Source organism: Pseudomonadaceae bacterium SI-3 (genome assembly GCA_004010935.1).
Taxonomy (GTDB): domain Bacteria; phylum Pseudomonadota; class Gammaproteobacteria; order Pseudomonadales; family Pseudomonadaceae; genus Stutzerimonas.
Genome location: CP026511.1, coordinates 1895276 through 2125961, shown reverse-complemented (window position 1 = coordinate 2125961; position 230686 = coordinate 1895276). Strand labels below are relative to the sequence as shown.

At 59.6% G+C, this 230686-nt stretch carries 203 protein-coding genes, 2 tRNA genes, 3 rRNA genes and 3 pseudogenes (2 of these 211 cut by a window edge); 81 read left to right on the top strand and 130 right to left on the bottom strand.

Translation table 11 applies throughout. The annotated features are described in order from the left end of the window. Window positions 1-518, bottom strand: the 5' end (the start) of a protein-coding gene (locus tag C1896_10155; GenBank protein ID AZZ45233.1) for an acyl-CoA dehydrogenase. Its footprint begins 709 nt before the window's first position; only the first 518 of its 1227 coding nucleotides appear in the window; its start codon is at window positions 516-518; its stop codon lies off the left edge, out of view. A 146-nt stretch (window positions 519-664) separates the two neighbouring features. Here C1896_10155 and C1896_10150 point away from each other — a divergent pair, with 146 nt between their 5' ends. Beyond that, on the top strand, window positions 665-1579 hold the full coding sequence (locus C1896_10150; protein AZZ45232.1) for a LysR family transcriptional regulator: 915 nt from the start codon (window positions 665-667) through the stop codon (window positions 1577-1579). A gap of 54 nt (window positions 1580-1633) precedes the next feature. On the opposite strand, the gene C1896_10145 is transcribed toward C1896_10150, so the two are convergent. The 4 genes from C1896_10145 to C1896_10130 all read right to left on the bottom strand — a co-directional run bounded on the left by C1896_10145 (window position 1634) and on the right by C1896_10130 (window position 6313). Further along, on the bottom strand, window positions 1634-2653 hold the full coding sequence (locus C1896_10145; GenBank protein ID AZZ45231.1) for a LacI family transcriptional regulator: 1020 nt from the start codon (window positions 2651-2653) through the stop codon (window positions 1634-1636). A 114-nt stretch (window positions 2654-2767) separates the two neighbouring features. Beyond that, the gene (locus C1896_10140) at window positions 2768-3784 is read right to left on the bottom strand and encodes a TRAP transporter substrate-binding protein (GenBank protein ID AZZ45230.1); all 1017 of its coding nucleotides are present in this window, start codon (window positions 3782-3784) and stop codon (window positions 2768-2770) included. A gap of 56 nt (window positions 3785-3840) precedes the next feature. Next, window positions 3841-5118 carry an L-dehydroascorbate transporter large permease subunit gene (locus tag C1896_10135; GenBank protein AZZ45229.1) on the bottom strand — a complete coding sequence of 426 codons (1278 nt, stop codon included), beginning with the start codon at window positions 5116-5118 and terminating at the stop codon, window positions 3841-3843. 43 nt (window positions 5119-5161) lie between these two features. Continuing rightward, window positions 5162-6313 carry a gluconokinase gene (locus C1896_10130; GenBank protein ID AZZ47612.1) on the bottom strand — a complete coding sequence of 384 codons (1152 nt, stop codon included), beginning with the start codon at window positions 6311-6313 and terminating at the stop codon, window positions 5162-5164. A gap of 241 nt (window positions 6314-6554) precedes the next feature. On the opposite strand from C1896_10130, the gene C1896_10125 reads away from it, so the two are divergent. Next, the gene (locus C1896_10125) at window positions 6555-6833 is read left to right on the top strand and encodes a peptidylprolyl isomerase (GenBank protein AZZ45228.1); all 279 of its coding nucleotides are present in this window, start codon (window positions 6555-6557) and stop codon (window positions 6831-6833) included. Window positions 6834-6836: 3 nt separating this feature from the next. Here the strand turns inward: C1896_10125 and C1896_10120 are convergent, their stop codons facing one another. Then, complete coding sequence (locus C1896_10120) at window positions 6837-7964, bottom strand: cell division protein ZapE (protein ID AZZ45227.1); 1128 nt, start codon at window positions 7962-7964, stop codon at window positions 6837-6839. 145 nt (window positions 7965-8109) lie between these two features. Here C1896_10120 and C1896_10115 point away from each other — a divergent pair, with 145 nt between their 5' ends. After that, the gene (locus tag C1896_10115; protein AZZ45226.1) at window positions 8110-10098 is read left to right on the top strand and encodes a Tat pathway signal protein; all 1989 of its coding nucleotides are present in this window, start codon (window positions 8110-8112) and stop codon (window positions 10096-10098) included. 32 nt (window positions 10099-10130) lie between these two features. On the opposite strand, the gene C1896_10110 is transcribed toward C1896_10115, so the two are convergent. After that, window positions 10131-11189, bottom strand: coding sequence for an AI-2E family transporter (locus C1896_10110; GenBank protein ID AZZ45225.1), 1059 nt, complete (start codon window positions 11187-11189; stop codon window positions 10131-10133). 116 nt (window positions 11190-11305) lie between these two features. Next, entirely contained in the window at window positions 11306-12622 is a 1317-nt protein-coding gene (locus tag C1896_10105; protein AZZ45224.1) for a sodium:proton antiporter, read from the bottom strand. Between the two features lie 181 nt (window positions 12623-12803). On the opposite strand from C1896_10105, the gene queD reads away from it, so the two are divergent. After that, entirely contained in the window at window positions 12804-13160 is a 357-nt protein-coding gene (gene queD / locus C1896_10100; GenBank protein ID AZZ45223.1) for a 6-carboxytetrahydropterin synthase QueD, read from the top strand. A 154-nt stretch (window positions 13161-13314) separates the two neighbouring features. On the opposite strand, the gene C1896_10095 is transcribed toward queD, so the two are convergent. The 5 genes from C1896_10095 to moaA all read right to left on the bottom strand — a co-directional run bounded on the left by C1896_10095 (window position 13315) and on the right by moaA (window position 23105). Further along, window positions 13315-15681 carry a DNA ligase (NAD(+)) LigA gene (locus tag C1896_10095; protein AZZ47611.1) on the bottom strand — a complete coding sequence of 789 codons (2367 nt, stop codon included), beginning with the start codon at window positions 15679-15681 and terminating at the stop codon, window positions 13315-13317. 248 nt (window positions 15682-15929) lie between these two features. Further along, window positions 15930-16748, bottom strand: a complete 819-nt coding sequence (locus C1896_10090) for a cell division protein ZipA (protein AZZ45222.1) — start codon at window positions 16746-16748, stop codon at window positions 15930-15932. Between the two features lie 182 nt (window positions 16749-16930). Further along, window positions 16931-20419 (bottom strand): chromosome segregation protein SMC, encoded by a 3489-nt coding sequence (gene smc / locus C1896_10085; protein AZZ45221.1) that lies wholly within the window; start codon window positions 20417-20419, stop codon window positions 16931-16933. 185 nt (window positions 20420-20604) lie between these two features. Next, a complete protein-coding gene (locus tag C1896_10080) occupies window positions 20605-21576 on the bottom strand; it encodes an IS110 family transposase (GenBank protein AZZ45220.1) in 972 nt (323 codons plus the stop codon). A 533-nt stretch (window positions 21577-22109) separates the two neighbouring features. Beyond that, window positions 22110-23105, bottom strand: a complete 996-nt coding sequence (moaA, locus tag C1896_10075) for a GTP 3',8-cyclase MoaA (protein ID AZZ45219.1) — start codon at window positions 23103-23105, stop codon at window positions 22110-22112. A 254-nt stretch (window positions 23106-23359) separates the two neighbouring features. On the opposite strand from moaA, the gene C1896_10070 reads away from it, so the two are divergent. Both C1896_10070 and C1896_10065 read left to right on the top strand, forming a co-directional pair. After that, window positions 23360-24241, top strand: a complete 882-nt coding sequence (locus C1896_10070; GenBank protein ID AZZ45218.1) for an ion transporter — start codon at window positions 23360-23362, stop codon at window positions 24239-24241. A gap of 111 nt (window positions 24242-24352) precedes the next feature. Then, a complete protein-coding gene (locus C1896_10065; protein ID AZZ45217.1) occupies window positions 24353-24766 on the top strand; it encodes a hypothetical protein in 414 nt (137 codons plus the stop codon). A gap of 74 nt (window positions 24767-24840) precedes the next feature. Here the strand turns inward: C1896_10065 and C1896_10060 are convergent, their stop codons facing one another. Then, window positions 24841-25305, bottom strand: coding sequence for a hypothetical protein (locus C1896_10060; GenBank protein ID AZZ45216.1), 465 nt, complete (start codon window positions 25303-25305; stop codon window positions 24841-24843). A 144-nt stretch (window positions 25306-25449) separates the two neighbouring features. On the opposite strand from C1896_10060, the gene coxB (C1896_10055) reads away from it, so the two are divergent. From coxB (C1896_10055) to C1896_10045, 3 genes are read left to right on the top strand one after another with little or no spacing between them, the layout of a single operon-like run. Then, a complete protein-coding gene (coxB, locus tag C1896_10055; GenBank protein AZZ47610.1) occupies window positions 25450-26343 on the top strand; it encodes a cytochrome c oxidase subunit II in 894 nt (297 codons plus the stop codon). Continuing rightward, window positions 26340-28871 carry a cytochrome c oxidase subunit I gene (gene ctaD, locus C1896_10050; GenBank protein AZZ45215.1) on the top strand — a complete coding sequence of 844 codons (2532 nt, stop codon included), beginning with the start codon at window positions 26340-26342 and terminating at the stop codon, window positions 28869-28871. Before coxB (C1896_10055) ends, ctaD begins: the two co-directional genes overlap by 4 nt. Continuing rightward, entirely contained in the window at window positions 28871-29230 is a 360-nt protein-coding gene (locus C1896_10045; GenBank protein ID AZZ45214.1) for a hypothetical protein, read from the top strand. The genes ctaD and C1896_10045 overlap by 1 nt, the downstream gene beginning before the upstream one ends. Before the next feature lie 27 nt (window positions 29231-29257). Here the strand turns inward: C1896_10045 and C1896_10040 are convergent, their stop codons facing one another. After that, on the bottom strand, window positions 29258-29509 hold the full coding sequence (locus tag C1896_10040; GenBank protein ID AZZ45213.1) for a sulfurtransferase TusA: 252 nt from the start codon (window positions 29507-29509) through the stop codon (window positions 29258-29260). A gap of 50 nt (window positions 29510-29559) precedes the next feature. Beyond that, window positions 29560-30609 carry a 23S rRNA (cytidine(2498)-2'-O)-methyltransferase RlmM gene (locus tag C1896_10035; GenBank protein AZZ45212.1) on the bottom strand — a complete coding sequence of 350 codons (1050 nt, stop codon included), beginning with the start codon at window positions 30607-30609 and terminating at the stop codon, window positions 29560-29562. Between the two features lie 309 nt (window positions 30610-30918). Here C1896_10035 and acnA point away from each other — a divergent pair, with 309 nt between their 5' ends. Both acnA and C1896_10025 read left to right on the top strand, forming a co-directional pair. Further along, window positions 30919-33594, top strand: a complete 2676-nt coding sequence (gene acnA / locus C1896_10030; protein AZZ45211.1) for an aconitate hydratase AcnA — start codon at window positions 30919-30921, stop codon at window positions 33592-33594. 235 nt (window positions 33595-33829) lie between these two features. Then, complete coding sequence (locus tag C1896_10025) at window positions 33830-35398, top strand: chemotaxis protein (GenBank protein AZZ45210.1); 1569 nt, start codon at window positions 33830-33832, stop codon at window positions 35396-35398. 66 nt (window positions 35399-35464) lie between these two features. Here C1896_10025 and C1896_10020 read toward each other — a convergent pair whose 3' ends face one another. After that, entirely contained in the window at window positions 35465-36154 is a 690-nt protein-coding gene (locus tag C1896_10020; GenBank protein ID AZZ45209.1) for an alpha/beta hydrolase, read from the bottom strand. An 82-nt stretch (window positions 36155-36236) separates the two neighbouring features. On the opposite strand from C1896_10020, the gene ccoN (C1896_10015) reads away from it, so the two are divergent. The 12 genes from ccoN (C1896_10015) to C1896_09960 all read left to right on the top strand — a co-directional run bounded on the left by ccoN (C1896_10015) (window position 36237) and on the right by C1896_09960 (window position 48328). Beyond that, window positions 36237-37661: a cytochrome-c oxidase, cbb3-type subunit I gene (gene ccoN / locus C1896_10015; protein ID AZZ45208.1), complete on the top strand. Its 1425-nt coding sequence runs from the start codon at window positions 36237-36239 to the stop codon at window positions 37659-37661. A gap of 11 nt (window positions 37662-37672) precedes the next feature. Beyond that, the gene (gene ccoO, locus C1896_10010; GenBank protein AZZ45207.1) at window positions 37673-38284 is read left to right on the top strand and encodes a cytochrome-c oxidase, cbb3-type subunit II; all 612 of its coding nucleotides are present in this window, start codon (window positions 37673-37675) and stop codon (window positions 38282-38284) included. Between the two features lie 99 nt (window positions 38285-38383). Beyond that, window positions 38384-39319 (top strand): cytochrome-c oxidase, cbb3-type subunit III, encoded by a 936-nt coding sequence (ccoP, locus tag C1896_10005; GenBank protein ID AZZ45206.1) that lies wholly within the window; start codon window positions 38384-38386, stop codon window positions 39317-39319. Between the two features lie 345 nt (window positions 39320-39664). Continuing rightward, window positions 39665-41092 carry a cytochrome-c oxidase, cbb3-type subunit I gene (gene ccoN, locus C1896_10000; GenBank protein ID AZZ45205.1) on the top strand — a complete coding sequence of 476 codons (1428 nt, stop codon included), beginning with the start codon at window positions 39665-39667 and terminating at the stop codon, window positions 41090-41092. 12 nt (window positions 41093-41104) lie between these two features. Beyond that, window positions 41105-41716: a cytochrome-c oxidase, cbb3-type subunit II gene (gene ccoO, locus C1896_09995; protein AZZ45204.1), complete on the top strand. Its 612-nt coding sequence runs from the start codon at window positions 41105-41107 to the stop codon at window positions 41714-41716. Between the two features lie 6 nt (window positions 41717-41722). Continuing rightward, window positions 41723-41905, top strand: a complete 183-nt coding sequence (locus C1896_09990) for a CcoQ/FixQ family Cbb3-type cytochrome c oxidase assembly chaperone (GenBank protein ID AZZ45203.1) — start codon at window positions 41723-41725, stop codon at window positions 41903-41905. Further along, window positions 41906-42823, top strand: coding sequence for a cytochrome-c oxidase, cbb3-type subunit III (gene ccoP, locus C1896_09985; GenBank protein ID AZZ45202.1), 918 nt, complete (start codon window positions 41906-41908; stop codon window positions 42821-42823). A 139-nt stretch (window positions 42824-42962) separates the two neighbouring features. Beyond that, window positions 42963-44375, top strand: coding sequence for a cytochrome c oxidase accessory protein CcoG (ccoG, locus tag C1896_09980; protein AZZ45201.1), 1413 nt, complete (start codon window positions 42963-42965; stop codon window positions 44373-44375). Between the two features lie 11 nt (window positions 44376-44386). Next, complete coding sequence (locus C1896_09975) at window positions 44387-44890, top strand: hypothetical protein (GenBank protein AZZ45200.1); 504 nt, start codon at window positions 44387-44389, stop codon at window positions 44888-44890. 7 nt (window positions 44891-44897) lie between these two features. After that, the gene (locus C1896_09970) at window positions 44898-47327 is read left to right on the top strand and encodes a cbb3-type cytochrome oxidase assembly protein CcoS (protein AZZ45199.1); all 2430 of its coding nucleotides are present in this window, start codon (window positions 44898-44900) and stop codon (window positions 47325-47327) included. Window positions 47328-47391: 64 nt separating this feature from the next. Further along, complete coding sequence (gene ccoS, locus C1896_09965; GenBank protein AZZ45198.1) at window positions 47392-47601, top strand: cbb3-type cytochrome oxidase assembly protein CcoS; 210 nt, start codon at window positions 47392-47394, stop codon at window positions 47599-47601. Beyond that, entirely contained in the window at window positions 47594-48328 is a 735-nt protein-coding gene (locus C1896_09960; protein AZZ45197.1) for a cytochrome biogenesis protein, read from the top strand. The genes ccoS and C1896_09960 overlap by 8 nt, the downstream gene beginning before the upstream one ends. A 61-nt stretch (window positions 48329-48389) precedes the next feature. Here C1896_09960 and nadE read toward each other — a convergent pair whose 3' ends face one another. Continuing rightward, entirely contained in the window at window positions 48390-49214 is an 825-nt protein-coding gene (nadE, locus tag C1896_09955) for an NAD(+) synthase (protein ID AZZ45196.1), read from the bottom strand. 195 nt (window positions 49215-49409) lie between these two features. On the opposite strand from nadE, the gene hemN reads away from it, so the two are divergent. The 4 genes from hemN to C1896_09935 all read left to right on the top strand — a co-directional run bounded on the left by hemN (window position 49410) and on the right by C1896_09935 (window position 52810). Beyond that, on the top strand, window positions 49410-50792 hold the full coding sequence (gene hemN, locus C1896_09950) for an oxygen-independent coproporphyrinogen III oxidase (GenBank protein AZZ47609.1): 1383 nt from the start codon (window positions 49410-49412) through the stop codon (window positions 50790-50792). 104 nt (window positions 50793-50896) lie between these two features. Next, window positions 50897-51631 carry a fumarate/nitrate reduction transcriptional regulator Fnr gene (locus C1896_09945; GenBank protein AZZ45195.1) on the top strand — a complete coding sequence of 245 codons (735 nt, stop codon included), beginning with the start codon at window positions 50897-50899 and terminating at the stop codon, window positions 51629-51631. A gap of 10 nt (window positions 51632-51641) precedes the next feature. Then, a complete protein-coding gene (locus tag C1896_09940; GenBank protein AZZ45194.1) occupies window positions 51642-52190 on the top strand; it encodes an adenine phosphoribosyltransferase in 549 nt (182 codons plus the stop codon). A 41-nt stretch (window positions 52191-52231) separates the two neighbouring features. Further along, window positions 52232-52810, top strand: a complete 579-nt coding sequence (locus C1896_09935) for a cytochrome c oxidase assembly protein (protein ID AZZ45193.1) — start codon at window positions 52232-52234, stop codon at window positions 52808-52810. A 19-nt stretch (window positions 52811-52829) separates the two neighbouring features. Here the strand turns inward: C1896_09935 and C1896_09930 are convergent, their stop codons facing one another. The 8 genes from C1896_09930 to C1896_09895 all read right to left on the bottom strand — a co-directional run bounded on the left by C1896_09930 (window position 52830) and on the right by C1896_09895 (window position 60766). After that, on the bottom strand, window positions 52830-53513 hold the full coding sequence (locus C1896_09930; protein ID AZZ45192.1) for an amino acid ABC transporter substrate-binding protein: 684 nt from the start codon (window positions 53511-53513) through the stop codon (window positions 52830-52832). 33 nt (window positions 53514-53546) lie between these two features. Beyond that, window positions 53547-54320, bottom strand: a complete 774-nt coding sequence (locus C1896_09925) for an ABC transporter permease (protein AZZ45191.1) — start codon at window positions 54318-54320, stop codon at window positions 53547-53549. Then, entirely contained in the window at window positions 54320-55063 is a 744-nt protein-coding gene (locus C1896_09920; GenBank protein ID AZZ45190.1) for an ABC transporter ATP-binding protein, read from the bottom strand. Before C1896_09920 ends, C1896_09925 begins: the two co-directional genes overlap by 1 nt. Before the next feature lie 93 nt (window positions 55064-55156). After that, a complete protein-coding gene (locus C1896_09915; GenBank protein AZZ45189.1) occupies window positions 55157-56146 on the bottom strand; it encodes an ABC transporter substrate-binding protein in 990 nt (329 codons plus the stop codon). 204 nt (window positions 56147-56350) lie between these two features. Further along, entirely contained in the window at window positions 56351-56950 is a 600-nt protein-coding gene (locus C1896_09910; protein ID AZZ45188.1) for a recombination protein RecR, read from the bottom strand. A gap of 134 nt (window positions 56951-57084) precedes the next feature. Then, a complete protein-coding gene (locus C1896_09905; protein AZZ45187.1) occupies window positions 57085-57411 on the bottom strand; it encodes a nucleoid-associated protein, YbaB/EbfC family in 327 nt (108 codons plus the stop codon). Between the two features lie 15 nt (window positions 57412-57426). Then, window positions 57427-59508 carry a DNA polymerase III subunit gamma/tau gene (locus tag C1896_09900; GenBank protein AZZ45186.1) on the bottom strand — a complete coding sequence of 694 codons (2082 nt, stop codon included), beginning with the start codon at window positions 59506-59508 and terminating at the stop codon, window positions 57427-57429. 112 nt (window positions 59509-59620) lie between these two features. Further along, on the bottom strand, window positions 59621-60766 hold the full coding sequence (locus tag C1896_09895; protein AZZ45185.1) for a 4-phosphoerythronate dehydrogenase PdxB: 1146 nt from the start codon (window positions 60764-60766) through the stop codon (window positions 59621-59623). 120 nt (window positions 60767-60886) lie between these two features. On the opposite strand from C1896_09895, the gene C1896_09890 reads away from it, so the two are divergent. Then, complete coding sequence (locus C1896_09890; protein ID AZZ45184.1) at window positions 60887-62272, top strand: MATE family efflux transporter; 1386 nt, start codon at window positions 60887-60889, stop codon at window positions 62270-62272. A 21-nt stretch (window positions 62273-62293) separates the two neighbouring features. On the opposite strand, the gene C1896_09885 is transcribed toward C1896_09890, so the two are convergent. Continuing rightward, window positions 62294-63049, bottom strand: a complete 756-nt coding sequence (locus tag C1896_09885; GenBank protein AZZ45183.1) for a hypothetical protein — start codon at window positions 63047-63049, stop codon at window positions 62294-62296. A gap of 101 nt (window positions 63050-63150) precedes the next feature. Between C1896_09885 and C1896_09880 the strand changes: the two genes are divergently transcribed. Beyond that, a complete protein-coding gene (locus C1896_09880) occupies window positions 63151-64107 on the top strand; it encodes a LysR family transcriptional regulator (protein ID AZZ45182.1) in 957 nt (318 codons plus the stop codon). Window positions 64108-64119: 12 nt separating this feature from the next. On the opposite strand, the gene C1896_09875 is transcribed toward C1896_09880, so the two are convergent. Both C1896_09875 and C1896_09870 read right to left on the bottom strand, forming a co-directional pair. Then, on the bottom strand, window positions 64120-64461 hold the full coding sequence (locus tag C1896_09875; GenBank protein ID AZZ45181.1) for a ribonuclease E inhibitor RraB: 342 nt from the start codon (window positions 64459-64461) through the stop codon (window positions 64120-64122). Window positions 64462-64832: 371 nt separating this feature from the next. Beyond that, window positions 64833-65693, bottom strand: coding sequence for a polyamine aminopropyltransferase (locus C1896_09870; protein ID AZZ45180.1), 861 nt, complete (start codon window positions 65691-65693; stop codon window positions 64833-64835). A 156-nt stretch (window positions 65694-65849) separates the two neighbouring features. On the opposite strand from C1896_09870, the gene C1896_09865 reads away from it, so the two are divergent. After that, on the top strand, window positions 65850-66782 hold the full coding sequence (locus C1896_09865; protein AZZ47608.1) for a 3-methyladenine DNA glycosylase 2: 933 nt from the start codon (window positions 65850-65852) through the stop codon (window positions 66780-66782). On the opposite strand, the gene C1896_09860 is transcribed toward C1896_09865, so the two are convergent. From C1896_09860 to C1896_09825, 8 genes are all read right to left on the bottom strand, one after another. Then, window positions 66739-67293, bottom strand: a complete 555-nt coding sequence (locus C1896_09860) for a histidine phosphatase family protein (protein ID AZZ45179.1) — start codon at window positions 67291-67293, stop codon at window positions 66739-66741. The two genes, C1896_09865 and C1896_09860, sit on opposite strands and share 44 nt — an antisense overlap. 1 nt (window position 67294) lies before the next feature. Further along, on the bottom strand, window positions 67295-67486 hold the full coding sequence (locus C1896_09855) for a hypothetical protein (protein AZZ45178.1): 192 nt from the start codon (window positions 67484-67486) through the stop codon (window positions 67295-67297). A gap of 3 nt (window positions 67487-67489) precedes the next feature. Continuing rightward, window positions 67490-67699, bottom strand: coding sequence for a hypothetical protein (locus tag C1896_09850; protein AZZ45177.1), 210 nt, complete (start codon window positions 67697-67699; stop codon window positions 67490-67492). A gap of 73 nt (window positions 67700-67772) precedes the next feature. Next, window positions 67773-68456: an acireductone synthase gene (gene mtnC, locus C1896_09845; protein ID AZZ45176.1), complete on the bottom strand. Its 684-nt coding sequence runs from the start codon at window positions 68454-68456 to the stop codon at window positions 67773-67775. Next, window positions 68456-69004, bottom strand: coding sequence for an acireductone dioxygenase (locus tag C1896_09840; protein AZZ45175.1), 549 nt, complete (start codon window positions 69002-69004; stop codon window positions 68456-68458). Before C1896_09840 ends, mtnC begins: the two co-directional genes overlap by 1 nt. 78 nt (window positions 69005-69082) lie before the next feature. Next, window positions 69083-69703, bottom strand: a complete 621-nt coding sequence (locus tag C1896_09835) for a methylthioribulose-1-phosphate dehydratase (protein AZZ45174.1) — start codon at window positions 69701-69703, stop codon at window positions 69083-69085. Continuing rightward, on the bottom strand, window positions 69700-70848 hold the full coding sequence (locus tag C1896_09830; GenBank protein ID AZZ45173.1) for an MFS transporter: 1149 nt from the start codon (window positions 70846-70848) through the stop codon (window positions 69700-69702). The genes C1896_09835 and C1896_09830 overlap by 4 nt, the downstream gene beginning before the upstream one ends. A 91-nt stretch (window positions 70849-70939) precedes the next feature. Further along, the gene (locus C1896_09825) at window positions 70940-72031 is read right to left on the bottom strand and encodes a chorismate synthase (protein AZZ45172.1); all 1092 of its coding nucleotides are present in this window, start codon (window positions 72029-72031) and stop codon (window positions 70940-70942) included. Window positions 72032-72185: 154 nt separating this feature from the next. On the opposite strand from C1896_09825, the gene C1896_09820 reads away from it, so the two are divergent. Together C1896_09820 and C1896_09815 are read left to right on the top strand one after the other, a co-directional pair. Next, window positions 72186-73151 (top strand): alpha/beta hydrolase, encoded by a 966-nt coding sequence (locus tag C1896_09820; GenBank protein ID AZZ47607.1) that lies wholly within the window; start codon window positions 72186-72188, stop codon window positions 73149-73151. A 64-nt stretch (window positions 73152-73215) separates the two neighbouring features. Continuing rightward, entirely contained in the window at window positions 73216-74004 is a 789-nt protein-coding gene (locus C1896_09815) for a hypothetical protein (GenBank protein ID AZZ47606.1), read from the top strand. A 24-nt stretch (window positions 74005-74028) separates the two neighbouring features. Here C1896_09815 and C1896_09810 read toward each other — a convergent pair whose 3' ends face one another. Further along, on the bottom strand, window positions 74029-74949 hold the full coding sequence (locus tag C1896_09810; protein AZZ45171.1) for a 50S ribosomal protein L3 N(5)-glutamine methyltransferase: 921 nt from the start codon (window positions 74947-74949) through the stop codon (window positions 74029-74031). Between the two features lie 188 nt (window positions 74950-75137). Between C1896_09810 and C1896_09805 the strand changes: the two genes are divergently transcribed. From C1896_09805 to folE, 4 genes are all read left to right on the top strand, one after another. Continuing rightward, window positions 75138-75731 carry a cysteine hydrolase gene (locus C1896_09805; protein ID AZZ45170.1) on the top strand — a complete coding sequence of 198 codons (594 nt, stop codon included), beginning with the start codon at window positions 75138-75140 and terminating at the stop codon, window positions 75729-75731. Between the two features lie 84 nt (window positions 75732-75815). Further along, entirely contained in the window at window positions 75816-76133 is a 318-nt protein-coding gene (locus C1896_09800) for a hypothetical protein (GenBank protein ID AZZ45169.1), read from the top strand. Window positions 76134-76225: 92 nt separating this feature from the next. Next, window positions 76226-76783, top strand: coding sequence for a DNA mismatch repair protein MutS (locus C1896_09795; GenBank protein ID AZZ45168.1), 558 nt, complete (start codon window positions 76226-76228; stop codon window positions 76781-76783). A 107-nt stretch (window positions 76784-76890) separates the two neighbouring features. After that, window positions 76891-77436 (top strand): GTP cyclohydrolase I FolE, encoded by a 546-nt coding sequence (gene folE / locus C1896_09790; GenBank protein ID AZZ45167.1) that lies wholly within the window; start codon window positions 76891-76893, stop codon window positions 77434-77436. 88 nt (window positions 77437-77524) lie between these two features. Here folE and C1896_09785 read toward each other — a convergent pair whose 3' ends face one another. Both C1896_09785 and C1896_09780 read right to left on the bottom strand, forming a co-directional pair. Further along, the gene (locus tag C1896_09785) at window positions 77525-78130 is read right to left on the bottom strand and encodes a glutathione S-transferase (protein ID AZZ45166.1); all 606 of its coding nucleotides are present in this window, start codon (window positions 78128-78130) and stop codon (window positions 77525-77527) included. 34 nt (window positions 78131-78164) lie between these two features. Continuing rightward, a pseudogene (locus C1896_09780) lies at window positions 78165-79330 on the bottom strand (GntR family transcriptional regulator). A 79-nt stretch (window positions 79331-79409) separates the two neighbouring features. On the opposite strand from C1896_09780, the gene C1896_09775 reads away from it, so the two are divergent. Beyond that, on the top strand, window positions 79410-79853 hold the full coding sequence (locus C1896_09775) for a MarR family transcriptional regulator (GenBank protein AZZ45165.1): 444 nt from the start codon (window positions 79410-79412) through the stop codon (window positions 79851-79853). A 184-nt stretch (window positions 79854-80037) separates the two neighbouring features. On the opposite strand, the gene C1896_09770 is transcribed toward C1896_09775, so the two are convergent. The 8 genes from C1896_09770 to mtnA all read right to left on the bottom strand — a co-directional run bounded on the left by C1896_09770 (window position 80038) and on the right by mtnA (window position 92344). Beyond that, entirely contained in the window at window positions 80038-81723 is a 1686-nt protein-coding gene (locus C1896_09770) for a 30S ribosomal protein S1 (protein ID AZZ45164.1), read from the bottom strand. 173 nt (window positions 81724-81896) lie between these two features. After that, on the bottom strand, window positions 81897-82583 hold the full coding sequence (locus C1896_09765) for a (d)CMP kinase (protein AZZ45163.1): 687 nt from the start codon (window positions 82581-82583) through the stop codon (window positions 81897-81899). Next, window positions 82580-84808 carry a bifunctional prephenate dehydrogenase/3-phosphoshikimate 1-carboxyvinyltransferase gene (locus C1896_09760; protein AZZ47605.1) on the bottom strand — a complete coding sequence of 743 codons (2229 nt, stop codon included), beginning with the start codon at window positions 84806-84808 and terminating at the stop codon, window positions 82580-82582. Before C1896_09760 ends, C1896_09765 begins: the two co-directional genes overlap by 4 nt. Window positions 84809-84822: 14 nt before the next feature. Then, the gene (locus C1896_09755; GenBank protein AZZ45162.1) at window positions 84823-85932 is read right to left on the bottom strand and encodes a histidinol-phosphate transaminase; all 1110 of its coding nucleotides are present in this window, start codon (window positions 85930-85932) and stop codon (window positions 84823-84825) included. A gap of 81 nt (window positions 85933-86013) precedes the next feature. Continuing rightward, a complete protein-coding gene (locus C1896_09750; GenBank protein AZZ45161.1) occupies window positions 86014-87111 on the bottom strand; it encodes a prephenate dehydratase in 1098 nt (365 codons plus the stop codon). Further along, a complete protein-coding gene (locus C1896_09745; protein ID AZZ45160.1) occupies window positions 87111-88196 on the bottom strand; it encodes a 3-phosphoserine/phosphohydroxythreonine transaminase in 1086 nt (361 codons plus the stop codon). Before C1896_09745 ends, C1896_09750 begins: the two co-directional genes overlap by 1 nt. 139 nt (window positions 88197-88335) lie before the next feature. Beyond that, on the bottom strand, window positions 88336-91143 hold the full coding sequence (locus C1896_09740) for a DNA gyrase subunit A (protein AZZ45159.1): 2808 nt from the start codon (window positions 91141-91143) through the stop codon (window positions 88336-88338). 124 nt (window positions 91144-91267) lie between these two features. Continuing rightward, window positions 91268-92344 carry an S-methyl-5-thioribose-1-phosphate isomerase gene (gene mtnA, locus C1896_09735; protein AZZ45158.1) on the bottom strand — a complete coding sequence of 359 codons (1077 nt, stop codon included), beginning with the start codon at window positions 92342-92344 and terminating at the stop codon, window positions 91268-91270. Between the two features lie 327 nt (window positions 92345-92671). Between mtnA and C1896_09730 the strand changes: the two genes are divergently transcribed. From C1896_09730 to dnaE2, 6 genes are all read left to right on the top strand, one after another. Beyond that, the gene (locus tag C1896_09730; protein ID AZZ47604.1) at window positions 92672-92965 is read left to right on the top strand and encodes a DUF3649 domain-containing protein; all 294 of its coding nucleotides are present in this window, start codon (window positions 92672-92674) and stop codon (window positions 92963-92965) included. Between the two features lie 14 nt (window positions 92966-92979). Beyond that, on the top strand, window positions 92980-94476 hold the full coding sequence (locus C1896_09725; GenBank protein AZZ45157.1) for a hypothetical protein: 1497 nt from the start codon (window positions 92980-92982) through the stop codon (window positions 94474-94476). After that, window positions 94473-94796 (top strand): DUF3325 domain-containing protein, encoded by a 324-nt coding sequence (locus C1896_09720; GenBank protein AZZ45156.1) that lies wholly within the window; start codon window positions 94473-94475, stop codon window positions 94794-94796. Before C1896_09725 ends, C1896_09720 begins: the two co-directional genes overlap by 4 nt. A 111-nt stretch (window positions 94797-94907) precedes the next feature. After that, window positions 94908-95525: a DNA lesion error-prone repair protein ImuA gene (locus tag C1896_09715; GenBank protein ID AZZ47603.1), complete on the top strand. Its 618-nt coding sequence runs from the start codon at window positions 94908-94910 to the stop codon at window positions 95523-95525. Between the two features lie 2 nt (window positions 95526-95527). Continuing rightward, the gene (locus C1896_09710; GenBank protein AZZ45155.1) at window positions 95528-96940 is read left to right on the top strand and encodes a DNA repair nucleotidyltransferase; all 1413 of its coding nucleotides are present in this window, start codon (window positions 95528-95530) and stop codon (window positions 96938-96940) included. After that, on the top strand, window positions 96937-100014 hold the full coding sequence (dnaE2, locus tag C1896_09705; protein ID AZZ45154.1) for an error-prone DNA polymerase: 3078 nt from the start codon (window positions 96937-96939) through the stop codon (window positions 100012-100014). Before C1896_09710 ends, dnaE2 begins: the two co-directional genes overlap by 4 nt. Before the next feature lie 27 nt (window positions 100015-100041). Here dnaE2 and C1896_09700 read toward each other — a convergent pair whose 3' ends face one another. The 12 genes from C1896_09700 to C1896_09645 are packed head-to-tail and all read right to left on the bottom strand — an operon-like array spanning window position 100042 to window position 111863. After that, a complete protein-coding gene (locus tag C1896_09700) occupies window positions 100042-100302 on the bottom strand; it encodes an oxidase (GenBank protein ID AZZ45153.1) in 261 nt (86 codons plus the stop codon). Further along, window positions 100299-100946: a cytochrome c oxidase polypeptide III gene (locus C1896_09695; GenBank protein AZZ45152.1), complete on the bottom strand. Its 648-nt coding sequence runs from the start codon at window positions 100944-100946 to the stop codon at window positions 100299-100301. Before C1896_09695 ends, C1896_09700 begins: the two co-directional genes overlap by 4 nt. After that, a complete protein-coding gene (locus tag C1896_09690) occupies window positions 100933-102558 on the bottom strand; it encodes a cytochrome c oxidase subunit I (protein ID AZZ45151.1) in 1626 nt (541 codons plus the stop codon). Before C1896_09690 ends, C1896_09695 begins: the two co-directional genes overlap by 14 nt. Beyond that, window positions 102555-103580, bottom strand: a complete 1026-nt coding sequence (coxB, locus tag C1896_09685) for a cytochrome c oxidase subunit II (protein ID AZZ45150.1) — start codon at window positions 103578-103580, stop codon at window positions 102555-102557. Before coxB (C1896_09685) ends, C1896_09690 begins: the two co-directional genes overlap by 4 nt. Further along, on the bottom strand, window positions 103570-104382 hold the full coding sequence (locus C1896_09680; protein AZZ45149.1) for an SCO family protein: 813 nt from the start codon (window positions 104380-104382) through the stop codon (window positions 103570-103572). Before C1896_09680 ends, coxB (C1896_09685) begins: the two co-directional genes overlap by 11 nt. Further along, complete coding sequence (locus C1896_09675) at window positions 104379-104813, bottom strand: hypothetical protein (GenBank protein AZZ45148.1); 435 nt, start codon at window positions 104811-104813, stop codon at window positions 104379-104381. Before C1896_09675 ends, C1896_09680 begins: the two co-directional genes overlap by 4 nt. Beyond that, window positions 104810-105820: a hypothetical protein gene (locus C1896_09670; GenBank protein AZZ45147.1), complete on the bottom strand. Its 1011-nt coding sequence runs from the start codon at window positions 105818-105820 to the stop codon at window positions 104810-104812. The genes C1896_09675 and C1896_09670 overlap by 4 nt, the downstream gene beginning before the upstream one ends. Next, on the bottom strand, window positions 105817-106338 hold the full coding sequence (locus tag C1896_09665; protein AZZ47602.1) for a cytochrome C: 522 nt from the start codon (window positions 106336-106338) through the stop codon (window positions 105817-105819). The genes C1896_09670 and C1896_09665 overlap by 4 nt, the downstream gene beginning before the upstream one ends. Continuing rightward, a complete protein-coding gene (locus C1896_09660; GenBank protein ID AZZ45146.1) occupies window positions 106338-106865 on the bottom strand; it encodes a DUF3341 domain-containing protein in 528 nt (175 codons plus the stop codon). The genes C1896_09665 and C1896_09660 overlap by 1 nt, the downstream gene beginning before the upstream one ends. Then, complete coding sequence (locus tag C1896_09655; protein ID AZZ45145.1) at window positions 106858-108246, bottom strand: hydrogenase; 1389 nt, start codon at window positions 108244-108246, stop codon at window positions 106858-106860. The genes C1896_09660 and C1896_09655 overlap by 8 nt, the downstream gene beginning before the upstream one ends. Beyond that, a complete protein-coding gene (locus tag C1896_09650; protein AZZ45144.1) occupies window positions 108243-111203 on the bottom strand; it encodes a molybdopterin oxidoreductase in 2961 nt (986 codons plus the stop codon). The genes C1896_09655 and C1896_09650 overlap by 4 nt, the downstream gene beginning before the upstream one ends. 3 nt (window positions 111204-111206) lie before the next feature. Continuing rightward, complete coding sequence (locus tag C1896_09645; GenBank protein ID AZZ45143.1) at window positions 111207-111863, bottom strand: cytochrome C; 657 nt, start codon at window positions 111861-111863, stop codon at window positions 111207-111209. A 285-nt stretch (window positions 111864-112148) separates the two neighbouring features. On the opposite strand from C1896_09645, the gene C1896_09640 reads away from it, so the two are divergent. Together C1896_09640 and C1896_09635 are read left to right on the top strand one after the other, a co-directional pair. Beyond that, window positions 112149-115112 carry a formate dehydrogenase subunit alpha gene (locus C1896_09640; protein AZZ45142.1) on the top strand — a complete coding sequence of 988 codons (2964 nt, stop codon included), beginning with the start codon at window positions 112149-112151 and terminating at the stop codon, window positions 115110-115112. Further along, on the top strand, window positions 115112-115594 hold the full coding sequence (locus C1896_09635; protein ID AZZ45141.1) for a hypothetical protein: 483 nt from the start codon (window positions 115112-115114) through the stop codon (window positions 115592-115594). Before C1896_09640 ends, C1896_09635 begins: the two co-directional genes overlap by 1 nt. A 19-nt stretch (window positions 115595-115613) precedes the next feature. Here the strand turns inward: C1896_09635 and C1896_09630 are convergent, their stop codons facing one another. The 7 genes from C1896_09630 to C1896_09600 form a co-directional block, all read right to left on the bottom strand. Beyond that, the gene (locus C1896_09630; protein ID AZZ45140.1) at window positions 115614-116288 is read right to left on the bottom strand and encodes a haloacid dehalogenase type II; all 675 of its coding nucleotides are present in this window, start codon (window positions 116286-116288) and stop codon (window positions 115614-115616) included. Between the two features lie 84 nt (window positions 116289-116372). Continuing rightward, a complete protein-coding gene (locus C1896_09625; protein ID AZZ45139.1) occupies window positions 116373-116918 on the bottom strand; it encodes a hypothetical protein in 546 nt (181 codons plus the stop codon). Next, window positions 116918-117373, bottom strand: coding sequence for a DUF305 domain-containing protein (locus C1896_09620; protein AZZ45138.1), 456 nt, complete (start codon window positions 117371-117373; stop codon window positions 116918-116920). The genes C1896_09625 and C1896_09620 overlap by 1 nt, the downstream gene beginning before the upstream one ends. Window positions 117374-117386: 13 nt before the next feature. After that, complete coding sequence (locus C1896_09615; GenBank protein ID AZZ45137.1) at window positions 117387-117932, bottom strand: class I triheme cytochrome c; 546 nt, start codon at window positions 117930-117932, stop codon at window positions 117387-117389. A 349-nt stretch (window positions 117933-118281) separates the two neighbouring features. Then, entirely contained in the window at window positions 118282-119850 is a 1569-nt protein-coding gene (locus tag C1896_09610; GenBank protein AZZ45136.1) for a phospholipase, read from the bottom strand. Between the two features lie 24 nt (window positions 119851-119874). After that, the gene (locus C1896_09605) at window positions 119875-120996 is read right to left on the bottom strand and encodes an L-fucose dehydrogenase (GenBank protein AZZ45135.1); all 1122 of its coding nucleotides are present in this window, start codon (window positions 120994-120996) and stop codon (window positions 119875-119877) included. Window positions 120997-121285: 289 nt separating this feature from the next. Further along, a complete protein-coding gene (locus C1896_09600; protein AZZ47601.1) occupies window positions 121286-122365 on the bottom strand; it encodes an endonuclease in 1080 nt (359 codons plus the stop codon). Between the two features lie 450 nt (window positions 122366-122815). On the opposite strand from C1896_09600, the gene C1896_09595 reads away from it, so the two are divergent. From C1896_09595 to C1896_09570, 6 genes and pseudogenes are all read left to right on the top strand, one after another. Continuing rightward, a complete protein-coding gene (locus C1896_09595) occupies window positions 122816-124291 on the top strand; it encodes an FAD-dependent oxidoreductase (GenBank protein ID AZZ45134.1) in 1476 nt (491 codons plus the stop codon). 380 nt (window positions 124292-124671) lie between these two features. Further along, on the top strand, window positions 124672-125649 hold the full coding sequence (locus C1896_09590; protein ID AZZ45133.1) for a radical SAM protein: 978 nt from the start codon (window positions 124672-124674) through the stop codon (window positions 125647-125649). 10 nt (window positions 125650-125659) lie between these two features. Further along, a complete protein-coding gene (locus C1896_09585) occupies window positions 125660-127039 on the top strand; it encodes a sodium:solute symporter (GenBank protein AZZ45132.1) in 1380 nt (459 codons plus the stop codon). A gap of 120 nt (window positions 127040-127159) precedes the next feature. Next, window positions 127160-129319 carry a pyridine nucleotide-disulfide oxidoreductase gene (locus C1896_09580; GenBank protein AZZ45131.1) on the top strand — a complete coding sequence of 720 codons (2160 nt, stop codon included), beginning with the start codon at window positions 127160-127162 and terminating at the stop codon, window positions 129317-129319. 246 nt (window positions 129320-129565) lie between these two features. Then, the gene (locus C1896_09575) at window positions 129566-130252 is read left to right on the top strand and encodes a DUF2064 domain-containing protein (GenBank protein ID AZZ45130.1); all 687 of its coding nucleotides are present in this window, start codon (window positions 129566-129568) and stop codon (window positions 130250-130252) included. 11 nt (window positions 130253-130263) lie between these two features. Beyond that, a pseudogene (locus C1896_09570) lies at window positions 130264-130923 on the top strand (glycosyl transferase family 2). 383 nt (window positions 130924-131306) lie between these two features. Here the strand turns inward: C1896_09570 and C1896_09565 are convergent. Beyond that, the gene (locus C1896_09565; GenBank protein ID AZZ45129.1) at window positions 131307-131558 is read right to left on the bottom strand and encodes a hypothetical protein; all 252 of its coding nucleotides are present in this window, start codon (window positions 131556-131558) and stop codon (window positions 131307-131309) included. Between the two features lie 142 nt (window positions 131559-131700). Here C1896_09565 and C1896_09560 point away from each other — a divergent pair, with 142 nt between their 5' ends. Both C1896_09560 and C1896_09555 read left to right on the top strand, forming a co-directional pair. Then, the gene (locus tag C1896_09560; GenBank protein ID AZZ45128.1) at window positions 131701-132042 is read left to right on the top strand and encodes a hypothetical protein; all 342 of its coding nucleotides are present in this window, start codon (window positions 131701-131703) and stop codon (window positions 132040-132042) included. Between the two features lie 117 nt (window positions 132043-132159). Next, window positions 132160-132441 carry a DUF1255 domain-containing protein gene (locus tag C1896_09555; GenBank protein AZZ45127.1) on the top strand — a complete coding sequence of 94 codons (282 nt, stop codon included), beginning with the start codon at window positions 132160-132162 and terminating at the stop codon, window positions 132439-132441. 131 nt (window positions 132442-132572) lie between these two features. On the opposite strand, the gene C1896_09550 is transcribed toward C1896_09555, so the two are convergent. The 25 genes from C1896_09550 to C1896_09430 all read right to left on the bottom strand — a co-directional run bounded on the left by C1896_09550 (window position 132573) and on the right by C1896_09430 (window position 164125). Then, a complete protein-coding gene (locus C1896_09550) occupies window positions 132573-132866 on the bottom strand; it encodes a flagellar protein FliT (GenBank protein AZZ47600.1) in 294 nt (97 codons plus the stop codon). Between the two features lie 70 nt (window positions 132867-132936). Next, window positions 132937-133323, bottom strand: coding sequence for a flagellar protein FliS (locus C1896_09545; GenBank protein AZZ45126.1), 387 nt, complete (start codon window positions 133321-133323; stop codon window positions 132937-132939). Between the two features lie 297 nt (window positions 133324-133620). Beyond that, window positions 133621-135042, bottom strand: a complete 1422-nt coding sequence (locus C1896_09540) for a branched-chain alpha-keto acid dehydrogenase subunit E2 (GenBank protein AZZ45125.1) — start codon at window positions 135040-135042, stop codon at window positions 133621-133623. A 56-nt stretch (window positions 135043-135098) separates the two neighbouring features. After that, window positions 135099-135392, bottom strand: a complete 294-nt coding sequence (locus C1896_09535; protein ID AZZ47599.1) for a flagellin — start codon at window positions 135390-135392, stop codon at window positions 135099-135101. Window positions 135393-135524: 132 nt separating this feature from the next. Continuing rightward, complete coding sequence (locus C1896_09530; GenBank protein AZZ45124.1) at window positions 135525-136688, bottom strand: flagellin; 1164 nt, start codon at window positions 136686-136688, stop codon at window positions 135525-135527. Window positions 136689-136948: 260 nt separating this feature from the next. Continuing rightward, the gene (locus tag C1896_09525; protein AZZ47598.1) at window positions 136949-141361 is read right to left on the bottom strand and encodes a hypothetical protein; all 4413 of its coding nucleotides are present in this window, start codon (window positions 141359-141361) and stop codon (window positions 136949-136951) included. A 797-nt stretch (window positions 141362-142158) separates the two neighbouring features. Beyond that, entirely contained in the window at window positions 142159-143220 is a 1062-nt protein-coding gene (locus C1896_09520) for an NAD-dependent dehydratase (GenBank protein AZZ45123.1), read from the bottom strand. A 53-nt stretch (window positions 143221-143273) separates the two neighbouring features. Next, window positions 143274-144596, bottom strand: coding sequence for a hypothetical protein (locus C1896_09515; GenBank protein ID AZZ45122.1), 1323 nt, complete (start codon window positions 144594-144596; stop codon window positions 143274-143276). Window positions 144597-144688: 92 nt separating this feature from the next. After that, window positions 144689-145603 carry a hypothetical protein gene (locus C1896_09510; GenBank protein ID AZZ45121.1) on the bottom strand — a complete coding sequence of 305 codons (915 nt, stop codon included), beginning with the start codon at window positions 145601-145603 and terminating at the stop codon, window positions 144689-144691. Continuing rightward, window positions 145603-146883, bottom strand: coding sequence for a hypothetical protein (locus C1896_09505; GenBank protein AZZ45120.1), 1281 nt, complete (start codon window positions 146881-146883; stop codon window positions 145603-145605). The genes C1896_09510 and C1896_09505 overlap by 1 nt, the downstream gene beginning before the upstream one ends. After that, window positions 146880-147704, bottom strand: coding sequence for a hypothetical protein (locus C1896_09500; GenBank protein AZZ47597.1), 825 nt, complete (start codon window positions 147702-147704; stop codon window positions 146880-146882). The genes C1896_09505 and C1896_09500 overlap by 4 nt, the downstream gene beginning before the upstream one ends. A gap of 217 nt (window positions 147705-147921) precedes the next feature. Next, the gene (locus C1896_09495) at window positions 147922-148980 is read right to left on the bottom strand and encodes an FkbM family methyltransferase (GenBank protein AZZ45119.1); all 1059 of its coding nucleotides are present in this window, start codon (window positions 148978-148980) and stop codon (window positions 147922-147924) included. Next, the gene (locus C1896_09490) at window positions 148970-149728 is read right to left on the bottom strand and encodes a hypothetical protein (GenBank protein AZZ45118.1); all 759 of its coding nucleotides are present in this window, start codon (window positions 149726-149728) and stop codon (window positions 148970-148972) included. Before C1896_09490 ends, C1896_09495 begins: the two co-directional genes overlap by 11 nt. After that, a complete protein-coding gene (locus tag C1896_09485; protein AZZ45117.1) occupies window positions 149725-151497 on the bottom strand; it encodes a thiamine pyrophosphate-binding protein in 1773 nt (590 codons plus the stop codon). Before C1896_09485 ends, C1896_09490 begins: the two co-directional genes overlap by 4 nt. A gap of 58 nt (window positions 151498-151555) precedes the next feature. Next, window positions 151556-153454, bottom strand: a complete 1899-nt coding sequence (locus C1896_09480; GenBank protein AZZ45116.1) for an acetylneuraminic acid synthetase — start codon at window positions 153452-153454, stop codon at window positions 151556-151558. Next, on the bottom strand, window positions 153451-154815 hold the full coding sequence (locus C1896_09475) for a sugar kinase (GenBank protein AZZ45115.1): 1365 nt from the start codon (window positions 154813-154815) through the stop codon (window positions 153451-153453). The genes C1896_09480 and C1896_09475 overlap by 4 nt, the downstream gene beginning before the upstream one ends. After that, window positions 154812-155528 (bottom strand): HAD family hydrolase, encoded by a 717-nt coding sequence (locus tag C1896_09470; GenBank protein AZZ45114.1) that lies wholly within the window; start codon window positions 155526-155528, stop codon window positions 154812-154814. The genes C1896_09475 and C1896_09470 overlap by 4 nt, the downstream gene beginning before the upstream one ends. Continuing rightward, a complete protein-coding gene (locus C1896_09465) occupies window positions 155528-156850 on the bottom strand; it encodes a lipopolysaccharide biosynthesis protein RfbH (protein AZZ45113.1) in 1323 nt (440 codons plus the stop codon). The genes C1896_09470 and C1896_09465 overlap by 1 nt, the downstream gene beginning before the upstream one ends. Continuing rightward, window positions 156843-157910 (bottom strand): CDP-glucose 4,6-dehydratase, encoded by a 1068-nt coding sequence (rfbG, locus tag C1896_09460; protein AZZ45112.1) that lies wholly within the window; start codon window positions 157908-157910, stop codon window positions 156843-156845. Before rfbG ends, C1896_09465 begins: the two co-directional genes overlap by 8 nt. Then, window positions 157901-158671, bottom strand: a complete 771-nt coding sequence (gene rfbF / locus C1896_09455) for a glucose-1-phosphate cytidylyltransferase (protein ID AZZ45111.1) — start codon at window positions 158669-158671, stop codon at window positions 157901-157903. Before rfbF ends, rfbG begins: the two co-directional genes overlap by 10 nt. A 240-nt stretch (window positions 158672-158911) precedes the next feature. Next, window positions 158912-159027, bottom strand: a 5S ribosomal RNA gene (rrf, locus tag C1896_09450). 137 nt (window positions 159028-159164) lie between these two features. After that, window positions 159165-162079, bottom strand: a 23S ribosomal RNA gene (locus C1896_09445). A gap of 235 nt (window positions 162080-162314) precedes the next feature. Further along, window positions 162315-162390 (bottom strand) — tRNA-Ala (locus C1896_09440). Window positions 162391-162420: 30 nt separating this feature from the next. Continuing rightward, a tRNA-Ile gene (locus C1896_09435) sits at window positions 162421-162497 on the bottom strand. Window positions 162498-162587: 90 nt separating this feature from the next. Continuing rightward, window positions 162588-164125 (bottom strand): 16S ribosomal RNA (locus C1896_09430). The 16S, 23S and 5S rRNA genes sit together here with 2 tRNA genes alongside, the layout of an rRNA operon. A 109-nt stretch (window positions 164126-164234) precedes the next feature. On the opposite strand from C1896_09430, the pseudogene C1896_09425 reads away from it, so the two are divergent. From C1896_09425 to C1896_09400, 6 genes and pseudogenes are all read left to right on the top strand, one after another. Further along, window positions 164235-164636: pseudogene (locus C1896_09425) on the top strand (hypothetical protein). Window positions 164637-164845: 209 nt separating this feature from the next. Beyond that, window positions 164846-166177, top strand: coding sequence for an N-ethylammeline chlorohydrolase (locus tag C1896_09420; protein ID AZZ47596.1), 1332 nt, complete (start codon window positions 164846-164848; stop codon window positions 166175-166177). Window positions 166178-166320: 143 nt separating this feature from the next. Continuing rightward, window positions 166321-167019, top strand: a complete 699-nt coding sequence (locus tag C1896_09415) for a bifunctional 2-polyprenyl-6-hydroxyphenol methylase/3-demethylubiquinol 3-O-methyltransferase UbiG (protein ID AZZ45110.1) — start codon at window positions 166321-166323, stop codon at window positions 167017-167019. Next, on the top strand, window positions 167019-167687 hold the full coding sequence (locus tag C1896_09410; protein AZZ45109.1) for an N-acetylmuramic acid 6-phosphate phosphatase MupP: 669 nt from the start codon (window positions 167019-167021) through the stop codon (window positions 167685-167687). The genes C1896_09415 and C1896_09410 overlap by 1 nt, the downstream gene beginning before the upstream one ends. Before the next feature lie 72 nt (window positions 167688-167759). Beyond that, window positions 167760-168500 (top strand): YciK family oxidoreductase, encoded by a 741-nt coding sequence (locus C1896_09405; protein AZZ45108.1) that lies wholly within the window; start codon window positions 167760-167762, stop codon window positions 168498-168500. Between the two features lie 207 nt (window positions 168501-168707). Continuing rightward, on the top strand, window positions 168708-169640 hold the full coding sequence (locus C1896_09400) for a hypothetical protein (protein AZZ45107.1): 933 nt from the start codon (window positions 168708-168710) through the stop codon (window positions 169638-169640). A gap of 81 nt (window positions 169641-169721) precedes the next feature. On the opposite strand, the gene C1896_09395 is transcribed toward C1896_09400, so the two are convergent. The 4 genes from C1896_09395 to zwf all read right to left on the bottom strand — a co-directional run bounded on the left by C1896_09395 (window position 169722) and on the right by zwf (window position 173814). Beyond that, the gene (locus C1896_09395) at window positions 169722-170852 is read right to left on the bottom strand and encodes a 23S rRNA pseudouridylate synthase B (GenBank protein AZZ45106.1); all 1131 of its coding nucleotides are present in this window, start codon (window positions 170850-170852) and stop codon (window positions 169722-169724) included. Between the two features lie 124 nt (window positions 170853-170976). Continuing rightward, the gene (locus tag C1896_09390; protein ID AZZ45105.1) at window positions 170977-171627 is read right to left on the bottom strand and encodes a keto-deoxy-phosphogluconate aldolase; all 651 of its coding nucleotides are present in this window, start codon (window positions 171625-171627) and stop codon (window positions 170977-170979) included. 17 nt (window positions 171628-171644) lie between these two features. Then, window positions 171645-172358 (bottom strand): 6-phosphogluconolactonase, encoded by a 714-nt coding sequence (pgl, locus tag C1896_09385; GenBank protein ID AZZ45104.1) that lies wholly within the window; start codon window positions 172356-172358, stop codon window positions 171645-171647. After that, a complete protein-coding gene (gene zwf, locus C1896_09380; GenBank protein AZZ47595.1) occupies window positions 172345-173814 on the bottom strand; it encodes a glucose-6-phosphate dehydrogenase in 1470 nt (489 codons plus the stop codon). Before zwf ends, pgl begins: the two co-directional genes overlap by 14 nt. Before the next feature lie 153 nt (window positions 173815-173967). Here zwf and C1896_09375 point away from each other — a divergent pair, with 153 nt between their 5' ends. Then, complete coding sequence (locus tag C1896_09375; GenBank protein AZZ45103.1) at window positions 173968-174831, top strand: transcriptional regulator HexR; 864 nt, start codon at window positions 173968-173970, stop codon at window positions 174829-174831. On the opposite strand, the gene C1896_09370 is transcribed toward C1896_09375, so the two are convergent. The 10 genes from C1896_09370 to C1896_09325 form a co-directional block, all read right to left on the bottom strand. Continuing rightward, window positions 174832-175023 (bottom strand): DUF1289 domain-containing protein, encoded by a 192-nt coding sequence (locus C1896_09370; GenBank protein AZZ45102.1) that lies wholly within the window; start codon window positions 175021-175023, stop codon window positions 174832-174834. It lies immediately after the preceding gene. A gap of 88 nt (window positions 175024-175111) precedes the next feature. Further along, window positions 175112-176335, bottom strand: a complete 1224-nt coding sequence (locus tag C1896_09365; GenBank protein AZZ45101.1) for a maltoporin — start codon at window positions 176333-176335, stop codon at window positions 175112-175114. Window positions 176336-176570: 235 nt separating this feature from the next. Next, entirely contained in the window at window positions 176571-177728 is a 1158-nt protein-coding gene (locus C1896_09360; GenBank protein ID AZZ45100.1) for a sugar ABC transporter ATP-binding protein, read from the bottom strand. Between the two features lie 10 nt (window positions 177729-177738). Beyond that, a complete protein-coding gene (locus C1896_09355) occupies window positions 177739-178584 on the bottom strand; it encodes a sugar ABC transporter permease (protein ID AZZ45099.1) in 846 nt (281 codons plus the stop codon). Next, a complete protein-coding gene (locus C1896_09350) occupies window positions 178577-179485 on the bottom strand; it encodes a sugar ABC transporter permease (GenBank protein ID AZZ45098.1) in 909 nt (302 codons plus the stop codon). Before C1896_09350 ends, C1896_09355 begins: the two co-directional genes overlap by 8 nt. A 195-nt stretch (window positions 179486-179680) precedes the next feature. After that, window positions 179681-180931 carry a carbohydrate ABC transporter substrate-binding protein gene (locus tag C1896_09345; GenBank protein ID AZZ45097.1) on the bottom strand — a complete coding sequence of 417 codons (1251 nt, stop codon included), beginning with the start codon at window positions 180929-180931 and terminating at the stop codon, window positions 179681-179683. A 167-nt stretch (window positions 180932-181098) separates the two neighbouring features. Beyond that, window positions 181099-182559 carry a two-component sensor histidine kinase gene (locus tag C1896_09340; GenBank protein AZZ45096.1) on the bottom strand — a complete coding sequence of 487 codons (1461 nt, stop codon included), beginning with the start codon at window positions 182557-182559 and terminating at the stop codon, window positions 181099-181101. After that, complete coding sequence (locus C1896_09335) at window positions 182543-183277, bottom strand: DNA-binding response regulator (protein AZZ47594.1); 735 nt, start codon at window positions 183275-183277, stop codon at window positions 182543-182545. Before C1896_09335 ends, C1896_09340 begins: the two co-directional genes overlap by 17 nt. Window positions 183278-183317: 40 nt before the next feature. Beyond that, window positions 183318-184289: a glucokinase gene (locus tag C1896_09330; protein AZZ45095.1), complete on the bottom strand. Its 972-nt coding sequence runs from the start codon at window positions 184287-184289 to the stop codon at window positions 183318-183320. Then, window positions 184286-186115 carry a phosphogluconate dehydratase gene (locus C1896_09325; GenBank protein AZZ45094.1) on the bottom strand — a complete coding sequence of 610 codons (1830 nt, stop codon included), beginning with the start codon at window positions 186113-186115 and terminating at the stop codon, window positions 184286-184288. The genes C1896_09330 and C1896_09325 overlap by 4 nt, the downstream gene beginning before the upstream one ends. A gap of 122 nt (window positions 186116-186237) precedes the next feature. Between C1896_09325 and gap the strand changes: the two genes are divergently transcribed. Together gap and C1896_09315 are read left to right on the top strand one after the other, a co-directional pair. Then, on the top strand, window positions 186238-187239 hold the full coding sequence (gene gap, locus C1896_09320) for a type I glyceraldehyde-3-phosphate dehydrogenase (protein AZZ45093.1): 1002 nt from the start codon (window positions 186238-186240) through the stop codon (window positions 187237-187239). 34 nt (window positions 187240-187273) lie between these two features. Then, window positions 187274-187750, top strand: coding sequence for a methylglyoxal synthase (locus C1896_09315; GenBank protein AZZ45092.1), 477 nt, complete (start codon window positions 187274-187276; stop codon window positions 187748-187750). Here C1896_09315 and scpB read toward each other — a convergent pair. The 5 genes from scpB to C1896_09290 all read right to left on the bottom strand — a co-directional run bounded on the left by scpB (window position 187744) and on the right by C1896_09290 (window position 192195). Continuing rightward, window positions 187744-188514 (bottom strand): SMC-Scp complex subunit ScpB, encoded by a 771-nt coding sequence (gene scpB, locus C1896_09310; GenBank protein AZZ45091.1) that lies wholly within the window; start codon window positions 188512-188514, stop codon window positions 187744-187746. The genes C1896_09315 and scpB overlap by 7 nt on opposite strands. Beyond that, window positions 188511-189371, bottom strand: coding sequence for a segregation/condensation protein A (locus C1896_09305; protein AZZ45090.1), 861 nt, complete (start codon window positions 189369-189371; stop codon window positions 188511-188513). The genes scpB and C1896_09305 overlap by 4 nt, the downstream gene beginning before the upstream one ends. Before the next feature lie 69 nt (window positions 189372-189440). Continuing rightward, complete coding sequence (locus C1896_09300; GenBank protein AZZ45089.1) at window positions 189441-190646, bottom strand: tryptophan--tRNA ligase; 1206 nt, start codon at window positions 190644-190646, stop codon at window positions 189441-189443. A gap of 45 nt (window positions 190647-190691) precedes the next feature. Beyond that, window positions 190692-191315: a threonylcarbamoyl-AMP synthase gene (locus C1896_09295; protein AZZ45088.1), complete on the bottom strand. Its 624-nt coding sequence runs from the start codon at window positions 191313-191315 to the stop codon at window positions 190692-190694. A 13-nt stretch (window positions 191316-191328) separates the two neighbouring features. Then, window positions 191329-192195, bottom strand: coding sequence for a PHP domain-containing protein (locus C1896_09290; protein AZZ45087.1), 867 nt, complete (start codon window positions 192193-192195; stop codon window positions 191329-191331). A 180-nt stretch (window positions 192196-192375) separates the two neighbouring features. Here C1896_09290 and ispZ point away from each other — a divergent pair, with 180 nt between their 5' ends. From ispZ to C1896_09260, 6 genes are all read left to right on the top strand, one after another. Beyond that, on the top strand, window positions 192376-192957 hold the full coding sequence (ispZ, locus tag C1896_09285) for a septation protein IspZ (protein AZZ47593.1): 582 nt from the start codon (window positions 192376-192378) through the stop codon (window positions 192955-192957). Between the two features lie 9 nt (window positions 192958-192966). After that, on the top strand, window positions 192967-193266 hold the full coding sequence (locus C1896_09280; GenBank protein ID AZZ45086.1) for a hypothetical protein: 300 nt from the start codon (window positions 192967-192969) through the stop codon (window positions 193264-193266). A 76-nt stretch (window positions 193267-193342) separates the two neighbouring features. Further along, complete coding sequence (locus tag C1896_09275; protein ID AZZ45085.1) at window positions 193343-193732, top strand: hypothetical protein; 390 nt, start codon at window positions 193343-193345, stop codon at window positions 193730-193732. A 17-nt stretch (window positions 193733-193749) separates the two neighbouring features. Continuing rightward, the gene (locus C1896_09270; GenBank protein ID AZZ45084.1) at window positions 193750-194427 is read left to right on the top strand and encodes a DNA-binding response regulator; all 678 of its coding nucleotides are present in this window, start codon (window positions 193750-193752) and stop codon (window positions 194425-194427) included. Window positions 194428-194570: 143 nt separating this feature from the next. Next, the gene (locus tag C1896_09265) at window positions 194571-194975 is read left to right on the top strand and encodes an LTXXQ domain protein (protein ID AZZ47592.1); all 405 of its coding nucleotides are present in this window, start codon (window positions 194571-194573) and stop codon (window positions 194973-194975) included. Between the two features lie 78 nt (window positions 194976-195053). Beyond that, complete coding sequence (locus tag C1896_09260; protein AZZ45083.1) at window positions 195054-196403, top strand: sensor histidine kinase; 1350 nt, start codon at window positions 195054-195056, stop codon at window positions 196401-196403. Window position 196404: 1 nt separating this feature from the next. On the opposite strand, the gene C1896_09255 is transcribed toward C1896_09260, so the two are convergent. After that, window positions 196405-196971, bottom strand: a complete 567-nt coding sequence (locus tag C1896_09255) for a nitroreductase (GenBank protein ID AZZ45082.1) — start codon at window positions 196969-196971, stop codon at window positions 196405-196407. A 93-nt stretch (window positions 196972-197064) separates the two neighbouring features. Next, complete coding sequence (locus tag C1896_09250; GenBank protein ID AZZ45081.1) at window positions 197065-197436, bottom strand: YkgJ family cysteine cluster protein; 372 nt, start codon at window positions 197434-197436, stop codon at window positions 197065-197067. A 189-nt stretch (window positions 197437-197625) separates the two neighbouring features. Here C1896_09250 and C1896_09245 point away from each other — a divergent pair, with 189 nt between their 5' ends. Continuing rightward, the gene (locus C1896_09245; protein ID AZZ45080.1) at window positions 197626-199077 is read left to right on the top strand and encodes a potassium transporter TrkH; all 1452 of its coding nucleotides are present in this window, start codon (window positions 197626-197628) and stop codon (window positions 199075-199077) included. 5 nt (window positions 199078-199082) lie between these two features. Here C1896_09245 and C1896_09240 read toward each other — a convergent pair whose 3' ends face one another. The 3 genes from C1896_09240 to C1896_09230 form a co-directional block, all read right to left on the bottom strand. Beyond that, window positions 199083-199523 (bottom strand): tRNA-specific adenosine deaminase, encoded by a 441-nt coding sequence (locus C1896_09240; protein ID AZZ45079.1) that lies wholly within the window; start codon window positions 199521-199523, stop codon window positions 199083-199085. 41 nt (window positions 199524-199564) lie between these two features. Further along, window positions 199565-200494 carry a DUF808 domain-containing protein gene (locus C1896_09235; GenBank protein AZZ45078.1) on the bottom strand — a complete coding sequence of 310 codons (930 nt, stop codon included), beginning with the start codon at window positions 200492-200494 and terminating at the stop codon, window positions 199565-199567. 108 nt (window positions 200495-200602) lie between these two features. After that, entirely contained in the window at window positions 200603-201604 is a 1002-nt protein-coding gene (locus C1896_09230) for an AraC family transcriptional regulator (GenBank protein AZZ45077.1), read from the bottom strand. Between the two features lie 172 nt (window positions 201605-201776). Here C1896_09230 and C1896_09225 point away from each other — a divergent pair, with 172 nt between their 5' ends. From C1896_09225 to C1896_09210, 4 genes are all read left to right on the top strand, one after another. Further along, the gene (locus tag C1896_09225; protein ID AZZ45076.1) at window positions 201777-202094 is read left to right on the top strand and encodes a DUF962 domain-containing protein; all 318 of its coding nucleotides are present in this window, start codon (window positions 201777-201779) and stop codon (window positions 202092-202094) included. Window positions 202095-202267: 173 nt separating this feature from the next. Continuing rightward, on the top strand, window positions 202268-203656 hold the full coding sequence (locus tag C1896_09220; protein AZZ45075.1) for an adenylate cyclase: 1389 nt from the start codon (window positions 202268-202270) through the stop codon (window positions 203654-203656). A gap of 79 nt (window positions 203657-203735) precedes the next feature. Next, window positions 203736-204503, top strand: coding sequence for an AraC family transcriptional regulator (locus tag C1896_09215; GenBank protein AZZ45074.1), 768 nt, complete (start codon window positions 203736-203738; stop codon window positions 204501-204503). Between the two features lie 144 nt (window positions 204504-204647). Continuing rightward, window positions 204648-205538 carry an EamA family transporter gene (locus C1896_09210; GenBank protein ID AZZ45073.1) on the top strand — a complete coding sequence of 297 codons (891 nt, stop codon included), beginning with the start codon at window positions 204648-204650 and terminating at the stop codon, window positions 205536-205538. A 40-nt stretch (window positions 205539-205578) separates the two neighbouring features. Here C1896_09210 and C1896_09205 read toward each other — a convergent pair whose 3' ends face one another. From C1896_09205 to C1896_09190, 4 genes are all read right to left on the bottom strand, one after another. Then, window positions 205579-207315, bottom strand: a complete 1737-nt coding sequence (locus C1896_09205) for a dihydroxy-acid dehydratase (GenBank protein ID AZZ45072.1) — start codon at window positions 207313-207315, stop codon at window positions 205579-205581. A gap of 65 nt (window positions 207316-207380) precedes the next feature. Beyond that, on the bottom strand, window positions 207381-208682 hold the full coding sequence (locus tag C1896_09200) for a C4-dicarboxylate ABC transporter permease (protein AZZ45071.1): 1302 nt from the start codon (window positions 208680-208682) through the stop codon (window positions 207381-207383). Further along, on the bottom strand, window positions 208679-209185 hold the full coding sequence (locus tag C1896_09195) for a C4-dicarboxylate ABC transporter permease (GenBank protein AZZ47591.1): 507 nt from the start codon (window positions 209183-209185) through the stop codon (window positions 208679-208681). Before C1896_09195 ends, C1896_09200 begins: the two co-directional genes overlap by 4 nt. 145 nt (window positions 209186-209330) lie before the next feature. Beyond that, a complete protein-coding gene (locus tag C1896_09190; protein AZZ45070.1) occupies window positions 209331-210350 on the bottom strand; it encodes a C4-dicarboxylate ABC transporter substrate-binding protein in 1020 nt (339 codons plus the stop codon). A gap of 223 nt (window positions 210351-210573) precedes the next feature. Between C1896_09190 and C1896_09185 the strand changes: the two genes are divergently transcribed. Continuing rightward, window positions 210574-211485, top strand: coding sequence for a LysR family transcriptional regulator (locus C1896_09185; protein ID AZZ47590.1), 912 nt, complete (start codon window positions 210574-210576; stop codon window positions 211483-211485). A 21-nt stretch (window positions 211486-211506) separates the two neighbouring features. Here the strand turns inward: C1896_09185 and C1896_09180 are convergent, their stop codons facing one another. Beyond that, window positions 211507-213087, bottom strand: coding sequence for an aldehyde dehydrogenase (NADP(+)) (locus C1896_09180; GenBank protein ID AZZ45069.1), 1581 nt, complete (start codon window positions 213085-213087; stop codon window positions 211507-211509). A gap of 129 nt (window positions 213088-213216) precedes the next feature. Next, window positions 213217-214212, bottom strand: coding sequence for an FAH family protein (locus tag C1896_09175; protein AZZ45068.1), 996 nt, complete (start codon window positions 214210-214212; stop codon window positions 213217-213219). A gap of 124 nt (window positions 214213-214336) precedes the next feature. Between C1896_09175 and C1896_09170 the strand changes: the two genes are divergently transcribed. Beyond that, on the top strand, window positions 214337-215266 hold the full coding sequence (locus C1896_09170; protein AZZ45067.1) for a LysR family transcriptional regulator: 930 nt from the start codon (window positions 214337-214339) through the stop codon (window positions 215264-215266). 22 nt (window positions 215267-215288) lie between these two features. Here the strand turns inward: C1896_09170 and C1896_09165 are convergent, their stop codons facing one another. Next, complete coding sequence (locus C1896_09165) at window positions 215289-215573, bottom strand: selenoprotein (GenBank protein ID AZZ45066.1); 285 nt, start codon at window positions 215571-215573, stop codon at window positions 215289-215291. Between the two features lie 73 nt (window positions 215574-215646). Here C1896_09165 and C1896_09160 point away from each other — a divergent pair, with 73 nt between their 5' ends. Next, a complete protein-coding gene (locus C1896_09160; GenBank protein ID AZZ45065.1) occupies window positions 215647-217827 on the top strand; it encodes a hypothetical protein in 2181 nt (726 codons plus the stop codon). A gap of 28 nt (window positions 217828-217855) precedes the next feature. Here C1896_09160 and C1896_09155 read toward each other — a convergent pair whose 3' ends face one another. From C1896_09155 to recQ, 3 genes are all read right to left on the bottom strand, one after another. Beyond that, the gene (locus C1896_09155; GenBank protein ID AZZ45064.1) at window positions 217856-219829 is read right to left on the bottom strand and encodes a peptidoglycan-binding protein LysM; all 1974 of its coding nucleotides are present in this window, start codon (window positions 219827-219829) and stop codon (window positions 217856-217858) included. A gap of 310 nt (window positions 219830-220139) precedes the next feature. Next, window positions 220140-220577, bottom strand: coding sequence for a MarR family transcriptional regulator (locus tag C1896_09150; protein AZZ45063.1), 438 nt, complete (start codon window positions 220575-220577; stop codon window positions 220140-220142). Window positions 220578-220742: 165 nt separating this feature from the next. Beyond that, a complete protein-coding gene (gene recQ, locus C1896_09145) occupies window positions 220743-222866 on the bottom strand; it encodes a DNA helicase RecQ (GenBank protein AZZ45062.1) in 2124 nt (707 codons plus the stop codon). A gap of 243 nt (window positions 222867-223109) precedes the next feature. Between recQ and C1896_09140 the strand changes: the two genes are divergently transcribed. Continuing rightward, on the top strand, window positions 223110-223697 hold the full coding sequence (locus C1896_09140; GenBank protein ID AZZ45061.1) for a YecA family protein: 588 nt from the start codon (window positions 223110-223112) through the stop codon (window positions 223695-223697). 14 nt (window positions 223698-223711) lie between these two features. Next, complete coding sequence (locus tag C1896_09135) at window positions 223712-224113, top strand: DUF454 domain-containing protein (GenBank protein ID AZZ45060.1); 402 nt, start codon at window positions 223712-223714, stop codon at window positions 224111-224113. Window positions 224114-224119: 6 nt separating this feature from the next. Here the strand turns inward: C1896_09135 and C1896_09130 are convergent, their stop codons facing one another. Beyond that, window positions 224120-224704 (bottom strand): DTW domain-containing protein, encoded by a 585-nt coding sequence (locus C1896_09130; protein AZZ45059.1) that lies wholly within the window; start codon window positions 224702-224704, stop codon window positions 224120-224122. A 91-nt stretch (window positions 224705-224795) separates the two neighbouring features. Between C1896_09130 and C1896_09125 the strand changes: the two genes are divergently transcribed. Continuing rightward, window positions 224796-225467, top strand: coding sequence for a glutathione S-transferase (locus tag C1896_09125; protein AZZ45058.1), 672 nt, complete (start codon window positions 224796-224798; stop codon window positions 225465-225467). A 329-nt stretch (window positions 225468-225796) separates the two neighbouring features. On the opposite strand, the gene C1896_09120 is transcribed toward C1896_09125, so the two are convergent. Continuing rightward, window positions 225797-227518, bottom strand: a complete 1722-nt coding sequence (locus tag C1896_09120) for a bifunctional isocitrate dehydrogenase kinase/phosphatase (protein ID AZZ45057.1) — start codon at window positions 227516-227518, stop codon at window positions 225797-225799. A gap of 153 nt (window positions 227519-227671) precedes the next feature. On the opposite strand from C1896_09120, the gene C1896_09115 reads away from it, so the two are divergent. Further along, complete coding sequence (locus C1896_09115) at window positions 227672-228589, top strand: EamA family transporter (GenBank protein ID AZZ45056.1); 918 nt, start codon at window positions 227672-227674, stop codon at window positions 228587-228589. Window positions 228590-228663: 74 nt separating this feature from the next. Here the strand turns inward: C1896_09115 and cysK are convergent, their stop codons facing one another. Then, window positions 228664-229638, bottom strand: a complete 975-nt coding sequence (gene cysK / locus C1896_09110; GenBank protein AZZ45055.1) for a cysteine synthase A — start codon at window positions 229636-229638, stop codon at window positions 228664-228666. Between the two features lie 139 nt (window positions 229639-229777). Here cysK and C1896_09105 point away from each other — a divergent pair, with 139 nt between their 5' ends. Further along, window positions 229778-230686, top strand: the 5' portion of a protein-coding gene (locus tag C1896_09105) for a hypothetical protein (GenBank protein AZZ45054.1). The gene runs 168 nt beyond the window's last position; 909 of the gene's 1077 nt are visible here — the first part of the coding sequence; it begins with the start codon at window positions 229778-229780; the stop codon falls past the right edge of the window.

Sequence of the window (230686 nt, the reverse complement as noted above, 5' to 3'; positions counted from 1 at the left end):
TCGCAGGCACCGGAGGTCCACCACTTGCGGCCGTTGATGACCCATTCGTCACCCTCGCGAACAGCGCGGGCTTCCATGTTCGTGGCGTCGGACGAAGCTACGCCTGGCTCGGTCATGCCGAAGGCGGAACGGATCTCGCCGCGCAGCAACGGCTCCAGCCACTGCTTCTTATGCGCTTCGCTGCCGTAGCGAACCAGCACCTCCATGTTGCCGGTGTCCGGCGCCGAGCAGTTGAACGCCTCCGGGCCAAGGCCCGAGCTGCCCATGATTTCTGCCAGCGGCGCATATTCGGTGTTGGTCAGGCCGGCGCCCAGCTCGGAATCTGGCAGAAACAGGTTCCATAGGCCCTCGGCTTTAGCCTTGGCCTTAAGCTCCTCGACGATAGCGGTCGGCTGCCAGCGGTCACCCTCTGCAACCTGCTGATAGAAGACCTTTTCGGCGGGATAGACGTGAGCATCCATGAACGCTTGCACGCGCTCTCTCAGCTCTTGAACCTTCGGGGAGTAGGCGAAATCCATGGGCGACAACCTTCTGGCAGGTAATGTTTTGTAGTTTTGAATGCTAGAGGAGGCCTGGTGATTTATCTAAGCTATTTTCCTCGTGTATAAACATTCATCACCGATATATGATCGGCGAATTCCGATACACGCCGGAGAGCACAACAATGAACCTGAACAAGGTCGATCTGAATCTTTTCATCGTCTTCGATGCCATTTACACCGAAGCGAACCTGACCCGCGCCGGGCAGATCGTCGGCATCACCCAGCCAGCCGTTTCGAACGCCCTGGCCCGCCTGCGGGAAACCTTCAACGACCCGCTATTTGTGCGCACCGCGCAAGGCATGGTGCCGACGCCGATGGCGCAGAACATCATCGGCCCTGTGCGCAACGCGCTGCAGTTGCTGCGCGTCTCGGTGCAGGAAAGCCGCACCTTCAACCCGCTGCAGGCAAACAAGACCTTTCGAATCAGCATGACCGACCTAACCGAGGCCGTGGTGCTGCCGCCGCTGTTCCAGCGCCTGCGTCGACTGGCGCCAAACGTGAAAATCGAAAGCATGCTCGCCAAGCGCCGCGAAACCACGAAGGAATTGGCGGCCGGACGCCTGGATTTCGCCATGGACGCGCCGTTGAATACCGATCCGCAGGTGCGCCACGTCAAGCTGCTGGAGGACCGCTACGTCTGTGCCATGCGCCGCGGACATCCACTGGCTAAGGACAAGCTCAGCGTCGAGGAATACCTGTCGTTGTCGCACATCCATATTTCCAGCCGTCGCAGCGGGCTCGGCATGGTTGACCTGGCACTCGGCAAGATGGGCCAACAGCGCAAAATCGCCTTGCGCTCGCAGCACTACATGATGGCCACCCAGGTGATTCAACAGACCGATATGGCGGTGACCGTTCCCGAGCGTTTCGCCCGGCGTCATGACCTGTATCAGGTGCCACTGCCGGTGGATATCCCACCGTTGGAAACACACATCTACTGGCACGAGAGCACCGATCAGGACCCGGCCAACCGCTGGATGCGCGAACAAATGATTGAGATCGCTCAGCAGGTTACGGCGGCGCAGCAGGCCGACTGATTTGCCCGCTTAAATGCCAGATCGGACGGCACGTGCAATGCGTGCCGGTTTGACTCATGCGCTTTCGCGCATCACCACTTCAAAACCTACATCGATACGCCGCTGCGGTGGCGACTCGCCGCGCATCAGGCTCAACAGCATTTGCCCAGCCAGCTTGCCAATCTCGCCGCGGATGGTGCGGACCGTGGTCAGCGCCGGGTGCATCCAGGCCGCGGCCGGCAAGTCGTTGAACCCGGCAACCGCCAGCCGCTCCGGCACGGCCAAGTTCAGCTGGCGAGCACGAAACAGTGCGCCCAACGCCAAGTCATCGTTGTTGAAGAAAATCGCATCGATTTCTGGATGCTGCGCCAGTAACCGATCGAGCAACTCGGCGCCCAGCCCGATGGATGAAACCTGCGGTGTGAGCACCTCAAGTGCGGCATCGTAACGCGAGGCCGCGCGCATGACCTGCCGATAACCTTCGGCACGTTGCAAGGTTCGGGGGTCAAGTTGCGCGGCCGCAAACGCGATGTTGCGATAGCCGCGTTCGAGCAGCTTGCGGGTCATGGCCGCACCGGCTTCCAACTGCGAAAAACCGACGCAGTACTCTTCCTCGCCATCGCTCAGCTCCATCAAGGTCACGATCGGGCTGGTGTAGCTGCCAAGCACTTCGCGCGCGGCATCGCTGCGCTCGAAGCCGGTGACCAGCAGCCCCGCCGGTTGATGCGCGAGGTAGGCACGCAACAGGCGTTCGTCTTCTTCGGGATGGTAATGGCTGACGCCGATCATCAGCTCGTAGCCCGCCGGCATTAGCACACGCTGAATGGCTTCAACGGTGTCGACAAATACTGCGTTCGACAATGAAGGAATGATCACCGCGACAAGATTCGAACGTGCGCTCGCCAGGTTTCGCGCAGCCGTGTGCGGGACGTAACCCAAGGTTTTGACCGCTGCCATCACCCGCTCGCGCAAGGCGTCCGACACCCGTTCGGGTTGCGACAGCGCACGCGAGGCGGACATCAGCGAACAACCGGCAGTGCGAGCCACATCGGATAATGTGGCCCGCTCCAGCGAACGGCGACGGCGAGAGCTCATAGCGGGATCCAGCAGCGAGGGGGCGGAGATTCTATACGGGAAGGCGCCCCGAAGCAGGCCATGCGAACGCTATTGCTCGCTGGGTTTTACATGGCCTGCATGGGGCGCGTCCGATTACTTCGGGGCTTTCTCGACCGCTGCCTGTACTTCGTTGAACAACGGCTCGCCAACCGTATCGATGACGGTCTGGATGGCCGGTTTAGCCTGTTCCCGCATGCGCTGGATCTCTTCCGGGCTGACCTTGTTCACCTCCATACCCTGCTCCTTGATCTTGGCCAGGGCCTCGCGGGCTTCGGCGCGAGTGTCCTCACGTTCGAAATCACGAGCCGTCTGCGCCGCCTTCATGATGATGTCCTGCTCAGTTTTCGACAGGCCATCCCACCAGCGCTTGGATGCCGTGACGATCCATGGGCTGTACACGTGATTGGTCACGCTCAGGTACTTCTGTACCTCGTAGAACTTGGACGAGAGGATGGTGTTATAGGGATTTTCCTGACCGTCGACTGCCTTGGTTTCCAGTGCCGTGAACAGCTCGGAGAACGGCAGCGGGACAGCGTTGGCGCCCATCAGCTTGAAGGTATCGATGAACACGGGGTTTGGCATCACGCGCAGCTTGATGCCGTCGAAGTCTTCCAGCTTCTCGACAGGACGCACGTTGTTGGTCAGGTTACGGAAGCCGTTTTCCCAATACGCCAAGCCAACGAGGCCCTTTTCTTCCAGCGCATCCATGACCTTCTGACCGACCGGGCCATCCAGCACGTGGTCGGCCTGCTTCTCGCTCTCGAACAGGAACGGCGTGTCCCAGACCGCCATTTCTTCGGCAACACCGACCAGGGTGGCCGTCGAGCCGACCATCATTTCCTGCGCGCCGCCCATCAGCGCGTTCTGCATCTGATCATCGGACCCCAGGCTGGCAGAACCGAAAGTGCGAACCTTGAGCTTGCCATCAGATGCCTTGGCGATCTCCTCGGCCAGCAGCTTCGCGGCGCGCCCCTGATTGCTGTCTTCGTTGAGCCCGTAGCCGAAGCGAATCATCCGTGGCCGGATATCGTCGGCGGCCTGAGCGGTCACTGCGGTGATAGCGCTGCTAAGCGTAGTGGCGGCCAGGGCCGCGATGAGAAATCGTTTCATGTTCACTTACCTTTTGTTGTTGTGGATGAAGGGTTGAAGCTCGAGCCTCGTGTCCGTCACCGCAGCCATTCCAACGGCACGGTGATGATCGACGGCACTGCTATCAGCAGAACAACGATGGCCAGATAGATGAGGAAGAACGGGATGACACCGCGCACCAGCGTTTCCATGCGCAGCCGCCCTATTCCGCCGACAACGTTGAGTACCGTGCCAACGGGCGGCGTGATCAGCCCGATCGAGCCGATCAGCACGAACATCACGCCGAAGTACACCGGGTTGATCCCGGCCTTCACTGCAATCGGCGCCAACACCGGCCCGAGAATCAGGATGGTCGGGGTCAGGTCGAGCACCATGCCGATCGCGATCATCAACACCATGATGGCGACCATCAGCAGCTTGGGATCTTCGGCCAATGGGCCGAGCATCGAAGCGATCTCGTCCGGCAACTGGGCCAGCGTAATCATGTAGGCGGAGACGATTGCCGCTGCGCAAAGGAACATGACCGACGCCGTGGTGCGGCTGGCGCGGGTCAACACCTCAATCACACCGTTCCAGCTCAGTTCGCGGTACAGCAGCGTCGACACCAGCAATGCATAGACAGCAGCCACCACAGCCGCCTCGGTCGGCGTGAACAGACCGAAACGCAAGCCGCCCACGATGATCACCGGCAGCATCAGCGCAGCCGCGCCATCGACCAGTGCCTTACGGCGTTCAGCTCCGCTGGCTTTTTCCTGTGGGGGTTCATCGATCCGGCGGGCGATCATCGTCCAGGCCACCACCAGTCCTACTCCCATGATCAGGCCCGGCACCATACCGGCAAGGAACAGCTGGCTGATGGAGGTATTGGTGACAACGCCGTAGATCACGAACGGCATCGACGGCGGGATGATCGGCGCGATGATGCCGCCGGCGGCCACCAAGCCCGAAGACGAGCTCAGCGGGTAACCGCGCTCACGCATCATTGGGAGCAACAGTGTTGCCAGCGCGGCGGTATCCGCCAGGGCCGAGCCGGACATGCTTGCCAGCAGGACCGACGCCGCAATGGCCACGTAGCCAAGGCCACCGCGCTTATGGCCGAAGTAGGCCTGCGCCATGTTGATGATCCGGCGCGAGATGCCGCCCGCATTCATCAGTTCGCCAGCCAGGATGAAGAATGGCACTGCCAATAGCGGGAAGCTGTCGGCACCAGCCTGAAGGTTCTGCGCCAGCAGCTGCACATCCCAGAAATCCAGGTACCACATCAGCACCGCGCCGGTAAGAATCAGCGCGAAGGCAATCGGCATACCGAAGGCCATGAAGCCAAACAATGACGATAAGAAGACGACGACAGTCATGTACGGACCTCGGGTGGGCGCATGCCCTTGTTGTTATCGGGGATCAATCGGCCGTTACGTTGGCTTCGGCGATGGGTAACGGCGGCTGTCGGCGCCAGACATTCACCAGCTGGATCAGCGCAAGGACGGCGAGAGCGACCATGCTGGCCGCAACCGGAACCATGGCCACGGCCAGCGGATACCCCACCACCGGGCTGTTGATGGTCCAGCCGAACTGCATCTGATTCCATCCGCCCATTGCGGCCAACGCACTGGCCACTGCGACCATGATCCAGCTGACCGAGTCCACCAAGCGGCGGAGCAGATGGGGAAACCGGTCACGAATCATGCTGAACGCCATCAGCTCGCCTCGGCGCATGCTCGAAGCCACACCGACGAACACCAGCCAGACGAAGGCCAGCCTCGAGAGCTCTTCTGCGCCCGTCCAACCAGTACCGAAGGCATAGCGCAAGACCACACTGCTGAACACCACGATGACCATGAAGGCCAGCAGCGCTGCCATCAGCCAGTCAGTGATCCGGTCGAAACCTTGAGCGAACTTGCCGCCGTAGATCGGCTGAGTAGTCAGCTCGGCGCCCTTGGGCTCGACGTCCTGACTATCCACCATCTTGGCAGGCTCGCTACTGCGCTGACTGCCGTGCGCGCCGCCGCGCTTGTTAGCGCTATCAAGCGGAGCCGCGGAAAGGTCTTCCTTGGCATTAATAGCCAAGCCGCTGTCCTGATTCATCCAGCGGGTGATCTCGTTCAGAACCTGCTCTCGCGGCTGGCTGGCATCGACCACAAGCACGTGGGGCTCGCCTGCCGGCGACTCGAGCGTCGCGAACTGGCTGTCCACCAGCGAAATCGGCATGAAATGACCGGCCCGCCCACCAACGCGCTGGATAGCCGTGTCGTAATCGATGGAAAGATGCGCAAAGCACAGGCCAGGCACGGCGTCGCGCAACAGGTCGCGGTAACGGCGCTTCAGGGCAGAACAGGCGAGAACGAAGCCAACGTCGTCGTCGATGGCACGCTGCATTTCGATGACGAGCCTTTGCAGCCACTCGACCCGGTCGGCATCCGACAAAGGCGTGCCGGCACGCATGCGCGCAACGTTTTCTTCGGGATGGAAATGATCGGCTTCGATGTGTCGAAAGCCCAGTGCATCAGCCACGGCATGGCTGGTTTCGGTCTTGCCCGAACCACTGACGCCCATGACCACCAATGCGCGGCGATTTGCGGGAAATTCGCTGTGGGAGTGGTAATCCACTGTCGGTCTCCGGCGGCATCGTTGTGCCACATTATGTTTGTGGACCGGATGGTAGCGCTAACATATAGCAACCATAAACACCGTTCGTCGGGTTTGTTTGCAGACCAAAGGTCGATCCCATTCGATTCCCGCTTCGGTTTCCCGGGCTGGATGACTACAATCGCCGCCGCATCCGAGGAGATTCACAATGCCCAAAGCCATGGCCCGCCACATCCTGGTCAAGACCGAAGCTGAAGCCGCGCAGCTGAAAAAGCGCATCGCCAACGGCGAAGCCTTCGATGTGCTAGCAAGGAAGTTTTCGACCTGCCCGTCGGGCAAGAAAGGCGGTGATCTAGGCGAAGTTCGACCGGGGCAAATGGTGCGCAGCATCGATCAGGTGATTTTCAAAAAGCCGCTGCGTGAAGTGCATGGTCCAATCAAAAGCCAGTTCGGTTATCACCTCGTGCAGGTGTTCTACCGCGACTGAGGCTCAATCGGCCCTACCGAAACGCTGCAACTGCATCTCGCGCAATCGGCTCAGCGTGCGGCGAAAGGCAAACGACAGATAGCCCTCGGTGTAAAGCTCGTCCATGGCAACCCGGGCTTCGAGATACAGCGGCACCCCCCGGTCATAGCATTCATCCACCAGAGCGATGAATCGCCGGACACTATCATCGTGAGCAGCCAACTTAGGTAGCTCACGATCCCCCGCTGCCACCCGCGCCGCACCATCCTCGGTTCCACGAGCGATGCGTCCTTCACGCTGTTCACTGCCCAAACGCGGCACGTCGCCAATCAGGATCGACTGGTAGCGATCGCATAGCTCGATGAAATCCAACGCCGAGAATGGCTGTGCGCACAGGTCTGCAAAGCGACACCAGAGTACGGAGTCGCTGCTGCACACAACTTGAAGCGGCCGGCGTCCGATGAGGACCGGCTCGGTCGTAGTGGTCGCCCCGCCGTTCAACCTGTCGAAGACCGAACGTAGCACCCCGTCTTCGTGGGGATCACGCACCCAGTAACGCTGCTCGCCCACACCTGGACGCAAGCGATGATCAGCACCACCGTCCACGTTTACTACATGCATGTGGCGCTCGATTGCATCGATGGCAGGCAGGAAGCGCTCGCGGTTGAAACCGTCAGCATAAAGCTGATGAGGTGGCTGGTTGGACGTCGCAACGATGACCACGCCCTGTTCGAACATCACCTGAAACAGGCGGCCCAGGATAATCGCATCGCCGATATCCGCCACGAACAGCTCGTCGAAACACAGCACCCGCACGTCTTCGCTCAGCTCCGTCGCTAACGCCTGTAGCGGATCTGACGTGCCGTTGAGCTGAAACAGACGAATGTGTACCCAGCGCATGAAGTGGTGAAAATGCTGACGCCTCGCCGGCACTTTGAGGCTGCGATGGAACATGTCCATCAGCCAGGTCTTGCCGCGCCCGACCGGTCCCCACAGATAGACACCGCAGCGCAATTCACGGGCCACGTTGCCATGCAGCGTCTCGTAGCAGTGCTGCAGCCGTTCCACCGTGCGCAGCTGAGCTGCATCACTGACGTAGCCCTCACGGGCGATGGCTTGCCGATACATGGCAAGCGGAGCGCTGGTGTTCATTTAAGCGGCCGTTCCGAAACAGGGCTGTGATGGTACCGCAGAGATAAAACACGTACCGCTCGTCGACCGCGAAAACCTGTGTCATAAAGCTGTCGCACGCCGCACATAACGTCACAGTCCCGTCGATTACCTATGGAGCTGCACCGTGACTGACGATAGTCAAAACATACTGTTCGGCAACGGCGATGAACTGCCAAGTAACCATTCCGCCAACCCTCACATCCAGGATGTCATCAACCAAGGCCGTCGCAAGGTCGTGGCGAGCGGAGCAGCGTTCGGTGCGCTTGCCTTTCTGGGCGGCCTGCCTTCGATAGCAGGAGCAGCCGAGCCGGCCAAGATCGGCAGTGGTCAGCCCTTCCAGCTGCGTAATCGCCTCCCCTTTGGTGCAGTGCCGGTAACCCGCGCCGACACCATCACCGTGCCCGCCGGTTTTTCCGCCAAGACGTTCATTCCGTGGGGCACGCCAATCTGCGGTAGCTACCCCGCTTTTCTGGAAGACGCCAGCAACAGTGCAGAAGACCAGGCTCAGCAGACCGGCATGCATCACGACGGCATGCATTTCTTCCCGATGGACGCGCGCTTCAAGGGCCGTAAAAGTGATCACGGTCTGCTCGTACTGAATCATGAGTACATTGATGCCCCGCTGCTGCATCCCAACGGCCCAACGGTGGTCAATGGCAAACGCGTGGATGCCGATGAAGTGCGCAAGGAGATCAACGCGCACGGTGTTTCGGTCGTCGAGGTACGCCGTGGCCCTCAGGGAGAATGGTCGGTACTGCCATCCGCACGCAACCGCCGCATAACCGGCGCGACGCCGATGCATATCGAAGGTCCGGCTCGTGGCCATGAGCTGATGCAAACCCGCTACAGCCCAAGCGGTACGTCGACCCGCGGTACGCTGAACAACTGCTCGAATGGCTACACGCCATGGGGCACCTACCTAACGTGCGAAGAAAACTGGGCGGGCTATTTCGCAGTGCGCGACGCTGAATTGCCTCGCCACCTGGAGCGCTACGGCCTTCGTTCGAGCGGGCGTTACGGCTGGGAGACGGTTCGCGGCGACGAATTCGAGCGTTTCGATGCGACCGCGACAGCCGCAGACGCGCGAGCCGACTATCGTAACGAACCGAATACGTTTGGCTGGATTGTCGAAATCGATCCCTTCGACCCGGATTCCACTCCGGTCAAGCACACTGCCCTGGGCCGCTTTGGTCACGAAGGCTTGGTGTTTGCACCTACCAAACCGGGCTGGCCGCTCGTCTGCTACTCCGGCGACGATTCGCAGAACGAATACATCTACAAGTACATCAGTCGCGACAAGTACCGCCCGCAGCGCAGCGACGGCCGGCTACTCGACGATGGCACGCTGTACGTCGCGCGCTTCAACCCGGACGGCAGCGGCGACTGGCTGGCGTTGGATATCGAAGACGCGGCCTTCCAGCAGGCTTGCGCTGCAGCAAACGTCAGCTTTGCTGATCAGGGCGAGGTACTGATCAATACTCGTCTGGCAGCGGACGTCGTTGGCGCGACCAAAATGGACCGCCCTGAGTGGGGCGCCGTTCATCCCGACACCGGTGAGGTGTATTTCACGCTCACCAACAACAGCTCGCGGGAGGAAGCCGACGCAGCCAACCCTCGCGCGCCGAACCCCACCGGACACATCATTCGTTGGCGTGAGCTTGGCAAGAATCAGATTGGCACGCAGTTCCAGTGGGATCTGTATTTGCTCGCTGGGCCACAGAGTGACAGCCGAGATCCGCGCGGTCGGCCACTGACTGACGAAAACATCATGGCGAGCCCGGACGGGCTTTGGTTCGACGAGGAAGGACGACTCTGGATCCAGACCGACATGAGCGGAAGTCAGCTCAGAAGCGGCCCCTTCGGCAACAACCAGATGCTGATATCGGACCCGAAGAGCGGCGAGACCAAGCGCTTCCTGGTCGGACCCCTGGGAGCCGAAGTGACCGGTATCACCGCGACTCCGGACTTCCGCACGCTGTTTGTGAACATCCAGCACCCAGGGGAAGGATCAACGCCAACGGAATACACCAGCACCTGGCCCGACGGCCCTGGCCGCAGACCGCGTTCGGCGACGGTGATCATCACGCGTGACTATGGCGGGCGTATTCTCTAGCCCAAGAGCGGCGTCCGGCTCCGCCCGGACGCCTACTCGGGTGTAGGTTTAGCGTCAGGGGTGATGAACAAGGCCCACGACGACATGAACAAGGCAGCAATCAGCGGCCCGATGACGAAGCCATTCAGGCCAAACAGGGCGAGACCGCCCAACGTCGAGATTAGCACCAGATAGTCAGGCATCTTGGTGTCCTTACCCACCAGGACCGGCCTGAGGAAATTGTCTACCAGTCCAATCACCAGAATCCCGTAGAGCGTCAGGATCACGCTCTGGATGACCATGCCCTGTACCAGAAAGTAGATCGCAACCGGCGTCCAGATCAGGCCGGCACCGATAGCTGGCAGCAAGGATAGAAACGCCATCAGCACGCCCCAGAGCAACGATGCCGGTATCCCAAGAATCGCAAAGATCACCCCGCCGAGAAATCCCTGAGTAGCTGCCACCACGATGTTGCCTTTGACAGTGGCGCGAACCACTCGGGTGAACTTGCTGAACAGCCTGCGTTTCTGGTTATCGCTTAGCGGCAGCGCGCGGCGGATTTTCAGAACCAGCTCGCGCCCGTCCCGGATGAAGAAGAACAGCAAATACAGCATCACAAAAAAGCTGACGAGGAACTGGAAGGTGCCCTGTCCGAAACTGAACGCCTTGGTCGCGAGGTACTGGCTGCCCTGCAACGCGCCACTGGCAAGGCGTTCACGCATCTGATCCAGATTGCCAAAACCGAAGCGTTGCAGCTGCTGCTGCAGCGAGTCCGGCAGCAGGTCCTTCATCCCACCCACGAACTGGCCGACGTCAAGCTCACCACTTTCCATCTGTTGGTAGAGTGACGAACCTTCCTGGACCAGAAGACCGGTAATTAGAATCACCGGCAGCACTGCAACGATCAGGCAAACCAATAAGGTAATGATCGCTGTCAGGTTTCGCCGGTACCCCATATGGCGTTGCAAGCGGCGTTGCAGCGGCGAAAAGATGATTGCCAGAATGACGGCCCAAAATACCGCCCCGTAGAACGGATAAAGTATCCAGCCAAAGGCAATGCTCACGACGAGCAACAGAGCAAGAAAGACTTTCTGCTCAAGGGTTGATTTCACGGATGCATCCTATCGCTGCGGTTGTATCCGTTAGTCAGCGATTGTTGTCAGGAGTGCTAACAGAGATGGAGTGAACGCGCCGTTGCAACAACGACGCGTACGGCACCTGGGAAGCGTTAGAGCGTCATTGCGGCAATCCAGCCGAATGCGAGTAGCGGCAGGTTGTAGTGCAGGAAGGTCGGCACCACGGTGTCCCAGATATGGTTGTGCTGGCCATCAGCATTCAACCCGGCGGTTGGGCCAAGGGTCGAGTCCGATGCTGGCGAACCGGCGTCTCCGAGCGCACCAGCCGTACCCACCAGGCTGACGATTGCCAGCGGACTGAAGCCGAGTTCCAACCCGAGCGGAACGAAGATCGCTGCGATGATTGGCACAGTCGAGAAAGAGGAACCGATGCCGATGGTGACCAGCAACCCCACCAGTAGCATCAGCAGCGCGCCGACGGCTTTGCTGTTGCCAATCCAGGCTGCAGACGCATCGACAAGGGTTTTTACCTCGCCGGTCTCGCGCATCACTTCAGCAAATCCCGCTGCAGCAATCATGATGAAGCCAATCATGGCCATCATCTTCATGCCCTCGGTAAACAGGTCATCGGCCTCCTTCCAGCGCACCACGCCGGATACGGAAAACGTCACGAAACCGACCAGCGCACCGATGATCATCGAGTCCAACCACAGCTGAACAACAAAAGCGGCTGCGACCGCTAGCCCTGCAACCAACAAGGTCAGCGGGCTGTAGCTGACACTGATTGCCTTTGACTGGTCGACTTTGGTCAGGTCGTACGTTCGCGACTTGCGATAGCTGAACATGGCGATCAGCAGTCCGGTCAGCATGCCGATAGCTGGAATCAACATGGCCTGGCTTACGTTGATCCCGGCGATGTCAGCACCGCTCTTGGCTACGTTCGCCAGCAGAATCTCGTGCAGAAAGATGCTGCCGAAGCCCACCGGCAGGAACATGTAGGGTGTGACCAGACCGAACGCCAGCACGCAAGCAATCAGACGTCTGTCGATCTGCAGTTTGCTCAGCACGTAAAGCAACGGCGGCACCAGCAGCGGGATGAAGGCGATATGGATCGGCAGGATATTCTGCGACGATACAGCGACCGCCAGCAGCAGCCCGATCATCAACCACTTCACGGCTCCAGCCGACTCCGATTCGCGTTTGCCTACCATGGCCAGTGCCCGATCAGCCAGCGCGTGGGCCAACCCGCTCTTGCCGATCGCAACAGCGAACGCACCCAGCAAAGCGTAAGAAAGCGCTACCGTCGCGCCGCCACCCAGCCCCTTGTTGAACGCGGCGAGGGTCCCTTCCAGCCCCAACCCACCCAAAACGCCGCCAGCTAGAGCGCCCGCAATCAGCGCCACCACCACATGGACCCTGCACAGGCTAAGAATCAGCATGATGCCGACTGCCGCTACCACTGCATTCATTTCAACTCCCCGAAAGCGGCGAACGCCGATAAAAAGCCGGGCACTTTGCCCCAAGCTTGAGGGAGTGTCAAAAGCACCGCGCAAGCAGTGGTGAAGTTGCACCTTGCAGGCTGCTGTCCAGCAACGACAGCTGAGTACAAACCAGTAGAATGCCGCCTTTCGCCCTTATCCGGATGCACCAGTGGAAATATTCAAAGAGTTCACCTTCGAGTCCGCCCACCGCTTGCCCCACGTACCCGAGGGGCACAAGTGTGGCCGTTTGCACGGGCACTCGTTCCGAGTCGCGATTTATCTCGAGGGCGAGGTGAACGCCCAGACAGGCTGGATCCGCGATTTCAGCGAGATCAAGCAGATTTTCAACCCCATCTACGAACGGCTCGACCATCACTATCTGAACGATCTGCCGGGCCTCGACAACCCGACCAGCGAAAATCTCGCGATATGGATCTGGAACGAGCTGAAGCCGTTATTACCGGAGCTCTCACGGATACGCATCCATGAAACCTGCACCAGTGGCTGCGAATACCGCGGCCAGTGATAGCGAAAGGCTAGGTCAGCGCTGTTTTGCCCGCTTCACCGGGCGCGTAAAGCAGTGAACAAATGGCGCCCCGTTAGCAACCTGAGCGACCTTCGCTTCCATGGCCACGTAGCGGGACCTGCCATGCAGGTCCCAGCCGCGCACCGATTGACGGCTAGCTTTCGAGGCTGGCAAGGCGCTTTAGAAAGGACGCTTCGTCGTCCACTTCCAGCCCCAGTTCGTTGGCTTTAGCTAACTTGGACCCGGCACCCGGCCCAGCCACCACGACACTTGTCTTCGCCGAAACAGAGCCAGAAACTTTTGCGCCCAAGGCTTCCAGCCTTGCCTTAGCGTCGTCCCGGCTCATGCTTTCCAGCGTGCCCGTCAGCACCCAAGTCTGGCCGGCCAGCGGCAAGCCTTCCGCGGCCTTTCTTTCGCTCTCCCAATGCATGCCGAATTCCTTCAGCTGGGCTTCGATGGCACGAGCGCGCGCAGCATTTGCCGGGTCGTCGAAATAGTCGCGCAGGGCGCGGGCCGCTTTTTCGTTGAGCCGTTCAACCTGACGCAGATCCAGCCAGTCGGCTTCGATAATATTCTGCAGACTGCCGAAACGATCAGCGAGACGTTGGGCGCCGGTGGCGGCAATAAAGGGGATATTCAGCTTGTCGAGCAATCCGGCGAGCGTCGCACAAGCTGCGAACTCAGGATGCACGTCACCCTCCTCCTGCAGCTGCACACCGCGCGTGCGTAACTGCGCGATGACGGATTGGTTATGGTCATCGTCGAAGAAGCTGTGAATTTCGTGTGCGACCTCCAGGCCGATATCCGGCAGATAAACCAGCACATCGGGCAATGCTCGACTGATGCGATCCAGCGACCCCAAGGCACGCGCCAACAATTTCGCAGTGCCTTCGCCAACATCAGGGATACCCAGGGCAAAGACGAAGCGCGCCAGGGACGGCGTGCGGCTGGCGTCGATCGACTTGAGCAGATTGCGGCTCGAAACCTCGGCGAAGCCCTCCAATGCCAGAACTTGCTCGAAGCTCAGGCAATAGAGATCTGCCGGCGAACTGACCAGCCCTGCATCGACCAGCTGCTCGACAATCTTGTCACCCAGGCCATCAATGTCCATGGCCCGGCGGGAGACGAAATGGATGATTGCCTGCTTGAGCTGAGCCTGACACGCCAGGCGGCCAACGCAACGATAGATCGAACCTTCACTTACCGATTCCCGCCCCTTGCTACGCTTGATCAGCTGGGTGCGTTCGACGGCTGAGCCGCAAACAGGACAGTGCTCCGGCACATGCACGGCACGCGCACTGTCGGGCCGGCGCTCCGGAATGACCCCGAGGATCTGCGGAATGACATCACCGGCGCGACGCACGATCACCGTATCGCCGATCATGACACCCAGCCGGGCGACCTCGTCCATGTTGTGCAATGTGGCATTGGATACCGTCACGCCGGCGACCTGTATCGGCTGCAGCCGCGCAACCGGCGTGATGGCGCCCGTGCGGCCGACCTGAAACTCCACATCGAGCAGTTCGGTCACTTCTTCTCGTGCCGGGAATTTGTGCGCGATCGCCCAACGTGGCTCGCGAGCACGAAAGCCCAGCTCGCGTTGCTGAGCCGTCGAGTTGACCTTGAACACCACGCCGTCGATTTCATAAGGCAGCGCGTCGCGCTTCGCCCCAATAGCCTGGTAGTAGTCACGGCATTGCTGCACGCCTTTGGCCATTTTGAGCTCTCGGCTGATCGGCAAGCCCCAGCCCTTGAGCGCCTCGAGGATGCCGATATGGGTATCAGGCAAATCCCCGTCGCTGCGGCCGATGCCATAGGCACAGAGCTCCAGAGGGCGGTTGGCAGTAATCTTTGAATCAAGCTGGCGCAGGCTGCCCGCGGCGGCGTTTCGCGGGTTGGCAAACGGCTTGTTACCCGCCTCCAGCTGACGTGCATTCAACGCCTCGAAGCCTGCCTTGGGCATGTAGATCTCGCCACGCACTTCCAATACCGCAGGCCAGCCGTCGCCGTGGAGCTTCAGCGGAATATTGCGCACTGTGCGTACGTTCGCGCTGATGTCCTCTCCGGTACTGCCGTCACCGCGAGTCGCACCTCGCACCAGCTTGCCGTTTTCGTAGAGCAGGCTTACGGCCAGACCGTCGAGCTTGGGCTCACAGCTGTACTCCAGCTCGACGCCATCGCCGAACAGGTCGCCTGAAGGTAGGTCCAGGCCTTCGCGGGCGCGACGATCGAAGTCGATCAGGTCCTGTTCTTCGAATGCATTGCCCAGGCTGAGCATTGGCATCTCATGGCGAACCTGGCCGAAGGCCGCCAACGCCGCGCCGCCGACGCGCTGGGTAGGCGAGTCCGGGCTGACCAGCTCAGGATGCTCGGCTTCGAGTGCTTTGAGTTCATTGAACAGGCGGTCATATTCAGCGTCGGGGACGCTGGGCTCGTCGAGCACGTAATACCGGTAGTTGTGGGCGTCGATTTCGCTGCGCAGTTCGGCAATGCGTTCTGCGGCGGTCTGGGCGGACGTCATGGTATTGGGGCCATAGCTGCAGGCCGGACCGAGCACAGAAGCAGCGCGCCGGTCGACCTTAAGTGGATGTTCTACGCAGGATTTTAGCCTGTTTGCGTGATGGCATGGAGCGTCGGGCGGGAGGGGGTCGGCCACCAGCAGAGCTAAGCGAAAAGGCTTCGGTGGGCTGAAGCCCACCCTACGAGGCTCGATGAGGCCAGACGGATCAATACCCTAAAAAAAACCGCTCCTGGGAGCGGTTTTCTGGATCAACGCTTGGTCGTCATTTGCCTGCGTTCATAATCGACGATGCGCTGGCGATAATGCTCGATGGTCTGAGCTGTCAGCACGCTGCGCTGATCATCCTTGAGTTCGCCGTTCAGCTCCTGCGACAACTTCCGAGCGGCGGCGACCATGACATCGAAAGCCTGTTTCGGATGACGCGGACCGGGCAGACCTAGGAAGAAGCTCACGGCTGGCGTAGTGAAATGGTCAATGTCGTCCAGATCGAAGGTTCCAGGCTTGACCGCATTGGCCATGGAGAAGAGCACTTCACCGTTACCCGCCATGCTCTCGTGGCGATGGAAGATGTCCATCTCGCCAAAGCGCAAACCGCTTTCAAGAATATTCTGCAGCAGAGCGGGACCACGGAAGCCATGCGAATCGCGGGAGATCACATTGATAACCAGCACTTCCTCTACCGGAGGCAGGTCCTCATTGGGCTCGCTGAGTTTGTTTTCATCATCCGCTACCGGGTCAAGCAGCGTAGGGACTGGGGCATCATCGCTGGAAAAATGCAGGTCGCCTTGGCGTGGTTCTGCAGTGCGACGCTTACCGGTCTCACGTGCGCTCATCGAGGGAAGATCGGTTTCGTCCAGTGAGGGCTCGTTGTTGCGACTCACGACACGCGGCGGGCCCAACAGCTCGTTCGGCTCGTCTTCATCAGGAAGATTGCTCGCGATATTGCTGTCCAGCTTGAATTTCAACTTGCCCTTGCTACCACGCATCCGCCGCCAGCCGTCAAAAAGAATGCCGGCGATGACAATGATGCCGATGACGATCAGCCACTCGCGCAGACCGATATCCATTAATGCTTGAACCCCTGAAATCGATGATAAAGACGCAGATTCACAGCCGCTGAACAGGCTCATCTGCGCATCGTAAAAATTGCGCTCTAAACTATCACGACGAACGGTAGATTTGCACCGCCCGGCGCGGCTCTTTTATTGGTCAATGAACACCTTCTACTGCGCTTTAAACTGCGCTCCCCTCAAGCCTCCACGAGCGCCACCGCCTGCTCCACATCAACCGCGACCAGCCGTGAACAACCCGGCTCGTGCATGGTGACTCCCATCAGCTGGTCGGCCATTTCCATCGCGATCTTGTTGTGCGTGATGTAAATGAACTGCACCTTTTCCGACATCTCCTTGACCAGACGCGCATAGCGCCCGACGTTAGCGTCGTCCAAAGGCGCGTCCACTTCGTCCAGCATGCAAAACGGTGCCGGGTTGAGCTGAAAGATCGCAAACACCAATGCCAGCGCGGTCAGTGCCTTCTCACCGCCAGACAGGAGGTGGATGGTGCTGTTCTTCTTCCCGGGTGGTCGCGCCATGATCGCCACCCCGGTATCGAGTAAATCTTCCCCGGTAAGTTCCAGATAAGCGTTGCCGCCGCCGAAAACCTTTGGGAAAAGCGCCTGCAGACCACTGTTGATCTGATCAAACGTCTCCTTGAAGCGATTTCGCGTTTCCTTGTCGATCTTGCGAATAACGTTTTCCAGCGTATCGAGCGCTTCGGCAAGGTCGTCGTTCTGTGCATCGAGGTAGCGTTTACGTTCCGATTGCTGCTGATATTCATCGATCGCCGCGAGGTTGATCGGCCCGAGGCGCTGGATGCGGGCACCCAGACGCTCGAGCTCGACTTCCCACTCGGCCTCGCCGGCCTCGGCGGGCAGCGTCGCCAGTACGCCATGCAGATCGAAGCCCTCCTCATGCAACTGGTCCTGTACCGTCTTACGCCGAACGCTAAGGGCCTGCCAGTCCATCCGCTGCTGCTCAAGCTGGCCACGCAGCAACTGCGCCTGCTGCTCGGCCTGGGTTCGGCGCTTCTCGGCATCTCGCAATTCGCGATCAGCATCTTCGAGGGCCAAGCGTGCCAGCTTGAGCTCGTCTTCAACGCCCATGCGCCGCTCCAGCAGCTCCTCGAGCTTGATGCGCAGCTCTTCGAGTGGCGCCTCGCCCTCTTCCAGATTCAAGCTCAGTTGTTCGCGGCGTTCGACCGCACGCTCGAATTGCTGCTCAAGACGCTCAAGCGCTTGGCGGATCGAATCATGCTGGGCTCTTAGCGAACCGATTCGGACGGCCAGTTGATGCGCGTGATCCTTGTGCTGTCGCGCTTCCTGGCGAACCCGGTCCAACTGCTCGCGAATGCCGTCACGGCTTGCCAACAGCGACTCGCGCTGCTCGGTATCGGCGGCCATCGCGTCGAGCGCATCTTGCAGATGCAGGCGCGACTCGCCCAGTTGCTCGGTTTCCAACGCGCGCTGCGCGGAAAGCTCGACGAGCTCTTCGTCCAGCCGGCGGCAGCGCAAGCTCAACTGTTCCAGCCTGGCCTGGCTAGCCGACAGGCGAGCGTTCAATTCGCCTTGCTGACGAGACAGATCCTGATGCTGACGGCGCTGCTGTTCCCGGCATTCCTCTTGTTCGCGTTGTGCCTCGCGCAGCTGGCCGAGTTGCTCCGTCAGCTGCTCAAGACTCGCCTCGCACTCATCACGTTCGGCTTGCAACCGCGCCAGTTCCTGGCCGCGCGCCAGCACTCCGGACTCGGCCTCTCCAGCCCGTCTGATTCTTAGAAAATGTCGACCAACCCAGTAGCCATCACGACTGATCAGACTGTCGCCATCACCAAGCGAGCCTCGCGCAGCCAACGCCTGATCGAGGTCGTCCACAGTGCGCACCCGGCCGAGCCAAGGCGAGAGATCCGTGGCGGACTCGACCTTATCCAACAGGCTTCCGCTGATCACGCCGGCACGCTGCGTGGCGCTGACCAGACGCAGATCGCCCTGCTCGAAGCCGTTCAGGTCCAATTCGTCGAAGCTGTCCAGCAGCACGGCTTGCAGATCTGCGCCCAGCACGGTCTCGACCGCAAGCTCCCATCCCGGCTCTACGCGAAGCCCTTCGGCCAGACGCGGTCGCTGGTCGAGCCCTCGCACATGCAGCCAATCGGAAACGCCTTTGCCCGGGTCCATGGCAGCCTGCTGCAAGGCCTCAAGCGAAGCGATGCGGCCACCCATACGCTGCAACTGGCCTAGCGCTTCCTGCTCGGTGCGACTCGCCTGCTGCAGTTGCTCGCGGAGCAGCTCAAGCTGTTGCTCGGTTTGTTCTTGCGCCGCGGATAGCTCTTCCACATTCAGCTCGCCAATGGCCAGCTGCTCACTTATCTCGGCCACCGCGGCGTCCTCTGGATCGCCGGCGAGCGAGGCGCGCTCGTCCTCAAGGCGCCGCTGACGTTCTGCCAAGCGCTCTAGGCTTTGTTCCAGTTGCTGGATGCGCGACTGCTGGACTTCCGCCGCCCGGCGCGGCTCGGCGCTCTGCTGATTAAACCGCTCCCACTGTTCCTGCCAGAGCTGCATTGCCGCCTCGGCTTCTTCGAGCTGGGCGGCAGATTCTTCGGCCGTCGCGCCTGCGATTTCCTGCTCCGGCTCGAGCATGGCCAGCTCTTCGCCAAGCGTGGCGAGCACGTTGCGGTCATGCCCCAGGTGGGATTCAGTTTCCAGCCGGGCTCGCTCGGCTTCGCGCAGATCATCTTGCAGCTGGCGCAAGCGCTGTTGACCATGCTGAATGCTCTGCTCGACCCGGGCGATATCGCCGCCGACGGAATAGAAGCGGCCCTGGACCAGGTTGAAGCGCTCCGACAGGTCATGGTGGCCGTCGCGCAAGCGCTCGATGCTGGCGTCGGCGTTGCGCTGTTCGGCTATTAACGCCTCGAAACTGACCTCCTGATCGCCGATCACTTGCTCGCGTTGGCCGACCTGTTCGTTCAAAGCCTGCCAGCGCAACGCCGACAGCTGGGCCTTCAGCTGGCGCTCCTCGGCTTTGTACTCCTGATATTTCTCCGCCGACTGCGCCTGACGATGCAAGCGCTCCAGCTGGCGTTCCAGCTCTTCCCGCAGATCGGTCAGGCGAGCCAGGTTTTCATGAGTACGGCGGATACGGGTTTCGGTTTCGCGGCGGCGCTCCTTGTATTTGGAGATGCCGGCCGCCTCTTCGATGAAGTTACGCAGGTCTTCCGGCTTGGCCTCGATCAGCTTGGAGATCATGCCTTGCTCGATGATCGAATAGCTGCGTGGCCCCAGACCAGTACCCAGGAAGATGTCGGTGATGTCGCGCCGACGACATTTCACACCGTTGAGAAAATAAGTGTTCTGAGCGTCACGCGTGACCCGCCGGCGGATAGAGATTTCTGTGAACGCCGCGTATTCGCCCAGCAACGTACCGTCCGAGTTATCGAAGATCAGTTCGATGCTGGCCTGGGTCACTGGCTTGCGGGTGTTCGAGCCGTTGAAGATGACATCGGTCATCGACTCGCCGCGCAGGTTCTTCGCCGAGCTTTCGCCCATCACCCAGCGCACGGCATCGATGATGTTGGACTTTCCGCAACCATTGGGGCCGACCACTGCCGCCATGTTGCTGGGAAAGCTGACCGTGGTGGGATCGACGAAGGATTTGAAGCCGGCAAGCTTGATGCTTTTCAGACGCATTGAGGCCTATCCGTGGCAGTCAGCGTAGGGATGAACAAGCAGAGTCGCCGTGAACATCGGAAGTCCTGGAGTCGGGTGGGTGCTGGCATAAAGCCGCGGAGTCTATCACGCCGCTTTTACCGCATCCTGCGTAGCAGTGCAGCAATCTCGACCTTGCAGGCTGGACGTAGATACCGTCTTCCCCATTACCGAGCAAGGGCCAGTTGAGGGTCGAAACGCTGGCCCGATTTAAGTACCCCATAGGCGATGTGCAGCAGCTTGCGCATCGCTGCACAGACGATTTGTTTTCCGGATTTTCCTTTTGCACTCAGACGCTCGCGTAGAGCACTAATGGCCGGGTTGTGTGTGAGCGAGCAGACCGCCGGCATGTAGAGCCCAGCCCTCAAGCGAGACGATCCTGTGCGGGATATGCGCGTCTGGCCTTTGTAGGAGCCAGACTCCTGAAGGCGGGGGTTCAGCCCGGCATAAGCGGTGATCGCGCGTGAGCTGGCGAAGCGTAACGGATCGCCCAGCTCAGCCAGCAACAGGGCTGCGGAACGATCGCCGATGCCATCAATGCTGGTCAGCAGGTCGCGTTTGTTGCGCAGGTCCGGGTCATCATCGATGTGGTCTCGGATCGCACGGAGCGTCTCTCCGATCTGCCGCTCGACATGGTGCAGCACTGAGTAGATTGAAGCCTGCACACTAGCGTCGGCCAGATCCAAGCGGTTGCGTTCCATTTGTTGGATCTCCTGCAGATCCTCCAAGCGCCGCACTAATGCTTTCAAGCGCCGGACGGCGGGAGGCTCAGGCTGCCAGGCCCGCAGATCGCTCTGGTGCCGCTCGCCATACTCAGCGATGAGTTTGGCGTCGACTTTGTCGGTCTTTACGCGCTGGAGCTGGCTTCGAGCGTAATAGGCGACCTGTGCAGGATTGAGCACGCAGACCTGATAGCCTTTATCGTGAAGCCAGGTCGCGAGCGCTTCATGGTAAGCGCCGGTCGCTTCCATCACGATCCAGGCTTGGGCATTGGCGTGCTTGAGCAGCCACTGCTGGAGCGCTTCGAAACCGGCCACCTCGTTAGGCAATTTGGCCTTGGTGCGGTACTTGCCATTGGGCTGCTGGGTGGCGATGTCGAACGTGCGTTTGGCGATATCGATGCCGATGACGCTGGGCATAAGAACTCCTCCTGCTGGTTCAGAAAGATCAATACTTCACTCAGCTCTACCTTGCTGATGCGAGCTCTCGCCGGAGGCGGGCTCTGGATACCGTTCGAGCTGTAAGAGTGAGTATGGAAGGCCGCAGCGCTATCTACGTCGCAGGCTCAAAGCCTAAGGGTGGATACGGCTTTCTGACCTTCCCCCGATGATCAGTCGGGAACTATCACCCCAACATAGCGTGGTAGTCGAGATACAAGGGTGGGCTTCAGCCCACCAGTGATCACATATCAGGCGGCCTGAAGCGGAGCGTTGCTCCACCCGCCTTACAGCCAATTCAATGCGGGTCGGCAGGAATGAGTGATGAGCCACGGTGGATGAAAAAAGCGTCATCCACCCTACGAGCAGTCCGGGCATCAAGCGCGACGTGGGGTGGGCTTCAGCCCACCGATAACGATGTATCACGTGGGCTGAAGCAGAAGCCGTCGGGCCCATGCTAGCCCTATCAGGTGGGCTGAAGCCCACCCTACTGTCGGTCTGCGATGCCGGCTGCCTCAACCGCCCGTCATGCTCATGAAGCGCACCACCTGGACCTGCTCGTCCGTGCGGAATTCATGTTTCTCAGGCTTGAGCTGCAGCGCATCGACCAACGCCTGGCGCAGCCGCTCACTGTCGCCGGGGTAGCGACGCATCAAGGTCTTGAGATCCAGCGCGCCTTCGTGACCGAGGCAGAGCACCAGCTTGCCTTCGGCGGTGACGCGTACCCGGTTGCAACTGCCACAGAAGTTATTGCTATGAGGCGAAATGAAGCCCACCTGGGTATCGCTTCCGGCGACTTGCCAATAGCGTGACGGGCCTCCGGTGGTGTGGCTGCTTCGTACCAGCTGGTGGCCGGCTTCGATACGCTCGCGCACTTCCTCGCTGGAGCAGAAAGTAATCTCGCGCTCATGGCTGGATACGTTGCCCAGCGGCATTTCCTCGATAAAGCTGATATCCAGCCCGCGCTCGATGGCGAAATTCACCAGATCCAGGACTTCGTCGTCGTTACGGCCTTTCTGGATCACGCTGTTGAGCTTGATTCGGTCGAATCCGGCACTGCGAGCAGCATCGATGCCAGCGATCACCTGCGCAAGCATGTCGCGGCGCGTGAGTTCAGCGAAACGTTCACGCTTGAGCGAATCCAGACTGATATTCAGACGCTTGACGCCAGCATCACGAAGCACGAGCGCGAGGGTCGACAGTTGCGAGCCGTTAGTCGTGATCGACAGATCTTCCAGCTCTTCACGGGCACCCAGACGACTCAGCAGGCTCGGCAATCCCTTGCGCACCAGCGGCTCGCCACCGGTCACACGGATACGCTTGACGCCCAGACTGATAAACGCATCAGCCACCGCATAGAGCTCTTCTAGCGTGAGGATCTGAGCGCGCGGTGCGAAGACCATGTCCTCGCTCATGCAATAGGTGCAACGAAAATCGCACCGGTCGGTCACCGACAATCTCAGGTAGGTGATGCGTCGGCCGAACGGATCGACCAACTTCGAATCTGGCATTTCGCACTCCAGCGGATTGATGCGCTTGGCGCAAGACTATGCCTGAAAGTGATCCGAGGCAAAGCCAGCTGACCAGACGGTGGGCTTTGGCCAGTGCAAAGCAGAGCCGATCATCACTGAGGAAGCGTACTCTGCAATAGCGCCTGCAAACCGTTTCGATGGCGCCCCTGGCGATACGTTCGCAACGATGCTTTGAATGCGCGAGTCTTAGTCGACAATAATCCAAGTCTTTGCCGAACCGGGAGCCTGAGCAGATGGATAACGAAGCCCTCCGATCGATGGGCTGGCGCGAGCGCCTCTACGTCATCATTTTTTTTACCAACACGTCGGCCGGCAAGCGATTCGACACCTGGCTGCTGATATTCATCATGGCCAGCCTTCTGGTTGTAATGTTCGACAGCATTGCGGCCTACCGAGAAGCGCACGGGACGCTGCTGGCGGGTCTCGAGTGGTTCTTCACGGCCGTATTCGCCATCGAATATCTGCTGCGCATCTATACCCACCCAGAGCCACGCAAGTACATCTTCAGTTTCTACGGTGCGATCGACCTGCTCTCCGTACTGCCAGCATTCATCGCTTTGCTGCTTCCTGATGCCCAATACCTGCTTGTGATTCGCGCGATCCGGATGCTTCGGGTGTTCCGCGTGCTCAAGCTGACGCAATACCTGAGCCAAGCCAATTTCCTGCTGGTAGCGCTTAGGGGCAGCAAGCAGAAAATTATCGTGTTCCTGCTTAGCGTCACCACCATGGTGTTGATCTACGGCACGCTGATGTACGTGATAGAAGGGCCTGCCAACGGCTTTACCAGCATCCCGATGAGTATCTACTGGGCGGTAGTGACCCTCACGACCGTCGGCTTCGGCGACATCGTGCCCCTCACCCCTCTGGGAAAGGCGCTGGCTACATTGGTGATGATCACCGGTTACTCGATCATCGCCGTCCCAACGGGCATTTTCACTGCGGAACTGGCGACCGCTATGCGTGAGGACAGTCTTCACTATCGCTGCCCGAGCTGCGAAAAGCTTAGCCATGAACCCAACGCGTCGTTCTGTAGCCGCTGCGGTACACAACTATTCAGTCGTAAGTCACTGCAGGACGAGAACGTCCAGACCGCGCATGACCCCGAAGCCGACTGAAGCGGGTAGTTCCGACTAAACCTCAAACCAGACGCTACGCATTGGCCCCGAACCGCTCCGGCACGAGGTTGTCACAACCTCTGACTTGCCGCGGGCTGGACGGAGACATGCATGCCCTTGCTCAAACTGGTGCACTTCGCGGGCTTGCTCTGCTGGTGCGGCACCCTGCTCTACCTGCCGGCGCTAATTGCCGCGGGCACTCGACGCAGCGACCCACTCTTCTACCGTGACCATGCCCACCTGACGCGCATGGTGTTCAACCTGATCGGAACGCCGGCCGCCCTGGTCGCCATCGGCTCGGGTACGGCGCTGTTTCTGAGCCAGGGCCTGGTCGCCGGCTGGCTGATCGTCAAGCTCAGCACCGTGGCTGGAATGGTGCTCTGCCACGCCCTGTGCGGCGTTTTGGTGCTGCATGTTGAGCGGGCGCCTGAGCAGAGCGTCAGCATTCGTTGTCGTTTTCTCGGTGTAGTCGCCGCAACGTTTGTCACCGCGACGCTTTGGCTAGTGCTGGCGAAGCCTTTTTAGCCCATGCCCCGAACCGCTCGATCAACTCGAAGATGCCCATGACCGAACGATCCCAAGCCCCGTCTTATTCTGGATCAGACCTTATCCAGATCGACCCCGACAGCATGCTCGTAGACCAGCCGGCCGCCGAGATACGCCGCGAGGGAAATCAGTACGGCAGTGATCGCCGACAGGTACAGCGCCCAGAGCTGCATGCTTTGGGCATCGTTCTGGTAGCGCAGCAGCCAGTTCAGCGAAGCCAGCGACAACATCATCACGGCGAGGATCGCATGACACCACGCCGTGATCTTCTGACGGATCTCACGCACGGTCACCAGATCGATCAAACCGAAAATGCTGGCGACCCAGCCACCCAGTGCACCCACACCGGACAGCCACAAGCCGGCACGCCACCAGAAATCGTCAAGGGTCCAGAGGTGAGCGAGATCGACCGGCAGCAAGCCGGTCAGAGCGGCAACTGGAAAGTGGATCAGCATCGGGTGCAGCGGGTGGCCGGCTATCGCAGCGCGGCTGTGGATGGAGTCTCTGTATCGGGCCATTCGACGCTCCGGCAGCATTTTTCGGGAGTAGGCAGCCGAGCCAGACGAGCCGGCAACCTCTTGAAATGGACCACGCTGGCGCTATCAGTTCCTTTTTTGACCGCCTGCGGCGGTCCGCTGTCATCGCTCAACCCAGCCAGTCATATGGCACGCCAGATCGCTCATGTCTGGTGGGGCATGTTTGCCTTCGCCACGCTGGTATTGGTAGCAGTCAGCGCCATCTGGATCTATGCACTGGCACGCAAGCCGCGGGAGACCAGCAAAGAACAGGCAGTGAGAATCAACCGACGCTGGGTCATTGGTGGTGGCATCGTGCTGCCCAGCCTGAGCATCGTCGTCCTGCTGGTTTTCGGCATCCCCACCGGGCGCAGCATGATGCCATTGCCGGTCGAGGGTCAGCAGCCGTTGAAGGTTGAGGTCACCGGGCACCAGTGGTGGTGGGAAGTGCACTACCCGGACAGCGGCGTCACGACCGCGAACCAGCTGATCATCCCGGCTGGACGGCTGATAGACGTAAACGTCACCAGCGCCGACGTCATCCATTCGTTCTGGATTCCGCGACTCGGCGGCAAAATGGACATGATCCCAGGACGCACCAACGTCATTCGCCTGCAGGCGGGCCATACCGGCGTCTTCCACGGTCAGTGTTCGGAATTCTGCGGTTTACAACACGCGCACATGAAGCTTCATGTCGAAGCGCTGGACGATGCCGGTTTCGACAACTGGATCGCAGCGCGGGAGAACCTCAGTTTCACCCAGCGCGCACCGGGCGAAGCCGGCAAGGTATTCGATGAGCGCTGCGGTCAATGCCATCGTGTCGCGGGGATCACCAACGGCAGTCGCGCACCGGACCTCTCGGACCTTGCCACACGACCGAGCCTCGGCGCTGGCGTGATCGACAACGACCATGACGGATTGCGTCAGTGGCTCCGTGAACACAAGACGCTCAAATTCGGCAACGGTATGCCCGCGCATGACGACGTTCCGCCGCAAACCCTCGATCAGATTGCCGACTGGCTGGAGACGCTCGCTCCATGACTCAACTCGACCAAAGCAGCAAACCCAGCACGGATCCGGATCAACTGCACGACCAGTTCAACGAAGTCTGGGGCAATCCGCGCGGCTGGCGCGCGCTGACCATTGTCAACCACACCACGATTGGCCTGCGTTTTCTGGTCACCGGCGCCGTGTTCTTTTTGATTGGCGGGCTGATGGCCATGCTCATCCGCACACAACTGGCCCTGCCCGGGTATGTGCTGATGGAGCCGGAGGTTTACAACCAGGTCTTCACCATGCACGGCTCGGTGATGATGTTCCTCTTCGCCGTGCCAATGATGGAAGGCCTGGCGGTCTACCTGATTCCGAAGATGATCGGCGCACGGGACTTGATCTTCCCGCGTCTTTCGTCACTCGGCTACTTCTGCTACCTGTTCGGCGGCATCATCCTGTTGTCCAGCGTGTTTCTCGGCGTCGCGCCAAAAGCGGGCTGGTTCATGTATACGCCGCTGTCGAGCTCGGCACACATGCCGGGCGTCAACTCGGACTTCTGGCTCCTCGGCATCACCTTCGTGGAGATCTCTGCGGTCAGTGCCGGCGTCGAGCTGGTGGTCTCGATCCTGCGCACGCGCACCAACGGCATGGCGCTGCACAAGATGCCGCTGTACGCCTGGTACATCCTGGTCATGGCATTGATGATCGTGTTCGGTTTCCCGCCACTGATCCTGGGCAGCATTCTGCTGGAGCTGGAGCGCGCTGCCGGAATGCCGTTTTTCGATCCAGCCAAGGGCGGCGATCCGGTGCTTTGGCAGCACCTGTTCTGGCTGTTCGGCCACCCAGAGGTGTACATCATCTTCCTGCCCGGGGCCGGCATCGTCTCGACCTTGCTACCCGTGTTCTGTCAGCGACCACTGGTGGGGTATCGCTGGGTGGTGCTTGGCGTGCTGACCACCGGGTTCCTGAGTTTTGGGTTGTGGGTGCATCACATGTTCACCGTCGGCATTCCGGCATTGGCGCTGGGGTTCTTCTCCGCGGCGAGCATGCTCGTGGCAATACCCACTGGCGTGCAGATCTTTGCCTGGATCGCGACGTTATGGCTGGGTAAACCGGTCTATCACGTACCGATGCTCTGGCTGGTCGGATTCCTGATCGTATTCGTCTGTGGCGGCCTCACCGGGGTGATGGTGGCGCTAGTGCCCTTCGACTGGCAGGTGCATGACACCCACTTCATCGTCGCGCACATGCATTACGTGCTGGTGGGCGGGATGTTCTTTCCGTTGATGGCCGGGCTCTACTATTGGCTGCCGCACTTCTCTGGCCGTATGCCGTCTGTGCGTCTGGGCCGTTGGGGCTTCTGGCTGGTGTTCATCGGCTTCAACACCACGTTCCTGATCATGCACTGGACTGGCCTGCTCGGCATGCCGCGACGGGTCTACACCTACGACACCGGTCTGGGCTGGGACCTGCCCAACCTGGTTTCCTCGATCGGCAGCTTCATCATGGCCATCGGCATCGGCACAATTTTGCTGGATATCGTGCTGCACTTCCGCTTCGGTCAACCGGCAAAAACCAACCCCTGGAATGCCGACACCCTGGAGTGGGCCACGTGCCTGCCGCCGAGCCCGTACAACTTCGTCAGCTTGCCAGACATCACCGACCGTCATCCGCTATGGAAAGACCCCGACCTGCCCCACAGCATCGCCCGCGGCGAGCATTCCTTGAAGGCTATCGACCATGGCCGTCGTGAAACCTGGGGCTCGGACCCGCTGAGCGGCAAAGTCCGCGAAATCATTCATTTGCCCGGCAACAGTTGGTGGCCATTCGTGGCTTCGGTGTTCCTGGCGGTGCTCTGTCTGAGCCTGCTGAACAAGTTCTATTGGGTCGCGTTGATCGCTACGGTCGCCACGTTGATCGTGCTGTTCCGCTGGTCCTGGGAGAACGGTGCCCACCCCGCCGCCGCGCCCGATGCGCAAACACAACCTGGCGAGCCACCGCTGCACTCGCGGACCTTTGACGGACCCGGCCTCTGGGGAATGGGCGTCACCCTACTGGCCAATGGCACCCTTTACTTGTCGTTGCTGTTCGGCTGGTTCTACCTATGGACAGTCTCACCCGAATGGATGGTGCCGGAGCATTCCGACCTGAACGGCTGGCTGATGCTTGCAAGTGCCGTGCTGCTGACGATTGGGACAATGTGGATGCGACTCGTGCCCGGCCGGTTGCGTCGGGGAAGCGGCGGACAGTTGATGCTCAACCTTGGCGCCATCACGGCGATAGGCGCCGTGCAGTGGGCCATGTTGCTGTGGCTGCTGCTGACGGCGAACCTGAAGGTGACTGAGACGGCGCACGACGCGGTGGTCTTCGTGATTCTGGCGTACGGCCTGATTCATTGCGGGCTGGCGACGATTCTCACGCTGCTGCAGACCCTGCGGGTGATGTACGGCTACGTTGGCGACAAAGCGCCCTATGAAGTGGTGGTCGTCGAGCAGCTCTGGTACTACAACCTCGGCGTGATATGGAGCGCGTACGCCGCGATTGTCCTGTTCCCGAATGCGTGGGGAGGTGCCTGATGAAGTACAACCGCACGTCCGTCTTTCATCCCATTCAGATTCCGTTTGGGCTAACCATCTGGAGCCTCTGGTTCGCCGCCATGTACGGATCGCACGCGGTGGTCTGCGGCATCGCGCCACCGGACCCCAGCCAGGGAGTATTCAACTGGCTGAACGCAAGCTTCGGCCTGTTCACAGTGCTGGTGATTGTGCTGCTGCTGTGGCTAGGGCGCCGGACCTGGAAGCTGGCACACGAACCCAACGATCTAAATGATCGGCAGGTTTTCGTGCTCAAGGTGTCGTCCGGGATTCACGTCATCGCGGCGTTGGCGACGGTCTTCGTCGGCATGCAGCTGGTGTTTCTGCCTCCCTGCGTCTGAACGAGGCGCCCGTATGTTGCGAGGCGTTCAGTCGAGCTTCTTGCGGATCCAGTACAGATAAGTGCCGTCGTCAGCGTGCTGGTCGACCAGCTCATGGCCAAGAAACACGCAAAACTTGGGAATATCGCGCTGGGTCGATGGATCGGTCGCAATGACTTTCAAGACGTCGCCCGCAGGCAGATCGCGCACCTTGTTGTGCAGCATCATGACCGGCTCAGGGCAGTTGAGGCCGCTGGCATCGAGCAGCGCATCAGCGGACAGTTCGGTAGTTCGAGACATCAGGGGCTCCAGAAAACAGGACGGTATTGTCGCGCAGCAGGCGGCAGTGGTTACAACCGACGCAGATGGCAAGTCACTTCCTCGCGGTCATGGTATAGCTGTTTGCAGCCGATGCTCGCCTTCACTCCTCGTTCGGCAAGCCCGTCGGCGATGCGTTCCAAGAGCCGCTTCACCTCGGCGTAGCGCTGCTTCATTGGAAGCTTCAGGTTGACCACAGCCTCACGGCACAAACCCTCGCCGATCCAGGTTTCAAGCAAAGCGGCATTCTTTGCGGGCTTCTCGACGATGTCGCAAACCATCCAATTCACAGGGCGCTTGGGGCGAAAGGCAAAGCCATCCGCACGGTAATGGCCGACCAGACCGGACTCGAGCAGCTCTTCGTTCATTGGCCCGTTGTCCACCGCCATTACCTCGATTTCCCGGTTGACCAGCTGCCACGTCCAGCCGCCCGGGGAGGCGCCGAGGTCAACGGCTGTCATGCCTGGGGCCAAGCGCTCATCCCACTGCTCGCGAGGAATAAAATGGTGCCACGCCTCCTCGAGTTTCAAAGTCGAACGACTCGGCGCCTGGCGGGGGAATTTCAGCCGAGGGATACCCATCGGCCACATAGCGCTGTTGTCCGCCTCGGCCAGGCCAACAAAGACCTCACGACCACTCTTGAACGTAAGCAACAGGCGCGGCCCCTGACCGCCCTCCTTCAATCTGCCAACCTTTTCCAGCGCCTTGCGCAACGGACCCTCGAATTTTCGGCAGAAGTTGGAAAGCTCCTTGCCATCGTTGGTGTCCACCACTTCCAGCCACAGGCTGCTGCACACCGGCATTGATTTGAGGCGTTCGAGCAACACACCGATCCGGTCGGTTTCCGGCAGCGCCAGCCATTCGCCGCGCGCCCACTGCCGGGGAAATATCAGCCGAGCGAACCGCGCACCACGCATCATGCGCTCTGGTCCTGCTGCGTCGTTGCAGATGAACTCGGCACAGGCACTGTCGGCTTTGGCCTTGGCGTAGCCGGCCACATCGAGGCGAGCGGCCTGGTCGCTGATTTCGGCGCACACCTCGTTCTCGAAACCGGGGCGGCAATGCAGCAGCAATGTATTCATGATACGAACCCTATAAGCGGCGCAAAGCGCATCGGCGCCAGCACCCCCTACGACAAAAGGCGCACATGATAGCCGAGTGGGGAACCACGGGCTTACTGGTTCGGTCCAGTGAACAGTTGCAGGAGTCGTTTGCACCCCGGCAAGCAGCGCCTTTAGGCGGCTGCAAACACGCTGTCGCGGCCCGACTCCCGCACTCTTCGCCATTTCGATTGGCGGCCAGTTTCGTGGCGAACCCTTTCGCCAGGCGCTAGGTTCTAAAGAACGCTCCCGACTCAATCAGCCCGGCCGTGCGGGCACAAGGAGAGACCAATGCCATCCCTGGACAGCCTGAATTGCCGTCGCAGCCTCGACGTTAACGGCAAAACCTACCACTACTACAGCCTCCCCGAAGCGGCGAAGCAGCTCGGCGACATCAGCCGTTTGCCGACCTCGCTCAAGGTGCTGCTGGAAAACCTGCTGCGCTGGGAAGATGACGTGACGGTTCGCGCCGATGACTTCAACTCGCTGGCGGTGTGGCTTCAGACGCATACCTCCGAACGAGAGATCCAGTACCGCCCGGCACGTGTATTGATGCAGGACTTTACCGGCGTGCCCGCCGTGGTCGATCTGACTGCCATGCGAGATGCGGTTTCCCGTGCCGGTGCCGACCCACAGCGGATCAACCCGTTGTCGCCGGTGGATCTGGTAATCGACCACTCGGTGATGGTCGACCGCTTCGGTACCGACAAGGCGTTCGAGCAGAATGTCGATATCGAGATGCAGCGCAACGGTGAACGTTACGAGTTCCTACGCTGGGGCCAGCAGGCCTTCGACAATTTTCGCGTGGTACCGCCGGGCACCGGCATCTGCCACCAGGTGAATTTGGAATATCTAGGCCAGGTCGTCTGGACCAAGGAAGAGAACGGCGAAACCATTGCCTACCCTGACACGCTGGTCGGCACTGACTCACACACCACCATGATTAACGGCCTTGGCGTCCTCGGCTGGGGCGTGGGCGGCATCGAGGCGGAAGCGGCGATGCTCGGCCAGCCGGTCTCGATGCTGATCCCGGAAGTGATCGGCATGCGCCTGACCGGCAAGCTCAACGAAGGCGTGACGGCCACCGATCTGGTGCTGACCGTGACGCAGATCCTGCGCAAGCACGGTGTCGTGGGCAAATTCGTCGAGTTCTTTGGTCCAGGCCTGGACCACCTCCCCCTCGCCGATCGCGCCACCATCGGCAACATGGCACCCGAATATGGCGCGACCTGCGGCTTCTTCCCCGTTGACCAGATCACCATCGATTACCTGCGCCTGACCGGTCGTGACGAAGACCGTATCGCCCTGGTCGAGGCTTATAGCAAGGCTCAGGGCATGTGGCGCGACACCAACTCGCCGGATCCGGTGTTTACCGCCACGCTGGAACTGGATCTGGCCGAAGTCAAACCATCACTGGCCGGTCCGAAGCGTCCGCAGGACAGGGTAACGCTAGGCGACATCGGCGCGAATTTCGATCTGCTCCTGGAAACCAGCGGCAAGACGCAGCAGATCGACGCATCGTTCCCGGTTACCGGCGAAGAGTACGGCCTCAAGCATGGCGCTGTGGTTATTGCAGCCATCACCTCTTGCACCAACACCTCCAACCCGAACGTACTGATGGCTGCAGGCCTAGTGGCCAAGAAAGCACTGGAGCGTGGCTTGCAGCGAGCGCCATGGGTGAAGTCCTCGCTGGCCCCCGGCTCCAAGGTGGTCACCGATTACCTTGAACGCGCTGAGTTGACCACCTACCTCGATCAGCTGGGCTTCAATCTGGTCGGCTACGGGTGCACCACCTGCATCGGCAACTCCGGCCCCCTACCTGACGCCATTGGCCAGGCCATCACCGACAACGATCTGGTGGTGTCTTCGGTGCTGTCCGGCAACCGTAACTTTGAAGGCCGCGTGCATCCGCTGGTCAAAGCCAATTGGCTGGCTTCGCCGCCACTGGTAGTGGCTTTCGCCCTGGCCGGCACCACGCGGATCAACATGGACAAGGATCCGATCGGCTACGACAAACAGAACCAGCCGGTCTATCTCAAGGACATCTGGCCGACCAGCGCGGAGGTGGACGAAGCGGTCAGCAAGATCGACGGACAGATGTTCCGCACGCGCTACGCCGATGTATTCAGTGGCGACGAGCACTGGCAGTCCATCGAGTTCACCGAAGGCGACACCTACACATGGAACAACAACTCCAGCTATGTGCAGAACCCGCCGTTCTTTGAAGACATCGGGCAACGCCTGACGCCGCCCGCGGACGTCGAGAATGCGCGGATCCTGGCCCTGTTCGGCGATTCCATCACCACTGACCACATTTCCCCTGCAGGCAATATCAAGGCCAGCTCTCCGGCCGGTGTTTATCTTCAGGAGCTGGGCGTTCAACCGGAGGACTTCAACTCCTATGGCTCACGCCGCGGTAACCATGAAGTGATGATGCGTGGCACCTTCGCAAACATCCGCATCAAGAACGAGATGCTCGGCGGTGAGGAAGGCGGAAACACGCTGTACCAGCCAAACGGGGATCGCATGTCGATCTATGACGCCGCCATGCGCTACCAGGCTGAAGGCGTGCCGCTGGTGGTCATTGCGGGCAAGGAGTACGGCACCGGCTCCAGCCGCGACTGGGCCGCCAAAGGCACCAACCTGCTAGGCGTGAAAGCCGTTATTGCTGAAAGCTTCGAGCGTATCCATCGGTCGAACCTGATCGGCATGGGTGTATTGGCGTTGCAATTCGTAGGTGACCAGACTCGGCAAACACTGGGTCTGACCGGTAATGAAAAACTATCGATCCGCGGTCTGAGCGCGGACATCAAGCCCCGCGAACTGCTGACCGTCGACATCGAGCGCGCCGACGGTGCACGCGACAGCTTCCAGGTCCTGTGCCGTATCGACACGCTCAACGAAGTGGAGTACTTCAAGGCCGGCGGCATTCTGCACTTTGTGCTTCGTCAATTGATCGAAGGTTGATCGGCGAGCCGCTACTGCGCCACACAAAACCCGCTGCAGAGCCTGCAGCGGGTTTTTTATTTCCGCCGATTGTCGGGTTGACGCTTAAGTCCTTGGTAAATCAGCCGTTACGTTGCTCAGCACACTGGTCACAGATTTGACGTCAATTTGACATCACTCTGAAGACGCCGATCAAACGGCCGGACCAGGACGATACATGTGGCTACGGCCACCTCGACTGCCAGGCGTACCCCTCATGCGAAACAACCAGCCCGTCACCCAGCGCGAGTATGCATTTCCCGATCAGCAACGGCTGATCTCAACCACCGATCTCACCGGGACCATCACCTACTGCAACGATATCTTTGCGGAAGTCAGCGGTTTTGAACGTGGCGATCTGATCGGCGCGCCGCACAACCTGATTCGCCATCCTGACGTCCCTTCGGCCGTATTCGCGCACATGTGGGCCACGCTCAAGGATGGCAAGCCGTGGATGGGGATCGTCAAGAATCGACGCAATAACGGTGACCACTACTGGGTCAACGCTTATGTCACGCCGGTACTGGATGTTCAGCGCAAGGTCATAGGGTATGAGTCGGTCCGCACCAAGCCAACCCGTGAGCAAGTCGGGCGCGCCGAAGCGCTCTATGCACGACTCAACGCAGGGAAGAGTGGCGTTCCGCAGCGCGACAGGTGGCTGCCCATCGTAGTTAATTGGCTGCCTTTTATCGTCATTAGCCAGATCAGTTTTATGATCGGCGCCTGGCACGATCATGGCTGGGGTTTCGCGCTTGCTGCTTTGCTATCGATTCCACTCGGTCTCGCCGGCCGTCATTGGCAGATGCGCGGAATAAGGCGGCTGTTGCGTCTGGCCGAACAGTCGAACAGCGATCCGCTGATTGCGCAGATGTACACCGACAGCCAGGGTGACGAAGCACGGCTGGAGATGGCTCTGCTCAGCGAGCATGCACGCCTGAAGACCTGCCTGACCCGCCTGCAAGACAGCGCCGTACAACTGCAACAGCAGGCCAAGCGCGCAGAACAACTTGCCCACAGTTGCTCCGAAGGGCTGTCGCGCCAGCATCACGAGACCGAACAGGTCGCTGCGGCGATTACCCAGATGGCGGCTACCACACAAGAAGTCGCCAGCAATGTGGCACTGGCCGCAGAGGCAACCGAGCAAGCCAACCAGCTCACCGCGCATGGCCAGAAAATTGGCTCGGATACGCGCAAGGCCATCGAGCTGTTGGCCGCGGCCGTCACCGAAACCGGTGATGCCGTTTCCGCACTGGCACAGAACAGCAACGAGATCGGCACCGTGGTCGACGTGATCAAGAGCATCGCCGACCAGACCAACCTGCTTGCACTGAACGCAGCCATCGAAGCGGCACGGGCCGGTGAAAGCGGCCGTGGCTTTGCGGTGGTGGCGGATGAAGTACGTCAACTGGCCCAACGTACCGCAGCGGCCACCGGGCAGATCCATCAGTTGATCGAAAAACTGCAACAGCAGGCACGCCAGGCGGTTGAGACGACAGAGCAAGGGCGCAGCCAGGCAAACCAAGGGGTCAAGCGGGTAGTCGACGCCGACAAAGCGCTGGTCGGCATCAGCGAGGCGGTGGGTCGCATCATCGACATGACCTCACAGATCGCCTCCGCTACCGAACAGCAAAGCGCAGTGGCCGACGAGATCAGCCAGAACGTCGGCAACATCGCCCGGCTCGCCGATCAGACCTCAGGCGACGCCCAGAGCTCGGCGCTGCTGTCAGAAGACCTCGCGGCCACTGCGCAGTCACAATACAGCCTGGTGGAACGCTTCAACCGGTAACTGAAGCGAGCGCCGGTGCGCCATCATCAGCGCCCGCTACAGCATCGCTGTAGCGGGCATTTGGTGTTACCGGGAAGGACAACCAAGGAATGCCGCAACGGCATCGGCGGCACTGTCCAGGTGTTGTCCGTGCGTGATTCCGGACCGCTTAAGCGGCTTGAGATCGTGGTCCGCCTCAGCCAGCCAATCAAGACGAATCGCCGGCGATAGGGCGTAGCCGGCCACGGTACTGCGGCAGCCCAAGGCGTCGCGTTCACCCTGAATGATCAGTGTGGGCGTTTGCAGCTCCGCCAGGTGTGCCACGCGTGGCTTTTCCGGCTTGCCTACGGCATAGAACGGATAGCCCAGGCATACCAGCGCATCAGCCGCGAGCTCATCGGCCAGCAAGCTCGCCATCCGACCACCCATCGACTTGCCGCCAACGGCCAATCGCCCTGCGGCCTGCTGTCGCACCGTTCGATAAACCGCACGCCATTTCTGCAGCAGCTGCGCCTGAGGATTGGGCGGCCGCTTGCGCCCGCTCTGACGTCGCTCAGCCATATAAGCGAACTCGAAGCGATAGACCGCGACGCCCCGCGCGACCAGCCGTTCAGTCATCTGCTCCATGAAAGGACTGTCCATCGGAGCGCCCGCTCCATGCGCCAGAATCAAGCTGGCACAAACCTCCGCTTCCGGTTGATCACGCCGGACGAATGGAATTTCGTCGCTCTGTGAGTATTGACCGGCGTCAATACCGGCCATTTGCCCAGTGCCCATCCTTGCCCCCGCTTTCTATTGAAAGAAATCTCTGCTCAGCGCAACAAAAAACATGCTCATTACCGTGGATGGAAGCCCATACATGAACACAGCAACCAGTACCGCCTATGACTACAAGGTGGTCCGCCAATTCGCCATCATGACGGTGGTGTGGGGAATCGTCGGGATGGGGCTCGGCGTTTTCATCGCAGCACAATTGGCCTGGCCGTTTCTCAACTTCGACCTCCCATGGACCAGTTTCGGTCGTCTACGCCCATTGCACACCAACGCGGTGATCTTCGCCTTCGGCGGCTGTGCATTGTTCGCGACCTCCTACTACTCGGTCCAGCGCACCTGTCAGACCACACTGTTCGCGCCGAAACTGGCCGCGTTCACGTTCTGGGGTTGGCAGCTGGTCATCCTGCTCGCCGCGATCTCCCTGCCGCTGGGTTTCACCAGCTCCAAGGAATACGCGGAGCTGGAGTGGCCGATCGACATTCTGATCACCATCGTCTGGGTGTCCTACGCGGTCGTGTTCTTCGGCACGCTGGCCACGCGTAAGGTCAAGCACATCTACGTCGGCAACTGGTTCTTCGGCGCATTCATCCTGACTGTGGCGATTCTGCATCTCGTCAACAACCTGGAAATCCCGGTCACGGCGATGAAGTCCTACTCGGTGTATGCCGGTGCGACCGATGCGATGGTGCAGTGGTGGTACGGCCATAACGCCGTTGGCTTCTTCCTCACCGCTGGCTTCCTCGGAATCATGTATTACTTCGTGCCGAAGCAGGCCGAACGTCCGGTGTATTCCTATCGCCTGTCGATCGTCCACTTCTGGGCGCTGATCACCGTCTACATCTGGGCCGGCCCACACCACCTGCACTACACCGCGCTGCCTGATTGGGCGCAGTCGCTGGGCATGGTGATGTCGCTGATCCTCTTGGCACCGAGCTGGGGCGGCATGATCAACGGCATGATGACCCTGTCCGGCGCCTGGCATAAGCTGCGCAGCGACCCGATCCTGCGGTTCCTGGTGGTGTCGCTGGCGTTCTACGGCATGTCGACCTTCGAAGGCCCGATGATGGCAATCAAGACCGTCAACGCTCTGTCCCACTACACCGACTGGACCATCGGCCACGTTCATGCCGGTGCGCTCGGCTGGGTTGCCATGGTGTCCATCGGTGCGCTCTATCACCTGATCCCGAAAGTGTTCGGCCGCACCCAGATGCACAGCATTGGCCTGATCAACGCGCACTTCTGGCTCGCCACCATCGGCACCGTGCTCTACATCGCCTCGATGTGGGTGAACGGTATCGCTCAGGGTCTGATGTGGCGTGCAATCAACGAAGACGGCACGCTCACCTACTCCTTCGTCGAAGCGCTTGAAGCCAGCCATCCGGGCTTTGTGGTGCGCATGATCGGTGGTGCGATCTTCTTCACCGGCATGTTGCTGATGGCCTACAACACCTGGCGCACCGTGCAGGCCTCCAAGCCGGCCGAATACGAAGCCGCCGCGCAGATCGCCTGAGGAGCTGACTGATGAAGAAGCACGAAATACTCGAAAAGAACGTCGGCCTGCTGACTCTGTTCATGATTCTGGCAGTGAGCATCGGCGGTCTGACGCAGATCGTTCCGCTGTTCTTTCAGGACGTGGTCAACGAGCCGGTAGAAGGCATGAAGCCCTACACCGCGCTGCAGCTGGAAGGCCGTGACATTTACATTCGCGAAGGCTGCGTCGGCTGTCACTCGCAGATGATCCGTCCGTTCCGCGCCGAAACCGAGCGCTACGGTCATTATTCGGTCGCCGGTGAAAGCGTTTACGACCACCCTTTCCTGTGGGGCTCCAAGCGTACCGGTCCGGACCTGGCCCGCGTCGGCGGCCGCTACTCCGATGACTGGCACCGTGCGCACCTCTACAACCCGCGCAACGTCGTGCCTGAGTCGAAGATGCCGTCCTATCCGTGGCTGGTAGAGGACACCCTTAGCGGACAGGACACCGCGGCGAAGATGAAAGCGCTGCGCACCGTTGGCGTGCCTTATAGCGAAGAAGACATCGCCGCTGCGGGAGACGCCGTCAAGGGCAAGACTGAGATGGACGCTCTGGTGGCCTACCTGCAGGTGCTCGGTACCGCGCTGCAGAACAAGCGCTGATATCGACTGCCAGCTTTCGAGAACGACGCGCTGCAGGGCAGCCGTCAGGGAACCAACATCGCGGGCAGTTCGAGCGTTCGGGCTGCCCAGGAGTAACAGATGAACGCATTCTGGAGTGGATACATCGCCCTGCTGACGCTGGGCACTATTGTCGCTCTGTTCTGGCTGATCTTCGCCACCCGTAAGGGCGAGTCCGAAGGCACGACCGACAAGACCATGGGACATTCCTTCGACGGTATCGAGGAATATGACAACCCGCTACCCCGGTGGTGGTTCATGCTGTTCATCGGCACTTTGGTGTTCGGCATTTTCTATCTGGTGCTCTACCCGGGCCTGGGTAACTGGAAAGGGGTCATGCCGGGCTATGAAGACGGCTGGACGCAGGACAAGCAGTGGCAGCGTGAAGTTGATCAGGCTGACGCGAAATTCGGTCCGATCTTTGCCAAATATTCCGCCATGTCTGTGGCGCAGGTCGCTCAGGACGAGCGGGCGCTGAAGATCGGTGGCCGGCTCTTCGCCAACTATTGCTCGGTTTGCCACGGATCGGACGCCAAAGGCGCGGTCGGCTTCCCGAACCTGGCGGATAGCGACTGGCGCTGGGGCGGCGATGCCGAGACCATCAAGACGACTATCCTCCACGGTCGGGTTGCAGCGATGCCGGCCTGGGGCCAGGTCATCGGTGAAGAAGGCGTGAAGAACGTCGCAGCCTATGTACGCACTGGTCTGGCCGGTCTTCCCCTGCCAGAAGGCAGCGACGCAGACGCCGTAGCGGGTGGTCAGGTCTATGCTCAGACCTGCTCGGTCTGCCACGGTGCAAATGGGGAAGGCATGGCCGCCCTGGGCGCACCGAAACTGACCAACCCTGCCGGCTGGATCTACGGTTCCAGTCTGCCGCAGCTGCAGCAGACCATTCGTCACGGCCGCAACGGACAGATGCCTGCGCAGGAACAATACCTGGGCAACGACAAAGTGCACCTCCTGGCCGCCTACGTTTACAGCCTTTCGCAAAAGCCGGAACGCGTAGCCAAGCAGTAACGCTTTACAGGGCGATACCCGGTATCGCCCTGTTCCCGATCAACTTTCTGGTATATGCGACGCTCTGTCGCAGACCGTCCACTCCCTCCTCCGTTTGCCCTTCCCTCCCGCTGCTCTAATATCCTTTCCTACTCGCCGAAGTTGCGCAGAACTATAAGGCGAAGCCCTCGATTCAACACATCGGCATGATGTGCTAAACGACCCTGCAAAAAGCATGGAAACCGCTTGAAGCCAGGGTCCGAACGGCATGAGACGGCCTGGGCCTTGATTGCATTGCCCCCCTCCTTTCTCCATACTTGCCGCCGTTTTTGCCCCCTTGAAATGCCATTAGCGTGGAAGCCTTGCATGAGCACAGCAATAAGTGAGACTGCATATAACTATAAGGTGGTTCGCCAATTCGCCATCATGACGGTGGTGTGGGGAATTATCGGAATGGGCCTGGGTGTGTTTATCGCCGCACAGCTGGTATGGCCTCAACTCAACTTCGACCTGCCTTGGACCAGTTTTGGTCGTTTGCGCCCTCTTCACACCAACGCGGTGATTTTCGCCTTCGGTGGTTGTGCCCTGATGGCCACGTCCTTTTACGTGGTACAGCGCACCTCTCAGGCCCGCCTGTTCTCGGATGGCCTCGCGTCATTCGTCTTCTGGGGCTGGCAGGCGGTGATCGTTCTCGCTGTCATCACGTTGCCGCAAGGCTTCACCAGCTCGAAGGAATATGCCGAGCTTGAGTGGCCAATCGACATCCTGATCACCCTCGTATGGGTCAGCTATGCCGTGGTGTTCTTCGGCACGATCATGAAGCGCAAGGCTGCTCATATCTATGTAGGTAACTGGTTCTACGGTGCCTTCATCCTGGTCACGGCGATGTTGCATATCGTCAACAACCTGGAAGTACCGGTGAGCTGGTTCAAGTCGTACTCGATCTATTCGGGTGCAACCGATGCGATGGTTCAGTGGTGGTATGGCCACAATGCCGTAGGCTTCTTCCTGACCACCGGCTTCCTGGGGATGATGTATTACTTCGTACCCAAGCAGGCTGGCCGTCCGGTTTATTCCTACCGCCTCTCAATCGTGCATTTCTGGGCATTGATCACCCTCTACATCTGGGCGGGTCCGCACCACTTGCACTACACCGCTTTGCCGGAATGGGCACAGAGCCTGGGCATGGTGATGTCGATCATCCTGCTGGCACCGAGCTGGGGCGGCATGATCAACGGCATGATGACCCTGTCCGGCGCCTGGCATAAGCTGCGCACCGATCCGATCTTGCGCTTCCTGGTGGTTTCCCTGGCGTTTTACGGCATGTCGACCTTTGAAGGTCCGATGATGGCCATCAAGACCGTCAATGCGCTGTCTCACTACACCGACTGGACCATCGGCCACGTTCACGCTGGTGCACTTGGCTGGGTCGCGATGATCTCCATCGGCTCCCTGTACCACCTGATTCCGAAGGTCTTCGCTCGCGAACAGATGTACAGCATCGGCCTGATCAACGCTCACTTCTGGCTGGCCACTATCGGCACCGTTCTCTACATCGCTTCGATGTGGGTCAACGGCATCACTCAGGGCCTGATGTGGCGCGCAATCAACGAAGACGGCACGCTGACCTATTCCTTCGTCGAGGCACTGGAAGCCAGTCATCCGGGATTCATCGTGCGAGCATTGGGCGGCGCTTTCTTCCTCGCCGGCATGCTGCTGATGGCTTACAACACCTGGCGCACTGTGCGTGCCGCCAAGTCGGCTGAAATCGAAGCCGCTGCGCAGATCGCCTGAGGGAACCGATAAATGAAGAATCACGAAGTACTCGAAAAGAACATCGGTCTGCTGACCCTATTCATGGTCCTGGCAGTAAGCATCGGTGGTCTGACCCAGATCGTTCCGCTGTTCTTTCAGGACGTGGTCAACGAGCCCGTGGAAGGAATGAAACCCTACACAGCGTTGCAGCTCGAGGGTCGCGACATCTATATCCGCGAAGGCTGCGTTGGCTGTCATTCGCAGATGGTTCGTCCGTTCCGCGCTGAAACCGAGCGCTACGGTCATTACTCGGTAGCCGGTGAAAGTGTCTACGACCACCCGTTCTTGTGGGGCTCCAAGCGCACCGGTCCGGATCTGGCGCGTGTCGGCGGTCGCTACTCCGATGACTGGCATCGTGCGCACCTCTACAACCCACGCAACGTAGTGCCGGAATCGAAGATGCCTTCGTACCCCTGGCTGGTCGAGCACGCCCTCGACGGCAAATACACCGCCGACAAGATGGTTGCACTGCGCAGCGTTGGCGTGCCTTACACCGAAGAAGACATCGCCGGCGCTAAAGAAGCGGTCAAAGGCAAATCCGAAATGGATGCCCTCGTCGCCTATCTGCAAGTGCTCGGCACTGCACTCACCAACAAACGGTAACGCACCATGGATATCGGGACTCTTCGCGGCCTGGGCACAATTCTCGTTTTCGTCGCAATGATAGCCATCATCCTTTGGGCTTATAGCAGCAAGCGCAAGAAAAGCTTCGACGAAGCGGCCAACCTGCCCTTCGCGGACGAGCCCGACGCCAACAAGCGTGATGAAGAAGCTTCCAGGAGTAAGAAATAAATGACCTCGTTTTGGAGTTGGTACATCACCCTGCTGAGCTTGGGGACCATTGCCGCACTGGTCTGGCTGCTGCTCGCGACTCGCAAGGGACAACGCCACGACAGCACCGAAGAAACCGTCGGCCATTCCTACGATGGAATCGAGGAATACGACAACCCGCTCCCGCGCTGGTGGTTCCTGCTGTTCGTTGCCACGGTGATCTTCGCTCTGGGTTACTTGGCACTGTATCCGGGGCTGGGCAACTGGAAGGGCGTGCTGCCCGGCTACGAGGGCGGCTGGACCCAAGTGAAGGAATGGCAGCGCGAAATGGACAAGGCGGACGAGCAGTACGGTCCGCTTTATGCGAAGTTCGCGGCGATGCCCGTAGAGCAAGTCGCTCAGGATCCGCAAGCCCTGAAAATGGGTGGCCGCCTGTTCGCTTCCAACTGCTCCGTCTGCCATGGTTCGGATGCCAAGGGTGCCTACGGCTTCCCCAACCTGACCGACGGCGACTGGCTGTGGGGCGGCGCGCCTGAAACCATCAAGACCACCATCATGGGCGGACGGCAGGCAGCCATGCCTGCATGGCGTGACGTGATCGGCGAAGATGGCATCCGCAATGTAACCGGTTACGTTCGCAGCCTGTCCGGTCGCGATACCCCCGAGGGTATCAACGTCGACATTGAGCAGGGTCAAAAAATCTTCGCAGCCAATTGTGTAGCTTGTCATGGTCCTGCAGGCAAAGGCACCCAGGCCATGGGCGCGCCTAATCTGACCGACAACGTCTGGCTTTACGGCTCGAGCTTCGGACAGATTCAGCAGACCCTACGCTACGGTCGGAATGGCCGGATGCCAGCCCAGGAACACATTCTTGGAAACGACAAGGTGCACCTGCTGGCAGCTTATGTGTATAGCCTCTCGCAAGAGTCGGAGGACTGATCCAATCGGTCCAGGCGCGACCCAAGGTCGCACCTTGCTTCGACTGACGAGGCGTACCATTCGCAGCAGCAGGTAAGCAAAAGATCCCGGTCGGCATGTATCGACCGGGACACTCACCCTCCGCCGTGGTACGCACTAGATGACTGAGCAGATCCCCGTTCGCAACGTAACACCTCCCTCCAAGTCCGAAGCATCGGGCGACCTCTACGCAGCGCGCGAAAAGATCTACACCCGAGCCTTCAGCGGCCTGTTTCGCAACTTGCGACTCGTCGGTGGGGCACTGCTGTTCGTACTCTACTTTGGCACCGTGTGGCTGACCTGGAACGGTCGGCAAGCGGTTTGGTGGGACTTGCCAGAGCGCAAGTTCTACATCTTCGGCGCGACCTTCTGGCCGCAGGACTTCATCCTGCTATCGGCACTGCTGATCATTTGCGCATTCGGCCTGTTCTTCATCACTGTATTCGCCGGGCGCGTCTGGTGTGGCTATACCTGCCCCCAAAGCGTTTTCACCTGGGTCTTCATGTGGGCGGAGAAGGTTACCGAGGGCGACCGGAACCAGCGCATGAAGCTCGACAAAGCTCCCATGAGCGCCGACAAATTTTTGCGTAAAGCGGCCAAGCATTCGATCTGGTTGGCGGTTTCCCTGGCGATCGGCATTACCTTTGTCGGCTATTTCACCCCGATCAGGGATTTGGTGCCTGATCTTGTGACGCTACAGGTGGGCGGCTGGGCGTTGTTCTGGGTGGGCTTCTTCACCCTCGCCACCTACGGTAATGCCGGCTATCTGCGCGAGCAGGTCTGTATCTATATGTGCCCGTACGCTCGTTTCCAGAGTGTGATGTTCGACAAGGACACCCTAATCGTCTCTTACGACCCACGTCGCGGCGAGCGTCGTGGCCCGCGGAAAAAGGACGCCGACTACAAAGCGATGGGCCTCGGAGATTGCATCGATTGCACCATGTGTGTGCAGGTCTGCCCTACCGGCATCGACATCCGCGACGGCCTGCAGATTGAATGCATTGGGTGCGCCGCGTGTATCGATGCTTGCGACACCATCATGGACAAGATGAATTACCCGCGTGGCCTGATCAGCTATACCACCGAGCACAATCTGTCCGGACAGAAGACCCATCTGGTGCGGCCGCGGCTGATCGGTTATGCCGTGGCGCTGACAGCAATGATGGGCGTGTTCGCCTATGCGGTCTCGGATCGCGCACTGGTCAAGCTCGACGTCCTAAAGGATCGCGTGCTCTATCGAGAGAATGAGCAAGGACGGATCGAGAACGTTTATACGCTCAAGGTAATGAACAAGGCTCAAACCGAGCAGACCTTCATCATTGAAGCCGTTGGCCTGGAAGGCTTGAAATACGAGGGGCGCAACGAGATTCGTGCTGAGGCAGGCGAGCTGGTTACCGTTCCAGTGGAGCTGTCAATGGCACCGGAGCAGCTACCATCGAGCACTAACGAAGTCGTCTTCCACATCAGGTCGGTGGATGATTCCTCTATTGAAGATGAAGCGGAAAGCCGCTTCATTGGCCCAAGCATCCGCTAAACAGGTAGTTCATGAGCAATTCCGAGCACGAAAGCACACGTTGGTATAAGCAGTTCTGGGCCTGGTTCGTGATCGGCATTCTGTTGATGTCGGTCATCCTCGGCACCTCAATGCTGACCATTGCGATCCGCAATGCCGATACGTTGGTCTCCGACAACTATTACGATGCTGGCAAGGGTATAAACCAGTCACTGGAACGCGAGAAGCTCGCTGAGCGCCTGCAAATGCAGGCGCAACTCAACCTCAACGACGAACGTGGACTCGCCGAGCTCCAACTGAGCGGTGCGAGCCGCCCGCAACAGGTAATACTCAACCTGCTCTCCCCTACGCAGCCAGAACGCGACCGTCGTATCGTTCTCCAGCCTCAGGGCGATGGCTTCTATCAGGGACAGATGCAGGAGCCAGTCACCGGCAGGCGTTTCGTTGAGCTGCTCGGCCGAGAGGGCGACCAGGATTGGCGACTATTCGAGGAAGAGGAAATCGCGAGCGGTCAGACGATTGATCTGAGCTACTGACCGAACGATGGCAAGCCCCATTCCCTGCTACCACTGCGGGCTGCCAGTACCTGCTGGTAGTGCATATCACGCCCGCGTGCTGAACGAGCAGCGGGCGCTATGCTGTCCTGGCTGCCAGGCGGTCGCAGAGGCGATCGTCAAGGGCGGTCTGGAAAGCTACTACTCGCATCGCAGCGATGCATCTATCAATCCAGATACCCTGCCGCAAGCGCTTAGCGAAGAGCTGGAGCTGTACGATCGCAAGGACGTGCAAGCGCCATTCGTCCGCCATGAAGGTGAGCTGGCCGATGCTTCACTGATGATCGAAGGCATCAGCTGTGCCGCTTGCGGTTGGTTGATCGAAAAACACCTACGCCGGCTCGACGGGATTTCAGAAGCTAGCCTGAACCTCTCCAACCATCGCCTGCGTGTGCGCTGGGATGACGCTGCCTTGCCGCTCAGCGAATTGCTCGCCGAGCTTCGCCGTATCGGGTACGCCGCTCATCCCTATCAAGCTGACCAGGCGGCGGAGCGGCTTGCGCAGGACAACCGTCGCAGCATGCGCCAACTGGGCGTAGCCGGGTTGCTCTGGATGCAGGTGATGATGGCGACCATGGCGACTTGGCCCGAATTCAACATCGACCTCTCGCCAGGCATGGACAGCATTCTTCGCTGGACCGCTCTGCTGCTGACCACGCCGATCGTCTTCTATTGCTGCACCGATTTCTTTAAAGGTGCACTGCGTGATCTACGCACCCGCCATCTGACCATGGACGTTTCTGTTTCGCTGGCGATTGGTGGCGCCTATGTCGCCGGTATCTGGTCGACGGTCACCGGTCAGGGCGAGCTGTATTTCGATGCGGTGGGCATGTTCGCCCTGTTTCTTCTGGCCGGACGCTTTCTCGAGCGCCGCGCGCGGGAACGCACCGCCGCGGCGACCGCACAGCTGGTAAATCTGCTGCCGGCTTCTTGCCTGAAATTGGCCGCCAATGGCCAGACTGCACGGATTCTGCTTCGAGAGTTGCAACTCGGCGATCGAGTGCTGGTTCAACCCGGCGCGCTAATCCCGGCCGATGGTCGTATCCTCAGCGGACAATCGAGCGTCGATGAATCGGTGCTCACTGGCGAATACCTGCCGCAGGCTCGAATGGTTGGCGATGCCGTCACTGCGGGAACCCTCAACGTCGAAGGCGCCCTGACCGTCGAGGTGCAGGCGCTCGGCGACAATACTCGGCTTTCCGCGATTGTCGGCCTACTGGAACGCGCCCAGTCGGACAAACCGCGCCTGGCCGAGCTGGCCGACCGGGTTTCGCAGTGGTTCCTGGTGATCGTACTGCTGACCGCCGCTGTGGTTGGTATCGTATGGTGGCAGATCGACCCGCAACGCGCGTTCTGGATCGTTCTTGCCTTGCTGGTAGCCACCTGCCCCTGTGCCTTGTCGCTGGCTACACCGACCGCTTTGACCACCGCCACTGGCACGCTGCACAAGCTTGGCTTGTTGCTCACCCGGGGGCATGTGCTGGAAGGCCTCACTCACATCGACACGGTGATTTTCGACAAGACCGGAACCTTGACCGAAGGTCGCCTGACCCTGAGTGAGGTGCGACCACTGGCTGAGCTGGATGCCAACGCCTGTCTGGAGCTGGCTGCTGCCCTGGAAAACCGCTCCGAGCACCCAATTGCCCGGGCGTTCGGCCGAGCGCCCCAGGCAGCCGAAGCCGTAAACAGCGTTCCCGGCCTGGGTCTACAAGGTTCGGTCGGGGAACGTACGCTACGTATCGGTCAGCCCGATTTCGTAGCGGCTGGCTATGCCGGCGCAGCGCCCGAGATTCCCAGCAAAGAGGGCCAATGGTTGCTGTTGGGCGACACTCTGGGGCCTCTGGCGTGGCTGGTGCTCAACGACCGCTTGCGTGATGACGCCCCGGCTCTGCTGCAAGCGTGCAAGTCCCGTGGCTGGAAAACGGTTCTGTTGTCCGGCGACAGTTCGCCGATGGTAGGCGAAATCGCTCAGCGGCTCGGCATCGAAGATGCACACGGCGGAATGACGCCAACCGACAAGCTAACTCACCTGCAGCGACTGCAAGCCAAAGGTCATCGCGTGCTGATGCTCGGCGATGGCGTTAATGATGCACCGGTCCTCGCGGCAGCCGACATCAGCGTGGCCATGGGTTCAGCGACCGATCTTGCCAAGACAAGCGCTGACGCTGTCCTGCTAAGCAACCGTCTCGACAGCCTCGTGCAAGCATTCAGCGTGGCGCGCCGCAGCCGCCACATCATCATCGAAAATCTGACCTGGGCGAGCCTGTACAACGGTTTGATCTTGCCATTCGCGGCTATCGGCTGGGTGACACCGCTGTGGGCGGCACTGGGCATGTCTGCCAGTTCGCTGCTGGTGGTGCTGAACGCGTTGCGGCTGAGCCGACTGCCGAGTCAGCGGCGCCCCGACAGTCTGCCCTGACTGGCGTACGATAGGTAACGCGCCTACTCGGGCTTGCCTTGACCCACCGTTACTGGAGGCATTTTTGGCCGCACTTTACATTTTGATTCCCGTCGCCGTGGTACTGGTCGCATTGGCTATTTGGGTCTTTTTCTGGGCCGTCGACAGCGGCCAGTACGATGACCTGGACGGCCCGGCCCATAGCATCCTTTTCGACGAGGAGGACCCCAAGCACCGGGCAGGCATTGAGCAGGCAGACAAGGGTCGCGATGAAGGGAATCCTGATCATGAATGACTTGTTGCCACTGCTGATATCGGCTCTGGTACTCGGCCTGCTCGGTGGAGGCCACTGTTTAGGTATGTGTGGTGGTTTGATGGGTGCTCTGACCATGGCTATCCCTGCTGAGCAGCGCGGCAAACGACTGCGCCTGCTCGTGGCTTATAACCTGGGGAGAGTACTGAGCTACGCTTTTGCCGGTCTGCTGATCGGACTGGCTGGTTGGGCCGTTGCCAAAAGCCCTGCTGCGATGGCATTGCGGATTCTAGCTGCACTACTGCTGATCAGTATGGGCTTGTATCTAGCCGGCTGGTGGGCGGGCCTGACCCGTGTCGAAGCGATTGGACGAGGCCTTTGGCGCCATATCCAACCATTTGCCAGTCGGCTGATGCCGGTTAAGAGTGTTCCACGAGCGTTGCTGCTCGGCGCTCTATGGGGTTGGCTGCCGTGCGGACTTGTCTACAGCACCTTGCTATGGGCGGCGAGCCAGGGCGATGCGCTCGACAGCGCCCTATTGATGCTGGCATTCGGCATCGGTACCTGGCCAGTGCTTCTGGCAACCGGCCTGGCTGCCGAGCGACTTACCGCAGTGCTTCGTAAACGCGGCGTGCGAATGCTCGGCGGTGTCACCGTGATTCTTTTTGGCCTTTGGACGCTTCCAGGCCCTCATCAGCAATGGCTGATGGGCCATGGCCATGTTGGTGATGCGTCCCTGCAGCAAGCGCCCTCGCACGTTCATCAATGAACCGCCACTGACCCGAGAGAGCCCACCGAAACGCCGGCTTCCGTTCACGCCTGCATTTCGCTCAGGGCTCTTTCGGTAGCTGGCGCTTGTGCGCCGACTTATCGTAGGTATCGATGATGATGCGAGCCGCCTCGTCAGGTACCGCTCGGCCTTGCAGAAAGGCATCGATATTTTGATAGCTCACCCCATGAGCATCTTCGTCCGGCTTACCGGGTGAAAGCTCTTCGAGATCGGCAGTAGGGACTTTTTTTACCAGCTGTTCAGGTGCACCCAATGCAGCCGCCAGCTCACGGACCTGATGCTTGACCAAACCGGCCAGCGGCGTCAGGTCGCAAGCCCCATCGCCAAACTTGGTGAAGAATCCCATCACTGCTTCTGCCGCATGATCGGTCCCGATAACCAGTCCTTGTCGCGCGTTGGCAATGGTGTACTGAGCCACCATGCGCATCCGCGCCTTGGTATTGCCAATCACGAAGTCGCGCTTTTCCGGAGTCAAGTCATCAAGCGCCTCGGTAGCTCGCGTCAAGCCTTGCACGGCGGCTCCGATGTTGACCGTATGGCACTCATCCGGCTTGATCGAATCGACAGCAAGCTGCGCTTCGTCTTCGTCATGCTGAACTTGATAAGGCAGCCGGACAGCAATGAATCGGTAGTCACCCTCGCCCGCTTCACGCATTCCTTCGACTGCACGCTGCGCGAGCAACCCGGCGGTGGTCGAGTCGACACCCCCACTGATTCCCAGCACCAAGGTTTTGAGACCGGACTCGCGCAGACATTGCTGGATGAAGGCAACTCGCCGATCAATCTCGGCCTGTATTGCTGCTGCCCCATCGAAAGGGGCGCAAACGTTAAGCGCAGCAGCGATTTCTTGCTGACGACGATGCATGGGTTTCTCCTTGCAGTTGGATAAGGCTGGGAACGACCGTAGCTAATCCGACCATAATTCAGCGAATAAATCTCCTTCTGCGTACCGTCGGTCTCGGGCGCCGCAGCAGGGTCTGGACTCGCTTGATACAGGTCAAGTCTAAGCAGCGACACCCGCCCTAGAATCCGGCCACCGCAGTCAACCCGAGACCGTATGATGCTCGACGCCATTCGCTGGGATGCCGACCTGATTCATCGTTACGATCAGGACGGGCCGCGCTATACCGCTTATCCGACACCCCTTCAGTTCAACTGCAAACTGGGCTCATTCGACCTATTGCATGCACTGCGCAGCAGCCGCCAGGCGGCCAGGCCGCTGTCACTGTACGTCCACCTGCCATTCTGTGCGGACATCTGCTATCACTGCCAGCGCAACAAGGTCATCGCCAAAGATCGTGGGCGGGCATTGCCGTACCTTACGCGGCTGGAAAAAGAAATCGAGCTGATCGGTTGCCACCTCAGCCCGGAACAGGTTGTGGAGCAACTGCATTTCGGCGGTGGCACGCCGACCTTTCTCGGCCATGCCGAGCTGCGCAGATTGATGAGTCATTTGCGTAAGCACTTCAATCTGCAAAACGACGATCATGGCGATTTCAGCATCGATATCGATCCACGCGCAGCGGACTGGCCAACGATGGGGCTATTGCGGGAGCTTGGATTCAATCGCATCAATATCGGCCTGCAGGATCTTGACCCTGATGTGCAACGAGCCATCAACCGCATGCAGACGTTGAAACAGACACAGACGGTTATCGAGGCTGCCCGAACCCTGCAGTTCCGTTCAATACAGATCGATTTAATCTACGGTTTACCACTGCAAACGCCCGAGCGGTTTGCTCACACGATGGCCGCCGTGATTGCCCTGCAGCCGGAGCGTGTGTCAGTTGCCAGCTATGTGCATCTACCCGAACGGTACATGGCGCAGAGAAAGATCAACCCCGCAGAGCTACCAACCCAGCCGAACAAGCTGACGATGCTGCAACACAGCGTGGAGCAGCTGACTCGCGCCGGCTATCGCTATATCGGTATGGATCTTTTCGCCCTGCCTGACGATGAGCTGGCAATGGCCCAGGAGGATGGGGCACTTCAACGCAGCTTCCATGGCTATACAACTCATGGGCATTGCGATCTGGTTGGCCTGGGCGTTTCAGCGATCAGCCAGGTCGGCGATTTGTACTGCCAGAACAACAGCGACATTACTCTCTACCAGCAGTCGCTGGGACAAGGTCAGCTCGCCACTACCCGTGGCCTGCGATGCAATGAGGACGATCAGATCCGGCGCTACACGATCCAGGCGTTATTCTGTGATTTCGAGCTGCGTTTCGACGAGATTGAAAGCATCTTCGGCGTCAGCTTCAAGAGCTATTTCGCGCAAACCTGGCCAGCCTTGGAGCAGATGGCTGCCGACGGGCTGATCCAACTGAATGCGGAGGCGATGACCATTCTGCCGGCCGGACGGCTGCTTGCGCATGCAGTGTGCATGCAGTTCGACCACTGCTTGCCGCCCCGCCCTGCCTCGCGGTTTTCCCACGCTATGTGAGTAACGACCCGAGCCGCCGACCGCACTGCGACCCTTGTACCGATTGGCCTAAGGTGCCTGCGTGAGTTAGTCTTGCGCACCGTAAGGTTTATCAGGATCCCGCAATGTCCGAGCCCATCAAGGTCCGCAAGCAGCCGCAGGCTAATTGCAAGGATTGCAGCCTCTCTGGCCTCTGCCTGCCGCTTTCGTTGAATATGCAGGACATGGAATCGCTGGACGAAATCGTCAAGCGCGGACGTCCCCTGAAGAAAGGCGAAACACTGTTTCGTCAGGGTGACGCGTTCAGTTCCGTGTTCGCCATCCGCGCCGGTGCCCTACGCACCTTCAGTGTCACGGATGCCGGCGAGGAGCAGATCACCGGTTTCCACCTGCCGAGCGAGCTGGTTGGTCTGTCCGGCATGGACACCGAAACTTACCCGGTATCCGCACAAGCCCTTGAAACCACTTCGGTGTGCGAAATCCCCTTCGAACGCCTCGATGAGCTTAGCGTGCTGTTACCGCAGCTGCGCCGCCAGCTAATGCGCATCATGAGCCGCGAGATTCGCGATGATCAGCAGATGATGATGCTGCTGTCGAAGAAGACAGCTGACGAACGCATCGCGACCTTTCTGATCAATCTGTCGGCCCGGTTCAGCGCGCGCGGATTTTCCGCCAATCAGTTCCGCCTGCCCATGTCACGCAACGAAATAGGCAACTACCTCGGTCTCGCGGTAGAGACGGTTTCGCGCGTATTTACCCGCTGCCAGGCGAGTGGCCTGTTGGAAGCGGAAGGCAAGGAAGTCCGAATTCTTGATTCGATCCGGTTGTGCGCCCTGGCGGGCGGAAACATGGACGCCTAACGGAGCTCGTATGATCTTTGATGAATTCGCCATCAAAACCCTGATTAGACCGGTCCCGGACTTCCCCAAGCCTGGCGTAGTGTTCCGTGACATCACGCCGCTGTTGCAGTCGCCGAAAGCGCTACGCATGGTGGCGGACAGCCTGATCCAGCGCTACGTCGAAAGTGATTTTAGCCATGTCGGTGCGCTGGATGCCCGCGGCTTTATCATCGGCTCGATCATTGCCTACGAGCTGAACCGGCCATTAATTCTGTTCCGCAAAAAGGGCAAGCTCCCTGCCGACGTACTGGCGGCGTCCTATCGCACCGAGTATGGCGACGCCTACCTTGAAGTGCACGCCGACAGCCTCTGCGAAGGGGATTCGGTTTTGCTGTTGGATGACCTGATCGCCACGGGCGGCACACTGGTCGCCGCTGCTCAGCTGGTCCGCCGCATGGGCGCTCAGATCCACGAAGCCGCAGCGATCATCGACCTGCCGGAGCTCGGGGGTTCTCGCAAGTTGCAGGACATGGGCATTCCCACGTTCACCCTGACTGCATTCGAGCTGAACGAGCGCTAGTCTTGACCCGCAGAAGGACCTCGGCGATACGCTGCGCAGCAATGCTCGGCCTGCTGGCGTTCTGCTCATCTTCGCTTGCGGTCGACCGCGAAGCCATGCTGGAAGAGGCTAACCTGCTGATCCTTCCGCGCGAGCGGCAATTGCCTGATGTCGAACTCATAGACGAGCAGGGACAGACTGTTACAACCGAAGGGCTAAGCGACCACTGGTATCTGTTGTTTTTCGGTTTCACGGCCTGCCCAGACGTCTGCCCTACAACCTTGAGCGACATGCGCCGCCTACTCGGCCAGCTACCGCCTGACGTACGTGAACAGGTGCAGGTGATCCTTATCAGCGCCGATCCTGCGCGCGATACGCCCGAAGCACTGCGTACCTACCTTGGTTACTACCGGGCGAATTTCAAAGGACTGACAGGCGAAATCCCAGAGCTGCAGAAAATGTCTAAAGCACTAGGGCTTCCTTTCGTTGCAGCAACGAGCATGGAAGGCGACTACAACGTGAGCCATAGTAGCAACCTGGCCATTGTCGGCCCGAATGGGACCCTGAGGGGGCATATCCGAGCGCCTTTGAAACTGGACGGGCTGCTTCAGTTCTTGCCACAGCTAATCGAGGCCAAGTGACTCCTACCTGATGCAGGCCTCAGTGGCAATCAAGCGTGTCGGCTAGCACGTAGGCTTGAAAGGCAATCTCGTCGATCCAGTGTTGCGTAACCTCGGCTAACGCCCCCTCCCCTTGCTTGCTGGCGGTGAACTGTTCGATTCGCTGCTGCAGCGCTGTATCGGCTGCCTCGATTCGCAATGTCAGAGGTTTGTTCTCTAGCTTTGGCAGCAATCGATCAAAGCGACGCCATTCGGGTAGTTCCGCAATCTGCTGGAGCAACACCCTGTCTCCCACTACCGCCTGACATTCTCCGAGTTTCAGTCCGATTAGCGCTTGGGCCGCGCTGGGGTAGGTTCGTGCGACACCGCCAAAGCGGGACACCACCAGGTCTGTGTGGGGGCTTTCTTCTGTCACGCAAAAAGGCTCGCCGGCAAGATCAGGCCAATCGGTAGGCCCTGCTTCGTTTGCCGCCAGCGCCGTGACTTCACTGGAATAGTAAGCCGCACCAGAATCCAGCTTACCGAAGCGAAGGTAGCCTTTTGCGGAGGCATCGATCAGGGCAACCTCGCGGCCCAAGGCTTCGCCCAAACGCGCAAGCCAAGCGGCCTCGAACCCTTCCCTGACCGACTCGGCCTCCGCCGCCTTGAGCGGGCGGTAAGCATCAACCGGGGCAGCTTCGATGACTCCAGCCTGGGTGCCAACCGGCACCACCAGCATGAGCATGAGCCGTAACAGGCGTATCTTCACGGTGCCCTCTCAGACGTACTGGTAGCGCAGCATCCGTTGCTTGAATTTCTCCAGGACAACCTGATCGATCAAGGTCGCGAGAATAGCGATGACCAGAATATTCATCATCACCCCGGCCATGTCGGCAATTTCCCCGGAGTACGCAAGCGAGCGTCCCAGCCCCTGGCCGAAGCCGATCAGCATTTCCGCCGAGATCAGTGCCCGCCAGGCATTGCCGAAAGCCAGCTGCGCGCCGGTGATCAGCTCGGGCATCACGGCCGGTAGATAAACACGTCGCACCAGTTGCCAACGCGATGCGCCCATTACCCGAGCCGCGGCAACCTGGACCGGCTGCACGCTTTCGGTGGCATTCATGACGGACAACGCCATCGGGAAGAACGCCGCAAGTGCGACCACGACGATGATCGGCAGGTTGCCGAAGCCCATCACGATCAAGAACAGCGGTACCCAGGCGATCGATGGTATTGACTGCAATATGACGATGGCCGAACGCAGGATCTCGCGAAAGAAGAACAGTACGCCCCCCAGCAACCCAAAGCCGATACCAAACAGCATTGCGAAGCTATAACCACTCCCCAACCGACTCATGCTGCCGTAAAGCCCTTCGCGAAAATCTGGCTCGTAAACCGTGGTCAGCAGCCTTTCGAACACAACGGGAATGCCGGGCATCAAGAACGCAGGAAGGCTCCATGCAGCGATTTGCCAGATCAGCAGAATGAACAGAATCGCCAACACCACGGCGAGGTACTTCTTCGGACCGGTCAGACGACGTCCCTGACTCATCAGTGTCCTACCTCCGTCTTAATGCCTAACAACCGAAGGATCTCGCGCCGCTCAGCGGCGAACTCGGAAAGATCGTGGCTCTTCTCGCAATGGATGAAGTTGAATGTTTTCAGCACTTTGGCTGGGCGGGCGCTGAACACCAGCACGTGATCCGCCAGATACAACGCTTCATCAACGTCATGGGTGACCAGCAATACAGTAGGCTGATGCTCGTCGATCAGCTCTCGCAGAACGTCCTGCAAAGCCATGCGTGTAAGCGCATCAAGCGCACCGAAAGGCTCATCGAGTAGCAACACTTCCGGCTTGGCAATAAACGCGCGAGCCAGTGCCGTGCGCTGACGCATGCCGCCGGACACCTGATGCGGGTAGTAATGTTCGAAGCCATCTAGGCTGACCCGAGCGAGCCAGACCTTTGCTTGATCGAATGCATCAGCCTTGGCGACTCCTTGAAGCTCAAGCGCCATGGCCACATTGGCCTGTAACGAAAGCCAGGGATACAGCGCATGCTCTTGGAAAACCAGCGTACGCCGAGGGCTTGGGCCAGGAATCTTCTCGTCATCGGCGAGCACGCGCCCTGCGGTTGGTTTTTCAAGTCCGGCAACCAGGTGCAGTAAGGTTGATTTCCCACAACCAGAAGGCCCAACGAGGGCGACCAGCTCACCCTGGGCGAACTCGCCGCTGAAGCCCTTGATGACTTCTAGCTGGCCAAAACGCTTATCTACTTCTTCAAACCTGAGTTGCATATCGCTTTGAAGACCTCAAGAACTGCCCGATCAGCGGGCGGAATGACACTGCCCGGCACGGTGGCCGGGCAGTGTGGAACAATCTGCAGCGGTTTACAGCTCGCGTGCTTCTTGCCAGGACAAGTCGAGAATGGCGCTGGTATCGAATGGCTTGCCATCGCGAGTCTTGAGCGAGCCGAGCTCCTGAAGAATATCGGCCAGTTCCTGAATACGCGCCAAATCATCAGTGCCAAGCTTGGCGCCGAAGGTCTGGGTTGCGATGGCCTCTTCGATCACGACCTCACGGGGCAGCTCACCGCGATTGAGCGTCTTCAACGTCGGCTCGGCGATAAAATAATCAGCAATCAATTTGGCCGCTTCTGCCGGCTGATTCTCTAACAATTCAATCGCGTCACGCTGGGCGTCCAACGACTGCCAGACCGCCTCCTTGCGCTTTTCCAGGGTTTCCCCAGCGGTAATCACCACCATGCAGGGAAATGGCCAAACCTCGCCGATCTCGTAGATCTGTTTGACGGGTGCCACTAGCTGGGCGATCCGATCATAGGGCTCGAAGAGAAATGCCGCATCGGTACGACCTGAGACGAGGGACTGGACCGCAACGGCCGGGCTGGTACCCATAATGTTCACATCGCTGGGTGCCAACCCCGCCGCCTTCAAGGTGACGCCGCGCAATACCGCATCGGCAGTACTGCCTTCTTTCTGCGACGCCAGAATCTTCCCTTTTAGGTCAGCGATCGTCTCGATGCCAGTTCCTTCGCGGGCCACAATAGAGTGATAGCCCTGCTGGGCGCCGCCGACCACCTTCAGATCTGCGCCCTTCGACGCCCACGCCACCGCGTTGGTGAACCCAAGAACACCGGTGTCCAACTGCCCGCCGATGATCGCCTTAATCAGATCGGTACCGGAACTGAACTCAACCAGCTCGACATCCAGGCCGTGCTTTTTGTAGAAGCCGCCCTCATAGGCAACCATCGCCTGGGCATCATCCATCACCCGGATATATCCGACTTTGAATTTTTCCTGGGCCTGCGCAAAAGCGCTCAGCAACAGCAGTGCGGGAACCAACCAGTGTTTTGCCTTCATTATCGACCTCAAGTAGATAGGCAGCGCCATGCATATAACCAAGCGAGCAAATCTATATTCATTTGGTTATTAGCGGATTGTGGCTTAGAACTTTACATGAAGTCCGGCTTGCTAGGCACTACCTAGGGGCGATAACCGGTAAACCAGAAGTTATAAAGCAGAAGGTTGCCGCCAGCATGGCTTTCGGCCCGGATTGCCAACAAGTCAGAGGGTGATCGTCTTCCGGCCGGCCAGCGCATGTGCAAGCGTGCCCCCATCGACGAGATCAAGCTCACCGCCAAGCGGCACACCGTGCGCGATGCGGCTGAGGGTCAAGCCTTTTGGTATCAAAAGCTGAGCAATGTAATGCGCAGTAGCCTCGCCTTCAACGGTGGGGTTGGTGGCTAATATCGCCTCGCTGAAATTGCCCTCAGCCACTCGTCCGAGCAGATCGGGGATGCCTATTGCCTCTGGGCCTAGACCATCGAGCGGGGAAAGATGCCCCTTAAGTACGAAGTAGCGGCCACGAAAGCCGGTCTGCTCCACTGCGAACACATCGACAGGACTTTGCACGATGCACAGCAAGGCATCGTCCCGTCGCGGATCAGCGCACTGCGGGCAGAGCTCTTCCTCACTCAATGTGCGGCACTGGCGGCAGTAGCCCACCTCCTCCATCGCACGTGCAAGCGCCTGAGCCAACCTCAGCCCGCCGCTGCGGTCGCGCTCAAGCATCTGCAATGCCATGCGCTGAGCCGTTTTTTGCCCTACGCCAGGGAGAATGCGCAATGCGTCAATGAGTTGGCGAATAAGCGGGCTGAAAGACATGGGTCACCAGGCTGGGGAGCAGTGGGCTGTAAATTGAATCGGTACTAAAGACCGTGCTGTGAATGACGCGATAGGTCATTCACGGCGCCGATCGGCCGCGCTGGCTGAGTGCCTGGAACGGCACTCGGAAGCCATCAGAAGGGCATCTTGAAGCCGGGCGGCAACTGCATACCGTCGGTCATGCCGGACATCTTTTCTTTGCTGTTCTGCTCGATCTTGCGCACGGCATCGTTCACTGCCGCGGCGATCAGGTCTTCTAGAATTTCCTTGTCCTCCTGCATGAGGCTGTCGTCCAGGCTGACGCGTTTGACGTCGTGTCGACCGTTCATCACAACGCTCACCAGGCCGGCGCCGGACTGGCCGGTCACCTCGGCGTTGGCCAACTCTTCCTGCATTTTCTGCATCTTTTCTTGCATCTGCTGCGCCTGCTTCATCAGGCCGGCCATGCCACCTTTCATCATGGGGTCTACCTCGGATCAGGGTTCGGAATGTTCTACGGGTTCGATGGTACCGTCGCGAATGACGGCGGCGAACTGTTGCATCAGCTGTTGCACCAAGGGATCGGTTTGAATCGACTGCTCAGCGGCCCGTTGACGCTCGCCCCGTCTGCGGGCCGCGGCCTGGGCCGGAGTTTCCTGCTGCGGGGTCTGCAAATCGATGTCCAGCTGCAAGGTGCGCCCATGGTACTGATTCAGAGCATCGTTCAGACGTCGATGTTGAGTCGTATTGAACAGTGCACTCTGCGCCGGGTCCAGGTGCATCAACCAGCGATCACCTTCAACGGAAATCAAAGTGCAATTGGCCGCGATACTGCCGGTCAGTCCTGCCAACCCGAGTTTCAGATAAATATCCTGCCACTCGGCGGCCAGTCCAGTCGCCGGTTCGACCGCAGGAGCCGGTTCTACAGACTGCTGCTCCGACGCTGGATCATCCAGCCCGTCCAGGTAGGCTTCAGCCTGTGTTTCGACCTCGAAGTAATCCTCGTCAGTCAACGGGGGTTCTTCATCGTCAGGCTCGCTCACCTCGACGACCGCAGCGAAATGTTCAGCGGTTTCAATCGAAGCGGTCCGTTGCTCTACCGCCTCACTTTCCACCGCAACCGGTGACGATGCCGGCGGCTCATTCCACGGCACGTCGACCACCGAAGGTACCGGCTCCGACGCCACAGGTTGAGGCGTCGGAGCCGGCGTGACCTCCACAGCAGCGGCCGGCGGCTCGGGAACTTGGACATGAGCCGGGGCTGTTAGCGAGGGTGCGGGTGCGGGTGCGGGTGCGGGTGCAGGTAACGGGTCCGGCTGCGGCGGCACCGGAGAGCTGACCGCAGCGACCGGCGCTGGCACTACGGGCTTTGCAGCCAGATCATGAACCGGTGCAGCCGATGCCGCAGTACCGGCCACCTCGGTTGATCTGGAATCAGTCGTGGCCGGACTGACTCCCAATGTCTTTAACGGTGTTCGTGGTGCGTTATCGCTGTCAGCAGGTCGGAACGCGAGCATGCGCAGCATGACCATTTCGAATCCGCTTCGCGGATCGGGTGCCAACGGCAGATCGCGCCGGCCAATCAGACCCATCTGGTAATAGAACTGTACGTCCTCGGCCGGCAATGCCTGCGCCAGTGCAAGCACTCGGTCTCGGTCGCCCTGACCATTATCTACCGCGTCCGGCAACGCCTGGGCGACAGCCACACGGTGCAAGACGTTGAGCATTTCCGCGAGTACGCCGGCCCAATCAGGGCCTTGCTCGGCAAGGTGACGAACCGCTTCCAGCAGCGCCCTGGCATCGCCTTCAAGCAGCGCCTGCAGCACGCCATAGACCTGCCCGTGATCAAGGGTGCCCAGCATGCTGCGGACGTCGGCCGCGAGTACCTTGCCCTCTCCAAACGCGATCGCCTGGTCGGTCAGGCTCATCGCATCGCGCATCGATCCATCCGCGGCACGGCCGAGCAACCAGAGCGCATCTTCCTCGAACGGGACCTGCTCGACACCAAGCACGTGGGTCAGATGCTCCACTACGCGTTCGGGCGGCATGTTTTTCAGAGAGAACTGCAGGCAGCGCGACAGGATAGTCACCGGTAGCTTTTGCGGGTCCGTCGTGGCTAGCAGGAACTTGACGTGGGGCGGTGGCTCTTCAAGCGTTTTAAGCAATGCGTTGAACGAGTGCGACGAGAGCATGTGCACCTCGTCGATTAGATAAACCTTGTAGCGCCCACGACTAGGCGCGTACTGCACGTTATCCAGCAACTCTCGAGTGTCTTCAACCTTGGTGCGGCTCGCGGCGTCTACCTCAATCAGGTCGACGAAACGTCCTTCGTCGATTTCGCGGCAGACCGAGCACTCCCCGCAAGGCGTGGAACTGATACCCGTCTCGCAATTGAGGCATTTCGCGATAATTCGCGCGATGGTGGTCTTGCCGACCCCACGCGTACCTGTGAACAGGTAGGCATGGTGCAGGCGCTGGCTGTCCAGTGCGTTGATCAGAGCCTTGAGCACGTGCGTTTGGCCGACCATTTCGCGGAACGAGCGCGGACGCCATTTACGGGCTAGTACCTGATAACTCATAACACCATCGCGGGATAAAGCAGAGGACGGGTAATGCTAGCGGAGCAGGCTGCAAATTGCATCCAGCCTGACGCCTGCATGGCGGATGCAGCTTGTTATTGCAAACGCCCGGTCAGCGCTTAACAGTTGCGCCCAGGGCTCGCACGATCTGTTCCAGCTGCGGCTGGCCGCCGGTGATTTCGATCTGCAAGCTGTCTATTTCCCGACGGGGTGGGTATTGCTTTCGCAACTGGTCGAAGCCGACGCGGCGCTGGGCCTCGTCATTGCCCAGGTTGCGACGAAATGCAGCGTCGTCACGTCGCGGGTCATACACGGCCCGACACGTTATCTCCAATAAGTCTCTAGGCTTAGTCGAAGCATCGAAGGCAAGCCCTCGCAGCGGCGCTGGCGGCATCAGCTCCGCCAGTTCAACCGTTGGCTCCAAACCTCTGCTCGCGCAAAACGCCAGATAGATCTGCTCCGTTCCGCGCAACTTTCCATCCAGGCTATAGCCGGCGATATGGGGCGTTGCGATCCAACACAGCTCGGCCAATTCGACATCGACCTGAGGTTCTCCCTCCCAGACATCGAGCACCGCCTGGATGTCTGTCCGCCTGGCCAGCTGTTCGCGCAAGGCGGCATTGTCGACAACCGCCCCACGGGAGGCATTGATCAGCCAGGCGCCTGGGCGCAGCTGCTCCAGGCGAGACTGATCCAACAAGTGAAACGTCGAATGTTCGCCGTCCAGCGTTAACGGCGTGTGCACGCTGATGACATCGCACTCAGTGAGTATTTCATCCAGGGTGACGAACTCGCCCACTTCACGTGCCTGGCGTGGCGGATCGCAGACACGCACGTCCCAACCCAGCCCGCGCAGAACCTCTACCAGCCTGCCGCCCACTTCCCCGGCGCCGATCACGCCATAACGGCGGCCTTCCAGCTCGACGCCCTCACCTTCGGCCAAGGCCAGAAGACTGCCGAGCACGTAATCAACGACGCCGCGGGCGTTGCAGCCCGGTGCACTAGCCCAACTGATCCCCGCCTCCTCGAAGTAATCAATGTCGAGGTGGTCGGTTCCGATCGTACAAGTGCCCACGAAACGCACAGCGCTCCCTTCGAGCAACTCGCGATCGACCCGGGTGACAGATCGAACCAAAAGCACGTCGGCCTGCTCGAGCGCAGCCCGGTTGATACTTCTCCCAGGCATACGGCGTATCTCGCCGAACTCAGCGAAGAAAGCGTCAACCAGAGGAATGTTTTCATCGGCAAGGATGCGCATTGTGGGGCTCCGTCATTGATTTCCCATTCTAGACCGCGCCGGGGCGCTCTGCTGCCTTCCCGTGCGTGCGACTCGCGGCGTAGACTAGGCGGCTTCTGTATACAATCCGGATAACCTGCAATGCCCACTGAGCTGAGACTCAGACGGGTTCGCGTTGAACTGCGCACCCTCTTCGCCCTCGCCCTGCCTATGATGATTGCTCAACTGGCGAACACCGCCATGGGCTTTGTCGACACCTTGATGGCCGGCCGCGTCAGCCCGGCAGACCTCGCAGCGGTGGCGCTAGGGAATTCCATCTGGGTGCCGGTTTTCCTTCTCGTGACGGGCGTCATCCTGGCGACCACGCCCAATGTTGCTCAATACTTCGGCCGTGACCAACACGAACGAATTGGACCGCTGGTGCGCCAGGCCCTATGGATGGGACTCGGTGTAGGATCGCTGTTCGCCCTGCTGATGTGGAACGCCGAGCCGGTGCTGCATCTGATGGAAGTCGAACCGGCACTGATCGGCCCGACAATGGCCTATTTACGAGCGGTTGCCTGCGGCTTTCCCGCGGTGGCGCTGTATCAAGTGCTGCGTTGTTACAGCGATGGGCTCGGCCACACCCGGCCCAGCATGGTGGTGGGCATTCTCGCGCTGATGCTGAACATTCCGCTGAATTACATTTTCATCTACGGCAAGTTGGGCCTGCCAGCCATGGGCGGGGTCGGCTGTGGTTGGGCTACCGCGCTGGTCATGGCTTTCATGCTACTGGCAATGCTGTTCTGGGTACGCCGCGCTGATTACTACCAACCAAGCCAGCTGTTTACCCATTTCGATTGGCCGAAATGGTCGGTGCTAAGCCGCCTGCTTTCGGTGGGCGTGCCGATCGGGGTTGCGGTGTTTGCCGAAGCCAGCATCTTTTCGGTCATCGCCCTTCTGATCGGCGGCCTCGGGGCGACCGTGGTCGCCGGACACCAGATCGCGCTCAATTTTACGTCGCTGATTTTCATGATTCCGCTTTCGCTGGGCATGGCCATCACCATCCGCATCGGTCAGGCGCTGGGACGAGGCGCTCCACGGGATGCACGCTTCGTTGCGGGCCTGGGTGTCATATCGAGTCTGGTCTATGCCTGCTTTTCGGCGGGTAGCATGCTGTTGTTCAGCGAGCAGATCGCACGTATCTACACGCCGGATCCGGCTGTGATTGCAGTGGCCGCCAGCCTGTTCTTCTACGCTGCACTGTTTCAGTTTTCGGACGTGGTGCAAGTGACGGCCGCTGGCGCACTGCGCGGCTACCAGGACACCCGCATGACGATGATATTCACGCTTTTCGCCTACTGGGGGATCGGCCTGCCGGTGGGCTATGTGCTCGGCCTGACTGACAGATTCGGTGAACCCAGCGGGCCGGCAGGGCTCTGGCAGGGCTTGATTGCGGGCCTGAGCTGCGCCGCGATCCTGCTGACTATACGACTGGTGCGCAGTGCACGACGTGAAATACGCCGAGCGAGACCAGTGGCAGCCTAGGGCTGGCTCGGTGCGGGCTGTTCAGACTTCGAAGGCCAGTAGGACCGCACTCAACAGCAGAAACCCGCTGAACATAAGGCGCAATAGCCGCTCCGGTAGCGCGTGCGCCAACTTCACGCCGAGGCTGATGCTCAATAGCCCTCCTATGGCAAGCGGTAAACCAAGCATCCAGTCCACCTGGTCATGTGTGGCATAAGTGGCCAGCGTAACAGCGGTGCTCGGTGCCGCCAGCGACAACGATAGGCCCTGCGCCACGACCTGCGATGTACCGAACACTGCCGTGAGCACCGGCGTGGCAAGCACTGCGCCACCTACGCCAAACAAACCGCCCAGCGCACCCGCGCCAGCACCCAGCACGCCTAACCACGGCCAAGGATGGCGCAACTCGGTCCCACCGGACGGTGGCCGGAAGAACACACGCGACAAGGTGTAGACAGCCAAAGCGACGAGAAAACCGACAAAAGCGATACGCATGCGCCCAGCGTCGAGCGATACGGCAACTGCTGCACCGGCGATGGCGAAGCAGAAGCTGGCGATGCCCAATGCTGCCGCGTGGCGCAGATTGATTCGGTTGCGTTGGTGGTAACGCCAGATCGCAAGCAGCACATTGGGCACAACCATGACCAGTGCTGTGCCCTGAGCGACCTGCTGGTCCAGATCGAACATCACACCCAGTACCGGAATCGCGATCAACCCGCCGCCGATACCAAACAGGCCACCCAGCGTGCCCAGCGCCAAACCCAGCACCACATTCAACACGAATCCGACTAGGTCCATAACGCCTCCAGCGAAAGCTGCAATGCTACTCAGCGGTCTCTGGTAGGGATATGCACAAGCATGCACAATGGTTTTGCGTAATCTGCAAAGCAAAGCGAACCATGGACACCAACGCGCTTACCGATCAGTTCAAGCTTTTTATCGATGTCATCGATACCGGCAGCTTCTCAGCGGCGGGTCGCCTGCGCGCACTCGCGCCCTCATCCGTTGCACGACGCATAGACGCTTTGGAGCGTTCGCTGGGTTGCCAGCTGGTCAGCCGCAGCAGCCATGCAGTCAAGCCTACAGCTGCCGGTCAGGCATTTGCCGAACGTGCCAGACGCATCGTTCAGGAATTAACCCTCGCACGGGCCGAGATGACTTCGCTGCAAAGCGCACCGGAAGGCCGTATCCGTATCGATGCGCCCGCACCCTTCGGACGCAGACATTTAGCGCCAGCACTGGCTGATTTTCTTTTGGCCTACCCGGGGGTCGATATCCAGCTGCGCCTGATCGACAGCTTTATCGATATGCAAGGCGAGCATCTCGGTGATGTCGATCTGGTGCTACGTATCGGGCCGCTGGCCGATACGCGCCTCGTTGCAACGCCGCTGGCCCCGATGATGCGCATCGCGTGCGCCAGCCCTGCCTACCTGAAACGCCGAGGCGTACCGCAAACAGTCGCAGAACTGCCGGAGCACGATGGGGTGGACTGGGACGCTCTGGCTCCACCCCATGCATGGCGATTCGAACATGAGGGCAAACGGAAGCTGTTGAAGCCGAAGCGGCTGCGGATGGTCGCGAATAATGCGGAAGCCTTGCTTACCGCCACTCTGGCGGGACTGGGCATCGCCCACCTACCGACCTGGCTGATCAGCGACCAGCTACTGCGGGGCGATCTGCTGCCCTTGTTCTGTGAGCGCACACTGCCGGAACCAGAACCTAGCGGGATCTATGCGTTGCGCCTGACACGGGAAGCGGATTCTAGGAGCCGTTTGCTGCTGGAGTTTTTAAAGAGCCGCTTTGGCCCGATCCCACCCTGGGACCAGGCACTGCAAAGCGGACTCGTCTTTGCTTGAAAGCATTGGCAATCAGACAGCGCAGCCAGAAAGTTCCTGGGTCACGCCCCAACCATCGAGCACACCCCCCAGCGGCTCGACCAGGTCCTCCAGATCCTGCTCGAAGTCACCGATACCATCGAAGGTGGCATACATCACTTTGCTGACCTGCAGGTCCCAGGCCCCATCGTCGCGGGGCGCTATCTGGGTATTGACGCATTCGCCGCGGAAATTGCTGGCGGCCGCGCAGGCACGTTCACGATCGGGAAACACAGCGTAGAACTCGATCGGATGGACGCGGGCAAAGTCGAAACCGCCCTCCTTCATCCTAAGAAGTACGTTGCTGCTTACATCCTCATGGAAGGTGGCACTCATAAAACAACCTCCTCTCACTCATGGATGACGATTTCAGGAATGGAAAAGCCTTTCTCTACCTCGTTGCGGATGCGACCGGACAATGCCGGCGGTAAGTTGCCTGGTTGTCGGATAAGAGAAACCGTGCGGTGTTTCCAATAGGCCTCAGCGACGCCTCGGAGTTCGACCGATCATCGATCGGACGCCTGTGACCGTAACCTCAGCCAGACACGGCAGCAGCCGATGCCCTGAACACTTCAGTGCATGCAGCTGCCCTTGGAACATACGACGTATAAACCGCATCCGCAACGGGGACGGTGAAACGAAGCGATCACGACGGGATTGACTAGACCGATCCGCGCGCTGCAACGCGTCGCAGCGCGCGGATAGAACTAGCCGTTGCTGGGCTTGCTGATCGCCTGCAACACGTACTGAGGCAGCGCGAACGCGCCGATATGAATGTGCGGGTTGTAATAGCGAGTCACGATTCCGCTACCAGCGAAACGTTGACACAAAGTTTCCAGCGTCAGCTTGCGGCTGTCGGAATCACATGCACCCCAGGCGAACGTCATGGCGCCGCCGATATAGGTAGGGACAGCCGCCTGGTAGAAATGCCAGTCGGGAAACAAGCCGGTCATCCGCTTGGCAGTGGTCTGGACTTCGGCCAGTTGCATGAAGGGTGTGCCGTTCTGCGCGACCAGAATGCCGCCATCGTTGAGGCAGCGACGGCACGCCTGATAGAAGTTTTCCGAAAACAGAGCCTCGCCCGGCCCAATGGGGTCGGTCGAGTCGGAGATGATCACGTCAAACTTCTCGTCAGTGGTTGCCACGAAACGCATGCCGTCGTCGATCACCAGGTTCAGCCGCGGATCGGCGAACGCCCCCTTCGAATGCTCCGGTAGAAATTCCTTGCATGTCTCCACCACGGTGCGGTCGATTTCGACCATGGTGATGCTCTCGACATCGCGGTGCTTGCTCACTTCACGCAGCATGCCACCGTCACCGCCCCCGATGATCAGGACTCGCCGCGCCAAGCCATGAGCCAGAATCGGGACATGCGTCAGCATTTCGTGGTAGATGAATTCGTCTGCCTCGGTGGTCTGAATAACCCCGTCAAGTGCCATCACGCGCCCCATGCGGGCATTCTCGAATATGACCAGGTGCTGATGCTCGGTGTGCACCTCATGCAGCATGTCGTCGATCCTGAAGCGCTGGCCGTAGCCCTCGTAGAGAGTTTCCTGATAGTCACTCATGGGTGTCTCCCTGATGGATGGCGTAACAGACAGGCCCGAAGGCTGTCCAGCTGACAAAGAGCAGCATTCTACTTTGGTCTTATGACAGGAGGAACCATCCGCTCCCAAAGCCCGTTTGGTGAAGACAACGCCATCAGCGCTGGCTATCGTCTACCGATGATCGCAATCTACCTTCCTTACGTTGCCCCATGGAGCTGGCCCCAGTTCCACCAGCATTTTGCGCTGCGCTTGCTACCTGGCCTCGAGGCGCTGGAGCCCGAGCGCTACTCCCGTACCGTGCGTGTCGGTGACGATGTTGGATGGATCAGTGTGCAGCCGCTCGCCACACAGCCCGCTCTTGAACTAACCCTCAGCGATTCACTAGCCGAACACACCGTGGCGTTGGTGATGCGTGTTAGGAAGATGTTCGACCTCGACACCGATCCGACAGTCATAGCTCGGCATTTTGCTGCAGACCCTCACATCGGACCTCTGGTCGCTGCCACTCCAGGGCTGCGCTTGCCGAGCTCGTTCGATCCGTTTGAGCAAGCCGTGCGGGCGATCGTAGGCCAGCAGGTCAGCGTGAAGGCGGCGGTAACCATTACGCGGCGGCTGGTCGAACGGCTTGGCGAACCATGGCTTTGCCTGTCCGCAAGCAGAACGGATAGCTTAACCAAGCTGTTTCCCCGCCCAGAAACTCTAGCCAGCGCGGCACTGGACAGCATTGGTATGCCCGGCAAGCGGGTGGCAGCACTGCAACGATTGTCCGCCTCTGTAGCTAACGGCGCGCTTGAGTTGCATACCGATGATGGTTCGGACGCACTGGTCCGGCGTCTTTGCGAGCTTCCTGGCATTGGCCCATGGACTGCCGAGTACATAGCGTTACGAGGCTTCGGCGAGGCAGATGCCTTTCCAGCCGCCGACCTAGGGCTGCTGAAGGCTCCGTTATGGGGCCGCAACGGCCTCACTACGCGGGAGTTACTTGCCCGATCACAAACGTGGCGCCCCTGGCGAGCCTACGCTGCCGTGTACATCTGGGATAACTACGGGATTTCCTCATTGCAGGCTAAGGCGGGGAAATCCTCGCCAGCACCTGCGGTCGGTCCTTGAGGGGCAACGCCAAGATCAAAGCCTCTCCGGACCGTGGAAATATCCCAGTTAATGCGGTGATGTTGACTTGATGACTGATGAGCACGACGGGGGGTGTCGCTGGCAATGTGCCTAGGAATTCTCGCAAAGCTTCGGTCTGCTGGCTTTTCCTGTCGGCCTGGACAAAGAACGAGTCCAGCATTGGCAAAGGTTCTACCGGAGCAAGCCCCAGCAGCTCCGCCGTTTCCAGGGCCCGGCACCAGCGACTGCTGAGCAGTCTCGGCTCATCAATACCCTTCTTGCGGAGCAAAGCGCCCCATCGCTTTGCCTGCAATCGTCCGGCTTCGTCAAGATTACGTTGAGTCATGCAGTCCCCGAGTACGAAGCCCGGCGGGTCGCCTATTCCGGGTGCCGAGGCGTGACGCATGAGCAATACAGCGCGCCCCTCACGCATCGCCGCCCACGCCGCCTCTTCACCAGCCCAGGCGCTGCAGGTTGAAAGCAGCAACGCGACCAGAATCGCTATGCGCAATTCACAACCTGACCTTGGCGAAATGTCCAGCGGCAACAAACCACATGATTAGCCCGACGACTGGCAACAGCACGACGACAAGGCTCCAGATGGTCTTGCGGCCGACCTCGATCCGACTTCGCCAGATTTGCACGATGGCCACGATATCGGCCACCAGCACGATCAAGGCCAGCAGTGTGCTCCAGGCTTCCACGCGTTAGGGCCTTAGGTTGCGCTCATCTGGCCGATTGCCACGCGGCCCCATGATGCCCCAGATGATCAGGCCCAACACCGGCAGGATGACGATCAGCAATACCCAGAGAGCCTTTTTGCCAGTGCTGCTGTCGCTACGCACCACACTGATGATTGCCCAGATATCCAGCGCCAGGATAAGCAGGCCAAAAATACCGCCAAAGGCATCGGTCATGACAAGACTCCAAATTACGGTGAGTTCGTAATTAGGATGCCTGGCTGGTTTGAGGGTTCAGTATGCGATCAGCTCAGTAGCGGTGCGGGTCAATCGCGTCGAAGCTGGCGACGGCAGGATGACCAGCCAGCTCGCCACCCTCACGCACCAGGCCGCAGGTGTGCATGCCCGCCTGCTGCGCGGCGTCCAGCTCTTCCACGACATCGGAAAGAAAGAGAATCTCGTCGGGTGGCAAGCCGATCGACCCGGCAATTCGCACGTAGGAATCTAGCTCGCGCTTATGCCCGCTACCGGTATCGAAATAGCCGGAAAACAACGGTGTCAGGTCGCCCACCTCAGGGCACCCGAAAATCAGCTTCTGTGCCTGTACCGACCCGGAGGAATAGACGTAGAGCGCGTAGCCCTGATCATGCCAACGACGCAGGCTGTTCACCGCATCCGCATAGACGTGTCCCTTGAGCTGTCCAGCGCGGTAGCCATCGGCCCAGACCATGCCCTGAAGTGTCTTTAGGGGCGTAGCCTTTCGATCATCGGCCATCCAACCCAGCAGAATCTCAACAATGCGCTCGATATTCGCATCCGGCTCGCCGCTCTCACCGCGTACCGCCTCGATCTGTTCCGCCACCGCCGGCTCTGTCGAACGGTTGCGCACGAAATCGGGCAAGTGTTCGCGGGCATAAGGAAACAGTACGTCGAAGACGAAACTCACTGCGCTGGTGGTGCCTTCGATATCGGTAAGGATGGCTTTGACCGGCATCAGAAATCCTCCAGGCGCGGGAAACCGCCGGCGATATCTGCCCCGGTGAATTGCGCGACCCAGCCTTCTGGATTGTTGAACAGGCGAATGGCAACGAAGTGAGGGTCCTCACCCATGTCGAACCAATGCCGGGTTCCGGCAGGCACCGAGATCAGGTCATTCTTCTCGCACAGCACGGCATACACCCTGTCCTCGATATGCAGCGTGAACAACCCGCGGCCGACAACAAAAAAACGCACCTCGTCCTCGGCGTGCTGGTGCTCTTCAAGAAACTTGGCGCGAAGCTCTGCCTTCTGTGGATGGTCGCGGGTCAGGCTGATGACGTCGACCGTGACGTAGCCACGTTCGCTCATCAGTCGATCGATCTGCGGGCGGTAGGCGGCAATCACCTCCTCTGAACTTGCGCCGGCGCGAATGGGCGCGCTGGCTTCCCAGCGTTCCAGGCGCACACCGACGTCGGCCAGCGTGGCAGCGATGTCTTCTATATGAGTGAGCACTTTGAGTGGCTGCTCGGGCGCAGTGTCCTGATAAACGCTGAGAATGCTCATACTGTATGTCTCCGACCGGGATAGCTGCCCCGGGGTTGTAATAATGTCGGCGAGGTGGCGCGTAAAAAAGTGTTCCCGCTACAGGCTTTGCAGCATCCGCAGCTTCAGCTCGCACTCGAAAAGGAACTCGAACGCCTCGATCTGGCCCAGTGCATCCTTCATGTGGGCGCCCCAGGTGTAGAGGCCGTGCCCACGTATCAGGTAGCCGACGCAATCAGGGTGTTCGTTCAGCCAAGGCTGAACCCGCGCGGCGAGTCGCCGGATATCCTGGTCGTTTTCAAACACGGGTACCAGCACTTGCGATTCATGCGATAAAACCCCACTGAACGCCTTCTGCAGCTCGTAATCGACCAACACCAGCGAATCACTGTGGCATATGCGCGAGAGCACCGTCGCATTGACCGAGTGGGTGTGCAGCACCGCGCCGATCTCGGACTTCCAGCGGTACAACTGAGTGTGCAGCAGGGTTTCAGCGGAAGGATTCTTGCCCAGTTCCAGGCTAAGACCATTCATATCCACAGCCAGCAGATCATCCGCCGTCAGTTGTCCCTTGTGCTTGCCGGAGGCCGTCAGTAGCACTTCAGCACTCGTCAGGCGAGCCGAATAGTTGCTGCTGGTGGCCGGCGACCAACCTTTGCTATAGAGAAACTGGCCAGCTTCGATAATGGCCTGCGCCAGGTCGTCACGGATAGCAGTCATGCCGAGTTCCTGCTTGGGATAACGATGATAACGGCTGCGACCAGCGAGGCCAGGCTGGCGATGGCGAACGTCCATAAAGGGCCGAGACTGGCCCAGCTGTAGCCGGAGTAAAGCGCACCCAACGCTCCGCCAACCCCAGCAAGGGTCGCATAGAGCGCCTGCCCCTGCCCTTGCTGGCGGTGGCCGAAGCTACGCTGGACGAAATGAATCGCCGCTGCGTGAAAGCTGCCGAACGTGGCCGCGTGCATCAGCTGCGCAATCAACAGCACGCCCAAATGATCGGCCAGCGTACCCAGCAGCAACCAGCGTAGCGCGGCCAGTAGAAAGCTAGCGGCAAGAACCTGGCGCAACGAAAAGCGCGCCAGCAGCGAAGCCATCACCAGGAAGATCAGGATTTCCGCTACGACCCCGAGCGCCCAGAGCAGGCCGATGGTGCCACGGCCATAGCCGAGCGTTTCGAGATGAATGGTGAAAAAGGTGTAGTACGGGCCATGACTGACCTGCATCAGACCGACACACACGAAGAATGCCAATACACCCGGACGGCATAGCTGACGAAAAAAACCACCCTGCCCCTCCGGCTCAGGGCGCTCCGCCGGCACCGCGTTGGGCACCCATACGCTGCTGATCACGATCCCGACCATGACTGTCAGCACCGCCACCGGATAAATGTCGAGACTCAGATGCTCGAACAGCGCCCCAAGTCCCACCACCGCCGCGATGAAACCGATGCTGCCCCATAGGCGAATCTGACTATAGCGAGACGCTTGTTCGTGCAGGTGCGCCAGGGTGATGACCTCGAACTGCGGTAACACTGCATGCCAGAAGAACGCATGCAGCGCCATCACCAATGCCAGCCAGGCGTAACTTTTACTGTAGAAGATCAAACTGAACGAAATCAGCGTACAGACTGCTCCAATACGAACAATCGTCAGACGCCGGCCAGTGACATCGCCCAGCCAACCCCACAGGTTCGGTGCCAGGCAGCGCATCAGCATGGGAATGGCCACCAGCTCGCCAATGCGCTCGGCAGAAAAGCCAAGATGGTCGAAATAGAGGCCGAGAAACGGCGCCGCCGAACCGAGTAGCGCAAAGTAGAAAAAGTAGAAACCGGACAGGCGCCAGTAGGGAATCAAAGCTGCCATAGGCGAAAAAGCCAGTAGCTGGAAGCAAAGCGACTAGAGGCAGGAACGAGCGGTTTGCTCGATTTCCGGCTTCAGGCTCCCAGCCGCAAGCTTAGAGCTGCCCCAACACCGGCGTACCCACCAGCACATCGGCATTCTGCCCCCGATGGCGCAGCAGATGATCCAGCAAAACGATGGCCATCATCGCTTCGGCGATCGGCGTCGCACGGATACCCACGCAGGGGTCGTGGCGACCTTTGGTGATGACATCCACGGGATTGCCGTCGACGTCGATCGAGCGGCCCGGCGTGGTGATACTGGACGTCGGCTTGAGCGCCAGATGCGCGATGATCGGTTGACCGGACGAAACGCCGCCCAGAACGCCGCCTGCATTGTTGGAAAGGAAACCGTCCGGCGTCATCTCGTCACGGTGCTCGGTGCCACGCTGGGCGACGCTGGCGAAGCCGGCACCGATTTCAACGCCCTTCACCGCATTGATGCTCATCAGGGCATGGGCCAGTTCAGCATCGAGACGGTCAAAAATCGGCTCGCCAAGCCCTGGAGGTACGCCTTCGGCGACGACACTGATTTTGGCACCAACCGAATCCTGATCACGACGCAACTGATCCATATACGCTTCCAGCTCCGGCACCTTGTCCGGGTCCGGACTGAAAAATGCGTTCTGCTCAACGCTTTCCCAGGTCTTGAATGGAATTTCGATCGGACCCAGCTGGCTCATGTAGCCGCGCACCTGGATGCCTAGCGTCGCCAGGTATTTCTTGGCGATGGCGCCGGCAGCGACGCGCATGGCGGTTTCGCGGGCTGAGCTGCGACCACCGCCGCGGTAGTCACGCAGACCGTACTTGTGGTGATAGCTGTAGTCGGCATGAGCGGGACGGAACTGGTCCTTGATTGCCGAATAGTCCTTGGATTTCTGGTCCGTGTTACGGATCAGCAATCCAATGGGGCAGCCGGTCGTACGACCTTCGAATACGCCGGAAAGGATTTCAACCTCATCCGCTTCCTGGCGCTGGGTGGTATGCCGGCTGGTGCCAGGCTTGCGTCGATCGAGGTCGCGCTGCAGGTCAGCGGCGCTCAGTTCCAGGCCCGGCGGACAGCCGTCGACGATCGCGACCAATGCCGGACCATGGCTTTCGCCAGCCGTGGTAACGGTGAACAGCTTGCCGTAAGTATTGCCGGACATGCAGGGCGCTCCGCGATCGACCTAAAGAGGGGGCGGAAGTATACCCGAGCCGCCGCCGGTTTCGCTGCCTACAGCGGTGGCGCATACTGCCAACCCGCCCAACCGTCAGCTCGCTCCGTATCCGCCCCGCTTCGCCAATGGTTTATTGCTGCCCATGCGTTTCCTTTTAGTGTTCACGTTGCTCACCATGCTCGCTCCCTTAGTCCAAGCCCAGACGCTGCTGAATCAGAGGATGACCGTGCAGGTGCCAGACGGGCGTCTTCATGGCAGCCTGCTGCTTCCGAAGTCGGATATCACCCTGCCAGTCGCGTTGTTGATAGCCGGCTCAGGCCCGACCGACCGCGACGGCAACAATCCATTGGGCCACAACGATAGTCTCAAGCGGCTGGCACAGGCATTGGCCAAACGCGGCATCGCCAGCGTGCGTTATGACAAGCGCGGCGTCGGCCAGAGCCGCGCGCTGGCACCTGACGAAAGCCAACTGGATGTGAAGGATTACGTGGCCGATGCAGTAGCCTGGACGCGCCTGTTGCAAGCCGATCCGCGATTTTCGGCGGTCGTGCTGGTCGGCCACAGCGAAGGTGCACTAATTGCCAGCCTGGCTGAGCCTACCGTTAAACCCGCTGCACTGATCAGCCTTGCAGGCAGCGGTCGCCCCATCGACACGCTGCTGCGCGAGCAACTCCAGGGCCGCTTGTCGCCGCCGCTGCTGGCAACCGCGTACTACCTGATCGATGAGCTCAAGGCAGGAAGAATCCATGATCAGGTGCCCGACCCATTGCGGATTCTGTTCCGCCCGAGCGTACAGCCTTATCTCATCTCGCTGTTCCGCCAGGACCCAGCCAATGCATTCGCGGGCACCAAAGCACCGGCGTTAATTATCCAGGGCACTCATGACATTCAGGTCGGGCGCGAAGATGCCCAGGCCCTGAAGCGAGCCAGAGCCGACGCGGAGTTGGCCCTGATATCAGGGATGGGGCACGTATTGCGCATTACGCCGCCGGAGCGCGCCGGACAAATGGCCTCCTATAGCAGCCCCGAATTGCCTATCGCTCATGAACTGACGGAACAGATCAGCCGATTCTTGTCCGAGCACGGCATATTGCCAGCCTCCAGTTAGCCCGCTATCGGCCGATACGCTCCTTGCCTGCCGCAACGACCCGCACAGGCCCATGGACGCCGAGATGACAGACAGCACAACAGCACCTAACGACAACGAGGCCCTGACGCCCGCTGTGCCCCAGCCGCACCCCTGGGCCGAACTCGTCCCGGATCGCTTCCGACTGCTTCGCCTGTCGCCATTGCCCACTGACCGAGACACCGGGGCGCGCCCGCTACGGTTCGTGGAGTTGGCCCAGGTCGAGCGACATACGCCTCAGCAGAGCCTTTTGAAGCTCTTCATACGGATACCAGGACAAGTGCTGTCTAAACAGCACAATCTGTTGGAAATCTGGGCCGACCACCGAGCCAAAGAAGTGCGCTTCGGCCCAGACTCTGGTCTGCATATAGAACCGGCAAACCGTGGCCTTGGACGCTTCCTGCTTGCGCAGGGGGCAGCCTGGGCTCAGAAGCGCTGGGCACATTATCTGGTCGAAGGCGGCGCGTTGCCGGTCAAAGATATAACCGGCGAGGACACACGCTTGCGGCGCGATCATTGCCTGCTCAGCCAGGGTTTCGATGTGCTGTATACCGAGCCCAAGCAGCTCAAGGCGACCTACAGTGCGAGTCGTGTCAGTGCGTTGCGGCCTGATTGGAATATCGAAAAGGTGCAAATCATCGAACTGCAAGAGGCCGCGGCGATGCTCGAGCAGGCTGATCGCAATCTGCTCGAGCGGGAAAATCAAATTCGCGATATCCACGAACGCTTGAGCAAGCTTCGCCGGGAGGATGGCACCCTCCGATTCACCATTGCCTGCCTGATCGTCTTCGCCCTGTTTCAGGCCGGGCTACTGATCTGGATCGCAACCCGCTGACGCTCCAGGGCCGCTCGACCTCGCCTACCGCACAAGCCGTTCACGAAACAGCGCCTGATGATCCCGGCACTGACTGGCCGCGAGCAGAAAAACACCATGCCCGCCGTCCGTGAACTCGAGCCAGGTAAAGTCGACTTCCGGATAAAGCGCTTCGACATGCACCTGACTGTTGCCGACTTCGACGACGAGGGTGCCGGTCTCGGTCAGGTGATCGGCCGCCTCCGCCAGTATTCTTCGCACCAGATTCAACCCGTCGTCACCACAGGCTAAACCCAGTGCGGGCTCATGCTGGAACTCGGCAGGCATATCGGCGAAATCTTCAGCGTCCACATAGGGTGGGTTGGAGACAATGAGGTCGAAGCGCTGCTTGGGCAGCCCATCGAACCCATCGCCCTGTACGGTGTAAACCCGATCGTCCAAGCCATGCTGTTCAATGTTGCGGTTGGCCACTTCCAGCGCTTCGAAAGACAGGTCGGCCAGCAGCACCTCTGCATCGAGGAATTCATAGGCGCAGGCAATGCCGATGCAACCGGAACCGGCACACAGGTCGAGAATCCGTGCGGGCTCCTTCGCCAACCATGGCTCGAAGCGACGCTCGATCAATTGGCCAATCGGCGAGCGCGGAATCAGTACGTGATCGTTCACGATGAACGGAAGCCCGCAAAACCAGGCCTGCCCGAGCAGATAGGCGGTAGGCACGCGTTGCTCGATTCGCCGGTGCAGCAAAGCCTGTAGATGCTCACGCTCATCGTCTTCCAGCCGACAATCGAGGTAGCTGTCGGCCATCTCCCACGGCAAGTGCAAGGCACCAAGCACCAACTGGCGAGCTTCATCCCAAGCGTTGTCCGTGCCGTGGCCGAAGAACAGCTGTTCGGCGTGGAAGCGGCTGACAGCCCAGCGAATATGGTCACGCAAGGTGCGCAAACGGGAAGACGAAGCAGTCACGGGGCATCTCCTTTAAAAAGGGCGAAAGTCTAGCTGATGGCCCCGCTCGTTTCGCGAATTTTGAGGCTCTGCGTGGTGGCATAACGCCCATAACGCCGATGTATATGACCAAATCATCGCCTATTGGCTGTTCACATCTCGCGCTACTGGCGCCACAATCATGCCCCTCTCAGAACAAGGAGTCAGTCATGTCCAAGCCACAGACCATGCTTCAGCTCAGTGGCCGCAGTTATGCACCGGCGACTTTGGCCAACGCGACCCTTGTCATCATTGACGTTCAGGAAGAATACCGGACGGGAACGCTGGCATTACCAAATCTGGATTCGTCGCTGGAGCAGATCAGCAAGCTGCTGGCCGCCGCCCGCGCTGCTGGCGCACCCATCGTGCATGTTCATCACCTGGGCATCCCGGGTGGGCTGTTCGACCCCCAAGGATTACGTGGCCAGATCATGCCGGAAGCGGCACCGCTTCCAGGCGAAACCGTGATCGGCAAGACACTGCCTAATGCGTTCGCCGGCACAAAACTACACGAGCTGCTGCAGCAGCATGGCCGCCTCGACCTCATTGTTTGCGGATTCATGACTCACTCGAGCGTGAGCACCACCGTCCGCGCGGCAAAGGACTATGGCTACCGCTGTACACTGGTTGACAAGGCCTGCGCCACACGTGACCTGCCGATGGGAGACGGCGCGATCGCCGCGGCAGAGGTGCATCGCATGGAAATGACCATTCTCGCCGATAACTTCGCTGTTTGCGTGACTGATGCCGAAGCACTGGCATAAGGCGCAACCGCACCGAAAAGCGTCTAGCCTGCCTCGTCTACGCTTTCCAACGGCCTGATAGCCGCTCCCGAGGAGCTAACCGGAATGAAACGAACCGATGGATTCGATGCTCGCCGTCTCCGCCCTCGGCAACATCGCAGCTGGGGCTCACGCCTTGGCGCAGCACTTGGTCTGCTGCTGATCGTCGCGGGCGCGCTCTTCATTGGCACCGGTGTTGCGTCACTGTTTAGCGGTATCGGAGCCCTGGCCAGCATGCCTCTGGACAAGGAAGCCGCGGTGACGCTATTGACCTTGGGTCTGATCCTATTGCTGCTTGGCGCATTCGTGCGGCGTCGTGTGCGCCGCCGCATGCATACACCGAGCGGGTTGAGTCTTTCGCCACGCCTGAAAAAACGCCGTTAGTCTGTCCGCGCTTGCCCAGCATGGCATTCGAGGGGGAAGTCAGCCCTGGACAAAAGCTTTGAGATAAAATGGCCGACTTAAGCGGAGGCCTCATGCAAGAAGATGATTTTTCCCTGTTCAGATCAGCTGTGCGTGGCGTCAAGCCTATCGAACACGACCGGGCTGAAATTGGTAAACCACGCAGCAACAAAGCACAGATAGCCACTCTACGTGCCAATGCCTCGATCAGCGACGGCGATACCAGGATCGATGGGCTTTCCGATCAGTTCGTAATTGATGTTGCGGCTGAAGATGAACTGTACTGGGTGCGCGACGGTGTCCAGGACAGCCAGATACGCAAACTGAAAGCTGGCCAAATTCCATTCGAGGGCAGCCTGGACCTGCATGGGCTGAGCGTTGAGAAAGCCCGCGTGCTGCTCTGGGACTTTCTCGCCGAAGCGTGCAAATTCGAGATTCGCTGCGTGCGTGTGACGCATGGCAAGGCCGCAAGAAAAGACGGTAAGCGCCCCTTGATCAAAAGCCATGTTAATACCTGGTTACGCCAGCACGCCCAGGTATTGGGCTTCACCTCTTGCCTACCAAGACATGGCGGCACCGGCGGGGTATATGTAATCCTCAAACGGACCATGCTCGAAGGCCGCGACGAATAATCCAAGCGCCGCAATCAAGCCGGTCAGCGCGACGCATGCTTGCAGCCCAGCCGTCGACCCCCTAACCTTCGCACTCGCGCTTTTTTGCAAGCCTGACAGGTAGTCACATGTCCCTGGAAACACATTACACAGCGATCCTTGGCCAACTCGGCGAGGACGTCAACCGCGAGGGCCTGCTCGATACGCCCAAGCGCGCCGCTAAAGCCATGCAGTACCTGTGCAAGGGTTATCAGCAGACGCTCGAGGACGTCACGAACGGCGCGCTGTTCAGCTCCGATAACAGCGAAATGGTACTGGTCAAGAACATCGAGCTCTATTCGTTGTGCGAACACCACATGCTGCCCTTCATCGGCAAGGCGCATGTCGCTTATTTGCCCAACGGCAAGGTGCTCGGCCTGTCGAAAGTCGCTCGCATTGTTGACATGTATGCCCGCCGACTGCAGATCCAGGAAAACCTCACCCGCGAGATTGCAGAAGCGATTCAGCAGGTTACGGGTGCATGGGGTGTCGCAGTCGTGATCGAAGCGCAGCACATGTGCATGATGATGCGCGGCGTCGAGAAACAGAACTCATCGATGGTCACCTCGGTCATGCTCGGCCAATTCCGCGAAAATGCCGCCACGCGTAGTGAATTTCTCGGCCTGGTAAAATAAGGTCAGCTATTAGCCGCTAAGCCTTTGCAGACCAAGCCTGTCAGCTTATGGCTGACCATTCAAAAAGCTCGCGGCTACGCGCTTCTTTTCAATCGAACATGCCGACATGGCGCGGATGACTGGCCACACGCTGCAGCCAGGCACTGATGGCCGGGTACCGCGCCAGGCTGAAACCGCCCTCCCCAGCCACGTGGGTATAGGCGTAGAGCGCAACATCAGCGATCGAGTAGTGCTCGCCAACCAGATAGGGCGTGCGTAGCAGCTGCTGCTCCATGACATCAAGCGCGTGATAACCATCCAGTTGCTTGGCTGCATATTCATCGAGGCGATCGTCCGGCAAGCCCAGATAAACCTTGATGAACCGCGCCACAGCGATGAAGGGTTCATGGCTGTATTGCTCGAAGAACTGCCACTGCAGAACCTGGGTCCGCAACCGGGCATCGGCCGGCAGGAATTCACTTCCTTCAGCGAGGAAGTTGAGGATTGCGTTCGATTCCCACAGGCAGCTACCGTCTTCCAGCTCGAGCACCGGTATCTTGCCGTTGGGATTCATTTTCAGAAATGCTGCCTCACGGCTTTCACCGCGCAGGATATCCACCGGAACCCACTCATACGATCGCCCCAGCAAGTGCAGCATCAGCTTCACCTTGTAGCAGTTACCGGACCGATAGTCGCCGTACACCTTGTATGTCATTTTGCCCTCCAGCGGTGCATCCACCGCATCTGAACTATGCCGCTTCGACCACTAGCGCCTCGCGAATCACACTCGCCAGGCGGCGAATACCCTCATCAAGACGCTCTGGCGCGACATGACTGAAGTTGAGCCGCAGATAACCGAGATTTTGCTCGGGGTCGACGAAGAACGGCTCGCCAGGCATGAACACCACATCCTGCGCCAACGCGGAATCGAGCAGCGTTCGGGTGTCGATCGGTTGTTTCAGCTGCAGCCAGAAGAACAGCCCCCCTGCGGCACCTGCCAATCGGCGAGGTCGGCGAAATAATCATTCAACGCAGCCTGCATCGCATCACGGCGCAGGCGGTAGAAACTGCGCAGCTCACCCAGATGCAACCGATACTGCTCGCTTCCGAGCCACTGAAGCGCCTGCCACTGACCAACGCGATTGGTATGCAGGTCGGCTGACTGCTTCAGACGTAACAGATAAGGGAACAGGTCCGGTGTTGCGATCAGATACCCGACACGTAGCCCTGGAAGCAGGGTCTTGGAAACTGTCCCGGTGTAGATCCAGCTTGCGTTGCGCAAGCGGCTAACGATTGGGCGAGCACGACCTTCGTCGAATACCAGTTCGCGGTAGGGTTCATCTTCAATCAGGGTCACGCCGAACTCGTCAAGCAGCGCGGCTACCGCATCACGCTTTTCCTCGCTATAACGGACCGCCGAGGGATTCTGGAACGTTGGGATAAGGTAAGCAAAGGCCGGCTTGTGCTGTTCCAGCCGTCGACGCAGCGCGACCAGCGATGGCCCATCGGACTCCTGCGGCACCGCCAGACAGTCGGCTCCGAACAATTGAAAAGCCTGCAGGGCGGCTAGATAAGTCGGCGCCTCGAGCAGCACCTCGGTGCCCCGATCGATGAACAGCTTGGATGCGAGGTCCAGGGTCTGCTGGGAACCGCTGACGATCAGCACTTGACTGGCCGAGCAAGAAACACCGATTGCTCGGGCTTCCTCCGCGATGGCCTCGCGCAGTGCGGGCTCCCCTTCGCTCATCCCGTACTGACCCAGGCTCGCCGGCATGGGCGCCCAGTCGACCTTCGGCAGCATGGATTCAGCAGGCAGTCCACCAGCGAAAGACATCACCTCAGGACGCTGTGCAGCGGCAAGAATTTCACGGATCAGCGAGCTTTTCAGGCGGTCAATGCGTTCGGAGAAGACCATGGGGCACCAGATGCAGGAATAATAAAAATGAGTCAAACTACTTGACCAAAATTACGCCCTCAACTGTAAATACGTCAATATGCCTGACCTAAAAAAAAGCACTGTTCAGCGCCAGATCATGGAGAGCTTCTTCCTAGGCTATCAGGCGTTTACAGCCAAGCCGGACGAGATGCTTGCCCGACGCGGACTGTCCCGAGTGCATCACAGAATCCTGTTTTTTATCGCAAGCTACCCCGACCTCAGCGTTAAAGAGCTACTCAGCTACCTGGGGGTCAGTAAGCAGGCCTTGAATACGCCATTGCGTCAGCTGATTGAAATGCATCTGGTGGAGAGCAGGACGGCCGATGAAGACAAGCGCAAGCGCATGCTGCGCTTCACTGCCGAGGGTGCAAAGCTAGAGCAGGCATTGCGACGCGAACAGGTGCGTCTCCTCGAACGGGCCTTCCAGCATGCTGGGGAGGAAGCGGTGAATGGCTGGCTGGCGGTTAACCAGGCATTGGCAACCGGCACGATACGAACTTGAAAAACTGAACAGCTCGACCTCGACTGGTGGGCGCTTTGCTACTGGAGATCCATGATAGATCGAAGCCCTACACCTTCCTCAGGACGGGTTAACTAAGGTCAAGGCGATATGTAACTCTTGATCAGGACGGGACAGACACAAAAAAGGGCGACCGAAGTCGCCCTTTTTTAATGGATCGCAGAACTTAGTTCTGGTTTTCCATCTGCGCGCGGATCAGATCACCAATGGTGGTCGGACCGGCAGTTGGCTCTACGTCCTGCTTGGTACGCAGTTCCTTCATCGCGTCCTTCTCGTCCTCAACGTCTTTCGACTTGATGGACAGGCTGATGACGCGGCTCTTACGGTCGATGCTGATGATCTTGGCTTCGACTTCTTCGCCTTCTTTCAGGACGTTACGCGCATCTTCAACGCGGTCACGGCTGATTTCAGAGGCTTTCAGTGTGGCTTCGATATCGTTGCCCAGATCGATGACGGCGCCTTTGGCGTCAACTTCTTTCACGATGCCGCGAACGATGCTGCCCTTGTCATTGACGGCGGCGTAGTTGGAGAACGGATCGTCTTCCAGCTGCTTGATGCCCAGGGAGATGCGCTCGCGCTCCGGATCAACCGACAGGATGACGGTGTCCAGCTCGTCGCCCTTCTTGAAGCGACGCACGGCTTCTTCGCCAGCTTCGTTCCAGGAGATGTCGGACAAGTGAACCAGACCGTCGATGCCGCCGTCCAGACCAATGAAGATACCGAAATCGGTGATCGACTTGATGGTGCCGGAGATGCGGTCGCCCTTGTTGAACTGGCCAGAGAAGTCTTCCCATGGGTTGGACTTGCACTGCTTGATGCCAAGGGAGATACGACGACGCTCTTCGTCGATGTCCAGCACCATGACTTCCACTTCGTCGCCGACTTGTACGACCTTCGACGGGTGAATGTTCTTGTTGGTCCAATCCATTTCGGAAACGTGTACCAGACCTTCAACGCCTTCTTCCAGCTCAGCGAAGCAGCCGTAGTCAGTCAGGTTGGTGACACGGGCCACGACGCGAGTGTTCTCTGGGTAACGAGCCTTGATAGCAACCCATGGGTCTTCACCCAGCTGCTTCAGACCCAGGGAAACGCGGTTACGCTCGCGGTCGAACTTCAATACCTTGACATCGATCTCGTCGCCAACATTGACGATTTCCGACGGATGCTTGATGCGCTTCCAGGCCATATCGGTGATGTGCAGCAGACCGTCCACGCCGCCCAGATCGACGAACGCGCCGTAATCCGTGAGGTTCTTGACGATACCTTTGACCTGCTGGCCTTCCTGCAGCGATTCCAGCAGAGCTTCGCGCTCGGCGCTGTTTTCGGCTTCCAGGACGCTACGACGGGAAACGACAACGTTGTTGCGCTTCTGGTCGAGCTTGATGACCTTGAATTCGAGTTCCTTGCCTTCCAGGTGAGTAGTATCACGCACTGGACGGACATCAACCAGGGAACCTGGCAGGAACGCACGGATGCCGTTAACGTCGACAGTGAAGCCGCCCTTAACCTTACCGTTGATAACGCCCTTGACCACTTCCTCAGCTGCGAAAGCCGCTTCCAGAACAATCCAGCACTCAGCACGCTTGGCTTTTTCGCGGGACAGCTTGGTTTCACCGAAGCCATCTTCAACCGCGTCCAGCGCAACGTGAACCTCGTCACCCACGCTGATGGTCAGCTCGCCCTGCTCGTTGTAGAACTGCTCGACCGGGATGACGCCCTCAGACTTCAGACCGGCATGAACAGTGACCCAGTCACCGTCGATGTCGACCACGATGCCGGTGATGATCGCACCCGGCTGCATGTCGAGGGTTTTTAGGCTTTCTTCAAAAAGTTCTGCAAAGCTTTCGCTCATGTTTATTCCTGCTGTTTTCGGACGAGGATCCGCCCAATCTCCACATCCCAGATAGAAGTGGGTTCATTCATATAAAAAAAGGCGTGCGGGACTAGATCTGGTCTCCCACATGCCTCCTTGTTAACAGCTCTCGTTATCGAGAAACCGTCAGGCCACCTCTCGGCGGTCGCTCTTCAGGCGAAATCGCGATTGGCGACTTCGCTCAGAATCTGTCCTAACACCTGCTCGATGGAAAGATCTGTGGAATCCAGCTGCACCGCATCATCTGCTGGCTTCAGCGGCGCCACGTCACGTTGGGTATCGCGCTCGTCACGCGCCCGTATCTCATCGAGAAGACTCGCGAGATTAACATCATCACCCTTGCTATTCAACTGAAGGTAACGACGCCTGGCCCGTTCTTCTGCACTGGCCGTGAGATAGATCTTCAACGGCGCGTCCGGAAACACCACCGTGCCCATGTCTCGACCATCCGCAACAAGCCCGGGTGGTTCACGAAACGCTTTCTGACGCTGCAGCAATGCCTCACGTACGACCGGTAGTGCAGCGACCTGTGACGCGCCGGCGCCGACTTGCTCGTTGCGAATCGCCTGAGTGACGTCCTCGCCTTCGAGGATGATCTGCATCCCTTCTCCACCTTTGGCAGCACCGAACTGCACATCCAGATGGGCCGCCAATAGCTTCAGCGCCTCTTCATTGGTCAGATCAACCCCATGGTTGCGCGCTGCGAAGGCAAGCAGACGGTACAGCGCACCGGAATCGAGAAAATTCCAGCCCAGCTTGGCCGCCAGCAACGCCGCAACCGTGCCTTTTCCAGAACCACTCGGACCGTCGATGGTGATGACCGGGACCTGCCTGATCATGAGTTACCCTCCACACCTACCCGCATCCCAGCCCGCTCGGCCAGTGCAAGGAAGTTCGGGAACGAAGTGGCCACGTTGGCACAGTCGTGAATTCGGATCGGCGCGCTGGCGCGAAGCGCGGCCACGCTGAAGGACATGGCGATACGATGATCGCCGTGCGCCCAGACTTCGCCCCCGCCTAGGCCCCCACTGCCTTCGATGATAATCCCATCCGTTGTAGGCGTGGCACTCACGCCCAGCGATTGCAGACCATCGGCCATCACCTGAATGCGATCAGACTCCTTGACCCGCAACTCCTCAGCTCCGCGCAGCGTGGTTCGCCCTTCGGCGCAAGATGCCGCAACGAACAGCACAGGGAATTCATCGATCGCCAACGGCACGAGGTCTTCCGGGATATCGATCCCATTGAGCTGTGCAGCACGCACTCGGATATCCGCAACCGGCTCACCGCCCACTTCGCGAAGGTTGCTCAACTCGATGTTGGCGCCCATCAGCCGGAGAATGTCGATGACGCCAGTACGGGTCGGATTGACCCCTACGTGCTCAAGCGTGATATCGGAGCCAGGCGCGATGCTGGCTGCAACCATGAAGAAAGCCGAGGACGAAATATCGGCAGGCACTTCGATCTGAGTCGAACGCAGTGTATGACCAGATTCGACCGTAGCGGTGTTGCCCTCGACCTGCACCGGATAACCGAAGCCTTGTAGCATCCGCTCGGTGTGGTCTCGTGTCGGCGCAGGCTCCGTGACCGATGTTTTGTCGGTCGCATATAGGCCCGCGAGCAGCAGACAGGATTTGACCTGAGCACTGGCCATCGGCATGTCGTAGTGCATACCAGAGAGCTTCTGACCACCGCGAATAGTCATTGGCGGGCGGCCGTCGGCGGCCGTTTCGATCACCGCACCCATTTCGCGTAAGGGTTTGGCGACACGGTTCATTGGGCGCTTGGACAGCGAAGCGTCACCGGTGAGCGTCGTGTCGAATGGCTGCGCCGCCAGCAGACCAGACAGCAGGCGCATTGAGGTACCGGAGTTACCGAGGTAGATCGGTCCTGGCGGCGGCTTCAAGCCGTGCAAGCCAACACCGTGAACCGTCACGCGTCCCTGATTCGGACCCTCGATGACCACGCCCATGTCGCGGAATGCCTGGATGGTTGCAAGCGCATCCTCACCCTCGAGAAAGCCTTCAACCTCAGTGGTGCCTTCGGCAAGCGAGCCAAGCATGATCGAACGATGGGAAATGGATTTGTCACCTGGCACACGAAGTTGGCCGCTGAGGCTGCCGCCAGGATTGGCAAGGAAGATCAGATCTTTGGAATGCATAACGTCCACATAGGCTCTGCGAGCCAGTATTTTGCTGAAATGTTCCCGGGCAGCCTTGGCGCGCGTGAACACGCCCAACAATGTATGCCCGTCTCCTTCATCGACCGCGGCGCGCAGGGCGTCGAGGTCGGCACGAAAATCGTCCAGGGTATGGAGCACCGCCTCGCGATTGGCGAGAAATATGTCGTGCCACATCACCGGATCGCTGCCCGCAATACGCGTGAAATCTCGAAATCCACCCGCGGCGTAGCGAAATATTTCCAGGTTCTCGTTGCGCTTTGCCAGCGAATCCACCAGACCAAACGCCAGAAGATGCGGCAGATGACTGGTAGCAGCCAGCACTTCGTCATGATGCCTAACGTCCATATGCTCGACATCGGCGCCCAGCGCACGCCACAGCCCGTCTACAAGCGACAGCGCAGCCGGATCTGTATCTTCCAAAGGCGTCAGGATCACTTTGTGACGGCGGAAAAGCGTGCTTTGGGCAGCAGTGACGCCACTCTGTTCCGAGCCGGCTATCGGATGCCCAGGTACAAAGCGCGGCGGCATCCGACCGAAATGTTCGCGGGCACAGCGCACCACGTTACCCTTGGCGCTACCGACGTCGGTCAGCACGGCATTCCCGAGGTCGAGTGTTGCGAGTTCTGCCAACAGGCGCTCCATGGCCAGGATCGGGACGGCCAGCTGAATGACGTCCGCATCCCGGCAGGCTTCCTCGAGGCTGTCAGCGCAGCGATCCACCACGCCAAGATCGACGGCAAGCTCACGAGATCTTGGATCCAGATCGAATCCGATGACCTCGGTGCAGCACCCGCCTTCACGCAGCCCTTTGGCGAACGAACCACCAATCAGGCCCAGGCCGACAACGACCAGGCGACCAATCTTCGGCGTGCCCGCCGCCAACGTATGCGTTCGGCTCAATGCCCGAGCGCCTTGTGCAACGCTTCGAGGAAGCGAGCATTCTCCGCTTCGGTGCCAATGGACACCCGAAGAAAGGTTGGCATCCCATAGCTAGCGACCGGCCGCACGATGACACCGTCACGCAGCAGGGATTGATTGATGGGGGCAGCATCGCGACCAAAATCAACGGCAATGAAATTTGCGCGCGAAGGGATCCAATCGAGCCCCATCGCCTTGAACTCGGCTTCGAGCTGACGCATGCCAGCGGAGTTACATGCCCGGCTCTCAATGAGATAAGCCTGATCATCAAGCGCGGCACAAGCCGCCGCTAGCGCGAGGCTGTTGACATTGAAGGGCTGGCGCACTCGATTCAGCACATCGGCAATGACCGGAGAACTGATCGCATAACCCACACGCAACGCAGCCAAACCGTACGCCTTGGAAAATGTCCGCGAGACTAGAAGGTTGGGGTGTGCCCCCAGGAAGCTTAAGCCATCTGGTAATTCGCCATCCTCGGCATACTCGATATAGGCCTCATCCAGCACCACCAGAACCTGTTCAGGCACACCGGAGAGGAAGCGCGCCAGCGCATCGGAACCAAACCAGGTGCCTGTGGGGTTGTTTGGGTTGGCGATAAACACGACGCGAGTATTGTCGTCGATGGCAGCTAGCATGGCGTCGAGATCATGACCCCATTGGCGGGCCGGTACCGGCTTCGCCTGCGCCCCAACGGCCTGAGTGGCGATCGGGTAGACCGCAAATGCGTGCTCACTGAAGACCGCATTGAGGCCAGGCGCGAGATAGGCACGCGCGACCAGTTCCAGAATATCGTTAGAGCCGTTACCGAGCGTCACTTGCTCGACACCAACACCGTATCGCTCAGCCAATTTGCTCTTGAGCATATACCCGTTGCCGTCCGGGTAACGGGTCAGCTCATCGAGCTGCGCTTTGATCGCCTCCATGGCCTTGGGACTGGGACCCAGTGGATTCTCATTGCTGGCCAGCTTGACGATGGTCGCCGGATCGAGATCGAGCTCACGCGCCAGTTCATCCACGGGCTTGCCCGGCACATAGGGGGACAGCTTTTGCACGCCTGGCTGAGCCAAAGCGAGGAAATCACAGCTCATACATTAAGCCTCAAGCTCACGCGGCCTGCGGCAAGATAAAGCCATTGCGCCTGGCATATGGCTTGCCGCTGCCAGCTGTTTTTAGAGTACCGCTTTCGGATAAGAACCCAGCACCTTCAGCGCCACGGCTTCGCGGCCGATTTTCTCCAGGACATCCTTGATCAACGGATCCTGATGATGGCCGATGCAGTCGATGAAGAACACATAAGTCCATTTGCCGCTTCGCGACGGCCGCGTTTCGATCCGCGTTAGATCGATGCCGTTGGAGTGGAACGGCATCAACAGCTCATGCAGCGCGCCCGGCTTGTTACGCATGGAGACGATGATCGAGGTCTTGTCATCACCGGTAGGCGGTACTTCCTGACTGCCGATGATAAGGAAACGCGTGGAGTTATCCGGGCGGTCCTCGATCTTCTCGGCAATCTTGCTCAGGCCGTACAACTGAGCCGCCATGTCACCTGCTATGGCTGCGGAATTCCACTCGCTTTTGACCCGCTTGGCGGCGTCGGCATTACTGGAAACCGCCACGCGCTCGACGTTCGGGTAGTGCGCATCGAGCCATTTGCGACACTGCGCCAGCGACTGTGCGTGGGAATAGATACGGGTGATGCGATCCGTCTTGGTCGTTTCGCCAACCAGCAGATGATGATGGATGCGCAGCTCGACTTCGCCGCAGATGACGATGTCGTGTTCGAGAAAACTGTCGAGGGTGTGGTTGACCGCGCCCTCGGTGGAGTTCTCCACGGGCACAACGCCGAAATTGACCGCACCGGCGACCACTTCACGGAACACTTCGTCGATCGCGGCCATCGGTTTACTGATCACAGCCTGACCGAAATGCTTGAGTGCCGCGGCTTGGGAGAAGGTGCCCTCCGGCCCGAGGTAGGCGACCCGCAGCGGTTGCTCGAGCGCCAGACAGGACGACATGATTTCGCGGAACAAACGCGCCATTTCCTCGTTGTCCAGCGGCCCCTTGTTCAACTCCATGATGTGCTTGAGCACCCAGGCTTCACGCTCGGGGCGATAGAACACCGCCTCCTCACCTTCTGCCAGCGCAGCGGTCTTAACCCGAGCCACATCCTGAGCGCAGCGAGCTCGCTCGCTGATCAGCTCGAGAATCTTCTCGTCGAGACTGTCGATGCGTACACGCAGCGCCTTCAGCCGGTCGACATCGCTCATCAGCCGTGCTCCTTCTCGAACTCGCGCATGTAGGCGACAAGTGCCTCGACCGCATCCAGGCCGACTGCGTTATAGATGGAGGCACGCATGCCGCCCACCGAACGGTGACCTTTGAGGTTGAGCAGACCGCGCGCATCGGCACCGGCGAGGAATGTCTTGTCCAGCTGCTCGTCGGCGAGCCTGAACGGTACGTTCATCCAAGAGCGAGCGTTGGTGGCGATCGGATTCGAATAGAAATCGCTGGAATCGATGACGCCGTAGAGCAGATCCTTCTTGGCGCGGTTGCGCTGTTCCATGGCCTCGACGCCGCCCTGCTCCTTCAGCCACTCGAACACCAGGCCCGAGAGGTACCAGGAAAAAGTTGCAGGCGTGTTGTACATGGATCCGTTATCGGCAGCGACTTTGTAGTTGAGCATCGTCGGACAGCTTGAGCGCGCACGACCTAGCAAGTCCTCCCGAACGATAACCACCACAAGTCCCGACGGACCGATGTTCTTTTGCGCGCCAGCATAGATCAGGCCGAAGCGGGATACGTCCAGTTTGCGAGAAAGAATGTCCGATGACATATCAACGACAAGCGGGGTATCGCCGACCTCAGGCACCCAGTCGAATTGCAAGCCGCCAATGGTTTCGTTACTGGCGTAATGCAGGTATGCCGCATCAGCGCTGAGTTTCCATTCATTCTGGCCGGGGATCGCGAAATAGTCGTATGGCTTGGCACTCGCGGCTACGTTGACGTGGCCATAACGCTTGGCTTCTTCGATGCTCTTGCGCGACCAAATGCCGGTATCGATGTAATCGGCGACACCGTCTTCTGGCAGCAAATTCAGCGGAATCTCAGCAAACTGCTGGCTGGCGCCACCCTGCAGGAACAGCACCTTGTAGTTCGAAGGAATGCTCAGCAGGTCGCGCAGATCCTGCTCAGCCTTCTCGGCGATCGCCGTGTACTCGTCACTGCGATGGCTCATTTCCATCACCGACAGGCCCCGACCTTGCCAGTCAAGGAGTTCGGCCTGGGCGCGTTGCAATACGGCCTCAGGGAGCGCGGCCGGGCCAGCGCAGAAATTGAACGCGCGTTTGCTCATCTTCGTTCTCTCAAAAACGGTCGATACCTTGCTCGCTCCATTCGGACCCAAGGGCCCGCATGGGTGCTCGCTATTCCTTAACTGCAGAGAGGCATACAACGAAACGACGGCGAGCCTAAGAGGCTACGCCGTCGTTTGATTAGCCCTCGTCGTCGGTGGGCACTACATCTGGCGGAACGTCACCGCCGCCACCCAGCAAATCATCTTCGCTTGGCTCGGTGCTGACTACTGGCATTTCCTTATCCAGCGCATCCTCATCGATTACCGCCTCGATGTCTTCCAGAACGTCTTCCTCAGAGGGTTCTTGTACCCGTTCAAGACCGACAAGGTGTTCATTCTTGCCTAGCTTGATGAGGGTGACGCCCTGCGTATTGCGTCCCAGCGACGACACCTCGTCGACACGGGTACGCACCAGGGTGCCTTGATCGGAAATCAGCATGATTTCCTCGCCTGGCTGCACCTGGACGGCACCAACCAGCGGCCCGTTACGCTCGTTCGAAACCATGGCGATTACGCCCTGGCCGCCACGGCCACGACGCGGGAACTCAGCCAAGACGGTGCGCTTACCATAGCCGTTCAGGCTCGCCGTTAGGATCTGGGCATCCGGCTCGGGGATCAGCATCGAAATCAGGCGCTGACCTTCAGGTAGGCGCATGCCGCGTACACCGCGGGCGGTACGACCCATGGTACGGACGTGCTTTTCCTTGAACCGGATAACTTTGCCGCCGTCGGAGAACAGCATCACCTCGCGCGCACCGTCGGTTACGGCAGCCGCGATGAGAGTGTCACCCTCCTCCAGGCCCAGTGCGATCAGACCCACGCTACGCGGGCGGCTGAATTGCGATAGCGGCGTCTTCTTCACGGTGCCCTTCGCAGTCGCCATGAAGATGTAGGTACCAGTAGGCTCATCCACCGAGTCATCGGTCTCGTCACCCTCGATTGCCTCTTCGACATCATCGCTTTCGCTGATGATTTCGGCGTCCTCGATATCCTCGTCACCGTTCAGCTGTTGCTGACGTGCCGCCTCGATATCGACCTGCAGCATCGCGGTTATATGCTCGCCCTCGGTCAGCGGCAGCAAGTTCACCAGCGGACGACCGCGCGATGTGCGTGACGCCTCAGGAATCTCATAGGTCTTGAGCCAGTACACCTTGCCCTTGCTGGAGAACAGCAGCAGCGTGGTGTGGCTGTTGGCGACCAGCAGATGCTCAACGTAGTCCTCTTCCTTGACCCCGGTCGCGGCCTTGCCACGACCACCGCGACGCTGCGCCTGGTAGGCGGCCAGCGGCTGTGATTTGGCATAGCCACCATGGGAGATAGTGACGACACGCTCTTCTTCGGTGATCAGGTCGGCCAGCGTCAGGTCCAGGCGCACATCGAGGATCTCGGTGCGGCGCTTGTCGCCAAAGTCCCGCTTGACGCCTTCGAGCTCCTCGCGGATGACCTCCATCAGACGTACCGGGTTGGTCAAGATGCGGATCAGCTCGCCAATCTGAGTCAGAATCTCCTGGTACTCGCTGAGCAGCTTTTCATGCTCAAGGCCAGTCAGGCGATGCAAGCGCAGATCAAGAATGGCCTGCGCCTGTTCTGGTGACAGGTAGTACTTGCCGTCGCGTAGACCGTACTGCGGATCGAGGCCTTCCGGGCGGCAGGAGTCGGCACCGGCGCGCTCGACCATCGATTCGACAGCGCTGGATTCCCAGGCTTCGGCAATCAGCGCTTCCTTGGCTTCGGCTGGCGTCGGTGAAGCCTTGATCAGCGCAATCACGGGATCGATGTTGGACAGCGCTACAGCCTGCCCCTCGAGAATATGTCCACGTTCACGCGCCTTGCGCAGCTCGTAAACGGTCCGACGGGTGACGACTTCGCGGCGATGGCGAACGAAGGCTTCGAGCAGCTCCTTGAGGTTCAAGGTACGTGGCTGGCCGTCGATGAGGGCCACCACGTTGATGCCGAACACGCTCTGCAGCTGGGTCTGGGCGTAGAGGTTGTTAAGAACGACCTCAGGCACCTCACCACGGCGCAGTTCGATGACCACGCGCATGCCGTCCTTGTCGGACTCGTCGCGTAGCTCGGTGATGCCTTCGAGCTTCTTTTCCTTGACCAGCTCGGCGATCTTCTCGATCAGTCGTGCCTTGTTCAGCTGATAAGGCAACTCGGTGATGACGATCTGCTGACGGCCGCCAACCTTGTCGATGTCTTCGATGATCGAGCGGGCACGCATATAGATGCGCCCGCGACCGGTGCGGTAGGCCTCGACGATGCCTGCACGGCCGTTGATGATGCCCGCGGTTGGGAAGTCCGGCCCCGGGATGAACTGCATGAGTTCATCGATGGTGATGTCGGCGTTTTCGATCAGTGCCAGGCAACCATCGATGACTTCACTGAGGTTGTGCGGCGGGATATTGGTCGCCATACCGACGGCAATACCACTGGAGCCGTTGACCAGCAGGTTCGGAATCTTGGTCGGCATGACTGCCGGGATCTGCTCGGTGCCGTCGTAGTTGGGCACCCAGTCGACGGTTTCCTTGTCCAGGTCCGCCAGCAGCTCGTGAGCCAGCTTGGCCATCCGCACTTCGGTGTATCGCATGGCGGCTGCATTATCACCGTCCACCGAACCGAAGTTGCCCTGGCCATCGACCAGCATGTAACGCAGCGAGAAAGGCTGCGCCATCCGCACGATGGTGTCGTAAACCGCCGAGTCACCGTGGGGGTGGTATTTACCGATCACGTCACCGACCACACGGGCGGATTTCTTGTACGGTTTGTTCCAGTCGTTGCCCAGCTCGCTCATGGCAAAAAGCACACGGCGATGCACAGGCTTCAATCCGTCGCGCGCATCCGGCAGCGCACGACCGACGATCACGCTCATGGCGTAGTCGAGGTAGGACTGCTTGAGTTCGTCTTCGATATTGACCGGGAGGATTTCTTTGGCCAGTTCGCCCATGGAAGCCTGGTTCCTTGTAGTCAGCAGGGTCCTGCGATTAAGCGCGGAATGGTATCACAGCTGGGGAGCCACAGGCTCCAGGATGCACATCCTGGAAGATATGTCCGGGATATGCATTGCCAATTCAGTGGAGCCGCTTGCGGCTCATTAGCGCGGCGAGCTTGGCTGCATTTGGCCGTTCGACGATGCCTTTCTCCGTGACGATGGCATCGATCAGGTCGGCAGGGGTGACATCGAACACTGGATTAAAGACGTCGACATCCGCCGCAAACCGCTGACCGTTGACCTCCAGCAGCTCATGCCCGGCGCGCTCCTCGATGGGAATGTCATCACCTGACTCCAACTCCATATCGATGGTCGAACTGGACGCCACCACCATGAACCGTACGCCATGATGCATGGCCAGCACGGCAAGCTGATAGGTCCCGATCTTGTTGGCGACGTCACCATTGGCGGTGATCCGATCGGCACCGACAATGACCCAGGTGATGCCGCGCGTCTTCATCAGGTGCGCCGCCGCCGAGTCAGCGTTCAGCATGACCGGCACGCCCTCGCCGGCCAGCTCCCAGGCCGTCAGCCGAGAGCCTTGCAGCCAGGGACGGGTTTCATCGGCGTAGACGCACTCGACAAGCCCTTCCAGATGCGCGCCACGAATCACGCCAAGTGCAGTACCGAAGCCACCGGTCGCGAGCGCACCGGTATTGCAATGAGTCAGCAGGTTCTGCGGATTGCCCTGATGCTTGCGGATCAGGTCGACGCCGAACTGCGCCATGGTCAGATTGGCTTCGCGATCACTGGCATGAATGGACGCCGCCTGAGCCTCGGCAGCGGTCAATGGATCCTCGCCAGGCTTCAAGCGGTCGAGGCGCTCACGCATTTGATTCAGCGCCCAGAACAAATTGACGGCGGTCGGACGCGAGGCAGCCAGTATTTCGAAATCGGATTCGAGTGCCGCGCGCCAGTCTCCACCTTCGGCGAGTCGGGCTCTGAGCCCCATGGCCAGCCCGTACGCAGCACTGATGCCGATGGCGGGCGCGCCACGCACGACCATCTCGCGGATCGCCGTAGCGACTGCTGCAGCAGAATCATAGGTATGCCACAGCTCTTCCAGTGGCAGCTTGCGCTGGTCAAGCAAACGCAGCTGTCCGCCCTGCCATTCGATGGCCTTTACCTTTTCCGCGGCCAACAAACGTTCGCGCATGGCATACCTCTTTTAATTAGCAGCGACCTGAACGAGCGATCTGGCGCTGGATCAAGGTCGAAAAACAAAGAAGCCCGGTCGCTTTCAGGCCGGGCTTCTTCGCTTCAATAGATTGGGACGGCGAACCGATTACTCGCCTTGCACCGTTTACCCGGCGCGAATCCTAATCGACTGATTTTGCTAGCACAAGCAAAGACGGATAGCGGCCATTGACCGGACACGATGCTTCAACCAGATCGCAGCGTCAGGCTGCTTGGCTCCTGGTTATTACAAATCAAACGGATTCGCATTAACATGCACGTCTACCATCCGCGGATAGACCATGTCATGAAGCGTTACCCCCCCCTCCCATTGGATCTGGCCGGACGCATCACGGCCGCTTTGTTCGGCGGCTATGCGCTGGCATTCGGCTTTACCGCCTTCCTGTCCGTTTACTTGCCCTTGGCGCGAGCGGATCGAGTGGTTACGGCCAGTCTGCTGTGTTTTGCCGTCTGGGTAGCCGCCGTCATCTATACCTTTGCGGCCCGCAGCGCCTTGCGGGCCTGGCTGTGGCTGGGGGGGCTGACAGTCCTGCTCTGCCTGGCTGCCTATCTGCCTGTTGAATGGAGGAGCCGACCGTGACCTTACGTCAATCGATGGCGGGGCTGCATACCTGGGGCGGACTGCTGCCCAGCTGGTTACTGTTCGTAATTCTGTTCGCGGGCACGCTGGCCTGTTTCGACAAGGAGCTCGAACGCTGGACGCGCCCGGCCCTGCACGTGCCCGCAACCAGCAGCATCGAGGCGGATAACGTCAGACAGTGGCTGAATGCCAACGTCGAAGGTCCCCTGCATGCTTACTGGCTCCATGGCCCGACCGAGCGCGAGCCTTATTGGAAGCTGGGCTGGGAGAAAGATGGCACGGGCGAACGTGGGCGTGCCGTTTTCGATCCCGCCACCGGTAAACCCATGCCGGACACCCTGGGCGGTGAGTTCTTCTTCACCCTGCACTACAACCTGCAGGCGGGCACGATCGGCATGTATATCGTCGGCCTGGCCGGCATGTTCATGCTGGTCGCGCTGGTGTCCGGGATCATCGTTCACAGGCGGATATTCAAGGATTTCTTTACCCTCAGGCCGCAAGCCAACGGCCAGCGTGCCTGGCTCGATGCGCACAACCTGTTCGGAGTGATCGGCCTGCCCTTCCATCTGGTACTGGCCTATACGGGCGTCGCCATTTTTGTCGCGACCTACATGCCGGCCGGAGCGATGGTGGCCTATGACAGTGATCCGCTGACTTTCTTCGAGGAGATCCAGGGCGGCTATCACCGCAATGAAATGAACAAGCCCATAGGTGAACTCACCTCCCTGGACGGTTTGATCAACGATGCCCGTCAGCGCTGGAATGGCGGCGAGCCGGGCTGGTTGATCGTAGAACACCCGTTCGACGCCTCGGCAGTGGTCAGCATTCGTCGGCTTGACCCTTCACGCATCGGCTCGCCACAGGACACCCTGAATTACGACGCAACCACTGGCGAGATGCTCCACCAGCAACAGGCACCTGCCACTTACGAGGCCTATATGTGGCTAGTCGGTTTGCACATGGCTCAATTTGGCGGGCAGATCGTTCGACTTTTCTATGGCCTGATGGGGCTGGCCGGCTGCGCAATGCTGATCGCAGGTTCAGCAGTCTGGCTACGCAAGCGTGAAGCTCGGCAGTCGAAGGGGATACAGGTGGTACGCGCGCTCAACGGCGCGGTCTTTTTCGGACTGCCCATCGCATCGCTGACACTGCTCTGGGCCAATCGTCTGTTGCCAGACACCCTGCCCGACCGAGCGGCAATCGAAGGCTGGTGCTTCGCTTTGAGCTGGTTGGCGGTGGCAGTTTTCGCCTGCATCGGACACGGCCAGCCGGCACGATTGAGCCGTCAGTTGTTCGCCGCGCTAGCGATTCTCGCCCTCGGCCTGCCCGCGCTGAATGCCATCGTGGCTCCGCAAGGACACCTTGTTGCGAGCCTGACGCGAAGCGATATGACGCTCTTCGGCATCGACCTGGTATTGCTTGCCGTCGGGTTGGTGTGCGGCTGGCGAGCCCTCGCCCGGCCAGAGACGCGACCGGCACGTGAGAGGCGCATGCAGGAGGTTTCGCCATGACGCTACTTGCTTTTGCCTTGGCTTACATCGGCATGCTTGCGCTGTGCCTGGCGATGCCTCGCCACCATCGTCAACTGTTCAATCGCGCGCCGAGCCTCCTTCAGCAACGTGGGCTGCGCCTGTTGGCAGGCGGCTTGCTGGTTGCCATCGTCCTGCTGGATGTCGCAGCGCTGGGATGGGCCATCGGTCTGGTGGTCTGCCTGGGGCAACTGATGTGCGCCGGGGTGCTGGTAGGCCTGATGCTCGCCTGGCGTGAGCGCATGGCAGTACCCATGGGCGCTGCACTGGGTTTGATAGGGACGCTAAACGCTCTGATGTGAGCTGGGCCGTATAGACCCTGAGTCGATGACGTTCATCACATCGACTTGACCCGCGTTCGGGCAAAGCAGAATACTGTATCCATATACAGTATTCTGGATTTGCTGTTCATCATGTCTTCCGTTGTCTCCCTTGATCGATTGCTCGATGCGCGCCAGCTATGGCGCGGCCAGCCAAGCATCGTCTCGACCAGTAACCAGCCGACCGGCCATCCCACCCTGGACGCCGCCTTGCCCGGAAGCGGCTGGCCGGACTCGGCACTGAGCGAGCTGCTGATCGCCACCACCGGCATCGGCGAACTGCGTCTGCTCTGGCCCACCCTGGCACGGTTGACCAGTGCCGGCGAACGGGTAGTACTGGTCGCACCGCCTCACCTGCCCTTCCCTCATGCCTGGCTCGCTGCCGGGGTCGATCTGCGCCAACTCAGTCTCGTTCAGGCGCACGGACGCGACGCCTTATGGGCGGCGGAACAGTGTTTGCGTTCAGGCAGTTGCGGTGCAGTGCTGTGCTGGCCACAGCAGGCCGATGACCGCGCCTTGCGTCGCCTGCAGGTGGCCGCCGAGACCGGACAGACACTGGCCTTCGCCTATCGCTCTTTACGCGAAGCGGTAAATCCCTCGCCAGCGGCATTGCGGTTGGCAGTCGAAGCTCGCCCGGCTCAAGTGCGTATTCTCAAGTGCCGCGGCGGACTGGCGCCCGTCCAGCCAATTTCTGCCGTGGGATGGCAGTGAGCATGCTCTGGGCCTGCATCCTGCTGCCGCAACTGGCCATGGACGGTGTGCTGCGTAGCCGCCCCGATGCCGAAGCGCCACTGGCACTATTGAGCGGTACACCACAGCGCCGCGTACTACAGGCGGTCAATCCGGCGGCGCGGGCACTCGGGTTAAAAGCAGGGCAATCATTGGTTGCCGCTCAGGCGCTGACCCGAGGATTCGAGACAGCCGAATACGACCTGGCCTCGATCGAACGCTGGCAGCAGTTCCTCGCCGCCTGGGCTTACGGCTTCAGTTCGCAGGTCAGTCTGCACTACCCGCGCTGCCTGCTTATGGAAGTGCAGTCCAGCCTCGGCCTGTTCGGCCCCTGGCCTCGCCTGGAAGCGCGTTTGCGCACGGAGCTGAGCGCATTGGGCTTCGGACATCGCATCACGCTGGCACCCAATCCGGCCGCCGCGCGGGTACTGGCTAACGTGTATGGCAGCTTGGCCGTGACGGACACCCAGACGCTGCATCAGGTACTGGCTGATCTGCCGGTAGATCGCCTCGGCTTGCCACGTGATGTGTCCCACGCCTTGGCGCGCATGGGCTTGCGCACCTTCAAGCAACTACTGGCGCTGCCTCGGAACGGTCTGGCAAAGCGCTTTCCGGCAGAAGCCCTGAGACACCTCGACACCCTGCTGGAGCATCGCCCACTGGCTCTGAATTTCTACCGCCCGCCCGACCGCTTCGATGCGCGTATCGAGCTGAACTTCGAAGTCGAGTCGCACCCGGCCCTGCTTTTCCCGCTGCGCCGTCTGACGGCCGACCTCGCCGCTTACCTGGCAGGCCGCGACAGCGGGGTCCAACGATTCACGTTGCATCTGGAGCACCGCAGCCTCCCCGAGAGCCAGCTACCGATCGGCCTGCTCAGTGCCGAGCGCGACCCGGCCATGCTATTCGAGCTGACCCGCGGTCGCCTGGAGCATCTGCAGCTTCCAGCACCGGTGCTGGCCATACGACTGCTCGCAGACCAGCTGCCAGCCTTCGTCCCCGAGCATCGCGAGCTTTTCGATGAGCGACCGCAACAGTCATTGCCCTGGGAGCAATTGCGCGAGCGGTTGCGAGCCCGATTGGGCGACGCCGCCGTGCAGGGGCTTGCTGCTCGCGCCGACCATCGCCCCGAATGCGCCTGGCGACCGCAGCATGCAGCCCACCTTGAGCTGCCATCGACCACAGCACCCCGCCCCGGCTGGCTGCTGAGCGAAACTAAACCGTTGCATGAAGCTTCGCTGCGCATCCTCTCTGGCCCCGAGCGTATCGAATCGGGCTGGTGGGACGGTGGCGATGTGCGCCGCGACTATTACCTGGTGGAAACCCGCACGGGCCAACGCGGCTGGGCCTTTCGCTCAGTCACGGGAGGGCCGTTGATGTTGCACGGCTGGTTCGCATGACGCCCGAATACGCCGAACTGCACTGCCTCTCCAACTTCAGTTTCCAACGGGGCGCCTCCAGCGCCAAAGAGTTGTTCGAGCGCGCCGCACTGCAGGGCTATCGGGCCTTGGCAATTACTGATGAATGCACCCTGGCCGGCATCGTCCGCGCCTGGCAGGCGTCCAAGGAAACAGGCCTGCCGCTGATTGTCGGCAGCGAAATGCAGATCGAGAACGGCCCGAAGCTGCTCATGTTGGTCGAAAACCTGCTTGGGTATCAGCGCTTGTGCCGGCTGATTACTTGCGCAAGACGTCGCGCCGAGAAAGGTCAGTACCAGCTGCTGGCCGATGACCTGAGCGAGCCCTTGGATGGGCTGTTGGCCATCTGGATCACTCCCCACTTCGATGCTGACGCGGAAGGTCTCTGGCTGCGCGAACGCTTTCCAGCACGCCTCTGGCTGGGCATCGGACTGCATCGCGGGCCGGATGATGAAACGCACCGGTGTCAGTTGCAGGGACTGGCCAAGCGCGTGGGCATACCCGCGGTGGCCTGTGGCGATGTGCATATGCATGCCCGTGGCCGGCGCGCCCTGCAGGATTGCATGACCGCGATCCGCCATCACCTGCCTGTAGCCGAGGCCGGGCGCCACTTGTTCCCCAACGGTGAACGCCACCTGCGCCGGCGCGAGGAACTGGCCCAGCTGTATCCACCCGAACTGCTTGCCGAGACATTACGTATCGCCGAACGCTGCCAGTTCAGCCTTAAAGAGCTGAAGTATCAGTACCCGCACGAGCTGGTACCCGCTGGCCACAATGCCAGCTCCTGGCTGCGCAAACTGGTCGAAGATGGCATGAGATGGCGATGGCCGGCAGGCGTAACGGACAAATCGCGTGCGCTGGTCGAACATGAACTGCAGCTGATCACCGAACTGCATTACGAAAGCTACTTTCTCACCGTTCACGACATCGTCCGTTTCGCCCGCGAACGCCACATTCTGTGTCAGGGTCGCGGTTCGGCAGCCAACTCGACGGTGTGTTTCGTACTGGGCATCACCGAACTCGACCCCTCGCACAGCCGGCTTTTGTTCGAGCGTTTCCTCTCGCGCGAGCGCAACGAGCCGCCGGATATCGATGTCGACTTCGAGCACGAACGCCGCGAAGAAGTGATCCAGTATGTGTTTCGCCGCTACGGTCGCAATCGCGCCGCACTGACGGCGGTGGCGAGCTCCTACCGCGCCACCGGCGCAGTGCGAGACGTAGCCAAAGCGCTTGGCCTGCCGCCGGATCAGATCAATGCCCTGGCCGAATGCTGCGGGCGCTGGAGTGAGCACGTACCTGATGACGCCCGACTTCAGGAAGCCGGCTTCGACCCCAGCAGCCCGGTGTTGCGCCGAGTAATGGTGCTGACCAATGAGTTGATCGGCTTTCCTCGCCACCTTTCACAGCATCCGGGCGGGTTCGTCATTTCCGAATATCCGTTGGATACCTTGGTGCCGGTCGAGAACGCCAGCATGGCCGACCGTACCGTGATCCAGTGGGACAAGGATGATCTCGATGTGGTCGGCTTGCTCAAGGTCGATGTACTGGCGCTCGGCATGCTCAGCGCGCTGCGTCGTTGTTTCGATCTGATCGCCCGCTATCGCGGTACGCAGTGGACCATTGCCACACTGCCCAAGGAAGACCGGCCGACCTACGAGATGATCAGCCGCGCCGACACCGTGGGCGTTTTCCAGATCGAATCGCGAGCGCAAATGGCCATGCTGCCGCGGCTGCGTCCCCAGACGTTCTACGATCTGGTGATTCAGGTCGCCATCGTGCGACCCGGGCCGATTCAGGGCGACATGGTTCACCCCTACCTGCGCCGGCGCAATAAAGAAGAGCCGGTGGAGTATCCCTCTGATGAACTGAAACCCGTATTCGAGCGCACCCTTGGCGTGCCGCTGTTTCAAGAGCAAGTGATGGAGCTGGCAATCGTCGCCGCTGAATACACCGCCGACGAAGCCGACAAGTTGCGCCGCGCCATGGCCGCCTGGAAACGACACGGCAGCCTCGAGCCGCACCGTGTGAGATTGAGCGAACGCATGCTCGCCCGTGGCTACAGCGCAGAATTCGTTGCACGGATCTTTGAGCAGATCAAAGGCTTCAGCAGCTACGGCTTCCCCGAATCCCATGCGGCCAGCTTCGCCCTGCTCACCTATGCCAGTTGCTGGCTCAAATGTCATGAACCAGCCGCCTTCGCCTGCGCACTGATCAACAGCTGGCCGATGGGCTTCTACAATCCCGATCAGATTCTCCAGGACGCCCGTCGCCATCAACTCGAGATCCGCCCACTGGACGTCTGTCACAGCGGCTGGGATTGCAGCCTTGAGCCGACCGACACCCATCAGCCAGCAATCCGTCTGGGGCTGCGCCTGGTACGAGGCTTTCGCCAGGAGGATGCGCGTCGAATCGAGGCGGCACGTCAGCAGCAAGCCTTTGTCGGTATCGATGACCTGTGCCTGCGAGCCCGACTGGATGCCCGTGCGCGGGAACAGCTGGCCGACGCCGGGGCGCTGAAAGGACTTGTCGGGCATCGTCATCAGGCTCGCTGGGCGGTGGCCGGCTTCGAGCCGCAGCTGCCGCTGTTCGCTGATCAGGTCCAGACCCCGGAGGCAGCGGTGCCTCTGCCCTTGCCCTCGGTCGGTGAAGAGTTGATGACCGATTACGCCACCCTGGGTACCACGCTTGGCCCACACCCGTTGGCCTTGCTGCGTGACCAGCTGCGAAGCCGACGCTGCCGCAGCTCGCGCGAGCTGGTCGAAGTCGAACATGGTCGGCTGGTCAGCGTGGCCGGTCTGGTTATTGGTCGCCAACGCCCGCAGACCGCCAGCGGCGTCATCTTCGTCACCCTTGAAGACGAGTTCGGCATGATCAACGTAGTGGTCTGGCACGACCTGGCCGAGCGGCAGCGACGGGTATTGATACAGTCCCAAATGCTTCGAATCGATGGGCACCTTGAATCGGCAAACGGCGTGCGTCACGTCATCGCCGGACGTCTGAGCGACCTCACCCCAATGCTCACCGGCCTCGACGTGCGCAGCCGGGATTTTCAATAACCCCGAGTATCACCATCGATCAGCAGACTAGCCCCCGCGCGTCAGTAGATCGGCCAGCGAAAGGGTGAACATGAACACCAACCAGAAGCCTGCGCCCAAGGCGAAGAAGCGAACCAGTGGGGAATGCGCACCAAGCTGGGCCAGGCCGAACAGCACCAACAGGGCCTGCCCCGCCGCACAGATCAACGCGACCATCGCCCATTGTGGGAACTGGATGGCTATCGTGGCGCTGATCGCCAGTAACGCCAGCAGCCCGGCATAGATCAGCACCAGCTTGCCCGCCTTCATGCTGCCCTCCCGACCAGATACAGCGACGGATACAGAAAAATCCAGATCACATCGACCATGTGCCAGTACAGGCCGACCATTTCCAGCGTGATCGCGCGCTCCGGCAGCTTCATATGAGCGAAGTGAATGCGCCCGACCATGCCCAGCACGATCACCACCGCAAGCGTCACGTGTACCGCATGCAGCGCGGTAGCGAAGAAATAGATGTTCATGAACAGCCGCGCGGCGGGGTCCTTGAGCGGAGACTCGCGGCCTATGCCGGGCAACAGTCCTTCATGGTATTCCCAGCCGTATTCGAAGAACTTCACCGCCAGAAACGCCAGACCGAAGAAAGCACTGAGCAACAGAAACTGCTGTACCCGACGATAGTTACCCAAGCGCGAAGCCTGCACCATCAGGCTCATGCACAGGCTGCCGCTGAGCAGCAGCGCGCTGTTGAAACCCGCCAGAATCGAGTGCAGATGATGCACCGCTTCACTGACTGCAGCCGGGTGCTGCAGACGGTAGTAGTAGATGACCAGGAACAGCGCGCCGAACATCATGATTTCGGTGGCGAGGAACAGCCACATGCCCAGAAAGCTCGCTTCGCGCTGCTGGGCGGCAGTCTGGTATGGCTCGGCCAAATACCCGTCACGATCGGCCATGGGTTGCCTCAGGTGGGTAGTCGTACGCCTCGAAGTCGACGATCGGGGTCTCGAGAAAATTGTGCTTGGGCGGCGGCGACGAGGTGCGCCATTCTAGCCCGGCTGCGTCCCAGGGATCGTCATCCGCCAGCGGCCCGTAGCGCAGCGACCAGAGCAGGTAACAGAACGGCATGACGTAACCCACCGCCAGCACCCCAGCCCCAGCGGACGACAGCACATGGAGGAACTGAAAATCCTCCGGATAACTGTGGTAACGCCGCGGCATCCCGAGATAGCCGAGCAGGAACTGCGGGAAAAACGTCAGGTTGAAGCCGCAGAAGATCATCACTGCCGCAATCTTTCCCCACAGCTGCGAGTACATCCGCCCGGTCATCTTCGGCCACCAGAAGTGCAGCGCGCCGAAGAACCCGGCCACCGCTGCGCCGACCATGATGTAGTGGAAGTGCGCGACCACGAAGTAGGTGTCGTGCACATGGACGTCCGCGGCCAGCAGCGCGAGGAAAAGCCCGGTAACGCCGCCGATGACAAACAGACCGATAAACGTCAGCGCATAAAGGAAGTGCGCGTCGATGGTCAGATTGCTTTTGTAGAGTGTGGCGGTCCAGTTGTAGACCTTGATCGCCGAGGGGATCGCCACCAGGAAGCTGAGCAGTGAAAAAACCATGCTGGCGTACATCGACTGCCCGGCGACGAACATGTGGTGGCCCCAGACCATGAAGCCGATCACCGCGATTGCCAGACTGGAATAAGCGACGAAGGAATAGCCGAAAATGCGCTTATGCGCCGCGGCCGTGATCAGCTCGCTCATTACGCCCATCGCCGGCAGAATCATTATGTACACCGCCGGGTGGCTGTAAAACCAGAACAGGTGCTGAAACAGCAGCGGGTCGCCGCCCAGGTTGGGGTCGAACACGCCAATGCCGAACAGGTACTCCGCCGCCACCAGCAGCAGCGTGATGGCCAGCACCGGCGTAGCCAGCACCAGAATCACCGAGGTGGCATAGAGCGACCAGCAGAACAGCGGCATGCGGAACCAGGTCATGCCCGGCGCCCGAAGCGTATGAATGGTGACGATGATGTTCAGCCCCGTCAGGATCGACGAGAAGCCGACGATGAAGACCCCAAGAATCACCGCCACCACATGCCCATTGCTGAACATCGTCGACAGCGGCGTGTAAAAGGTCCAGCCGGTATCTACCCCCCCGATCAGCAGCGCATACAGCGTGAAGAGGCCGCCACCCACCAGCAGGTACCAGCTGAACAGGTTGAGCTTGGGGAAGGCCATATCCTTGGCGCCGATCATGATCGGAATGAGGAAATTGCCGAAGACCGCCGGGATCGACGGAATCAGGAAGAACCACACCATGACCACGCCGTGCAGGGTGAAGGTGCGGTTGTAGCCGTCGGGACTCAACAGGTCGCCATCGGGTGTCACCAGCTCGATGCGCACCAAAGCGGCAGCCAGGCTACCGAGAAAGAAGAACGCCGTGACACCGATCAGGTAGAGGATCGCGATGCGCTTGTGGTCCGTGGTCAGCAGCCAGGTGCGTAAGCCATGCTCATCGGCTAGGTAACTGGGCGTACGGTCGGCGGCCGGGTTCTTCTGGCTCAAGGTATCGTCTCCTCTGGCGTCGGGCTGCGCGGGCTGTCGGCATGCGGTTCGCCCTGCCCGCGCTCTTCAACCTTGCCGGGGGCCTGGCCACCCTCACCCAGCGATTTGATGTAGGCAGTCAGGCGCAGCACGCCTTCCTCATCGATCACATTGGCGAAGCTCGGCATGATCGATTCGTAGCCGGCTACGATCTGCTTGTGCGGCAGCAGGATGCTGTCACGGATATAGGCCTGATCGGCCACGACAAAACTGCCGTCTTTCAATGCCACCCGACGGCCATAGAGTCCCTCGAGTTTCGGCGCTTTGGCCACGGCGGCCGGGCCATGACATCCGCTGCATCCGAACTGGCGAAACAGCACCTCGCCCTGCTCAGCCAGGGACTCGCTGGCACCAGCCTGTGACAGCCAGCGCTCGTATTCCTGTGGCGGCTGTACGATCAGCGTGGCGAGCATCTTCGAATGGTCGGTGCCGCAGTATTCGGCACAGAACACCTCGTAGCGCCCGGCTTCGGTGGCGTTGAACCAGAGTTCGGTATAGCGCCCTGGCAACAGATCCTGCTTGATGCGCAGGGCCGGGAAATAGAGGCTGTGAATGACGTCTTGAGAGATCATGTTCAGCCGTACCGGGCGCCCTACCGGCACGTGCAAGGTATTGATCTCGCGCTGGCCGCCGGGATGCTGGAATTTCCACATCCATTGCTTGGCAACGACCTGAATTTCCATCGCATCCACCGGCGGCGTGCGCACTTCGTAGTAGAGCTTCGCCGAGACCAGGTAGATGATCATCGAGCCGATGAAAGGCAGCACGATCCAGGTCATTTCGACCTTCATGCTGCCGCGCGGGCGGTGATCGCGAGGCACTTTAGTGCCCTTTCGATAACGTATCGCGAACAGAATCGTGAGCACGAACACCGGGACGACGAAGATCGTCATCATTCCGGTGAAGGACCAGATCAGCCAATCGATGCTGCTCGCGTGCTCGGAGGCGGTTTGCGGCCACAGGCGCAAAAAGTCATCGTTCATCGCCGCCCTCCCGCTTGCGTCGCTCGCGCCACAGCGACAGCCCGATGAAACCCAGCAGTGCCAACGCCGTGCCGGTGCCGCCCACCTGCAGCGCACCGATGACCCAGTTGTCGTAACCGCCAGTCCGCGGGTTGTAGTGGTAACAGAGCAGCAGTAACTGATCGCTGAAATCGCCGACCCGCCCTTCGCCGGCATCGGTCAAGGCCAGACGCAGATCGTTGGGCTGATAACCGAGCCCGTACAGCCACTGCACCAGCTTGCCAGACGGGCTCAGCGTGGCGATGGCCGAGGCATGCGCATATTCCTGAATCTCGGCATCCCAGCGGTAACGAAAACCCAGCGCATCGCTGACCCGGCGACTCGCCGATTCTGGCCCCGTGAGCAGGTGCACGGCCTGCGAACCGGCCAGCGCTGGCCAGCGTCGGACCAACTTGTCTCGCTCGGCTCGGGCATCGGCTGGTGTCTCGTGCGGATTGAAGCTATAGGCGATCACCACATAATCCTTACCGAGTTCGAAGGGCACCGAGCCGAGCAGGTTGAACAGGCTCGCCAACTGCGACCCGCACACATTTGGGCAGCGGAAATACACCGGCACCAGCACTGCTGGCCGGCCATCGAGCAGTTCAGCAAGGGTGACCGACTCGCCACTATCGTCAGTGAAACGCGCATCCAGCGGCACCTGTGCACCGGGCCGCGAATCGATGCCGGCGGCGACGAAAGGATCGAACGGCTCGGCGGCGCGCACCGCGGCTGCCAGCACAAACGACAAGGTCGCGGCGAGGATCAGCAGCAGGCGACTCATCGGGGTTCCGCCCTTTGTTTGGCCTGTTGCAGGCGCACAGCCTGTTCACCGCTGGGCTCAACCGGCGCCGGCCAACCGCGTTCGAGCAACAGGACACGAGCCCGCTGGAGCGGAATGCGCGCGACGCCAGCCTCACGGTCGACCCATGCATAGCGGCTCAGGCGTTGCTGGGCCTCAAGGATCACCTCTGGGCCATTGCCTAGCGCTTGGGTTTCCAGCCGTGGCTCCGGCGGAATGATTCTGTCGCGTTCTAGCCCCGACACCGGCGGTTCGGGTGTCGTGTGGTAATAGCTGAGCAACAAGCCAACAGCAGCCAGCGATACCGCCAGGGCGATAACCAGGCCGAAGCCAATCATCAGCAATACCCTGACCTTGGCGTCGTGGTGCTCGAAGCCGTCTTCCTTCGAGCGCGGATCGACCGGCACGCTCATGCGGACCTCCTGGGCAAGATCAGCAGCGTCATCATCCCGGCGCCCGCAGCCGCCGCGGCGAACAGCGCCAGAGCGCTCGCCAGCCCACTCAAGCCTGACAAGCTGGCCATACTCAGCCAGGCGCCTTCAGCCAGGCCCAGCAGCAGTGTGCTGCCAGCCAGTATCGCCAGCGGTACCCGACGCCCTGAGAGCGGCCACCAGGTCGCGATGAAGACCAGGCTCTGCAGCGCCACCAGCCAAGTCAGCAACGGCCAATCGCGGGCACGAATCTCATACCAGCGAACCTCCTCGGGCAGGTTGCCGTACCAAACGATCAGGTACTGCATGAAGTGCAGATAGATCCAGGCCAGCGCCGCAGCCGACAGCAAGCCACGCAGCACACCCGGGCGGGGCGCGCCGGCAAACAGGCTGAACAGAATGCAGGCAGCGATCCCGGACAGCATCAGCCGGCCGAGCCACAGCAGCCCGAAGATGCTGGACGCGAAGTGCGGCTCCATTGATTGCGCCCAGTCAAAGGCCGCCAGCGACACACTCAACACCGCGGCGATCAGCCCCAACCCGGCCCCGGCCGGGTTGCGCAGCGTCGTCGGCAACAGCCAGCGCGCCAGCGCCCACCACAGCCCGACATAGAGCAGCCCACGTACGAGGAAACTGGGCCACCAGAGCCAAAACCCGCGAAAGCCGTCGCTGTACTGGTGCATCCACTCATAAATCAGCCCGGCGCCAAGCAGCCCCGGCAACACCAGCACCAGCAGCGCAGGCATGGCCCGGCTGGCGATCAGCGTCCAGGGCCAAAGCTGATCGCGAACGCTGCCACTGACCGATGCCAAAGCGAGGCCCAGTGTCAGCGCCCCGAGCGGAATCCCCGCCAACCCCAACAGGCTCGCCACACAAGCGGCCAGGGTGTCGCGCGGCGCCAGCAGCAGCCCGATGCCAAGGCCGACGCCGCCGATGGCCAACGCCGCCCAGGCGATGGTGCGTGGACTCATGGATGTAACGGCGCTCATGGCAAAGCCTCCAGAGCGCGACGATCAGGCTCGGGGAGCTGCTTGACCTCGGCCGTGCGCGCCAACTGCAAGGCGCGTATGTGCGCAACGATTGCCCAGCGATCTGCCGGCCGTACCCGCGCGGCGTAGCTGTACATCACGCCGTAGCCATCGGCGATGACCTCAAGGAAATGGCGATCAGGTGCCTGCATCAGGCGCGGCTTGGCAAAGTCCGGGGGTTGCGGAAAGCCGCGCTTGACCACCGTTCCCAGACCAACACCGGCCAAGCCGTGACAAGGCACGCAGTTGATGCGGTAGCGCTCTTCTCCGCGCGCCAGCAGTTCTTCGGTCAACCGCGGACGCTCGGCCAGAACCGCCTCCCATGACAGCTCGCCACGGGCTACCGTGCCTAACGGTGGCGCCTGGTTCACCTTGCCGTCCGGGAAAAAAAGGCTGGACTCCTGGGCGTCGGCACGCGGTTGTTGCGCCATCTGATCGCAGCCGCTGAGCAGCACGATGAAAACGATCAGCCAACGCATCAGGCAGGCACCTTGCTGACCGACACGGCCCGCTCCGCCAGCCATATCGCGGTTTCCGTCTCGCTGAACAGCGGGTCGTCCGCGCGAATACAGAGTAGAAAGCGGTCGTCCGTGGCGCGCTGGAACGCCTCGGTTTCGAACAGCGGATGATGCAGCAGCGGCAGCCGGCACAGGAACAGCAGGCCGAACAGCGCACCCAGCGCGCCACCGGTGATGGTCAGCAGAAAGGTGATGACGGCGAAGCCCTGCAAGGCGATCAGAGGCCGGCCGCCAATATCCAGCGGGTAACTCAGATTGGCGTATATCTGCATGCCCAATCCCAAACCGCCACCGATCAGCGCACCGAGGATGCCGGCCCAGTAGGCACGGTTGCTGCGCTGGCCGAGCACCGGTTCCAACTCCGACAGCATGAACGGGCTGTAGGCCTCCATCCGTGTGTAGCCTGCCTCTCGCGCCGCGCGGGCTGCCTTGATCAGCGGCTCAGGATGGGCGAAATCGGCCAGAAATCCGTAACAGCGCTCAGTCATCGGCTCCTCCCCGATAGCGGTGCAAGGCCTCTTTGACTTCGAAGGTGGACACCATCGGCAGCAGGCGCATGAACAGGCTGAACGGCACGAGGAACAGCCCGAAGGTACCGATGAACAACGACCAGTCCCAGAACGTCGGGCTGTAGCCTTGCCAAGTGGCTGTCAGGTAATCGCGGGTGGCCGGCACGACGATCAGCATCCAGCGCTCGCACCACATGCCAATCAGGACGCCGACCGCAATCGCCAACAACGCCTTGCCGTTGCGTCGCACCTGCGGCCACCAGAGCGCTTGCAGGCAGATCAGGTTGAAGAAGATCGCCGTCCACCAGCTCCAGGCCATCGGCCCGGCCAGGCGCGCCATGGTCACGGTAATCTCGTGTTCCTTGCCTGAATAGAAGGCAATGAAGATGTCCGCAAAATAGCCATAGGCGGTCATCCAGCCGCTGGCGAGCAGCAGGATGCCGAGCACATCCAGATGCTTGACGGTAATCAGCAACTGCCAGCCGAAGAATCGGCGCAGCCCCAGCGCGATGACGATCACCAGCGCAAAACCGGAAAAGATCGCGCCAGCGACGAAGTACGGCGGGAACACCGTCGAGTGCCAGCCGGTTTCCGGCGACAGATCGAGCAGAAACGAATAGCCGCTGGAGACTGCAAACACCAGCGGAATGGCCAGCAGCGCAATGAATCGGTAGGCCCGCCGCCAATGTGCCCAGTGCGAAGAAGCGCCCCGCCAGCCAAGCGCCAGCAGCCCGTAGAAGATCTTGTAGCGCCGCTTTCGAGCGTGATCGCGGGCCGAGGCGAAGTCCGGAATCGCGCCGATGTAGATGAATATCAGCGAGACGAGCAGGTAGCCAAGCACGGCAAAGAAGTCCCACGACGTCGGGCTCTTGAACTGCGGCCACAGCTCCATGGTGTTGGGGTACGGAGCGCTCCAATAGAACAGCCAGGGCCGCCCCAGATGCAGGATCGGGTAGATACCGGCGCACACCACCGCCAGCAACGTCATCAACTCAGCCATGCGGTTGAGCGAGTTGCGCCACGGCCGGTTGAGCAGCAACAGCATGGCCGAGATGAAGGTGCCGGCATGACCAATGCCCAGCCACCACATGTAATTGAGGATGGGCAAGCCCCAATTGACCAGGTTGTTGTTGCCATAGACGCCAACGCCCTTCCAGACCACCACGATCGCCGAGGCGACGAACAGCCCCAGCAGCGAACATCCGAAGATGAACAGCGCCCACCAGGCACGGCGATACGGGGCGAAGTCGACCGGAACGGTGAGTACCCGGTCCGAAACCTCGCCGAGCGGCATCTGCCTCGGCAAGAAGTGCGGTGTATCGGCGCCCTGGTAGCGCGGTTCGGCGTCGGCGGGGCTCATGGCTCGTCCTCGACGATCTTCGGCAATTCAACCACGCCCAGGTAGGTGGTCTTGGGTCGCGTGCCCAGCTCCTCCAGCAGCCCATAGTGGCGCTTGGTATCGCGCCCTTCACGGACTCGAGCGCCCGGATCGGACAGATCGCCGAAGACGATCGCCTGGGTCGGGCAACTCTGCTGGCAAGCGGTCTGTACCTCGCCGTCGGCGACCGGACGATCCTCGATCCGTGCCGCGATGCGCGCCTCGCTGATGCGCTGGACGCAGTAGGTGCACTTCTCCATGACGCCGCGCGAGCGCACCGTGACGTTGGGGTTGCGCTGATGCTGGATCGAGGGCTCATCGTCGGCAGTCCAGTCGAACCAGTTGAAACGGCGCACCTTGTAGGGGCAATACGACGCACAAGTGCGGGTACCGATGCAGCGGTTGTAGATCTGTTCGTTGAGCCCATCCGGCCCGTGCACCGTGGCGTTGACCGGGCAACCAACCTCGCAGGGTGCCTGCTCGCAGTGCATGCAGGGCACCGGCTGGAATGCCGATGACTCGGGTTCGGCTGGATCGCCCTTGTAATAGTGATCGACCCGCAGCCAATGCATGTTGCGGCCCATAGCGACCTGTTCTTTGCCGACCACCGGAATGTTGTTCTCGGCTTGGCAGGCGACGATGCAGGCGTTGCAGCCAATGCACTGATCGAGGTCGATGGTCATGCCCCACACCGGCTCGCTAGGCGGGGTCGGCGGGTAGAGGGTTTTCGCTTGCTCAAAGAGGTAAAGCGGCTCTGTCGGCACCTTGCGGTAAGCCTCATCACGCGGCTCGCTCTTGATGGCTTCCTTCCCATGCGGGATGTGATGCGACTGGGTGGTGGCCAGCGGAAGAAATTCGCCGGTCTTCTCCAACCTTGCGCCGCGACGCAGCCAGGGATCGCCGGCCGTGCGCAACGGTGCAATGTCATAGCCCAGACGGTCGGCGACACGCCCGGCGCGGGTGCGGCCATAACCCGCGTAAAGACTGAGCGTGCGTTCGGCGTGGCCGGGCATGATCCAGGCCGGCCCAATCACCACGCGGCGACCGAGCGTGACCCGGACCAGATCACCATTCGACAGCCCGTGCTCTTCGGCCAGCTTCGGCGCCACGCCGATGACGTTGTCCCAGGTGAGCTTGGTGATCGGCTTGGGCAGTTCCTGTAACCAGCCGAGGTTCGCCAGCCGTCCGTCCCACACACTGGGGTCCGGAAGAAAGCGCAGGGTCAGCCCCTCCTCTAGGGCCGGCTCAGCGTCCCAGATGGCGGGCGCTGCCTCGATGGTCAACGGAGGTAACGCAGTGTTTTCGATGAAGCCACGCTCCAAAGCCTGTCGCCAGGCGCTCTCGTCGAGCGACTGCCAGGTCTTGCGCAGTTCAGAGCGTCCATCGGGGTTGAGATCGCCCTGCATCAGCGCCAGCACCTCGGATAAGGTGCGGCTGCTATAGAACGTGCGCACCAGCGGCTGACCGAGGCAGACGCTGCCATCGGCGGCGCGCGCGTCTTGCCAGCCATCGAGGTCGTGGGTCAGCGGGAGATGCCAGTGGCAGTAGGCCGCCGTCTCGTCGTAGTAGAGCCCGGCATGAATGCGCAGCGGAACCTCATCCAGCACCTTCTCCAGCTCGAGATCTGCCGCAGCGGTGTCGACGGGGTTGCATTCGAGCATCAGCAAGGCCTCGACTTGATCGTCGCGAATTGCCTCGACCAATCCCGGCAGGTCGCCCAGACGTTGACTACCCGCCTCGAGCCAGACCACCGGATCGCTGTACGTCAGCGTCTTGCCGACGTTGCCCAGCCGCTGGTTGAGCCGGTGAACAGCCGCCTGCACGGCCACTGGCGCGCGTTCGCCAGCGGTAATCAGACAGCGCCCGGCGCGGGCTTTGAGCTCGTTCGCCACGGCCTCGATCCAGCGTTGACGTTCGACCGGCAGCGGCTGGGCCGGCCCGTCGCCCTCGCCTAGCGCGGCTGACAACGCCTGAACGTAAGCTTGCAGCGTCTCCGGCTCGATGCGTTTGCGCTCGCTGGCCTTGGCACCGGTAAGCGTCGGCACCGATTCGACGACGAGCAGACGTGCTTCGCCTTCGCCCTTCGCCGCCAGTCGCTTGCGCTCACCCCAGCGGACCGCGTGCGGCAGCTCGCGAGGTCCGAGGCCGAGCCAATCGTGTTCGAAACTCAACACCCATTCGGCCGCGTCGAAGCGATAGTGCGTCTCGAGGGCACGGCCGAAGGTGCGCTCTGCCGTTCGATAGTGATCGCCCTCGAAGGGTTCGTGTCGATAAAGCCTCGCCTCGGGCCAGCGCTGCAGCATTTCGCTGAACTGGCGCTGCAATGTCGGTGAGCTGGTGGCACCGATAAGCACGTGCAGGCCGCGACCAGCCTTCCCGTCAAGCCGTTCGGCCAGGCGGCTGGCTTCGAGCTGGAAGCTGTCCCAGGTCGCAGCGCCCCCCTTGAAGCGCGGCGCTTGTGAGCGATCAGGGTCATACAGTTGCAGGATGGCCGCCTGGATAGTGGCCGTGCTGGCACCCCGGCTGACCGGATGATCGGGATTGCCTTCGAGTTTGGTCGGCCGGCCTACATGCGTGCGGCCAAGCACTGGCTGGGCGTAGCCGGCGAAGGTCACCGTAGTGGCATACCACTGCGCTTCGCCGGGGATGATTTTTTCCGGTTGAAGCACATAAGGCACGCCCTTCTCTGGCTCGCTGCAGCCGGCCAGCCCGGCCATTGCCATCGAGGCACCCATCACCTGCAGGAAGCGCCGACGGTCCATTTGCGGGGCGATCGATGGGAATTCGGCCTCGACGAACTCGGCAAATGCCGGTTCGCCGGCCAGTTGTTCGAGGCTGCGCCAGTACCCGGCCCCGCGCTCGCCTTCCAGACGCTCGCGAATCGCTGTCCAGTCGAGGGGCGCAGGGTGTTGTGGGTCGGTTTCGTCTCGAATATGCATGGCCTACCTATGGCATGTGTAGCAATGGGTCAGGTTGCCTTCGCCGATGTGATACTTGCGCATCAGCGCCTCGCCCAGCTCCCGGCGGTCGCCCTTGTATTGCCAGCTCATGTCAGTCACCGCTTCCGGTGGGCGCAGGCGCGGCGCAGGGTCCTGATGACAATCGAGACACCAGCTCATGGTGAATGGCTCCGCCTTGTGCATCAGCGGCATGCGGTCGACCGGCCCGTGGCAGTCGGCACACCCCACGCCTGCGTTGACGTGTACCCCGTGGTGGAAGAACACGTAATCAGGCAGCTCGGTCACGCGATTCCAGCGCAACGGCTCGCCCTGCACCAGGCTCTGACGAACCGGTGCGAGCATTTCCGCGCCGGTCCATATCTGTGAATGGCAGCTCATGCAGGTGTGGGTTGGCGGCAGACCCGCCACCGCGCTGGTCTCGACATTGTCGTGGCAGTAGCGACAGTCGATCTGCAGCGCACCCGCGTGATGCTCATGGCTGAAAGGCACTGGCTGATGAACCGTCCACCCCTGATCGGTGACGTAGGACGAGCGCGAGAGGATGACGAACGCGGCGAACACCCCGACAAGCCCTAATGGCAAAAGGAGCAATGCCAGACGTAACCACATGTCGGCGGTGCGGGGGAAAAGCTGGGCCATGCGGTAAGACGCGTCCTGACTGAGCCGTTTGTGACTGTATGTTTCTGGCCGCTCATAGCCGGATGAGTTCAATCGAAACGGTAAAGCCATCGGTGCGGGCAGGAGTCCACACAAATCGGAAGGGAACGTTTGCGCAAGCCGATCAGTCAGCTATGGACAATCATTTCCGGACCCACCCTTGCACCTATGCGCTCGAGGGCAGGCGTTCGGCAGGAGTCGCCGGGCCGTGCCGGCGCCAGGCCAGGATGCCATCCGCACCGATCCGACAACAAAAACGGAGGCCTGATGAGCAACTGCACGATCCACTTCGACGGCAAGCCACTGAACGGCGATGCCGACACCCCGTTGATTGATTTCCTGGCGAACCATGACATCGATCTGCCCCACGTCTGCTATCACCGTGCTCTCGGCTCGCCGCAGACCTGTGATGTCTGCTGGGTGCAGGTCGATGGGGAACTGGTGCGCGGCTGCACGCTAAAGGCGCACGACGGGCTGGAGATCACCAGTCAGGTCGCCGAAGCCAAGGCGGCGCGCGAAGAAGGCATGGATCGGCTGGTCGCCAAGCACGAGCTGTATTGCACGCTGTGCGAGCACAACACCGGCGACTGCACGCTGCACAACACCTATGCGCAAATGGATATCCCAATCCAGCGCTACGAATTCAAGCGCAAGCCTTATGAGAAGGACCACTCCAACCCCTTCTACACCTACGATCCGGATCAGTGCATCCTCTGCGGCCGCTGTGTCGAGGCCTGCCAGAATGTCGAGGTCAACGAGACGCTGTCCATCGACTTCAACATGGAGCACCCGCGCGTGCTCTGGGACGGCGGCAAACCGATCGACGATTCGAGCTGCGTAAGCTGCGGCCATTGCGTGACGGTCTGCCCATGTAACGCCCTGCTGGAAAAGACCATGCAGCCCGACGCTGGCCCGTTCACCGCCCTGCCGCAGGACGTCAAGCGGCCCATGATCGACATGGTCAAAAAGCTCGAAGAAACCATCGGCGCACGGCCGATCACTGGCGTGTCGATGCTCGACATGCACTGGCGTCAGCCGGAGATCAAGCGCACCAAGACCGTGTGCACCTATTGCGGGGTCGGCTGCTCCTTCGAGATGTGGACCCGCGATCGGCATATTCTCAAGGTGCAGCCGGTGGTCGATGCGCCGGCCAACGGCATCTCCACCTGCATCAAGGGCAAGTTCGCCTGGGATTTCGTCAACGACCCGAAGCGTCTGACCACCCCGCTGATCCGCGACAAGGGCAAGTTTCGCGAGGCCAGCTGGGACGAGGCGCTTGATCTGGTCGCGCAGCGCCTGCTGCAGATCCGAGATACCCATGGCCCGGACAGCATCGGCTTCATTGGCTCGAGCAAGGCCAGCAACGAAGAGGCCTACCTCACGCAGAAAATCGCCCGCGCGATCATCGGCACCAACAGCGTCGACAACTCCTCGCGCTACTGCCAGAACCCGGCGACCAAGGGGCTGTTCCGCACCGTCGGCTATGGCGGCGATGCGGGCACCATCGCGGATATGGAAAAGGCCGAGCTGATCGTGATGGTCGGCAGCAACCTGTCCGAAAACCACCCGGTGATCGCCTCCAAGCTGAAGGCGCAGAAGAAGCACCGCGGCCAGAAGTGGGTGGTGTTCGATCCGCGCAAGCACGAGATGGCCGAGCGCGCCGATATCCACCTGCGACCCAACTCCAGCACCGACATGGTCTGGGCCTCGGCGTTGTCGCGCTACATGTTCGAGCACGGCTATGCCGACACCGAATTCCTCAACGCGCGAGTCAATCAGATCGAGGAATACAAGCAGTCGCTCGAGCCCTTCACGATGGACTTTGCCGCCCAGGTCACCGGTATCGCGAAAGAGAAACTGATCGAGGCCGCCGAGCTGATCGGCCAGGCGAAGAGCGTCTGCCTGCTCTGGGCCATGGGCATCACCCAGCACAGCCACGGCTCGGACACCAGTACGGCGCTGTCGAACCTGTTGCTGGTCACCGGCAACTATGGCCGTCCCGGCACCGGCGGCTACCCGATGCGTGGCCATAACAATGTCCAGGGCGCCAGCGACTTCGGCTGCCTGAAGAACATGTACCCCGGCTACGAGAAGGTCACCGATGAAAAGAACCGCGACAAGTGGGCCAAGGCCTGGGGCGTGCCGAAGGAGAAACTGTCGCTGGAAAAAGGCAACGACAACTTCACGATGGTCCAGGGTGCCGACGAAGGCTCGGTCAAGGCAATGTTCATCATCGGCGAGGAAACCGCGTTCTCCGACGCCGACAGCCGAAACGTGCACAGCGGCTTCGAAAGCCTCGACTTCATGGTGGTGCAGGACATCTTCATGAGTCGCACCGCCGAGTTCGCCGACGTGGTGCTTCCGGCCTCCCCCTCGGTGGAAAAGGACGGCACCTTCACCAATACCGAACGGCGCATCCAGCGCTTCTACCAGGTGCTACCGCCGCTCGGTAACAGCCGTCCGGACTGGCAGATCCTTACCGATCTGGCCAAGCGTATGGGCTACGACTGGGGCTACACCCACCCGAGCCAGATCATGGATGAGGTCGCCGGCATTGCCACCATGTTCCAGGGCATCAGCTATGAGCGGCTGGAAGGCTGGCAGTCGTTGTTCTGGCCCATGCAGACTGACGGCAGCACCACGCCGCTGCTCTATACCGAGCGCTTCCACACCGACGACGGCAAGGCCGTGCTCTTCCCGCTGGAATGGAAGCAGCCAGCCGAGGCGGCCGACAGCGAGTACGACATCATGCTCGACAACGGCCGCATGCTCGAGCAATTCCAGGGCACCAACCAGACCGGCCGTGGGCCACGCATCTGGTCCCAGGCGCCGAACTGGTTCGTCGAAGTCAGCCCCGAGCTGGCAGCCGAACGCGGCATCGAAGACGGCACATGGGTGCGCGTGACCTCGCGTCGCGGCTCGGTGGAAGTCCGCGCCACCGTGACTGACCGGGTCGCCGGCAAGACGCTGTTCATGCCCATTCACCAGGGCAAGCCAGGCCTCAACCTGCTCACCGGCGAGCATCACGACCCTGACGTGAACACGCCGGCCTACAAGGAAACTGCGGTGAAGCTTGAGGTATTGCCGAAAAAAGGTGAGCCGCCGCTGCCGTCGAACAACTTCCGCAACGCCACCCGCACGCCGAACGATGGCGTGCCCGTAGAGGTGAAGTGGTACCGCGACGACTACGTCGCGCCGCCCGCCCGAGCCACGCACCCGGAGAGATTCTGATGGCCGAACGATTAAACTACGACGTCAAACCTACCCCGATTGGTCCCGATGCCAGGGAAGAGCTCGATACCCTCCTAGAAACCTTGCACCAGCGCGGCGTGCTGCGCTTTGCCAACGACCTGGCCGGGTCGCACGACCGCCTGCTGAAAGTCCTGGTGGACGGCATGAGCAAGGAAGGTTCGCTCAATGCCATACAGAACCTGTCCATTCTCGGCATGGCGCTGTCCCGCATCGAGCCGGCGCAGTTCTACAAGATTGTGTTTGCCTTCCAGTCCGCTTTCGGTGCGGTCAGCCGTTACAAGCCGGACGACAAGCACGACGAAGCGCCGGGTGTAACCGGCGCCTACAAGATGCTGCATGACGACGAGCTGTGGGCGGCGTTGATGCCCATCATCGAAGGTCTGAAGACCTTCGCCAGCGGTCTCGACAAGGAGGCGGAAAAGCCGATCACCGCCTTCAGCGGCAAGCAGACGGAGCAATGAGGCGAAGCGGTCTCGACCGTTACCGCTCACGCCAGGCGAGCAATTGCCTGGCGAAGTCCTGCAGATCGTTACCCTGAATATCCGGCTGGCTACCGGCCGGATTGAGCACCTTGCCCGGTCGCGCAATGAATGCGGTGCGGCAGCCCGCCGCCGCCGCGCCAGTGATATCCCAGGCATGAGCCGCGACCATCATCATCTGTTCCTGCACTATGCCGTTGCGCTCGGCGACCATGCGGTATGGCTCCGGAGCCGGCTTGTAGCGCTGCGTCTCCTCGACCGACAGGATCGCGTCGAAGCTATCGCCCAGCCCCGCCGACTCCAGCTGTTGGCGCAGCGCCTGTAGGCTTCCGTTACTCAAGGCGGCAAGATGAAACCCCGCGCCGCGTAGCTGTTCCAACGCTGGCCGTACGTCCGGGTGCGCTGGCAGCCGCTTCATCCCTTCAACCAGCTCCTCGCACTGGGCTTCGCTGACGTCGATTCCCCGCCGTTGCCCGACCATGACCAGTGCCGCCTGGGCCAGTTTGGCGAAGGGTTGGAAGCGTTCAACAATGGTCGCGGTCATCCAGCCCTCTTCCAAGGTCAGAAACCACTCGACACGGGCACTGGCATCGCCGAACAGGCGCTCGAAGAGCGGGTCAAGCGCGGCGACGTTCAGCAACGTCTCGTTTACATCGAACACAAGGTGGCGAAGCATGCGATTGTCTCCTGCACGGATCGGTCAAAGGACACGCGGGCTCATGGGATGGCTATGGTGCGGATCGATGCATTCACGTGGGAATCACGGTGTGGTGCAGCGATACCAGCCGCGGTAGCCAACCCGTAGCCCCTGTTCCAGTTCGAATAGCATATCGGCCTCGCGCAGTTCGGTTGGCCTGGCTTCGTCACCCGCGTCTGCCGGCTGGATCTTGACCGACATGCCGTCAGCGCTCAGAGCAAACCCACCGGCCTCTACACGCTGCGCCGCAAGTTTTACCAGCCGACCATGAACTTTCACCACACCCTGGCCAGCGTTATCGCCAGTGACCTCAAGAGCAACCACGGGTGCGCTTTCGGCTGTGTAGGCAAAGAGACAACGCGGCCCCGCGCCCAGCACTTTCTCGATCTCGGCCGCATCGAGCGTCTGCGGATCAATCGTCGGAATGTCAGGCGTGCCCACCGCTTCGCGCGCACTGACAACCTCTGGTGTCGGTCCGCTCATCAGCGGCTTTTTAACACCTTCCCCAGGCGCAGGGTCGCCACAGGCGGTCAGCAGCAGTGCGGCGAGCGGCGTGAGCCATTTCAAGGCGAGCGACCTCGGGCCGCTCCGGTGCATATGAAGACGCATCAGTCGACCCTCTCGAGTTCGTTGATCAGGTATTTCATTTCCGCTATTTCGCGACGCTGCGCCGCGATGATCTCATCTGCCAGTTTGCGAACTCGCGGGTCGGTAATCTGCGCGCGCTCGCTCGTCATGATTGCAATCGAATGATGGGGAATCATGGCCTTCATATATTCCGCATCACCAACCGTGGCCTGACTTCGAATTATCCAGAGCGTCAACGCAAATACGACGAGGCTGCCAATATATATAGCGATATTGACCCGTTTTTTCTTATACATATTGAGCATAAAACTCAGCATGATCACGGCCATAACTGCGCCCATCAAAAGCGCCATCCACGCCCGGGTCTCGCTCCATAAAATATGTTCGAAAGCGTAAGTATTTAGGTACATCAGGCCGAACATCACGACCGTGGAAGTTGCGATCATCGCGGCGAAACGCCAATAAGACATCTGCATCATGTTTTTCCTTCTAGTGCTTATGCGTGCCGGTTTGCTGACCCAGCGCGGCGTACTCGCTGGCGGTCATGCCGGGTAGCTGCTTCACGAACGCGGCAATGTCCCAGAGCTCGGCATCCTTGTGCGTTTCGCCGAAAGCCGGCATGGCCGACATGCGAACGCCATGCTTGACGAGCCAGAACACCTCGTTCGGCTGCCAATGCGCGGCCTCCTCGACCAGGTGCGGCGGTTGCGGTAGCAGCCCCTGTGCCCACTCGGCTCTTTCCACGCCTGGACCAGCGTGGCAGTGCTGACACATCGCCTTATAGTGCTCTGCACCGGCGGCAATTTGCGTCTCGGAGAACTCGGTGGGCGCGTCTAATTCATCTGCTCTCGCTGCCACCGAGTTTTGCATGGTGGTCGAGAACAACCAGCGAACGAAGGGCGAATGATCCTGAGAAGCGGCTATGTTGTAAGCGCCGGTATAAGCAACGAACAATACCAGCAGCAAACCTAACAACGCGGCTAATACAGCGCCGCCCAAGACGCCTTTTAGAAAAACACCTCTATCTTTTTGCATGTGATGGCCTCCACTAAACGATTGCCGTCCGTAGTGGCGTAGACACGACAACACGGGCCATAGTTGCCCGCCACTCACCAACTTACTGAAATGTAATGTTGGGGATTAAGCGAAGCACGTGACAACTTCGCTGGCGTGCGCCATATCGGACAGTCAAGGCCCTAGTCCGGTCGAAACGAGGTGAACAGCACTAAGCCGCAGTGAAGGCCAATACTGAACTGCGGTGGTCTTTGACGCTCTCGACGGCTCGGAAAGTATGTCCTCCGGCACCGTCCAGATAGTGCCGACAGGAATCCCCTGCCTGTGTCCCGTCTGTTGCGCCTGTGCCTGGGTCAGCCTGCGTTAGGGACTAGAGAAATGGCTCAACTCTCAACAGGCGCGCCAACCAGGCGTTGAAACGTCGCCATGGATTGGCCGGTTCACGTTTGTGTTTGAGCGCGCGGCCCTGGTCATCTTCATAGTTCCAGACAAGCCCGGCGCTTCGGGTACTGCCGTCGACTTCGACTTCGTAGCTCACGGTTCCTGTTTGCCCCTCGGCCAGCAGCTGGCGCACAGCATTGGCCAACGTCGGGCTGTCAACCAGAACGCCCACCTCGGAATTCCACAGTACCGAGCGTGGGTCCAGGTTCAGTGGGCCGATGAATACCTGCCGATTGTCGAATACCGCCGCCTTGCTATGCAGACTCACCGGCGTGTCGGCGAGCCTGTAGCGCGAGTGCGTCGCCGGTTTTTTTCGCATTTCAAACAGCCGCACGCCCGCATTCAACAGAGCTGTGCGATAGGGCTGGTAGCCGCCGTGTACCAGCGGGACGTCCGTCGCCTCGAGCGAATTGGTCAGTACCCGAACCGACACGCCCCTACCCGCGCAGTCGCTTAAATAAGCCAGCCCTGCCCAGGTAGGCACGAAGTAAGCGGACACCAACATCAGCTCTCGGCGTACGCCTTGTGCCACGGGAAGTAGCGGCGCGATCATCATCTGACCTTCGTCGGGCACCGAGGCTGTCGCAAGCTTACCGGGCGGATCCCACAGTGCTGTGCCCGTCGCCCATACCAACTGGTCCAGCCATGTGCCGAGCTGTGGCGTTCGACGGTAAGCAGTCAGCAGCGCGCATTGGTCTGGATCCTTGTTACACGCATCGTCAATTTCCTGCGCTAAGGGCCGGGGCTGGTGCTTTCGTCCGAACCGCTTGATGGATTTACGTAGGCTTTGATCGATGGGCACGGCCAGTGAATGTTGCCAATACGCCTCGAAACTGGCAGAAAAATCACTGGCCACAGGGCCGATACAGAGCAGGTCGATGTCGACGAAATTGCGCTCAGGGTCGGCGTCGTAATATTCATCCCCGAGGTTGCGCCCGCCCATGACGACCAGGTTGCGATCAGCCAACAGCAGCTTGTTGTGCATTCTCCGATGCTGATGAGGGAGCTCAAGCAGGCGACCCAATGGCCGCGTCGTGGCTCGTTTGCGCCCCTTGTTAGGCGGATTGAACACTTTCATCTCGATGTTGGGATGGGCAGCGCTGAGCAGAATGCGGTGGTCGCGCGCATCGCTTGCGAAGTCATCGAGCAACAGCCGGATACGCACACCGCGGTTGGCCGCCTGTAGCAGTTCACCCAGTAGCAGGCGGGTGCTGATGCCGTCGTGGGTAATGTAGTACTGCAGATCGAGCGACTCGGTGGCCTGGGCGATGGCTTCGGCGCGTGCATTGAACGCATCCTGGCCGGACAGCAACAGACGAAACCCCGACTGGCCAGGCGTGGCGGCCTGGACCAGCGAGTCGATGCGCGATTTCAAGTCAGAGACAGGTGCCTCGGCGCGTCCCGGCGATCGGTGCGCCGAGGCGGACCGGTGGCCTGTGACTCGTGCGACTCCGCGCGGCCGAGTCGCGCGGCCGGTTCCGCCATCAGCGAAAGTCAAAGTAGCACCCGGAGCACAGGTCGATTAGCGCGGCGTTGGCGCGTCTGCATGCAGCAATCCCTGATTCTTGGCCGCCACCCAGAAGGCAGCCGGCACATGCGCATCGACTATCGACGCCACGTTCTCACGGACCTGTTCTGGGCTGCTTGCTCCGGGGATCACCGCCGCAACCACATCCGGCGCGTTGCAAAATTGTAGGGCCGCCGTGCGCAAATCGACGCCATGCTCGCGAGCCAGTGCCCGAAAGCGCTCGCGCTTTTCGGCTATATCGGCCGGCGCGCCGCGGTCATAGTTGTAATACTCGCCACCGGCCAGATAACCGGAATTGAGCGGCGCACCGAGCACCAGCGAGACGTTGCGCTTTTCACAAGCCGGGAACGCACGCGTAAGGGCATCTTCATGTTTGAGCAGCGAGTACTGAGTGGCCAACAGGCTGATGTCCGGATCGGAGACCTCCAGCGTGTCGAGCAGCGGCTCGAGCGTATTGACGCCCAGCCCCCAACCTTTGATCAGCCCCTCCTCGCGCATCTTCACCAGTTCTGGCATGGCGCCTTTGCGCGCGACGTCGAAATGTTCGCGCCATTGCGCGCCCATGTGATCAGGCGACAGGTCGTGTATGAACACCATGTCCAGGCGCGGGACACCCAGGCGCTGCAGGCTGTCCTCGATAGAACGGCGGGTTGCGGAGGCGGAGAAATCCCACTTTGGCCGGAAGTTGTCGACGCCTTCCCAGCCAGGATGGTCGTAGCCGGGGTCGGGTTCAAGCAGCCGCCCAGTCTTGGATGACAAAACGTAGCCATCGCGGTCGCGCGGATAGAGCAACTGGCCGACCCGCCGCTCGCTCAGCCCCAACCCGTACCAGGGCGACGTGTCGTAATAGCGAATGCCTTGCTCCCACGCAGCCTTGAGAATGGCGCGAGCCTGTTCTTCAGTGATCTGCCGGCGCATATCGCCCAGGGCGATGGCGCCACCGAGCCCGAAACGCTGTGGCGGTCGATAGCGTGGGTGCTCGCCCTCGTTGCGCGGCAGCGCCTCGGGAGAGCGGCTTGTGGACGGAGCGGTGCTCGTTTGCGCCAATAGGTGCGGCGTAGTCAGCGCCAGCGCACTGCCAGCCGCCAGGGTCGAGAGAAAAATACGACGCTGCATGCAGCCTCCTGTAGGTATGCGGTCCCGAGCTCAACGCGTCGCGCTCTGCGGCGCCTCGGGGTGGGCCGATACAAAGAGGACTGCCGGCCGTTCGAGGCATTCCCTCTGTGGGACGGGCGGTCACAAGGGCGTCTGCTCCGCGCCGGGGTGGCATGGGTCTGGCCGAGACCCGTTGCGGCAACCGCTTAGCAACTCCCTCTGGCGCAGAGTTTCCAACGCGGACCTAACGCCAGGCATTAGAGCCGCCCCTTTTGGCATCGAATCGCAACTGACGGTCCGAGTTGTAAGCTCAAGGCCGCGGCACATCATCTTTGCTGGCTGGCTCCTGCGCGACCTTCTGCTGCATCCGGGCGCGATCAGCGGCATCGGCCTCCAAACTGTGCTGTTCGCTCGCGTGGCGACGGTCGTATTGCAGTTCGATGAACATGGGAAAGTGATCCGAGCCGATATCCGCGAGTCGCTCGATGCGTGCCACGCGAAAGTGGGCACTGTGAAAGAAGTGATCCAGTGGCCAGCGTAGGAAGCGGTACTGCGCGTGAAAGGTGTTGAACATGCCGCGACCGATGCGTGGATCGAGCAGGCCGCTGATCTTGCGGAACAATCGCGTGGTCGGCGACCAGGCGACGTCATTCAAGTCACCGCTGACGATCACCGGTTCATCGGTCTGCTTGACGCTGCGCCCGACGATCAGCAGTTCGACGTCACGCTCGGTGGACTCATCATTTTCCGTCGGGCTCGGGGGCGCCGGGTGCAAGAAGTGCATGCGCACGCCCAGCTCGTCATTGACCCGCAGCCGGGCATGCATCGAGGGAATATTGTCCTGCACCAGAAAGCTCAGCCGCTGATGCTCCAACGGCAGCCGCGAAAACACGTGCATGCCGTAGAGGTTGTCCAACGGACAGCGGATGCAATAGGGGTAGTCGTCGCTGAGTACGTGCAGCTGTTCGTCCCACCACTGGTCGGTCTCGAGGGCTACCAGTACATCCGGTTGGTAACGCCTGACCAGCGCGATCAGGCGATCAGCGTGGCGGTTAGGCGTGAGGACATTGGAGGACAGGATACGAATCCGCGGGCCGTCGTCATTCGGGTCGGCCCAGTCGACCTCGCAGCGTACCAGCGGTGTGTAGGGCCGTATCCACCACCACTGGTAGGCCAGGCAACCCAGCGTCGCGGGCGGCAGCAGCAGGTTCCAGCGGTTGGAAAAATCCAGCAGTAGCAACTGAACCAGCAGCAGTACCAGCAACAGCGCGCCCACCTGCAACTTGGGGAAATCCCAACCGCGCACCCACCAGCTTGGCTGGCTCCAGTATTGAATGAGAGTGATCGCCACGAAAACCACAGTCACCCCAACCAGGATGCCCTCGGTCATGGCTGGCCCTCCCCAGCTTTCATTTTGCTCATAGCTAGTTCGGATCGGCCACCAGGCTGATTGTTCCGCCTTGATCGGTACCTTCTGTTGCGACGCAACAGAAGCAGCGAACTGCTGATTCAGAGCAGCGCCGACATCGGAGTTTCCTGACGCCTCTGTCATAGCGCCGATGCAGTAGGCGGGTGCGGCAGGTCGACACAAGACGGTCTGCGTGCGCGAGGAAGTGACGGGTACGGCGGGCTCCGTTTGTTGTTTTTCGCACTAACCGACGCGAGTAAGGCCGGATGGGTGTCGATTGGCGCGTCCTGCCCGGTGGTCAGGAACCAGCCCGAACCGGACCGCTCTACTCCCTAGTGCCCGACGTTTCGTGAACCTCCGGCCATGCCGTTAGCTGTGGCAGGTGATGAGATGTCGACAGACCATGCGACTCAGCCGATGAGGACCCTACCCATGCCCGCGCTATCCGCCCTACCCGACTGCTGCTGGAATGCCAGTGCACCCCGTAGCGACTTCCCGCCAGCGACCGGCCACAGCGAATGCGACGTTGTGGTGGTTGGCGCCGGCATCGTCGGGCTGAGCGCCGCCATGACGCTCTGCGAAGCCGGCAAGAAGGTCGTGGTACTCGAAGCGCGCGAAATCGGCCGACAGGTCACCGGACGCTCGACCGCCAAGGTCACCACTCAGCATGCCCTCATTTACCGACACCTGATTGATACCTTCGGCCAGGACCTGGCGCAGTGCTACGCCGACGTCAACCGCGAAGCGGTCAACCGCATCCGCCACTGGGTCGAAGACCTGCAAATCGACTGCGATTACCAGCGCCAGTCCGCCTTCGCTTATGCCTGTTCCGCGCAAGGCCGCGAGGCCATCGAGCGTGAAGCTGAGGCGGCTCGCTGCCTGGGCTTTGCCGCGCGGGTGCTCGACCGCGCGCCGCTGCCCTTCGAGACCACGGGCGCGCTCGAGTTTCCCGACCAGGCGCAATTCAACCCAGCCAGCTACCTGGTCGGCCTGGCGGCGGCGGTACAGGCTTGCGGGGGGCAGATCCATCAGCAAACCCGCGCGCAGAAATTCGAGCGCAACGACCGCTGGCAGGTGAGTTTCGATGGCGGCACGGTCAGCGCCGACCAGGTGATTCTCGCCACGCACATGCCGGTAGAGACGCCAATCGACCTGATCAGCCCGACCCAACCACGCTGCCATGTGGCAATCGCCTTCCGCCCCCAGGACGAAGCCCACCTTGAGGGCATGTTCATCGCCGCCGAAGACCCGACCCATTCGATTCGCATGGGTCGCGACGATCAAGGCCCGCTGATGCTCGTACTCGGCCCGCGCTTCAACACCGGGCAGGACGGAGACGTGGCGCAGCGCTTCGTCGATCTCGAACAGTGGGCGCGCAGCAACCTGCCGGTTGGCGAGGCGGTATGGCAATGGTGCAACGAGGACTACGACACCGCCGACCACATGGCCTATGTTGGCGAGGCCGATCCCGAGGAGGCGCCCGGGCTGTTCGTCGCCACCGGTTTCAATGCGTGGGGCATCAGCAACGGCACCGCCGCCGGCCTTGGTATCGCTCGCCAGATCATCACCGGGCGGCGCCCTTGGAAGACACTTTACGACCCCAGGCGGCCCTCGCCGGACGACTTCAACCTGAGCGGCGAGAGCCAGTCACAGGTCGATGAGCTGGACGCTATCGGCCCCGGCGAAGGTGGCGTGATTACCCGCGGCGACGAGCAAATCGCGGTCTGGCGAGACGATTCCGGCGTGCTGCACGGTGTCTCCGCGGCCTGCACGCACATGGGTTGCAGCGTTACCTGGAACAATGCCGACCGCACCTGGGACTGCCCCTGCCACGGCTCGATCTTCCAGGCTGACGGTGAGGTGATTCACGGCCCGGCCATCCAGCCGCTGGCAGCTAGGTCGCTTTGAGCGTCAGCGACTCGCAGCTGAGCGGGTCGCTTGATATGCCAACCGTCCCTCGGATGCCAGTAGGCGCGTTGGGGTCGTTCCAGTAGGGCTCGGCGTCAAGTTGTTGGTCGATGCGCTACTGAGCGTCGAGGGCTCTGAGGCCGGTGGCTGAGCGAACCGGGAACACCCCTGATACATATCAGCCGAACACAGCGGCCTGGTTTCCGGGCATCCTTTCGTTCAATGGTGCGATCCGAACGTGGCTTTCGAGCTACAGGCAATAAAGGCTGTCACCCTGGCGACCTTGAACGAAGCGATCCACTGTGTGCGTATGAAAAACCTGTAACGCTGGGCCACGTAATGACGCCAATGGACATCTCTCCACACGAGCAGCCATCACCATGCATGCCACGCTTCCCCTCCTGAACGCTCTGGCGTTCCCGCCGCTGCGTCGCGGGTCGCTGGAGGCCTTGCAGGTCAATCTCACCTACCAGTGCAATCAGCGCTGTCTGCACTGCCATGTGAACGCCGGGCCGACTCGCACGGAGGCGATGACCGATGAGAGCCTCGGCCTGCTGCATGAGGCGATCGATGCGCATCCTGTGCATACGCTCGACCTCACCGGCGGCGCACCGGAAATGCACCCACGCTTTCGAGAGATCGTCGCCCACGCGCGCCGTGAGGGCCTGCGGGTTATCGACCGCTGCAATCTGACGATCCTGAGCGAGCCTGGCTACGAGGACCTGGCGAATTTTCTGGCCGAGCAAGGCGTCGAGGTGACGGCGTCCCTGCCCTGCTACTCACGCGAAAACGTCGACCGGCAGCGCGGCGATGGCGTGTTCGAGGCCAGCATCGCCGGGCTGCGCAAGCTCAACCAACTTGGCTACGGCGAACCCGGTAGCGACCTGACGCTCAACTTGGTCTACAACCCACAAGGGCCGAGCCTGCCACCGCCACAAGCGGCGCTCGAAGCAGATTACAAAGCGAACCTTGCACAAGACTTCGGTATCCAGTTTGACCATCTGCTGACCATCACCAACCAACCGATTGCCCGCTTCGGCAGCACGCTAATCAGCAAAGGGCAATTCGCTGACTACATGCAGTTACTGCGCGACAGTTATCGGCCAGCCAACCTGGAAGCAGTGATGTGCCGCAGCCTGATCAGCGTGGATTGGCAAGGTTATCTGTATGACTGCGACTTCAATCAGATGCTCGACCTGCCGACCGCCATGCCCGGCCTGACTGGCCGAGACCGGCCGCATCTGCGCAATCTGCTCCAGACGACCAGTCTCGAAGGCAACGCCATTGCGACGCGCGATCACTGCTATGCCTGTACTGCGGGGCAAGGCTCAAGCTGCGGTGGCAGCCTGATCGAATAAGGACGTTGCAATGGATATGAGCAGCTGGACGGGGCTGTTTTTCTGGGGCTTTCTGATCTTCTATGGCGCTGCGATGCTGGCCTTGTCCCCGCGCTCGGTGACGCTGGGTGGCTTCTTTGAAGGCCAGGACAAACACGGCCGCAGCGTCGCGCCCTGGTTGCTGACTTCGAGCATCTTCATCAGCTGGATCTTCGCCAAGTCAGTGACCAACGCGGCGAATCTGGGTGCCAGCTATGGACTGGTCGGCGGACTGGCGTACGCCATGTACTGGCTCTCAATCCCCCTGACAGGCTTCGTCATCTATCGCTTGCGCCGGCGCTTTGCGGCTACCGGCCTGGTGAGTTTTCTCTCCAGCCATTACGGTCACGCGGCGGCCCTGGCGTTCACTGCGGCGATCCTCATCCGTTTGTTCAACGAGGTGTGGAGCAATACCGCGGTGGTCGGCGGCTACTACGGAGCGTCTGGCAGCCCCGAGTTCATTGCGGCTGCCTTGCTGTTCACCGCTGTCACGCTGGGCTACAGCCTGCGCGGTGGGCTTCGCAGCTCGATACTGACCGACGCGGCGCAGATGGCGATCTTCATCGTTGCGCTGATTTGGGTCCTGGGCCTGGTACTGCCGCAACACACGGTAGAGGAGCTGAGCAGTACCAGTCACTGGTCACTCAATGCGGGCGTCGATCTGCTGCTGGTTGCGGGGCTGCAGGCACTCAGTTATGGCTTCCACGATCCGGTGCTTACCGACCGCGGTTTCATCAGCGAAGAACGCACCATGCGCCGTGCTTTTTTGCTGGCGGGCATCCTGGGTTTCGTCGCGATCCTCGCCTTCAGTCTGATTGGGGTACATGCACAATTGACCGGCTTGCCGGCGTCCGACAACGTCCCGGCGGCCCTGGCCAAGACTATGGGCATCGGCGCGCTATTGGTGATGACGGTGGTGATGGTATCGGCCGCGGGCTCGACGCTGGACTCGACATTTTCCAGTCTCGCCAAGCTGGTTGGGCGAGAACTGCCATTGCTGGCCGGGCGTGATCTGGGGGCACGGGCCATCGGTCTGGGCATGGCAGCGATGGTGTTGTTCGCCCTGCTGGGCAACCTGCCGATGATCGCGGGGACCGATATCCTCAAGGCCACGACAATCAGCGGGACCATGGTCATTGGGCTCGCCCCGGTGTTTATCCTGCACGGCCTGACGAACCCGACTCGCCTGGGGTTCCACCTGAGTTTCTGGACTGGCCTTTGCCTGGGCATCGCTCTGACGCTTGATTGGATTCCGCCAAACTGGGCCATTGGCGATGGCAAATATGCCTTGCTGCTCGGCACCAACCTCTATGGTTTGTTGCTGTGCACCCTGGGATACCTGCTGCCGGGCTGGCTGCGAGGACGCCAATGATGCGTACGGGCGACGCTGTTCGCCACGTGATCGTTTCGCGTCCCGCTCGCGCAGCCATAGTTGCCAGCATCAGGCGCGACCCAGCCCATGCGGTCGAGCATCAATGACGGAGAGGCAGGGATGAATAGCCGAAAAATCGCGGTACTGGCGCTGATTCTGGTGCTGCTGGCCGGCTTCTTCGTGTTCGATATGGGCCAATACCTCAGTCTCGACGCGATCAAGGCGCAGCAAGCGGCGCTCGACGCACAGGTGGAGGTTCACCCATGGCTCGCGGGTGGCGTTTTCTTCCTTGGCTATGTATTGGTCACGGCGTTGTCACTGCCTGGTGCCGCATTGATGACGCTTGTCGGCGGAGCGCTTTTCGGTTTGTTTGGCGGCACGCTGCTGGTGTCCTTCGCATCGACGCTCGGCGCGACCCTCGCGATGTTGCTCAGCCGCTACTTGCTTCGCAGCTGGGTGCAGGCACGCTTTCGGCAACGACTGGCCAAGATCGACCAGGGCGTGAACCGCGAAGGCGCCAGTTACCTGTTTGCCTTGCGTCTGGTCCCGGTATTTCCCTTCTTCCTGATCAATCTGGCGATGGGTCTTACGCAATTACCCGTCCGTACATTTTGGTGGGTCAGTCAACTGGGCATGCTGCCCGGAACGCTGGTGTACGTGAATGCCGGGCGCGAGCTAGGTCAGCTGGAGTCTTTGGGCGGCATTCTCTCACCGGGGCTGATTGGCGCCTTCGTGCTGCTGGGGCTGTTGCCGGTGTTGTCGCGTAAGGCGCTGGACGTGTTCAAGGCACGCAAGGTTTACGCGGGCTGGGAAAAACCACGTCGGTTCGACCGTAACCTGGTGGTCATTGGCGCCGGTTCCGGTGGGCTGGTCAGCGCCTATATCGCAGCGGCGGTAAAGGCCAAGGTCACTCTGATCGAAAAACACCGGATGGGCGGCGATTGCCTGAACACAGGCTGTGTCCCGTCGAAGGCGCTGATCCGCTCGGCCAGACTGGCCAATGAGCTCAAGAAGGCCGAGCAGCTGGGCTTCAAGCCAATCGAGGGCGAGGTGGACTTCGCCGCCGTCATGCAACGCATCCAGCGCGTGATCGCCACGATCGCGCCACATGACTCGGTTCAGCGGTACACCGAACTCGGCGTCGAGGTAATCGAAGGCACAGCACGGATCACCTCGCCGTGGACCGTCGAGGTCAACGGCCAGCGCCTCAACACCCGCGCCATCGTCATCGCCACTGGCGCAGGTCCGAAGGTGCCCGATATTCCCGGTATCGACCAGGTCGCACCGCTTACCTCGGACACGGTCTGGGCCTTGCGTGAGCAACCCAAACGGCTGCTGGTATTAGGCGGTGGGCCGATCGGTTGCGAGTTGGCGCAGGCCTTTCAACGGCTCGGATGCCAGGTCATCCTGGTTCAGCGCAACGAGCGCCTGCTGCCCCGTGAGGACTCCGACGCCAGCGCGGCCGTACTGGCGGGGTTGCGCAAAGACGGTGTGGATGTACGTCTGCAGCACCGCGCCGAGCGTTTCGACGCGATCGATGGCGAGCGGCAGGTCGTCTGCCGTGATCTCTCACTCGACGGTGAAGTGGTCATCGAGTTCGACCAGCTACTGGTCGCGCTGGGCCGAGCCGCCAATATTCAGGGTTTCGGTGTCGAGGAACTGCAACTACAAGTGCGGGAAAACGGCACTCTCGCCACTGACGAGTACTTGGCTACCCGCTTTCCAAACATCTATGCGGTCGGTGACGTAACCGGCCCCTTCCAGTTCACCCATGTCTCCTCGCATCAAGCGTGGTACGGCGCGGTGAACGGGCTGTTCGGCGGATTCAAGCGCTTCAAAGTGGACTACCGCGTGATCCCCTGGGCCACCTTTACCGACCCGGAGGTCGCCCATGTCGGGCTCAACGAACAGCAGGCCAAGGCTCAAGGCATCGCCTATGAAGTCACCCGCTTCGGCATGGATGACCTTGACCGCGCCATCGCCGATGAAGCCGCCTATGGCTACATCAAGGTGCTGACAGTGCCGGGCAAGGACCGCATTCTCGGCGCTACCATCGTCGGCAAGCATGCCGGTGATCTGATCACCGAGTACGTCTCGGCAATGAAGCATGGGCTGGGGCTGAACAAGATTCTCGGCACCATCCACATTTACCCGACCCTGGCCGAAGCCAACAAATCTGTGGCCGGCGAATGGAAACGCACCCATGCCCCGGCCACGGTATTGCGCTGGCTGGCGCGCTTCCACCGCTGGCGACTTGGCGGCAGCGCGGATTCGCAATAACCAGGGCACAGCCCTCAGCAGGTCGGCGCAAACGGAAACGGAACCGTCACTTTGATCAACCTGTAAAGGTGAAGCAACGGGTGAAACTCAACTGTTAGCAGCTGGACCTTGCATCGAATGCCCGACAGGACAGATCCAAAGACACCTTCAACGCCTCGCTGCAAACAATAAGCAGAGCGGCTTATCCGACGGAACATAACCGCAGCGCCGAGATGTGCCACCCGCCATCCCCAACGAGCCAGCTTGATGACTACGAAGCAAACCCCTCCTGACGACGCAGCGCTGGTCCTCATCTGCAAGCGACCTGCCCTTGGCCACGGCAAACAGCGCCTGGCCGTGCACATCGGTGTCGAGCGAGCCTTGAATATCGCCGAGCATCTGCTTGATTGCGCACTGGAAGACCTGCGCAGCTGGCACGGGCCGGTCGTCATTGCCCCCGATCAGAGGGATGCGTGTGACTGGGCCGCACAGCTGATGCCGCAGGCTCTGTGTCTGGCGCAAACTGCCGGCAACCTGGGCGAACGAATCAACAACCTGGACCACAGCTTGCGCGGCCTCGGCCATCGGCAGCTTCTGTACATCGGAAGCGACGCCCCAGCGCTCACACCGGATGACTATCAGCGGGTACACGCTGCGTTGGGGACACACGATACGGTGCTCGTGGCTGCGCGAGACGGTGGGGTGGTGCTGATGGCGTCGAAACTTCCCTGGCCGGATCTAGCTGCCTTGCCGTGGAGCACCCCTGAACTGGGTCACGCACTGGCGGACGCATGCCGTCGGGTGGGTCATTCGGTTGCGCTCAGCGGGGAATCGTTCGATATCGACGAACAAGCGGACCTGCCTCTTGCAGCCCAAGCGCTCGCCGACGACCCCAGAGCAGCGAGGCGAAGACTGCTACAAACGCTGAACAATCTTGAGGGACTGCGACGGTGAGCTCATCAGGGATCAGCGTGATCATCCCGTGCCTGCACGACGAAGAGCACCTTGATCGGCTGCTTCTGCAATTGCGTCTGGCTGAGTCAGAAACCGGGACTCCGCTGCAAATCGTCGTAGTGGATGCGGCTGTCAGTGAGCGATGCCAAGCGCTGTGCCGGAACCACGATGCGCTGTGGTCATCGGCAACGCCATCGAGGGGCGAGCAGTTACGCCAGGGAGCCGCGCTCTCGGCGCATGAGACTCTCTGGTTTCTGCATGCCGACGCCGATCTGGACCGGCAGGCATTGATGGCCGTGAGCGAGGCCATAGAGAAAGGCGCTACGGGAGGCTACTTCGCGTTTCGCTTCAGCGACACGAACAGCTGGCAAGGCCGCTTGATCGAACGCCTGGTGGCTTGGCGAAACCGGGTCGGCGTGCCCTATGGCGATCAAGGCATCTTCGCTCGCCGGACAACCTATTTCGCCGTAGGGCAACATGCGCCCTGGCCGCTTTTCGAGGAAGTTCCGCTGGTCAAGGGATTGCGCAGCCAAAAGCATTTTCGCCGCCTGGAGCATGGGCTCGGGGTCAGCTCACGCCGTTGGCAACGCGATGGCTGGTGGCGCCGCGCCGGCCGCAATCGTCTGCTGGTCCTGGGTTTCATGCTGGGGCTGTCGCCCTTTACGCTTGCACGGCTCTACGCTAGAAGAAACGTAACGGGCTCAAAGCCACGCGATACTTCCCGCCTGGGATAGTGATTACCTGTCAGGCATAAAACGCTGTTTAAAGACCTGACGTGGCTGCGATTCGACTAACAGCGCCAGCGCTGGCCCCGTCTGCCTGGACTGGGACGGCGACGGCTCGAGCACTGAGCTTAGAGATTCGACTTCGAGCGAGCCTGCGCAGCCTTCGACCCGTGTGGCTGTAATCCAGGATTAGCCAGCTGCCGGCAAGCGATGCTTACGGACCCCATCCTCAACGCCTTCACCGTAAGCCGACGCATACCAAGTTGGGTCTGATGAAAACATCGGGGCAGCTGTTCAGCGCGCCCTAATCGGGGGCGGTATCTCGATCATCATGCGGTCGCTTGCTCCAACCAGCCGAGCAGTCGGATGGCCTCCTGTCGGCTGTCACCACAGACAATATGATCCGCTTGAAACTGGCTGCAAACCGCAGGCCTGGAAGGCAAGCCGAACAATCTGCAGAGGTTCTGCTCAGAAAGATGCAGGCAGCGCTCGCCAGCCGGTTTTCCTGAAGGCATACCGGGCATCGGCGAGCTGATCGAAGGGGCAACGCAACAGGCACCGCAACCAAGACGGCAGTTCATTCCAACGATCCGAAATGAAAATAACGGGCAGCGATAATAGTCGCAGCCTTAGCAAAAGACACTAGCGCGACGCGACGCCCGTCTGATACTTGCGAGGCCGTGCCGAGAGCCAATAGGATTCGCCACCGCCCCGGAGTGACCTATGCCTATCTGGATTCAGACTGCCGTCCTGCTGTGCGTTTCCAACCTGTTCATGACCTTTGCCTGGTACGGTCATCTCAAGACACTCAACGGGAAGCCGTGGCTCATAGCCGCGTTGATCAGCTGGGGCATCGCGCTGTTCGAGTATCTGATCATGGTGCCGGCGAATCGAATCGGCTACACCGAGCTGTCGATCGGTCAGCTGAAGATCATGCAGGAAGTGATCACCCTCGCCATCTTCGTGCCTTTCAGTGTGCTGTACATGCAGCAACCGTTGAAGCTCGATTACCTCTGGGCCGGGATGTGCTTGTTGGGCGCTGTGTACTTCATCTTCCGCTCATAGCAGTCGCTTCGCCGGGCATTTTTAGGCAGCGTAGCTTGCCGCAATGCGATCTGATGACGGCGTCCAGCGGCTTCGGCATACTGGCCGCCCTTTTCCCACCCCTTAGAGATTTTTCGAATGTTCAAAGTCAACGAGTACTTCGACGGCACCGTCAAATCCATCGCCTTCGACATGGCAGCGGGCCCCGCCACCATCGGCGTCATGGCGCCTGGCGAATATGAGTTCGGCACGAATCAGTTGGAAGTTATGCACGTTGTCGCTGGCAGCCTCGAGGTGAAACTGCCGGGTAGCGAAAACTACGAAACTTTCGGCGCTGGCACCCAGTTCACCGTACCGGCGAACAGCAAGTTTCAGCTGAAGGTGGCGGAGGCGACTGCCTACTTGTGTGAGTACCGCTAAGCGGCAGATTTTGATAAGCGGCAATCCAGAGCGCTTGCGCGGTGGATGGATAAAGCGCCATCCACCCTACATCATCTGTAGGGTGGGCTTCAGCCCACCAAAACTGCTCACGAACGTCGACCTCAACCGAATTACCCCAATGTCGTGTAAGCCTGACTGACCTGCTTCGACTGGTTCAAGCGCGTCAGCTCCCCAGCCAATCGCTCTCGCTCCGCTTGACCAGCCTGCTGGAGCTCAAGGTAGATCCGTGACAGCTCGGCCAGTTGCTCGCGCAGCTCCGCGTCAGAAGCATCCTGCTCACCTAGCGCGGCCACCAAACTACGACACTCCTCGTCCAGCAGGGCAATGGTTTCCCAATCGCCCGCCGCGAAAGCATCACGCAACTTCTTTGCGAGTAACGCGAATGCTTGTTTGGGTGACGACATGGCCATGCTCGATCCTGCACCTAGTGACTAAATCAGAAGCGGATCGTAGGCTGCTTCGAGAGCAAACGTCTTACGCCTTAGGCGCAATCTGATCCCAGCCTACCTTGATCTCACCCAGCAGCCTGCCTACTTCATTCAGCTTTTCGATATCGTTGTGCCGGCTTGCCTCGAACAGACGCATCGTCATGTATTCATAGAGCCGATCCAGGTTCTCGGCCAGCTCGCCGCCGATACTCTTGTCCAGCGCATCGCGCAGACCGCCGATAATGTTGATGGCCTTACCGACCAGAACGCCTTTCTCAGCGAACGCATCACGCTCCATGGCGCCCTTAGCCTGAGCGATTCGATCCAGGCCGCCCTGCATCAACATTTGAATCAAGCGGTGGGGATCAGCTTCGTTGACTTGAACCTTAACACCCACTTGCTGGTACTGCTTCATTGCTGCCATAGCGTACATTGGATAAGCCCCTCGCCACATCTGATTGCTTATGAGGTTTATCGGTCAAAGGCTCGCAAGCTTGATAGCAACAGATGAACCAAAACGAAAAAAACCGCTTTTCATAGCGGTCAAAAAAACTGTCGTGTCCCTGCGTTTCCGCAGCTAGAGTCGTTCGATTGGCTGCAAGTTTGGGCTCAAGGCACGCCTTATCCCAGCCTTTAAGCCGATCTAGACGAAGCCTTCTTGAGTGGCGGGGCTGCAGTACTGCTCGCGCTTAGTAGCCGAATCTAAGCGCCGCAATGGACGGTAGTTAAATTATCGTTTCGAGCTATTAGCCGACCACGGAAGATTTTCAAGCGATGCCAGCAGGCTCGACGAGGTGTTCGCAAGCTGCCCCACCAGCATATCCATGGCGTTAAACTGCTTGTATAAACGCTCTTGCAGAGAAGTAATGCGACGATCAAGGTCTTCTTTCTGCTGTCCTATCGCCGAAATTGTCTTGGTCATCGCTTGGTTACGCTGCTCGAGAATCCCTCCCGCCTCAGTATATGGTTTCAACTTGCTATCTAGCCTAGCTGCTAACCCGTTCTCGCCGGCGAACAACGTAGCCAATTCCTCAAAGCCACCATCCATTGCAGTGCTGAGTTTGTCATTGTCAATCTTTAGCGTGCCATCTCGCTGAGTAGTCACGCCAAGATCCGTCAGCGCCCGAATGGCGCCAGAACCTTGCACATTCACTAACTCATTCCGGATAGTGTTAAGCAATGTACGAGCAGTAGCATCTCCCACCAAGGCTCCTGCAAGGGGCAGCTTATCGTCACCCACCTTGGTTACTTTCGTCTGGCTGTTTACGACATCGATTAGCTTGTTATAGGCATCAACGAACGTTTGAACTTGTTTCTTAACGCCCGCTTCATCAGCCGTAATTCCCAAGGTAAGAGGCTTGCCAGCCTCCGTCAGCCCTTTCAACTCCAGCGTAACCCCTTCAATAGCCGTGTCGACGCTGTTGGTTTTGCTGGTGATGTTCAAACCATCAATTGTGAGTTCAGCGCTTGCAGCCTTAGCGATGACACCTGCTGAACCGTCAGAACCTGGGGCGTCCACTCCTCCTGCGAAGGCAAGCTTCGACAGGTCACCAACCGAATCGCCGCTGACAGCTACAGTGATGTCCTCGTTCACTCCTGTCACTGAGCTACTGAGCACCAACCGGGAGCCCGATGTGTCCGTAACGATGGTCGCACTCAAGCCATCTTTGGCTCCGGCCTTGTTGATGGCGTCTCGGACTCCAGCCAAGGTATTGTTACTTTCATCAATCGTGATCGCGGGAAAGGCTTTAGCGCCGACGCTCACTGTCAACGTCCCGCTGCCAAGCGTGACCGGGGCGGCAGGATCATCTTGGATGGCCTGAAGTGCCACTTTGCTACCAGCGGCAAGCTGCGTAACGTTTAACTGATAACTACCAGCCCCGGCGGTAACGCCTGCTTTTACGGCTAAAAGATTCGTATCGGATGAAGTGGCGGCGCGCGCTTTGAACAACTCAGGCTTGTTCAGATTGCCTAGGGCCGTCTGAAAATCGCTAATAGCGTTTTTCAACGCTCCGACTGCAGTGATCTGTGTCGTCGTCTTCTTTTCAAGATTGGCAAGCTGCGTCGCCTTGGGTGCGCGCTCGGCCGCCACCATGCTGGATACGATACTGTTGATATCAATACCGGAACCGATGCCAGTTACCCCAGCCATAGCCATACCTCGTCAAGAAAACGTTAACCGTGAAGACTATACAAAAATCGTACCGTTTAAGCCTTGGCTTCGAACAACAAGCTACGCATTTCATCCAAACGCTCGGTGAGCCGAAGAATTTCCTCTGATGGTATCTGTCGGACAACCGTACCCGAATCACCATCTATGACTTTTACAACCACGTCGCCTGTCGAAGCGTCGACGCTGAAGCTCAGGTCTCGCTGAATACTTTGCACCTGCGAGCGAAACCGCTCGACCAGGTCCTTCATATTTTCCTGCTGCCCTGCTTCTGCTGGTTTCTCCGGCTGTTGAGTCTTTTCAGACGCAGAAAACCCAACCTCCGTAAGCAGGCTGGGTGAAGATCTAGCGGGCATTGATGCTGAGATGCCGCTCGTTACTTTCCCGACGTCCATTGATTCACCTCTCATGAATCAATGAGGGTAGAGCTGAGCCCTACCCTCATCGTTACGCCTTCTGCTCGATTACTGCAGCAGACTCAGAACAGCCTGTGGCAGCTGCTTGGCCTGGGCAAGGATCGCGGTACCAGCCTGTTGCAGGATCTGATTCTTGCTCAGGTTGGCGGTTTCAGCCGCGAAGTCGGTGTCCTGGATACGTCCGCGGGCAGCCGAAACGTTCTCAGAGATATTTTGCAGGTTGCCGATGGTGTTTTCGAATCGGTTCTGCACCGCACCGAGATCTGCACGCTGCGAATCGATCTTCTGAATCGCCTGGTCGATAACCATTACAGCGGTTTGAGATCCCTTCACAGTGCTTACATCAATCCCCGAGATCTTTGTCTCTGTTGCGGCTGTTGCAGCTGTGTAAGCAGCACCAGCGGTCAAGCCAGTCGGAAGAGCTGACACTGACAATGCGGTCAGCGCGTTAGCCGCACCGTCATCATCCAGGCCCGACATCACCTTCGTAGCACCACCCTCAGTCACGAATGCACCCAAACCGACGTTCGCATCGTTGATTGCTGTAGCAATCTGCTGAGTTGCCTGGGCTGCAGTTGTTCCACTTGCGATGGTGGTGGTTACGGTAAAGTTTTCGCCATTGACGGTTCCACTTACAGTAACAGTGCCTGAAGCGCTGGCGGTTCCTCCGGCTGCAGCGACAGAGCCTTCAAACGACTTTCCTTTCAAGGAATCAGTGCTCATCTCGTCAATCTTGACGCTGATGGTTTCGTTCGCGGCGCTACCGACCTGGAACGTAGTGGTGTCAAAGCTGCCATCGAGCAGCTTCTTGCCACCGAAGGTGGTGGTGTTGGAAATACGATCCAGTTCTTTCTTCAGCTCGCTTACTTCTGAGTTCAGTGCCTTACGCTCTGAATCGCTGTTGGATCCGTTCGATGACTGCAGGGCCAGATCACGCATACGCTGCAGAAGATTAGTCGACTGCTGAAGTGCGCCTTCAGCGGTCTGAGCCATAGAGATGCCATCGTTGGAGTTCTTTACAGCGACTCCGAGGCCGTTAACCTGGCTGGTTAGACGGTTCGCAATCTGCAGACCTGCGGCATCGTCTTTGGCGCTGTTGATCCGGCTGCCAGTCGACAAACGCTGCATGGAAGTGGTGAGCGAGTTGGAAGAATTGTTCAGGTTGCGCTGAGTGTTCAGGGAAGCAACGTTTGTGTTAACTGTCAAAGCCATGATGTTTGTCCTCCATCGGACCTAGCTTGTATTGCCTGGGTTGCGACCCTAGCCTGCAATGCTCAGGCAACCAGTGAGTTCGCATTCGTAATTGATATCGGCGGTGCGTCAGGAAGCTTTAGCTAAAAATTTGAAGCGTTTGGCCAAGGCTACGAAAAGGGTGACGCAGTGAACCTATCGGCAAATGTGGCTGTAATCGGAGGAAAATAAAAAGCTGCTCCCCTTAAGGAGAACAGCTTTATGGCACGGAGCTGAAAAAATCAGTGCGAGTTCGGCAACCAAGCACTACGCCAATCCGCCAGCGCTGCGTCTTGGAGCATCCAGCCGCTGAGCACGGCGGATCGCAGCTCATCACCGTGGCGAGCAGTTGTATCGAGGTCAGCCAAGTGCATGCGAATCGCATCGACCCAATCCCTGAAGCGATTCTTCACGCGAGTCACTGGTAGACCGCCTCGATAGTTACCTACATCACTGCAAATGACGGGAAATCCACATGCGCCGTACTCCAGCAGCCGTAAATTGCTTTTGCACTCGTTGAACAGGTTTTGCTCGAGTGGGGCCAAGGCAAGGTCGAGGTTCAAACCAGCCAGCGCAGCGGGATAGAGACTGATTTCAACCCCTGCATGAAACTCTTTAACGTAAGGCCTGAGCTTCTCTGGACACATCCCAAAGAAGATCCAGTCCACCTCGTCCGAAAGCGCTTTTACTACATCGGCGATCAGCTCCAAGTCGCCTGTATGACCGGCGCCACCAGCCCAGCCAACACGAGGTCGTTTGCTTATCCTGCGCTGCCCCTGAAGCCCTTGCCACCAACTAGGAGGAAGTTTGTTCTCTGCTACTCGGATATCGTGATGAAAACTGGAAAAAGCGTCCGCTAGAGCTTCGGTTGATACGACGAAGCGATCCACATAGCTTAAGGCTCGACGGAGAGACTTCACGATATCCTTAGGCATATGCTGCTTATGCGCGCTCTTCATAGGCACGTTCGGCAGATAATCATCGAGTTCGTATACCTTGAAAGCACGCGAAAACTCCTTCATCCGACGCATCGCTTCTAAACGCTCCTCGCCAATCTGACGCTGCAGCAAGATAACGTCGGGATCGTATCGCTCAAGGTCCGCGACATGCATAAGCCCCATAGACAGCGCACCATCGATCAGGCCCGCGTCCTGCTGCGCCTTGAAAGGCTGCATTAGCCGGTAATGACCGCAGCCGAACTGGTCTGCCGGGTGTGCCAGAACAACGGGCAGAGGCCGCCAGGTCGCTAGTGGCCGCCAGGACAATGCCGTGTCGGCCAACTTAAAGCCCCCCGGCTTAACCAGAGAGAAATTGGCGTTATAAGCGGGGTCCCGGGCGAGTAATGGCAACCATTTGGCGTATAAGGCATCGGCCTCTTCCACACTTGGAGCCTTAGGCTCTCGCCCTATCATCATCTTTGCTCTAGGTGACCATACTGTCAGAAAACCGGCCTCACGAGCCCTAAGACAAAGATCAACCCCAGCAAGCGTACCGCTTAGCTCAACTTCATCTAGCCCCCCAATAGCGCCCCAGAGCTCCTTCGATACCATTAGGCAGTCAGAACTCACCGCGCTGTAGTTCTGCTCCACTTGCAGCCGTTGCATGTATCCTGCAGCCGACAGAGCCTCACCTTCAAATGGGCTAGTTGCCGGCCCTCGCAACCCCAGCACCAGCCCTGCATGACTAATGGTGCTTTCCTTGTTGATCAGCTCCGAACCCACGATGCCAACCTCGGGACGAAGAGCATGATTAAGCATCTCATCCAGCCACGCTTCGCTGATCACTGCACAGCACTGCGAAAGCAGCACCAAATATTCACCTTGCGCAACAGCAGCTGCCTGGTTACATATGGCGTCTTGGCCGGCTTCCTCTGGAAAACGCAGTACACGGATGCGCTGCTCCGCCATCGATTCAATCCCGATCAGCCATTCCCGAACTTCTCGAGAGGCTCTACTATCTTCAAGCAAAAGAATTTCATAATTTGCGTAACGAGTATTCTCCATAACACTTGTAACGCAACGCAGCAAAATCGGCAGCTGATCTTCCACCGAAATCAAAATACTGACCAAAGGTTTATCAGCATGGCCATAGTTTATTAAGTAACGCCCCGGCAGCGAAGAATCGATACTCGCACCTTTATATCCCCTCTCGTGCAGGTGCCGGATGACAATTCGCTGTTCTTCCTCAACGTTAACCAGCGCTGGCGGCGATGTAATCAAGAGCGGCTCGTCAACGTGCCCTATTCCCGCCAAGCCGCCAACATTTACGAAACGCAGAATCAACTCAAACTCTAACGCCTCTGGATAATCTGGATTAAAGCCACCGACCTCAACCAGCACTTCCCGACGGAAAATCCAGTGCTGTGCCATACCAGCGGGAAAGCTAAGCAAATAATCGAGATTCATGGACGGACGGAACGCGGCCCCCAATGACCCGTCATCCTGACGGTATAATTCATCACAATATATTGCTCGGAAATCCGCTGCCCCTAAGAGCTCCAAGCCAGCCATTAATAAGCCGGCAGAAGTGAACTCATCCCCTGCTTTGACCAGAACAAGCCAGTCGAAACGTGCCGTCGCTAAATACGTGTTTATTTGTAAGACCCAGTTGGCTTTGGTTACGTTAACAATCTCCCCACCAAAGGACTCGGCAAGCGAGTCGCTAGTAGTGAACACCACAGGCTCAATGTTAGCGTACAGGTTGTGCGGCTCTCCGAGCGAAGCCAGCGTTCCCAAGACCTCCTGGCGCTCCGCCTTGAGGTCCAATAGCAAGACGCCGAACGACGGACCCTGCCCGTTTTGTTCTAGGCGCTCCTTCACCAAGCGTTCTTGCGTCGACGTTAGAACTCGCATTTCCAGCCAATCTGTAAGGCTAGCGGGTTGATGGTTATTTGATAGGTCAGAAACGCCAAAGCGCTTTAACACTGCGCGCCGGCCGCTGCGCACAACGTCACTATCTAAATCAGAATGACGCCGATACATCTCCCGATAAAGCGGCCCAAAGTTCTTCTGCTCACGACCGAGCATATGGTCGCTTCCAGTATTCGGCGCATCCCGAAGATGGACTTCAGCTGTTATCTGAGGAACATGAACAAAATGATAGCGGGCGGCCAATCGCAGCAGCATGTCCCAGTCTTCGAAGGCTGTCAGTTTAGTATCAAACTCGCCGACTTCAGCTAGCATGCTGCGTGGGTGAGCCCAAGTATTTACTGGGATGTAATTCTGAATGAACAGACGAGTCTTGTCGTACTCCTCGTGAGCGAACGGCGCTTGGCGGCTCAATTCGATACGCTCGGCTCTCTCTAAGCGTTCGTTAACATACTCGACCCCGGTGTACGCGACGGACCATGGCTGACGCTCGAACACCTTGGCCAAAACAGCCAAGTGATCGGGCAGATATATGTCGTCATCATCGAGGTAAACGACGAAGCGTCCTCTTGCCAGCCTGAGGCCAGCATTGCGCGCCGCAGACAACCCCTGATTGCGCCCCTGGCGGATATAGGTGATGGGAAAGTCATAGGCGGCCAGCAGGTGCTCGACCGGCTCGCCGTTGTCATTGATTAGGATGACTTCGAAATCGCGCAGGGTCTGGCTGCCGACACTGGCCAAAGCGTCCTGCAGCAGATCGGAGCGGTTGTAGGTGGTGAGGATGATGGAAAACAGTGCACGCTCGTCTTCTCGAGCGAGACCGTCCAAGCGCTCGCATAGTTTCCTGGCGCGCTCGCCCAGATCGCTATTAAGCTCACTCGGATGTTGCACCATACGCCGCCGAAGATGCTCGGCCACCTCCCGCGCACGACTTCTAAGAAGCGCTTCTCTGCCTCGTTCGAAAACACCTTCGAGGATGCACAGATGCCCTTGTAACGGGGAGGACGTGCCGTAGTATTCATTGGAATGTTGCGCACCGTGAACACGGTAGCTTACACCTGGCGAAGTGGTGAAAACGAAGTCGGGATAACGCTCCCCAAGCTGAACCATCAAATGCCAGTCACCAGCGCCGCGAATTCGGACATCACGCTGCCAAGCCTCGAAGAATGCCTCCCGTCTTATGATTGCCGCAGAGGGCGTGATGTAGTTGTCGTAGACCAGCAGGTCCGCGACCTCATTGCGCCCACCGATGTAGTCGGCCTCGCGGTGGCCGGGATGGATAGGTCCGACGAGAGGCTTGCCCTGCTCATTAACCCAGCTGATCGGGCTATAGCCAACTGCAATCCGAGAATCACGCTCCATTGCGGGAAGAATCCGGGAGACATGCCCTGGATTCATGAAGTCATCTGCCATGAACAGAATCAGGTACTTTCCCTTGGCTGCCCAGAAACCGTTGTGACTGTTATTGCCAGCACCGAAGTTTCTCCGATTGCGCATATAGCGCACCCGAGGATCCGCTGCAAAGTCCGCCATTACGCCCTGTGTATCATCCGTCGAGGCATTATCCAGGACAAGAACCTCTATGGAGTCGACGCCCTGGCTGAGCACAGAGCGCACCGCCTGCTTTATGTAGCGGGCATAGTTAAAGGCAGGAATCACCACACTCAGCAACAGCTCGTCACCACGCACCTGCGAAGCATCGAGCGCAATGCCGGACGTCAGTGCGTTGATCCAGAAGTCGATGGTATAGGGATAGATACGCTCATCCGGACGCGCACTGCCCTGCATGAGGAAAGAGCGCAGACGAGCCGCTAGGGCCTGGTAGTCGTTCCAGGCCATAGCATCGAGAAAGGCATACAGTTCGGCGTCAGTGGAAAACGCAGTGCCATCCACATAACAATCAGCCGGAAACCACTCGGGGACAGGCGTGACAGCGTTGTGCACGGGTACTGCACCGCAAAGCAGGCACTCCTGCCACTGGGGCGACAACCACCCCATCAGCTCGGCATGTGCATCGCACACGACAAAATGAGAGTGCTCGAGCTTCACCCCATCACGCCCGAATACATGGGACCTGTTGTTGAAAGGCGGACGCGGCGGCAAATCCGCGAGCGGCACATTCAGCGGTTGATTCAGCCGAATCAGGTGCTGCCCTTGAAAAGCCTCGCGAGCCGGCAGAAACACACGATCAAAACGGTCGTACGCACCTTTCGCCCCGTCCGCATGCTCCAGCCGCATCAGGTAGCGGCGCACGCCGGCTGATACATTCACTGCCCCCAGTCCCGGGAGGTCCTGTTCGACGAAAAGCACAGCGTCGTGACTATCTTGCGTGGTCGATGCAATCAAACGCTCGAAACGCAGACCGTTAACATCACCATAAATCTGCAACGGCTCCAGCGGAAGCAACGACAGTAGCCTTGTCCACTGCTCGTCACTCAAGAGGAAAGCCTCACCCTCCACTCCCGGACGAATTCCAGCGATCCCCACTCGCCAGGGCTCACCCTGACAACGACCACCTGCAATCGAGGCCCAATCCATAACCTTATCCCCTGTACGGCCTCGCTCACACGCTGCCTTGTTGAATTTCAATTACCGTAGCCTTTTAGGCTGGCCCAGGCAGCCATGCTCTCGATCGACTGATCCAATGCTGTCCATATATCCAACCCCAGCTGGCGAGCTCTGGAGATGTCAGGCACGTAGAAGGATCGGCTAGAGTCATCAGGCTGACCCAGTATCCGCAAGGGCTTCCCTGGAGAAACACGCTCCATCACCCGCTGCGCTAGCGCAGCCACGCTGATAGCCTCGTCGGAGCCGACGTTGTAGACCTCGCCGGACTGCCCCCTGACCAGCAAGGTCAGCAACCAGCCGGCTAGATCGGCACCATGCAGGTAGCTGCGTACGGCCTGCCCGCTTGAATGAAGCACTATCTCATCCGCGCACAGGGCATCACGCACGAAGTTACCGATCGCAAAATGTGCGTCGAGCGGCAACCCAGGCCCGGAAAAAGCGAAACAGCGCGTCATCACGACAGGCAGACCATGCTGTTGCGCATAGATAGCTGCAAGCGTCTCCTGTGCCCGCTTCGCTTCGCCGTAGGCACTGTTCGCACTGTTGCTGACACATGCGCCTGGATATGTTTCGACGACGCCCGCATCCTCATCCGAAGCGCCCGGCAAGCTACCGTATTGTGCCCCGGACCCCGTCAACAGCACGCGTGCATCATGCTGCACAGCCAAGTCCAGCACCCTGCGCGCGCCCGAGACAATGGTGTCGAAGAGTTCCAGTGGTCTGCCCTGAGCAGCTGCGGAGGTATCGGCAGCCGCATGCAGGATCAACGTCACCGGGCATCCTGATAACGCTCGAAGATCGCGAACATCACCGCTTAACCAGTGCAACCAGGAGCAATCTCGGTAGCGTGGTTGAGCATCGAGAAAGCGAGCCGGCGTGCGTGACAGCACGCTGACTTCCACCCCTGCCCCCTGCTGGTTCAACTTATAGAGCAACGCCAGCAGCCACTGGCCAAAAAAGCCCGTACCACCAGTCAGCAGCAAGTGTTGCCCGGCCAATTCGCCATGCAGTCCCAACGTAGCGGGAATACCTTGCAGCGCTCGCTGGATGATCGGTGAATGAGGGGAGAAATCAGGCATCGACGTTATTGCCCCGACAGTACATCGGCGAAGAAAACATCCACGTTCTCACTTCAATAAAAGTACAAGGTAATGTCTTCCAGAATATCCGCATACAAGCGAATGCCAATTCTGTAGTCCGGGCGGATGGCAGATACTTCGTCCATCAACCGCCAGAAATCGTCCGAGCGATGATAGGCACAGACCGCCAAGGTGGGCTTGTCACGATGGATGACAGTGCGCGCACCACGCAAGGCTGCGGCCTCCATCCCCTCGATGTCGAGTTTGAAAAGACCTACCTTGCCTTGCACCACGGCATCCAGCGGCACTCCCTGGATGTAAGAGGTGATGTTTGCGGGGACATGGCTACTCAACTCGCCCGCGATGTCATAAGACAGCTCAGGCTGATAAGTAGCCCGGCTCGGCGCTTCGTCCAACCCCATGTTGAACACCCAGACATGCGGCCGATCAGAGACGCTCCTGAGGGCCTCGTAATAGGCAGGTAGTTCCGGTTCGAACAGCCACGCCTGCTCGACCGGACCAAAATTCGCTTCCAAGCGATGCAGGGTGTCGCCTGATGCCGCCCCTGCATCAACGAAGCGTGCAGCGTGCTCGGGCTGCACGAAAGCCCTGTCGAAATACTCTTCGCCCCAGGGCGACATGACCTTCTGCGCATAGGCAATGGAGAGACGCGTTCTCATGCCAATCAGCGCATCGTAAACCTTGCGCGATGGCTCATCATCCAGGCGCAGAAACGCTGAGATGAAACGCCAAGGCTCCAACAATGGCGCCTCCACGAACGATGAAAACTTCTCGTTCCCCAAGCCTGATCCAGGACCATCCAACGCGTACAGGAACTCATGCATGTTGACCAGGCGAATGCCTGCCACCTGCTGCAACTGCTTGGAAATCGCGTTGCCGTGCCGGCCGCTGGCGACCACAATGACCGAGTTTTCCAGTATGGCGCTGGAGGGATGATCAATCATAAGCCCCTCCAGCGACTCACCCTGCTTGGTAGGATCGTTATCCAGAAAACCTTTGACTTCGAGCCCCAGAACCTGCGCGTAGCGAGCCAGTCGCAACCCGACCTTGAAGGCTCCAAAAATATGGAAACCCTCCCCGAGCCACTCGCTGATTCGCTGCCTGCGATCCGCCAGCTCCGCGAGAACCGCACCGGTATCCAGCAGAGCACTCATGTTCGGGTAGTCCTGCAAACGGGATAGAACCGCCAACTTCGATGGATGCCTGAGCTGTATGTGGTCATGGACATCGCGCAGAAATGCGTCGGATCTGCTCACTGGCACAACCTTGCCATCAGCAAGTGCAAGCGAGTAGATGCAGCCCGCTTGCATCTCTGCTGCAGCAAGATCAAGCTCGGGCAAACGGGTATTTTTCATATCAAACGCCTAACCGATGAGAGCAGCCACGAAGACGCAGCGCCCAGCCATGCATGAATCCAACGAAGCCGTCCGAACACCGGGCGTTGCCCTTAATCCAGAACGACATCAAACGGCAAGTCCCTGTTCTTCGAATACAGCACCAGCAGGCGCTCCCTGATGTGCGCCAGCCGGCTCGAGATCCACCGATTCAATACTTCGTCAGGGTCTACCAGCAGTTTTTCCTTCGCACATGCGGTCGCGCCGTTGATTTCGACATAACGCCTCGCGATCTCCAGCACTTCAGCGTCATCGAGATGGTCGAGCATGATCGACACGTTCGGTGGCGGCACCTCTCGGTGGTCGAGCGCATATTCGATGGCCAATATGTCGTTGAGACTCTGCAAGTAGGTACGCAACCTGACATTGCCCGGTTCAATCAGGTAATGCTGAAGTCTCCCCTGGGTCGTCACGAAGCGACGCTTGCAGAAGTCATAGACGCGCAGCAGTTCTTTCATCTCCGAGAAACGGGCATGTATGCTGCCAAAGCGATCGGTAACTACCCCCTCCCCGTAATAGAACATGTCGGAAAAAAGCGAAGCCACCTTGGGCGAGTTATCACCGGGGATCACGCCGATATCGAATGAAGGGTCATGTACGGTCAACGAGTTGAGGTGATAGGGGTAGGAGCGAACAAATACCAACTCGGGCATGTCGGCGAACCTGCGCGAGCACAACTCGATATTTGCCAGCAGCAGATTCACCTGCCCAGCGATGTGCAAGGCTCCCGACAATGGCGTCTTGTTGTTGAGCACATCATATTGCTCGAGCGACAGCGTGCCCTGCGGCTCGTAGAGTGCCAGCAAATCATGATCCGACGACGCGTTGCCCATTCCGAGCGGAATTGAGCCCATGGGCGCATAGCCCAGTATGCGTACTGAACAGTGCTTTTCCGTCTGCTCGATGGCAGCGTCGACCTGCTCCTGCAGATCAGGGTTCGCGCACCTTTCAATCAGCTGTACGCGCATCACTGAGGCCCCCGCCCATCCAGCAGGAAATCATATTTTTCCGGCGTAGTGTCCTGCTGGATAAAACGATCGGCAATTCGATAAAGGCACCTGATTCGTCGATCGAACTCGCTCTCCTGATACGCGTAGCAGATCGAACAACCCAAGAGGGCAAACGCCTGGGCCAGTGGCTCGAGATCAGCGCATTCGACCCGCAGAATGACGCCCTTGAGACTGACCCGGCCAGTATTGCTGAAATTCGCCAGCACGAACGAGCGACACAATTTCAGCAGTGTTTCGTAATAGGCGCTTTCCGCGTGGTACGGCGCCTTCAGAAAGTACGGGTGCATTACCGGATAGGGAAGTTCGGTGACACTCGTTTGCATCATGTGCTCGATCAACGACTGCAGAGCAGGACGATTGAGGTAGGTCTCATAATCGCTGACCGACAACCGAAGCGGAATCAGCGAGCGTTTGCGATGGATCAGGAAAGCTGCGCGATGCTTGCCACTGTCCATGTTGAAGTGCCCTTCATCCTCATTCCAGTCGGCGTTGACCGCGTGATTCAGAAAAAACAGAGGATCGATGGATTCAGTCTGCCGCATGCGCTCATACACCTGCCTGCGACTTTTCAGTACGTTATCTATCCATGCGGCCGTTTGGCCGATGCCGAACTGTTCGGCAGCGTTACGACAATACAGATCGATATAGTGATCTGGAGTCGCATCAGCCTCACCATCGAACCACTTGAACAGTTCTAGGTAGGGAAACAGCGTGAGCACCGGACTGTCCTTGAACAGCCCGTTGCCGTTGCGGCGTGCAAACGCGAGCAGTGCCGGTACCCATGCCAGCACCTCATCCGCCGCGACCTCGATGAGCGCATCGTCCTGGTATGCAGGGCGAAACAGGCCGTCCAGCTCGGGAGCCGCAGTGGGTAAACTCAGTCGTTCGCCAATGATGTTGTTGTAAACCCTCGCCATCGCGGCGCGGTCCTCTTCAGACCGCCACGACATGTTGGAGCCGTCCACGGGGCAGAAGATGACATGCCCGAACCCTTCGGCAGCCAAACTCAATGCGATGCTTTCATGCTCGAAGATGTTGTTCACGCAGACAATCACGAGGGCCTGCTTGTCAGCTGCGGCGGAACTCATGACCGGTATGCCCTCGTGAACGCCTATCTCGGCAGCACGTTTATCGATGAAGCCGATGATATTGCAGTCACTTCGTAGATAGCGCGAAACCATGGTGCCACGATGGGCCGCACCGTAGAGAATGACCGGCGTGTGCGCTGTCCACATCATAGAGGGCAAACTTCCTTAACCAGGTGCATAAACTCGGCGTCCGGCTCGCGTTCACGAACCGGAAACGACATGAACGCTGGATGCTTCACGACGGCAGGTAGTGTTTGCAGAGTCCGACAATGATCCATCAGAGCCTGCGCCTGCCGCTCACGGAAATAGGCCTCCCACTCGTCTTTCTTCATCTTGAGCGGAATGCCATCGAAACCCTGACGTTCAAGATAGAACGCGCGGTGAGAGCCATCGAGGATATTGAAACGGTGCAACGCCTCGTCGAACACAGCGACGGACGCGGCCTCGCGGTAGTAGTCGCTCAAGTCGAAGAATGTCTTGGAGCGGTAGAACTCCACCTGCTCCTGAGTAAAGAGTTCATCGAACGGAAGCAGCGTCTTGACGACAGGATCATCCAGGCGCACGTTCGTCGCCTTGTCGATGAGGTCCTGCGACTGGCCTTGCCACTTGAAGTAGTCGGCGTAGTCGTGATCGATACCATCGTAAGAGCGCCGCACGGTATACACGTAGTCCTTGTGTACGATGGAAGTCACATAGTCTGACAACGTACTCAGAATGTAGTCCGCGGCTCGAACGGTATACAGCTCGTCAAAACTCGCGCATGGCGTAGCATAATCCCCGGAATAGAAGGCATTCCAAGCACGCGTCATGGCAGCAGCCTTCTCTCCACGGAGAAAAACCGGCAGGTGAAGAATCGTCGTATAACCAACGCTACGCAGAACACCTGCGATCTCGGGATGAGCAAGGCCATTGCCTATCGCCACAAAGACCAGCAGGTTACCGTGCTGCTGCAGGCATGCCTCGACACTCATTACCGGCACAGGTGCATCCGTCACACCTTCGGGCTTGCGATCAATGATGGCGCGCACATCCACGCCGTGCTGCAGCAAGCGCCGACAGAATCCGACACCTATCTGACCACCGCCGTAGACAACGACAGACTCAGCCATCGAAGAAAGTTCGTTCATTGATCGCACCTGCAATTTCCTTGTAAAGCGACCGGCGCGTATTTCACTGCCAGCGTGCGGGTCATGATCGTCCGGGTACGGCGTAGAGCACCACATCGAAGGTACTTGGCGAGTGACAGCGCAGGTAGAGTCGATAACCCAGGTCGTAGTCCTGTAGTTGCTCAGCTATCTCCCAGAGATGCTCAGCGCGGTGATAGATGCTGATGGCCAGACGGGGTCGATTTATGCGCAGAAGATTCTCCGCGCCGCGCAGTGCTGCAGGCTCTTCACCTTCCACATCCATCTTGATGAAGTTGGGAGCAAAACCTGGCAACGCGTCATCCAGACGCACACAGCACACGGGATTGCCGCCCGATTCGATGAGGTGACCGCCCGCCCCCAATGCAGGATCATAACCACTCACTCGGTTGCTGTCCGACACACCGCAGGGGAAATGGATGGCTCCGGGAACCGAGCCGAGATGCGCTGTCAGGTATCGATAGTTGTCCAGATCCGGCTCGAACGTCGCCAGGCTGGCGAAGCGAACGCCCGCGCCCAGAAACGACTGGACCGTATCTCCGGTGTAGGCACCGCAGTCGATGAAACGCAGCGGTTCGGGTAGGCGAGGCAGGTCGCCGGGAAAGTACTGTTGGGCGGAAATCGCTGGCAGACAGCGAGGGTCACCCAGGGTGCGATACTCCAAGATCGCGTCCAGCAGCGTCTTGCTGGCTTCATCGGCCAGAATCGCGCGTAACGAGGCGATACGAGGAGCGTGCCGCTCGTAGAACTTTGGCTCGACCAGCCAATAACGAAATGGCTGGTCCTGAGGGTAAAGGCGAACGAACTCCACCATGCTGACGATGCGGGCGTAACCGAGGGCCTCGAGGTCGTCGAAAATGTCCCGGGTATCCACATGGGCGTTGAACACACCGATCAACACGCACGCTGCGCTTGGATCGTGACTGGCCGCCCAACGCTGGGCACTGTAGACAGGCAGGCCATCGACCTCATCCAGGCTTTCATCCCGATCAAGAAAAGCGTCCACGGACTGACCGCGAACCGCCAGATAATCACGTACCCGCCGTCCCGCAAGCCGTGCCCCGTAAATCAACAACTGATCCAGGCCGAACTCATTCGCCATGGTCCGCCACCTTGATCAGGACTGCGTGTCCATTGAGGTTATGCACGAAGCGATAGCCCTGGTGCTGCGTCACGAACTCATTGACCATGCGCGTGACCCCCTCACAGCCATAGAAACCGTAATCGTCGAAAATGACCACGCCACCTCTCACGAGCCGGGGCGCCGCCCAGAGCAGTACATCGCGAGCGGAGTCGAAGACATCCACGTCGATGTGCACCAGTGCCAGCCTGTCGCTGATCAGTTCCGCATTGTGTTCCGGGAACATACCGACCAGTACGCGAACCCGCTCCGCCACCTGGCAACGCTCAGCCAATCCGACAACCAGATCGACCCCGGTATCAGCATGCTCCCCTCCACGGTAACTGGTGTCGTGCGAACTGGCCTTGACCACACCGCTGAAGGTATCGGCCAGGAACACACTGCGCCGCTCTCGCAAGTCAGCCATCGCCATCAGACATCCCGAGCCACCGCGCCACACGCCGACTTCCAGGAAATCACCGTCAACGTCGCCTAGCTGGCGAACCAGCGTCCACAATTCATACAAGCGCATCATGTCGACCAGGGTGTGATCGCGCACGGCCTCGTACACCTCGCGAAACGCGGCGTCATTGACCCATGGCGCGTGGCTGGCCATGGGCATAACACGCGCATGGCGCACTTCTGGTGATTTTTCATGAGCCCAGTCAGGCTGGCCACGCAGGTAGCCATAGCACAGACCGGTCAGACGACGCTTGAGCCACGCCTTCATGCGGGAGGTTCCAGCGATACAGCCATCTGTTGTGCCAGTTCCTCGCGGCTAAGGAAGGGATACAGGTCTTCCAGGGCGCCCGTTACCGGCTTGCCATTCTCGTCGATGCGCGTCATCACCCGAGGCACACGCGGCTCCTCGACCTGCACCAGCACCTCGCAGATCACCGGACCATCGCGATCCAGCACCCTTTGCAGGTTGTCCTGCAGATTGGTATGCGACTCGATACGTGCGTAACCCACACCATAGGCGCTAGCCAACTGCGCCAGATCCGGCAATTGCAAGCCGCTGCTGGCATCAGCGCCGACCAGCAGCTTGAAGTGCGCGCTTTGCGATGCACGAATCGAGGCATAGCCCTGATTGTTGATGACGAAGCACTTGATCGGCAGCCGCTGTGCAGCAAGGGTCGCCAGCTCCTGAACGTTCAGTTGCAAGCCACCATCACCTTCGACACACACAGTCGGCTGGCGACCGGAGGCCAGGCAGGCGCCAATCGCCGACGGGATACCAAAGCCCATCGACCCGGTACCACGGTTATGGAAGCAGCGCTGGCCCTTCTTCAGACGCAGGTTGAGCAGGAACAACTCCGACGCGAAGCCTGAACTGCCCGGCGCGATCACGTCCCCTTCGTTGAGCTGCGAGGACAACTGATCGGTGAAGTAATACATGCTTACACCCTGGCTGTCGTCGGCATGCTCGGCTTGCAGCAGCGGATATTGCTTGCGCCAATCAGCGATGCGCGCCAACCAGTCGGCGTAGGACGGCAGCCGATCACGGGAAACCTTCGCCGCCAGTGCCTCGATGAAGGGTTTGACATCGGAGACCACCGACACCTCGATGGGCATCTGCAACTTGGCGATTTCCGCCGGATCGATGTCCACCACGACCTTCTTCGCGTATGGGGCGAAATGTGCGTGGTTATATGCGGTCAGCGCCATGTCCAGACGTGAGCCGAGGACAATCAGCAGGTCGCAGTTCTGCAGGGCGAAATTGGCCCAGCGGGGGGCGATTGAGCCGGGACGGCCGCCGTACAGAGGATGTTCGTCCTCAATGATGTCCATGGCCAGCCAGGTCGGCATGACCGGTACGCCCGCGGCGTCGATCAGCTGGTTGAACGCCTCGACCGCACCGGCCATGCGAATGCCGCTACCGGCGATGATGCCCGGGCGCTTGGCCTGGCGCAGTAGTGCCACGGTCTGCGCCACAGCCGCGCTGATATCCGATTGTTCGGTCGCCACAGGCGGTTGCGCCCGACGCAAGGTGGCGGGATCGACCTGCGCAGCCTGCACGTCCAGCGGCACGTCCAGCCACACCGGGCCACGACGGCCGCTAAGCGCAGCATGCTCGAGCTGGTCGAAAACCTCGGCTACCGCTTCTGGATCGGTCAGGGTGACGGCCGCCTTGGTGATCGGCTGGACGATCGAAACGATATCGGCCTCCTGCACACCCAGCATGCGCAAGCCGGTGCCTGCTTTGAGATCGGCGCTCTTGACCTGGCCGGAAACGAAGAACACCGGCGTGGAGTCCAACCAGGCACCGAGTACCGCGGTCACGGTATTGGTCGCCCCCGGGCCGCACGTCGTCATGCAGGCGGCAGGGCCACCGGTGAGTTTGCCTGCAGCTTCGGCAGCAATGGCGGCAGCCTGCTCATGCAGGCAAAGCACGGGCTCCAGGTCGGGATGACGCCCCAGAGCGTCATTGAGGTGCATCGCGCCACCGCCCGGCAGGAAGTAGACCTGCCCGACCTTCAAGCGCGCCAGGCGCTCCATGATGTAATCCGCGACACGGACAGTCTGAGTCACGTTCAATACCTCTCGAAACCGGCGCTCAAGCGAGCCGAGTCAGAAATTGCAGCGCTGACCAAAAGCCGGCGCCATGATCCTTGTGCCCCTGCCAAACTTCGGGGATGAAGCTGACCTGCGGGTGCTGGCAAATCTGCGCCCAGGTGGCCGGCCAGTCGATATCGCCGGTGCCCATCAGCACGCCTTCGCCATTGATGCCTTTGGCATCGGCCACATGCAGGTGCGCCGAATGCGGCAGCAGCAGCGCCAGCGCCTGCTGGAAGTCGAGGCCGAAGTGAAAGCAGGTCATCTGCAGGTGCGACAGATCCAGGCACAGACGCAGGCCATGGTCGCGTGCCTGGGCGGCCAGCTCCTCGGGCATCATGAAGATGTTCTGGTAACGTTGACCACCGAAATGCCAGGGGAACGGCGCCATGTTCTGCGGGATCAGTTCGGTGCCGGCGAAATCCACCTGACGGCAGGCCTCGTGGAAGCGCTCGTAAAGTTCCGGGCGCATCGCCTGCGGGCGCGGCTCGTCGGCGGAAAAGCCACCAATGTTGGCAACGATCAGGCGCGCATCGGCATTGGGGAAGAATTCGCCCATTTGCAGGGTCGCGTCCACCACCCGCTGCAGGTTGTCGATCGAACGCTGGCGATAGGCCGGGTCGTCCGAGGCCAGATCCAGCAGCTCGCTGTTCTCGAACAGCTCTGGCGCGTGCACCACCAGGCGCGAACAGTCGACCTCGGCGAGAAACGGCTGTGGTTTGAGGCTGAGGTCACGGTAGGACAGGTGGAACTCGAACAGATCCGGGCTGATCCGTCGGCGGTAATCGAGGAAGTCGTGATAGCGCACCGGCACCCCCCAGCGGATCGGCAGGTCGAACGCCAGGCCCTGCTCCTGGGCCTGCTCGCTCAGGTCACTGTCGAAGAGAAAATCGCCCAAAGCGATATCGCGACCAGCCGGTTTGCCCAACAGCTCCGGCAAACGATACGGCGGGAGGCCCTGACCAGGGCTGGCGATACGCAACATTGACGCGTCCATGACGGTGCCACGGGTGATGTCGCATGCGGCGATCACGCTCTTGCCGAGGTTCTCACGGTTGAGCAGCTCGCCCTGACTGGCATGGCGACCCGGACCTTGCCAAGGCAATGCCAGCTCCAGTTGACGGATGCCGTCGACCAGTTGGCGAAACTCGCTCGGTTCCAGGCTGGCCAGGTGGTCCGGCCCCTCCATACCGCGATCCAGGGTGATGTGCCGCTCCACCAGCTTGGCACCCAGCGCGACTGCACCGAGGGTAATGGCGATGCCACGCTCATGACCGGAATAGCCGATCAGACCGTGTAATTCCTGTAAGCGCCGCAGATAGCCAAGCTGGATATCGGACTCGGGGGCGGGATAGGCGCTGTTGCAATGCAGCAGCGCGAATGGCGTACCCAGCGCATTCAACTGTTCAATGGCTCGCACGATTTCGTGCTCAAAGGACATGCCGGTGGACAGGATCAGGGGTTTGCCCAGACTCGCGGCTTTAGCAATCAGGTAGGGGTTGCACAGATCGGCCGAGGCGATCTTCAGCGCGGCCACATCAAAGTCGGCCAGCGCGTCGACACTGGGTTCATCCCACGGCGTGCATAGGTAGGTAATACCCTTCTGCGCGCAATAGGCGCGCACCTCGCGGTGTTCATCGAGGCTGAGCTCCACCTTGTCCAGCAAGTCCTGAATGTACTCAACGCCCAGATCCTCGGCGCGCGAGCCATCGGCCTTGCGCCGATACAGGGCGTCACGGTTGCGCAGTTGGAACTTGACGCAATCGGCACCGGCCTCGATGGCTGCATCGACCAGTTGCCGAGCCAGCTCCAGCGAACCGTTGTGATTGTTGCCGACTTCGGCAATGACGTAGACGCGCTCGCCGCCAACCGGGAAGCCGTCGATGTGAAATGGGGTCATTGGATTTTCGTTCGCCATGAGGTCACGCCGCTCGATTCGAAGCGGAAGTTCTGGGTCTGACAGCCCAGCGCGCCGACGGCGCTGACCACGCGCTGGCGGTGCTGGGGCTGGACGTAGAACAGGAAAAAGCCGCCGCCACCAGCGCCCAGCAGCTTGCCGCCACAGGCTCCGGCAGCCAGTGCGGCCGCGTAGATGTCGTCAAGCCGGCCATCGCTGATGGCCGAGGAAAAGCGCTTCTTCAATTGCCAGGCTTCGTCCAGGCAGGTGCCGAACGCCTTGAGCTCCCCCCGGATAAGAAAGTGGTGCATGCGCCGACACAGGGTAACGCTGGCGCTGAGCAGTTCGGTTTGCGACAGCTCGGCCTCGATCTCCTCACGCTGCAGTTCGTGCAGGCGCCCGGAGTCATGCGAGATGCCGGTGTCGCACAGCACCAAACAGGACTCCAGTTCGTTGCGGATGGAGCCCTCCAGGCGAATGGGATGGACGAGATTGCGCCGGTTCTCGAACTCGATCAGGTTGAAGCCACCGAAGGCCGACGCGTACTGATCCTGCCAGCCACCGGCGATGCCGAAGCACAGACGCTCGGCCTGAAACGCCAGCTCGGCGATCTCGTAGGTGTTCCAGCGATCCTGACGCAGCTCGTTGAACACCGCGATGGTCGCGGTAGTGGCCGCCGACGAGCCGCCCAGGCCAGAGCCAACGGGAAAATCCGAACGCAGGTAAAGGTCGAAGCCGTATTTGGGCTTGATCACCGCGACAATGGTGGCCAGCAGGCTCTTCTCCGGCGCGGCCAGCAACTCGGCCAGGGAGCTATAGTGTTCCTCACGGCCAAGATCCTCGGCGTAGATGCTGATACGGCCATCATCACGCGGAATCAGGGTGGCATGGGCATACAGGCCCACGGTGCAGCTGAGCACTGCCGCCGAGTGGTCGATGAAGAAATAGGTGAGATCGGCACCGCCACCGCAGAAGCTCATGCGCACGGGCGAACGGGCGCGTGCCAGGACGGGCACCTCGGCGCTGGCGGCCATCTGCCGGGTGTATACCTCCACCAGACGGCCTTGTTCATCGAGGCCTGGTAGAGCGATGTACCCCAGGTCGAAAGCCTTGAGCAGGTCTTCACGCGGCGCGCCTATACGCACCGAACGAAACTCCTCGTTCATGCAGGCGGTCACCGGCTCGTCCGTCTTGCCGCCCTGCAGCAGGTGGCGGCGCACGTCACCGTTGGTCACCACCCCCAGCAGGCGCATATGCTCGTCTACCACGAAGGCGATCTGCAGGGTGCCGGCCTCGATGCATTCGACGGCATCGAGGATGCTCTGCTGCTCACGGATACGGAGGGCTTGCACGAGCAGACTCATGACCGAGATTCCATCCAAAAATCATTGGTATATTGGTCAAGCGACTCCGGCGTGCCGATATCGATGAAGCGACCGCTGTACTCGATGACGTTCAAAGTCTCACGGGCCAGCAACTCGGGCAGTAGTTCCTGCTCCATTGAGCAGGCTCGTACGGCGGCGCTCGCGAAGGTTTCACAGGTGAAAGCGTAGACGCCCGCATTGATCAGGCCTGGTCCTTCGCGGCCCTTTTCCAGTAGCGCACACAACCGACCCTCGGCACCGACCTCTAGGCTACCGTAGCGGCTACGATCCTCCACCCGCACAGCCAGCAGCGCATTGCCCTGCCCCTGCCCCTGCCCCTGCCCCTGCCCCTGCAGCATAAGCCCGTAGCCTTCGGCGTCGAGAAAGGTGTCGGCGTTGAGCACCAGATACCGGTCCGGCGCCGGCTGCTCACGCAGCGCATTGAGCAAGGCTCCGCCCGTGCCCATCGGGCTGGGCTCGACCACCAGCATCAGTCGCAGCCCGGCGTCCCGCGCCAGAGCCGCCAGTTGTTCAGCGACCTGCTCGGCCCGGTAGTGAGCGCAAAGCACGACCTCGCTGACGCCGGCCCCCGCCAGTTGACGCAGCACGCGCGCCAGAAAGGGCTCGCCATGCACCGGCACCAACGCCTTCTGCGCGTCCGTCACGCTGCGCAGGCGCGTGCCGAAACCACCGCACAGCACGTAAGCGCGCATCAGCGCAGCCTCCGCACATAAGTTTCCAGGCTGCGCGCCGCATGCTCCAGATGATCCTCGGACAGCCCCGGCCACAAGCCGATCCAGAAGGTGTCACGCATCGCCTTGTCGCTCATCGTCAGCTCACCGCACACGCGGTACTCCTGGCCCTGCATGTAAGGCTGGCGCGTCAGGTTGCCGGCGAACAGCAGGCGCGTGCCCACACGTTGCTCATCCAGATAACGCAGCAGCCCGACCCGCTCGATGCCGCAACCATCGCGCAGGGTCAATGGGAAACCGAACCAGGAAGGGTCGCTACCAGGTGTGGCGTGTGGCAGGATCAGCTGATCGCCGCAGCCGGCCAGCCGCTCACTGAGCCAGGCGAAGTTGCGCTTGCGCGCAGCGATGAAGTCATCCACCCGGTCCATTTGCGCCAGGGCGCAGGCAGCTTGCATATCGGTAATCTTGAGATTGTAGCCAAGGTGCGAATAGGTGTACTTGTGGTCGTACCCTTCGGGAAGATCACCCAGTTGCCAGCAGAATCGCTTGCCGCATGTGTTGTCCTCGCCAGGTGCGCAGTAGCAATCCCGCCCCCAGTCACGGAAGGATTCAACAATGCGTTTGAGCAATGGCGAATCGGTAAACACCGCGCCGCCCTCGCCCATGGTGATGTGATGCGCCGGATAGAAGCTAAGGGTGCCAATATCGCCGAAGGTGCCTACCTGACGTCCGTCGTAGGTTGAACCAAGGGCGTCGCAGCAATCTTCAATCAGCCACAATCCATAGCGATCGCACAGATCGCGAATGACCTTGAGATCAAACGGATTGCCCAGCGTGTGGGCGAGCATGATGGCCTTGGTGCGCGGCCCGATAGCCGCCTCTACCTGAGCTGGGTCAATGTTGTAAGTTCCCAGTTCGACGTCGACGAACACTGGTACAGCGCCAAATTGCAGGATGGGATTGACCGTGGTTGGAAATCCGGCTGCCACACCGATCACTTCGTCACCCTTACGGATTGCTCGGTCGCCCAGACGAGGCGAAGTCAGCGCCGAAAAGGCCAGCAGATTCGCTGAAGAGCCGGAGTTGGTGGTCAATACGCTGCGGCGGCCGAGATACCGGGCGAGGCGTTTTTCAAAAGCCTCATTAAAACGCCCTGTGGTCAGCCAGCCGTCCAACACGGCCTCTGTCATAGTTTGGAGCTCACCCGCACCGATTACCTTCCCGGATGCAGGCACCGCAACCTGGCCAGGTACGAACGGAACTGTGGCCAAATGCTGCTCTGCGTAGCGACCGACCAGCTCACTTATCTGCTGGCGCAACTGCTGCGCCGTCTGTTCACTCATCGGTTTCGCCTTGATATGCCGCGATCTGGCCGCGGGTGAATGTGTGCATGTCCGCGTCAGTAAGCCAGGCGGCGTGCCAATCCAGGGTACGCCTGACGGTCTGATCCAACGTCCAGCGAGGCCGCCAACTCAGCACCCTCCGCGCCTTGGCGGAATCCAATGCAAGCAAGCCAGCTTCGTGCGGTTGCGCAAGCGGTTCGATCTTCCAATGCGCCACGCCCTCCCAGCCCCGCGCCAACTTTTCAACCAGCTCACCAACACTGACAAGCGCATCAGCATCAGGACCAAAGTTCCAGGCCGAGGCCATCGTGTCGCCCTGCTCTATCAAGGCTTGAGCCAAGGACAAATAACCACTCAGAGGTTCGAGTACATGCTGCCATGGCCGCACGGCGTGAGGATAGCGCAGGCTCAACGACTCACCGGCCTGCCAGGTACTTAGGATATCGGGAACCAGACGGTCAGCTGCCCAATCACCACCACCGAGTACATTGCCAGCACGCGCCGTGGCCAGAGCTACGCCTTTTTTTCGAAGGTAGGAATCGCGCCAGGACGCGCAAAGTATCTCCGTACACGCTTTGCTGCTGCTGTACGGATCATGCCCGCCAAGAGCGTCCTGCTCACGGTACGGCCAGACCCACTCACGATTGTCATAGCACTTGTCAGTGGTCACGACCACGACGGCTCGCACTGAATCGCATTGACGCACCGCCTCGAGCAGGTTGACCGTGCCCATCACGTTGATCGCGTAGGTTTCCGCTGGCAGCCGATAAGATTCACGCACCAGCGGCTGGGCGGCCAAATGCAAAATGATTTCAGGCTGGAAGTTGGTGACGGCGCAGAGCACGCGCTTCGCATCGCGAATATCGGCCAATGTTCCGGGCACTTTTTCATGCAAACCTGCTACTTGCCAGAACGCTGGGCTGGTATTGGCAGGCAGCGCGTAGCCTTGCACTTCGGCCCCTAGCTCTTGCAGCCACATGGTCAACCAGCCGCCCTTGAAGCCGGTATGTCCGGTAAGAAAGACTCGGCGGCCCGCCCAGAATGCCGGGCTCACGACCATAGTCGCCACTCCGCCTGGCCGCTTTTCCATCGATCTTCGAGCAAGTTGCGGTCGCGCAACGTATCCATCGGATGCCAGAAACCTCGGTGCAGGTGGCTCATCAACTGGCCTTCATCGGCCAATTGCCGCATGGGTTCATCCTCCCAAGTAGTGGCGTCAGCATCGATGTAGTCAATAACAGCGGGCTCCAGCACGAAAAAGCCACCATTGATCCAACCGCCGTCACCTAGCGGCTTTTCCTGAAAGCCCCGCACTTGGTCCCCTTGCACATTTAACGCGCCGTAGCGACCGGGCGGCTGTACCGCTGTAACCGTGGCGAGTTTTCCATGCCCATAGTGAAAGTCGATCAACTTGAGGATATCGACATTCGCAACGCCGTCGCCGTAGGTAAGGCAAAACGTTTCTTCGCTCAGATACTCCCTTACACGCTTCAACCGCCCCCCGGTCCCGGTACCCTCTCCAGTGTCGACTAAGGTCACCCGCCAGGGTTCCGCGTGTCGATTATGGATATGCATCCGGTTCTCTGCCATGTCCAACGTGACGTCGGACATGTGAAGGAAATAGTTGGCGAAATATTCCTTTATGATGTAGCCCTTGTAGCCTAGGCAGATCACGAAATCATTGATCCCGAAGTGGGAGTAAATCTTCATGATGTGCCAAATAATTGGCTTACCACCTATTTCGATCATTGGCTTGGGCTTGAGATGAGACTCTTCGCTGATACGAGTTCCTAAACCCCCCGCGAGAATCACCGCCTTCATTTTTCTATTCCGCCGCGTTGCTTCGCCTCGGAAGCGTTTAGTAAATACGTCATAAAATTGACCGCCAATTTTGATATCAATTTTAAGCAAATTTTAAGCCAACCTGAAGCTAAACCCTAGTTAGAACACGACCGCCACGAAACATTGGTAGCTAGCCACGGCCACGCTCGTCGAGCGCTTTTCTGTAGCCCAAAGACAAACCCCCGATCCTCTTACGAAGATCGGGGGTTTGGTGTAGAAGCTTGACGATGACCTACTCTCACATGGGGAAACCCCACACTACCATCGGCGATGCGTCGTTTCACTACTGAGTTCGGGATGGGATCAGGTGGTTCCAACGCTCTATGGTCGTCAAGCAATTCGGTTGGGGAGTCGGTTTTGAGTCGCTTCCCCTAATTGGGTATGTGATGGTGTTTCGGTATTGCTTTCGCTTTGCGAGCGTTGCGTCTTTTCGGTTTGTTGTCGACTTCAACCGTCTGACACACAAACAACAAATTGTTTGGGTGTTATATGGTCAAGCCTCACGGGCAATTAGTATTGGTTAGCTCAACGCCTCACAGCGCTTACACACCCAACCTATCAACGTCGTAGTCTTCGACGGCCCTTCAGGGAGCTCAAGGCTCCAGTGAGATCTCATCTTGAGGCAAGTTTCCCGCTTAGATGCTTTCAGCGGTTATCTCTTCCGAACATAGCTACCCGGCAATGCCACTGGCGTGACAACCGGAACACCAGAGGTTCGTCCACTCCGGTCCTCTCGTACTAGGAGCAGCCCCTCTCAAATCTCAAACGTCCACGGCAGATAGGGACCGAACTGTCTCACGACGTTCTAAACCCAGCTCGCGTACCACTTTAAATGGCGAACAGCCATACCCTTGGGACCGGCTTCAGCCCCAGGATGTGATGAGCCGACATCGAGGTGCCAAACACCGCCGTCGATATGAACTCTTGGGCGGTATCAGCCTGTTATCCCCGGAGTACCTTTTATCCGTTGAGCGATGGCCCTTCCATACAGAACCACCGGATCACTAAGACCTACTTTCGTACCTGCTCGACGTGTCTGTCTCGCAGTCAAGCGCGCTTTTGCCTTTATACTCTACGACCGATTTCCGACCGGTCTGAGCGCACCTTCGTACTCCTCCGTTACTCTTTAGGAGGAGACCGCCCCAGTCAAACTACCCACCATACACTGTCCTCGATCCGGATAACGGACCAGAGTTAGAACCTCAAAGTTGCCAGGGTGGTATTTCAAGGTTGGCTCCACGCGAACTGGCGTCCACGCTTCAAAGCCTCCCACCTATCCTACACAAGCAAATTCAAAGTCCAGTGCAAAGCTATAGTAAAGGTTCACGGGGTCTTTCCGTCTAGCCGCGGATACACTGCATCTTCACAGCGATTTCAATTTCACTGAGTCTCGGGTGGAGACAGCGCCGCCATCGTTACGCCATTCGTGCAGGTCGGAACTTACCCGACAAGGAATTTCGCTACCTTAGGACCGTTATAGTTACGGCCGCCGTTTACCGGGGCTTCGATCAAGAGCTTCGCTTGCGCTAACCCCATCAATTAACCTTCCGGCACCGGGCAGGCGTCACACCCTATACGTCCACTTTCGTGTTTGCAGAGTGCTGTGTTTTTAATAAACAGTCGCAGCGGCCTGGTATCTTCGACCGGCATGAGCTTACGGGGTAAACCCTTCACCCTCACCGGCGCACCTTCTCCCGAAGTTACGGTGCCATTTTGCCTAGTTCCTTCACCCGAGTTCTCTCAAGCGCCTTGGTATTCTCTACCCAACCACCTGTGTCGGTTTGGGGTACGGTTCCTAGTTACCTGAAGCTTAGAGGCTTTTCCTGGAAGCATGGCATCAACCACTTCTCCTTCTAAAAGAAGGATCGTCATCAGTTCTCGGCATTAAGATCCCGGATTTACCTAAGACCTCTGCCTACCACCTTAAACTTGGACAACCAACGCCAAGCTGGCCTAGCCTTCTCCGTCCCCCCATCGCAGTAACTAGAAGTACGGGAATATTAACCCGTTTCCCATCGACTACGCTCTTCAGCCTCGCCTTAGGGACCGACTCACCCTGCGTCGATTAACGTTGCGCAGGAACCCTTGGTCTTTCGGCGTGGGAGTTTTTCACTCCCATTGTCGTTACTCATGTCAGCATTCGCACTTCTGATACCTCCAGCAAGCTTCTCAACTCACCTTCACAGGCTTACAGAACGCTCCTCTACCGCTCATCTTACGATGAACCCGTAGCTTCGGTACCTGGTTTGAGCCCCGTTACATCTTCCGCGCAGGCCGACTCGACTAGTGAGCTATTACGCTTTCTTTAAAGGGTGGCTGCTTCTAAGCCAACCTCCTAGCTGTCTGAGCCTTCCCACATCGTTTCCCACTTAACCAGGATTTTGGGACCTTAGCTGACGGTCTGGGTTGTTTCCCTTTTCACGACGGACGTTAGCACCCGCCGTGTGTCTCCCGTGCTGACACTTGCTGGTATTCGGAGTTTGCATCGGTTTGGTAAGTCGGGATGACCCCCTAGCCGAAACAGTGCTCTACCCCCAGCAGTGATACACGAGGCGCTACCTAAATAGCTTTCGAGGAGAACCAGCTATCTCCGAGCTTGATTAGCCTTTCACTCCGATCCACAGGTCATCCGCTAACTTTTCAACGGTAGTCGGTTCGGTCCTCCAGTTAGTGTTACCCAACCTTCAACCTGCCCATGGATAGATCGCCCGGTTTCGGGTCTATTCCCAGCGACTAGACGCCCTATTAAGACTCGCTTTCGCTACGCCTCCCCTATTCGGTTAAGCTCGCCACTGAAAATAAGTCGCTGACCCATTATACAAAAGGTACGCAGTCACCTAACAAAGTAGGCTCCCACTGCTTGTACGCATACGGTTTCAGGATCTATTTCACTCCCCTCTCCGGGGTTCTTTTCGCCTTTCCCTCACGGTACTAGTTCACTATCGGTCAGTCAGTAGTATTTAGCCTTGGAGGATGGTCCCCCCATATTCAGACAAAGTTTCTCGTGCTCCGTCCTACTCGATTTCACTTCTAAGACCTTTTCGCGTACAGGGCTATCACCCACTATGGCCGCACTTTCCAGAGCGTTCCGCTAAAATCAAAGAAGCTTAAGGGCTAGTCCCCGTTCGCTCGCCACTACTAAGGGAATCTCGGTTGATTTCTTTTCCTCAGGGTACTTAGATGTTTCAGTTCCCCTGGTTCGCCTCACACACCTATGTATTCAGTGTGTGATAACCATCTTATGATGGCTGGGTTCCCCCATTCAGACATCTCCGGATCAAAGTCTGTTTGCCGACTCCCCGAAGCTTTTCGCAGGCTACCACGTCTTTCATCGCCTCTGACTGCCAAGGCATCCACCGTATGCGCTTCTTCACTTGACCATATAACCCCAAGCAATCTGGTTATTGTCTAATAACGTGAAGACGACATTCGCCGAAAATCCGCAATTTTACTCGCAAATTTTACCTTGACTTGAATAATCACCAGTGAAAGTGACCACTCAAATCTACTTCTATCACATACCCAAATTTTTAAAGAACAGTTACTGGCGCAAAGACCAGAAATCAATACACTCCCTAAGGAATCTATTCATTTCTGTGCTTTCAAGCGATGGTGAGAATAATGGTGGAGCCAAGCGGGATCGAACCGCTGACCTCCTGCGTGCAAAGCAGGCGCTCTCCCAGCTGAGCTATGGCCCCATCTACAGATCGGCCACATCCCATGACAATTGGTGGGTCTGGGCAGATTCGAACTGCCGACCTCACCCTTATCAGGGGTGCGCTCTAACCAACTGAGCTACAGACCCAATCGTCTCTCTCGGGTCGAAACCCAATCGCTTTTCGCTAGTGAATCAAGCAATTCGTGTGGGAACTTATGAAGAAGCTGAAGTCTTCGATTAAGGAGGTGATCCAGCCGCAGGTTCCCCTACGGCTACCTTGTTACGACTTCACCCCAGTCATGAATCACTCCGTGGTAACCGTCCTCCCGAAGGTTAGACTAGCTACTTCTGGAGCAACCCACTCCCATGGTGTGACGGGCGGTGTGTACAAGGCCCGGGAACGTATTCACCGTGACATTCTGATTCACGATTACTAGCGATTCCGACTTCACGCAGTCGAGTTGCAGACTGCGATCCGGACTACGATCGGTTTTATGGGATTAGCTCCACCTCGCGGCTTGGCAACCCTTTGTACCGACCATTGTAGCACGTGTGTAGCCCAGGCCGTAAGGGCCATGATGACTTGACGTCATCCCCACCTTCCTCCGGTTTGTCACCGGCAGTCTCCTTAGAGTGCCCACCATAACGTGCTGGTAACTAAGGACAAGGGTTGCGCTCGTTACGGGACTTAACCCAACATCTCACGACACGAGCTGACGACAGCCATGCAGCACCTGTGTCAGAGTTCCCGAAGGCACCAATCCATCTCTGGAAAGTTCTCTGCATGTCAAGGCCTGGTAAGGTTCTTCGCGTTGCTTCGAATTAAACCACATGCTCCACCGCTTGTGCGGGCCCCCGTCAATTCATTTGAGTTTTAACCTTGCGGCCGTACTCCCCAGGCGGTCGACTTAATGCGTTAGCTGCGCCACTAAGATCTCAAGGATCCCAACGGCTAGTCGACATCGTTTACGGCGTGGACTACCAGGGTATCTAATCCTGTTTGCTCCCCACGCTTTCGCACCTCAGTGTCAGTATTAGCCCAGGTGGTCGCCTTCGCCACTGGTGTTCCTTCCTATATCTACGCATTTCACCGCTACACAGGAAATTCCACCACCCTCTGCCATACTCTAGCTTGCCAGTTTTGGATGCAGTTCCCAGGTTGAGCCCGGGGCTTTCACATCCAACTTAACAAACCACCTACGCGCGCTTTACGCCCAGTAATTCCGATTAACGCTTGCACCCTTCGTATTACCGCGGCTGCTGGCACGAAGTTAGCCGGTGCTTATTCTGTCGGTAACGTCAAAACACTAACGTATTAGGTTAATGCCCTTCCTCCCAACTTAAAGTGCTTTACAATCCGAAGACCTTCTTCACACACGCGGCATGGCTGGATCAGGCTTTCGCCCATTGTCCAATATTCCCCACTGCTGCCTCCCGTAGGAGTCTGGACCGTGTCTCAGTTCCAGTGTGACTGATCATCCTCTCAGACCAGTTACGGATCGTCGCCTTGGTGAGCCATTACCTCACCAACTAGCTAATCCGACCTAGGCTCATCTATTAGCGCAAGGCCCGAAGGTCCCCTGCTTTCTCCCGTAGGACGTATGCGGTATTAGCGTTCCTTTCGAAACGTTGTCCCCCACTAATAGGCAGATTCCTAGGCATTACTCACCCGTCCGCCGCTGAATCATGGAGCAAGCTCCACTCATCCGCTCGACTTGCATGTGTTAGGCCTGCCGCCAGCGTTCAATCTGAGCCATGATCAAACTCTTCAGTTCAATACTGCATGGGTTTTGAGAAAACCCTAAACTTGGCTCAGCAATCGCAATCTCTTCTAAAGGTTACCCTCAAGAAGAGCACTCAATGATTTCTCGTTGAGCATTTGTGATGCTGATAATCTTGCTGACTACCAGTCTTACCTCACAAGCACCCACACGAATTGCTTGATTCAGTTGTTAAAGAGCGTTTCGATCAAGTCTTTCGTCTCAACCGAGGCCGCGCATTCTACAGCAGCCTTGTGTCCCGTCAAGCTGTTTTTGAAGAAGTTTTTCTTTCTTCTCAACCGCTTGCGCTTCCGATCAACCTAGCGTCTCTCGTCAGCGGGAGGCGAATCATACAGCGTATAAAACCGCTGTCAACCACCTCTTTCAACCGCTTCCGATCAACCTGACCGAAGCCACCAACAGGACTCAACCACCACCCTGCCAGCCCGGCGCATTCTACTCGAATTCGCCATCCGTGCAACCCTTTATTTTCGCTAACTTCTTGATTTACAAGAGGTTTCGCTAAAGACCTGCGCCGGAGAAGGTGCGCATTATAGGCACCCAGAAACTCACGTCAACCGTTGTTTTGAGCTTTGTTGATTATTCACCTGCTGGGTCTGGCGATCATGTTCCTATATAGATGTAGAGGCTTCAAAGTCTGCCCAGGCTTTCTTCAAACCGGGATCGACAGGCTTTACACTCATCCCCCTCGTCTCTATGTACCCGATGATCCAGATGCCTAACACTTCTGCCGAGCCGCTCGACCTCTTGCTATTTCCGACCTGGCTTGTCCCGGTCGAGCCAGCTGGTGTTGTGCTGAAGAACCATGCGTTGGGAATCCGTGACGGGCGCATCGTGCTGATAGCACCCCGTGAACACGCCGGACAGCACGTGGCCAAAGAGACGCGTGACCTTTCTGGAATGCTTCTTGCGCCAGGGCTTGTAAATGCTCACGGCCACGCAGCTATGACCCTTTTCCGCGGTCTGGCTGATGATCTACCGCTGATGACCTGGCTGCACGAGCATGTCTGGCCGGCAGAAAGCAGGTGGGTCGACGAGGCGTTTATCAAAGCAGGCACCGAGCTGGCTATCGCGGAACAGCTGCAGAGCGGGATTACCTGTTTTTCTGATATGTACTTCTTTCCTGAGGTCGTCAGCCAACTCGTACATAAACACGGGGTTCGCGCGCAAATAACGATTCCGGTTCTGGACTTTCCTATTCCTGGGGCCCGCAACGCCGACGAGGCGCTTCGTAAAGGTGTTGGGCTGTTCGACGACCTCAAACACCATCCACGCCTAAGTATCGCCTTTGGCCCCCACGCTCCCTATTCGGTCAGCGACGATAAGCTGGAAAGCATCCGGACATTGGTCGCAGAAATGGACATCGGCATACATATGCATGTCCATGAGACTGCACATGAGGTGGAAGAAGCGCTGAACCACTATGGTGAGCGCCCGCTTGCACGCTTGGCGCGCCTACAGCTTTTAGGGCCTCGCTTTCAAGCCGTGCACATGACCCAGGTAAACGACGACGACGTTGCTCTGCTGGTCGAACATAACTGCAGCGTGATCCATTGCCCTGAGTCCAACCTGAAATTGGCCAGCGGTTTTTGTCCTGTGGAGCGTTTGTGGGAAGCCGGCGTGAATGTGGGCATCGGCACTGATGGAGCGGCCAGCAACAACGATCTCGACCTGCTGGGAGAAACCCGCACCGCGGCACTGCTTGCTAAGGCCGTTTCGGGATCGGCGACCGCTCTTAATGCCCATCGCGCGCTGCGTATGGCCACGCTCAACGGTGCACGCGCTCTTGGGCTGGACGATCACACCGGATCGCTCGAGATCGGGAAATTCGCGGATCTAGTGGCCTTCGATTTATCGCGCCTAGCACAGCAGCCCGTTTATGATCCCGTATCCCAACTTATTTATTCCAGCGGCCGAGACTGCGTGCGTCATGTCTGGGTTGCCGGTAAGCAACTGCTCGACGACCGTCATCTCACCCGCATGGACGAGGAGCAGCTCATCGCCACCGCCCAGGAATGGGGAGAGAAGATCAGCTCAAAACACTGAGACGGGGCTACCCTCAGTTTTAACCACCGCGACAAACTGACTTACACGAAGCGTTTCAGTAGATGTCCCGCATCTGACCGAACCTGGCAACATGGGCCTCTGCTGCTCAAGCTTCCCCCTCAGGCTTATAAATGGAACAGACAATGAGCAACGTCGACCACGCCGAAATCGCCAAATTTGAAGCTCTCGCCCATCGCTGGTGGGACCGCGAAAGCGAGTTCAAACCGCTGCACGAGATCAATCCGCTCAGGGTCAACTGGATTGATGAGCACGTATCGCTAGCCGGTAAAAAGGTCCTGGACGTTGGCTGCGGAGGCGGAATTCTCAGCGAAGCCATGGCTCAGCGCGGCGCTACGGTGACGGGTATCGACATGGGCGAGGCACCCTTGTCGGTTGCCCGTCTGCATTTGCTGGAGTCGGAGTTAGAGATCGAGTACCGGCAGATCACTGCTGAGGCCTTGGCAGAAGAAATGCCAGAGCAGTTCGATGTAGTGACCTGCCTTGAGATGCTTGAGCATGTCCCTGATCCCGCCTCTGTGATTCGCGCGTGCTACAAGATGGTAAAGCCTGGCGGACAGGTGTTCTTTTCAACGATAAACCGCAATCCGAAGGCCTATGCGTTCGCAATCGTCGGCGCGGAATACGTGCTGCAACTGTTGCCGCGTGGCACACATGATTATCGCAAGTTCATCCGCCCATCCGAACTGGGCGCCTGGAGCCGCGAAGTCGGGCTTCTGGTGAAGGACATAATCGGCCTGACATACAACCCCCTGACGAAGCACTACAAGCTCTCACCTGACGTGGATGTGAACTACATGATCCAGACACTGCGGGAGGCCTGATGCGTCTGCGCGCAGTGTTATTCGATATGGACGGCACGCTGCTCGATACCGCTCCGGACTTTATCGCCGTGGCTCAGGCTATGCGCATGGCGCGCGGCCTAGATCGTGTTCCCGATCAGCAGGTGCGTGACGTCGTTTCCGGTGGTGCTCGGGCGATGGTACTCAGCGCCTTTGACGTCGACCCGCTTTCTGATGAGTTTGAGATACTTCGACTGGAGTTTCTGGAGCGATATCAACGGCACTGTGCCGTTGAGAGCAAGCTATACGAAGGGATGGCAGAACTGCTGAGCGAGATCGAGCAGGCAGACCTGATCTGGGGTGTGGTCACCAACAAGCCGGTGCGTTTCGCCGAGCCGATCATGCAGCAATTGGGCCTGGCCTCTCGCTCCGCTGTTCTGGTCTGCCCCGATCATGTCAGCCAGAGTAAACCCGACCCTGAGCCTATGCTGTTGGCCTGTAGCCAACTCGACCTCGACCCTGCAACGGTCCTGTTCGTTGGGGATGATCTTCGCGATATCGAGTCCGGCCGTGCAGCAGGTAGCCGTACGGCCGCCGTGCGTTACGGCTACATCCACCCCGATGACGATCCGGATACCTGGGGCGCAGACGTGGTGGTGAATCATCCGCTCGAGCTCCGTCAGTTTCTCGAGCTGCGAACGCTGGACTGACCCTTCCCAGCCATCACTTTCTTCCGACAACCTTCAGTGGGCAATTGCCCCGCTCTGTTTATGAGGCTTCAGATGTTCGAGTACTCCGCCCGTCCCGACCTGCTCAAGAATCGGATCATCATGGTCACCGGCGCAGGGCGCGGAATTGGCGAAGCCGCCGCGAAAGCCTACGCAGCACATGGAGCGACCGTCCTTTTGCTTGGTAAGAATGAGGACAACCTCAACCGTGTTTACGACGAGATTGAGGCAGCCGGCTGGCCTCAACCCGCCGTGATACCGCTCAATCTGGAAACGGCCTTACCGCACCAATACGACGAACTTGCCGCCACCGTTGAACGGGAGTTCGGACGGTTGGACGGCCTGCTCCTTAATGCCAGCATCGTCGGCCCCCGCTCACCGATCGAACAGCTGTCAGGCGACAATTTCATGCGCGTCATGCAAGTGAATGTCAACGCAACCTTCATGCTCGCCAGCACCCTATTGCCTCTGCTGAAACTGGCTGATGACGCTTCCGTGATTTTCACCTCCAGCAGCGTTGGCAGGAAAGGACGCGCCTATTGGGGCGGATATGCCGTTTCCAAATTCGCCACCGAAGGCTTGATGCAGGTGCTGGCTGATGAGCTCGACGGCACCAGCTCTGTGCGCAGCAATAGCATCAACCCAGGTGCGACCCGTACCGACATGCGCGCAAAAGCCTATCCAGGGGAGAATCCCGAAGTGAATCCATTGCCCGCGGAAATCATGCCTGCCTACCTTTATCTGATGGGCCCCGATAGTCAGGACGTAAATGGGCGGGCGTTTGACGCCCAGTAGAATATCCAGCAGCGGCGCCTGTTTACTGGCGCCGATATGGCGGCCTGCATGTCAAATTGGCATCAGTCCGCCGTTTCGCTGGCAACCTGTTGCCGCCGGATTCCCCAGCCTCTATCTAACTAACTGTTTTCATTAGATATTTTAAGTTGGCATCATATTCGCTATAGAACCTCTATCAACGCAGGCAGCGTTCTGAGGTTCACTCCCATGCTGGCAGATAAGCAGACCCCTTCTACAATCGATATCAGCACCGCGCGCGTTCGACGGCTGGACATCAGTTTCAGCAAAACACTGTCGACGGACCAACATGGCTTTTCCGAGCGGCTAAGGCTTCTGACGCTGCGTTTGCAAACCAGCTTGGAACTCGACCGCCTGCTGGATTTCTTTTTTGAAGAAGTCAGCAATCTGGTTCCACTGCGAGCCCTTTCCTACAGCCACTCCGGCACCGACTTCCAGCTTCAAATAGGCGAAGCCAACGGCTTTGATGTCAGCTATTCACTTTCCCATAGCGGAGATTGCCTTGGCGAACTGTGCCTGTTCAGCTCGCAGTACGTACCCGACCCAGTCCTGGAACAACTGGAGAATGCCCTCGACTGTCTGCTGTTTCCATTGCGCAACGCATTGCTTTACCGACAAGCCGTTCAAGCCTCGCTCAAGGATCCGTTGACCGGCGCCGGTAACCGCGCGGCGATGGTTCACGCATTGTCGCGAGAGACCGAACTGTCCCGCCGCCACAGCCAAGCCGTGTCGGTAATCATGTTGGATATGGATCATTTCAAGCGCCTCAACGATACCTACGGACACCAGGCCGGAGACGCCGCCCTGAAAGCCACCGCGCTATTACTCAAGGAGCAGTTGCGCAACGTTGACATGGTGTTCCGCTTTGGTGGCGAGGAGTTCGTTCTCGTATTGTCCAACAGCGGACCGGAGGCTGCGGCCGTTGTGGCCGAACGGATCAGAGCCGCCATTCAAAATCTGTGCTTGCTGGTGGGAGACAAACAGGTCCGGCTGTCGGCCAGCCTTGGTTGTGCGACCCACCAGCCAGGCGAGTCACAGGACGATCTGCTGCGTCGCGCCGATCAGGCCCTTTACCAAGCCAAACAAGACGGACGCAATCTGACGCGCGTTGCCTCGTCGTAGCGAAATTATCCGAGGGTCAAACAAACAAAAAGGGCGAAACCTAATGGCTTCGCCCTTCTTTTTTCGCTTTACGCTATACCGTCATGGCCGCTTGGAGCGATCACCACGTCCGAAACCAGGACGCTGTCCGTCAGTAGCTGCCGGACCACCGCGCTTCACCGGTGAGGGCTTGCGATCTCGGCCGACAGCACTTGGCCGCTCCGCCACGGGTGTACCGCGACTTGGTTTGCTGCGTTCATCATTGTCGCGCGGCTTGCGTGCAGGTTTATCACCGCGAGCGCCCCGGCCGCGACCTGCGTCCCCAGCCACATCAGCTTCGTGGGAAGAGCGCAACACACGAGGCCGACGGTCGCCACGTCCGATTGGTTTGGCCACCTTGCGCTGCATGCGATCAAGCTTGTCCTTGGTCTTGGCTTTCATGCCTGGCAGCGCCACTGACTTGAGGCCAACCTCTTCGCTGAGGATATCGACTTCGCCCTGCGACATTTCGCGCCAGCGCCCCATCGGTAGGTCGGAGGTCATGAACACCGGACCAAAGCGCACACGCTTTAGACGGCTGACCACCAGCCCCTGAGACTCCCACAAACGACGGACTTCTCGGTTACGACCTTCCATCACTACGCAGTGGTACCAGTGGTTGAACCCTTCACCACCCGGCGCTTCCTGGATGTCTGTGAAACGAGCCGGGCCATCTTCGAGCATGACGCCCGTCTTCAGGCGCTCGATCATTTCCTCGTCGACCTCGCCACGCACCCGCACCGCATACTCACGGTCCATTTCGTAAGAAGGATGCATCAGACGGTTGGCAAGCTCGCCATCGGTGGTAAACAACAGCAAGCCAGTCGTGTTGATGTCGAGACGACCGATGTTGATCCAACGCCCCTCTTTCGGACGCGGCAGCCGATCGAAAACCGTCGGGCGACCTTCTGGATCGTCACGGGTACAAATTTCACCATCGGGCTTGTTGTAGATGAGCACGCGACGGACCGTTTCGGCCGCTTCTTCGCGCTTGAGCAAGCGGCCATCGACCGCAATCGCGTCATGCAAGTCGACACGCTGTCCGAGCGTCGCTATGGATCCGTTGACCTTGACTCGGCCGGCTGCGATCCAGTTTTCCACGTCGCGTCGCGAGGCAAGGCCAATACGGGCCAATACCTTCTGCAGTTTTTCGCCGTGGGCAATATGCGGGGTTGTATCTTCGTGTTCGGTCATCTGGGCACCTCCCGGTGTGGCAGTTCCGATAGAAAGGCCGCGCACTATACGCGCAACAGAATGCTGCAGCACGAGAAGGTTAGCAGCCAGACAGGAGGCGCGCCCGCCGCGCCTCGATTTGTGGTTAGCCGTTGTTCAACGAGGCCAGCGCTTCAGCCGTGGCTTGCTGAATGGCCTCCCAATCGCCGCTCTTGAGCGCGGCACCATCAATCATCCAAGTTCCGCCGACACACATGACATTAGGAAGCGCCAAGTACTGCGCCGCGTTGTTTGCATTGACGCCACCCGTCGGGCAGAAGCGCACATCGGCAAAAGGTCCACCCAGCGCCTTGATGGCGGCGACTCCACCGCACACTTCGGCCGGGAACAGCTTGAAACGCCGATAGCCAAGCGCGTAGCCGCGCATGATGTCGGATGCATTGCTGATACCGGCCAGCAGTGGCACGGAGCAATTAACGCCAGCTTGCAACAGTTCGTCGGTGCAGCCCGGCGAGACGATGAACTGGGCCCCAGCCGCCTCGACCTCGTCCATCATGCGCTTGTCCAGCACTGTACCCGCACCGACACAGAGGTTGGGCCGCTCCTGGCGCAGACGACGAATGGCGGTAAGGCCATGCGCAGACCGCAGGGTGATCTCAAGGGCCGTCAGCCCACCAGCGGCGAGTGCATCGGCCAGCGGCAGGATCTGCTCCTCGCTACCGATGGTGATCACCGGCAGGATGCGAGCTTCGGTACAGATCTTCTCGATCAGCGCGTTTTTCTGGTCCATGGTCATGGAAAAGTCCTCGGGCCTCACGGGCACCAGTAGATCTCTAAAGGAGAATGCAGAAACGCCCGAATCGGCATCTGCGAAGGTTCGAGCCGCATGGCCTGGCGCAGCGTTTCCAGCTTGGCGGGGCCCTGAATCGCCAGGCATTGAACGCGAGCGGATGCCAGCAGCGGATAGGTCATGCTGATGCGCTGCTCCGGACTGACAGGCGCCAGCATGGGCAGACAGAAATCAGTACCGTTTTCATCCAACCCTTTTGCCAACAGCGGGCTGTTCGGAAATAGCGATGCGGTGTGCCCATCACTGCCCATTCCAAGCACCAGCACATCGATCGGCTGAGCGAAGCCAGCCAGCTTCTCGCTTGCCCGCTCTGCCGCTTGCTCCAGGGTCTGAGCCGCTTCATACAGGCCCACAAGCTGCGCATCAGCTGCGGCATATTGAAGGAGGTGTCGGCGGAGCAAACCCTCATTGCTTTCCGGATCTGACGGATCGACCCAGCGCTCGTCGGCCAAGCTGACCTGCACCTTCGCCCACGGCAATTCGCGCACTGACAGCGCTTCGAGGAACGCTATAGGGCTCCGTCCGCCCGACACCACCAGGCTCGCACGATCATGATTGGCGACTGCGTATTGCAGCGCGCCGGCAACCCGATCAGCCAACGCCTGCGCCAGCTGTTCCGGCCCAGGCAGGCTATGCGCAACCACATCCGAGGGCAGTTCAAGTTCAGAGATCGCCATACCAAGACCTCCCGTCGCGCGTAATCAATGCAATGGAGGCGACAGGTCCCCAGGAGCCCGCCGGATAGGGCTTGGGCGCGTCACCGATACGCGACCACCCATCGATAAGCTGATCGCACCATTGCCAGGCGTATTCGATTTCGTCCTTACGGACAAATAGGTTCTGGTTGCCCTGCATCACCTCGAGCAACAACCGCTCATAAGCATCCGGAATGCGCGAGCTTTTGTAGGTCTCGGAGAAGTTCAGCTGCAGTGGGCCGCTGCGCAAATGCATGCCTTTGTCCAGGCCCTGCTCTTTGGTCATGACCTGCAATGAGATCCCTTCGTCCGGTTGCAAGCGGATAATCAGCCGATTGCTGATCAGTGACCGTTGCTCGGGCGCAAAGATATAGAAAGGTGGCTCTTTGAAGTGGATGACGATCTGCGAAACCTTTTCCGCCATCCGCTTGCCTGTCCGCAGGTAAAACGGCACACCGGACCAGCGCCAATTGCAGATGTCGGCCCGCAGTGCAACGAAGGTTTCGGTGCTGCTTTCGGCGTTGGAATTTTCTTCTTCCAGATAACCTGGAACCTGCTTTCCGCCGACCGCTCCCCCCACGTACTGGCCACGCACAACCTGGCGAGACAAGCGCTCTGGCGTGATCGGCGCCAGCGCCTTGAGCACCTTGACCTTTTCGTCACGAATGCTATCGGCAGTCAGATCGCTTGGCGGATCCATCGCTATCAGACACAGCAGCTGCAGCAGATGGTTCTGGATCATGTCGCGCAGCTGACCCGCCTGGTCGAAATACCCCCAGCGCCCTTCGATCCCGACCGTCTCAGCGACCGTTATCTCGACGTGGGAGATGTGGTGCTGGTTCCACTGGGTCTCGAACAGACTGTTGGCGAAGCGCAGTGCAATCAGATTCTGCACGGTCTCCTTGCCAAGGTAATGATCAATCCGGTAAATGCGCGTCTCGGGGAAGAACCGCGCAACCGAGTCGTTGACCAATCGCGACGACTCAAGATCGTGTCCAATCGGTTTTTCCAGCACCACACGGGTTTGTTCGGCCAGTCCGGCACCGGCGAGATGCTCACAAATAGAGCCGTAAACAGCAGCAGGCGTGGCGAAGTAGGCAATCAGTGGCATCGCCGGAGACACCTGTTCAGCTAGCGCTGCGTAGTCCTCCGCGTTGCGGAAGTCCATGGTCAGATAGCCCAGACGCGCCTGAAAGCGGCCAAGGACGGCCTCATCCAGTTGCGCTGCCGGTACGTAGCGCCGCAGCGCTTGATCGATGCGCTCGAGGTGGGTCGCTGGCTCTCCCTTATCGCGGGACAGCGCCAATATGCGCGTATCGCTATTGAGCAGCCCCGCTCGGTCGAGCTGATAGAGTGCAGGGAACAACTTGCGCAGCGCCAGATCACCGAGGGCGCCGAACAAGGCAAAGGTAGTCGCGTCAACAGTAATAGCAGGCATGATTTTTATATTAACCAAATTAGGCTGCATGACAGGTTCATCGCCGCATTTTAAGCAGAAAATGTTGTTATTAAAACAACATAACTCGATTTTTTCGTGCTCCAGTTTCGCTACTATCCGTAGCTTCGGGCACGAGTCCCTGAAGGAAGAGACATGGATCGCATGAAAAATCTCTTGGAACAGATAAAAAATCGGCTCGACGAGCTGAACAAGGCGGAGCGCAAAGTCGCTGAGGTGATCCTTCGCGACCCGCAGGAGGCGACGCGCTACAGCATCGCGGCACTGGCTCAGGCAGCAAAGGTCAGCGAGCCGACGGTGAATCGCTTCTGTCGCTCATTCGGGGCGGCCGGTTATCCCGCTCTGAAAATCCAGTTGGCACAGAGTCTCGCCAGTGGCGCTGCCTATGTCAGCCGGGCCGTAGAGGCCGATGACGGCCCAGAGGCCTATACGAGAAAGATCTTTGGTAGCGCCATCGCGTCGCTCGACAGTGCCTGCCAGGCGATCGACCCTCAGGCGATCAGCCATGCGGTCGACCTGATGATTCAGGCGCGTCAAATTCATTTCTTCGGTCTGGGTGCTTCCGCATCGGTCGCGCTCGACGCACAGCACAAGTTCTTCCGGTTCAACCTGCCGGTGACCGCACACAGCGATGTCCTGATGCAGCGAATGCTGGCATCGGTTGCGCATACCGGTGATCTGTTCGTGATCATTTCTTACACTGGCCGCACCCGTGAACTGGTGGAAGCTGCAACCATCGCACGGGATAACGGCGCCTCCGTTCTCGGACTAACGGCCGCCGGCTCGCCGCTGGCGAAAGTCTCCACGTTGAGCCTGGATATACCGCTGCCGGAAGACACCGATATCTACATGCCAATGACGTCTCGGATTATCCAGCTAACGGTGCTGGACGCATTGGCAGCGGGCGTGACATTGAAGCGAGGCGTGGATTTCCAACCCCATCTGCGCAAGATCAAGGAAAGCCTGATGGCGACCCGCTACCCGAGCGAAGAGAGCTGATCACTTCTTTTTCTTCTTCGCCTTGCCTAGCTGCTTGAGTCGCTCGGCGGCCACTTCGTTGACCGCCTTGCGCTCCTTGTTCTTCATCCCCTTCCAGGCTTTCATCTCGTCCCGGCTGCGACCGCAGCCGATACAGATGTCGTCTTTGAGCTTGCAGATACTGACGCACGGGTTTTTCGCCTTGTCGCCCAAAACCACCTCCAGTTCAGCTAAGGACCCCTACCAACAGTAGAAGCCCTTGCCGCCACTAGGTTCTAAGCGAGTTAGGCTATCGCCTCGATCAATCCCACCAATATTCGACCTGGACGCCGAAGTTGGACCCATGCTGCGCGCTGCCGAAAGCACCCGTTTCGGACAGCGCGCTGCCAGCGGCCATGAGATTGGCGGCTTCTTGCGCAGCGTCGTTCCACTGAGCGTAGGTGTAATACAGGCGGAACTCGGGACGTGCCCAGAATTCAGGACCTGCGGGTGACCAGGTCGGGGCGATGGTGAACTTGGTCAATTTGCGAGTACCGGCTTCAGCGTCGATCTGATCGTGACCCACCTCGGCCACCAGCTTGAACTCCTCGGTCAACGCATAAACCGGGCGCACGCCTACCGAAATCCAATCCTGATCGCCGCCATCCTGACGCGTGTCCTTCTGATACACAGCCTGGAATTGCCCACCGAAACGCGGGGTCACCTGCCAATCGAAGAACTCCACGACCCGCCAGCTCTTGGCACTCTCATCCAGGGTCACGTCGCCCGTGTAGCCAAGCCCGGTGCCTGGGCCCTCGCCGTATTGCACTGCGAAGGTATTGCTGCCACCCAGGAATTCGATCTGCTCATGCTGAGCCGTCACGGACCAGCCACTGTTGGAGTCGCCACGGTCCGGATCGGCGATGTAGCTGACGCCGAACTGCAGCTCGCCGTTGGGGTTGGTGTCGAAGCCGCCGACGTTGAAATCGTGACGATTGGTGTAGTTTTCCTGGAAGACGCTGTCCTTACGCGAGAACGCGTAGCTGTATTGCAACCCTCCAATTTCGACGTTCTCGATGCCGGCACCGGTTGCACTCTGGTTCCAGTAGTAGAAGTCGGATATGTGGATGTCATTCCGCTTGTAAAACCTACGGCCGGCCCACAACGACCCGTTGTTCAGCGCAGCAACGTTGCTCCATTCGGCGTAGGCCTGTACCAACCGCGCGAAGCCATGGTCGCCGGTGAACTTCGGAGTGTGGTCGTATTCGTTATACAGCGCAGCCATACCCTCGACGCTCAGCACCGAGCCGTCATCCATTGTGAACAGGTCCTGACGCAGCCCCAACTCGGCGTACTGCTCGCATTCGTTGCCCAGTCGGAACTTGGATGCTGCGCCCGGTAGCTGGAAGCAGGCCTGCGATTCGCTCGCAGTCGATTCGCCAATACCACTACGCACATAGCCGTTGAAGTCCAAAGCCTGCGCAGCAAACGGCATAGCGAGACTGACCAGCGAGACAGCGAGGCCCAGGCGTGTCGTTTTTTTCATATCCGCTCCAATTAGCTCTTATTGTTGTTACTGCTCTTGGATTGAGCCGGTATGGCTCTCCTTTCGATCCGCATGCCAGCTTCGCTGGTCGTTGCGGCTCTATTTTTCACGGCAGGCGACCTTCGTCACCTACCGCTGAAAAACCCGAAATATCAATAACATTCCTACGAGACAGGCGCCGGTACGCAGATACACGGCGACCCGGCCTTTTCTTCACTTTGCTGTGGCCCGCGGCTCACCGCGCGACCAACCGGGTCACGGTGCCGTTGCGACCCGAGGAGCCGTTTCCGGGCGTGACGCCCAGTCGCTCACCTGTCTGCGCATCGAACAGCAGCACCTTGTCCGGCTCGAATTGCAGCGTCAGGCTCTCACCCGGATTCGGAGCGGCGTCCGGCGCCAGCCGGCAACACACCTTGGTCTGGTTGAGGCTGACGAAGATCATGGTGTCAGGCCCTGTCGGCTCGATGACCTGAACTTCGGCACGTAGCGAAGGCAGATCGGCTTCGGTCCCCACACTGATCTGCTCCGGGCGGATGCCAAGGATGACCTCTCGCCCTTCCAGTGATTGCCCATCCGCCAGATTCAACGGCAGCTCACAGCGATCCTGACCGCTTTCCAGCAGCGCGCGCCAACCATCGGCCTGACGGGTCAGCCGCAGCGGGATGAAGTTCATCGGTGGCGATCCAATAAAGCTCGCCACGAACAGGTTGGCGGGGTTGTTGTAGATATCCTTCGGCGTACCGAACTGCTGGACAATGCCGTCCTTCATCACCGCGACCTTGTCCCCCAAGGTCATTGCCTCGATCTGGTCGTGTGTGACGTACACCGTCGTGGTTTTCAGCCGTTGATGCATCAGCTTGATCTCGGTGCGCATCTCTACCCGCAGCTTGGCGTCGAGGTTCGACAGCGGCTCGTCGAACAGGTAGATCTTCGGCCGCCGTGCCAGTGCCCGGCCCATGGCGACGCGCTGCTGCTGGCCGCCGGATAGCTGAGAAGGTTTCCGGCTCAGCAGATGTTCGATCTGCAGCAACTTGGCGACACGCGACACTTCTTCCTCGATTTTCGCCGCCGGCACCTTGCGCATCTTCAAACCGAAGGCGATGTTTTCCTGCACGGTCATGGTCGGGTACAGCGCGTACGACTGAAACACCATGGCGATGTCGCGGTCCTTCGGGCTGGCACCGCTGATGTCGGCTCCGTCCAGACGGATCTCCCCACCGGTAATCTCTTCCAGCCCAGCGATGCAGTTCATCAGAGTGGATTTCCCACACCCGGACGGCCCGACCAGGATCAGGAATTCCCCGTCGTCAATTTTCAAATCGATGTCTTTCAGCGTGTCGTGGTTGCTTCCGGGATAGCTCTTGCGGACGTTGCAGAGTTCAAGTGCAGCCATGATTGTTCTCCTACCCCTTGACCGCGCCGGCCGTGAGGCCACGCAGGAAATACTTGCCGGCGAGGATGTACACCAGCAGTGTTGGCAGCCCGGCGATCATCGCCGCGGCCATATCGACGTTGTATTCCTTGACGCCTGTACTGGTGTTCACCAGGTTATTCAGCGCCACGGTGATCGGCTGCGTATCTCCACTGGCGAACACCACGCCGAAGAGGAAGTCGTTCCAGATCTGAGTGAACTGCCAGATCAGGCAAACCATGATCGTTGGGATTGACATCGGCAGCAGAATCCGCGCGAAGATCGTAAAGAAGCCGGCGCCGTCTAGACGTGCTGCACGAATCAGCGCGTCTGGCACACTCACGTAGAAATTGCGGAAGAACAGCGTGGTGAACGCCAGGCCATAGACCAGGTGCACCAGTACCAGCCCCGGCGTGGTATTGGCCAATCCCAGCTGCCCCAAGGTGAACGACGCTGGCAGCAAGATCACCTGGAACGGCAGGAAGCAGCCGAACAGCAGCAGCCCGAAGAACAGCTGCGAGCCGCGGAAGCGCCACATGGCAAGCACGTAGCCGTTCAGCGCACCCAACAGCGTCGAAATGATGACGGCTGGAACGGTGATCTTGACCGAGTTCCAGAAGTAGCCGCCCACCGCATCCCACGCTTTGACCCAACCGATGATGGTCGTGACCTCCGGCCATGAAAGCAGGTTGCCGGTACGGATGTCGGCCGGTGTCTTCAAGCTGGTCAGCAGCATGACCACCAGCGGTATGAGATACATAGCAACAGCCAGAAGCAGCGTCGCGTAGATCGCCACTCGGCTGAACGTCAGGCGCTTGTGCCCTACATGGCTAGTCATGGCGCTTGTTCCTCAGTTCCGAATACAGGTAAGGCACGACGATTGCCATCACTGCGCCCAGCATCAGGATGGCGCTGGCAGCGCCGAGCCCCATCTGCCCGCGAGTGAAGGTGTGCGTGTACATGAACATCGCCGGCAGGTCGGATGCATAACCAGGGCCGCCTGCGGTCATCGCCGCCACCAGGTCGAACGCCTTGATGGCGATATGCGCAAGAATCATCAATGCACTGAAGAACACCGGCCTCAGGCTAGGCAGGATGATGCGCAGGTAGATGCTCGGCAGACTGGCACCGTCGATCTGCGCGGCACGCACGATGGATTGATCGACCCCACGCAAGCCGGCAAGGAACAGAGCCATGACGAAACCCGAGGCCTGCCATACGGCGGCGATCACCAGGCAGTAGACCACCCGGTCCGGGTCTACCAGCCAGTCGAAACGAAAGCCCTCCCAGCCCCAGTCGCGCAGCATCTTGTCGATACCCAAGCCGGGGTTCAGCAGCCACTTCCAGGCCGTGCCGGTAACAATCATCGACAGCGCCATTGGGTAGAGGTAGACGGTGCGAATGAAGCCCTCGCGGCGAATGCGCTGGTCCAGCAGGACTGCCAACAACACACCAATCGCGAGACTGATCGTGATGAAAAGCCCGCCAAAGACCAGCAGGTTCTTGCTTGCCACCCACCAGCGATCGTTGTTCCAGAGCCGCTCGTATTGCAGCAGCCCGACCCACTTGTAGCTGGGCATGAAGCTTGAATTGGTGAACGAAAGCAGAAAGGTCCACAAGATGTAGCCATAGAAGCCGACCAGAACGATCAGCATGCTTGGTGCGAGCACCAGCTTGGGTAGCCAATTCTGCAGCGCATCCAGCGGGGAAGCCTTGGTGAAAACGGCTGTTGAGCTCATGGTTGGCTCCGATTGTTTGCAGGTTTCATCACAGTCCCGTTACAGAAAGCGTCGATGTCAGCAGTCCAGCAAACGGACAGTCACAACAAAGATTTCGAGCAAGCCGATCCCGTTGCGGCCAGCCCGTGGCAGACCGCAGGGGAGCATCAGGTTGTTGTTCGTAAGACGGGGCGCGAGAACCCGCGCCCCAATGCGCTACTGGACCGCCTGAATTGCAGCGGCCAGTTGCTGGGCCGCCTTCTTCGGATCGGCCGACGGGTCGTTGAAGAAGTTCGTCACGACGTCGAAGACAGCGCCCTGTACATAGCTCGATGCGGCCATGCCGTGAGCCAGGCTAGGCACCAGCCCTGGCCCCTGTGCCGCTTCCTTGAAATCCTTCATCGACTGCTGGGCACAGGCATCGAACTCGCTCATGTCCTGATCGAGCCGCACCGGGATAGAGCCCTTGTTCTGATTGAAGAACTGCTGGAATTCCGGCTCCATGACGATCCGAGCAAGATCCTGCTGAGCCTTGCGATTGTCATCGTTACTCAGCTTGAACATCGCCAGTGAGTCGATGTTGTAGGCAAAGCTGCCTTGGGTGCCGGGGAACGGCACGCACTTATAATCTTCACCCGCGATCTTCTTCGCCGCGCTCCACTCGCTCTTCGCCCAGTCGCCCATGATCTGCATGCCGGCCTTGCCGTTCATGACCATGGCCGTCGCGCTGTTCCAGTCGCGGCCCGCTGCGTTGTTATCAACGTAGCTGCGCAGCTTCTTCAGCGCCTCAAAGGTCTTGACCATCTTGTCGCCAGTCAGCACGTCGCGATCGAGCTCGACAAAAGCCTTGCGGAAATCTTCAGGTCCAAGGATCGCCAGTGCCAGATCTTCGAAAACGGTTCCGTCCTGCCACGGTTGTCCGCCATGGGCGAGCGGCATGAAGCCCGCTGCTTTCAACTTCTCGGCGGCTGCGAAGAATTCATCTAGGGTTTTCGGGGGCGTGGCGCCGGCCTTCTCGAACACGTCCGGATTGATCCACAGCCAGTTGACGCGGTGTACGTTCACCGGCACGGCGACGTAATCACCGTCGTATTTCATGGCGGCGGACACCTGCTTGGGCAGCAGTTCGTCCCAGTTGGCTTTTTCAGCGACATCGTTAAGGTCGGTCAGCAGCCCTAGCTCACCCCATTCCTGGATGTCGGGGCCTTTGATCTGAGCGGCGGCGGGTGCGTTGCCGGATACGGCACGGGTCTTGAGGACGGTCATGGCTGCTTCGCCACCCCCACCGGCGACAGCGAAATCCTTCCAGGTGTGGCCCTCTTCCTCCACGAGTCGCTGCAAGGTATCGGCGGCGCGCTTTTCGCCACCGGATGTCCACCAATGCAGAACTTCAACTTCGCCGGCCTGGGCAAACGGAACGAGGGAAACAAGGGAAACAGCAGTAACTAAACGATGAATCGCGTTCATGAGGGTTCCTTTTCTTGTTGTTATCGATGCAAGTCTTTGCTTGCGCTGCATCGATTCTAGGCGCGCCAACCTTCGCGCCGGGTAACGAAGGGATAGTGATTGGTCACCGTTTCGTTACAAAGCACGGGTTTTGTAACAAGTGGAGAGTCGTCTGGTGCGGAGGGGCTTCATTCGGTCGTGCGCGGCAAACTCAAGGTTACGCGCAAACCACCGGCAGGCAGATTACGCAGGCTGACCTCACCACCATGCGCATGCGCGATGTTGCGCGCGATACCGAGGCCAAGCCCATAGCCGGGTTGTTTGGCAGCGAGACGAAAGTTGGGCTCGAATACCTGCTTCAGCCAGCCCTCAGGTACGCCAGGGCCTTCATCATCGACATGCAGCACGAAGGAGCCGTTGTCGTCTTCGATCAGCAGATGGGCGCGCTCGCCATACTTCAATGCATTATCCAGCAGGTTGCCTATGCAGCGTTTCAGTGCCAGCGGCTTGCCGGCATAGGGTGCGCGAGCCCGCCCCTGAACCGTGACGCGGCCATTGCCGCCGGGCGCCAGATACGGCTCGGTGACGCAATCGAGCAGAAGGTTGAGATCCAGCGGTTCGATGTTTTCGTGGATATCGGTGTCCTTTACGCATTGCAGCGCGCCTTTGACCAATAGCTCCAGCTCGTCCAGGTCGCGGCTGAATTTACGCTGCAAGGCTTCGTCCTCCAGCAGCTCCACACGCAACCGCAGCCGCGTGATCGGCGTGCGCAAATCATGCGAGATCGCACTGAACAGCTGGCTACGCTCGGTCAGGTAGCGCCCGATGCGCTCTCGCATGCTGTTGAATGCACGGCTGACCTCCACCACTTCGCTACCACCCGCCTCGGGCAGCAATTCAACCTCGCTGCCAAGAGACATCTCCCGCGCCGCTTGCGCCAGCTGCTTGAGCGGGCGGCTCTGCCAGTGCACCAGAATACCAATGAACAGCAGTAGGAAACTGCTGGTAAGAAAGATGAACCAGAGTTGCTGCCTGGGGATTCCCTCGTCTTCGAGGCTGACATAGGGCGCCGGCATCAGCGAGGCGAGATACAACCATTCGTTCGGCGCGATCTGGATCTGGGTGACCAGCACCGGCGGGTTCAGCGGTTCCAGGCTCAATGCGTAATGTGCCCAGGATCGCGGTAGCTCATCGAGCTTCAGGCCGCCGTTGAATATACGTAGATCGTCTGGACTGACGAAGCTCACCGACATGTCGACGTCCTTGCCGAGGCGTTCACGCAGCACCTCGTCGACCTCGGCCAGCACCGCCTGCTTACGCTCGGTCGGCGGCAGAATTTGCATCTCCAGGGGCTTGTCGTTCAGCGACACGAAAAAGCGTGTGCCACCCATGCTACGCAGCTGATCAAGCACCAACGGACGATAGCCCAACGGCAGGGAGCGAAAGTAGCTGACACTAGCCGACATCGAATGCGCCAGGCTACGCGCGCTGGTGAGCAACCCTTCCATCTGGCTTGCGCGAAGTTGCGAGACCCAGATGAAACTGGACAGCGCCTGCGCCATCAGCACCACCAGCAGCGTCAGGAACAGCATGCGGCCGAGCAGTGAGCGTGGAACAGGCAACCAGCGACGCTTAACCGAGCGCGTCATGATGCGGTGCGACCTGCGCGGCGAGCATATAACCACTGCCCCGTACGGTTCGAATCAATCGCGGGCATTTCCCGGTATCGCGTAACCGCTGGCGCAGGCGACTGACCGCCATGTCGACGATCCGCTCGAGGGGCATGACCTCTCGGCCGCGGGTAGCGTTGGCAATGGTGTCGCGGTCGAGAATCTGCTGGGGATGGTCGAGAAACAGCTTGAGCAACGCAAAGTCGGCGCCGGACAGCAGCACCTCTTCACCGTCCTGATGGAACAATCGGTGACTGACCATATCCAGCCGCCACTCGTCGAATGTCCGCACATCACTGCCACGCTCCTGGCCGAAGTTGACCCGACGCAACAGCGCCTTGATCCGCGCCAACAGCTCACGCGGACTGAAAGGCTTTCCGAGGTAATCGTCAGCGCCCAACTCCAGGCCGATCACTCGATCAGCCTCATCGGAGCTGGCCGTCAGCATGATGATAGGCATCTGTGCCAGCCGCTGGTGGCCCCTCACCCAGCGGCAGAGGCTGAAGCCGTCCTCGTCAGGCAGCATCACATCGAGAATGACCAAGTCCGCCGGGTCGTGGCTCATGGCCTCACGGAACTGCGCGCCGTCAGCAACGGTGCGCACCCGGAAGCCTGATCGACTGAGGTAGGCGTCTAGTAGCTCGCGGATTTCCTGATCATCGTCGACCAGCAGAATCGATCTTCCAACCTGGCTCACTGGCATCCATTCTCTTGTTATGTAGGTGTATCGAAGCGGGTCAGCCTCCGCTGGATGGGCCCTCCAGCAATTGCTGTAACGCTACGCCCGCGCCTTCCAGCCCTGGGTAGTCAGCGGTTACCACCCAGACCGGAATCTCGTCAAAATAACGGCTCATGCAGCCTTTGTCGCGAAAACTCTGGCTGAACCCGCTACGGATGAAGAACTCAACGAAGCGCGGCACGATTCCGCCGGCGATGTAGACACCGCCTCGCGAACCCGTAGTCAGTACGTTGTCGCCAGCGATCCGACCCAACCAGACGCAGAATTGTTCCAGCACCGATGACGCGTATGCGTCGCCGGTCAAAGCCGCCGCGGTGACTTCGGCGGGCGTGGCCAGGCTTGGCTGTTTTCCATCCAGTACGCAGCTGGTTCGATAGAGTTCCAGCAAGCCACCGCCACTCAGGATCGCCTCGGCATTCACGTGCCCGAACTTGTCGTGCAAACGCGCCCAAAGCGCAGCCTCACGCGAGGTGCCGATCGGCAGACAGACATGACCACCCTCCCCCGGCAGCGCCCGCCAGCCGCCGTCTGGCAAAGGCAGAAGCGTAGCGACGCCAAGGCCGGTGCCTGGGCCTATCACAAGGCGTGCTGCACCTGGCTCGGATCGACCCGGGCAGACTTCGATTAGCTCACCTTCGCGCAAGCGGGTCATACCCAATGCCATCGCGGTGAAATCGTTGACCAGCAGCAGGTCGCTCAGACCCAGGTCTTCACAGAAGGCTTTACGGCTCAAGCGCCAATGGTTGTTGGTGAACGCGAACTCATCGCCCGAGACCGGCCCGGCACAGGCGAGACAGACCGCCTGCAGCGCGTCAACGCTCTGCCCAGTGCCTTGCAGATAGGCACGAATCGCATCTTCCGGACGCGGATAGTCCACGGTGGGCAGCACACGCACCGACTCGATCTTCTGGTTTCGCCACAGTGCGAAGCGCGCATTGGTACCGCCGATATCGCCTACCAGTGCCGTCACTTGAGCGCCTCCAGCCCCTCGGTGAACACACTTGCGCCCTTTTCCGCCGGGCTGAAGGCCGCGCGTAGGAAGCCGAACAGCTCGCGCCCACAGCCGATGCCAAGATCGCTCGGGGCAGACACATCGTCACGGCTATCGAATTCAGCTTGATCAACCAGGATTCGCAGCTCACCGGTTTCGCCGTCGACTCGAATGATGTCCCCGTCGCGCACGCGGCACAGCGGGCCGCCATCCAACGCTTCCGGGCTGACGTGGATAGCGGCAGGGACCTTTCCTGACGCGCCTGACATACGACCGTCGGTTACCAGTGCGACCTTGTAGCCACGATCCTGCAGCACACCTAGAAATGGCGTCAGCTTGTGCAATTCGGGCATGCCGTTGGCCTTGGGACCCTGGAACCGCACAACCGCAACGAAGTCCTTCTCCAGCTCGCCATCCTTGAACGCCTGGGCCAGCTCGGCCTGGTCACTGAACACCCGCGCAGGCGCCTCCACGAAGCGATGTTCAGGCGCAACGGCCGAGATTTTCGTTACGCCGCGACCCAGATTGCCTTCCAGTACCCGTAAACCACCTTCAGGCGAGAACGCGCGCTCGACCGGGCGCAGGATGGCTTCGTCCAGGCTGTTGGTCGGCCCTTCACGCCAGACCAACTTGCCGTCTTCGAGGAAGGGTTCCTGAGTGTATTGGTTAAGCCCTTTACCCAAGACCGTATAGACGTCTTCGTGCAGCAAACCGGCCTCCAGCAACGTCCGCACCATGAACGGAACGCCACCGCAGGCATGAAAATGGTTAACGTCTGCCTGGCCGTTCGGGTAGACCTTGGCGAGCGTCGGCGTTACTGCGGAAATATCTGCCATGTCCTGCCAGGTCAGCTGAATTCCCGCGGCCTGTGCAAACGCCGGAATGTGCAAGGTGTGGTTGGTCGAGCCACCAGTAGCGTTTAGGGCCACGACCGAGTTGATGATCGATTTCTCATCGACGATCTTGCACAGCGGCACGTAGTTGCCCGACTGCGGCGTCAAGCGAGTCACCTGCCGCGCTGCTTCACGGGTGAGTTCGTCACGCAGCGGTGTATAGGGATTGACGAAGGACGATCCCGGCAGGTGAAGGCCCATGATCTCCATCACCACCTGGTTGGTATTGGCTGTGCCGTAAAAGGTGCAGGTGCCAGGGCTGTGGTAGGACAGCATTTCCGATTCCAGCAGCTCCTCGCGGCTGGCCTTGCCCTCTGCGTAGCGTTGGCGCACCTCCGCTTTCTGCTTGTTGGGGATGCCCGAGGTCATCGGGCCGCCGGGCACGAACACCGACGGCAGGTGACCGAAGCGCAGCGCGCCAATCATTAGGCCCGGGATGATCTTGTCGCAAATCCCGAGATAGAGCGCCCCGTCAAACATGTTGTGCGACAGCGCGACGGCGGTCGCCATGGCGATCACTTCGCGACTGGCTAGACTCAACTCCATCCCCGCCTCGCCCTGGGTTACGCCGTCGCACATCGCTGGCACGCCACCGGCGAACTGTCCGATCGAACCCACCTCCCGCAGGGCTTCTTTGATCAGGTCGGGGAAATACTGATACGGCTGATGCGCCGAGAGCATGTCGTTGTAGGCCGAGACGATGGCCACGTTGGCCTCATCCATCAATCGCAAACGCTGCTTGTCATCCGCCGAGCCACACCCGGCAACGCCATGAGCGAAGTTGGCGCATTGCAGCTTGCCGCGCTGGGGCCCGTCACTCGCCGCACCGGCCATTTGGGCCAGGTAACGCTGTCGGGTCGGCCGGCTGCGTTCGATCAATCGCTCGGTCACTTCTTGAATCCGCGGGTGCATGCCATCACTCCTGCTCATGAATCTGTAGTTTTACCAACAAAACAACATGGATTTGGGCTTGATTTCTATTTTGACAGGAATAATCTTGTAATTCCTACAACAAATTCCGCCCAGGACCTCTTATGACTATTCGCATCGCCATCAACGGCTTCGGCCGTATCGGACGCAACGTCCTTCGTGCTCTGTACAGCCAGAGCTATCGCGAGCATCTGCAGGTCGTGGCGATCAACGACCTCGGCAGCCCGGCGATGAACGCCCACCTGTTGCAGTTCGACAGCGTCCATGGCCATTTCGACGCAAAAGTCGAGGTGTCAGACGACCAGCTGTGGGTCAACGGCGACCCGATTGCCGTCACGGCGATCCGCAACCCTGCCGAGCTGCCGTGGCGCCAGCACAATGTCGATGTGGTCTTTGAGTGTACCGGGCTGTTCACCTCCCGTGAAAAAGCCAGCGCGCACCTTCAGGCCGGTGCTGGCAAGGTCATTATTTCTGCCCCGGCATCCGGCGTTGACGCCACCATCGTCTATGGCGTCAACCACGACACGCTGCGCCAATCGCACCAGATCATCTCCAACGCGTCATGCACGACCAATTGCCTGGCGCCGGTTGCACAGATCCTGTCACGCGAATACGGCATCGAACACGGCCTGATGACCACCATCCATGCCTACACCAATGACCAGAACCTCTCGGACGTCTATCACAGCGACCCGTTCCGGGCACGTTCGGCGACCCAGTCGATGATTCCGACCAAGACCGGCGCCGCCGAAGCGGTAGGCCTGGTGCTGCCGGAACTGGCCGGCAAGCTGACCGGCATGGCCGTGCGCGTTCCGGTGATCAACGTCTCGCTGGTCGACCTGACCCTGGAGTTGAGCCGCGAGACGACCGCCGAGGAAGTCAACGCATTGATGCTCGACGCCAGCCAGCAATCACCCATACTGGCCTGCAACTCGCTTCCCTTGGTCTCGTGCGACTTCAACCACAACCCGATGTCTTCGATCTTCGACACCAACCACACCAAGGTTAGCGGACGCTTGCTGAAAGTGATGGCCTGGTATGACAACGAGTGGGGTTTTTCCAATCGGATGCTCGATACTTGCCGCGCTCTTCACGAAGCGTCATAACGGCATCAGCCCATCCCAGCGACCAAGGAAGAACATGAACCGCATCGATTTCGTGAGCGCGACACTCCCGGCCCGTAAACGTATCGCACTGGTCGCGCACGATCACTGCAAGGAGCGCCTGCTGGATTGGGCAGATCGGCAAAAACCTCAGCTGGAGAAACATGAGCTGCTGGCGACCGGCACCACGGGACTACTGCTCGGGCGGCGGCTGGGGTTGCCGGTCGAGTGCATGATCAGCGGCCCGCTGGGCGGGGATCAGCAGATTGGCGCACGTATTGCTGAGCGCCGGATCGACATGTTGGTGTTCTTCTGGGACCCCTTCGAGCCACAACCCCATGACCCGGATGTAAAGGCGCTTCTCCGGGTCGCAGCAGTGTGGAACATTCCACTGGCAGCTAACGAAAGTAGCGCTGACTACCTGCTATCCAGCCCGCTGCTGGACCAGGCGCATACGCTGAGCATTCCGAACTACGCCAGTTACCTGGCAGACCGCCAAACAGCGGATCAGTAGTCGCGGCGGTCTTCGTCCGAAACGGGTTGATCCTCCTCACGCCCAGCTTCGTCACGCAGGTCGTCAAAATCGGTTTTCAAACCGGTTTCCATGCTATCCAGCTCGGCCAGAAGACTACGGAAACTGGTGTGTTCACGCGGCGCCTCTAGATCCTGCTCGAGATCGGCGCGAGCCTGCAGCGCCGCCGGCACCGGCGCGTCCTCAACATCGATTGGCTGGGGTTCGGGCTCCATCTCACGCAACACTGCCAGCGGCGGCAGCTCATCAAGGTTCTTCAAGTTGAAATGGTCGAGGAACTGCTTGGTGGTGGCGAACATGGCTGGCCGCCCTGGCACCTCGCGATGACCAACCACCCGCACCCACTCGCGCTCCAACAACGTCTTGACGATCTGGCTGTTGACCGCCACTCCGCGGATGTCCTCGATCTCGCCGCGCGTAATTGGCTGTCGATAGGCAATCAGAACCAGCGTCTCCAACAAAGCCCGTGAATAGCGCTGCGGCCGTTCCTCCCAGAGCCGGCCCACCCAAGGCGAAAAGCGCTCGCGCACCTGCAGGCGATAGCCACTGGCGACCTCTTTCAGCTCGAACGCTCGGCCTTTGCAGGATTTATCCAGCACCTCAAGGGCCTTGCGCAGCAAGGCTGGCGTCGGCCGCTCGATTTCGTCGAACAGCTCGGCCATTCGCTCAACCGACATCGGCTTGCCGGATGCCAGCAACAAGGCTTCGAGCAGTGATGCGAGATCCTTGGGATCGGATAGATTCACAGGCTTGGCTCCCCTGGCTCTTCCTGGTGTAACGAGGGCTCATCGCTGCGTGCCCTGACATGAATCGCCGCGAAGGGCTCGTTCTGCACCAGCTCCACTAACGACTCCTTGATCAGCTCAAGCACCGCCATGAAGGTGACCACCACACCCAGACGGCCCTCCTCAGCGGTGAACAGTGCGACGAAAGGGACAAAGCCCCCGCCCTTGAGACGTTCGAGCACATCGCTCATGCGCTCGCGAGTCGACAGCGTCTCACGCGTGACCTGATGGCTTTCGAACATGTCGGCACGTCGCAAGACCTCGGCCATGGAGATCAACAGCTCTTCCAGACTGACCTGGGGCAGCAGCTTGCGGGCCCGAGCTTCGGGCGCGTCGAGTTTCGGTACATGCAGGTCACGCCCCACCCGCGGGAGCTGGTCGAGATCTTCCGACGCCGCCTTGAACCGCTCGTATTCCTGCAGCCGGCGGATGAGCTCGGCGCGCGGGTCGAGTTCCTCTTCCTCCACCTCTGCTGAGCGCGGCAGCAACATGAGCGACTTGATCTCAGCCAGCATGGCCGCCATCACCAGATATTCGGCCGCCAGTTCAAGGCGCACGGCCTTCATCAACTCGACATACCCCATGTATTGGCGGGTAATTTCCGCGACTGGAATATCAAGAATGTCGATGTTCTGTTTGCGGATCAGATAGAGCAGCAAATCCAGCGGCCCCTCGAACGCCTCGAGGAATACCTCCAATGCATCTGGCGGGATATACAGATCCTGCGGCAGATTGTTGAAAGCCTCGCCGTAGACAAGCGCCAGCCGCAGCTGCTCGCCGGGCGCCTTGACGATCGCCTCGGCCTGGGTGTCCTGCATGCTCTCTCCGAAACGAACAAATAGTGGAAGCGGCAACTGCCTCAGCAGGCTGTACGCTGACCGATGGCTCTAGCGGTAATTCAGACCCATGGCCTGACGCACGACGACCAGCGTTTCGCGTGCTTCGTCACGGGCCTGCTCAGCGCCCTCAGCCAATATGCTGCGCACCAGATCCGGGTTCGACTCATAGTCATGGGCGCGCTCCTGCAGTGGTGCTAATTCGAGCTTGATCGCATCGATGAGTGGCGCCTTGCACTCGAGGCAGCCGATTCCAGCGGTGCGGCAGCCCTGCTCCGCCCACTGACAAACGTCTTCGGTCGAATGAGCCTGGTGCATCTGCCACACCGGGCAACGCGTCGGCTCACCCGGATCATGGCGGTGAACACGTGCCGGATCGGTCGGCATACGCTTGATCTTTTCTTCGATCTCGTCCGGCGTGTCGCGCAGAAAGATGGAATTGCTGGCGGACTTGGCCATCTTGCCACCATCGAGCCCCGACACCCTGGGAGAGTCGCTCAGCAGAGCCTGCGGCTCAGGCAACAGCAGCCTGCCGCTGCCCTCCAGATAGCCGAACAGGCGTTCCTGGTCGCCGATGGTAATGGTCTGCTGATCCTTTAGTAACGCACGGGCCGTGTTCAGCGCCTCGAGGTCGCCCTGCTCTTGGTAGCTCTTACGCAAGCTGGCGTACAGCTTGGAGCTTTTTTTGCCGAGCTTGCGTATTGCCGCTTCGGCCTTAACCGCGAAATCCTCTTCGCTGCCATACAGGTGATTGAAGCGCCTGGCGACGTCGCGAGCGAATTCGATATGCGGCAACTGATCGGCGCCAACCGGTACGACACCAGCGCGGTAAGCCAGGATATCGGCGGCCTGCAACAACGGATAACCGAGAAAACCGTAAGTGCCGAGGTCCTTATGTTCCGAATCGAGCTGCAGCTCCTTGTACGACGGCACGCGCTCCAGCCAGGCCAACGGGCAGATCATCGAAAGCAGCAGGTGCAACTCGGCATGTTCAGGTACCTGGGACTGGACAAATAAAGTGGCAGAACTCGGGCTGACGCCGGCTGCCAGCCAGTCGACCGCCATCTCATGGACGTTGCGGGCGACATCTGCACCCGCTGCGTAGTCGGTGGTCAGTGCGTGCCAGTCAACGATGCAGAAAAAGCACTGGTACTCGTGCTGCATCCTGACCCAGCTCTTCAGCACGCCGTGGTAGTGGCCAAGGTGGAGACGGCCATTAGGCCGCATTCCGGAGACTACACGTCGCTGCGAATCCATGGAGCTCAAAAGGGTTTCCTTCGTGGGTTTGAGAAAGACGACGGTTCAGCCGGCGAACGGTGCGGGATCGCCGCAGCCGACCCGCACAACTTCCGGGTCGCCATCCACCAGACTGATCACAGTCGACGCTTCGACGCCACCGTAACCGCCGTCAATGATCAGGTCTACCTGATGCTCCAGCGCATCCCGCATTTCGTAAGGATCGCTCATCGGCTCGGTCTCGCCGGGCAGTATCAGGCTGACGCTCATCAATGGCTCACCCAGCTCGGCGAGCAATGCCTGCGCAATCGGCTGGGCAGGCACGCGCAGGCCGATGGTACGGCGCTTTGGGTGCAACAGCATTCGCGGCACTTCCCGAGTAGCGCTGAGAATGATGGTGTATGGTCCTGGCAGATGCGTCTTGAGCAGACGGAAAGCAGCGGTATCGACCTTTGCGAACAATCCGAGCTGGGACAGGTCGCGACAGACCAGCGTGAAGTTATGCTTGTCGTCCAACTGACGCAGGCGACGAATGCGCTCGATGCCGGTCTTGTTTCCCATCGAGCAGCCCACAGCGTAAGAAGAGTCGGTGGGGTAAACCACCACGCCGCCGCTGCGAATGATCTCCACGGCCTGCTTAATTAGCCTGACCTGTGGATTTTCCGGGTGTATTTGAAAAAACTGGCTCATGAAAACTCCATGTTCAGCGGGCCATAGCCTCGCCGGGCTCATGATCGAAAGACCTCCATAGCGGCCTGAGGTCGTCAGGCAGGGCTCGATACATGCCCAACTCCGACCAGTCGCCCGGCGCGTGAAAATCGCTGCCGATACTGGCCATCAGGCCGAACTCACGGGCCAGAATCGACAATCCCCCGACCTGTTCCAACGGCTGCATGCCGTTAACCACTTCCAGCGCATGGCCACCAGCCTGGGCGAACTCACTCACCAGCCGGCGCCGTTTGCTGCGCGTGAAATCGTACTGCCAGGGATGCGCCAAACTGATCCAGGCACCAGCGTCCCGCAGCGTACTGACGGTTTGCTCAAGCGTCGGCCAATGCTGCTTCACATCACCCAACTTGCCCGAGCCGAGCCACTTGCGGAATGCCTCGGCACGGTCGCGAACATGACCGGCTCGCACCAGATAGTCTGCAAAATGCGGGCGCGCAGGAGCATTCTCACTGTCCCCCAGCTCTTGCTGGATTGCCCGCGCGCCTTCCAGCGCACCCGGCATGCCCTTGGCCTCCAGGCGCTGCGCGATCGTCTCGGCACGCTGCCAGCGACCGGCGTGCAAATCGGCAATGGCTTGCTGCAATGCAACTGCATCACGGCGAAACGCATAGCCAAGCACATGGATAGTGGCGCCGCTCCAGACACAGGACAGTTCGATGCCGTTGACCAGCCGGACGCCAAGCGAATCAGCCGTAGCGCGAGCATCATCGAGACCTTCGAGGGTATCGTGATCGGTCAGAGCAAGCAGCTCGATTCCACGCGCATGGGCGCGCTGCACCAGTACATCAGGCGCGAGCACACCGTCAGAGGCGGTGCTGTGGCAATGCAGATCAACAATCATTCGGGACAGATTCTCCAGGGGGCTTGGCAGCTCACAGCGTGTGACCGCCAGCGCCAGCGCTCGTGCCGTCGTCCAGTTTGCCAAAGCTTGCGCAATGTCGTGGAAACGGCAGGCGGACAGCGTTCCGCCAAAAGCGCGGTTTGTTATTATGCCGGGCACATCTGCCCTCTGGCGCGCCTCGTGAAACAAATCATCGACTTCGTTCCGCTACTGCTGTTCTTCATCACGTACAAAATCGAGCCTACAACGGTCGAGATCGCCGGCTTCAGCCTTGGTGTGGGTGGCATTTTCAGCGCAACGGCCGTTCTGATCGCCAGCTCCGTCGTGATCTACGGCGTCTTGTTCGTCCATCAGCGCGGGCTTGAAAAAAACCAGTGGCTCACGTTGGCGGCTTGCCTGCTATTCGGCGGTTTGACGCTGGCGCTGCATAGCGAAACGATCCTGAAGTGGAAAGCGCCCGTTCTTAACTGGCTATTTGCCCTGGCGTTCTTTGCCAGCCACTTTTTTGGTGACAGGCCGCTGATTCAGCGAATGATGGGCCACGCGGTCCGGTTGCCGGCGGCGCAGTGGTCGCAGCTCAATGTCGCCTGGATTCTGTTCTTTCTCGTCTGCGGCTTCGCCAATCTTTTCGTTGCATTCGTCTATCCCGCGATCTGGGTAGACTTCAAGGTCTTTGGCAGCCTTGGTCTGACGCTACTGTTCATGGCTGGCCAGGCACTTTATCTGGTGCGCCACATGCAACCCGAACCTGAAGAATCATAGGAGTTCACCATGCTCTACGCCATCATCGCTACCGATGTACCCGACTCATTGCAGGACCGCCTGGCTGCGCGCCCCGCTCACCTGGCGCGTCTCGACCAGCTCAAAAGCGAAGGCCGGCTCGTGCTGGCTGGCCCGCACCCGGCGGTGGACAGCAACGATCCGGGCGCAGCCGGCTTTACCGGCAGCCTGGTTGTCGCCGAGTTCGATTCGCTGATCGCGGCTGAACAATGGGCTGCGGCCGATCCATACAAAGCGGCGGGCGTTTATGGTGATGTCGTCGTCAAACCTTTCAAACAGGTCTACCCCTGAGTCGATCTGCTGACTCCAGGTCGTCGTTTCGTCATGGCCACTTAGAGACAAAACCGTTGAGGAAAAAGGAGTTCCGATGCGCCAAGGTCCGCTGTCCCTGCTGCTTGTTCTAGGTCTTGCAACACCCTTGCTGCAGGCTCAAGAAGCCCCCATCGATCCGCCCGCCGAACGGCAGGTCGAGCTGGAGCACCGACTGAGTGAAAATCTACAGCAACGAGAGGCGCTCAAGGAAAACCTCGACGCGGCCGCCAGTGCGGCGGGCCAGGCCCAGCTGTTGAGACTGCGCCAGGAAAACCAGCGCCTGCGTTTGCAACTTGAACAGGAGCAAGCGCAGAAGCAGCTGCAGCCACCGCTGCTTAACGACCAGCAACAATGGTTCGCGGTCGGGGGCGGGGTTGGCGTGCTGGGCTTTCTGCTTGGCGTCCTGACCACGCGGGGCCGCCGTCGCCGGCAATGGCTGAACTGAATCGACACGAGCGAACCATGAGCGAACTGCTTCTGATAGACGACGACCAGGAGCTCTGCGAGCTGCTGGTTAGCTGGCTGGCCCAGGAAGGTTTTGTTGCCCGCGCGTGCCATGACGGCAAGAGCGCCCGCGCCGCACTTGCAGAACACCAACCTGCTGCCGTCGTGCTCGATGTGATGCTGCCTGACGGCAGCGGTCTGGACCTGCTAAAGCAGCTGCGCAGCGAGCATCCTGACCTGCCGGTGTTGATGCTTTCCGGCCGCGGCGAGCCGCTAGACCGCATACTCGGCTTGGAGCTGGGTGCAGACGACTACCTTGCCAAGCCCTGCGATCCGCGCGAATTGACCGCTCGCTTAAAGGCCGTTCTACGCCGCAGCCAGCCGGCCAGCACGCCGACACAGCTGGCGCTGGGGGACCTCTGGTACAGCCCCGCACGCGGCGTGGCGAGCATCGGCGATCATGAAGTCACCCTCACACTCTCTGAAGGACGCATCCTCGAAGCACTCCTCAGCCAGCCAGGCGAACCACTGGAAAAGCAGGCCCTGGCGCAGCTGGCGCTCGGCCGAAAACTCACTCTCTACGACCGCAGCCTGGACATGCACGTCAGCAACCTGCGCCGCAAGCTTGGCCCCCATCCAGACGGCCGTCAGCGCATCGTTGCCTTGCGCAGCCGCGGATACCTTTACGCCTCCTGATAGCCTTTACCGAGCCTTTACCCAGCCCTGACCGCCGTTGACCTTGCGCGCCCTAGACTGAAGTCATCCGGTCGAAGCCTGTTGAGGCGCCCTAGACAGGCGCTTTACTGGCAACCGGTTTCCATATCAAGGAGAAACTCATGATGCGCAAGACTCTCATCGCCGTACTGTTCGCCTCCACCCTGCCCACCATTGCGATGGCCATGCCAGACGGGGGCCAGCGCCATCATGGCCGCCAGCACTCGCCCTTTGAGCAGCTCGATCTGACCAAGGAGCAACGGACCGAGATGCGCCAACTGATGCGTGAACAGATGAAGAATCATCGCGAGATCACCCAACAGTACCTGAGCAAGCTGCCCGAAGCCCAACGCAAAGCGATGCAGGAAGAGCTGAAAGCCAACCAGGAAAAAACTCAGAAGCAGGTGCGTGACTTGCTCAAGCCGGAACAGCAGAAAAAGTTCGACGAGCTGCATGAAGAGATGGCGGCCAAGCGTGCCGACCGTGCTGAGTTCGCGCAGTGGAAAGCCGAGCGCGATAAAACCAACTGATCCACTCAAACAGCAAACCTGCCCGGTTCGCCCCTTAGGGATTACACGCGCCGGGCTTTTCCCTGGAGTATCTGACCGGTGCGATCACTGTTCTGGCGCATTCTTGCGACATTCTGGCTAGCCATTGCGCTGGTGGCAGGCTTGGCCATGCTCCTGGGGCATGCGCTCAATCAGGACGCCTGGATTCTCAACCGTCACCCGGGCGTCAATGGCCTGGCCGAAGTATGGACCAAGGTCTACGAGCGCCAGGGGCCGATCACTGCACAGTTTCTGCTCGAGCGGCATCGCAACCGCTACGGTGTCGATGTCCAGGTGCTGGCCGAGAACGGCCAGCCCATCATCCGCGGTACCTTCCCGGCTCGCGCCGCCGCGTTCGAAGCGCGACAGGAACACCGCGACGGTCGCCTACCCTGGCGGCGGCTGACCACCGATTACACCAGCCCCGAGACCGGCAATACTTACCTCTTCATCTATCGAATCCCGAATCAGGAGCTACAAGCCTGGCACCGAGGCAGCCTGTTCTGGCCACTGAGTGCGCTGGCCATCGCTTTAATTGTCCTGACTGGATTCAGCCTGTTACTGACCCTTTCCATTACCCGTCCACTCGATCGACTTCGCGGCGCTGTTCACGACCTTGGCCAAACCACCTACCAGCAGAATTCTCTGGCGCGCCTGGCAACGCGACGCGACGAACTGGGCGTGCTCGCCAAGGATTTCAACCGCATGGGCGCCCGGCTGCAAAGCCTGATCGGCAGCCAGCGACAACTGCTGCGTGACGTTTCTCACGAGCTGCGTTCGCCGCTTGCCCGCCTGAGAATCGCACTCGCACTGGCGGAGCGGGCCACGCCGGCCGAACGTGAGGTCATTTGGCCTCGGCTGGCCAAGGAGTGTGATCGTCTGGAAGCCCTCATCAGCGAGATTCTGGAGCTCGCAAGGCTGGACGCCGACCCAGGGGCGCCGAACCCCATCAACTTGCGTTCGATATTCGAGCAGCTTGAGGAGAACGCCCGCATCGTCTCGCCGAATCAGCGAATCGACAGCCAAGTCGAAACCGAAGCCCAGCTGCAAGGCTGGCCGGACATGCTCGAGCGTGCCCTGGACAATCTGTTACGCAACGCTCTGCGCTTCAACCCCGAAGGCGCGCCGATAGAACTGCGTGCCAGCAGCGACACACAGCACCTGCTGCTGAGCATCCGCGACCAAGGGCCTGGGGTCGACGAGGCCCATCTCGCGCAACTGAGCGAACCCTTCTTCCGCGCACCGGGACAAACCACCGCTGGACACGGATTAGGGCTGGCGATTGCCCGCCGAGCCGCGGAACGGCATAACGGCGAGCTCCTGCTGGGCAATCACCCGGACGGCGGTTTCATCGCCACGTTGAAGCTACCACTGAACCCAGCTGACGAGGCCCGATTACAAGCGGAGTGACCTAGTTCGCCCCGGTCCAGTCACTGACGAATTCCTTGGGCTCCAATGCCGGCGGGGTCCGCAGGGTCCCTTCGGGGGTACCGATATAGATGAATCCCAAGATCTGCTCGTCGCCGGTCAGCCCCAAGGCTTTTGCCAGGTATGGATCGTAGGAAAACTCACCGGTACGCCATACGGCGCCGAGACCCTGTGCATGCGCAGCCAACAACAAGCCGTGCGCCGCACAAGACACCGCGAGCACCTGCTCCGAACCCGGCACCTTCGGGTGCGGCTGCACGCAGGCAATGACGACCACCAGCAGCGGCGCGCGCAACGGCATCTTGCGGGCTTTCAGCAAGGCATCATCGCTGGCCTCAGGCGAGCGCACACGCAACGACTCAGCCATCAACTTCCCCAACCGCTCCCGGGCTTCGCCTTGAATGGTCAGGAACCGCCAAGGGCGCAGCTGACCATGATCGGGCGCACGCAAGGCCGCACGAAACATCAGGTCCAGCTGGGCCGACGTCGGCGCTGGATCAGTAAGTCGCGTGACAGACACGCGGTTGAGCATCAGGTCGAGAGCTTCCATCCGACTACCTCCAAAACGAATCGGACATTCTAGAGGCCCGAGCCGTTCGTTTGGCAGTGGGAGCGTGGCAATCGCCACGTTGGCCAGTTCGTCTCAAGCCACTCGATCAGGCGAAAGCTGCGGCTCCAACGGTGGCATCAGCGGCGGCAACCCATGGGCGGCCCGAGCCGTGTCGCAATGCGCATTGTGCTGACCATCTACCCAAGAGGCCTCGAATTCGCGGCAGGTACTCGAACGTTGCTCATACATGGTGCAGCGCACGCCACATCCCACGTCGCCCATCAAGCCGACACAACGCGCCGGCTTGGCTTCCGTCCCGAGCATGGCGACGTGAAACGGACTGACCTGCACGGTTGCGCTGTCAGGAACTGCACCACCGGATGAGGCGCATTCGCCCCAAAAGAAAGACACACGAAAATACGCGCAGCAGGCGCCGCACGTGAGGCAGGGATTGTCGATGGACATGGGAGCTGAACACTCAGAAACCGGCAAAGGGCCGGCACCGGGCGGCTATTCTATTCATCGCAGCGAACTTGGGAAGAGGCCTACAGGGCGCCTGGTAAAAGATTTTTCTGCACGCCGATAGCCGGTTTACTGCCGCAGCGACAGGCGTAGAATGGCGACCTCATTTTTCGAGCCGAGCAGCAAACACACATGGCCTTGCCGACCCTGCGCATCATCGGTTTCATTCTCGGCATTTTTCTGATCACACTCGCTGTCAGCATGGTCATTCCAATGATCACGCTGTTCGCATTTGATCGCACTGACGATTTGCAAGCGTTCCTCTGGGCCAGCCTGATCACCTTCAGCAGCGGTATCGCCTTGATCGCGCCCGGCAGGCCTGAGCTTACCCAACTACGTCCTCGTGACATGTATTTCCTGACCACCGCAAGCTGGTTGATCGTTTGCTGCTTCGCCGCATTGCCGATGATGCTGATTCACCACATCAGCTATACCAATGCTTTTTTCGAGACCATGTCGGGCATTACCACGACAGGCTCGACGGTACTCTCCGGCCTGGATTCGGCATCGCCCGGCTTGCTGATGTGGCGTTCGATGCTGCAGTGGCTCGGGGGCATCGGCTTCATCGGCATGGCCGTGGCGATTCTGCCGTTGCTGCGCATCGGTGGCATGCGGCTGTTCCAGACTGAATCATCGGATTGGTCGCAAAAAGCCATGCCGCGTTCGCACGTCATGGCCAAGTCGATCCTGATCGTTTATCTCGCGCTCACCCTACTCTGCGGGCTGGCCTATTGGCTGAGCGGAATGACGCCTTTTGAGGCGATCAACCATGCCATGACCACCATTTCCACCGGCGGCTACTCGACATCCGACAGTTCGATGGCCAAGTTCACCCCCGCGGCGCACTGGGTCGCCGTGGTGTTCATGTTGCTCGGTGGTTTGCCCTTCATTCTGATGGTTTCGACGGTTCGCGGTAACCGCTACGCCCTGCTCCATGATCAGCAGGTGAAGGGCTTCGTTGGCATGCTGCTGATCATCTGCATCTCGTTTGCGATCTGGCTGACCTTCAACTCCGACTATGTCTTTCTCGACGCCCTGCGCATTGTTTCGCTGAACGTCGTATCGGTGGTGACCACGACCGGCTTTGCGCTAGGTGATTACACGCAGTGGGGCGAGTTCGCCGTGCTGGCTTTTTTCTACCTGACCTTCATCGGTGGCTGCTCCGGCTCGACCTCGGGTGGTTTGAAGATCTTCCGCTTTCAGGTCGCCTATGCCCTGCTTCGCGCCAACCTGGCGCAGCTGGTGCATCCGCGCGCCGTCATCAAACAGCGCTACAACAAGCACACCCTCGACGAAGAAATCGTGCGGTCGATCCTGACCTTCTCGTTCTTCTTCACCATTACCATCGGCGCGTTGGCGATGGCGCTGGCATTACTCGGGCTCGATATGCTCACCGCGCTCACCGCTGCAGCGACCGCAGTGTGTAACGTGGGCCCAGGACTCGGTCCAATCATCGGTCCGGCGGGCAACTTCTCCACTCTGCCAGACTCGGCAAAGTGGCTCCTGTCGTTCGGCATGCTGCTCGGCCGGCTGGAAATCATCACGGTGCTGGTAATGCTGACCCCTTCGTTCTGGCGTCATTGACCGGATTACGTCTCGCCGATGTCCTCGTTCCACAGGTCAGGGCTATCGGCGATAAAGCGACGCATCATCTCGACACAGCGTGCCTCCTGCAGCACTTCGACCTCAACACCGCGACCACGTAACAGCAGCTCCTCGCCCATAAAGGTCTGATTCTCACCGATCACGACCTTGGGTATGCCATACAGCAGGATCGCCCCGCTGCACATGGGACACGGCGACAGTGTGGTATAGAGGATCGACTCGGCGTAGACGCTGGCCGGTTGCCGACCAGCGTTTTCGAAGGCGTCCATCTCCCCGTGCAGCACCGCGCTGCCCTGCTGAACCCGCCGATTGTGGCCGCGGCCAATGATTCGCCCCCGATGGACGATTACCGAACCGATTGGAATGCCGCCCTCGGCGAGTCCCTTCTCCGCTTCATCTATCGCTGCCTGCATGAATTCGTCCATTTACATTGCCCCTTCTGTCTTGGTAGATGGTGTTATCGCCATCAAGCGGTTTCGGATCGACGCTTGAACAGGCGTTTGCTCAGCTCGACCACTGCAAACACCAGACCGCCGGCCAATATCCCGAAGGCGGCATCCAGCAGCGTCGGCAACAGCCCGGCCAGAACCGAGCCAATGTATGGCAGCGTCACAGTGTGCTCCGCGCTGTTCTCGATGAAGTGGTGGATAGCCTTGAAACCGTGGGTCAGGATGCCGCCGCCGACCATGAACATGGCGGCCGTGCCAATCACCGACAAGGACTTCATCAACCAGGGCGCGACCGAAAGAATGGCGCGGCCCAGCGACTGCGCTGCAGAACTGCTGCGTTTGCTCAGCGCCAGGCCCGCGTCGTCGAGTTTGACGATGCCGGCAACCAAACCGTAGACGCCAATGGTCATGATGATCGCGATGCCCGCGAGCACGGCGATCTGCTCGACGAAGCTCGCGGCGGCGACCGTACCCAGCGTAATGGCGATGATCTCGGCAGACAGAATGAAATCGGTACGCACCGCCCCACTGATCTTGTCGCGCTCGAATGCCACCATGTCGACAGTCTCGTCCGCCAACGCCTCGATTTGCTGGGCATGGTGGTCCTCATCGCGATGCAGGAACCGGTGCGCCAGCTTCTCGAAACCTTCGAAACAGAGAAACGCGCCGCCAAGCATCAACAACGGTGTGATAGCCCACGGGATGAATGCGCTAATCAGCAACGCAGCCGGCACCAGAATCAGCTTGTTGCGCATGGACCCTTTGGCCACGGCCCAAACCACCGGCAGTTCGCGGTCCGCGTTGACGCCGGTGACCTGCTGAGCATTGAGTGCAAGGTCATCTCCCAGCACGCCGGCGGTTTTCTTCGCCGCGACCTTAGTCATCAGGGATACGTCATCCAGGACCGAAGCGATATCGTCGATCAAGGCAAGAAGGCTACTGGCCAATGCGGGTCATCCTATTGGTTTTTATCAAAAAGCGGCGCGAGGGCGCCGCGGTCATATATACGCAAGCTAAGGCTATAGCGGCAGAGCACAAGTTCCGGCAGGGCCACGTCAACGCTGCGCCCGGTATTCGCCGGGAGTCATTGCAAACCAGCGTTTGAAGGCGCGAAAGAAATTACTCGGATCGGCAAAGCCCAGCAGATAGGCCACTTCCAGCAAGGCGAGATCCGCTCGCGCCAAGTACTGCTCGGCAAGCGTTCGCCGCGTGTCGTCTAGCAATTGTTGGAAGCTGGTGCCCTCCTCGTCCAGGCGCCGCTGCAAGGAACGTTCAGACAGGTGCAGCGACTGCGCCACCGTTTCGCGCCGCGGTTCTCCCTGCGGCAACAGGCGGCAGATCACCTGCCGTGCCTGATGGGTCACGCGGCTGTCCGAGAAGCGCGCCAGGTAATCGCCGGCAAACCGGTCATGCAATTGGGCCAGTTCGGTGTTGGCAGTAGGTAGCGCAATATCTACATCGACATGGCGTATCAGCATGCCGTGGTACTCGGCATTGAAGCGTAACGGCGCTTGGAACGCGGCCTGGTACGGTTCGATATCCGCCGGTGGCGGGCCTCGGAAGTAGACCTCGATCGGAGCCAGCGGTTTACCGGTCAGCCACCGACAGAATGCAAGCGTACTGGCCAACGAGCCATCTGCGCTCTGGCGGGCCGGAGGCAGTTGATCGCCATGGATCGCCAAGGTTAACAAGGCGCCGCGATTGGTTGACCCAAACTGCAAATCCGCGCCTTCGGCAATGATGCGCTGGTACCGCACCAAGCGCTGGAAGCTGTCCCTGAGCGTACTGCTGGACATCAGTGCATAACCGACCACATGCATCGCGCCGGGGCGCATCACTTTCGCCAGATTCAAGCCGATCGCCGGATTGCCGGTAATCTCCACCGCACGCTGCCAGAGCCGGGTCATGCCATCCTGGGCAAAACGCGCGTCGGGGTCGTTCAGCGCGGAATAGTCGAGCCCCAGCTTGACGAACAGGTCCTGGCAGTCGAGGCCGTCGAGCTCGAGCGCCTGGACAATACTCAAGGCCCAGCTCGAGGACGTGGTGCGTTCTGTCATCAATCGATTCACTCATGCTCAGACTGTACGTGGCACGCCGTCACCACAGCGATCTGCGCAGTTTCAACCGCTGATCGATGGTACACAAGGGTACTAAACTGGCACCTGGAGTCAGTGGCCTGCCATACCTAAGGTTCTAGACTCCAACGACCACAATGACAGGAGGTGCGGCATGAGCACGCAAACCGCCGAACGCTTTACCCGCTTTGCAGATTTCTATCCGTTTTACCTGGCCGAACACAGCAACCCCACCTGCAGACGCTTGCATTACATTGGCAGCTTGCTGGTACTGGCGATCCTGGCCTATGCGGTGATCAGTCAACAGTGGCTATGGCTGCTGGCGATGCCTTTGGCTGGATACGGGTTTGCCTGGGTCGGACACTTCATCTTCGAGAAGAACCGTCCAGCGACGTTTCAGTACCCGCTGTACAGCTTTCTTGGTGATTGGGTGATGCTGAAGGACATGCTCACCGGCAAGATTCGATTCTGATCCAACTAGGTCATCCGGGCCGCGCCGCAACGGCTGCCGGTCACGGAATGGACCGGCGGTTTGGCGCAGTGGTGGCGACTTGGTTATGATCGCCGAGCCAGCGCCGACCGATGCGCTGTCGCCTCCAACGGCGCATTCCAGAGCGCCGGTTTCTTTCAGGGATAGCAACCATAATGTCTACCGTGACCGGTGAACGACGTAACGGGCTCGCGACTCGTCCACTGCGTGAATATTACGCGCGGGTCTTCGCCTATCTGATCTGCGCCGCCACGCTCGCCGCCGGTGTCTATAGCCAGCAGTTCGCACTCGACCTTTTGTGGTTGGTGCCCTATACGCTCTTGTATCCGCACTTTGCCTATCACCTGAGCTACCGCTTCAAGCGCGAACACCCGGAGAAAACCTCCCAGACCCTGTTGTGCCTCGATGCCTTGAACGCGGGCGCCGGTATCGTGCTGCTCGGATGCAGCCTTGTGCCGAGCCTCATGTTTCTACTGACGCTGAGTTTCAGCGCGCTGGTGGTCGGTAGTCTGCGTCATCTATTGATGACGCTATTGATGGTGTGCATCGGCGTCGGACTGACCAGCTTACTGGTGCCTTTGCGTTTCGAGGGGGTCAGCTCGGTTCTGGTATCGGCAGTCAGCATCCTGTTCACCACCCTGTACGTGTGCGTAACGGCTTATTACGTGCACCAACAGGGAATCCGACTGGCTCAGGCACGCAGCGAAGTCGAAGCCCAGCAGGCGAAAGCTGCGCGGTTGGCACGCAATCTCGCCAAGTACCTGTCTCCACAGGTGTGGGAATCGATTTTTTCCGGCAAGCGCAGCGTGCGACTGGAAACCCAACGCAAGAAGCTCACGGTGTTCTTTTCCGACATCAAGGGATTCACCGAACTTTCCGAAGAGCTGGAAGCTGAAGCCCTGACCGATCTGCTCAATACCTACCTCAACGAGATGTCGAAGATCACTCTCAAGTACGGCGGCACGATCGATAAGTTCGTCGGTGATTGCGTCATGGTGTTCTTTGGCGACCCCGCCAGCCAGGGTGCGAAAAAGGATGCAGTGGCCGCCGTTTCGATGGCTATCGCCATGCGCAAGCACATGAAAGTCCTTCGCCAACAGTGGCGCGGCCAAGGCATTACCAAGCCGATGGAAATACGCATGGGCATCAACACCGGTTACTGCACAGTCGGCAACTTTGGCGCCGACACCCGAATGGACTACACAATCATCGGTCGCGAAGTGAATCTGGCGAGCCGCCTGGAGAGCTCCGCCGAGGCAGGGGAAATCCTCATTTCCCACGAGACCTATTCCTTGGTCAAAGACGTCATCATGTGCCGCGACAAAGGCCAGATCACAGTCAAAGGCTTCACCCGTCCGGTGCAGATCTACCAAGTGGTCGACTTCCGTCGCGACCTCGGTGCTACCAACAGCTTCGTCGAGCACGAACTGCCCGGTTTCTCGATGTATCTCGACACCAACGGCGTGCAGAACTTCGACAAAGAGCGCGTCATCCAGGCGCTCAATCAGGCTGCCGACAAGTTGCGCGACAAAGTCATCATGTAGCACCGCCTGGCCCGGTTCGGGTCAAAGGGTCATCACCCATCGCGATCTGCCGGCGTTCCGCATGCAGTCGAGGTCTACCATGCCGCCCATCCTTTCCCTGCGTCATTACAACCACGACCAGATCATCCACAGCCATGAGCACACGCAGCTGGTGTTCGGCTTGCGAGGGCAGCTGGATTTCGAGATTGACGGCGGGGGCAGTCGCATCCAGCAGCAGCTTTTGGCCGTCGTGCCCAGCGATGCGCGCCATGCCTGCGGCAGCGCCGAGGGTAGCCTCTGTCTGGTGGTCGATATCCCCAACTCGAACTGGCTGCGGCAACGTCTAGGCCACCATGCAGATTCCGCTCAGCGCTTGCTCGAACGGCCCGCGGCGCTGCGCCTGAGCCCGACACAAAGCCAGCTGGTCGGCTGGCTCGCGGCCAGCCCAATCAACGATCCAATTATCAGCGAGCAAGGCGCAGCATTGTTGCTGGCGAGCCTCGCCTCCGGTTGCGAGCCAGCCGGTCAGCAATATTCACTCCCGCTGACGGCGCTGCATGCGTATGTCGACAGACACCTGTCACATCCACTTGAAGTCAGGGACCTCGCGAGAGTTGCGGGCCTTTCCGTGCAACGCTTCCACGCACGCTTTGTCAGCGAAACGGGCTTTACGCCTCTAGAATTTGTCCGGTTGCGGCGCCTGCATCAGGGACGAGAATTGCTGATCAGTACCCATCTGGCGGTCGGCGAGATCGCTGCGCGGGTCGGTTATGCCTCACAAAGTGCTTTTACCGCAGCGCTCAACCGCCACTACGGCCTTACTCCACGGGCTGTCCGGCGCGAGGCGCACGACAAATCGCGAGAGTAACGCGACAGACCCACCGCATCCCGCGCCGTACCATGAGCACTCACTGCTGCAGATGCGCAAACGCACGCCACCACGAGGGCTCATGGACCGTTTCGACTCCCCTTCATCAGGTTTCCAAATATCTGCTCCGATGGACGCCTGGCCATGACCCATCGCAACGCTTTGCTGGCGATCCACTTCGGCGCGCTGATGTTCGGGCTCTCCGGTGTCTTCGGAAAGCTGGCCGATAGCACGCCTCTGATCATTACCCTTGGCCGGGCAGGCTTTGCTGTCGTGGCGCTTTTACTGGCCGCACGATTCCTGCGTAGCGGTGGCGCGGCCCCAAGCCCACGCCAGCGGGCCGGACTGCTCCTCGGTGGGCTGTTGCTCGGTGGCCACTGGCTCACCTTCTTCATCGCCGTGAAGATCGGCGGTGTCGGTATCGCCACACTGGGTTTTGCCAGCTTTCCGGCCTTTACCGTATTGCTGGAAGGGGTCCTGTTCCGCGAGCGCACCCGACCGATTGAGTTCGGCATGGTGGCCCTGGTTTGTGTCGGACTGCTACTGGTTACGCCACAATTCGACCTGGCTAGCGAAAGCACGCTGGGGCTGATTTACGGCATCCTCTCGGGGCTGATGTTTGCCCTGCTTTCATTGCTCAATCGCGCGGTTACCCGCGGCGTGGACCCGGTTCAGGCTGCGCTCTGGCAGAACTGCATCATTCTGCTGTGTCTCTTGCCTTTTTCATGGTCGTCACTGCCGGCCGTTCCGGCCATGGACTGGCTGTGGCTGGCCTTGCTCGGCGTGCTCTGCACCGGCCTCGCACACAGCCTGTTCGTGGCGAGCCTGAAAGTGTTGAAGGCTCGGACGACGTCGGTGATCTTCTCGCTGGAGCCGGTATATGGCATCGCTATCGCCTGGTGGCTGTTCAACGAACAACCTTCGCTGGGGATGCTCGCTGGCGGGGCTCTGATCATCCTCGCCTCGGTCATCACCAGCCGATTGAAGGCGCCATCTGCAGCAACCGCTGCCTCGCCATTGGCCAAAACGCCCTAGCGGCAGGAGACGCTACGTCTTGACCGCTGGGCTTTGCCGATCAATGTGAATGCCGTGGTACACCGGCACCGCGGCAGCCAACCAGAAAGTCGAAGTCGCAACCTTCGTCGGCTTGCATGACATGCTCGACGAACAGCCGCCGGTATCCACCGTCCCACAACAGGCCCTGCGGGGCTTTCCAGGCAGTCAGACGCTCTTGCAGTTCGGCATCCGGTATATCCAGATGCAGGCGGCCCTCATAACAGTCCAGCTCGATGAAATCACCGTTACACACCACCGCCAGCGGTCCGCCAGCGGCGGCCTCCGGCGCGACGTGCAATACCACGGTTCCGTAAGCGGTACCGCTCATTCGGGCGTCGGAAATTCGCACCATATCGGTGATGCCCTTGGCCAGCACTTTTGGCGGTAGGCCCATGTTGCCGACCTCGGCCATTCCCGGATAACCCTTCGGCCCACAGTTCTTCATGACCAGTACGCAGGTTTCGTCGACGTCCAGATCGGGGTCGGCAATGCGCGCCTTATAGTCGTCAAAGTCCTCGAATACTACTGCACGGCCGCGGTGCTTCATCAATTCAGGGGTCGCCGCCGAGGGTTTCAGCACAGCGCCGCTGGGGGCTAGATTGCCGCGTAACACACAGATGCCGCCGTCCTTGCGCAGCGGATTATCCAGCGCACGAATGACCTCGTCCTCGCCGTAGATCGGGGCCTGCACGCAGTTTTCCCAAAGTGTCTTGCCGTTGACCGTCAATGCGTCAGGGTTCGGCAGCAGATTATTCTCACCCAGCCGGCGGATCACCGCAGGCAATCCCCCGGCGTAGTAGAACTCTTCCATCAGGAAGCGCCCCGACGGCTGCAGGTCGACGATGGTCGGCATGCCGCGGCCAATACGCGTCCAGTCATCCAGCTCGAGCTCGACGCCAATCCGCCCGGCGATGGCCTTGAGGTGAATAACCGCATTGGTCGAGCCGCCGATGGCCGCGTTGACCCGGATGGCGTTCTCGAAGGCCTCTTTGGTCAGCACCTTGGACAAGCGCAAATCTTCGTGAACCATGTCGACGATGCGCATACCGGACAGGTGCGCCAGCACATAGCGACGCGAGTCCACCGCCGGAATCGCCGCGTTGTGCGGCAATGAGGTGCCCAGTGCTTCGGCCATGCAGGCCATGGTCGAGGCGGTTCCCATGGTGTTGCAGGTGCCCGCCGAACGCGACATGCCGGCCTCGGCGGAAAGGAACTCGTTGAGGTCGATCTGCCCAGCCTTGTACTGCTCATGCATCTGCCAGACGATAGTGCCCGCACCAATGTCGCGGCCCTTGTGCTTGCCGTTGAGCATCGGCCCACCGGTGACGACGATGGTCGGCACATCACAGCTCGCCGCCCCCATCAGCAGCGCCGGGGTGGTCTTGTCGCAGCCGACCAGCAGCACCACCGCATCGACCGGGTTACCGCGAATCGATTCCTCGACATCCATGCTGGCCAGGTTGCGCGTCAGCATGGCGGTCGGTCGCAGGTTCGATTCACCATTGGAGAAGACTGGGAACTCCACCGGGAAACCGCCGGCCTCTAGCACGCCCTTCTTCACGTGCTCGGCGATTTTGCGAAAGTGCGCGTTGCAGGGGGTCAATTCCGACCAGGTGTTGCAGATGCCGATGATTGGCTTGCCTTGGAATTCATGATCTGGGATGCCCTGGTTCTTCATCCAGCTGCGGTACATGAAACCGTTCTTGTCGGTAGTGCCGAACCATTGAGCGGAGCGCAGGGGGCGTTTATCAATCATTTTGCGTGCACCTCTCCAAGCGGCAGGCCGCACGGGCCTGCCGGGTTGATCGTTTGTGGGTTGGGTCAAAGCAGCCAGGTCGAAATGGCTGGGAAGTAGAGCAACAGGCCGAGTACCGCGATCTGGATGACGATGAAGGGCACCATCGAGCGGAAGATGTCGGTCAGCGTGATATCGGGCGGCGCCACGCTTTTGAGATAGAACGCCGCAGGCCCGAACGGGGGCGAGATGTAGGACACCTGCATGCTCACCGCGAAGAGGATGCCGAACCACACCGGGTCGTAGCCGAGCTCGACAACGATGGGCACGAAGATCGGCAGGCAGAGCATGGCAATGCCGATCCAGTCGAGGAACATGCCCAGCAAGAGGAAGATCAGCATCATCACCAGCACGATGACGAAAGGCGCAACCTCAAGGCCGGTGATCGCCGAAGAGACGAAACGGTTGCCGCCCATGAGGTTGTAAACCCCGACCAGGCAGGCTGCGCCAATGCCGATCCAGACGATCATGCCGCAGGTTTCAAGGGTCTGGGTCAGGCTTTCCTGCAGCAACTTGATGCTGAATTCACCGCGTACCAGCACCGCCAGCAGTACACCCATCGCGCCCATGGCTGCCGCTTCCGTCACCGAGGCGATGCCGGCGTAGATGCTGCCGAGCACCAGTCCGGCGATGGCAATCGGAAAGAACATGCCTTTGAAGGCTTCGCCAAGGGTGAGCCGCGGCAGGCTGGAGTCTTTTTCCAGATGAGCACCGCCCATATGCGGATAACGCATGCACATCACCACCACGTAGAGCATGTAGCTGCCCATCAGCAGCGCTGCCGGAACGATCGCTGCCTTGAACAGATCAGCGATGGAGACACTGGCAATCAAGCCGTAAATGATGAGCACGATGGACGGCGGCACCATGGTACCCAGCGAACCGCCGGCGCAGACCACACCGATGGCGATGCGCTTGTCGTAGCCCAGCCGCAGCATTTGCGGCAACGCCAGCACACCGAGCAGGACGATTTCGCCTCCAATGATTCCGGAGATGGCAGCGAGAAAGAACGCCACCACGATGGTCTGCACTGCCACCCCTCCCGGCAGGCGCCCGGCGAAGAAGCGCATGGCGTTGAACAGATCCCGCGCCAGCCCTGACCGGTCCAGCAAGCCGGCCATAAACACAAACATCGGCACCGCCACCAACGAATATTCAGTGATGAAACCGAACAGGCGGCTGGCTACTAGCGGCACGGCCACCGGGCCGAACCAGCCCAAGGTAAAGCCGGCAGCGACCAGGCCTGTGACGAATGCCAGCGGCAGCCCCAGCACCAGCAGAGCGAAGATCGCGAAGATCATCAGGTACGTAGCGATCTCAATACTCATGGCTTGCCATCCCCATCGAGACGCGCACGCCGGTAAGTCGCGATTCGCACCACTTGCTGCACCGCCATAAGCGCGATGGAGACCAGCACGACTATCTTGGTGAATGCAGGCAAAGGCTGGTTCCAGGACGATCCCGACGTCTCCAGCCGCCAGCTGCCATCGGGCGCGTGGGTGGCGTTGTAGGCCAGCACCCAGGCGGCATAGCCGATCGCCAGGCAAAACAGGATGCCCAGCGCCAGGTTCAGCAATTCCAGCCAGCTGCGCTTACGTGGTGAAAGGCGGTCGAGCAGGATGCGTATCTGGATGTGCCGGTTGGTCGCCAGTGCATAGGGTCCGCCCAGGGCGAAGATGGCCGCGACGAGGAAGGTCGTGGTCTCGTGCGCCCATTCAGTGGGCGAGTTGAAGCCGTAGCGCATGACGACTTCAAACACACTGACCAGCATGGCGATGAACACCAGCCAGGCAATTACCTGACCGCCACGTCGAATGCCACGATCAAGCATGCCCTGGCCCGGCTCTGGGGCGCAGACATCCAGATGATCGTCAGACGAAGGTTGAGTTTTTTTCACAGCGAAACTCCTCGGACTCTCCAAACATGGGTCGGAAAGTCTTTGGTTACTCGAAGATTGGATGGCCGGCTTGCGCGGCTCAGAGCATGCCCTTCTCCTGCAGGTAGCCCTGGATGGAATCCACCGCCTCCTTCGCCTGGGGGCTGCGGTCACGCCAGCGCGACCATTCGTCCCGCGCGGACTGGCGAAATTTCTTCACCTCATCCTCGGGAAGCGAAGTCAGCGTCACATCGCCTTTCTGTCTGGCCAATGCAACCTGCTCCTCGTCTTTCTTCTGCAGATCAGTGACCAGCTGCTCGGTGAAGGCATCGACCGAGTCTTCGAGGATCTTCTGTTGCTCCGGCGACAGGTCATCCCATAGCGCCTTGTTAACCGAGATGTCCTTCATCGGCATCGAGTGGAAGCCGGGATAGACGGCGAACGGCGCGTACTTGTGGTAGCCCTGCTGGTAATTGGTGGAAAACACCGTGTAGTCGGCTGCATCGATCACGCCTTTTTCCAGCCCGGTATAGACCTCGGAGGTCGGCAGGTTCACCGGCGCTGCACCGACCAGCTTGAAGATATTCGAAACCATGCCTTCCGGCGCTCGCACTTTCAGGCCTTTGAGGTCGTCGAGGGTTTCGATCTTGCGCTTGCTAATCAGGGACTCTGCGCCCACAGCGCCAGCACGGATAAGGTGAACGTTGTACGGCTCCACCAGACGGTTGTAACCCGCCTCGCCGCCAGCATTGCGCATGTAATCCAGGAACGGGGCCGGGCCGCTCCAGGCACCGACCATGTTGCCGTATACCGCGAACGCAGGATTTTTACCGGAGAAATAGCCAGGATCGGTGATGTGGCCCTGAATGATGCCGGCTCCGACGGCATCCAGTGTCTCGTTGTTACCGACAATGGTGCCGGTTGGCAGAACCTCTACGGTGATTTCACCATTGGTTTTCTCGCCGACACTTTTTGCCCACTCCTGAGCGATGCGGTATTCGTCATCGCCGGCGTTGACGTTGATCTGGAATTTCCATTCCTGCTTGGCAAAGGCACTGCCGGACGCGAGGATCAAAGTGGCTGCGAGACCAAACCCGAAACGCTGGACGTTAAACTGCATAAAGGCTTCTCCGATTATTTTTATTAGGCACCGTCACGATCGAGGCGCTAGCCACCGGAAGCAGCAGAGCAGCGCTCGCGTTGTTTTGAAGCCTAGAGAGACAAGACATCATCAACAAATATATATTTCAGCAATACCGATACACGAATGGATATACCTGATGAAGCCAATCAACAGTAACTGGTTTGTCCGGGCACGGCTTAAGAACCGTCATATCCCGTTGCTGGCCGCTCTTGGTGATACCGGTAATCTCAATCGTGCTGCCGCCGGCTTGGGCATTTCCCAGCCGGCAATCTCGAAGCTTCTGAAGGAGTTGGAAGACGGGCTTGGCGTTGAGCTGTTCGAACGACATGCCCGCGGCGTAGTCCCGACGCTGTATGGCGAAGCGATGATTCGTCACGCCAAGCGCATGCTTAATACGTTGGATAGAGCCTACAGTGAGGTCGATGCACTGCGTCACGGGCAACAGGGCCATGTGCGCATCGGCACCATCCTGACGCCCTGCGCAGAGCTGCTGCCAGAGGTGATCCGACGCGCCAAGCTTGGTTTTCCAGAGTTGGAAGTTACCATCCGCACCGGCTCAAGCCGCGATTTGCTGGCGATCCTGGACGATGGGGAGTTGGACTTTCTGGTCGCGCGCTTTTTTGCCAGCAGTCAGCAAGTCGACTTGCACTTCGAGCCATTGGCCAAGGAGCCCTTGCAGATCTGTGCGCGCGCCGGGTTGATCAAAAGCCCTATGTCTCGCGCGCAACTGAACGCCGCTGACTGGGTGCTACCCCCAGTCGGCAGTGTGTTGCGACAGGAGTTTGATGCGCTGTTCCAGCGCGTCGGCATGCGCCCGCCACGAAAGGTCGTGAATGCGGAGAACCTGCTGATGGTGACCACGTTGGTCGAGAAGGACGACATGCTGACCGTCCTGCCACGCGATGTGCTAGCGCACTACGCGCGCTACGGCATGTTGGAGGAGATCGAGGTCGATGCGAGCATCGACGCCGATCTGAACCACGGGCTGATGGCCTACGGCATCATCACCAAGACCCCGCAACAACTTTCGCCGGCCGCCGCCAGCGTGCTGGAACTGCTGCGCGATACCGCGCAGCAGATGGGGCTAGGTCACGGAACGGCACAGCGTTAGTCGAGCGAGCCGCTCCACCCATCAGAGCGCCGCTTCGGTGGTTTCACCATCCACCAAGCGCTTGATACCCAGCGGGTTGGTGTTCTTCAGCGCGTCCGGCAGCAGCGCATCCGGGAAGTTTTGATAGCAGACCGGGCGCAGGAAGCGGTCGATCGCCAAGGTGCCGACTGACGTACCCCGGGCATCCGAGGTGGCAGGATAAGGCCCGCCATGAACCATGGCATCACAGACTTCCACTCCGGTCGGATAGCCATTGAGCAGTATCCGTCCGGCCTTCTGCTCCAGCAGCGCTACCAGATCGGCGGCGTCCGCCAGGTCAGTAGATTCAGCGATGAGCGTCGCGGTGAGCTGGCCATGCAAGCCTGACAGGGCGCGCATCAGCTCAGCCTTGTCATTCACTTCCACCACAACGGTGGTCGGGCCGAACACCTCCTCCTGCAACAGCGGATCCCCCTCGACCAGCAGCTTTGCGTCAGCCTTGAACAGCTGCGGCTGCGCCTGGCTGCCCTGCTGGTCCTGGCCGGCAAGGTGGCTGATCCCCGGATGGCTTTGCAGATGCTGGACGCCCTTTCCGTAGCTGCTGAGCGTGCCCGCATTGAGCATCGTCTGCGCCGGTTGCTCGTTCATGAAGCCGACCAGCCGTTCCAGAAATTCGCTGAACTCCGGCGAGCGAACACCAATGACCAGACCCGGATTGGTGCAGAACTGACCACACCCCATCACCACCGATGCGGTCAGCTCGTTAGCGATGGCATCGCCGCGGCTCTTGAGCGCATCAGGCATCAGCACTACAGGGTTGATGCTGGACATCTCGGCAAAGACCGGGATCGGCTGCGGACGGGCGGCGGCCATGTCACAGAGTGCACGACCGCCGCGTAGCGAACCGGTGAAACCTACCGCCTGAATGAGCGGATGCTTGACCAGCCACTCACCGACACCGCCGCCGTAGATCATGTTGAACACGCCCTTGGGCATGCCGGTTTTCTCCGCCGCGCGAATCACTGCGTCGGCTACGCATTCAGCCGTCACCATATGGCCGCTATGGGCCTTGAATACCACCGGGCAACCGGCTGCCAACGCAGAGGCGGTGTCGCCACCGGCAGTCGAAAACGCCAACGGGAAGTTGCTCGCGCCGAATACCGCAACCGGTCCCAGCCCCATGCGGCACTGGCGAAGATCCGGGCGTGGCAGCGGCTTGCGTTCTGGCAGCGCTCGGTCGATTCGTGCGCCCAGAAAGTCTCCGCGGCGCAGCACCTTGGCAAACAGCCGCATCTGCCCGCTGGTACGGCCACGCTCACCCTGGATTCGACCTGCTGGCAATGCTGTCTCGCGGCAGACCAGCGCAACGAAGTCATCGCCCAATGCATCCAGCTCGTCGGCAATGGCATCGAGGAAGTCGGCTCGCCTGCCAGCAGGCAGCGCTCGGTACTCTGGATAGGCGCTGGCTGCCGCTTGCGCCGCGGCATTCACTTCGTCTTCGGTCGCCTGATGAAATTCATACGGCAATGCTTCGCCGGTGCTGGCGTCGACGCTCTGGACGACAACCGAACCCTGCGCGCTGCGGGTCCCGGCTATGTAGTTCTGACCGCTGATATTCGGCATGGAATTGTTCCTCTGATGATGTGGTTCATGAGGCTTCGCCCAGTCCGCCTAAGAGCGAAGAGTTTGAAACGTAAAACCCAGCGCGTAGGTGCCCTGGGGCGTTGCGGCCAGTCACTAGCCATGCGGATGTCAGAGTGGCTTCACGCCGCCTGGGGAAATACCCGAACGGCAAATGCTGATGCCGTTGCGCAGTGGTGCGCCAAACTCATCCAGGCTGACCTCAAACTGATCGCCCGCCTGGGCTTTGATTCCGTCCGCGAACGAGAGCGTCGCTGTCCCGAAAAAATGCACGTGAACATCGCCGGGGCGCAGGAACTGTGCATATTTGAAATGGTGATACTCAAGGTTTTCCAGCGTGTGACACATGTTTTCCTCGCCGGACAGAAACTCTTTCTCCCACAGCACTTGTTCGCCTCGGCGAATACGACTGACTCCAGCCAAGTGCGCCGGCAATGGCCCTACCCGCAACTCGGGACCAAACGAGCAGTAGCGCAACTTCGAGTGCGCAAGATAAAGGTAGTTCTTGCGCTCAAGCACGTGATCCGAAAACTCGTTGCCCAGGGCGAAGCCCAAGCGGTACGGCTGGCCGTCATCCCCGATTACATAGAGGCCGGTGAGCTCGGGCTCTTCGCCGTAGTCCTCGGCAAAATCAGGCGCCGGGAAGTCCGCACCGGGACGCACCACAATGCTGCCGTCTCCCTTGTAGAACCATTCAGGCTGGGCACCAACGCCGCCTGACTTCGGGCGACCGCCTTGCATACCCCAGCGGAACATCTGCATCGAATCGGTGAGCTTGGCTTCGTCCTGCTCGCCCTGTTGATGCATTTTGTCGCGAGTCGCGGCGCTACCCATGTGGGTTAGACCCGTGCCGCTGACCAGGCAATGGGCAGTGTCTTCATGGTCGAGCGGCGGCAGCACCCGCCCTGCCTCGAGCAGCTCGCGGTACAGCGGACCGGCTTCGCGTGCCTGGGACTGGACGTGCTCAACGAGGCTGCGATGCTCGCGTATGGCTGCCAAAGCCAACTCGCGCGTGCTGGTGACGCCAGTTAGGACCTCGATTCGCTCGTCGGCTACCAGCCCCACGTGCCTGCAACCCAGTTCGCTCTCGAATTGAATCAACCGCATGCGCACCTTCCTTTTGTTGTGATGACGCCCAGCCTGATGGGGGTGTTGTTGCGATCACTTTAAAAACCGCGTCCGCTGGTGCCTAATGACGACTTCTGATTGAGCGATAACTTCCAGTCATCCCATGATTGCCGCCCTCCCCTCCATTGTTTCTCGCCTCAGGCTCAAGCAGCTGCGGTTACTGATTGCGCTGGATGAGCAGGGCTCGCTGCACCGCGCGGCCGAGCAGGTCTTCATCAGCCAACCTGGCGCGACCAAATCGCTGCATGAGATCGAAAATACCTTCGGAGCCGAGCTCTTCACCCGCAATAGCCAAGGATTGGTGCCCAACGATCTGGGCCGCTGCGTGATCCGCTACGCCCGGTTGATTCACAGCGACGTGGCGCACCTGCGCGAAGAAATGGTGGGAATTCTGCAGGGTCATGGCGGCCGGCTTTCCGTTGGGACCATCATGGGTGCCGTACCGATGCTGATGCGCGCACTCGGCCAGTTGCGGCGCAAGCAGCCGGAGCTTTCGGTCGAGATCGTCGAGGATACGAGCGCGCGGCTGCTGGGTCTGGTCGATCAGGGCCGGCTCGATCTGGCGATCTGCCGCAGCAGCGTCAGCCAGCGCCCGGACGCCTACGACTGTCTGACGCTACACCCAGAACAATTGACGGTCGTGGCCCACCCAGACCATCCGGCGCGCGCCGCCACGCTCGAACTGGCCGACCTTAGCATCTACCGTTGGGTGGTCTACCCAGCGAACATGCCCATGCGCCTGCTGCTCGAACGCGAGTTCAGTCAATGTGGGCTGGAATTCCCGCGTTACCCGGTCGAAACCGCCTCGACCTTCACCATGCTCAGCCTCTTGCAGGAGGATCCCGAACTGGTGGCGGTCATGCCATTGGCCGTGGCCGAATTCAGCGAGAGGTTCGGCATGATCCGCCGCTTGCCATTGAATCTGCAGTCACGCAGCGAGCCCTATGGCGTGATAGCCCGCCACGGCAGCACGCTGTCAGCAGCGGCGCAGCTGCTATTGGAAGAATTGCAGACCGAGCAGCTGTCGGTCTGATCGGTTCGCCGCTGGAGTAGGCTCAGGCCCGATCGTTATGCCCCATATTTCGCTCCGGGTCGATCTGGTCCCGCACCCGCTGTTTCAAGATCTTGGCTTCAGGAAAGCCGCCGTCCAGCTTGCGCTCCCATATCTGCACACCGTCGCAGGTGATATGAAAGGTCCCGCCCGTTGCGGGCACGAGCGACACCTTGCCGAGGTCATCCGTAAAGGTTGAAAGCAGCTCCTGAGCCAGCCATGTCGCGCGCAGCATCCACTGGCACTGGGTGCAATAGGTGATCACAATTTCGGGCTTGGTATCGGCCATGTCGAGGCGCTCGGGTAGCTGACGGGCCCCTATAATAACCGCCATTTCACGTCAGTCCGTCCGGTGTGCCTTCATGTCTCGTCTCCTCTTTCTGCTGATCCTGCTCGTCCCCCTGGCAGGCTTTGCCGAAACCCAGCCGCGCACTGGCCTGGTCCTTTCCGGCGGCGCCGCGAGGGGCCTGGCGCATATCGGCGTGCTTAAGGCGCTGGAAGAACAAGGCGTGCAGATCGATGCAATTGCTGGCACCAGTATGGGGGCTGTGATCGGCGGCTTGTATGCCGCTGGCTACAGTGTCGATGAACTGGAAAAACTGGCACTCGAACTGGACTGGCAGCAGGTGCTTTCCGACGATCCTCCGCGCGAGGACATCCCCTTCCGGCGCAAGCAGGACGACCGGGACTTTCTGGTCAAACGCAAGCTGAGCTTTCGCGACGATGGCAGCCTCGGCCTTCCGCTTGGTGTGATCCAGGGGCAGAACCTGGCGCTGCTGCTCGAACGGCTGTTGGTTCATGCCAGTGACATCCGTGACTTCGACCGTTTGCCAATCCCGTTCCGCGCTGTGGCGACCGATATCGCCAATGACAAGAAGGTCATTTTCCGTAGCGGCCACCTACCCCAGGCCATCCGCGCCAGCATGTCGATCCCGGCCGTCTTTGCCCCGGTCGAAATAGATGGCCGGCTACTGGTCGATGGCGGGATGGTCGACAACGTTCCGATGGATGTCGCTCGAGACATGGGTGTGGACCGTCTGATCGTAGTGGACATCGGCACGCCACTGCTGCCGCGCGAACAGCTGCTAACCGTCGTCGATGTGCTCAACCAGTCGATCACCATGATGACCCGGCGCAACTCCGAAGCGCAGCTGGCCACGCTGAGACCGGAAGACCTGCTGGTGCAACCGATGCTGGCAGCGTTTGGGTCGACCGATTTCGGACGAGCCGAACAGCTGATCGATGCGGGCTATCGTGCTGCCGATGCGCTGGGTGGTCGGCTGGCTACCATGCGCAGCGAAAGCGGCGGCAACCTTTCGCTGAGCCTCGCCCGTTCGGCCGAACCGCGCACTCCGCTGATTACCGCCGTTCGCATCGAGAACGATTCCAAGGTCGGCGATGCAGTGATACGCCGACACATCCGCCAGCAGATCGGCAAGCGGCTGGACGTGCAAGACCTGCAAAAGGACATGGGCACGCTGTACGGACTCGATTACTTCGAACAGGTCGAGTACCGAATCGTCAACGGTAAACCCGGCAATACGCTGGTCGTCACAGCCCGAGAAAAGCGATCCGGCACCGATTACTTGCGTCTTGGAATCAACCTTTCTGATGATTTTCGCGGCGACAGCGCATTCAACATCGGCGCAAGCTTCCGCAAAAACGGCATCAATGAATTGGGTGCCGAGTGGCTGACGCGTCTGCAACTGGGCGATCGTCAAGAATTCTTCAGTGAGTTCTACCAGCCGTTAGACGCTGGCTCCCGCTGGTTCGTCGCACCGAACCTCATTGCGCAAGCGCAGAACGTCGAGGCTATCCTGGATAACGACCCTATCGCCGAATACCGCCTGCAGCGCTATGGCTATGGGCTAAGTCTGGGTCGACAGATTGCCAATAACGGCGAAATCCGCTTTGGTGTGGGGCAAGCCTGGGGTGAAGCTGATGTTCGCGTCGGTGACCAGCAACTGCCAGACTTCTCATTCGAGGAAGGTTACTACCAGCTGCAGTATTCGTTCGACACGGTGGACGACGTCGACTTCCCTCGTGAGGGCGAGGACATCGGACTTACCCTTCGCCAGTACGATCCTAGTCTGGGCTCCGATAGGCGCTATCGTCAGTGGGAGTTTCGCCTGGACAAGGCCTTCAGCTTCGGCCTGGATACGTTGGTATTTGGCGGACGCTACGGACGAACACTGGATGATGCCGAGATCGTCACCTCAAGCTTTCTGCTCGGCGGCGCGCGGCAATTGTCGGGGTTCCGGCAAGACGCCCTGTCCGGCCAGAACATCAGTCTGGCACGCATGATCTATTACCGCCGAATGACACCCCGCTCGTTTCTGCCGCTGGATTTCCCGCTCTATCTGGGTGCGTCACTGGAGCGTGGGCGCGCCTGGAACAACGACAACGCGTTCGATAGCGGCTATATCAACGCAGGCAGCATCTTTATCGGCTACGAGACACCGCTAGGGCCGCTGAATTTCAGCTACGGTCTGAACGACGAAGCTGAGCACGCCCTGTATCTGAATATGGGGCGAAGTTTCTGATCGCTGCGCCCCTTTCTAACCTGCTCCGTTAGGCGATCAGTGCAAGCAACTCGTTGACCTGCTGCCGCTGCGCTGCATCTCCCTCAGTCGCGAGGGATTCGAGAATGATGCAAGCATTCTCCATGTCGCCCTGCTTGATATACGCAACGGCCTGGTTGAGACGGACCAGGTGTTCGGGATTCGGCTCGAGCTGGCGAAGTTCTTCCGTTGTCGGTTTCGATTCGACCGGCTCCGCATTGCCGAGCAACGATGTCAGCTCGCCAAGCGTCAATGCCTCATCGAAACCATCAATCAATGGCTGAGCGGGGTACGCCTGTACGGCCTCCACCGCTGAAGGTCGCGGGACGGGTTCAGGAGCAGAGTCCAGAAAGTCTACCGCCAGTGACTCGTCCAGAACAATGGTGATATCCGGATCCAGGAACGGCTCAGCTACTGCTGGTTTGGCGACAGAAACCGCCGAAGCCAGCGCGGGATGCAACGCGAGCAGCTGATCGAGCAGTGCACGCTCGCCCCCCGCCTGCAGATAGGCGTCGGCAGCCACGCAATAACTGGCGACGTTGCCGACCTCAGCAAGAAGCCCGAGATGGCGAAGACGAATATCGAGTTGCGTCGGCGCCCGCTCGATTCCGCGCGACAGCACGTCAATCGCCTCATCGCGGCGGCCATAGGTGATGTAGATATTTGCCGCTTCAAGCACGTCAGTCTCGCTGACAGAGGCATGCGCGGGCTGGCGAGGCATTTCCGGCGCAGCTGCGAAGGCCACCGGCGGCACACGCGTCGGCTGGGGAGCGGCAACTGCAACGGGCACCGCATCTGGATATTTGGGTTCGGATTTTTTGCGGCGACTGAACCACAGGCCACCCAACAACATGGAAATCAACACTCCGCCGCCGGGCAACGTCCAGTTCTGCCATCGAAACGACGAAATAGCCTCGGTTGGGGTCGCCTCAGCTGGCGGCAGCACGATCGGCTGAGCCTCCGGCATTATCGCTGGTGCCGGTTGCGCCACGGCTGGCGAAGCAATCGCCTGCGGCCGCCCCTGCTCCACCAATTGTGCAGTAACGGCTTCGAGCTGAAGCCGCATGTCGATCAGCATTTGCTTGAGCTGCTGATTCTCTTCACGGCTGGCGGCCAGCTCTTCGAACAGCTGACGACGCAACATGGCTACCTGATCGTCGACAAGTGCCGGATCGGCAGGCGCCGGTGCAGTTGGCTTGGCATCAGCTGTCAGCTGGCCCTGCGTGGTGGTCTCGGCTATCGGCGCTGGCGAAGCGGGCTCTACGAACCCTGCAGCGGCTTGTATGGCTGCATCTGGCAACAGCAGATCTGCCCCCGCCTTGAGACGCGCCGCATCACCATCGGCAAAGGCATCGGGATTCAAGGCCTGAATGTCGCGCATGAATTGCGCCTGTGACGCCTGGGTGCCATCTGCGTAGGCGCCGGCGATAGCCCACAGGCTCTCCCCGCTAGCCACCCGGTGACGCTTACGCTGAGACGCTTGCGGCAGCTCGGCAGGCGGCACGAAACGCGCGGGTTCGACACGCGCCGGCCGAGCCTCGGCTTGCAGATCATTCACGACGAAACTGCTCGAACCCTCGGGCGAACTTGGCATCGGATCAAGCAGAACCGTGTATTCACGGAGCATCCGGCTCTTCGCCCGGGTGATCTCGACCAGGAAGTTGAGATAAGGCTCGCGGACGGGCTTATTGGTCGCAACGCGGATCCGGCTCCGGTTACCGTCGATAACCGGCGTGAAGCGCAGATCCTGCAAAAACGCCAGGCGCTCGACGCCCACACGCGCAAAGTCTGCGTTAGAAGCCAACACCACGCGGATGTCATCGACGCCCAGATCGCCTACGTCCAATAGGTCGATTTCGGCACTCAGCGGTTGATTCAGGGCAGAGTCGAGCGTGATGTCGCCCATACCTAGAGCGGAAACCATGCCCGAATAGATCAGCGAGCCAGAGGCCACCGTTAACAAGACTCGACGACCGAGTGCCATGAAACCTCCGCAGGTGGCGTTCGGCGTGTTTCTTCGCCGGTCCACGGTTCGATTACTGAACTGTGACGCGGTTATCGACTGATGCGGAAAAAATTAGAGGCAGTTCGTCGGCGTGCGCGCGAAGGCATTGTGCCATCATTTGCAAAACATAGCCTAGCGTCAAAAGACAAACGGCAGCTGAAGGCAGTGCCTGAAATCAGGCGGCTTATGCACGCGCTTTAGAATGTTGCGTAGACGCCCGGCGCGCCAACCTAGCCATAGCCAGATCGCGCGCAGGCCTGTGCGTAGGAACGTATATGGCAGGGCCGCCTTAACGCTTGGCTTTTACAAGGTTCGCCAAGATGCGTTCATGTACTTGCTGGCACTTGCGCAAATCTTCTTCGTCAATCCCGTCGAAGAGTTCGTGGCGAACCTGAGTGGAAATCGCCTCGATTCTTTGGATGAGCGGGCGCGCTGGGGCACCTAGCGTAATGAGTTTGGCGCGGCGATCACCGGGAGCCGGCTGGCGATGGACTAAACCTTGTGCTTCGAGACTGTCCAATAGCCTCGCCAACGTTGGCCCCTCGACTGCAACACTTTGTGCAAGCTCCCGTTGTGTAGGGTCGTGGTCAAATCGGGCCAGATGCAGTAGAACCAACCATCGCGCCTGAGAAAGGTCTAGATCTGCTAGACGACGGTCCAGCTCGGCGCGCCAGCCACGCGAAAGTTGAGCCAACTGCATGGCGAAGCGATGTTGGTCGGGATACATGGAGCGGTCTTTCCGGAAAAACTAATTATTAGCGAGCTAACCACAGCTCCGAGAGGCTGGCAAGGCTACCATCGGCCCGGTACGTAACCCTGTATTGCGGCGCACCGCGCTAGCCCGGACAGCGGACAAGCGCAGCGGCAATACGCCGCACCCCTAGACTGACTGCTAGAGCTCGAATTCGGCTTGCAACGATGCTCGCACGCAGAACAAAACCGGCTCGGGGACTCGTCCGGCAAACTGTTCAGCAACGGCCGCAACCGGAGGTAATTCCCCTTCGCCATCGAGGAAGGCTTCCTGGATTTCCCCGAGCAACTCCTCTGGCAGGTCTAGCGCCTGCTCAAGGCTCAACTGCTGCTGGCCTATGGCTTCGGCAAGCATGGCGTAGACGTTCTTTTCGCTGCAATCGAGTTGCCGTGCGATCTGCGCCGGCGTCATGCCCGCGCGGGCCAGAGTGATCAGTTCGTGGCGAACATCGGCTGGCGATTTGGCCGCTGGTGCCGTGCCTTGCAGCACTTCAAGAAACGCTTGGCCGTAACGGTCGAGCTTGCGTGCCCCAACACCGCTGATGCGCGCCATATCGCTGAGTGTGCCGGGTTGGCTGCGAAGCATCTCCAGAAGCGTCGCGTCCGGGAAGATGACGTAAGGCGGCACACCATGCTCCTCAGCCAGTTTACGGCGTAGAGTGCGCAATGCTTCCCAGGTGTCACGCTCTTCGCTGCGCACCAGCTGACTCGCTGCGCTCGCGGCGGACTTCGGCGCCTTGGTGGACAGCTCTCGACGCAGCTCCAGGGTGACCTCGCCCCGGAGCAAAGTACGGCAGCTGTCGCTGAGGCGAAGGCCACCGAAACCTTCCAGATCGACGTCGGCTAGCCCGCGGGCGACCAGCTGGCGAAACAGTGATCGCCACTCCCCTTCGGACAACGCCTTGCCTACGCCGAATACCGACAGGTGCTGATGACCGAGGCTGCGGATCTTTTCGTTGTCTCGCCCAAGGAGGATATCGACCAGGTGACCAACACCGTAGCGCTGGCCGCTGCGGTAGATCGCCGACAGGGCTTGTCGCGCCGGCTCGGTGGCATCCCATGTCTGCACGCCGTCCACACAATTGTCGCAATGCCCGCAGGGCTCCGGCATATCCTCATCGAAGTACGCCAGCAGCACCTGACGACGGCAACGAGTTTCCTCACAGAGCGAGAGCATCGCGTCGAGTTTGTGCTGCTCGATGCGCTTGTGTCGCTCGTCGCCTTCGGAATTGTTGAGCATCTGCTTGAGGAAGATCACGTCTTGCAGCCCGTATGCCATCCAGGCGTCGGCGGGTAAACCATCGCGACCCGCGCGGCCGGTCTCCTGGTAATAGGCTTCCAGCGATTTCGGCAGATCCAGATGAGCAACGAAACGTACGTTGGGCTTGTCGATGCCCATGCCGAACGCGATGGTCGCAACCATGATCAGGCCTTCCTCATTGAGAAAGCGCCTCTGGTGAAACGCCCGAAGATCATTCGGCAGGCCGGCATGGTAGGGCAACGCCGGAAAGCCCTGTTCGGTAAGAAAGGCGGCAATGTCATCAACCTTCTTGCGCGACATGCAATAGATGATTCCGGCGTCACCGCGGCGCTCGGCAAGGAACGCCATGAGCTGCTTGCGAGGCTGCTCCTTCGGCACGATGCGATAGAAGATGTTTGGCCGATCGAAACTTGAAAGGAATCGCTCGGCGTTCCCCAGATGCAAGCGCTGGACGATTTCTTCCCTAGTGCGCTTGTCAGCCGTGGCAGTCAGCGCAATTCGTGGGACGCTGGGGAAAAATTCAGCCAGCTGGCCGAGCTGCAGGTACTCAGGACGAAAATCATGTCCCCACTGTGATACGCAGTGCGCCTCATCGATGGCGAACAAACCGATCTGCAAGCGCTGCAAGAACGCCAGCATGCGCGGCTGAACCAGCCGCTCGGGCGCGAGATAAAGCATCTTGATTTCGTTACGCCGCAAACGGTCGGCAATGTCGCGCTGCTGTTCGGGCGTCAAAGTCGAGTTGAGCGCAGCCGCCGCAACGCCCAGTTCCTCGAGCGTAGCCACCTGATCGTCCATCAACGCGATCAGCGGCGACACCACTACGGCCAAGCCGTCGCGAAGCAACGCCGGCACCTGATAACAAAGCGATTTACCGCCGCCGGTCGGCATCAGCACCAGCGCATCGTCGCCGTCGGCTACGCGCTGGATGATCGCACCCTGGTTGCCACGAAACGCGTCGTAGCCGAATACATCTTTGAGAATGCGCTGTGCCTGATCGAGCATGCCGGTCTCCGAAACAAGACGCGCGAGTATACGCGACACAGCCGTCCGGTTCAGGCAGAACACTGCTCCTGCGATAGTTGGGTGACCCACGGCGGCACGGCGGAACTCCGGGCGAAATTTTCAATCAGTCGAAGACGAAGTGGCAGGAAATGCCCGCAGCCGCCGCAGCGTCAAAGCGCGCGGTAGCCTGAGGCCTGCGGCTCGTCTAGAATCAGCGCTGTTTTCTCTCCAAGGTAGCCATCGATGTCCTTCGCCGAGCAACTCGCCCGCCTGCAAGTGTTTCTGGATGCAGATGATCTGCACGAAGAAGCCCTCGATTACATCGCCGCCCATGGCTATCTCACCGCCTTGTGCATCTGTTCGGAACAAGTGCCGGAACGCGAATGGATCGACGCGCTGTTTGCCGAGCCGCCAAAATATGCGGACGACACCGAGCGCGAAGCCATCGAGGCGACGCTGATCCAGCTCAAGGCACACATTGCACGGCAACTGGCCAGTGATGAAGACATGGAGCTCCCCTGCGAACTCGACATGGGCGACGAGCCAGACGAGTCCGACCTGCGCGGCTGGTGCATCGGCTTCATGGAAGGCGTGTTCATGCGCGAGTCGGTGTGGTTCGAAGATTCCGAAGAGGAAGTCAGCGAGCTGCTCTTGCCGATCATGGTCGGATCAGGTCTTTTCGACGAGCAACCCGAATTCAGCGATATCGCCACAGATCAGAACCTGGTCGCGGAGATGGTCGAGCAAATTCCAGAGATCCTTACGGCGCTGTACCTGATCTGTCACGCACCTGAAGAGAAGCCCGCGCTTCTCAAACCTCGCAAGCACTGACGCCGGACAGCCTCTTGGCTCACCGCGATATTCCAACGTATCGCAATCCAGTAGCACGTTATGTGCTGCTGGTGATCGGTTGGATAAGCGTCACGCTCGGCATCATCGGAATCTTCCTGCCGGTCCTGCCAACCACGCCTTTTCTTCTTCTTGCTGCTGCCTGCTTCGTCCGTAGCTCTCGTCGTTTCTACGACTGGCTGGTGACACACCCCCGGCTAGGTCCTTGGTTCCGCGATTACTTGGAAGGTAAAGGCATTCCACTCAAGGGCAAGGTTTACGCCATTACGACCATGTGGATCAGCATCGGCGTCTCCTGCTGGCTGGTACCGATGTTCTGGGCGCGTATCGGCATGCTGACCAGCGCAACGCTGGTCAGCCTCTATATCCTCCGCATGAAAACGCTCCCTGCCCGCTGAGAAACCTCAGTTCTCACGGCCATGATTACGCTGGTAGGTTTCTTGGCCCATCGCATCTATCTGCGCCTCGATCAAGGCTTCAAACGGACGAAGCAATCTATCGAACCGCCCCTCGCCCTCCAGTATGTTCAACGCGGTGACAATTGCCTCGAGGGTTGAAAGCGCACCTGGCGCCGGCGCCTTCCGCAAGCGGTAACGGGAGACAAGCCCCGTGGGCAGTGAAACGCGAGGCAAGGTCGCCAGCTCGGGATTGAGATGCAGCATTTTGCGGGCCTTTCGCCAGGTGCCATCGGGGACGACCAGTCGCAACGGTTTCTCACCCTGAGCCAGGCTTTCCAGCGGAATGGCATCGTCCCCCGGAAATAGCAGATAGTTGTCACGCTCATCGGCTGGAACGCTGACGACTTCGCCCACCACCAACTTTGCACTGCGCAGCCCCAAGACGGCCAATCGAGCCGTGTTGAGCGCATGCGCGGTTTCGCTGGGGTGCTGCAGGATGAGTACCTGCGTCTCGCTAGTCAGCGAGGGGATTAACGGGCACAAGCAGTGGCTGGAAGGCCGCTGACAGTATTGGCATTGCGGACGGGACATGACTTCTCCTGTGGTCGGCGAAGTCTGCCATATCGCACGCAACGGCAGGCTATGCTGGTCCCACTCACTGAAAACTGGGAGGCAGTCGCCAATGATCACGCTCCACCATCTGGAAAACTCTCGCTCGCAACGTGTGCTGTGGCTGCTAGAGGAGCTGCAGCTACCCTACGAAATCAAGCGTTACGCCCGGGACCCGAAAACCATGCTGGCGCCGCCCGAGCTGAAGCAGGTGCACCCGCTGGGCAAATCCCCTGTGATTACTGACGGCGACCTCACCCTCGCCGAGTCCGCAGCCATTCTGGAGTATCTGGTCGAACACTACGGCGAAGGCCGGCTGGCGCCCGCTGCCGATACCCCGGACTACCTTCGCTTCCGTTATTGGATGCATTACGCGGAGGGCTCGGCAATGCCGCCCCTGCTGCTACGACTGGTCTTCGATCGCGTCGCCAACGGACCGATGCCATTCTTCATCCGGCCCGTGGCCCGAGCGATCGCCAAAGGCGCCAATCAAGCGTTCATCGGCCCGCAGCTCAAGCTGCATCTGGACTACATGGAAAGCGAGTTATCCAAGACGCAGTGGTTCGCGGGCGAAGATTTCACCGTCGCGGACATTCAGATGAGTTTTCCGCTAGAAGCCGCTCAGGCGCGCGCAGGCCTGGACGCCAGTCGGCCAAACCTGACGGCATTCTTGAAACGTATAAGAGAGCGACCCGCTTATCAGCGCGCCGTTGAAAACGGTGGTCCGGTAATGCCGGGGCGCTAAAGCTACCGCGCCCGGCCCGCCGAGGTCAGCGACGCTGGGCCGCTGCTTTGTCTCGTTGCGCTCGTACCGGGATCGGCTGCAAACGAGGCGGTTCGACAAACCCAAGCGCCACTGCCAGATTCCAGCACACACTATTGAGCAATGCTTTCATGACTAACCCCTCCTGCTTGATACGGGTTTTGGTGGAGCCCTGGGACTTCGAGATCAGCATAACCCAACAATCGCAACATAGCCTGCGAGAGGTGTTGCAGAGTATTCAGCCAACGCGCCGTTCGTCCGGCTCTTATGAATAGCGACCCGCGCTGTCCGAAAGCGTTCGCCTGGCGCGACTACTGGGCAGTCTGCATTTTGCGACGATACGGAAAGACATCGATCACCTTGCCGTCGCTGATTGCCTGCTGCAGGCCCTTCCAATAGTTAGCGTCGTAGAGCTCTCCATGCAGCTTCGCGAACAGCCGGCGCTGCCCGATATCGGCAAACAGAAAGCGAGGGAACTCCTCCGGGAACACATCGTTGGGCCCTACGGAATACCAGGGTTCAGATGCCATTTCATCTTCGGGGTATCGAGGCTCGGGTATATAGCGGAAATTGACCTCGGTGAGAAAGCATATCTCGTCGTAATCGTAGAACACGACGCGGCCATGGCGGGTTACACCGAAGTTCTTCAGCAGCATGTCACCGGGGAAAATGTTGGCAGCCGCCAGTTGCTTGATAGCCAGCCCGTAGTCCTCCAACGCTTCATGGACCTGCTGTTCGCTTGCGTTTTCCACGTACAGGTTCAAAGGGGTCATTCGCCGCTCGGTCCAGCAGTGACGCACCAGTACCGTATCGCCTTGGACCTCGACCGTAGAGGGCGCGACCTCAAGCAGTTCAGCGAGGCACTCTGGTTCGAATTTAGCTTTTGGAAAGCGGAAATCGGCGAACTCCTGCGTGTCCGCCATGCGCCCTACGCGGTCGACACTTTTCACCAACCGGTACTTTTCCACCACCGTCGCACGGTTAACGTTCTTGGTATGGGAAAAGCGATCCTTGATGATCTTGAACACGGTATTGAAGCCAGGCAGCGTGAATACGCTCATCACCATCCCACGCACGCCGGGCGCCATGATGAAGCGGTCGTCAGTGCTAGCCAGATGGTTAATCAGCGCCCGGTAGAACTCCGATTTACCGTGTTTGTAGAAGCCGATCGAGGTATAGAGTTCGGCGATGTGCTTGCCGGGCATGATCCGCTTGAGAAAGCCGATGAACTCCGCCGGGATAGAAACTTCCACCATGAAGTACGAGCGGGTGAAGGAGAAGATGATCGAAACTTCCGCCTCATCGGTAATCAGGGCATCGGCGACCAATCCATCGCCTTCCCGGTGCAACAGCGGGATCACCAGCGGCCATTGCTCGTCGCAGGTGAAGATGCGCCCCACAAGATAGGCGCCTTTGTTGCGATACAGCACCGAGGTGAAGAGCTCGACGACGAGTTCCGGATCCTTGCAGACCCAATCGGGTAAGGACACCTGCAGCTGAGTCTCGAGCCGCTGCAAATCTCCTTCCCGATCAGCGTACGGCACGTCGAACGCAAAATCGCTGAGAATCTGTTCGAGCACACCGTGCAGATCGCCGCTGGGTTGGTAGCGCCGCGTCTGGGCCATTCGCTGGGCGCGGTTAGCCGGCCGCGTGGTGTGGATGAACATGGTGCTGTCATTGATGCAGTCATGGCTGAACAAGGTACAGAAGATCGAGTTGTACCAAGTTTCCGAAAGCTCATCGTCAAAGCGTGGATTGATCAGTCCAATGTATTCATCCTTGACCTGTGGCCAACGGTTCACGTCGAGCAGAACCCCTGGTTCCACAGCAGAGCGCAAGGCTGCCGCTGTCTCGCTGACTTTTTCTTCGTACAGGTTGATACGCGCTGCCGATGCACGCTGGGCATCTTGCCACCGGGCTTGCTCGAAGCGTGCCCGGGCGCCCTCTGTGATCAACCTGAAATGTTCGCGGTAGTCATCGAAGCCCAGAAGGATCTGCTGGGCGATCTCGAGGTTCGGCGAATGCTGCGCCATATCATTTATCCCGCTGCATGAAAGCGTCGAGCTTATCCACAGCAACTTCTCAATGAAAGCGAGTCAGCTCAACGGGCGTTTTGAAAGCGAGTTTAGAGTTGTCAGGCGAGCCCGCCTCACCAACACTGACGACTCGACCGCCGGAGCTCTGCTATGCGACTTCTCGACCTGTTGCGTCTGCTCAGTCTTGCCGCTATCTGGGGTGCCAGCTTTCTCTTCATGCGAATCATCGCGCCGGAGCTTGGCACTTTCCCCACCGCTTTCTTCCGTGTGCTGTTCGCTTGCATTGGCCTGCTGGCGATTCTGGCGCTCATGCGGACCCGCTGGGATTTTCGCGGCAAACTTAAGCTGTGCCTGATCCTGGGCATGATCAACTCAGGCATTCCGTTCGCTCTCTATGCCTTGGCGGCGCAATTCCTACCGACTGGCTATTCGGCGATCTTCAATGCGACCACACCGATGATGGGCGTACTCATCGGCGCATTATTCTTCGCCGAAGCACTGACTGCAGCAAAACTGCTCGGCGTGCTGTTCGGCCTGAGCGGCGTTGCATTGCTGACGCGCACCGGTCCTGTCGCATTCGACCTACAACTGTTGATCGGCGCACTCGCCTGCCTCGGTGCAACCGCGTGCTATGGATTTGGCGGCTTCCTGACCCGACGCTGGATCAACCAACATGGCGGTCTGACCAGCGAACTGGTCGCCTTTGGAAGCCAGGTCGGAGCGGCACTATGTTTGCTGCCCCTTTTCGCCATTTCTTTGCTGACAGCACCGCCTGTTTCCTGGGGTGGCAGCACCGTCTGGCTAAGCCTTGCTGGCCTCGGCATCGTTTGCACGGCCTTTGCCTACATTCTCTACTTCCGCCTACTTGCCGATATCGGTCCGGTTCGAACGCTGACGGTGACGTTCATCATTCCGCCGTTTGGGGTGCTATGGGGAGCTCTGTTTCTGGGAGAACCGCTGGACTGGGCCTACGCCTACGGTGGCGCGCTGATCGCCGTGGCGCTCTGGCTCGTGCTGAAACAGCCACCATCCGCAGTTGAGGCTGCGCCCCAACCCCAACGCGGCTAGGCGGGTTTGGCGCCGCGCGCCCGGCCTCTGGTGGTGGCTGCGCCAGGCTGCAACACATCCCGGCGCAGCGTTTATTACTGCTGCAGCTCTTGCTCGCCGAACATATCGGAGAACAGCATGGACGACAGGTAGCGCTCACCTGAGTCGGGCAGGATCACCACGATGTTCTTGCCCTGCATTTCCGGCTTTTCGGCCAGACGAACCGCCGCCGCCATCGCAGCACCGCAGGAGATCCCACAGAGGATGCCTTCTTCGCGCATCAGGCGCAGCGCCATGGCCTTTGACTCATCATCATCGACACGCTCGACCTGATCGACGATCGACAAATCCAGATTCTTCGGCACAAAGCCGGCACCGATCCCCTGAATCTTGTGCGGACTCGGTTTGACTTCTTCGCCCGCCAGGGTTTGGCTGATTACAGGGGAGCTGACCGGCTCCACCGCAACGCTCAGGATCTGCTTGCCCTTGGTGTTCTTGATATAGCGCGAAACGCCAGTGATGGTGCCACCCGTTCCCACGCCCGCCACCAGCACGTCGATACTGCCTTCGGTGTCGTTCCAGATTTCCGGCCCGGTGGTTTTTTCGTGAATGGCAGGGTTAGACGGATTTTCGAACTGTTGAGGCATGAAATAGTTGTCAGGATCGGATGCTGCAATCTCGGCGGCTTTCTCGATCGCGCCTTTCATGCCTTTTGCCGGTTCAGTGAGCACTAGCTCAGCGCCGAGCGCCTTCAATACCTTGCGGCGCTCCAGACTCATCGAGGCCGGCATGGTCAGCATCAGCTTGTAGCCACGCGCCGCCGCAACGAAGGCCAAGCCAATGCCCGTGTTCCCAGAGGTCGGCTCAACCAGCGTCATACCTGGCTTTAGGCGTCCCTTTTCTTCGGCATCCCAGATCATCGCCGCGCCAATCCGGCACTTGACTGAATAAGCCGGGTTTCGACCCTCGATCTTGGCCATGATGCTGACGCCCTTAGGCCCCAGACGGTTGATCATTACCAGTGGCGTGTTGCCGATGGTTTGCGCGTTGTCAGCGAAGATGCGGCTCATGACGGTATCCCTGCGATGAAAAAACCAAGACTGATCAGCCTAAGCGCAGTCTCTCGACTCGTCCAGCCGAACTCATAGTTGGCGATAAGGGTCCATCCAGAAGCAGAGCCGCCCATGTTTCCGCTCGATCAGGCCTCCAATGAAGACACGTTATCGCCGCCCGCTGTGGGTCTTGTTGTCACTTGCACTCCTGCTATTGGTTCTTCATCTGGCACTGCCCTACGTCGTACTTAACTACCTGAACGGCAAACTTGCGGATTTGGGAGACTACCGAGGCCACATCGAAGACGTCGACCTCGCCTGGTGGCGTGGCGCCTATCGGCTCGATGGTCTGGTGATTGACAAAAAAAACCAGCAAGTCCAGGCGCCGCTGTTTACCGCAAACGCTGTCGATATCGGTCTTAGTTGGCGCGCGCTGTGGAAAGATCAAGCGCTGGTTGGTGAGATCATTTTGGAACAGCCTCACCTGAACTTCGTCGACGGAAAGGAAAAGGAAAGCTCGCAAACGGGCGATGGGGTCGATTGGCGTGATCGTCTCAATGGTTTGATGCCGTTTACGCTCAATGAGCTGAAAGTCGTCGACGGGCAAGTCTCGTTTCGTAACTTCCATGCAGACCCGCCCGTTCATGTCTATGCCAGCGCGATCGACGCCAGCCTCTTCAACCTGACCAATACTGCGGATCAGAAGCAAGGGCGCGTCGCGCGATTCGAGGGCACAGCACAGTTATTCAATCAGGCACCGATGGAAGCCAGCGCACAGTTCGATCCCTATACAGACTGGGAAGACTTCCAGTTCAGCCTGCGTGTTACAGACGTCGATCTGACCAAACTGAATGACTTCAGCAACGCCTACGGAAGCTTTGATTTCGCAGGCGGCACTGGCGATCTGGTGATTGAAGCCGAGGCCACCGACGCTCAGCTGGACGGCTATATCAAGCCGCTGCTGCGTAACGTCGAAGTATTCAACTTCGAGCAAGACGTTAAGAACGAAGACAAAGGTTTCTTTCGCGGGATCTGGGAAGCGGTTGTTGGCGGTGGTGAGGAAGTG

Coding starts and splice junctions, on each gene's coding strand:
- pgl (AZZ45104.1), bottom strand. CDS start 172,358: ATGGCGATCTCTGAACTTGAACTGCCCTCGGATGTGGTTGCGCATAGC.
- C1896_09915 (AZZ45189.1), bottom strand. CDS start 56,146: ATGAAGGCAAAACACTGGTTGGTTCCCGCACTGCTGTTGCTGAGCGCT.
- C1896_09195 (AZZ47591.1), bottom strand. CDS start 209,185: ATGCTTGATCGTGGCATTCGACGTGGCGGTCAGGTAATTGCCTGGCTG.
- coxB (AZZ47610.1), top strand. CDS start 25,450: ATGGCACGCCAGATCGCTCATGTCTGGTGGGGCATGTTTGCCTTCGCC.
- C1896_09250 (AZZ45081.1), bottom strand. CDS start 197,436: ATGTCCATCGACAATCCCTGCCTCACGTGCGGCGCCTGCTGCGCGTAT.
- ccoO (AZZ45207.1), top strand. CDS start 37,673: ATGAAGAAGCACGAAATACTCGAAAAGAACGTCGGCCTGCTGACTCTG.
- ccoN (AZZ45205.1), top strand. CDS start 39,665: ATGAGCACAGCAATAAGTGAGACTGCATATAACTATAAGGTGGTTCGC.
- C1896_09945 (AZZ45195.1), top strand. CDS start 50,897: ATGTCCGAGCCCATCAAGGTCCGCAAGCAGCCGCAGGCTAATTGCAAG.
- C1896_09585 (AZZ45132.1), top strand. CDS start 125,660: ATGGATATGAGCAGCTGGACGGGGCTGTTTTTCTGGGGCTTTCTGATC.
- C1896_09725 (AZZ45157.1), top strand. CDS start 92,980: ATGGCGGGGCTGCATACCTGGGGCGGACTGCTGCCCAGCTGGTTACTG.
- C1896_10045 (AZZ45214.1), top strand. CDS start 28,871: ATGAAGTACAACCGCACGTCCGTCTTTCATCCCATTCAGATTCCGTTT.
- C1896_09170 (AZZ45067.1), top strand. CDS start 214,337: ATGATTGCCGCCCTCCCCTCCATTGTTTCTCGCCTCAGGCTCAAGCAG.
- C1896_10140 (AZZ45230.1), bottom strand. CDS start 3,784: ATGAAACGATTTCTCATCGCGGCCCTGGCCGCCACTACGCTTAGCAGC.
- C1896_09835 (AZZ45174.1), bottom strand. CDS start 69,703: ATGACTGCTATCCGTGACGACCTGGCGCAGGCCATTATCGAAGCTGGC.
- C1896_09625 (AZZ45139.1), bottom strand. CDS start 116,918: ATGCGTCTTCATATGCACCGGAGCGGCCCGAGGTCGCTCGCCTTGAAA.
- C1896_10145 (AZZ45231.1), bottom strand. CDS start 2,653: ATGAGCTCTCGCCGTCGCCGTTCGCTGGAGCGGGCCACATTATCCGAT.
- C1896_09210 (AZZ45073.1), top strand. CDS start 204,648: ATGACCCATCGCAACGCTTTGCTGGCGATCCACTTCGGCGCGCTGATG.
- nadE (AZZ45196.1), bottom strand. CDS start 49,214: ATGCATCGTCGTCAGCAAGAAATCGCTGCTGCGCTTAACGTTTGCGCC.
- C1896_10105 (AZZ45224.1), bottom strand. CDS start 12,622: ATGAATGCAGTGGTAGCGGCAGTCGGCATCATGCTGATTCTTAGCCTG.
- C1896_09305 (AZZ45090.1), bottom strand. CDS start 189,371: ATGCAGGACACCCAGGCCGAGGCGATCGTCAAGGCGCCCGGCGAGCAG.
- C1896_10020 (AZZ45209.1), bottom strand. CDS start 36,154: ATGGGCACTGGGCAAATGGCCGGTATTGACGCCGGTCAATACTCACAG.
- C1896_09890 (AZZ45184.1), top strand. CDS start 60,887: ATGCCCACTGAGCTGAGACTCAGACGGGTTCGCGTTGAACTGCGCACC.
- C1896_09160 (AZZ45065.1), top strand. CDS start 215,647: ATGTCTCGTCTCCTCTTTCTGCTGATCCTGCTCGTCCCCCTGGCAGGC.
- C1896_09560 (AZZ45128.1), top strand. CDS start 131,701: ATGCCTATCTGGATTCAGACTGCCGTCCTGCTGTGCGTTTCCAACCTG.
- C1896_09655 (AZZ45145.1), bottom strand. CDS start 108,246: ATGAGCCCCGCCGACGCCGAACCGCGCTACCAGGGCGCCGATACACCG.
- ccoP (AZZ45202.1), top strand. CDS start 41,906: ATGACCTCGTTTTGGAGTTGGTACATCACCCTGCTGAGCTTGGGGACC.
- C1896_09405 (AZZ45108.1), top strand. CDS start 167,760: ATGTTCGAGTACTCCGCCCGTCCCGACCTGCTCAAGAATCGGATCATC.
- hemN (AZZ47609.1), top strand. CDS start 49,410: ATGCTCGACGCCATTCGCTGGGATGCCGACCTGATTCATCGTTACGAT.
- C1896_09125 (AZZ45058.1), top strand. CDS start 224,796: ATGATCACGCTCCACCATCTGGAAAACTCTCGCTCGCAACGTGTGCTG.
- C1896_09550 (AZZ47600.1), bottom strand. CDS start 132,866: ATGTCGTCACCCAAACAAGCATTCGCGTTACTCGCAAAGAAGTTGCGT.
- C1896_09220 (AZZ45075.1), top strand. CDS start 202,268: ATGTCTACCGTGACCGGTGAACGACGTAACGGGCTCGCGACTCGTCCA.
- ccoN (AZZ45208.1), top strand. CDS start 36,237: ATGAACACAGCAACCAGTACCGCCTATGACTACAAGGTGGTCCGCCAA.
- C1896_09485 (AZZ45117.1), bottom strand. CDS start 151,497: ATGGAGCGCCTGGCGCGCTTGAAGGTCGGGCAGGTCTACTTCCTGCCG.
- C1896_09940 (AZZ45194.1), top strand. CDS start 51,642: ATGATCTTTGATGAATTCGCCATCAAAACCCTGATTAGACCGGTCCCG.
- C1896_09630 (AZZ45140.1), bottom strand. CDS start 116,288: ATGCTTCGCCACCTTGTGTTCGATGTAAACGAGACGTTGCTGAACGTC.
- C1896_09675 (AZZ45148.1), bottom strand. CDS start 104,813: ATGAGCGTGCCGGTCGATCCGCGCTCGAAGGAAGACGGCTTCGAGCAC.
- C1896_09520 (AZZ45123.1), bottom strand. CDS start 143,220: ATGCCTGATTTCTCCCCTCATTCACCGATCATCCAGCGAGCGCTGCAA.
- C1896_09155 (AZZ45064.1), bottom strand. CDS start 219,829: ATGGCACTCGGTCGTCGAGTCTTGTTAACGGTGGCCTCTGGCTCGCTG.
- C1896_09620 (AZZ45138.1), bottom strand. CDS start 117,373: ATGCAGATGTCTTATTGGCGTTTCGCCGCGATGATCGCAACTTCCACG.
- C1896_09770 (AZZ45164.1), bottom strand. CDS start 81,723: ATGAGCGAAAGCTTTGCAGAACTTTTTGAAGAAAGCCTAAAAACCCTC.
- C1896_09825 (AZZ45172.1), bottom strand. CDS start 72,031: ATGTCCGGCAATACTTACGGCAAGCTGTTCACCGTTACCACGGCTGGC.
- C1896_09240 (AZZ45079.1), bottom strand. CDS start 199,523: ATGGACGAATTCATGCAGGCAGCGATAGATGAAGCGGAGAAGGGACTC.
- ccoG (AZZ45201.1), top strand. CDS start 42,963: ATGACTGAGCAGATCCCCGTTCGCAACGTAACACCTCCCTCCAAGTCC.
- C1896_09150 (AZZ45063.1), bottom strand. CDS start 220,577: ATGTATCCCGACCAACATCGCTTCGCCATGCAGTTGGCTCAACTTTCG.
- ctaD (AZZ45215.1), top strand. CDS start 26,340: ATGACTCAACTCGACCAAAGCAGCAAACCCAGCACGGATCCGGATCAA.
- C1896_09375 (AZZ45103.1), top strand. CDS start 173,968: ATGGATCGCATGAAAAATCTCTTGGAACAGATAAAAAATCGGCTCGAC.
- C1896_09745 (AZZ45160.1), bottom strand. CDS start 88,196: ATGAGCAAACGCGCGTTCAATTTCTGCGCTGGCCCGGCCGCGCTCCCT.
- C1896_09315 (AZZ45092.1), top strand. CDS start 187,274: ATGAACCGCATCGATTTCGTGAGCGCGACACTCCCGGCCCGTAAACGT.
- C1896_09880 (AZZ45182.1), top strand. CDS start 63,151: ATGGACACCAACGCGCTTACCGATCAGTTCAAGCTTTTTATCGATGTC.
- ccoP (AZZ45206.1), top strand. CDS start 38,384: ATGAACGCATTCTGGAGTGGATACATCGCCCTGCTGACGCTGGGCACT.
- C1896_09750 (AZZ45161.1), bottom strand. CDS start 87,111: ATGAGCGATGTCGACCGGCTGAAGGCGCTGCGTGTACGCATCGACAGT.
- folE (AZZ45167.1), top strand. CDS start 76,891: ATGTCCCTGGAAACACATTACACAGCGATCCTTGGCCAACTCGGCGAG.
- C1896_09325 (AZZ45094.1), bottom strand. CDS start 186,115: ATGCACCCGCGGATTCAAGAAGTGACCGAGCGATTGATCGAACGCAGC.
- C1896_09710 (AZZ45155.1), top strand. CDS start 95,528: ATGCTCTGGGCCTGCATCCTGCTGCCGCAACTGGCCATGGACGGTGTG.
- C1896_09300 (AZZ45089.1), bottom strand. CDS start 190,646: ATGGATTCGCAGCGACGTGTAGTCTCCGGAATGCGGCCTAATGGCCGT.
- C1896_09975 (AZZ45200.1), top strand. CDS start 44,387: ATGAGCAATTCCGAGCACGAAAGCACACGTTGGTATAAGCAGTTCTGG.
- C1896_09365 (AZZ45101.1), bottom strand. CDS start 176,335: ATGAAAAAAACGACACGCCTGGGCCTCGCTGTCTCGCTGGTCAGTCTC.
- C1896_09920 (AZZ45190.1), bottom strand. CDS start 55,063: ATGCAACTCAGGTTTGAAGAAGTAGATAAGCGTTTTGGCCAGCTAGAA.
- C1896_09290 (AZZ45087.1), bottom strand. CDS start 192,195: ATGATTGTTGATCTGCATTGCCACAGCACCGCCTCTGACGGTGTGCTC.
- C1896_09605 (AZZ45135.1), bottom strand. CDS start 120,996: ATGCAGCGTCGTATTTTTCTCTCGACCCTGGCGGCTGGCAGTGCGCTG.
- C1896_09795 (AZZ45168.1), top strand. CDS start 76,226: ATGCAAGAAGATGATTTTTCCCTGTTCAGATCAGCTGTGCGTGGCGTC.
- C1896_09815 (AZZ47606.1), top strand. CDS start 73,216: ATGACAGACAGCACAACAGCACCTAACGACAACGAGGCCCTGACGCCC.
- C1896_09775 (AZZ45165.1), top strand. CDS start 79,410: ATGCCTGACCTAAAAAAAAGCACTGTTCAGCGCCAGATCATGGAGAGC.
- C1896_09350 (AZZ45098.1), bottom strand. CDS start 179,485: ATGAGCTCAACAGCCGTTTTCACCAAGGCTTCCCCGCTGGATGCGCTG.
- C1896_09545 (AZZ45126.1), bottom strand. CDS start 133,323: ATGTACGCTATGGCAGCAATGAAGCAGTACCAGCAAGTGGGTGTTAAG.
- C1896_10125 (AZZ45228.1), top strand. CDS start 6,555: ATGCCCAAAGCCATGGCCCGCCACATCCTGGTCAAGACCGAAGCTGAA.
- C1896_09530 (AZZ45124.1), bottom strand. CDS start 136,688: ATGGCTTTGACAGTTAACACAAACGTTGCTTCCCTGAACACTCAGCGC.
- gap (AZZ45093.1), top strand. CDS start 186,238: ATGACTATTCGCATCGCCATCAACGGCTTCGGCCGTATCGGACGCAAC.
- C1896_09395 (AZZ45106.1), bottom strand. CDS start 170,852: ATGACCGAACACGAAGATACAACCCCGCATATTGCCCACGGCGAAAAA.
- C1896_09500 (AZZ47597.1), bottom strand. CDS start 147,704: ATGAGTGTCGAGGCATGCCTGCAGCAGCACGGTAACCTGCTGGTCTTT.
- C1896_09400 (AZZ45107.1), top strand. CDS start 168,708: ATGCTGGCAGATAAGCAGACCCCTTCTACAATCGATATCAGCACCGCG.
- C1896_09420 (AZZ47596.1), top strand. CDS start 164,846: ATGCCTAACACTTCTGCCGAGCCGCTCGACCTCTTGCTATTTCCGACC.
- C1896_09680 (AZZ45149.1), bottom strand. CDS start 104,382: ATGAGTCGCCTGCTGCTGATCCTCGCCGCGACCTTGTCGTTTGTGCTG.
- C1896_10070 (AZZ45218.1), top strand. CDS start 23,360: ATGGATAACGAAGCCCTCCGATCGATGGGCTGGCGCGAGCGCCTCTAC.
- zwf (AZZ47595.1), bottom strand. CDS start 173,814: ATGCCTGCTATTACTGTTGACGCGACTACCTTTGCCTTGTTCGGCGCC.
- C1896_09355 (AZZ45099.1), bottom strand. CDS start 178,584: ATGACTAGCCATGTAGGGCACAAGCGCCTGACGTTCAGCCGAGTGGCG.
- C1896_09830 (AZZ45173.1), bottom strand. CDS start 70,848: ATGGCAGCTTTGATTCCCTACTGGCGCCTGTCCGGTTTCTACTTTTTC.
- C1896_09465 (AZZ45113.1), bottom strand. CDS start 156,850: ATGAGTGAACAGACGGCGCAGCAGTTGCGCCAGCAGATAAGTGAGCTG.
- C1896_10060 (AZZ45216.1), bottom strand. CDS start 25,305: ATGGCCCGATACAGAGACTCCATCCACAGCCGCGCTGCGATAGCCGGC.
- C1896_09990 (AZZ45203.1), top strand. CDS start 41,723: ATGGATATCGGGACTCTTCGCGGCCTGGGCACAATTCTCGTTTTCGTC.
- C1896_09600 (AZZ47601.1), bottom strand. CDS start 122,365: ATGACCGAGGGCATCCTGGTTGGGGTGACTGTGGTTTTCGTGGCGATC.
- C1896_09510 (AZZ45121.1), bottom strand. CDS start 145,603: ATGCGCGTACAGCTGATTGAAAGGTGCGCGAACCCTGATCTGCAGGAG.
- C1896_09470 (AZZ45114.1), bottom strand. CDS start 155,528: ATGCGCGCTTACGTGCTGTGCGGTGGTTTCGGCACGCGCCTGCGCAGC.
- C1896_09490 (AZZ45118.1), bottom strand. CDS start 149,728: ATGAAGGCGTGGCTCAAGCGTCGTCTGACCGGTCTGTGCTATGGCTAC.
- C1896_09665 (AZZ47602.1), bottom strand. CDS start 106,338: ATGCGTTGGCTGATCGTTTTCATCGTGCTGCTCAGCGGCTGCGATCAG.
- C1896_09390 (AZZ45105.1), bottom strand. CDS start 171,627: ATGACCATGGACCAGAAAAACGCGCTGATCGAGAAGATCTGTACCGAA.
- ccoO (AZZ45204.1), top strand. CDS start 41,105: ATGAAGAATCACGAAGTACTCGAAAAGAACATCGGTCTGCTGACCCTA.
- C1896_09820 (AZZ47607.1), top strand. CDS start 72,186: ATGCGTTTCCTTTTAGTGTTCACGTTGCTCACCATGCTCGCTCCCTTA.
- C1896_09850 (AZZ45177.1), bottom strand. CDS start 67,699: ATGACCGATGCCTTTGGCGGTATTTTTGGCCTGCTTATCCTGGCGCTG.
- C1896_09190 (AZZ45070.1), bottom strand. CDS start 210,350: ATGCAGTTTAACGTCCAGCGTTTCGGGTTTGGTCTCGCAGCCACTTTG.
- C1896_10095 (AZZ47611.1), bottom strand. CDS start 15,681: ATGACGTCCGCCCAGACCGCCGCAGAACGCATTGCCGAACTGCGCAGC.
- rfbG (AZZ45112.1), bottom strand. CDS start 157,910: ATGGTCGTGAGCCCGGCATTCTGGGCGGGCCGCCGAGTCTTTCTTACC.
- C1896_09120 (AZZ45057.1), bottom strand. CDS start 227,518: ATGGCGCAGCATTCGCCGAACCTCGAGATCGCCCAGCAGATCCTTCTG.
- C1896_09785 (AZZ45166.1), bottom strand. CDS start 78,130: ATGACATACAAGGTGTACGGCGACTATCGGTCCGGTAACTGCTACAAG.
- C1896_09960 (AZZ45197.1), top strand. CDS start 47,594: ATGAATGACTTGTTGCCACTGCTGATATCGGCTCTGGTACTCGGCCTG.
- C1896_09525 (AZZ47598.1), bottom strand. CDS start 141,361: ATGCAGGGCAGTGCGCGTCCGGATGAGCGTATCTATCCCTATACCATC.
- C1896_09495 (AZZ45119.1), bottom strand. CDS start 148,980: ATGGCGAATGAGTTCGGCCTGGATCAGTTGTTGATTTACGGGGCACGG.
- C1896_09765 (AZZ45163.1), bottom strand. CDS start 82,583: ATGATCAGGCAGGTCCCGGTCATCACCATCGACGGTCCGAGTGGTTCT.
- C1896_09635 (AZZ45141.1), top strand. CDS start 115,112: ATGGCCGAACGATTAAACTACGACGTCAAACCTACCCCGATTGGTCCC.
- cysK (AZZ45055.1), bottom strand. CDS start 229,638: ATGAGCCGCATCTTCGCTGACAACGCGCAAACCATCGGCAACACGCCA.
- rfbF (AZZ45111.1), bottom strand. CDS start 158,671: ATGAAGGCGGTGATTCTCGCGGGGGGTTTAGGAACTCGTATCAGCGAA.
- C1896_09905 (AZZ45187.1), bottom strand. CDS start 57,411: ATGATGAAAGGTGGCATGGCCGGCCTGATGAAGCAGGCGCAGCAGATG.
- C1896_09410 (AZZ45109.1), top strand. CDS start 167,019: ATGCGTCTGCGCGCAGTGTTATTCGATATGGACGGCACGCTGCTCGAT.
- C1896_09730 (AZZ47604.1), top strand. CDS start 92,672: ATGAAGCGTTACCCCCCCCTCCCATTGGATCTGGCCGGACGCATCACG.
- C1896_09295 (AZZ45088.1), bottom strand. CDS start 191,315: ATGAGCCAGTTTTTTCAAATACACCCGGAAAATCCACAGGTCAGGCTA.
- smc (AZZ45221.1), bottom strand. CDS start 20,419: ATGCGTCTGAAAAGCATCAAGCTTGCCGGCTTCAAATCCTTCGTCGAT.
- C1896_09200 (AZZ45071.1), bottom strand. CDS start 208,682: ATGAGTATTGAGATCGCTACGTACCTGATGATCTTCGCGATCTTCGCT.
- C1896_09925 (AZZ45191.1), bottom strand. CDS start 54,320: ATGAGTCAGGGACGTCGTCTGACCGGTCCGAAGAAGTACCTCGCCGTG.
- C1896_09515 (AZZ45122.1), bottom strand. CDS start 144,596: ATGAAAAATACCCGTTTGCCCGAGCTTGATCTTGCTGCAGCAGAGATG.
- C1896_09930 (AZZ45192.1), bottom strand. CDS start 53,513: ATGCTCATGCTGGTGGTGCCGGTTGGCACCCAGGCTGGAGTCATCGAA.
- C1896_09360 (AZZ45100.1), bottom strand. CDS start 177,728: ATGGCTGCACTTGAACTCTGCAACGTCCGCAAGAGCTATCCCGGAAGC.
- coxB (AZZ45150.1), bottom strand. CDS start 103,580: ATGAACGATGACTTTTTGCGCCTGTGGCCGCAAACCGCCTCCGAGCAC.
- C1896_09175 (AZZ45068.1), bottom strand. CDS start 214,212: ATGCGGTTGATTCAATTCGAGAGCGAACTGGGTTGCAGGCACGTGGGG.
- C1896_10130 (AZZ47612.1), bottom strand. CDS start 6,313: ATGGGCGTCAGTGGTTCGGGCAAGACCGAAACCAGCCATGCCGTGGCT.
- C1896_09695 (AZZ45152.1), bottom strand. CDS start 100,946: ATGGCCGATCGTGACGGGTATTTGGCCGAGCCATACCAGACTGCCGCC.
- C1896_09205 (AZZ45072.1), bottom strand. CDS start 207,315: ATGATTGATAAACGCCCCCTGCGCTCCGCTCAATGGTTCGGCACTACC.
- C1896_10040 (AZZ45213.1), bottom strand. CDS start 29,509: ATGTCTCGAACTACCGAACTGTCCGCTGATGCGCTGCTCGATGCCAGC.
- C1896_09895 (AZZ45185.1), bottom strand. CDS start 60,766: ATGCGCATCCTTGCCGATGAAAACATTCCTCTGGTTGACGCTTTCTTC.
- C1896_10035 (AZZ45212.1), bottom strand. CDS start 30,609: ATGAATACATTGCTGCTGCATTGCCGCCCCGGTTTCGAGAACGAGGTG.
- C1896_09715 (AZZ47603.1), top strand. CDS start 94,908: ATGTCTTCCGTTGTCTCCCTTGATCGATTGCTCGATGCGCGCCAGCTA.
- C1896_09215 (AZZ45074.1), top strand. CDS start 203,736: ATGCCGCCCATCCTTTCCCTGCGTCATTACAACCACGACCAGATCATC.
- C1896_09935 (AZZ45193.1), top strand. CDS start 52,232: ATGCTCGGCCTGCTGGCGTTCTGCTCATCTTCGCTTGCGGTCGACCGC.
- C1896_09165 (AZZ45066.1), bottom strand. CDS start 215,573: ATGGCCGATACCAAGCCCGAAATTGTGATCACCTATTGCACCCAGTGC.
- C1896_09255 (AZZ45082.1), bottom strand. CDS start 196,971: ATGGAAGCTCTCGACCTGATGCTCAACCGCGTGTCTGTCACGCGACTT.
- C1896_10135 (AZZ45229.1), bottom strand. CDS start 5,118: ATGACTGTCGTCGTCTTCTTATCGTCATTGTTTGGCTTCATGGCCTTC.
- C1896_09700 (AZZ45153.1), bottom strand. CDS start 100,302: ATGAAGGCGGGCAAGCTGGTGCTGATCTATGCCGGGCTGCTGGCGTTA.
- C1896_09565 (AZZ45129.1), bottom strand. CDS start 131,558: ATGAACTGCCGTCTTGGTTGCGGTGCCTGTTGCGTTGCCCCTTCGATC.
- C1896_09245 (AZZ45080.1), top strand. CDS start 197,626: ATGGCCTTGCCGACCCTGCGCATCATCGGTTTCATTCTCGGCATTTTT.
- C1896_09130 (AZZ45059.1), bottom strand. CDS start 224,704: ATGTCCCGTCCGCAATGCCAATACTGTCAGCGGCCTTCCAGCCACTGC.
- C1896_09265 (AZZ47592.1), top strand. CDS start 194,571: ATGCGCAAGACTCTCATCGCCGTACTGTTCGCCTCCACCCTGCCCACC.
- C1896_09875 (AZZ45181.1), bottom strand. CDS start 64,461: ATGAGTGCCACCTTCCATGAGGATGTAAGCAGCAACGTACTTCTTAGG.
- C1896_09225 (AZZ45076.1), top strand. CDS start 201,777: ATGAGCACGCAAACCGCCGAACGCTTTACCCGCTTTGCAGATTTCTAT.
- C1896_09115 (AZZ45056.1), top strand. CDS start 227,672: ATGCGACTTCTCGACCTGTTGCGTCTGCTCAGTCTTGCCGCTATCTGG.
- C1896_10025 (AZZ45210.1), top strand. CDS start 33,830: ATGCGAAACAACCAGCCCGTCACCCAGCGCGAGTATGCATTTCCCGAT.
- C1896_09415 (AZZ45110.1), top strand. CDS start 166,321: ATGAGCAACGTCGACCACGCCGAAATCGCCAAATTTGAAGCTCTCGCC.
- C1896_09230 (AZZ45077.1), bottom strand. CDS start 201,604: ATGACAGAACGCACCACGTCCTCGAGCTGGGCCTTGAGTATTGTCCAG.
- C1896_09640 (AZZ45142.1), top strand. CDS start 112,149: ATGAGCAACTGCACGATCCACTTCGACGGCAAGCCACTGAACGGCGAT.
- C1896_09540 (AZZ45125.1), bottom strand. CDS start 135,042: ATGGCTGGGGTAACTGGCATCGGTTCCGGTATTGATATCAACAGTATC.
- C1896_10065 (AZZ45217.1), top strand. CDS start 24,353: ATGCCCTTGCTCAAACTGGTGCACTTCGCGGGCTTGCTCTGCTGGTGC.
- C1896_09475 (AZZ45115.1), bottom strand. CDS start 154,815: ATGAGTCTGCTCGTGCAAGCCCTCCGTATCCGTGAGCAGCAGAGCATC.
- C1896_09645 (AZZ45143.1), bottom strand. CDS start 111,863: ATGGCCCAGCTTTTCCCCCGCACCGCCGACATGTGGTTACGTCTGGCA.
- C1896_10080 (AZZ45220.1), bottom strand. CDS start 21,576: ATGCCCAGCGTCATCGGCATCGATATCGCCAAACGCACGTTCGACATC.
- C1896_09670 (AZZ45147.1), bottom strand. CDS start 105,820: ATGAGCGCCGTTACATCCATGAGTCCACGCACCATCGCCTGGGCGGCG.
- C1896_09580 (AZZ45131.1), top strand. CDS start 127,160: ATGAATAGCCGAAAAATCGCGGTACTGGCGCTGATTCTGGTGCTGCTG.
- moaA (AZZ45219.1), bottom strand. CDS start 23,105: ATGCCAGATTCGAAGTTGGTCGATCCGTTCGGCCGACGCATCACCTAC.
- C1896_09340 (AZZ45096.1), bottom strand. CDS start 182,559: ATGACGCGCTCGGTTAAGCGTCGCTGGTTGCCTGTTCCACGCTCACTG.
- C1896_10150 (AZZ45232.1), top strand. CDS start 665: ATGAACCTGAACAAGGTCGATCTGAATCTTTTCATCGTCTTCGATGCC.
- C1896_09595 (AZZ45134.1), top strand. CDS start 122,816: ATGCCCGCGCTATCCGCCCTACCCGACTGCTGCTGGAATGCCAGTGCA.
- C1896_09740 (AZZ45159.1), bottom strand. CDS start 91,143: ATGGGCGAACTGGCCAAAGAAATCCTCCCGGTCAATATCGAAGACGAA.
- C1896_09865 (AZZ47608.1), top strand. CDS start 65,850: ATGATCGCAATCTACCTTCCTTACGTTGCCCCATGGAGCTGGCCCCAG.
- C1896_09910 (AZZ45188.1), bottom strand. CDS start 56,950: ATGTCTTTCAGCCCGCTTATTCGCCAACTCATTGACGCATTGCGCATT.
- dnaE2 (AZZ45154.1), top strand. CDS start 96,937: ATGACGCCCGAATACGCCGAACTGCACTGCCTCTCCAACTTCAGTTTC.
- C1896_09555 (AZZ45127.1), top strand. CDS start 132,160: ATGTTCAAAGTCAACGAGTACTTCGACGGCACCGTCAAATCCATCGCC.
- C1896_09575 (AZZ45130.1), top strand. CDS start 129,566: ATGACTACGAAGCAAACCCCTCCTGACGACGCAGCGCTGGTCCTCATC.
- C1896_09140 (AZZ45061.1), top strand. CDS start 223,110: ATGTCCTTCGCCGAGCAACTCGCCCGCCTGCAAGTGTTTCTGGATGCA.
- C1896_09800 (AZZ45169.1), top strand. CDS start 75,816: ATGAAACGAACCGATGGATTCGATGCTCGCCGTCTCCGCCCTCGGCAA.
- C1896_09870 (AZZ45180.1), bottom strand. CDS start 65,693: ATGAGTGACTATCAGGAAACTCTCTACGAGGGCTACGGCCAGCGCTTC.
- C1896_09505 (AZZ45120.1), bottom strand. CDS start 146,883: ATGATGTGGACAGCGCACACGCCGGTCATTCTCTACGGTGCGGCCCAT.
- C1896_09590 (AZZ45133.1), top strand. CDS start 124,672: ATGCATGCCACGCTTCCCCTCCTGAACGCTCTGGCGTTCCCGCCGCTG.
- C1896_09615 (AZZ45137.1), bottom strand. CDS start 117,932: ATGCAAAAAGATAGAGGTGTTTTTCTAAAAGGCGTCTTGGGCGGCGCT.
- C1896_09270 (AZZ45084.1), top strand. CDS start 193,750: ATGAGCGAACTGCTTCTGATAGACGACGACCAGGAGCTCTGCGAGCTG.
- C1896_09345 (AZZ45097.1), bottom strand. CDS start 180,931: ATGAACGCGATTCATCGTTTAGTTACTGCTGTTTCCCTTGTTTCCCTC.
- mtnA (AZZ45158.1), bottom strand. CDS start 92,344: ATGCGCGAACGTTTGTTGGCCGCGGAAAAGGTAAAGGCCATCGAATGG.
- C1896_09180 (AZZ45069.1), bottom strand. CDS start 213,087: ATGCCGAATATCAGCGGTCAGAACTACATAGCCGGGACCCGCAGCGCG.
- C1896_09650 (AZZ45144.1), bottom strand. CDS start 111,203: ATGCATATTCGAGACGAAACCGACCCACAACACCCTGCGCCCCTCGAC.
- C1896_09275 (AZZ45085.1), top strand. CDS start 193,343: ATGCGCCAAGGTCCGCTGTCCCTGCTGCTTGTTCTAGGTCTTGCAACA.
- C1896_09805 (AZZ45170.1), top strand. CDS start 75,138: ATGTCCAAGCCACAGACCATGCTTCAGCTCAGTGGCCGCAGTTATGCA.
- C1896_10120 (AZZ45227.1), bottom strand. CDS start 7,964: ATGAACACCAGCGCTCCGCTTGCCATGTATCGGCAAGCCATCGCCCGT.
- C1896_09720 (AZZ45156.1), top strand. CDS start 94,473: ATGACGCTACTTGCTTTTGCCTTGGCTTACATCGGCATGCTTGCGCTG.
- mtnC (AZZ45176.1), bottom strand. CDS start 68,456: ATGCCGGTCAAAGCCATCCTTACCGATATCGAAGGCACCACCAGCGCA.
- C1896_10090 (AZZ45222.1), bottom strand. CDS start 16,748: ATGGATATCGGTCTGCGCGAGTGGCTGATCGTCATCGGCATCATTGTC.
- C1896_09755 (AZZ45162.1), bottom strand. CDS start 85,932: ATGAGCTGTGATTTCCTCGCTTTGGCTCAGCCAGGCGTGCAAAAGCTG.
- acnA (AZZ45211.1), top strand. CDS start 30,919: ATGCCATCCCTGGACAGCCTGAATTGCCGTCGCAGCCTCGACGTTAAC.
- C1896_09885 (AZZ45183.1), bottom strand. CDS start 63,049: ATGGACCTAGTCGGATTCGTGTTGAATGTGGTGCTGGGTTTGGCGCTG.
- C1896_09480 (AZZ45116.1), bottom strand. CDS start 153,454: ATGACCCCATTTCACATCGACGGCTTCCCGGTTGGCGGCGAGCGCGTC.
- C1896_09840 (AZZ45175.1), bottom strand. CDS start 69,004: ATGAGCATTCTCAGCGTTTATCAGGACACTGCGCCCGAGCAGCCACTC.
- C1896_09660 (AZZ45146.1), bottom strand. CDS start 106,865: ATGACTGAGCGCTGTTACGGATTTCTGGCCGATTTCGCCCATCCTGAG.
- C1896_09970 (AZZ45199.1), top strand. CDS start 44,898: ATGGCAAGCCCCATTCCCTGCTACCACTGCGGGCTGCCAGTACCTGCT.
- recQ (AZZ45062.1), bottom strand. CDS start 222,866: ATGCTCGATCAGGCACAGCGCATTCTCAAAGATGTATTCGGCTACGAC.
- C1896_09900 (AZZ45186.1), bottom strand. CDS start 59,508: ATGAGTTATCAGGTACTAGCCCGTAAATGGCGTCCGCGCTCGTTCCGC.
- C1896_09280 (AZZ45086.1), top strand. CDS start 192,967: ATGCTCTACGCCATCATCGCTACCGATGTACCCGACTCATTGCAGGAC.